This window comes from Microbacterium sp. NPDC077663, assembly GCF_044542795.1.
Taxonomy (GTDB): Bacteria; Actinomycetota; Actinomycetes; order Actinomycetales; family Microbacteriaceae; genus Microbacterium.
This window is the reverse complement of the sequence record NZ_JBITVE010000003.1, coordinates 1-223,491: the sequence shown is the minus strand read 5'-3', so window position 1 is coordinate 223,491 and position 223,491 is coordinate 1. Positions and strand designations below refer to the sequence as shown.

The 223,491-nt window shown below is 69.3% G+C and carries 230 protein-coding genes, 3 tRNA genes and 3 pseudogenes (1 of these 236 only partly in view); 154 read left to right on the top strand and 82 right to left on the bottom strand.

The window, feature by feature from the left end; all coding sequences use genetic code 11:
• Positions 1–1,380 carry the 3' portion of a helicase-related protein gene (locus ACIGEP_RS13815; RefSeq protein WP_396662210.1) on the top strand. Its footprint begins 3,486 nt before the window's first position, so the window shows 1,380 of its 4,866 coding nt (coding positions 3,487–4,866); the start codon falls outside the window, past its left edge; its stop codon occupies positions 1,378–1,380.
• Positions 1,381–1,389: 9 nt separating this feature from the next.
• Here the strand turns inward: ACIGEP_RS13815 and ACIGEP_RS13810 are convergent, their stop codons facing one another.
• Positions 1,390–1,836, bottom strand: coding sequence for a hypothetical protein (locus ACIGEP_RS13810; protein ID WP_396662209.1), 447 nt, complete (start codon positions 1,834–1,836; stop codon positions 1,390–1,392).
• Between the two features lie 93 nt (positions 1,837–1,929).
• Between ACIGEP_RS13810 and ACIGEP_RS13805 the strand changes: the two genes are divergently transcribed.
• A complete protein-coding gene (locus ACIGEP_RS13805; RefSeq protein ID WP_396662207.1) occupies positions 1,930–2,109 on the top strand; it encodes a hypothetical protein in 180 nt (59 codons plus the stop codon).
• A gap of 15 nt (positions 2,110–2,124) precedes the next feature.
• On the opposite strand, the gene ACIGEP_RS13800 is transcribed toward ACIGEP_RS13805, so the two are convergent.
• The gene (locus ACIGEP_RS13800) at positions 2,125–3,615 is read right to left on the bottom strand and encodes a recombinase family protein (protein WP_396662206.1); all 1,491 of its coding nucleotides are present in this window, start codon (positions 3,613–3,615) and stop codon (positions 2,125–2,127) included.
• A gap of 296 nt (positions 3,616–3,911) precedes the next feature.
• On the opposite strand from ACIGEP_RS13800, the pseudogene ACIGEP_RS13795 reads away from it, so the two are divergent.
• The 12 genes and pseudogenes from ACIGEP_RS13795 to ACIGEP_RS13740 all read left to right on the top strand — a co-directional run.
• Positions 3,912–4,406: pseudogene (locus tag ACIGEP_RS13795) on the top strand (ATPase, T2SS/T4P/T4SS family); the annotation flags it as partial.
• Positions 4,403–5,290 carry a type II secretion system F family protein gene (locus ACIGEP_RS13790; protein ID WP_396662205.1) on the top strand — a complete coding sequence of 296 codons (888 nt, stop codon included), beginning with the start codon at positions 4,403–4,405 and terminating at the stop codon, positions 5,288–5,290. The pseudogene ACIGEP_RS13795 and the gene ACIGEP_RS13790, both read left to right, overlap by 4 nt.
• Before the next feature lie 43 nt (positions 5,291–5,333).
• Entirely contained in the window at positions 5,334–5,537 is a 204-nt protein-coding gene (locus ACIGEP_RS13785) for a DUF4244 domain-containing protein (RefSeq protein ID WP_251582201.1), read from the top strand.
• Complete coding sequence (locus ACIGEP_RS13780) at positions 5,534–5,872, top strand: TadE family type IV pilus minor pilin (RefSeq protein ID WP_396662204.1); 339 nt, start codon at positions 5,534–5,536, stop codon at positions 5,870–5,872. The genes ACIGEP_RS13785 and ACIGEP_RS13780 overlap by 4 nt, the downstream gene beginning before the upstream one ends.
• On the top strand, positions 5,872–6,198 hold the full coding sequence (locus ACIGEP_RS13775) for an Rv3654c family TadE-like protein (RefSeq protein ID WP_396662203.1): 327 nt from the start codon (positions 5,872–5,874) through the stop codon (positions 6,196–6,198). Before ACIGEP_RS13780 ends, ACIGEP_RS13775 begins: the two co-directional genes overlap by 1 nt.
• 77 nt (positions 6,199–6,275) lie before the next feature.
• Positions 6,276–8,939: a type I DNA topoisomerase gene (gene topA / locus ACIGEP_RS13770; RefSeq protein ID WP_396662202.1), complete on the top strand. Its 2,664-nt coding sequence runs from the start codon at positions 6,276–6,278 to the stop codon at positions 8,937–8,939.
• The gene (tmk, locus tag ACIGEP_RS13765; protein WP_396662201.1) at positions 8,936–9,559 is read left to right on the top strand and encodes a dTMP kinase; all 624 of its coding nucleotides are present in this window, start codon (positions 8,936–8,938) and stop codon (positions 9,557–9,559) included. Before topA ends, tmk begins: the two co-directional genes overlap by 4 nt.
• A 30-nt stretch (positions 9,560–9,589) precedes the next feature.
• Positions 9,590–10,741 carry a DNA polymerase III subunit delta' gene (locus ACIGEP_RS13760; protein WP_396662200.1) on the top strand — a complete coding sequence of 384 codons (1,152 nt, stop codon included), beginning with the start codon at positions 9,590–9,592 and terminating at the stop codon, positions 10,739–10,741.
• Positions 10,741–12,285 (top strand): alpha/beta hydrolase, encoded by a 1,545-nt coding sequence (locus ACIGEP_RS13755; protein ID WP_396662609.1) that lies wholly within the window; start codon positions 10,741–10,743, stop codon positions 12,283–12,285. The genes ACIGEP_RS13760 and ACIGEP_RS13755 overlap by 1 nt, the downstream gene beginning before the upstream one ends.
• Positions 12,286–12,353: 68 nt before the next feature.
• A tRNA-Thr gene (locus ACIGEP_RS13750) sits at positions 12,354–12,429 on the top strand.
• 17 nt (positions 12,430–12,446) lie between these two features.
• Positions 12,447–12,836 carry a hypothetical protein gene (locus tag ACIGEP_RS13745; RefSeq protein ID WP_396662199.1) on the top strand — a complete coding sequence of 130 codons (390 nt, stop codon included), beginning with the start codon at positions 12,447–12,449 and terminating at the stop codon, positions 12,834–12,836.
• A gap of 39 nt (positions 12,837–12,875) precedes the next feature.
• A complete protein-coding gene (locus tag ACIGEP_RS13740; protein ID WP_396662198.1) occupies positions 12,876–15,074 on the top strand; it encodes an MMPL family transporter in 2,199 nt (732 codons plus the stop codon).
• Positions 15,075–15,083: 9 nt separating this feature from the next.
• Here the strand turns inward: ACIGEP_RS13740 and ACIGEP_RS13735 are convergent, their stop codons facing one another.
• Complete coding sequence (locus ACIGEP_RS13735; RefSeq protein WP_396662197.1) at positions 15,084–15,470, bottom strand: DUF3054 domain-containing protein; 387 nt, start codon at positions 15,468–15,470, stop codon at positions 15,084–15,086.
• A 71-nt stretch (positions 15,471–15,541) separates the two neighbouring features.
• Here ACIGEP_RS13735 and ACIGEP_RS13730 point away from each other — a divergent pair, with 71 nt between their 5' ends.
• The 5 genes from ACIGEP_RS13730 to ACIGEP_RS13710 all read left to right on the top strand — a co-directional run bounded on the left by ACIGEP_RS13730 (position 15,542) and on the right by ACIGEP_RS13710 (position 20,984).
• Positions 15,542–16,141, top strand: coding sequence for an isochorismatase family protein (locus ACIGEP_RS13730; RefSeq protein WP_396662196.1), 600 nt, complete (start codon positions 15,542–15,544; stop codon positions 16,139–16,141).
• The gene (locus ACIGEP_RS13725) at positions 16,138–16,887 is read left to right on the top strand and encodes a DUF2510 domain-containing protein (protein WP_396662195.1); all 750 of its coding nucleotides are present in this window, start codon (positions 16,138–16,140) and stop codon (positions 16,885–16,887) included. The genes ACIGEP_RS13730 and ACIGEP_RS13725 overlap by 4 nt, the downstream gene beginning before the upstream one ends.
• Positions 16,888–16,967: 80 nt before the next feature.
• Positions 16,968–18,155 (top strand): glycosyltransferase, encoded by a 1,188-nt coding sequence (locus ACIGEP_RS13720; RefSeq protein WP_396662194.1) that lies wholly within the window; start codon positions 16,968–16,970, stop codon positions 18,153–18,155.
• Between the two features lie 75 nt (positions 18,156–18,230).
• Positions 18,231–20,042: a glycoside hydrolase family 15 protein gene (locus ACIGEP_RS13715; RefSeq protein ID WP_396662193.1), complete on the top strand. Its 1,812-nt coding sequence runs from the start codon at positions 18,231–18,233 to the stop codon at positions 20,040–20,042.
• A 45-nt stretch (positions 20,043–20,087) separates the two neighbouring features.
• Positions 20,088–20,984, top strand: coding sequence for an SDR family oxidoreductase (locus tag ACIGEP_RS13710; RefSeq protein WP_396662192.1), 897 nt, complete (start codon positions 20,088–20,090; stop codon positions 20,982–20,984).
• 57 nt (positions 20,985–21,041) lie between these two features.
• Here the strand turns inward: ACIGEP_RS13710 and ACIGEP_RS13705 are convergent, their stop codons facing one another.
• The 4 genes from ACIGEP_RS13705 to ACIGEP_RS13690 form a co-directional block, all read right to left on the bottom strand.
• Complete coding sequence (locus ACIGEP_RS13705; RefSeq protein WP_396662191.1) at positions 21,042–22,571, bottom strand: tripartite tricarboxylate transporter permease; 1,530 nt, start codon at positions 22,569–22,571, stop codon at positions 21,042–21,044.
• 1 nt (position 22,572) lies between these two features.
• Positions 22,573–23,157 carry a tripartite tricarboxylate transporter TctB family protein gene (locus ACIGEP_RS13700; protein ID WP_396662190.1) on the bottom strand — a complete coding sequence of 195 codons (585 nt, stop codon included), beginning with the start codon at positions 23,155–23,157 and terminating at the stop codon, positions 22,573–22,575.
• Positions 23,154–24,167 (bottom strand): tripartite tricarboxylate transporter substrate binding protein, encoded by a 1,014-nt coding sequence (locus ACIGEP_RS13695; protein WP_396662189.1) that lies wholly within the window; start codon positions 24,165–24,167, stop codon positions 23,154–23,156. Before ACIGEP_RS13695 ends, ACIGEP_RS13700 begins: the two co-directional genes overlap by 4 nt.
• A 95-nt stretch (positions 24,168–24,262) precedes the next feature.
• Positions 24,263–24,568: a hypothetical protein gene (locus ACIGEP_RS13690; protein ID WP_396662188.1), complete on the bottom strand. Its 306-nt coding sequence runs from the start codon at positions 24,566–24,568 to the stop codon at positions 24,263–24,265.
• A gap of 80 nt (positions 24,569–24,648) precedes the next feature.
• Between ACIGEP_RS13690 and ACIGEP_RS13685 the strand changes: the two genes are divergently transcribed.
• Together ACIGEP_RS13685 and ACIGEP_RS13680 are read left to right on the top strand one after the other, a co-directional pair.
• Positions 24,649–25,572: a sensor histidine kinase gene (locus tag ACIGEP_RS13685; RefSeq protein ID WP_396662187.1), complete on the top strand. Its 924-nt coding sequence runs from the start codon at positions 24,649–24,651 to the stop codon at positions 25,570–25,572.
• Entirely contained in the window at positions 25,569–26,282 is a 714-nt protein-coding gene (locus ACIGEP_RS13680) for a response regulator (protein ID WP_396662186.1), read from the top strand. The genes ACIGEP_RS13685 and ACIGEP_RS13680 overlap by 4 nt, the downstream gene beginning before the upstream one ends.
• Before the next feature lie 26 nt (positions 26,283–26,308).
• Here ACIGEP_RS13680 and ACIGEP_RS13675 read toward each other — a convergent pair whose 3' ends face one another.
• The 3 genes from ACIGEP_RS13675 to ACIGEP_RS13665 are packed head-to-tail and all read right to left on the bottom strand — an operon-like array spanning position 26,309 to position 28,119.
• Positions 26,309–26,899 (bottom strand): hypothetical protein, encoded by a 591-nt coding sequence (locus tag ACIGEP_RS13675; protein WP_396662185.1) that lies wholly within the window; start codon positions 26,897–26,899, stop codon positions 26,309–26,311.
• The gene (locus ACIGEP_RS13670; protein WP_396662184.1) at positions 26,896–27,432 is read right to left on the bottom strand and encodes an RNA polymerase sigma factor; all 537 of its coding nucleotides are present in this window, start codon (positions 27,430–27,432) and stop codon (positions 26,896–26,898) included. Before ACIGEP_RS13670 ends, ACIGEP_RS13675 begins: the two co-directional genes overlap by 4 nt.
• A gap of 39 nt (positions 27,433–27,471) precedes the next feature.
• Positions 27,472–28,119 (bottom strand): TetR/AcrR family transcriptional regulator, encoded by a 648-nt coding sequence (locus ACIGEP_RS13665; RefSeq protein ID WP_396662183.1) that lies wholly within the window; start codon positions 28,117–28,119, stop codon positions 27,472–27,474.
• A gap of 125 nt (positions 28,120–28,244) precedes the next feature.
• Here ACIGEP_RS13665 and ACIGEP_RS13660 point away from each other — a divergent pair, with 125 nt between their 5' ends.
• Genes ACIGEP_RS13660 through ACIGEP_RS13650 form a run of 3 tightly spaced genes read left to right on the top strand, consistent with a single transcriptional unit; the run spans position 28,245 to position 31,352 of the window.
• Positions 28,245–29,525: an extracellular solute-binding protein gene (locus tag ACIGEP_RS13660; RefSeq protein WP_396662608.1), complete on the top strand. Its 1,281-nt coding sequence runs from the start codon at positions 28,245–28,247 to the stop codon at positions 29,523–29,525.
• 5 nt (positions 29,526–29,530) lie between these two features.
• Positions 29,531–30,457: a carbohydrate ABC transporter permease gene (locus ACIGEP_RS13655; RefSeq protein ID WP_396662182.1), complete on the top strand. Its 927-nt coding sequence runs from the start codon at positions 29,531–29,533 to the stop codon at positions 30,455–30,457.
• A 1-nt stretch (position 30,458) separates the two neighbouring features.
• Complete coding sequence (locus ACIGEP_RS13650; protein ID WP_396662181.1) at positions 30,459–31,352, top strand: carbohydrate ABC transporter permease; 894 nt, start codon at positions 30,459–30,461, stop codon at positions 31,350–31,352.
• A gap of 1 nt (position 31,353) precedes the next feature.
• Here the strand turns inward: ACIGEP_RS13650 and ACIGEP_RS13645 are convergent, their stop codons facing one another.
• The 6 genes from ACIGEP_RS13645 to ACIGEP_RS13620 all read right to left on the bottom strand — a co-directional run bounded on the left by ACIGEP_RS13645 (position 31,354) and on the right by ACIGEP_RS13620 (position 39,075).
• On the bottom strand, positions 31,354–33,594 hold the full coding sequence (locus ACIGEP_RS13645; protein WP_396662180.1) for a glycoside hydrolase family 3 N-terminal domain-containing protein: 2,241 nt from the start codon (positions 33,592–33,594) through the stop codon (positions 31,354–31,356).
• Positions 33,591–34,610 (bottom strand): ABC transporter permease, encoded by a 1,020-nt coding sequence (locus ACIGEP_RS13640; RefSeq protein WP_396662179.1) that lies wholly within the window; start codon positions 34,608–34,610, stop codon positions 33,591–33,593. The genes ACIGEP_RS13645 and ACIGEP_RS13640 overlap by 4 nt, the downstream gene beginning before the upstream one ends.
• A gap of 1 nt (position 34,611) precedes the next feature.
• Positions 34,612–35,691 carry an ABC transporter permease gene (locus tag ACIGEP_RS13635; protein ID WP_396662178.1) on the bottom strand — a complete coding sequence of 360 codons (1,080 nt, stop codon included), beginning with the start codon at positions 35,689–35,691 and terminating at the stop codon, positions 34,612–34,614.
• Positions 35,688–36,497, bottom strand: a complete 810-nt coding sequence (locus ACIGEP_RS13630; protein ID WP_396662177.1) for an ABC transporter ATP-binding protein — start codon at positions 36,495–36,497, stop codon at positions 35,688–35,690. Before ACIGEP_RS13630 ends, ACIGEP_RS13635 begins: the two co-directional genes overlap by 4 nt.
• Positions 36,494–37,318, bottom strand: coding sequence for an ABC transporter ATP-binding protein (locus ACIGEP_RS13625; protein ID WP_396662176.1), 825 nt, complete (start codon positions 37,316–37,318; stop codon positions 36,494–36,496). Before ACIGEP_RS13625 ends, ACIGEP_RS13630 begins: the two co-directional genes overlap by 4 nt.
• A gap of 89 nt (positions 37,319–37,407) precedes the next feature.
• Positions 37,408–39,075, bottom strand: coding sequence for an ABC transporter substrate-binding protein (locus tag ACIGEP_RS13620; RefSeq protein ID WP_396662174.1), 1,668 nt, complete (start codon positions 39,073–39,075; stop codon positions 37,408–37,410).
• Positions 39,076–39,257: 182 nt separating this feature from the next.
• Here ACIGEP_RS13620 and ACIGEP_RS13615 point away from each other — a divergent pair, with 182 nt between their 5' ends.
• The gene (locus ACIGEP_RS13615) at positions 39,258–39,938 is read left to right on the top strand and encodes a TetR/AcrR family transcriptional regulator (RefSeq protein ID WP_396662173.1); all 681 of its coding nucleotides are present in this window, start codon (positions 39,258–39,260) and stop codon (positions 39,936–39,938) included.
• On the opposite strand, the gene ACIGEP_RS13610 is transcribed toward ACIGEP_RS13615, so the two are convergent.
• On the bottom strand, positions 39,901–40,299 hold the full coding sequence (locus tag ACIGEP_RS13610; RefSeq protein ID WP_396662172.1) for a hypothetical protein: 399 nt from the start codon (positions 40,297–40,299) through the stop codon (positions 39,901–39,903). The genes ACIGEP_RS13615 and ACIGEP_RS13610 overlap by 38 nt on opposite strands.
• Positions 40,300–40,411: 112 nt before the next feature.
• Between ACIGEP_RS13610 and ACIGEP_RS13605 the strand changes: the two genes are divergently transcribed.
• Both ACIGEP_RS13605 and ACIGEP_RS13600 read left to right on the top strand, forming a co-directional pair.
• Positions 40,412–40,840, top strand: a complete 429-nt coding sequence (locus ACIGEP_RS13605; RefSeq protein WP_396662171.1) for a YciI family protein — start codon at positions 40,412–40,414, stop codon at positions 40,838–40,840.
• A 7-nt stretch (positions 40,841–40,847) separates the two neighbouring features.
• Entirely contained in the window at positions 40,848–42,098 is a 1,251-nt protein-coding gene (locus ACIGEP_RS13600; RefSeq protein ID WP_396662170.1) for an RNA polymerase sigma factor, read from the top strand.
• Positions 42,099–42,167: 69 nt separating this feature from the next.
• Here the strand turns inward: ACIGEP_RS13600 and ACIGEP_RS13595 are convergent, their stop codons facing one another.
• From ACIGEP_RS13595 to ACIGEP_RS13585, 3 genes are all read right to left on the bottom strand, one after another.
• Positions 42,168–42,605 carry a GbsR/MarR family transcriptional regulator gene (locus ACIGEP_RS13595; protein WP_396662169.1) on the bottom strand — a complete coding sequence of 146 codons (438 nt, stop codon included), beginning with the start codon at positions 42,603–42,605 and terminating at the stop codon, positions 42,168–42,170.
• Positions 42,605–43,408 carry an alpha/beta fold hydrolase gene (locus ACIGEP_RS13590; RefSeq protein ID WP_396662168.1) on the bottom strand — a complete coding sequence of 268 codons (804 nt, stop codon included), beginning with the start codon at positions 43,406–43,408 and terminating at the stop codon, positions 42,605–42,607. Before ACIGEP_RS13590 ends, ACIGEP_RS13595 begins: the two co-directional genes overlap by 1 nt.
• 101 nt (positions 43,409–43,509) lie before the next feature.
• Positions 43,510–44,862 (bottom strand): DUF222 domain-containing protein, encoded by a 1,353-nt coding sequence (locus ACIGEP_RS13585; protein WP_396662166.1) that lies wholly within the window; start codon positions 44,860–44,862, stop codon positions 43,510–43,512.
• Between the two features lie 335 nt (positions 44,863–45,197).
• Here ACIGEP_RS13585 and ACIGEP_RS13580 point away from each other — a divergent pair, with 335 nt between their 5' ends.
• Entirely contained in the window at positions 45,198–46,379 is a 1,182-nt protein-coding gene (locus ACIGEP_RS13580) for an NAD(P)/FAD-dependent oxidoreductase (RefSeq protein ID WP_396662165.1), read from the top strand.
• Positions 46,380–46,424: 45 nt separating this feature from the next.
• Positions 46,425–46,934: a hypothetical protein gene (locus tag ACIGEP_RS13575; RefSeq protein WP_396662164.1), complete on the top strand. Its 510-nt coding sequence runs from the start codon at positions 46,425–46,427 to the stop codon at positions 46,932–46,934.
• A 17-nt stretch (positions 46,935–46,951) separates the two neighbouring features.
• On the opposite strand, the gene ACIGEP_RS13570 is transcribed toward ACIGEP_RS13575, so the two are convergent.
• Positions 46,952–47,968, bottom strand: coding sequence for an ATP-binding protein (locus tag ACIGEP_RS13570; RefSeq protein ID WP_396662163.1), 1,017 nt, complete (start codon positions 47,966–47,968; stop codon positions 46,952–46,954).
• A gap of 123 nt (positions 47,969–48,091) precedes the next feature.
• Between ACIGEP_RS13570 and ACIGEP_RS13565 the strand changes: the two genes are divergently transcribed.
• From ACIGEP_RS13565 to ACIGEP_RS13555, 3 genes are all read left to right on the top strand, one after another.
• Positions 48,092–49,042: an alpha/beta fold hydrolase gene (locus ACIGEP_RS13565; RefSeq protein ID WP_396662162.1), complete on the top strand. Its 951-nt coding sequence runs from the start codon at positions 48,092–48,094 to the stop codon at positions 49,040–49,042.
• Between the two features lie 76 nt (positions 49,043–49,118).
• Positions 49,119–49,268 (top strand): hypothetical protein, encoded by a 150-nt coding sequence (locus tag ACIGEP_RS13560; RefSeq protein WP_396662161.1) that lies wholly within the window; start codon positions 49,119–49,121, stop codon positions 49,266–49,268.
• Positions 49,269–49,372: 104 nt separating this feature from the next.
• Positions 49,373–50,206 (top strand): MerR family transcriptional regulator, encoded by an 834-nt coding sequence (locus ACIGEP_RS13555; RefSeq protein WP_396662160.1) that lies wholly within the window; start codon positions 49,373–49,375, stop codon positions 50,204–50,206.
• A gap of 18 nt (positions 50,207–50,224) precedes the next feature.
• On the opposite strand, the gene ACIGEP_RS13550 is transcribed toward ACIGEP_RS13555, so the two are convergent.
• On the bottom strand, positions 50,225–51,268 hold the full coding sequence (locus ACIGEP_RS13550; RefSeq protein ID WP_396662159.1) for a GNAT family N-acetyltransferase: 1,044 nt from the start codon (positions 51,266–51,268) through the stop codon (positions 50,225–50,227).
• 240 nt (positions 51,269–51,508) lie between these two features.
• On the opposite strand from ACIGEP_RS13550, the gene ACIGEP_RS13545 reads away from it, so the two are divergent.
• The 4 genes from ACIGEP_RS13545 (at position 51,509) to ACIGEP_RS13530 (ending at position 55,193) form a co-directional block, all read left to right on the top strand.
• The gene (locus tag ACIGEP_RS13545; RefSeq protein ID WP_396662158.1) at positions 51,509–52,546 is read left to right on the top strand and encodes a hypothetical protein; all 1,038 of its coding nucleotides are present in this window, start codon (positions 51,509–51,511) and stop codon (positions 52,544–52,546) included.
• 157 nt (positions 52,547–52,703) lie between these two features.
• A complete protein-coding gene (locus ACIGEP_RS13540) occupies positions 52,704–54,257 on the top strand; it encodes a molybdopterin-dependent oxidoreductase (protein WP_396662157.1) in 1,554 nt (517 codons plus the stop codon).
• A 25-nt stretch (positions 54,258–54,282) separates the two neighbouring features.
• Complete coding sequence (locus ACIGEP_RS13535; RefSeq protein ID WP_396662156.1) at positions 54,283–54,771, top strand: molybdenum cofactor biosynthesis protein B; 489 nt, start codon at positions 54,283–54,285, stop codon at positions 54,769–54,771.
• Positions 54,768–55,193, top strand: a complete 426-nt coding sequence (locus ACIGEP_RS13530; protein ID WP_396662155.1) for a molybdenum cofactor biosynthesis protein MoaE — start codon at positions 54,768–54,770, stop codon at positions 55,191–55,193. The genes ACIGEP_RS13535 and ACIGEP_RS13530 overlap by 4 nt, the downstream gene beginning before the upstream one ends.
• A 15-nt stretch (positions 55,194–55,208) precedes the next feature.
• Here the strand turns inward: ACIGEP_RS13530 and ACIGEP_RS13525 are convergent, their stop codons facing one another.
• Genes ACIGEP_RS13525 through ACIGEP_RS13510 form a run of 4 tightly spaced genes read right to left on the bottom strand, consistent with a single transcriptional unit; the run spans position 55,209 to position 57,929 of the window.
• On the bottom strand, positions 55,209–55,442 hold the full coding sequence (locus ACIGEP_RS13525) for a MoaD/ThiS family protein (protein WP_396662154.1): 234 nt from the start codon (positions 55,440–55,442) through the stop codon (positions 55,209–55,211).
• Entirely contained in the window at positions 55,439–55,924 is a 486-nt protein-coding gene (gene moaC, locus ACIGEP_RS13520) for a cyclic pyranopterin monophosphate synthase MoaC (RefSeq protein ID WP_396662153.1), read from the bottom strand. The genes ACIGEP_RS13525 and moaC overlap by 4 nt, the downstream gene beginning before the upstream one ends.
• Positions 55,921–57,153 (bottom strand): gephyrin-like molybdotransferase Glp, encoded by a 1,233-nt coding sequence (gene glp / locus ACIGEP_RS13515; RefSeq protein ID WP_396662152.1) that lies wholly within the window; start codon positions 57,151–57,153, stop codon positions 55,921–55,923. Before glp ends, moaC begins: the two co-directional genes overlap by 4 nt.
• Entirely contained in the window at positions 57,150–57,929 is a 780-nt protein-coding gene (locus ACIGEP_RS13510) for a HesA/MoeB/ThiF family protein (RefSeq protein ID WP_396662151.1), read from the bottom strand. The genes glp and ACIGEP_RS13510 overlap by 4 nt, the downstream gene beginning before the upstream one ends.
• Positions 57,930–58,055: 126 nt before the next feature.
• On the opposite strand from ACIGEP_RS13510, the gene ACIGEP_RS13505 reads away from it, so the two are divergent.
• From ACIGEP_RS13505 to ACIGEP_RS13490, 4 genes are read left to right on the top strand one after another with little or no spacing between them, the layout of a single operon-like run.
• Positions 58,056–58,448, top strand: a complete 393-nt coding sequence (locus tag ACIGEP_RS13505) for a molybdopterin-binding protein (protein WP_396662150.1) — start codon at positions 58,056–58,058, stop codon at positions 58,446–58,448.
• A gap of 1 nt (position 58,449) precedes the next feature.
• Entirely contained in the window at positions 58,450–59,202 is a 753-nt protein-coding gene (gene modA / locus ACIGEP_RS13500) for a molybdate ABC transporter substrate-binding protein (protein WP_396662149.1), read from the top strand.
• A complete protein-coding gene (gene modB, locus ACIGEP_RS13495; RefSeq protein WP_396662148.1) occupies positions 59,199–59,981 on the top strand; it encodes a molybdate ABC transporter permease subunit in 783 nt (260 codons plus the stop codon). The genes modA and modB overlap by 4 nt, the downstream gene beginning before the upstream one ends.
• Complete coding sequence (locus ACIGEP_RS13490; RefSeq protein WP_396662147.1) at positions 59,978–61,045, top strand: ABC transporter ATP-binding protein; 1,068 nt, start codon at positions 59,978–59,980, stop codon at positions 61,043–61,045. Before modB ends, ACIGEP_RS13490 begins: the two co-directional genes overlap by 4 nt.
• Here the strand turns inward: ACIGEP_RS13490 and ACIGEP_RS13485 are convergent.
• On the bottom strand, positions 61,032–61,421 hold the full coding sequence (locus tag ACIGEP_RS13485) for a hypothetical protein (protein WP_396662146.1): 390 nt from the start codon (positions 61,419–61,421) through the stop codon (positions 61,032–61,034). The genes ACIGEP_RS13490 and ACIGEP_RS13485 overlap by 14 nt on opposite strands.
• A gap of 138 nt (positions 61,422–61,559) precedes the next feature.
• On the opposite strand from ACIGEP_RS13485, the gene moaA reads away from it, so the two are divergent.
• Positions 61,560–62,645: a GTP 3',8-cyclase MoaA gene (gene moaA / locus ACIGEP_RS13480; RefSeq protein WP_396662145.1), complete on the top strand. Its 1,086-nt coding sequence runs from the start codon at positions 61,560–61,562 to the stop codon at positions 62,643–62,645.
• 9 nt (positions 62,646–62,654) lie between these two features.
• Here the strand turns inward: moaA and ACIGEP_RS13475 are convergent, their stop codons facing one another.
• The 4 genes from ACIGEP_RS13475 to ACIGEP_RS13460 form a co-directional block, all read right to left on the bottom strand.
• A complete protein-coding gene (locus ACIGEP_RS13475; protein ID WP_396662144.1) occupies positions 62,655–62,936 on the bottom strand; it encodes a winged helix-turn-helix transcriptional regulator in 282 nt (93 codons plus the stop codon).
• Positions 62,933–63,337, bottom strand: a complete 405-nt coding sequence (locus tag ACIGEP_RS13470) for a VOC family protein (RefSeq protein WP_396662143.1) — start codon at positions 63,335–63,337, stop codon at positions 62,933–62,935. The genes ACIGEP_RS13475 and ACIGEP_RS13470 overlap by 4 nt, the downstream gene beginning before the upstream one ends.
• A gap of 57 nt (positions 63,338–63,394) precedes the next feature.
• Positions 63,395–63,538 carry a hypothetical protein gene (locus tag ACIGEP_RS13465; RefSeq protein ID WP_396662142.1) on the bottom strand — a complete coding sequence of 48 codons (144 nt, stop codon included), beginning with the start codon at positions 63,536–63,538 and terminating at the stop codon, positions 63,395–63,397.
• Positions 63,539–63,662: 124 nt separating this feature from the next.
• On the bottom strand, positions 63,663–64,049 hold the full coding sequence (locus ACIGEP_RS13460; RefSeq protein WP_396662141.1) for a YciI family protein: 387 nt from the start codon (positions 64,047–64,049) through the stop codon (positions 63,663–63,665).
• A gap of 330 nt (positions 64,050–64,379) precedes the next feature.
• On the opposite strand from ACIGEP_RS13460, the gene ACIGEP_RS13455 reads away from it, so the two are divergent.
• The 7 genes from ACIGEP_RS13455 (at position 64,380) to ACIGEP_RS13425 (ending at position 72,480) form a co-directional block, all read left to right on the top strand.
• Positions 64,380–64,979, top strand: coding sequence for a GtrA family protein (locus ACIGEP_RS13455; protein WP_396662140.1), 600 nt, complete (start codon positions 64,380–64,382; stop codon positions 64,977–64,979).
• Positions 64,976–66,475 carry a glycosyltransferase gene (locus tag ACIGEP_RS13450; protein WP_396662139.1) on the top strand — a complete coding sequence of 500 codons (1,500 nt, stop codon included), beginning with the start codon at positions 64,976–64,978 and terminating at the stop codon, positions 66,473–66,475. Before ACIGEP_RS13455 ends, ACIGEP_RS13450 begins: the two co-directional genes overlap by 4 nt.
• Positions 66,472–68,496 (top strand): ArnT family glycosyltransferase, encoded by a 2,025-nt coding sequence (locus ACIGEP_RS13445; protein ID WP_396662138.1) that lies wholly within the window; start codon positions 66,472–66,474, stop codon positions 68,494–68,496. Before ACIGEP_RS13450 ends, ACIGEP_RS13445 begins: the two co-directional genes overlap by 4 nt.
• Positions 68,497–68,546: 50 nt before the next feature.
• Positions 68,547–69,443 (top strand): DUF4397 domain-containing protein, encoded by an 897-nt coding sequence (locus tag ACIGEP_RS13440; RefSeq protein WP_396662137.1) that lies wholly within the window; start codon positions 68,547–68,549, stop codon positions 69,441–69,443.
• The gene (locus ACIGEP_RS13435; protein WP_396662136.1) at positions 69,440–71,041 is read left to right on the top strand and encodes a class F sortase; all 1,602 of its coding nucleotides are present in this window, start codon (positions 69,440–69,442) and stop codon (positions 71,039–71,041) included. Before ACIGEP_RS13440 ends, ACIGEP_RS13435 begins: the two co-directional genes overlap by 4 nt.
• A gap of 44 nt (positions 71,042–71,085) precedes the next feature.
• Positions 71,086–71,868 carry a polyprenol monophosphomannose synthase gene (locus tag ACIGEP_RS13430; RefSeq protein ID WP_396662135.1) on the top strand — a complete coding sequence of 261 codons (783 nt, stop codon included), beginning with the start codon at positions 71,086–71,088 and terminating at the stop codon, positions 71,866–71,868.
• Positions 71,869–72,081: 213 nt separating this feature from the next.
• Entirely contained in the window at positions 72,082–72,480 is a 399-nt protein-coding gene (locus ACIGEP_RS13425; RefSeq protein WP_396662134.1) for a nuclear transport factor 2 family protein, read from the top strand.
• Between the two features lie 24 nt (positions 72,481–72,504).
• Here ACIGEP_RS13425 and ACIGEP_RS13420 read toward each other — a convergent pair whose 3' ends face one another.
• Positions 72,505–73,089, bottom strand: coding sequence for a 1-acyl-sn-glycerol-3-phosphate acyltransferase (locus ACIGEP_RS13420; protein ID WP_396662133.1), 585 nt, complete (start codon positions 73,087–73,089; stop codon positions 72,505–72,507).
• Between the two features lie 236 nt (positions 73,090–73,325).
• Between ACIGEP_RS13420 and ACIGEP_RS13415 the strand changes: the two genes are divergently transcribed.
• The 3 genes from ACIGEP_RS13415 to ACIGEP_RS13405 all read left to right on the top strand — a co-directional run bounded on the left by ACIGEP_RS13415 (position 73,326) and on the right by ACIGEP_RS13405 (position 77,841).
• The gene (locus tag ACIGEP_RS13415) at positions 73,326–73,820 is read left to right on the top strand and encodes a hypothetical protein (protein WP_396662607.1); all 495 of its coding nucleotides are present in this window, start codon (positions 73,326–73,328) and stop codon (positions 73,818–73,820) included.
• 534 nt (positions 73,821–74,354) lie between these two features.
• A complete protein-coding gene (locus tag ACIGEP_RS13410) occupies positions 74,355–76,130 on the top strand; it encodes an ATP-dependent nuclease (protein ID WP_396662132.1) in 1,776 nt (591 codons plus the stop codon).
• Positions 76,111–77,841 (top strand): UvrD-helicase domain-containing protein, encoded by a 1,731-nt coding sequence (locus tag ACIGEP_RS13405; RefSeq protein WP_396662131.1) that lies wholly within the window; start codon positions 76,111–76,113, stop codon positions 77,839–77,841. Before ACIGEP_RS13410 ends, ACIGEP_RS13405 begins: the two co-directional genes overlap by 20 nt.
• A gap of 300 nt (positions 77,842–78,141) precedes the next feature.
• Here ACIGEP_RS13405 and ACIGEP_RS13400 read toward each other — a convergent pair whose 3' ends face one another.
• The 3 genes and pseudogenes from ACIGEP_RS13400 to ACIGEP_RS13390 all read right to left on the bottom strand — a co-directional run bounded on the left by ACIGEP_RS13400 (position 78,142) and on the right by ACIGEP_RS13390 (position 79,942).
• Positions 78,142–78,951, bottom strand: a complete 810-nt coding sequence (locus ACIGEP_RS13400) for an ImmA/IrrE family metallo-endopeptidase (protein ID WP_396662606.1) — start codon at positions 78,949–78,951, stop codon at positions 78,142–78,144.
• 84 nt (positions 78,952–79,035) lie between these two features.
• Positions 79,036–79,260 (bottom strand): annotated as a pseudogene (locus ACIGEP_RS13395) (helix-turn-helix domain-containing protein); the annotation flags it as partial.
• Positions 79,253–79,942, bottom strand: a complete 690-nt coding sequence (locus ACIGEP_RS13390; protein ID WP_396662130.1) for a hypothetical protein — start codon at positions 79,940–79,942, stop codon at positions 79,253–79,255. The gene ACIGEP_RS13390 and the pseudogene ACIGEP_RS13395, both read right to left, overlap by 8 nt.
• Before the next feature lie 238 nt (positions 79,943–80,180).
• Here ACIGEP_RS13390 and ACIGEP_RS13385 point away from each other — a divergent pair, with 238 nt between their 5' ends.
• On the top strand, positions 80,181–80,786 hold the full coding sequence (locus ACIGEP_RS13385; RefSeq protein ID WP_396662129.1) for a hypothetical protein: 606 nt from the start codon (positions 80,181–80,183) through the stop codon (positions 80,784–80,786).
• A 276-nt stretch (positions 80,787–81,062) separates the two neighbouring features.
• Here ACIGEP_RS13385 and ACIGEP_RS13380 read toward each other — a convergent pair whose 3' ends face one another.
• Entirely contained in the window at positions 81,063–82,529 is a 1,467-nt protein-coding gene (locus ACIGEP_RS13380; protein WP_396662128.1) for a nuclease-related domain-containing protein, read from the bottom strand.
• Positions 82,526–83,461 carry a DUF4238 domain-containing protein gene (locus ACIGEP_RS13375; RefSeq protein WP_396662127.1) on the bottom strand — a complete coding sequence of 312 codons (936 nt, stop codon included), beginning with the start codon at positions 83,459–83,461 and terminating at the stop codon, positions 82,526–82,528. The genes ACIGEP_RS13380 and ACIGEP_RS13375 overlap by 4 nt, the downstream gene beginning before the upstream one ends.
• Before the next feature lie 390 nt (positions 83,462–83,851).
• On the opposite strand from ACIGEP_RS13375, the gene ACIGEP_RS13370 reads away from it, so the two are divergent.
• Both ACIGEP_RS13370 and ACIGEP_RS13365 read left to right on the top strand, forming a co-directional pair.
• A complete protein-coding gene (locus tag ACIGEP_RS13370) occupies positions 83,852–84,094 on the top strand; it encodes a hypothetical protein (RefSeq protein WP_396662126.1) in 243 nt (80 codons plus the stop codon).
• Between the two features lie 107 nt (positions 84,095–84,201).
• Entirely contained in the window at positions 84,202–85,434 is a 1,233-nt protein-coding gene (locus ACIGEP_RS13365; RefSeq protein WP_396662125.1) for a tyrosine-type recombinase/integrase, read from the top strand.
• Positions 85,435–85,608: 174 nt separating this feature from the next.
• Here ACIGEP_RS13365 and ACIGEP_RS13360 read toward each other — a convergent pair.
• From ACIGEP_RS13360 to ACIGEP_RS13350, 3 genes are all read right to left on the bottom strand, one after another.
• Positions 85,609–85,681 (bottom strand) — tRNA-Lys (locus ACIGEP_RS13360).
• A gap of 39 nt (positions 85,682–85,720) precedes the next feature.
• Positions 85,721–85,897, bottom strand: coding sequence for a hypothetical protein (locus ACIGEP_RS13355; RefSeq protein ID WP_396662124.1), 177 nt, complete (start codon positions 85,895–85,897; stop codon positions 85,721–85,723).
• A gap of 115 nt (positions 85,898–86,012) precedes the next feature.
• Positions 86,013–86,690, bottom strand: coding sequence for a fasciclin domain-containing protein (locus ACIGEP_RS13350; RefSeq protein ID WP_396662123.1), 678 nt, complete (start codon positions 86,688–86,690; stop codon positions 86,013–86,015).
• A 217-nt stretch (positions 86,691–86,907) separates the two neighbouring features.
• Between ACIGEP_RS13350 and sigK the strand changes: the two genes are divergently transcribed.
• From sigK to ACIGEP_RS13330, 4 genes are all read left to right on the top strand, one after another.
• Positions 86,908–87,495, top strand: a complete 588-nt coding sequence (gene sigK / locus ACIGEP_RS13345) for an ECF RNA polymerase sigma factor SigK (RefSeq protein ID WP_396662122.1) — start codon at positions 86,908–86,910, stop codon at positions 87,493–87,495.
• Positions 87,492–88,316 carry an anti-sigma factor domain-containing protein gene (locus ACIGEP_RS13340; RefSeq protein WP_396662121.1) on the top strand — a complete coding sequence of 275 codons (825 nt, stop codon included), beginning with the start codon at positions 87,492–87,494 and terminating at the stop codon, positions 88,314–88,316. The genes sigK and ACIGEP_RS13340 overlap by 4 nt, the downstream gene beginning before the upstream one ends.
• Before the next feature lie 43 nt (positions 88,317–88,359).
• Entirely contained in the window at positions 88,360–88,998 is a 639-nt protein-coding gene (locus ACIGEP_RS13335; protein WP_396662120.1) for a DNA-directed RNA polymerase subunit beta, read from the top strand.
• 299 nt (positions 88,999–89,297) lie between these two features.
• Positions 89,298–90,182, top strand: a complete 885-nt coding sequence (locus ACIGEP_RS13330; protein ID WP_396662119.1) for an aminodeoxychorismate lyase — start codon at positions 89,298–89,300, stop codon at positions 90,180–90,182.
• Between the two features lie 213 nt (positions 90,183–90,395).
• On the opposite strand, the gene pstB is transcribed toward ACIGEP_RS13330, so the two are convergent.
• The 7 genes from pstB to ACIGEP_RS13295 form a co-directional block, all read right to left on the bottom strand.
• Positions 90,396–91,175 (bottom strand): phosphate ABC transporter ATP-binding protein PstB, encoded by a 780-nt coding sequence (gene pstB, locus ACIGEP_RS13325; protein ID WP_064003118.1) that lies wholly within the window; start codon positions 91,173–91,175, stop codon positions 90,396–90,398.
• 29 nt (positions 91,176–91,204) lie between these two features.
• A complete protein-coding gene (pstA, locus tag ACIGEP_RS13320) occupies positions 91,205–92,299 on the bottom strand; it encodes a phosphate ABC transporter permease PstA (protein ID WP_396662118.1) in 1,095 nt (364 codons plus the stop codon).
• Positions 92,299–93,261 carry a phosphate ABC transporter permease subunit PstC gene (gene pstC / locus ACIGEP_RS13315; protein ID WP_396662117.1) on the bottom strand — a complete coding sequence of 321 codons (963 nt, stop codon included), beginning with the start codon at positions 93,259–93,261 and terminating at the stop codon, positions 92,299–92,301. Before pstC ends, pstA begins: the two co-directional genes overlap by 1 nt.
• Before the next feature lie 77 nt (positions 93,262–93,338).
• The gene (locus tag ACIGEP_RS13310; RefSeq protein ID WP_396662116.1) at positions 93,339–94,454 is read right to left on the bottom strand and encodes a phosphate ABC transporter substrate-binding protein PstS; all 1,116 of its coding nucleotides are present in this window, start codon (positions 94,452–94,454) and stop codon (positions 93,339–93,341) included.
• A 137-nt stretch (positions 94,455–94,591) separates the two neighbouring features.
• On the bottom strand, positions 94,592–95,530 hold the full coding sequence (locus ACIGEP_RS13305; RefSeq protein ID WP_396662115.1) for an NUDIX domain-containing protein: 939 nt from the start codon (positions 95,528–95,530) through the stop codon (positions 94,592–94,594).
• Positions 95,527–97,692: an RNA degradosome polyphosphate kinase gene (locus tag ACIGEP_RS13300; RefSeq protein WP_396662114.1), complete on the bottom strand. Its 2,166-nt coding sequence runs from the start codon at positions 97,690–97,692 to the stop codon at positions 95,527–95,529. Before ACIGEP_RS13300 ends, ACIGEP_RS13305 begins: the two co-directional genes overlap by 4 nt.
• 66 nt (positions 97,693–97,758) lie before the next feature.
• On the bottom strand, positions 97,759–98,445 hold the full coding sequence (locus tag ACIGEP_RS13295; protein ID WP_396662113.1) for a DNA-binding response regulator: 687 nt from the start codon (positions 98,443–98,445) through the stop codon (positions 97,759–97,761).
• A 129-nt stretch (positions 98,446–98,574) separates the two neighbouring features.
• Between ACIGEP_RS13295 and ACIGEP_RS13290 the strand changes: the two genes are divergently transcribed.
• The 4 genes from ACIGEP_RS13290 to ACIGEP_RS13275 all read left to right on the top strand — a co-directional run bounded on the left by ACIGEP_RS13290 (position 98,575) and on the right by ACIGEP_RS13275 (position 101,818).
• Entirely contained in the window at positions 98,575–98,865 is a 291-nt protein-coding gene (locus ACIGEP_RS13290; RefSeq protein ID WP_396662112.1) for a hypothetical protein, read from the top strand.
• A gap of 171 nt (positions 98,866–99,036) precedes the next feature.
• Positions 99,037–99,642, top strand: a complete 606-nt coding sequence (locus ACIGEP_RS13285) for an FABP family protein (RefSeq protein WP_396662111.1) — start codon at positions 99,037–99,039, stop codon at positions 99,640–99,642.
• Positions 99,639–100,721, top strand: coding sequence for a YgfZ/GcvT domain-containing protein (locus ACIGEP_RS13280; RefSeq protein ID WP_396662110.1), 1,083 nt, complete (start codon positions 99,639–99,641; stop codon positions 100,719–100,721). The genes ACIGEP_RS13285 and ACIGEP_RS13280 overlap by 4 nt, the downstream gene beginning before the upstream one ends.
• A gap of 32 nt (positions 100,722–100,753) precedes the next feature.
• On the top strand, positions 100,754–101,818 hold the full coding sequence (locus ACIGEP_RS13275; protein WP_396662109.1) for an aromatic acid exporter family protein: 1,065 nt from the start codon (positions 100,754–100,756) through the stop codon (positions 101,816–101,818).
• Positions 101,819–101,829: 11 nt separating this feature from the next.
• Here ACIGEP_RS13275 and ACIGEP_RS13270 read toward each other — a convergent pair whose 3' ends face one another.
• On the bottom strand, positions 101,830–102,654 hold the full coding sequence (locus ACIGEP_RS13270; protein WP_396662108.1) for a class I SAM-dependent methyltransferase: 825 nt from the start codon (positions 102,652–102,654) through the stop codon (positions 101,830–101,832).
• Positions 102,655–102,695: 41 nt separating this feature from the next.
• Between ACIGEP_RS13270 and ACIGEP_RS13265 the strand changes: the two genes are divergently transcribed.
• Complete coding sequence (locus ACIGEP_RS13265) at positions 102,696–103,445, top strand: phosphoglyceromutase (protein WP_396662107.1); 750 nt, start codon at positions 102,696–102,698, stop codon at positions 103,443–103,445.
• 66 nt (positions 103,446–103,511) lie between these two features.
• On the opposite strand, the gene phoU is transcribed toward ACIGEP_RS13265, so the two are convergent.
• Entirely contained in the window at positions 103,512–104,183 is a 672-nt protein-coding gene (gene phoU, locus ACIGEP_RS13260) for a phosphate signaling complex protein PhoU (protein ID WP_396662106.1), read from the bottom strand.
• A gap of 176 nt (positions 104,184–104,359) precedes the next feature.
• Here phoU and ACIGEP_RS13255 point away from each other — a divergent pair, with 176 nt between their 5' ends.
• Complete coding sequence (locus ACIGEP_RS13255) at positions 104,360–105,547, top strand: sensor histidine kinase (RefSeq protein WP_396662105.1); 1,188 nt, start codon at positions 104,360–104,362, stop codon at positions 105,545–105,547.
• On the top strand, positions 105,544–106,227 hold the full coding sequence (locus ACIGEP_RS13250) for a response regulator (RefSeq protein WP_396662104.1): 684 nt from the start codon (positions 105,544–105,546) through the stop codon (positions 106,225–106,227). The genes ACIGEP_RS13255 and ACIGEP_RS13250 overlap by 4 nt, the downstream gene beginning before the upstream one ends.
• A 75-nt stretch (positions 106,228–106,302) precedes the next feature.
• Here ACIGEP_RS13250 and ACIGEP_RS13245 read toward each other — a convergent pair whose 3' ends face one another.
• Positions 106,303–106,782, bottom strand: a complete 480-nt coding sequence (locus ACIGEP_RS13245; protein ID WP_396662103.1) for a DNA modification methylase — start codon at positions 106,780–106,782, stop codon at positions 106,303–106,305.
• Positions 106,783–106,916: 134 nt separating this feature from the next.
• Between ACIGEP_RS13245 and ACIGEP_RS13240 the strand changes: the two genes are divergently transcribed.
• The 3 genes from ACIGEP_RS13240 to ispD all read left to right on the top strand — a co-directional run bounded on the left by ACIGEP_RS13240 (position 106,917) and on the right by ispD (position 109,961).
• Positions 106,917–107,399 (top strand): CarD family transcriptional regulator, encoded by a 483-nt coding sequence (locus tag ACIGEP_RS13240; protein WP_064003134.1) that lies wholly within the window; start codon positions 106,917–106,919, stop codon positions 107,397–107,399.
• Between the two features lie 97 nt (positions 107,400–107,496).
• Positions 107,497–108,774 carry an acyltransferase gene (locus ACIGEP_RS13235; RefSeq protein ID WP_396662102.1) on the top strand — a complete coding sequence of 426 codons (1,278 nt, stop codon included), beginning with the start codon at positions 107,497–107,499 and terminating at the stop codon, positions 108,772–108,774.
• Complete coding sequence (ispD, locus tag ACIGEP_RS13230) at positions 108,771–109,961, top strand: 2-C-methyl-D-erythritol 4-phosphate cytidylyltransferase (protein WP_396662101.1); 1,191 nt, start codon at positions 108,771–108,773, stop codon at positions 109,959–109,961. Before ACIGEP_RS13235 ends, ispD begins: the two co-directional genes overlap by 4 nt.
• 9 nt (positions 109,962–109,970) lie before the next feature.
• Here ispD and ACIGEP_RS13225 read toward each other — a convergent pair whose 3' ends face one another.
• Together ACIGEP_RS13225 and ACIGEP_RS13220 are read right to left on the bottom strand one after the other, a co-directional pair.
• Positions 109,971–110,438, bottom strand: a complete 468-nt coding sequence (locus ACIGEP_RS13225; RefSeq protein WP_396662100.1) for a GNAT family N-acetyltransferase — start codon at positions 110,436–110,438, stop codon at positions 109,971–109,973.
• Positions 110,439–110,456: 18 nt separating this feature from the next.
• The gene (locus ACIGEP_RS13220) at positions 110,457–111,383 is read right to left on the bottom strand and encodes a DMT family transporter (protein ID WP_396662099.1); all 927 of its coding nucleotides are present in this window, start codon (positions 111,381–111,383) and stop codon (positions 110,457–110,459) included.
• Between the two features lie 58 nt (positions 111,384–111,441).
• On the opposite strand from ACIGEP_RS13220, the gene cysS reads away from it, so the two are divergent.
• From cysS to ACIGEP_RS13205, 3 genes are read left to right on the top strand one after another with little or no spacing between them, the layout of a single operon-like run.
• Positions 111,442–112,890 carry a cysteine--tRNA ligase gene (gene cysS / locus ACIGEP_RS13215; RefSeq protein ID WP_396662098.1) on the top strand — a complete coding sequence of 483 codons (1,449 nt, stop codon included), beginning with the start codon at positions 111,442–111,444 and terminating at the stop codon, positions 112,888–112,890.
• The gene (gene rlmB / locus ACIGEP_RS13210) at positions 112,883–113,869 is read left to right on the top strand and encodes a 23S rRNA (guanosine(2251)-2'-O)-methyltransferase RlmB (RefSeq protein WP_366223239.1); all 987 of its coding nucleotides are present in this window, start codon (positions 112,883–112,885) and stop codon (positions 113,867–113,869) included. The genes cysS and rlmB overlap by 8 nt, the downstream gene beginning before the upstream one ends.
• Before the next feature lie 55 nt (positions 113,870–113,924).
• Complete coding sequence (locus ACIGEP_RS13205; protein ID WP_396662096.1) at positions 113,925–114,563, top strand: NAD(P)-dependent oxidoreductase; 639 nt, start codon at positions 113,925–113,927, stop codon at positions 114,561–114,563.
• A 6-nt stretch (positions 114,564–114,569) separates the two neighbouring features.
• Here ACIGEP_RS13205 and ACIGEP_RS13200 read toward each other — a convergent pair whose 3' ends face one another.
• Together ACIGEP_RS13200 and ACIGEP_RS13195 are read right to left on the bottom strand one after the other, a co-directional pair.
• Positions 114,570–115,880, bottom strand: coding sequence for a DUF4032 domain-containing protein (locus tag ACIGEP_RS13200; RefSeq protein WP_396662095.1), 1,311 nt, complete (start codon positions 115,878–115,880; stop codon positions 114,570–114,572).
• A gap of 79 nt (positions 115,881–115,959) precedes the next feature.
• Positions 115,960–117,063 (bottom strand): ABC transporter ATP-binding protein, encoded by a 1,104-nt coding sequence (locus ACIGEP_RS13195; protein ID WP_396662094.1) that lies wholly within the window; start codon positions 117,061–117,063, stop codon positions 115,960–115,962.
• A gap of 226 nt (positions 117,064–117,289) precedes the next feature.
• Between ACIGEP_RS13195 and ACIGEP_RS13190 the strand changes: the two genes are divergently transcribed.
• On the top strand, positions 117,290–118,261 hold the full coding sequence (locus ACIGEP_RS13190; RefSeq protein WP_396662093.1) for a DsbA family protein: 972 nt from the start codon (positions 117,290–117,292) through the stop codon (positions 118,259–118,261).
• A 30-nt stretch (positions 118,262–118,291) separates the two neighbouring features.
• Positions 118,292–118,367: transfer RNA gene (locus tag ACIGEP_RS13185), tRNA-Thr, on the top strand.
• A gap of 66 nt (positions 118,368–118,433) precedes the next feature.
• Here ACIGEP_RS13185 and ACIGEP_RS13180 read toward each other — a convergent pair.
• Both ACIGEP_RS13180 and ACIGEP_RS13175 read right to left on the bottom strand, forming a co-directional pair.
• Positions 118,434–118,697, bottom strand: a complete 264-nt coding sequence (locus tag ACIGEP_RS13180; RefSeq protein WP_396662091.1) for a hypothetical protein — start codon at positions 118,695–118,697, stop codon at positions 118,434–118,436.
• A complete protein-coding gene (locus tag ACIGEP_RS13175; RefSeq protein ID WP_396662090.1) occupies positions 118,694–119,158 on the bottom strand; it encodes a hypothetical protein in 465 nt (154 codons plus the stop codon). Before ACIGEP_RS13175 ends, ACIGEP_RS13180 begins: the two co-directional genes overlap by 4 nt.
• 36 nt (positions 119,159–119,194) lie before the next feature.
• Here ACIGEP_RS13175 and ACIGEP_RS13170 point away from each other — a divergent pair, with 36 nt between their 5' ends.
• Both ACIGEP_RS13170 and ACIGEP_RS13165 read left to right on the top strand, forming a co-directional pair.
• The gene (locus ACIGEP_RS13170; RefSeq protein ID WP_396662089.1) at positions 119,195–119,425 is read left to right on the top strand and encodes a hypothetical protein; all 231 of its coding nucleotides are present in this window, start codon (positions 119,195–119,197) and stop codon (positions 119,423–119,425) included.
• A gap of 90 nt (positions 119,426–119,515) precedes the next feature.
• A complete protein-coding gene (locus tag ACIGEP_RS13165) occupies positions 119,516–120,154 on the top strand; it encodes a hypothetical protein (protein ID WP_396662088.1) in 639 nt (212 codons plus the stop codon).
• A 237-nt stretch (positions 120,155–120,391) separates the two neighbouring features.
• Here the strand turns inward: ACIGEP_RS13165 and ACIGEP_RS13160 are convergent, their stop codons facing one another.
• The 3 genes from ACIGEP_RS13160 to ACIGEP_RS13150 all read right to left on the bottom strand — a co-directional run bounded on the left by ACIGEP_RS13160 (position 120,392) and on the right by ACIGEP_RS13150 (position 122,824).
• Positions 120,392–120,691: a hypothetical protein gene (locus ACIGEP_RS13160; RefSeq protein ID WP_396662087.1), complete on the bottom strand. Its 300-nt coding sequence runs from the start codon at positions 120,689–120,691 to the stop codon at positions 120,392–120,394.
• Positions 120,692–120,724: 33 nt separating this feature from the next.
• On the bottom strand, positions 120,725–121,711 hold the full coding sequence (locus ACIGEP_RS13155) for an aldo/keto reductase (RefSeq protein WP_396662086.1): 987 nt from the start codon (positions 121,709–121,711) through the stop codon (positions 120,725–120,727).
• Positions 121,712–121,798: 87 nt separating this feature from the next.
• On the bottom strand, positions 121,799–122,824 hold the full coding sequence (locus ACIGEP_RS13150; RefSeq protein ID WP_396662085.1) for a helix-turn-helix domain-containing protein: 1,026 nt from the start codon (positions 122,822–122,824) through the stop codon (positions 121,799–121,801).
• Positions 122,825–122,831: 7 nt separating this feature from the next.
• Here ACIGEP_RS13150 and ACIGEP_RS13145 point away from each other — a divergent pair, with 7 nt between their 5' ends.
• Together ACIGEP_RS13145 and ACIGEP_RS13140 are read left to right on the top strand one after the other, a co-directional pair.
• Entirely contained in the window at positions 122,832–123,677 is an 846-nt protein-coding gene (locus tag ACIGEP_RS13145; RefSeq protein ID WP_396662605.1) for an aldo/keto reductase, read from the top strand.
• 790 nt (positions 123,678–124,467) lie between these two features.
• The gene (locus ACIGEP_RS13140) at positions 124,468–124,770 is read left to right on the top strand and encodes an ATP-dependent DNA ligase (protein ID WP_396662084.1); all 303 of its coding nucleotides are present in this window, start codon (positions 124,468–124,470) and stop codon (positions 124,768–124,770) included.
• On the opposite strand, the gene ACIGEP_RS13135 is transcribed toward ACIGEP_RS13140, so the two are convergent.
• Positions 124,739–125,140, bottom strand: a complete 402-nt coding sequence (locus ACIGEP_RS13135; protein WP_396662083.1) for a hypothetical protein — start codon at positions 125,138–125,140, stop codon at positions 124,739–124,741. The two genes, ACIGEP_RS13140 and ACIGEP_RS13135, sit on opposite strands and share 32 nt — an antisense overlap.
• A gap of 79 nt (positions 125,141–125,219) precedes the next feature.
• Between ACIGEP_RS13135 and ACIGEP_RS13130 the strand changes: the two genes are divergently transcribed.
• Both ACIGEP_RS13130 and ACIGEP_RS13125 read left to right on the top strand, forming a co-directional pair.
• Positions 125,220–125,507 carry a hypothetical protein gene (locus ACIGEP_RS13130; RefSeq protein ID WP_396662082.1) on the top strand — a complete coding sequence of 96 codons (288 nt, stop codon included), beginning with the start codon at positions 125,220–125,222 and terminating at the stop codon, positions 125,505–125,507.
• 753 nt (positions 125,508–126,260) lie between these two features.
• Positions 126,261–126,590: a hypothetical protein gene (locus tag ACIGEP_RS13125; RefSeq protein WP_396662081.1), complete on the top strand. Its 330-nt coding sequence runs from the start codon at positions 126,261–126,263 to the stop codon at positions 126,588–126,590.
• A gap of 454 nt (positions 126,591–127,044) precedes the next feature.
• On the opposite strand, the gene ACIGEP_RS13120 is transcribed toward ACIGEP_RS13125, so the two are convergent.
• From ACIGEP_RS13120 to ACIGEP_RS13100, 5 genes are all read right to left on the bottom strand, one after another.
• Positions 127,045–128,175: an acyltransferase family protein gene (locus tag ACIGEP_RS13120; RefSeq protein WP_396662080.1), complete on the bottom strand. Its 1,131-nt coding sequence runs from the start codon at positions 128,173–128,175 to the stop codon at positions 127,045–127,047.
• A 116-nt stretch (positions 128,176–128,291) separates the two neighbouring features.
• Positions 128,292–129,572, bottom strand: coding sequence for a hemolysin family protein (locus tag ACIGEP_RS13115; RefSeq protein WP_396662079.1), 1,281 nt, complete (start codon positions 129,570–129,572; stop codon positions 128,292–128,294).
• 62 nt (positions 129,573–129,634) lie between these two features.
• Positions 129,635–130,672, bottom strand: coding sequence for a TerC family protein (locus ACIGEP_RS13110; RefSeq protein ID WP_396662078.1), 1,038 nt, complete (start codon positions 130,670–130,672; stop codon positions 129,635–129,637).
• A 193-nt stretch (positions 130,673–130,865) separates the two neighbouring features.
• Positions 130,866–131,768, bottom strand: coding sequence for a hypothetical protein (locus ACIGEP_RS13105; RefSeq protein WP_396662077.1), 903 nt, complete (start codon positions 131,766–131,768; stop codon positions 130,866–130,868).
• A gap of 33 nt (positions 131,769–131,801) precedes the next feature.
• Positions 131,802–133,901: a S9 family peptidase gene (locus ACIGEP_RS13100; protein WP_396662604.1), complete on the bottom strand. Its 2,100-nt coding sequence runs from the start codon at positions 133,899–133,901 to the stop codon at positions 131,802–131,804.
• 185 nt (positions 133,902–134,086) lie between these two features.
• Here ACIGEP_RS13100 and ACIGEP_RS13095 point away from each other — a divergent pair, with 185 nt between their 5' ends.
• The 7 genes from ACIGEP_RS13095 (at position 134,087) to ACIGEP_RS13065 (ending at position 140,071) form a co-directional block, all read left to right on the top strand.
• The gene (locus tag ACIGEP_RS13095; protein ID WP_396662076.1) at positions 134,087–135,340 is read left to right on the top strand and encodes an anion permease; all 1,254 of its coding nucleotides are present in this window, start codon (positions 134,087–134,089) and stop codon (positions 135,338–135,340) included.
• A complete protein-coding gene (locus ACIGEP_RS13090) occupies positions 135,337–135,672 on the top strand; it encodes a peptidase (RefSeq protein WP_396662075.1) in 336 nt (111 codons plus the stop codon). The genes ACIGEP_RS13095 and ACIGEP_RS13090 overlap by 4 nt, the downstream gene beginning before the upstream one ends.
• Before the next feature lie 37 nt (positions 135,673–135,709).
• Positions 135,710–136,612, top strand: a complete 903-nt coding sequence (locus ACIGEP_RS13085; protein WP_396662074.1) for a phosphodiesterase — start codon at positions 135,710–135,712, stop codon at positions 136,610–136,612.
• A gap of 42 nt (positions 136,613–136,654) precedes the next feature.
• Positions 136,655–137,044, top strand: coding sequence for a MerR family transcriptional regulator (locus tag ACIGEP_RS13080; RefSeq protein ID WP_396662073.1), 390 nt, complete (start codon positions 136,655–136,657; stop codon positions 137,042–137,044).
• Positions 137,041–138,024: an aldo/keto reductase gene (locus tag ACIGEP_RS13075; protein ID WP_396662072.1), complete on the top strand. Its 984-nt coding sequence runs from the start codon at positions 137,041–137,043 to the stop codon at positions 138,022–138,024. Before ACIGEP_RS13080 ends, ACIGEP_RS13075 begins: the two co-directional genes overlap by 4 nt.
• Before the next feature lie 65 nt (positions 138,025–138,089).
• The gene (locus ACIGEP_RS13070; RefSeq protein ID WP_396662071.1) at positions 138,090–139,547 is read left to right on the top strand and encodes an aspartate ammonia-lyase; all 1,458 of its coding nucleotides are present in this window, start codon (positions 138,090–138,092) and stop codon (positions 139,545–139,547) included.
• Positions 139,548–139,627: 80 nt separating this feature from the next.
• Positions 139,628–140,071, top strand: a complete 444-nt coding sequence (locus ACIGEP_RS13065) for a DUF4190 domain-containing protein (RefSeq protein ID WP_396662070.1) — start codon at positions 139,628–139,630, stop codon at positions 140,069–140,071.
• A 56-nt stretch (positions 140,072–140,127) separates the two neighbouring features.
• Here the strand turns inward: ACIGEP_RS13065 and ACIGEP_RS13060 are convergent, their stop codons facing one another.
• Positions 140,128–140,997, bottom strand: a complete 870-nt coding sequence (locus ACIGEP_RS13060; RefSeq protein WP_396662069.1) for a fumarylacetoacetate hydrolase family protein — start codon at positions 140,995–140,997, stop codon at positions 140,128–140,130.
• Positions 140,998–141,061: 64 nt separating this feature from the next.
• On the opposite strand from ACIGEP_RS13060, the gene ACIGEP_RS13055 reads away from it, so the two are divergent.
• The 5 genes from ACIGEP_RS13055 to rpsO all read left to right on the top strand — a co-directional run bounded on the left by ACIGEP_RS13055 (position 141,062) and on the right by rpsO (position 145,441).
• Complete coding sequence (locus ACIGEP_RS13055; protein ID WP_396662068.1) at positions 141,062–142,219, top strand: PrsW family intramembrane metalloprotease; 1,158 nt, start codon at positions 141,062–141,064, stop codon at positions 142,217–142,219.
• A 221-nt stretch (positions 142,220–142,440) separates the two neighbouring features.
• The gene (locus tag ACIGEP_RS13050) at positions 142,441–143,004 is read left to right on the top strand and encodes a YceI family protein (protein ID WP_396662067.1); all 564 of its coding nucleotides are present in this window, start codon (positions 142,441–142,443) and stop codon (positions 143,002–143,004) included.
• Positions 143,005–143,045: 41 nt separating this feature from the next.
• Complete coding sequence (locus ACIGEP_RS13045) at positions 143,046–143,414, top strand: FKBP-type peptidyl-prolyl cis-trans isomerase (RefSeq protein WP_251582490.1); 369 nt, start codon at positions 143,046–143,048, stop codon at positions 143,412–143,414.
• Between the two features lie 78 nt (positions 143,415–143,492).
• A complete protein-coding gene (locus tag ACIGEP_RS13040) occupies positions 143,493–145,046 on the top strand; it encodes a D-alanyl-D-alanine carboxypeptidase family protein (protein WP_396662066.1) in 1,554 nt (517 codons plus the stop codon).
• Between the two features lie 125 nt (positions 145,047–145,171).
• On the top strand, positions 145,172–145,441 hold the full coding sequence (gene rpsO / locus ACIGEP_RS13035) for a 30S ribosomal protein S15 (RefSeq protein WP_018187174.1): 270 nt from the start codon (positions 145,172–145,174) through the stop codon (positions 145,439–145,441).
• Between the two features lie 82 nt (positions 145,442–145,523).
• On the opposite strand, the gene ACIGEP_RS13030 is transcribed toward rpsO, so the two are convergent.
• The gene (locus ACIGEP_RS13030) at positions 145,524–146,534 is read right to left on the bottom strand and encodes an isopenicillin N synthase family dioxygenase (protein WP_396662065.1); all 1,011 of its coding nucleotides are present in this window, start codon (positions 146,532–146,534) and stop codon (positions 145,524–145,526) included.
• A gap of 59 nt (positions 146,535–146,593) precedes the next feature.
• Entirely contained in the window at positions 146,594–147,103 is a 510-nt protein-coding gene (locus ACIGEP_RS13025; RefSeq protein ID WP_396662064.1) for an Lrp/AsnC family transcriptional regulator, read from the bottom strand.
• A 119-nt stretch (positions 147,104–147,222) separates the two neighbouring features.
• Here ACIGEP_RS13025 and ald point away from each other — a divergent pair, with 119 nt between their 5' ends.
• Positions 147,223–148,320: an alanine dehydrogenase gene (ald, locus tag ACIGEP_RS13020; RefSeq protein WP_396662063.1), complete on the top strand. Its 1,098-nt coding sequence runs from the start codon at positions 147,223–147,225 to the stop codon at positions 148,318–148,320.
• On the opposite strand, the gene ACIGEP_RS13015 is transcribed toward ald, so the two are convergent.
• The gene (locus ACIGEP_RS13015) at positions 148,321–149,421 is read right to left on the bottom strand and encodes an acyltransferase family protein (RefSeq protein ID WP_396662062.1); all 1,101 of its coding nucleotides are present in this window, start codon (positions 149,419–149,421) and stop codon (positions 148,321–148,323) included.
• Between the two features lie 145 nt (positions 149,422–149,566).
• On the opposite strand from ACIGEP_RS13015, the gene ACIGEP_RS13010 reads away from it, so the two are divergent.
• Together ACIGEP_RS13010 and ACIGEP_RS13005 are read left to right on the top strand one after the other, a co-directional pair.
• Positions 149,567–150,763 (top strand): LLM class flavin-dependent oxidoreductase, encoded by a 1,197-nt coding sequence (locus tag ACIGEP_RS13010; protein WP_396662603.1) that lies wholly within the window; start codon positions 149,567–149,569, stop codon positions 150,761–150,763.
• Positions 150,760–151,404, top strand: coding sequence for an FMN reductase (locus tag ACIGEP_RS13005; RefSeq protein ID WP_396662061.1), 645 nt, complete (start codon positions 150,760–150,762; stop codon positions 151,402–151,404). The genes ACIGEP_RS13010 and ACIGEP_RS13005 overlap by 4 nt, the downstream gene beginning before the upstream one ends.
• 5 nt (positions 151,405–151,409) lie before the next feature.
• Here the strand turns inward: ACIGEP_RS13005 and ACIGEP_RS13000 are convergent, their stop codons facing one another.
• A complete protein-coding gene (locus tag ACIGEP_RS13000; protein ID WP_396662060.1) occupies positions 151,410–152,006 on the bottom strand; it encodes a DedA family protein in 597 nt (198 codons plus the stop codon).
• 151 nt (positions 152,007–152,157) lie between these two features.
• Here ACIGEP_RS13000 and ACIGEP_RS12995 point away from each other — a divergent pair, with 151 nt between their 5' ends.
• On the top strand, positions 152,158–154,116 hold the full coding sequence (locus tag ACIGEP_RS12995) for a GDSL-type esterase/lipase family protein (RefSeq protein WP_396662059.1): 1,959 nt from the start codon (positions 152,158–152,160) through the stop codon (positions 154,114–154,116).
• Between the two features lie 7 nt (positions 154,117–154,123).
• Here ACIGEP_RS12995 and ACIGEP_RS12990 read toward each other — a convergent pair whose 3' ends face one another.
• The gene (locus ACIGEP_RS12990; protein WP_396662058.1) at positions 154,124–154,804 is read right to left on the bottom strand and encodes a response regulator; all 681 of its coding nucleotides are present in this window, start codon (positions 154,802–154,804) and stop codon (positions 154,124–154,126) included.
• Positions 154,801–156,066 (bottom strand): ATP-binding protein, encoded by a 1,266-nt coding sequence (locus ACIGEP_RS12985; RefSeq protein WP_396662057.1) that lies wholly within the window; start codon positions 156,064–156,066, stop codon positions 154,801–154,803. The genes ACIGEP_RS12990 and ACIGEP_RS12985 overlap by 4 nt, the downstream gene beginning before the upstream one ends.
• Positions 156,067–156,193: 127 nt before the next feature.
• Here ACIGEP_RS12985 and ACIGEP_RS12980 point away from each other — a divergent pair, with 127 nt between their 5' ends.
• A complete protein-coding gene (locus ACIGEP_RS12980; RefSeq protein WP_396662056.1) occupies positions 156,194–157,633 on the top strand; it encodes a cation:dicarboxylate symporter family transporter in 1,440 nt (479 codons plus the stop codon).
• Positions 157,634–157,706: 73 nt separating this feature from the next.
• Here the strand turns inward: ACIGEP_RS12980 and ACIGEP_RS12975 are convergent, their stop codons facing one another.
• Positions 157,707–157,889, bottom strand: coding sequence for a DUF5302 domain-containing protein (locus ACIGEP_RS12975; RefSeq protein ID WP_396662055.1), 183 nt, complete (start codon positions 157,887–157,889; stop codon positions 157,707–157,709).
• A gap of 295 nt (positions 157,890–158,184) precedes the next feature.
• On the opposite strand from ACIGEP_RS12975, the gene ACIGEP_RS12970 reads away from it, so the two are divergent.
• The 6 genes from ACIGEP_RS12970 (at position 158,185) to ACIGEP_RS12945 (ending at position 164,426) form a co-directional block, all read left to right on the top strand.
• On the top strand, positions 158,185–160,449 hold the full coding sequence (locus tag ACIGEP_RS12970) for a polyribonucleotide nucleotidyltransferase (protein WP_396662054.1): 2,265 nt from the start codon (positions 158,185–158,187) through the stop codon (positions 160,447–160,449).
• A 201-nt stretch (positions 160,450–160,650) separates the two neighbouring features.
• Positions 160,651–161,670, top strand: coding sequence for an aldo/keto reductase (locus ACIGEP_RS12965; RefSeq protein WP_396662053.1), 1,020 nt, complete (start codon positions 160,651–160,653; stop codon positions 161,668–161,670).
• Between the two features lie 65 nt (positions 161,671–161,735).
• Positions 161,736–162,335, top strand: a complete 600-nt coding sequence (locus tag ACIGEP_RS12960; protein WP_396662052.1) for a histidine phosphatase family protein — start codon at positions 161,736–161,738, stop codon at positions 162,333–162,335.
• A gap of 1 nt (position 162,336) precedes the next feature.
• Positions 162,337–163,158 carry a sulfite exporter TauE/SafE family protein gene (locus tag ACIGEP_RS12955; RefSeq protein ID WP_396662051.1) on the top strand — a complete coding sequence of 274 codons (822 nt, stop codon included), beginning with the start codon at positions 162,337–162,339 and terminating at the stop codon, positions 163,156–163,158.
• 9 nt (positions 163,159–163,167) lie between these two features.
• Positions 163,168–163,980: a 4-hydroxy-tetrahydrodipicolinate reductase gene (locus ACIGEP_RS12950; RefSeq protein WP_396662050.1), complete on the top strand. Its 813-nt coding sequence runs from the start codon at positions 163,168–163,170 to the stop codon at positions 163,978–163,980.
• Entirely contained in the window at positions 163,977–164,426 is a 450-nt protein-coding gene (locus tag ACIGEP_RS12945; RefSeq protein WP_396662048.1) for a tetratricopeptide repeat protein, read from the top strand. Before ACIGEP_RS12950 ends, ACIGEP_RS12945 begins: the two co-directional genes overlap by 4 nt.
• 27 nt (positions 164,427–164,453) lie before the next feature.
• On the opposite strand, the gene ACIGEP_RS12940 is transcribed toward ACIGEP_RS12945, so the two are convergent.
• The 4 genes from ACIGEP_RS12940 to ACIGEP_RS12925 form a co-directional block, all read right to left on the bottom strand.
• The gene (locus ACIGEP_RS12940) at positions 164,454–165,344 is read right to left on the bottom strand and encodes a TIGR01777 family oxidoreductase (RefSeq protein ID WP_396662047.1); all 891 of its coding nucleotides are present in this window, start codon (positions 165,342–165,344) and stop codon (positions 164,454–164,456) included.
• Positions 165,337–165,762 (bottom strand): OsmC family peroxiredoxin, encoded by a 426-nt coding sequence (locus ACIGEP_RS12935; protein ID WP_064003177.1) that lies wholly within the window; start codon positions 165,760–165,762, stop codon positions 165,337–165,339. The genes ACIGEP_RS12940 and ACIGEP_RS12935 overlap by 8 nt, the downstream gene beginning before the upstream one ends.
• A 94-nt stretch (positions 165,763–165,856) precedes the next feature.
• Positions 165,857–166,423, bottom strand: coding sequence for a DUF4395 domain-containing protein (locus tag ACIGEP_RS12930; RefSeq protein ID WP_396662046.1), 567 nt, complete (start codon positions 166,421–166,423; stop codon positions 165,857–165,859).
• Positions 166,416–166,853: a TlpA family protein disulfide reductase gene (locus tag ACIGEP_RS12925; RefSeq protein WP_396662045.1), complete on the bottom strand. Its 438-nt coding sequence runs from the start codon at positions 166,851–166,853 to the stop codon at positions 166,416–166,418. The genes ACIGEP_RS12930 and ACIGEP_RS12925 overlap by 8 nt, the downstream gene beginning before the upstream one ends.
• Before the next feature lie 83 nt (positions 166,854–166,936).
• On the opposite strand from ACIGEP_RS12925, the gene thyX reads away from it, so the two are divergent.
• The 19 genes and pseudogenes from thyX (at position 166,937) to dapF (ending at position 184,401) form a co-directional block, all read left to right on the top strand.
• Positions 166,937–167,680, top strand: a complete 744-nt coding sequence (gene thyX / locus ACIGEP_RS12920; protein WP_396662044.1) for an FAD-dependent thymidylate synthase — start codon at positions 166,937–166,939, stop codon at positions 167,678–167,680.
• A 21-nt stretch (positions 167,681–167,701) separates the two neighbouring features.
• The gene (locus tag ACIGEP_RS12915; protein ID WP_396662043.1) at positions 167,702–168,454 is read left to right on the top strand and encodes an SDR family NAD(P)-dependent oxidoreductase; all 753 of its coding nucleotides are present in this window, start codon (positions 167,702–167,704) and stop codon (positions 168,452–168,454) included.
• 196 nt (positions 168,455–168,650) lie between these two features.
• Positions 168,651–168,752, top strand: a pseudogene (locus ACIGEP_RS12910) (hypothetical protein); the annotation flags it as partial.
• A gap of 104 nt (positions 168,753–168,856) precedes the next feature.
• Complete coding sequence (locus ACIGEP_RS12905) at positions 168,857–169,189, top strand: endonuclease domain-containing protein (RefSeq protein WP_396662042.1); 333 nt, start codon at positions 168,857–168,859, stop codon at positions 169,187–169,189.
• 131 nt (positions 169,190–169,320) lie between these two features.
• Entirely contained in the window at positions 169,321–170,298 is a 978-nt protein-coding gene (dapA, locus tag ACIGEP_RS12900; RefSeq protein WP_396662041.1) for a 4-hydroxy-tetrahydrodipicolinate synthase, read from the top strand.
• Entirely contained in the window at positions 170,295–171,971 is a 1,677-nt protein-coding gene (locus ACIGEP_RS12895; RefSeq protein WP_396662039.1) for a ribonuclease J, read from the top strand. Before dapA ends, ACIGEP_RS12895 begins: the two co-directional genes overlap by 4 nt.
• 21 nt (positions 171,972–171,992) lie before the next feature.
• Entirely contained in the window at positions 171,993–172,484 is a 492-nt protein-coding gene (locus ACIGEP_RS12890; protein WP_396662038.1) for a GNAT family N-acetyltransferase, read from the top strand.
• A gap of 69 nt (positions 172,485–172,553) precedes the next feature.
• The gene (locus ACIGEP_RS12885) at positions 172,554–175,250 is read left to right on the top strand and encodes a DNA translocase FtsK (protein ID WP_396662037.1); all 2,697 of its coding nucleotides are present in this window, start codon (positions 172,554–172,556) and stop codon (positions 175,248–175,250) included.
• A gap of 34 nt (positions 175,251–175,284) precedes the next feature.
• Positions 175,285–175,851, top strand: coding sequence for a CDP-diacylglycerol--glycerol-3-phosphate 3-phosphatidyltransferase (gene pgsA / locus ACIGEP_RS12880; protein WP_396662036.1), 567 nt, complete (start codon positions 175,285–175,287; stop codon positions 175,849–175,851).
• The gene (locus ACIGEP_RS12875; protein WP_396662602.1) at positions 175,851–176,387 is read left to right on the top strand and encodes a CinA family protein; all 537 of its coding nucleotides are present in this window, start codon (positions 175,851–175,853) and stop codon (positions 176,385–176,387) included. The genes pgsA and ACIGEP_RS12875 overlap by 1 nt, the downstream gene beginning before the upstream one ends.
• Positions 176,388–176,536: 149 nt before the next feature.
• Positions 176,537–176,857 (top strand): helix-turn-helix domain-containing protein, encoded by a 321-nt coding sequence (locus ACIGEP_RS12870; RefSeq protein WP_396662035.1) that lies wholly within the window; start codon positions 176,537–176,539, stop codon positions 176,855–176,857.
• A gap of 6 nt (positions 176,858–176,863) precedes the next feature.
• A complete protein-coding gene (locus tag ACIGEP_RS12865) occupies positions 176,864–177,085 on the top strand; it encodes a DUF3046 domain-containing protein (protein WP_396662034.1) in 222 nt (73 codons plus the stop codon).
• A 226-nt stretch (positions 177,086–177,311) separates the two neighbouring features.
• The gene (recA, locus tag ACIGEP_RS12860; protein WP_396662033.1) at positions 177,312–178,370 is read left to right on the top strand and encodes a recombinase RecA; all 1,059 of its coding nucleotides are present in this window, start codon (positions 177,312–177,314) and stop codon (positions 178,368–178,370) included.
• Between the two features lie 2 nt (positions 178,371–178,372).
• Positions 178,373–179,083 carry a regulatory protein RecX gene (locus ACIGEP_RS12855; protein ID WP_396662032.1) on the top strand — a complete coding sequence of 237 codons (711 nt, stop codon included), beginning with the start codon at positions 178,373–178,375 and terminating at the stop codon, positions 179,081–179,083.
• A gap of 83 nt (positions 179,084–179,166) precedes the next feature.
• Positions 179,167–180,087 carry an ATP-binding cassette domain-containing protein gene (locus ACIGEP_RS12850; protein ID WP_396662031.1) on the top strand — a complete coding sequence of 307 codons (921 nt, stop codon included), beginning with the start codon at positions 179,167–179,169 and terminating at the stop codon, positions 180,085–180,087.
• Positions 180,084–180,962, top strand: a complete 879-nt coding sequence (locus ACIGEP_RS12845) for an ABC transporter permease (protein WP_396662030.1) — start codon at positions 180,084–180,086, stop codon at positions 180,960–180,962. The genes ACIGEP_RS12850 and ACIGEP_RS12845 overlap by 4 nt, the downstream gene beginning before the upstream one ends.
• 47 nt (positions 180,963–181,009) lie before the next feature.
• Entirely contained in the window at positions 181,010–182,566 is a 1,557-nt protein-coding gene (miaB, locus tag ACIGEP_RS12840; protein WP_396662029.1) for a tRNA (N6-isopentenyl adenosine(37)-C2)-methylthiotransferase MiaB, read from the top strand.
• 4 nt (positions 182,567–182,570) lie between these two features.
• Complete coding sequence (miaA, locus tag ACIGEP_RS12835) at positions 182,571–183,497, top strand: tRNA (adenosine(37)-N6)-dimethylallyltransferase MiaA (protein WP_396662028.1); 927 nt, start codon at positions 182,571–182,573, stop codon at positions 183,495–183,497.
• A gap of 37 nt (positions 183,498–183,534) precedes the next feature.
• Positions 183,535–184,401: a diaminopimelate epimerase gene (gene dapF, locus ACIGEP_RS12830; protein ID WP_396662027.1), complete on the top strand. Its 867-nt coding sequence runs from the start codon at positions 183,535–183,537 to the stop codon at positions 184,399–184,401.
• A 13-nt stretch (positions 184,402–184,414) separates the two neighbouring features.
• Here the strand turns inward: dapF and ACIGEP_RS12825 are convergent, their stop codons facing one another.
• Positions 184,415–185,056 (bottom strand): class I SAM-dependent methyltransferase, encoded by a 642-nt coding sequence (locus ACIGEP_RS12825; RefSeq protein WP_396662026.1) that lies wholly within the window; start codon positions 185,054–185,056, stop codon positions 184,415–184,417.
• A gap of 78 nt (positions 185,057–185,134) precedes the next feature.
• Here ACIGEP_RS12825 and hflX point away from each other — a divergent pair, with 78 nt between their 5' ends.
• Positions 185,135–186,649, top strand: coding sequence for a GTPase HflX (hflX, locus tag ACIGEP_RS12820; protein ID WP_396662025.1), 1,515 nt, complete (start codon positions 185,135–185,137; stop codon positions 186,647–186,649).
• Positions 186,650–186,661: 12 nt separating this feature from the next.
• On the opposite strand, the gene ACIGEP_RS12815 is transcribed toward hflX, so the two are convergent.
• Entirely contained in the window at positions 186,662–188,560 is a 1,899-nt protein-coding gene (locus ACIGEP_RS12815; RefSeq protein ID WP_396662024.1) for a prolyl oligopeptidase family serine peptidase, read from the bottom strand.
• Positions 188,561–188,771: 211 nt separating this feature from the next.
• Between ACIGEP_RS12815 and ACIGEP_RS12810 the strand changes: the two genes are divergently transcribed.
• Positions 188,772–189,728: a methylenetetrahydrofolate reductase gene (locus ACIGEP_RS12810; RefSeq protein WP_396662023.1), complete on the top strand. Its 957-nt coding sequence runs from the start codon at positions 188,772–188,774 to the stop codon at positions 189,726–189,728.
• A complete protein-coding gene (gene metE, locus ACIGEP_RS12805; protein ID WP_396662022.1) occupies positions 189,725–192,049 on the top strand; it encodes a 5-methyltetrahydropteroyltriglutamate--homocysteine S-methyltransferase in 2,325 nt (774 codons plus the stop codon). The genes ACIGEP_RS12810 and metE overlap by 4 nt, the downstream gene beginning before the upstream one ends.
• A 58-nt stretch (positions 192,050–192,107) precedes the next feature.
• Here the strand turns inward: metE and lexA are convergent, their stop codons facing one another.
• Positions 192,108–192,773 (bottom strand): transcriptional repressor LexA, encoded by a 666-nt coding sequence (gene lexA / locus ACIGEP_RS12800; RefSeq protein ID WP_396662021.1) that lies wholly within the window; start codon positions 192,771–192,773, stop codon positions 192,108–192,110.
• 277 nt (positions 192,774–193,050) lie between these two features.
• Here lexA and ACIGEP_RS12795 point away from each other — a divergent pair, with 277 nt between their 5' ends.
• Genes ACIGEP_RS12795 through ACIGEP_RS12770 form a run of 6 tightly spaced genes read left to right on the top strand, consistent with a single transcriptional unit; the run spans position 193,051 to position 197,391 of the window.
• Positions 193,051–193,419, top strand: a complete 369-nt coding sequence (locus tag ACIGEP_RS12795; RefSeq protein WP_396662020.1) for a LysM peptidoglycan-binding domain-containing protein — start codon at positions 193,051–193,053, stop codon at positions 193,417–193,419.
• A gap of 27 nt (positions 193,420–193,446) precedes the next feature.
• Entirely contained in the window at positions 193,447–194,520 is a 1,074-nt protein-coding gene (locus ACIGEP_RS12790; protein WP_396662019.1) for a histidinol-phosphate transaminase, read from the top strand.
• A gap of 55 nt (positions 194,521–194,575) precedes the next feature.
• On the top strand, positions 194,576–195,187 hold the full coding sequence (gene hisB, locus ACIGEP_RS12785; protein WP_396662018.1) for an imidazoleglycerol-phosphate dehydratase HisB: 612 nt from the start codon (positions 194,576–194,578) through the stop codon (positions 195,185–195,187).
• Positions 195,184–195,828 carry an imidazole glycerol phosphate synthase subunit HisH gene (hisH, locus tag ACIGEP_RS12780; RefSeq protein WP_396662017.1) on the top strand — a complete coding sequence of 215 codons (645 nt, stop codon included), beginning with the start codon at positions 195,184–195,186 and terminating at the stop codon, positions 195,826–195,828. The genes hisB and hisH overlap by 4 nt, the downstream gene beginning before the upstream one ends.
• A 53-nt stretch (positions 195,829–195,881) precedes the next feature.
• Entirely contained in the window at positions 195,882–196,628 is a 747-nt protein-coding gene (priA, locus tag ACIGEP_RS12775) for a bifunctional 1-(5-phosphoribosyl)-5-((5-phosphoribosylamino)methylideneamino)imidazole-4-carboxamide isomerase/phosphoribosylanthranilate isomerase PriA (RefSeq protein ID WP_396662016.1), read from the top strand.
• Positions 196,612–197,391: an SseB family protein gene (locus ACIGEP_RS12770; protein ID WP_396662015.1), complete on the top strand. Its 780-nt coding sequence runs from the start codon at positions 196,612–196,614 to the stop codon at positions 197,389–197,391. Before priA ends, ACIGEP_RS12770 begins: the two co-directional genes overlap by 17 nt.
• Positions 197,392–197,394: 3 nt before the next feature.
• On the opposite strand, the gene ACIGEP_RS12765 is transcribed toward ACIGEP_RS12770, so the two are convergent.
• Positions 197,395–197,793, bottom strand: coding sequence for a DUF1844 domain-containing protein (locus ACIGEP_RS12765; protein WP_064003209.1), 399 nt, complete (start codon positions 197,791–197,793; stop codon positions 197,395–197,397).
• Between the two features lie 211 nt (positions 197,794–198,004).
• On the opposite strand from ACIGEP_RS12765, the gene infC reads away from it, so the two are divergent.
• The 10 genes from infC to pheT all read left to right on the top strand — a co-directional run bounded on the left by infC (position 198,005) and on the right by pheT (position 207,321).
• Entirely contained in the window at positions 198,005–198,667 is a 663-nt protein-coding gene (gene infC / locus ACIGEP_RS12760) for a translation initiation factor IF-3 (protein WP_396662014.1), read from the top strand.
• Between the two features lie 47 nt (positions 198,668–198,714).
• Entirely contained in the window at positions 198,715–198,909 is a 195-nt protein-coding gene (gene rpmI / locus ACIGEP_RS12755; protein WP_005048908.1) for a 50S ribosomal protein L35, read from the top strand.
• A gap of 31 nt (positions 198,910–198,940) precedes the next feature.
• Complete coding sequence (rplT, locus tag ACIGEP_RS12750; RefSeq protein ID WP_064003211.1) at positions 198,941–199,321, top strand: 50S ribosomal protein L20; 381 nt, start codon at positions 198,941–198,943, stop codon at positions 199,319–199,321.
• Between the two features lie 97 nt (positions 199,322–199,418).
• Positions 199,419–200,216 (top strand): TrmH family RNA methyltransferase, encoded by a 798-nt coding sequence (locus ACIGEP_RS12745; protein ID WP_396662013.1) that lies wholly within the window; start codon positions 199,419–199,421, stop codon positions 200,214–200,216.
• An 89-nt stretch (positions 200,217–200,305) separates the two neighbouring features.
• Positions 200,306–201,100, top strand: a complete 795-nt coding sequence (locus tag ACIGEP_RS12740) for an amino acid ABC transporter ATP-binding protein (protein WP_396662012.1) — start codon at positions 200,306–200,308, stop codon at positions 201,098–201,100.
• A gap of 66 nt (positions 201,101–201,166) precedes the next feature.
• A complete protein-coding gene (locus ACIGEP_RS12735; RefSeq protein ID WP_396662011.1) occupies positions 201,167–202,087 on the top strand; it encodes a glutamate ABC transporter substrate-binding protein in 921 nt (306 codons plus the stop codon).
• A gap of 67 nt (positions 202,088–202,154) precedes the next feature.
• Positions 202,155–202,802: an amino acid ABC transporter permease gene (locus ACIGEP_RS12730; RefSeq protein ID WP_396662010.1), complete on the top strand. Its 648-nt coding sequence runs from the start codon at positions 202,155–202,157 to the stop codon at positions 202,800–202,802.
• Complete coding sequence (locus tag ACIGEP_RS12725; protein ID WP_396662009.1) at positions 202,799–203,719, top strand: amino acid ABC transporter permease; 921 nt, start codon at positions 202,799–202,801, stop codon at positions 203,717–203,719. Before ACIGEP_RS12730 ends, ACIGEP_RS12725 begins: the two co-directional genes overlap by 4 nt.
• Positions 203,720–203,770: 51 nt before the next feature.
• Complete coding sequence (pheS, locus tag ACIGEP_RS12720) at positions 203,771–204,811, top strand: phenylalanine--tRNA ligase subunit alpha (protein ID WP_396662008.1); 1,041 nt, start codon at positions 203,771–203,773, stop codon at positions 204,809–204,811.
• Positions 204,811–207,321: a phenylalanine--tRNA ligase subunit beta gene (gene pheT, locus ACIGEP_RS12715; RefSeq protein WP_396662007.1), complete on the top strand. Its 2,511-nt coding sequence runs from the start codon at positions 204,811–204,813 to the stop codon at positions 207,319–207,321. Before pheS ends, pheT begins: the two co-directional genes overlap by 1 nt.
• 27 nt (positions 207,322–207,348) lie before the next feature.
• Here the strand turns inward: pheT and ACIGEP_RS12710 are convergent, their stop codons facing one another.
• The gene (locus ACIGEP_RS12710) at positions 207,349–208,473 is read right to left on the bottom strand and encodes an AAA family ATPase (protein ID WP_396662006.1); all 1,125 of its coding nucleotides are present in this window, start codon (positions 208,471–208,473) and stop codon (positions 207,349–207,351) included.
• A gap of 57 nt (positions 208,474–208,530) precedes the next feature.
• Here ACIGEP_RS12710 and ACIGEP_RS12705 point away from each other — a divergent pair, with 57 nt between their 5' ends.
• From ACIGEP_RS12705 to tyrS, 14 genes are all read left to right on the top strand, one after another.
• The gene (locus tag ACIGEP_RS12705) at positions 208,531–209,301 is read left to right on the top strand and encodes an ABC transporter ATP-binding protein (RefSeq protein WP_396662005.1); all 771 of its coding nucleotides are present in this window, start codon (positions 208,531–208,533) and stop codon (positions 209,299–209,301) included.
• Entirely contained in the window at positions 209,283–210,863 is a 1,581-nt protein-coding gene (locus ACIGEP_RS12700) for a hypothetical protein (protein ID WP_396662004.1), read from the top strand. The genes ACIGEP_RS12705 and ACIGEP_RS12700 overlap by 19 nt, the downstream gene beginning before the upstream one ends.
• A 48-nt stretch (positions 210,864–210,911) precedes the next feature.
• Positions 210,912–211,904 (top strand): NAD-dependent epimerase/dehydratase family protein, encoded by a 993-nt coding sequence (locus ACIGEP_RS12695; protein WP_396662003.1) that lies wholly within the window; start codon positions 210,912–210,914, stop codon positions 211,902–211,904.
• Positions 211,905–212,112: 208 nt separating this feature from the next.
• Positions 212,113–213,162, top strand: coding sequence for an N-acetyl-gamma-glutamyl-phosphate reductase (gene argC / locus ACIGEP_RS12690; protein ID WP_396662002.1), 1,050 nt, complete (start codon positions 212,113–212,115; stop codon positions 213,160–213,162).
• Positions 213,159–214,316 (top strand): bifunctional glutamate N-acetyltransferase/amino-acid acetyltransferase ArgJ, encoded by a 1,158-nt coding sequence (argJ, locus tag ACIGEP_RS12685; RefSeq protein WP_396662001.1) that lies wholly within the window; start codon positions 213,159–213,161, stop codon positions 214,314–214,316. Before argC ends, argJ begins: the two co-directional genes overlap by 4 nt.
• The gene (gene argB, locus ACIGEP_RS12680) at positions 214,313–215,212 is read left to right on the top strand and encodes an acetylglutamate kinase (RefSeq protein ID WP_396662000.1); all 900 of its coding nucleotides are present in this window, start codon (positions 214,313–214,315) and stop codon (positions 215,210–215,212) included. Before argJ ends, argB begins: the two co-directional genes overlap by 4 nt.
• Complete coding sequence (locus tag ACIGEP_RS12675; RefSeq protein WP_396661999.1) at positions 215,209–216,450, top strand: acetylornithine transaminase; 1,242 nt, start codon at positions 215,209–215,211, stop codon at positions 216,448–216,450. The genes argB and ACIGEP_RS12675 overlap by 4 nt, the downstream gene beginning before the upstream one ends.
• Entirely contained in the window at positions 216,447–217,370 is a 924-nt protein-coding gene (gene argF / locus ACIGEP_RS12670; protein WP_396661998.1) for an ornithine carbamoyltransferase, read from the top strand. Before ACIGEP_RS12675 ends, argF begins: the two co-directional genes overlap by 4 nt.
• Positions 217,349–218,476 carry a heparan-alpha-glucosaminide N-acetyltransferase domain-containing protein gene (locus ACIGEP_RS12665; protein ID WP_396661997.1) on the top strand — a complete coding sequence of 376 codons (1,128 nt, stop codon included), beginning with the start codon at positions 217,349–217,351 and terminating at the stop codon, positions 218,474–218,476. Before argF ends, ACIGEP_RS12665 begins: the two co-directional genes overlap by 22 nt.
• Positions 218,473–219,903, top strand: a complete 1,431-nt coding sequence (gene argH / locus ACIGEP_RS12660) for an argininosuccinate lyase (protein WP_396661996.1) — start codon at positions 218,473–218,475, stop codon at positions 219,901–219,903. The genes ACIGEP_RS12665 and argH overlap by 4 nt, the downstream gene beginning before the upstream one ends.
• Positions 219,904–219,980: 77 nt before the next feature.
• Entirely contained in the window at positions 219,981–220,622 is a 642-nt protein-coding gene (locus ACIGEP_RS12655; RefSeq protein WP_396661995.1) for a SatD family protein, read from the top strand.
• Complete coding sequence (locus tag ACIGEP_RS12650) at positions 220,619–221,314, top strand: hypothetical protein (RefSeq protein WP_396661994.1); 696 nt, start codon at positions 220,619–220,621, stop codon at positions 221,312–221,314. Before ACIGEP_RS12655 ends, ACIGEP_RS12650 begins: the two co-directional genes overlap by 4 nt.
• A gap of 39 nt (positions 221,315–221,353) precedes the next feature.
• Positions 221,354–221,704: a VOC family protein gene (locus tag ACIGEP_RS12645; RefSeq protein ID WP_396661993.1), complete on the top strand. Its 351-nt coding sequence runs from the start codon at positions 221,354–221,356 to the stop codon at positions 221,702–221,704.
• 30 nt (positions 221,705–221,734) lie between these two features.
• Positions 221,735–223,048 carry a tyrosine--tRNA ligase gene (tyrS, locus tag ACIGEP_RS12640; protein WP_396661992.1) on the top strand — a complete coding sequence of 438 codons (1,314 nt, stop codon included), beginning with the start codon at positions 221,735–221,737 and terminating at the stop codon, positions 223,046–223,048.
• Positions 223,049–223,491: the final 443 nt, after the last annotated feature.

Genomic DNA, 223,491 nt, shown 5'->3' with positions numbered 1-223,491 from the left:
ATCACCGGGGAGCCTTCACCTGTGCGAGGCGCGCTGCAGCTGGTGTTCTCCGATATCGGCACGCCGAACCCCGACCGTTGGAACGCCTACGACGAGCTGCACGCCCAGCTCGTCCTGCGCGGGATGCCGGGCGAGGCGATCCGGTTCATGCACGAGGCCAAGACCGACACCGACAAGGCGCGCCTGTTCGCCGCAGCCCGCGCCGGGCACATCGCCGTGCTGATGGGCTCGACCGAGAAGATGGGGGTGGGCACCAACGTCCAGGCGAGGGCGGTCGCGCTCTACCACCTCGACTGCCCGTGGCGTCCCTCCGACATCGCGCAGCGCGAGGGACGCATCATGCGGCAAGGGAACCAGAACGCCGAGGTCGCGATCGTCCGGTTCGTCACCGAGCGATCCTTCGACTCCTACATGTGGCAAGGCGTCGAGCGGAAGGCGACGTTCATCGCCCAGCTCATGCGCGGCCGACTCGACACCCGAGAGATCGAGGAGATCGACTCCTCAGCCCTGTCCGCCGCCGAGGCGAAGGCGATCAGCTCCGGCAACCCGCTGCTGCTGGAGCACTCCACGATCCAGAACGAGGTCGCCAGGCTCCGCCGGCTGGAGCGCGCCTATCACCGCAACGAGTCGATGCTCATCCACACCCGCGACCGTGCCCGCGGCGACGCGCGCCGCGCCGGTGACGACATCCAGCACCTGGAAGCGGTGCTCCCGCGCATCCGCGACACCTCCGACGACAACTTCCGCATCGAGCTGCGCGGCACGCACTACGACTCGCGGGTCGACGCCGCCCACGCGCTCGCCCGATGGGCGAACGACTCCGATCTGAAATGGGCGCCCAAGTACGCGACCCGCGACTACGGCGTCATCGGGCGCATCAGCGGATTCGACGTCCACCTCGGCACCCGGCCGATGCTCAGCGATCTGCTCATGGAGATCACACTCAACGACGTGCCCCGCAGCGCCTTCGCCATCTCCCGCGACGCTTTCCTCGCGGGAGGCGTCGGCGTGATCCAACGCATCGAGAACCGCGTCTCGGGCATCCCCGCGCTGCTCCGGCATGCGCGAGACGACCTCGCCGTCGCCGAGCAGACCATCGCGGAGACCGAAGAACGCATCGGCAAACCTTTCCGCTACGCGGCTGCCCTCGCCGCCGCCGAGATGGACCTGACCCGAGTCGAGGCCCAGCTGGCCGCGATGCAGGACAGCAGCGAACAGCCGCCCGCCGCCGTCGAAGAAGCCCGGATCACCGTGGAGGCCGTCCGCGCCCACCGGCCCACGCTCGGCGTGCGAGCCGACCCAGACCGTTCGGTGGTTGACCTCACCGTGGTCGAACGCTCGCCAACCCCGCAGCCCGACGGACCGCAGTTCGGCCTCTGACGCCACGCGTCAGAACAAGGTCGGGGCGTCCGAGCGGGCAGCGGCCGAACGCGCACCGAACGACGTCGACGGCGCGAGCCGACGCGGAGAGCGAGCCGGCTCCTGCTGCGGCATGAGACGGCTCGCCAGCACCTCCTTGACATCGCTCCACAGGTCCGGGCGATCCAGGTGCGCGTCCTTCTGGCAGTCGCGGGCCAGATCGCTCAGGAACCGCTCACGCCTCGCCGGCGTCGCCAGCTGCTCCTCGTAGAACCCGTGAATGTCGTAGTGCGCGATGAACCCGAAGTAGCCATGCGTGGAGAGCCCCAGATACAGCGGGCGAGTGAACCGTTCGCGAGGGAAGTCGTCGGCGATGAAACGCAGCAGCGAGTTCACGAACCGCGCCTTACGCTCCGGGGTGCCCGAGTCCCAGCCCGAGTCGACGAACTGCTCCGGCCGGTATCGAGGGGTTGCCATGATGCTGCTCCGCTTCTTCGCCGCGAGCAGGCGCCCGCACCATGAATGTGTGCGCCGCCGTGGGAGCGGGGGCGACGCGCGCACCTCTGGATCATGGGCGGCACAAGCGCGGAGAACGCGACCCAAGGCGATCTCGCGAGGGACGCGCTCCCGCCCGACTTCGATGTGGTGGCCTGGACGCGAGAGGCATGCGAGGCGTCGGGGGTACCGTTCGCCGTCGAAGACCCGGTGGTGCTGGGCCGGCTCCGTGCGCTCATGGAGCATCCGGCCTGACCCAGCACCCTCCCGTCATGCCTTGAAGGTGAGCTGCACCCGCTCGGGTCGGAAACGCGAACCACCATGCGCGTAGGGCTGCACGACGAGGCTGTCGATCAGCGCGGTCAGGATCGCGCGCTTCTGCGGAACGGTCCACTCATGCTCCCAGGCGTGCCGCAGAGCCGCCTCATCGCCGATAGGGAGCCCTTTGAGGGCCGATCCGCGGTTCACCCTGCCGAGGGCTAGTTCCGCGTCATGAACGGCGCTCTGCGCCGCGACACGACCGGCGTGGTACTCGCTGCGGGTCAGCGTGCCCGCTCCGTAGTCGCGGGCGAGGTCTTCCATCCGCTCACGAGCGGCCATGATCCGTCCCATCGCTTCCGCGACCGCCCCGCCTGTCTCGGGAGTGTCGGCCGGGAGAGTGGTCACGGCCAGGCGGGCAATCACGGCTTCTCTGACGACAGCTTCGAGGCCGGATGCACTGACCGACAGGCCGCCTCGCTCGGGATGCCCTGGCACCGGCATGCAGCGGTAGTAGTTCCGCTTCGCGTCCGATGGTCCGTGCTTGGCCTTGCCCGCGACGAGCCCGGAGCCACACTTGCCGCACGTCGCGATCGCCGACAGCAGGTTGATCGAAGATGCTCCGACCCGGCGGTCGGGGTTGGAAAGCATCGCTCTGATGCGGGTCGTCTCCTCCGGAGTGATGATCGCAGGCCAGTTCCCCGGTCCGAGGATCTCTCGCCCCTTCGGTCCATCACCGCGCCTTCGCGTCGGCTCATACGCTCGCTGCCCGCTGATCCGCGCGGAGACCAAGATGGACTTCACGGTGGTCGCGTGCCAGACACCGAGCGTCTTCCCCGTCCTTGCCTGCGGTGCGGGGAACCCGGACTCTTCGTTCAGCCACGCGGTGATCGAGCGTAGCGACTGTCCAGCGAGGAACCTGTCCGCCATCTCACGGATGACCGTGGCCTGCTCCGGGATGAGGACGCCGCCGGTGCCGTAGCCGAACTTTGCTGCGCCGTGCCAGTCGCCACGTTCGGCCTTCTGCCGGTTCGCACGGCGGATGCGGTCAGCCTTGTGCCCGGACTCGTAGGCCGCCATCGCAACGAGCTGCCGGGCCATCAGCCGACCCTCGTGGGTGTTCAAGTCGAACGCACCGCCCATGACAGCCTCGATGCGGATTGGATGCGTCTCCACGAGGTCGATCAAGTCCTCGAGCTCACGGGGTCGCCGGTAGAGGCGATCGACGTGCCAGACGACGACCCGCGAAGGCCCGAGCTTGATCCGAGCGAGCATCCGCGCGAAGTCGGGTCGTTTCTTGTCGAGGTAGGCGGACGTGTCGTTGTCCATGAACACGTCGCCCTCGGCAACGTCTAAGCCCAGCCGGGCGCACAGCGCGAGGCAGTCGTCTCGCTGCCGCTCGACCCCGGCTTCCTCGCCGGTACGGTCCTCGCTGATCCTCAGATAGATCAGCACCTGCTCGGTAATTGTTGCAGTGCTGCTCGTAGTTGTCCTAGAGAGCATGACGACCACCCCGATCGGACCCCTGCTTCAGAGACACACCGAGCGGGTATCGAGCCAGTGCGTGAAGCACCTCCGTTGAGGATCGATCGACAGCCAGGCGGGTTGCTCGCAACGTCGCTTCCACGACTAGGTTGTTCTCGCGGCAGCGCCGCTCGATGGCTCGTCGTTGCGCTGCAGCGTCCCCGCCAACGGCCCGCGCGCGGACCACCCGCACGTAGGCCACAACGTTCTTCTTGCGTTCGACGTTCATGCCGATCACCTCCACTGATTAGGTGCGTCAGATGCACCAAGTGGAGAAGACCACTCTGCTGGCCGCGCTGCTCGGGCGGGTGCCGGTGTCGGAGCGGATCGTCACGATCGAGGACGTCGCGGAGCTCCGGATCGCCCATCCCCACCACGTACGTCTGGAGGCGCGGCAGGCGAACCTCGAGGGCGTCGGCGCGATCCCGCTCGGGCGCCTGCTGCGCGAAGCGCTGCGAATGCGGCCCGATCGCCTGATCGTGGGGGAGTGTCGGGGCGAGGAGGTGCGGGAGCTCCTGAGCGCCCTCAACACCGGCCACGACGGCGGCGCGGGGACGGTGCACGCCAGCGGGGTCGCCGATGTCCCCGCGCGGCTCGAGGCCCTCGGGGCGCTCGCCGGCATGGACGACCGGGCGCTCGCCCGTCAGACCGCCAGCGCGATCGGGGCCGTCGTGCACATCGAGCGGGGTCCCGACGGCGTGCGCCGCGTGACGGGGATCGCCCGCCCCGTGGTGCGCAGCGATCGTCTGGCTGTCGAGGAGCTCTCGTGAGACGCCGCATAACCGCGGATGCCGCGCCCGATGCCGCATCGGTTGCGGCGGTCGTCCAGCGCCTCGCGGTTCTGCTGCAGGCCGGCATCGCGCCGGCGGCGGCGTGGCGTCACCTCGCGACGACCGGCGACCCGACCGCCGCCGCGGTGTGTGCGCGGCTCGACGAGGGGGAGCCGCTGGCATCCGCTCTCACCGATCGGGGTGAGGCGTGGCGGCAGATCGGGATCGCGTGGCGGGTGGCGACGACCGTCGGGGCGCCGCTCGCCGTGAGCCTCCGCGGTCTCGCCGAGGCGCTCCGCGACGCCCATCAGGCGCGCGACGACGTGCGCACCGCCCTGGCGGAGCCCCAGACCACGGCCCGTCTCATCGCCTGGTTGCCGCTGGTGGCGTTGGGCCTCGGCGCGGCGCTCGGTTTCGACCCGATCGCGGCGCTGGCCACTCCGGCGGGCACGGTCTGTCTGGTGGCCGGCGGAGCGCTGATGCTCCTCACGCACCGATGGACGCGTGCGCTCGTCGCGCGGGCGCAGCCGGGGGAGGAGATCCCCGGACTGGATGCCGAGGTGATCGCGATCGCGCTCTCGGGCGGGGTGTCGATCCCTCAGGCGACCGAGATCGCTGCGGCGGCGTCGGGCCTGGCGCCCACCGCCGAGACCGAGACGGTGCTCGCCCTGTCCTGGTCGGCCGGGGCCCCCGCGGTGGAACTGCTCCGGGCGGATGCCGCGGCCCGCCGTCAAGCGGCGCGGACGGAAGGACGGCTGCGCGCCGCCACGCTCTCGGGACGGCTGCTGCTGCCGTTGGGGGTCTGCACCCTGCCGGCATTCCTGCTGCTCGGTGTCGGCCCGATGCTGCTGTCCGTGCTGACCACGACCCCGCTCACCCTGTGAGCCCCAGACGTGCCCACACCCACAACCCACATCGGAGGAGATCATGACACCCCACGACCTGCCCACCCTGACCCGACGCCGCGCCGCGGAACTGTTCGCCGACGAGACCGGAGCCGCGACGGCCGAGTACGCCATCGCGACGATGGCGGCGGTGGCCTTCGCCGGCCTGCTCGTGATCATCATGCGTTCGGACGAGGTGCGCGGCATCCTCACCGACCTGGTGCGGCGCGCGCTGACCGTCTCATGAGGCGGGACGAGCGGGGATCGGTCGCGGCGGAGTTCGCCGTGACGGTCCCCGCCGTCGTCCTCGTCATCGTCCTCGCCGTGTCGGCACTCTCGGTGGGTGCCAGGCAGGTGCGGCTGGAGCACGCGGCTGCGCAGGCGGCGCGGCTGGCGGCTCGCGAGGAGCCCGCCGACCGCGTGGTCGCGGCGGCGCGCGCGCTCGCCTCCGGCGCGGAGGTGCGCAGCCGCCGCGACGGTGACCTCGTGTGCGTCGACCTGACCGCCGCCGCAGGAGTGCCCCTGCCGCTGCCCGACCTCCGGGCGACCTCGTGTGCGCTACCCGCCCCGGAGGGGGACTGATGGCGGGATCCGCGACGACGATCGGTGTCGTGGCCGTCACGGCGACCCTCGCCGTCGGCTTCCTCGCCGCCGGGGGCGCCGCAGCGACCGCGGCGCGCGCAGCGGGCGCAGCGGACGCGGCGGCTCTCGCGGCCGCCGACACCGCGTCGGGATTGATTCCCGGCGAACCGTGTTCGCGGGCCGCGGAGGTCGCCTCGCGGGCGGGGGCGACCGTCTCCGCGTGTCGCGTCGACGGGCTCATCGTGACGGTCGAGGTCTCGATCGGCGTCGGCCCTCTGGACGCGCGGGCGCGCGCCCGCGCGGGGCCGCCGCAGGACGGCCCGTGACGCGGTCCGCGGCGGGCGCTCTCAGCGCGCTCTTGACAACGCGGTGTGTATGGTGTGCAACGAAGAAAGGACGCCACGTGGCACAGGGCAAGAAGCTCGTCATCGTCGAGTCTCCGACGAAGATGCGCTCTATCCAGGGATACCTGGGTGACGGGTACGAGGTCATGAGTTCGGTCGGGCACATCCGCGACCTCGCCGACAAGAAGGACATCCCGGCGGATCTGAAGAAGACCTCCGTCGGCAAGTACTCCATCGACATCGAGAACGACTTCACTCCTCTTTATGTGGAGAGCGAGCGCGGCAAGAAGACGGTGTCCGAGCTCAAGCGCGCCCTGAAGAACGCCGACGAACTCCTGCTCGCCACTGATGAGGACCGCGAAGGCGAAGCCATCGCGTGGCACCTGCTCGAGACCCTCAAGCCGAAGGTCCCCGTCAAGCGGATGGTCTTCCACGAGATCACGAAGGACGCGATCCAGGCCGCGGTCAAGAACACCCGTGAACTCGATCACGCCCTCGTCGACGCCCAGGAGACCCGCCGCATCCTCGACCGGCTGTACGGCTGGGACGTCTCCGACGTCACGCGCCGCAAGGTCGGCCAGGGAACGAGCGCCGGCCGCGTCCAGTCGGCCGCGACCCGCATGGTCGTCGAGCGCGAGCGCGAGCGCATGGCCTTCGTCTCCGCCTCGTACTGGGACGTCGATTCCACCGCCGTCAAGGGTGCCGACGCCTTCGCGATCCGCCTCGCTCGTCTCGACGGCGCGCCGCTGGCCCGCGGCACCGACTTCGACGACACCGGCGCGCTCAAGAAGGCCGTCGTCGTCCTCAGCGAGGAGCAGGCCCGCGAACTGGCCGCCGCCCTCGAGGCCTCCGGTGCGGCATCCGTCGTCAGCGTCGAGGCCAAGCCCGGCACGCGCAGCCCGAAGCCTCCGTTCACGACCTCGACCCTCCAGCAGGAGGCAGGTCGCAAGCTCTCGATGAGCGCCAAGCACGCCATGGGCGTCGCGCAGCGGCTCTACGAGAAGGGCTACATCACCTATATGCGTACCGACTCGACGGCACTGTCGGCGCAGGCGGTCACCGCGGCGCGCACGCAGGCCGTCGCGCTCTACGGCGACAAGGCCGTGCCTGCGAACCCCCGCAGCTACCGGAACAACGCCAAGAACGCGCAGGAGGCGCACGAGGCGATCCGACCCTCGGGCGAGCACTTCCGCACGCCGAAGGAGGTCACCTCCGGCCTCGATCGCGATGAGCTGCGACTCTACGAGCTGATCTGGATGCGCACCGTCGCCAGCCAGATGGCCGACGCCAAGTACGAGACCACGACAGTGACGATCGACGCGGATGCCGCCGGCCGCACCGCGACCTTCACCGCGTCCGGCACCGTGTACACGTTCAAGGGCTTCCTCGACGCGTACGAGGAGGGGCGCGACGAGAAGCGCAACGACAACGACCGCACCGACGACCAGTCGCTCCCCGCGCTCGCCGTCGGCGACGCGCTGCGGCTGACCGACGTCGAGCCGAAGGGTCACGCCACGAGCCCCAAGCCCCGGTACACCGAGGCGTCCCTCGTCAAGGCGCTCGAGGAGCGCGGCATCGGCCGTCCCTCGACGTTCGCCAGCATCATCGACGTCATCCTCGACCGCGGCTACGTGTCCAAGCGCGGTCAGGCGCTCGTTCCGAGCTGGCTCGCCTTCAGCATCGTGCGACTGCTCGAGGAGCACTTCGCCGACCTGGTCGACTACGACTTCACGGCGGCACTCGAGGACGACCTCGACGCGATCGCCCGCGGCGAGCAGAACCGCGCCGCCTGGCTGCGCGAGTTCTACTTCGGCTCCGAGGGCCACGTGGGCCTGCGCAACATCGTCGACAACCTCGGCGACATCGACGCGCGCGAGATCAACTCGACCAAGATCGGCGACGTCGCGGTGCTCCGCTTCGGCCGGTACGGTCCGTACCTCGAGGTCCCCGGGGACGACCCCGAGACGCCGCGCCGCATCAACGTGCCCGACGACCTCGCGCCCGACGAACTCACGCCCGAGCGGGCTCGCGAGCTGATCGAGGCCCCGATCGGTGGCGACCGGGTGCTCGGGCAGAACCCCGAGAACGGACGCGACGTCGTCATCAAGGACGGTCGGTTCGGCCCCTACCTCGAAGAGGTGCTCCCCGAAGAGGAGGCGCCGGCCGAGGACGCCAAGCCCAAGCGCGGTGCGAAGAAGCCTGTCGCGCCCAAGCCCAAGCGCGCGTCGCTGTTCAAGAGCATGTCGCCCGAGACGATCGATCTCGAGACCGCGCTCAAGCTCCTGTCGTTGCCGCGCGAGGTGGGAGTCGACCCCGAGTCGGGCACCGTCATCACGGCGCAGAACGGCCCCTACGGTCCCTACATCAAGAAGGGCACCGACTCGCGGAGCATCGCGAGCGAGGACATGATCTTCGACATCACCCTCGAGCAGGCGCTCGAGATCTACTCGCAGCCGAAGTACGCGAACCGCGCCGCGACCTCGATCAAGGAATTCGAGGCCGACCCGGTCAGCGGCAAGCCGATCCGCATCAAGGACGGCCGCTTCGGTGCCTACGTCACCGACGGCACGACGAACGTGACGATCCCGCGCGGTCAGACCCCCGACGACATCACCTTCGAGGTCGCCGTCCAGATGCTCGCCGACAAGCGCGCCAAGGGGCCGGCGCCCAAGCGCACCACGCGCAAGCCCGCGGCGCGCAAGCCGGCGGCGAAGAAGAAGTGACCTCCGGGCTCTGGATCACCCTCGAAGGCGGTGACGGCTCGGGCAAGACGACGCAGGCGGCGCTCCTGGAGCAGTGGCTCCAGGAGCACGGCCGTCAGGTCGTGCGCACGCGCGAGCCCGGCGGCACCGACGTCGGCGTCCTGATCCGCGACATCGTCCTCCACCACCGCGGCGACATCGCCCCCCGCGCCGAGGCGCTGCTGTACGCGGCCGACCGTGCGCACCACGTCGCCACGGTCGTGCGCCCCGCCATCGCCCGCGGGGACGTGGTCATCCAGGACCGTTATCTCGACAGCTCGGTCGCGTACCAGGGTGCCGGCCGAGTGCTCGACGGCCATCAGATCCGCGGGTTGTCGCTGTGGGCCACGGAGGACGCGCTGCCGGACGTCACCGTGCTGCTCGACGTCGATCCGGCGACGGCGCGCGAGCGCCTGGACGCCGCCGACAAGCCGTTCGACCGGCTCGAGGCCGAGAAGGGTGCGTTCCACGAACGGGTGCGCGCCGCCTTCCTCGCCCTGGCGGATGCCGAGCCCGAGCGCTTCCTCGTCGTCGACGCGACCCAGCCCGTCGACGTGATCGCCGACGCGATCCGTGCACGCGTCGCGCAGCGGCTGTCCTGACCGTCGCCGGCACCTCGTAGGCTGAACGGCATGACCGCCACCACCGACGCCCTCCCGTGGGGCGAGGTGTGGGGGCAGGACGAGGCCGTCGCGCAGCTGCGGGCCGCGGCATCCGATCCGGCCCAGTTGGCGCACGCGTGGCTCATCACCGGTCCGCCCGGATCGGGGCGGTCGACCCTGGCCTACGCGTTCGCCGCGGCCCTGATCGCCGAGCCGGGTGACGACAACGCGATGCGCCAGGTCATGGCCCGGACGCATCCCGATCTCGCGGCGCTGCGCACCGAGGGCGTCATCATCTCGATCAAAGAGGCGCGTTCCCTCGTCGAGCGCTCGTACTTCTCGCCGTCGCTCGGTCGCTACCGGGTCATGGTGATGGAGGATGCCGACCGCATGGTCGAGCGCACGAGCAACGTCCTCCTCAAGGCGCTCGAAGAGCCGCCCGAGCAGACCGTCTGGATCCTCTGCGCTCCCAGCGACGCCGACCTTCTCCCGACGATCCGTTCGCGGGTGCGCATCCTTCGTCTGCGCGAGCCCGACGTCGCGGACGTCGCCCGGCTCATCGTGCAGCGCACGGGTGTCGACGAGGCCGTTGCGGAACAGTCCGCGCGGCTCGCGCAGCGCCACATCGGCATGGCGCAGCGGCTGGCGACCGATGCCGCCTCCCGCGAACGCCGAGAGCGCACACTCCGGGCGGTCCTCGGCGTGCGCGGCGTCGGTGATGCGGTGGAAGTGGCGGCAACGATCGTGCAGTCGGCCACCGACGATGCCAAGGCGCTCACGGCGGAGCGGGACGAGAGCGAGCGTGAGGCGCTGCTGCGCACGCTCGGCGTCGCTCCGGGCAGTGCGGTCCCTCCCGCGGTGCGCAGCCAGGTCAGCGCCCTCGAGGACGACCAGAAGCGGCGAGCGACCCGGAGCCTCCGGGACGGCATCGACCGTGTGCTGACCGACCTCGAGTCGCTGTACCGCGACACGCTCATGCGTCAGTTCGGTCGCGAGACCGAGCTCATCAACCGCGAGCTGACCGCCGACATCGACGCTCTCGCTGCGGCGTGGACGCCGCAGCACACCCTGACCGTCCTCGACGCCATCGCTCTGACGCGGACGAACCTGCAGGGCAACGCCGCGCCGGCCCTCGCCCTCGAGAGCATGCTCATCACCGTGGCGACGGGGCGCACAGCGTGATGCGCGCCGTTGTCCGCCGTGCGGCGGCGGTCGTCGTGGCCGCGGGTCTCGCGGCCGCGATGCTCGCCGGATGCGTGACCACGGCGCCCGTCGCCCCCGATCGCACGCCCGTCGTCTCGGGCGCGCCCGCCGGCTTCGAGGAGTACTACGGCCAGGACGTCGACTGGCAGGAGTGCACCGGGTTCGACGACGGCGCGTACTACTGCGGCACCATCACCGCTCCGCTCGACTGGACCGATCCGGACGGCGGCGACCTCGATCTCGCCGTGATCGTGCGCGTCGCCTCGAACGGCGAATCGAAGGGCTCGCTCTTCGTGAACCCCGGCGGGCCGGGCGCCAGCGGCGTCGACCTCGTGCTGCAGTCGGCCGGCTTCGCGGTCGGCCCAGAGCTCCTCGAGTCGTACGACGTCGTCGGATTCGATCCGCGCGGGGTGGGTCGCTCGACGGCCGTGCGCTGCCTCGACGCCGTTGCGATGGACCGCTATCTCTTCGACATCCCCGCGGCCCCGCGCGGCACCTCCGAGCGCGCCGCCGAACAGCGCCAGTCCGCCTCGGCGTTCGCCCGCGCCTGCGAGAAGAACAGCGGCGGCATCCTGCCCTTCATCACCACCGAGAACGCGGCACGCGATCTCGATCTGATGCGCGGCGTGCTGGGCGACGCGAAGCTGGCCTACCTGGGCTACTCGTACGGGTCGTTCCTCGGAGCGACGTACGCGGAGCTCTTCCCGCAGAACGTCGGCCGGGTCGTCCTGGACGGCGGCCTCGATCCGTCCATTCCCGGCGCGGTCGTGGGGGCGCGCCAGGCGGCCGGCTTCCAGTCCGCGCTGGGCGCCTTCTTGACGTCGTGCCTCGCGGGGTCCGAGTGCCCGTTCACCGGCTCGCGCGACGACGCGCAGCAGCAGGTCGAGGATGCGCTGGCCGCGGTCGACGCCTCGCCGCTACCGGCGACCGACGGCCGGATGCTGGGCGCCGACGCTCTCGTGATGGGCATCGTCTCCGCGCTGTACAGCGAGGGATCCTGGTCGACGCTCTCGTCCGCTCTCACGGGCGTCCTCGAGGGCGATCCCGACGAGATGTTCGACCTCGTCGACCGCTACTACGACCGTTACGACGGGACCTACCTCGACAACTCCACCGAGGCGTTCTCGGCCTACAACTGCATGGACTACCCGGCTGATTCCGAGGAGGTCGAAGCGGCGGCCGAGGCAGAGGTCGCCGAGGACGCCCCGACCTTCGCCCCCTATTGGAGCTCGGACGTCGACCTCTGCGACGAGTGGCCGTACCCGCCCACGGGTACACGGAACGAGATCCACGCCGACGGTGCGGCGCCGATCCTGGTGATCGGGACGACGAACGACCCCGCGACCCCCTACGAGTGGTCGGCGGCGCTGGCGGAGCAGCTGAGCTCCGGCATCCTCCTGACGCGCGTCGGCGAGGGCCACACGGGCTTCAACAAGGGCAACGCGTGCATCGACGACACCGTGGTGGCGTACTTCGAGGACGGCGACGCGCCGACGGGCGACATCCGGTGCGAGGCCGGATGAGGGCCGCGTTCGCACCATCCCGTCCGACCCTGTAGGATCGATGATCGTGCAACGCGCGAGCGAAGCGCGCCACCTTAGCTCAGACGGCAGAGCGATTCACTCGTAATGAATAGGTCAAGGGTTCGATTCCCTTAGGTGGCTCCAGAACAGAGGACACACGGGTGACACAGGCCCTCGACGCGATTCTCGAGATCTTCTCGTGGGTGGGCTTCGGGGGTGCGGTCGTCTTCGGGATCGCCGCCGTGATCGTGTGGGCGTCCGACGGCAGCTGGCTCCCCGCCGATGCCTACCTCGACGACGACGGTCACACGCTCCGCTGGCTCGACGACGCGGGCGAGGTGAACGCGGCAAGACTCGCCGAGCACGACCGCGACCATCTCGGTGCCGGGGGTGCGGCACGCATCTGGTATCGCCACGGGTGGCGCGACCGCATGAGGTTCACGCGTCGTCCGCCGATCCTGAGATTGCTGATCGGTCTGGCGATCGGAGCCGGCGCCCTCGGGGTCCTGTCGACGGCGGCATCCATCGTCGTGTTCTTCGTTCGCCAATAGATATTGTTGTAAAAGCGTATATCTAGATAAGCTAGTTATATGTCCACTGCATCGACGCCCTCCCGTTGGCTGCGCATCGCCCTGCCGCTCGTTCTCGTCGTCATCTGGCTCGCCGGCGGATCCATCGGCGGACCCTACTTCGGCAAGGTCGAGGAGGTCTCGACGAACGACCAGTCGAGCTTCCTGCCCCAGAGCGCCGAGTCGACGCAGGTGCAGGAGCGACTCGACGACTTCCTCGGCGGCGATGCGATCCCGGCGCTCGTCGTCTTCGAGGGCCCCGAAGCCCTGGACGCCGCTGACCTCGACGATGTGCAGACGGTCGCCGATGAGATCGGCGCACTCGACGGCGTGCTCGAGGTGTCGCCGGCCATCCCCTCAGAGAACGGCGAGGCGGCGCAGGTCGTCGTCTCGATCGACGCCTCCGCCGAGGTGACCGACATCGTCGGCGAGGTGCGCGAGCTCGTCGCGGCGGACGGACCCGCCTCTCTCGAGGCGTGGGTGACCGGACCCGCGGGATTCACCGCCGACCTCGCGACCGGCTTCACCGGCATCGACGGACTGCTCCTGCTCGTCGCGCTCGGCGCCGTGTTCGTCATCCTCGTGATCGTCTACCGGTCGCCGCTGCTCCCGATCCTGGTGCTGCTGACCTCCGTGTTCGCGCTCTGCGTCGCGCTCCTCAGCGTGTGGTGGCTCGCGAAGGCCGGGATCGTCGTCCTCAACGGTCAGGTCCAGGGCATCCTGTTCATCCTCGTCATCGGCGCCGCGACCGACTACGCGCTGCTCTACGTCGCCCGCTTCCGAGAAGCGGTCGGGGAGGGACGGCGCAGGTGGGACGCCGCGACCACCGCCTGGAAAGGGTCGGTCGAACCGATCCTGGCCTCGGGCGGCACCGTCATCGCCGGTCTGCTGTGCCTCCTGCTCAGCGACCTCGCGAGCAACCGCGCCCTCGGTCCCATCGCCTCGATCGGCATCGCCTTCGCGATGCTGTCGGCCCTGACCTTCCTCCCGGCCCTCCTCGCGCTCGTCGGCCGCGCGGCGTTCTGGCCGTTCATCCCGAAGACCGGCATGACCGAGCTGCCGGCCGACCTCACTCAGCCCACCCGTGGCCTGTGGGCGAAACTCGCCCGCTTCGTCGCGCGCCGCGCGCGGATGGTCTGGATCCTCTCGACGGTGGTGCTGTTGGCGGCATCCGTCGGTGTCACCCAGTTGAAGGCAGACGGCGTCCCCGCCAGCGCGGTCGTGCTCGCGGAGCACTTCGCGGCGGGATCCGGCAGTCCGCTCTACGTGATCGTCGCCGAGGGCGACGCTCCCGCCGCGGCCGAGCTGATCGGCGCGCAGGACGGGGTCGACTCGGTCGGCGTCGTCGCCGCGGACACCCCCTCGGGGCAGGCTGCCGCGAGCGTCGAGGACGGCGAGCTCGTGCTCGCGCCGCAGGGCCCTCCCGGAACCCCGGCTCCGGAGCCGACCGTCGACGGCGGTGACGTGATGCTCGTCGCGACCCTGTCGGACGCCGCGGACTCGCTCGAGGCCGAGCAGACCGTGCGCGACCTGCGCGACGCTCTCGCCGATGCACCGTTCGACGGGATCGTCGGCGGAACCACCGCCGTCGACCTCGACACGAACGACACCTCGATCCGCGACCGGACGGTGATCATCCCGGTGATCCTCGTCGTGGTGCTGCTGATCCTCATGCTGCTGCTGCGCTCGATCCTCGCTCCGGTGCTGCTCATCCTCAGCGTGATCGTCTCGTTCGCGGCGGCGCTGGGCGTCAGCGCACTCGTGTTCAACGACGTGTTCGGATTCCCGGGCGGGGATCCCGCCGTACCGCTCTACGGGTTCGTGTTCCTCGTCGCCCTCGGCATCGACTACAACATCTTCCTCATGTCGCGGGTCCGGGAGGAGTCGCTCGGGCACGGGACGCGTCGCGGCATCCTCCGCGGACTCGTCGCGACCGGCGGGGTGATCACCTCGGCGGGTCTCGTGCTCGCGGCGACGTTCGCGGCGCTCGGCGTGATCCAGATCCTCTTCCTCGTGCAGCTCGCGTTCATCGTCGCGTTCGGTGTGCTGCTCGACACGTTCATCGTGCGATCGCTGCTCGTGCCTGCGCTCGCGTACGACATCGGGCGGAGGATCTGGTGGCCGTCGAAGCTGTCGCGGACCGACGCGGACGAGACGGCGCCGCCTGCCTCGGCGGAGGAGATGACGCGCGCCGAGTACCGGCGCACGCTCGATGCGTGACGGTGCCGATCAGTCGGATGCGCGGCGACGGGCGATCAGCTGCGCCACGACCCGCCACCCGACCAGCATGATGAGCAGGACGGATGCCGCGACGATCACGAAGGCGACCTGCACGCCCTGACCCGACAGGGTGCGCAGGATCATCCCGCCGACCAGGGTGACCGCCCACACCGGGACGCCGGTGCGGAGGATCGCCCGCGGCGCGTGCCACCCGAGGCAGACGAGCCATCCGGCGACGAGCGCCGCGAGGAACGGTCCCGCCGTCGTCGCGAGGCCCGCGAAGGGCGCCTCGGAGTGGCTGGCACGGCCGATCGCCGCGAAGAGGGCGACGAGGACGACATCGAGTCCGAAGGCGGCGAGGATCCCCGCGGTCGGGTGGCGGACGGGCGTGGCCATGCGGCCAGCGTAGCCGCGCGGGCCGTGACACGGAGATGCCTCCGAGGCCCGTCCCGTCGTACTCTCGACTCATGACCCGAGCGCTGTTCATCGTCGATGTGCAGAACGATTTCACCGAGGGGGGAGCCCTGGCCGTCGACGGCGGCGACGCCGTCGCCGAGGCGATCACCTCGTACCTCGCCGGCCACGCCGCCGACTACGACCTCATCGTCGCGTCCCGAGACTGGCACGACGGCGACGGCGACAACGGCGGGCACTTCTCCGCCGCACCCGATTACGTCGACTCCTGGCCGGTCCACTGCGTCGCCGGGACGCCCGGCGCGGACTACGACCCGGGCCTGGACACCGGCGCGGTCACCCACCACGTCACGAAGGGGCAGGGAAAGCCCGCCTACTCGCTGTTCGAAGGGGTGACGGATGCCGGTGAGACGGTCGCCGACCTCCTCACGGCGCACGGCGTGGTCGACGTCGACGTGACCGGCATCGCCACGGATCACTGCGTCCGGGCATCCGCTCTGGACGCGATCACCCACGGCCGCCGGGTGCGGGTTCTCACCGACCTCATCGCCGGAGTCGCCCCGGCGCCGAGCCAGGCGGCACTCGCCGAACTCGCCCACGCCGGCGCCGAGCTCGTCTCGTCGACGGACGCCGCCGACGGGCGCGGCCGGTGAGCCCGCAGGCGCCGGCGGGCTGGTACCCCGACCCGGGAGAGCCCGACCAGCTGCGCTGGTGGGACGGCACCGAGTGGGCGAGCGACACGGTCGCTCCGCGGACGCCGGTGGCCGTGGAGGATGCCGCAGCACCGGCACCGGCACCGGCATCGGCATCGGCTCCGGCACCGGCACCGGCATCGGCTCCGGCACCGGCCGCGCCCGTGGCCCCCGCCGCTCCCGCAGCAGCCCCGGTGCACGAAACCGCCCCTGCCGCCGCGCCTGCTCCCGGCCCGGCGGCGAGCCCTCGACCGGGAACCGTGTGGATCTGGGCGGCGATCGCGGCATCCGCCCTTCCCCTGTACACGGGGTTCCTGCTCGACGGCGAGGCGGTCGCGCGTCTGCTCGGTGAAGCCTCGACGGCGCTGACACCGGCCGGCTGGATCGTGGCCGGCTTGAGCCTGCTGCTCCTCGTCGATGCGATCCTGGTCGCCCTCGCGGTGGTCTTCGCCCGGCTGGACCACCGCGCGCTCCGCCGCCGCGGCATCGCCTCGCCGTTCGGGTGGGGGTGGGCCGTCCTCGCCTTCGTGGTCACCCTCGGGGTCTACGTGGCCGGCCGCACGTTCGTCGTGCACCGCGCCACGGGTCGCGGGCTCGCTCCCTTCTGGGGATGGCTCATTGCGAGCGTCGTCGGGCTGGTCGTGTTCACCGCCTGGATCGTGGGATTCTCCGACGCCGCGTGGCAGACGGTCACCGCCGCGCACTGACGCTCGCCGGGCAGCCGATCTTCACGCGATGGTCATCTGCGGTTCATCGCGCCGGCGCGGCCCCGCCTGAGCATGGGGGGATGACCGGTCCCCGCGTCCTCTCCCTCTACGAAGGCCTCTTCTCGGGCGGCGCCCGCGTGCTCCACACGAACGTCGTGACGCAGCTGCACCAGGACGGATCGCACGAGCACGCCGTCCTGTCGCTCGCCTCCCGCGCCCGCCGCGAGGGTGCCGTCCAGCACATCGCCGACGATCCGCGCTACCGGTGGCTGCGCGAGGCGGGCATCGACGTGACCGACCTGGGGCGCGAGGCCGGAGCGCTGCCCCCCGAGCCGGACGAGTTCACCGACGCGGAGCTCGACGCCGCAGCGCAGGAGGTCGCGCGCGCCGACGTCATCCTCACGCTCAAGGAGCAGCCCCTGGGCCTTCTCCTCGCGCTCGAGGCACGCGGGCTGCTTCCCGACATCCCGATCGCCGCGTGCCTGCACCGCTCGGATCCGACCCACTCGGGCGCCGCGGCACGCTGGCTCGCCGAGCTGGCGGCATCCGGTCGCCTCACCACGACCATCGCGTGCGCGGAGTCCACGAGCGACGCCTACGCCCGGTATCTGCCGCCGTCGACCTCGCGCGTCGTGATCCCGAACGGGATCGACCTCGCGCGGTACCGCCCCAAGCCCTACGAGCGGATGCCGCTGCGCGCCCAGCTGGGGATCGCACCGTCCGCGCCCGTGGTCCTGTTCGCCGCGCGGTTCGACGCGATGAAGGATCCGGGGCTGTTCCTGCGCGCCGTCGCCGCGCACGCGGAGCGCGACACCCGCGCGACGTACGTCCTCTGCGGCGCCGGCATGACGCCGGACAACCCGGCGCTCCGCGCGGCGATCGCCGAGGCCGGTGCTCCCGACGGGCGCCTCCATCTGCTGGGGATCCGGGACGACATGCCGCGCGTCTACCGCGGCGCCGACATCGTGGCGCTCACGAGTGCGTTCGGCGAGGCGTCGCCGCTCTGCCTGATCGAGGGCGCGGCGAGCGGCGCGACCCCGGTGACGACGGCGGTGGGCGACTCGGCGCGGGTCGTGACCGGCATCGGACTCGTCACACCGCACGACCCGCACGCGATCGCCGCGGCGTGGGCGAAGGTCATCACCCGGCGGCCCGCCTACCGCGCCGCGGCGCTCGCGGCGCGTCCCCGACTGAGCGCCGACCGCATGCTCGATGGCTACCGGGATGTCATCGACGGGATGGCCGAGCGCCGCGAGGCGGCGGCCTGACCCGGCGCCGTCCCATATCGACGGCGGGGTGTCAACCGCCACGCGATCCGTCGCCGCCCCGGGAAGACTCGCGGCATGCCGCCCCTCGACGACACCGCCCCCGGCCAGGATCTGCGCAGCTACGCGCCGATCGGTGACGGACGCACGGTCGCGCTCATCGGACTGCGCGGGCAGATCGATTGGATGCCGCTGCCCGGCATCGACGACCTGCCGATCTTCGGGCGTGTGCTCGACGACGACGCGGGCGGCTGCATCGAGCTCGAACCCGTGGGGGAGTACGAGGTGCGCCGCCGGTACCTGCCGCGCACGAACGTCCTCGTGACCACGTTCCGCACCCCATCGGGGACGGCGACGGTGACGGACGCGCTCGTCACGGGCGTCGCGGGACGCCTGCCGTGGGCGGAGCTCGCCCGCCGCGTCGACGGGGTGGACGGCGAGGTGGCGTTCCGCTGGCGGGTGCAGCCGGGCACGTCGCTCAAGACGGCGGCGCCCTGGCACGACCGGGCGAACGGGCGCAGCATCCTGCGATCGGGCCGGACGACGATCGGCGTCACGGGGCGCGACCACGGACCGGAGCCGGCGGCATCCGCCGACGGCATCGCGACGGGGCTCGCCGGCGGCTTCTCGACGGCCGAGGGCAGTCGGCACCTCCTCATCGTCGTCGGGACGCACGACGAGCCCATCCACTTCCCCGACCCCGACAACGTCGATCGTGGCATCGACCGCACGATCGAGGGGTGGCGCGCGTGGTCGCGGGAGTTCTCGTACGACGGCCCGTGGGCCACACACGTGCAGCGCAGTGCGCTCATGCTGAAGCTGTTGATCCACAGCCCGACCGGAGCGATCGCGGCCGCCGCGACCACCTCGCTCCCCGAGAGCCTGGCAGGGCGCAAGAACTGGGACTATCGCCTGGCCTGGGTGCGTGACCTCGCCTACACGGTCGACGCCCTCATCGGCTTCGGGCTGCGGGAGGAGACGCACGCAGCGATCTCGTGGCTGCTGCGCACGATCCGGCGGCACGGTCCGGAACTTCACGTCATGTACACGCTCGACGGCGAGCTCGACGGTCATGTCACGGAGTACGACGTGCCCGGCTGGCGGGGGATCGGTCCGGTCGTGACCGGCAACCCCGCCCGTGAGCAGGTGCAGTTGGGCGTGTACGGCGATCTGTTCGCCATCTGCCGCGCCTACGTCGAGGCGGGCAATGCGCTCGACGTCGAGACCGGCCGGATGCTGTCGATGTACGCCGACAAGGTGTGCGACATCTGGCGGAACCCCGATTCGGGCATGTGGGAGCTTCCGGAGGAGCGGCACTACACCTCGTCGAAGATGGGCTGCTGGCAGGCGCTCAACGACGCCGTCCGCCTCGCGGAGCTGGAGCAGATCCCCGGTAGCAGCGAGCGGTGGGCGGCGGAGGCGAAGCTCGTGCGCGAATGGGTGGACCAGCACGGCTGGTCGGAGTCGCGCGGCGCCTACGTCATGGCGCAGGGCAGCCGCGACCTCGACGCCTCCGTCCTGCTGCACTCGCTCAGCGGTTTCGACCGCGGTGAGCGGATGTCGCGCACGATCGACGCGCTCTCGGGTGAGCTCGGCGAGGGGCCGCACCTGTTCCGCTACACGGGGATGCGCGACGAGGAGGCCACGTTCGTCGCGTGCGGCTTCTGGCGCGCCGCGGCGCTCGTCTGCGTCGGACGTCACGAGGAAGGCACCGCCGCGATGGACGAACTCGTCGAGGCGGCCAACGACGTCGGCATGTTCGCAGAGATGATCGACCCCGACGACGGCGCCTTCCTCGGCAACCTGCCGCAGGCCCTCAGCCACCTGGCGCTCATCCGCGCCGCACTGACGATCCGCGAGCTGGTCGGCGACGCCGCCGACGCCCGCTGACGGTCACCGACCGTCACCACGACCACCACGAAGAAGGAGAGCACGATGTCACGCGACCAGTACACGTTCACGAATCCGGTGGAGCTCTACTCCGAGATCCAGCCGCAGAAGGGCCACCAGAGCGAGCCGGGGCTGGACGCGGACCTCGCTCCGAAGGCCGACCTCGGCGAGGAGACCTACCGTGGCACCGGCCGCCTGACGGGGCGGAAGGCCCTCATCACCGGCGGCGACTCCGGCATCGGGGCGGCGACCGCGATCGCGTTCGCCCGCGAGGGCGCGGATGTCGCTCTGTCGTATCTGCCGGAAGAGGAGGAGGACGCCCAGCGGATCGCCGGCATCCTGCGCGAGGCCGGCGCGAACGTCCTGACCCTGCCGGGCGACCTGAAGGACAAGGATTACTGCATCGGTCTCGTCGCGCAGACCGTCGACGGGCTCGGCGGTCTCGACATCCTCGTCAACAACGGCGGCAAGCAGTTGTTCAACACGGACCTGACGACCCTCGACGACCAGCAGTTCGACGACACGTTCACGACGAACGTCGATGCGATGTTCTGGATCACGAAGGCGGCTCTCCCGCACCTGCCCGCGGGAGCCACCGTCATCAACACCACTTCGATCCAGGCGTACTCGCCCTCCGAGATGCTCGTCGACTACGCCTCGACGAAGGCGACCATCAACGCGTTCACCAAGGCCCTCGCCCAGCAGCTCGCGCCCAAGGGGATCCGGGTCAACGCCGTCGCCCCGGGGCCGATCTGGACCCCGTTGCAGGTGTCGGATGGTCAGCCGCAGGAGAAGATCGAGTCCTTCGGCGAGGAGACCCCGCTCGGACGCATGGGACAGCCGGCCGAGCTCGCTCCGGCGTACGTGTTCCTCGCGTCCGCGGAGTCGAGCTACGTGATCGGCGAGACGCTCAACGTCAACGGGGGGATGCCGACCCCCTGACGACCGCATGACGAAGGCCCCGTCGCATCGCGCGGCGGGGCCTTCGTCGTGTCCGGGTCACGCCCCGACGAGCTCCTTCTCCGCCGTCCGCGCCCGCTTGCGGGCGACGATCTTGCTGCGGATCGAGAACACCAGCACCGCCGCGAGCAGCGCGTACAGCGTGATCGAGATGGGGCCGTGGACGAGGACGGTGAAGTCGCCGTTCGCGCTCATCGCGGCATCCCGCAGGCTGGTCTCAGCCAGCGGGCCCAGCACCATACCGATGATGAGCGGGGCGAGCGGGAAGTCGAGTGCCCGCATGAGGAACCCGAGCAGTCCGATGGCCAGCAGCATCACGAGGTCGAAGGTCGACCCCGACGTGGCGTAGATGCCCAGGGCGCAGAAGAGGGTGATGCCGGCGTAGAGGTACGGACGCGGGATGAGGAGGAGCTTCGCCCAGAGCATCGCGAACGGCAGGTTCAGGATGAGGAGGACCACCATCGCGATGAAGAAGCTCGCCAGCAGCGCCCACACGAGGTCGGGAGCCCGATCGAACAGCAGGGGACCGGGCTGCAGGCCGTACTGCCGGAAGGCGGCGAGCATGATGGCCGCCGTCGCCGAGATCGGCAGGCCGAGCGCCAGCAGCGCGCCCATCGCCATACCCGTCGTCGAGTTGCCGGCCGCCTCGGGTGCGGCGAGGCCCCGGATGGCGCCCTTGCCGAACATCGGGTTCTTGCGCCGCTTGTCGAGACGCTTCTCGAGACCGTAGGCCAGGAAGGTCGGGATCTCGGAGCCGCCCGCGGGGACGACACCGAACGGCAGGCCGATGGCGGTGCCGCGCAGCCATGCGGGTGCGGCCTCCTTCAGCTCGCGACGGCTCAGCCATGGGCGACCGGTGGGCTTGATGAGCGCCTTGTCCGTCATGTGCCGCTCCAGGCAGGCGACGTAGATCACTTCGCCGAGCGCGAGGATCGCGACGGTGACGGTGACGAGCGAGATGCCGTCGAACAGGTTGGGGGAGTCCAGCGTGAACCGCGGCGCGCCCGAGACCCCGTCGATGCCGATGACCGCGATGCCGAGACCGATGAACAGCGACGTCAGGCCCTTGATCGCGCTTTCGGCGACGACCGACGAGGTCGCGGCGAACGCGAACACGGCGAGGGCGAAGAACTCCGCCGGTCCGAACCGGCTCGAGAAGTCAGCGAGCGCGGGAGCGACGAAGACGACGACGATCGAGGCGACCATGCCGCCGATGAAGGCGCCGATCGCCGCGGTCGCGAGGGCCTGGGCGGCACGGCCGTTCAGCGCCATCTTGTGTCCCTCGAACGTCGAGGCGATGGCGGATGCCTGGCCCGGCGTGTTCATGAGGATGCCCATCGTCGAATCGCCGAAGAGGCCGCCGAAGTACACACCGGCGAACATGATGAACGCGGCGGTCGGGTCGAGCGAGAACGTGACGGGCAGCAGCAGGGCGACGGCCATCGACGAGCCGAGGCCGGGGAGGACGCCGACCGCGGTGCCCAGGAGGCATCCGATCAGCACCCACAGCAGGTTCGCGGGGGTGAGGGCGCCGGCGAAGCCTTCGCCGAGGAGTGCGAGGACGTCCATGTCAGAAACCTCCGAGGATGCCGGACGGGAGGGGCATCCCGAGGGCCATGTCGAAACCGATGTAGGCGAGGGAGCTCAGAGTGAGTCCCACGATGAGGCCCTGCAGGGGCCGGGTCGCGCCGAAGGCCCGCGAGACGCACCAGAAGAGGAGTCCGGCCGCGAGGATCCAGCCGAGGACCTCGAGGAGGAAGGCGAACGCGAGGAAGGACAGCACGACCCAGGCGAATGAGCGCAGGTCGACGCGGACGGGGCGCGGCGCCTCCTCGCCGGCGCGCTCGGCCTCGAGTTCGGCGGTCAGCGCATCCGGCGTGGCGCGGACCTCGCGGATCGCACCGATCGCGAGGACGGCCGCGAACGCGTAGAGCCCCGCTGCGATGATCGCCGGGAAGAACTGCGGCCCGGGGAAGTCCGTACCCTCCGGCACGCGCATCGTGACGATGCCGATGACGAGGTACGTCGCGAACGCCGCCAGGATCAGCGGCATCGTGAGGCCCTTGAGCAGGGCGGCGAGATCCGGGCCCGAGACCACGCGCAGACGCTGGCCGACGACCGCCGACGCCGATGTGGGGTTGGTGGGGAAGCTCACAGGCCCATCTCCTCGTACAGTTCGCGGATGCGGACCTCTTCGTCCTTCAAGAACGCGTCGAGGTCGTCGCCGGTGATGATGCGCTCGGTCCAGTGGTAGCGCTCCATCGCGTCGGCCCATTCGGGGGTCGCGACGCTGTCGAGCACGAGCTCGGTGAGGGCCTGGCGCTCCTCGTCTTCGAGGCCGGTCGGGGCCGACAAGGACCGCCAGTTGGTGAGGGTGACGTCGTAGCCCTGCTCGACGGCGGTGGGGATCTCGATCCCCTCGATCGGCTCGTTCGCGACGAGCGCGAGCGCGCGCAGGCGTCCCGCCTCGATCTGGTCGATGTTGTCGGGGTACCCGCCCGCCGCGGCCTTGGCCGTGCCGTTCAGGAGAGCCTGGATGGCCTCTCCGCCGCCGTCGGAGGAGATGTAGGTCGTGTCCACCGGGTCGATACCGGCGGAGAGCGCAAGGTCGGTGACGACGAGCTGGTCGAACGAGCCGCCGCCGGTCCACGGGAGCGCCTTCGGATCCGCCTTCCATGCGTCGACGAGGTCGTCGAGCGTCTCGTACGGCGAATCCGCCGGCACAACGATGACGTCGTACTCCTCGACGACGACCGCGAGGGGGGTGACGTCGGCGAGGGTCGCGGCGGAGTCGAACTGGATCGTCGCGGCGAGCAGGCCCGTCCCGCCGACGAGCATGTTGTTCGGTTGGCCCTCGAGCACCGAGACGTTGCCGAGCGCGATCGTGCCGCCGGCGCCCGGCATGTTCACGACCTGCACGTTGTTCACGAGGCCGTTCGCCTTCTGCGCCTGCTGCAGTTCGCGGGCGACGCCGTCCCAGCCTCCGCCGGCGGCGGCGGGGGCGACGATCGTCATCGACGCGCCGACCTCGTTGCCGGTCGAGGCCGACACGACCGATCCGGTGGCGGCCGTGCCGATGGCGGCGGCGGCGATCGCACCACCGATGATCTTGCCCACCACGCTCCGGGTGCGGCGCGGCGGCGCGGGTGTGTCTGTCTGGGTCATCGTTGCTCCCTCCGCGCGGACGTCGTCGTCTCCGCGCGATCGAAATAGGATGACAGCGCGCGGCGACGGGCCGGCATCCGCCGTCAGTTGTTCTCTTAAACGCTCACGCGTCGCGCGACGGACGAGGAGTGGTGCACGATGGCGTCTCCGCTGCGGCCCCGCGCGGTGCGGTTGCTGTTGCTCGTGCTGCCCTCGGTCGTGACCCTCGCCGCACTGTCGGCCACCGTCGCGGTCGCGATGGACGTCCAGGAGCGCACGATCCGCGAGGCGACCGCCGAGCGTGTCATGGGCGTCGCGCAGAGCATCGCCGATCTCGAGGACGTGCGGGCGACGCTGTCGGCGGTGACGGATGCCGGGACCCCGGCCGACCTCGCCGACGCGGCCGACCTCGCCGCAGCCACGGCCGCGCTCCAGCCGCTCGCCGAGCTCGTCGCCGCCTCTGCGGGGGTGTACTACGTCGTGATCACCGACGACGAGGGGGGTGCGCATCACCCACCCCTCGGCCGCCGAGCGCGGCGTGCAGGTCGAGACGACGAATGCGCCGGTCCTCGCCGGAGAGACCTTCCTGGGTACCGAGCGCGGCGCGTCCGGACCATCGCTGCGGGCGAAGGTGCCCGTGCGGGCCGACGACGGGGGCGTCGTGGGGATGGTCGCAGTCGGCGTGCTCGAGTCGAGCATCGCGGAGGACCGCGATCACGCGCTCGCCGGGCTCCTGCCGTGGGGGATCGGCGCGCTGATCGTCGCGACGCTGGCGAGTTCCGCCCTCACGGCGGCGGTCGAGCGCCGCTTCCGGCGGGCGGATGCCGTGGCCGCCGAGAATGCGCAGATGAGCCGGACGACCGCTGCGCTGCGGGAGCAGTCGCACGAGTTCGGGACGCGGCTGCACGTCATCCACGGGCTGGTCTCGCGCGGTGACGCGGCCGCCGCGCTCGACTACATCGAGGACGTCGTCCCGGTGAGGTCGGCCGGCGGTGGATCGGCCGGAGGGGAGCCGGTCGCGGAGGCGACGATGCACGCGGTGCGCGCCGAACTGCTCGACCTCGGTGCCCAGGCGGAGTTCGACCTCGCGCTGCAGGGTGATCTCGACGAGGGCGCCGTCTCGGTGGTGACGAACCTCTGCCGCAACGCCGCCGAAGCGGGCGCGACGCGCGTGCGATGCGTGCTGCTCGACGAGGAAGGGCGCCTGCGGGGGGCGGTCGAGGACGACGGTCCGGGGATCGATCCGCGGGTCGCGGGGCGGATCTTCGGCCAGGGCTTCTCGACGAAGGACGACAGGACCGGCTTCGGACGCGGCTACGGTCTCGACCTCGTCCGCCGCACGGTCACTTCGCGCGGCGGCACGGTCGAGGTCGGTCCCTCGCCGCTCGGCGGCGCACGGTTCGCCTTCGAGATGGAGCGGGTGTGAGCGCCGAGCCGATCCGGGTGCTGGTCGTCGACGACGATCGGGGCGCCCGCGCGCTCCATTGCCGTTTCGTCGATGCCGTACCCGGTTTCACCGTGGTGGGTGCCGCCGGCACGGGGAGGGATGCGATCGCGCAGACCGCGGCGGGGGTCGACCTCGTGCTGCTCGACATGCGGCTCCCCGACATCAGCGGTGTCGAGGTGCTGCACCGCCTGCGGATCGTCGGCGAGAGCGGGCCCGACGTGCTCGTGATCAGCTCCTCCCACGACCAGACCACCGTCCGACAGGCGCTCGCCGCGCGCGTGGTCGGCTACCTCGTGAAGCCGTTCACCGAAGCCGCCCTGCGGGAGCGTCTGGAGCGGTACCGCGAGGAGCGACAGGCCCGAACGGATGCCGGGCGCGACCGCCCGCTCGTGCAGGCGGAGATCGATCGGCTGTTGGCGACCGGCGGCATCCGGACCGTTCAGGCGTCCACCGGCGGATCGCGCCCGCTGCCCAAGGGGCTCGCCGCCCCGACGCTGGCGCGAGTGCTCGACGCGCTCGACTCCGTCACGGGGCGCTCGGTGCTCGACGTCGCGACCGCGTGCGAGATGTCGCGCGCGACCGCGCACCGTTATCTGGCGCACCTTGCCGAGTCGGGCGCGATCGCGGTGTCGCACCGCTACGGCCGGCGCGGCCGCCCCGAGGTGCTGTACCGCATCGCGCCCGCCTGACCCGGGCGGGAGACATCGATGCGCGCTCAGCCGGGGAACGCCTCCCGGTAGATCGCGTCGAGCTCGGGGGAGTCCACGTTGCTGAAGCCGCAGGTGGCGATGACGCCGTCGGTCGCCGCGATCAGGTAGGTCGTGCCGTCCTCGAAGACGATGGGCGCACCGTCGATCACCGAATCCTCGCCCTGGGCGACCTCGACCGTGTCGGCGATGTCGCCGGCGAATCGGTCGTCGACGGTCAGCGTGACGACGCCGTCCTCGATCGAGGTCACGGTGGCGCGGAACGCGTCCTCGGCCTGCCCGATGATCTCGGGCGTGATCTGCGCGCACGATGCGCTCAGCCCGCCGTCCGGGGCGAGCTCGAGCTGCGTCGGTGCCGCAGGCGGCGTGAGCGCCATCGGCAGCACGAAGGCTGCGGCGGCCGCGGCGACGAGGATGCCGCCGCCGGCGAGGAGCCAGTCGCGGCGGGGAGTGCGGGCGCCCACGGGCGCGGGGTCGGTGCGGGTCATGGTGTCCTCCGTCAGTCGGGTGAGCTCGTCGTCGCGCAGCGGCGCGAGCGACGCGGAAGGATCGGCGCGACGGATCAGCCGTCGCAGGTCGTCCTGGTCGTGGTCGGTCATCGTCCGCTCCTCTCCTTCACTTCGACATGTCCGGCGGATGCCGCTTCCTTACGCCACGCGTCGGCGAACTTCTTGCGCGCGCGGTGCAGTCTGACGGTGGCGGCGTTGGCGCTGATGCCGAGCACGACCGCGATCTCGCGGGGCTCGAGCTGCTCCCATGACCACAGGCGCAGCATCTCGGCATCCGCGGGTCGCAGCGAGCGCAGCACGAGTCGCACGGCGTCGTCGACGCCATCGTCGGCGACGGGCGCCGCCTCGTGCGGCGGGTCGAGGGTGCGGATGCGGTTGCTCAGCCGATCCCGCCGGCGCGCCGCGCGTTCGGTGTTGGCCAGCTGCAACCGTGCGACGCCGATCGCCCAGGCGATGTGCTCGGCGGGGATGTCGTCGAGGCGTCGCCACAGGGCGAGGAGCGTCTCGGAGACGACGTCGTCGACGTCCGCCGCGTGTGCGCGTCGGTCGACGTAGCGACGCACGGGCTCGATGACGTCGCGGGCGATCTCCTCGAAACGCCGGCGACGGTCTGCGTGCGACATGGCCCCCATGCTCCTGCATGTCCGGCACGACGCCCGTTCTTACGCGCCGGTGTCGTCCCGTGCGGGGATCTCGAGGAGGCGCAGGAAGTCCTCGAACAGACCCTCCATGTCGACGGCGTCCGGGTCGAGCAGCCACTGCAGCTGCAGGCCGTCCATCATCGCCGTCACGAGCTGGCCGACACGCTCCGGGTCGAGGTCGCTGCGCAGTTCCCCCCGCTGCTGCAGGCGCGAGAACGACTCGTCGTCCTGATGCCGGATCGCGCGGTAGCGCTCGCGGAACGACTCGTGGGCGGGATGCTGCGGGTCTGTCGCCTCGGCCGAGAGGACGACGTGCAGCGCGACGAGCCCGGGGGAGCGGGTGTTGCGGGCCACCTGTTCGCGCATCGTGTCGACGAAGCCGACCCCCGCCGCCTCCGACTCCTCGCGGCGGTGGCGGTCGATCTCGTCGCGTTCGGCGATGGTGGCGGCGAGCAGGCCCACCTTCGACCCGAAGTGGTGGAGCAGGCCGGCATCCGAGATGCCGACGCGTCGAGCGATCTCGCGGAGCGACGTGCCCCGGTAGCCCTGCTCGCCGAACACCTCGACGGCGGTCTCGAGGATCGTCGATCGTCGTTTGTCGCCCCGCACCCGACGCAGGTCGGGTCGCGCGGGCTGGTCGATGGGGGTCTCTTCGGCTGCGTTGCTCATGGCCTGCTCTCTTGCGAGGTCGGTTGCCGTCAGTCTATGCTCAACAAACTAAGCGAGCAGTTGCTAAGTTAGTTTTCCGACCAGCTGCCGCTGCGTCAAGACTCGATGAGGAGGAACCCGTGAAGATGCGCAACAAGGCACTCGCGTTCGGTGCGATCGGCGTGGTGGGCATGCTGGCCCTGGCCGGATGCGGCCGCGCGGACGACGCCGGCCCGACGACCGGCGGCGAGGCGGCGACGGTCGACGACTCGCCCGCGACGGGCGAGATCGAGATCTGGGCGATGGGCGAGGAGGGTGAGAACCTCGGCGACTTCGCCGACGCGTTCATCGAGGAGAACCCCGATGCGAGCGTGACCGTCACCTCCATCCCGTGGACCGACGTCATGACCAAGTACCAGACCGCCGTCGCCGCGGGCACCGTCCCCGACGCGATCATGATCGGCTCGTCGCTGCTGCCCTCGATGGTCGCCGCGGGTGGCCTCGCGCAGGTCCCCGACGACCTCGTCGACGACGATTCCTTCAACGAGACCGCGCTCGAGTCGACCGAGGTCGAGGGCACCGCCTACGCCGTGCCGTGGTACGTCGAGACCCGTGTCATGTACTACCGGACCGATCTCGCCGAGCAGGCGGGGGTCGAGGCCCCGAAGACGTGGGATGACCTCACCGCGTTCGCGAAGGCGATGAAGGAGAACGGATCGGACTACGGCGTCCAGCTGCCGATGGGCGACGCCGAGGACTCGACGCAGGTCATTCTGCCGTTCTACGCGCAGGCCGGCGGCGACGTGCTGAACGACGACGGCACCGCCTACGCCTGGGACGAGGCGGCGCTCACCGATGCGCTGGAGTACTACGCCTCGTTCTTCACCGAGGGCCTCGCGCCGATGTCGGGGTACGGCGACGAGCAGACGGCGGCCTTCGCGAGCGGATCCAACCCGGCATTCATCTCGGGCCCGTGGATGGTCGGCGTGCTCGGTGACCAGGAATCGCCGGAGTGGGTCGACCAGAACGTCGGGACCGCGCCGGTGCCGGCGGGGGCGGACAACAACGACTCGTACCTCGGCGGTGGACACCTCGGCGTGTTCGAAGACGCCGACAACGCCGACGGCGCCTGGAAGCTCATCAAGTGGCTTTCCGAGCCCGAGACGCAGCAGCAGTGGTTCGAGACGGTGAACGCTCTCCCGGCCGTCACGTCGGCGCTCGACTCCGAACCGTTCACCTCGGACCCGCGACTGTCCGTCCTGAACGAGCAGCTCGAGAACACCGTGGCTCCGCCGTCGGTGCCGAGCTGGAACGAGATGTCGGCCTTCATCGAGACCGAGGCCGAGAAGGTCGCCAACGGCAGCAGTGCGGCGGATGCGGCATCCGCCATCGTCGCCAAGGCCGAATCGCTCGGCACGGGCTGGTAAGCACGATGGCGCTCGCCTCGACGAGCGCGGCTGGGCGGCGAGGAGGATTCGCCGCCCAGCGGCGCCGTACCGCAGTGGTGGCGTGGCTGTTCGCTCTGCCGTTCCTCGTCGTCTTCGCGGTTTTCATGCTCGGCCCGCTGCTGGGCTCGTTCGCGATGTCGTTCACCGACCTCGGGGTGCGGGATCTGCGCTCGCCGTTCTCGGTCAACGTGATCGGGTTCGACAACTTCGTCGCGCTGTTCCAGGACGAGCTGTTCGTGAAGTCGATCGTCAACACCTTCTATTTCGTCGGTGTCGGCATCCCCCTCACGATGGCGCTCGGTCTGCTGCTCGCGGTCGCGCTGAACTCCGGCATCGAGAAGTTCCGCAGTGTCTTCCGGGTCGGGTTCTACACCCCGGTCGTGACCTCGATCGTCGCGGTCGCCGTGGTGTGGAAGTTCATCCTGCAGGACTCGGGGCTGCTCAACACCGTGCTGTCGTGGGTGGGCATCGACGGTCCGGACTGGCTGAACGACCCGTTCTGGGCGATGCCTTCGATCATCGCGATGGGCGCCTGGCGCAACATGGGCACGCTCATGATCATCTTCCTGGCGGGACTGCAGGCGATCCCGCGGGACGTCTACGAGGCCGCCGAGGTCGACGGGGCGAGCGCGTGGCGGCGCTTCACGAGCATGACGCTGCCGCTCATGCGGCCGACGCTCCTGCTGGGGGCCGTGCTGCTCTCGGTCGGCTTCCTGCAGGTCTTCGAGGAGCCGTTCGTCATGACGCAGGGCGGACCGCTGAATTCGACCCTCACCATCAGCTACTACGTCTACAACCAGTTCGGATACGGCGACTACTCGCTCGCGTCCGCGGCGGCCTACGTGCTGTTCGCGTTCATCGCGGCGCTGTCGGCCGTGCAGTTCCGACTGCTGCGATCGAAGGACAACTGACATGGCGATCACGACGGTGACCGAGCCCGACAAGGCCGCGGTGACGACGGATGCCGCGCCCCGCCGGCGCCGGCGTTCGCCCGGTTGGTCGCGGGGTGCCACCTACCTCGCACTGACGGTCGGGCTGATCCTGACCCTCGCGCCGTTCATGTGGATGCTGCTGGGCAGCTTCAAGACGCAGGGGGAGCTGCTGCAGCGGCCCATCACCTGGTGGCCCGAGCAGGCGACGCTCGACAACTACTCGCGGTGGCTGACACAGCTGAACTACGGGCAGTTCTTCCTGAACTCGGTGGTCGTCGCGCTCGTCGTGGTGGTCGGCAACATCGTGTTCTGCTCAATGGTCGCCTACGCGCTCGCGAAGCTGGAGTTCCCCGGCAAGAAGGTGCTGTTCGGCCTCGTGCTGCTGACTCTCATGGTGCCGGGCGTGGTGACCCTCGTGCCGATGTTCGTCCTCGTCGCGAACATGGGCCTGGTGAACACCTACCCGGCGCTCATCCTGCCGTTCCTCGCGGGGCCGCTCGGGGTGTTCCTCATGCGGCAGTTCATCATGGGCGTGCCCGACGCGCTCATCGAGGCGGCGCGCATCGACGGGGCGGGGGAGTGGCGCATCTTCCTGCGCGTCGTGCTGCCGCAGTGCGGCCCGCCGATCGCGACGCTCGCGATCCTCACCTTCCTCGGCTCGTGGAACAACTTCCTCTGGCCGCTCGTGGTGGCGCAGACCGAGCAGATGTACACCCTTCCCGTCGCGCTGTCGCTCTACTCGGTCGGCTCGAACGGCACCTACTACGGGTTGCTGATGGCGGGGTCGGTCCTCGTAGTCACGCCGATCCTGCTGCTGTTCCTGTTCCTGCAGCGCTACTTCGTACAGGGCATCGCGATGACGGGGCTCAAGTAGGTCAGCGGATCTCGAACGAGATCGCCTGCAGCACCTCGGTGCGCGAGGACGGCCCGATGAGCAGCTCGAACTCACCCGGCTCCACGATGCGGTCACCGGCGGCATCCACGATCGTGCACTCGGAGGCGGGCAGCTCGATCTCGACCGTCGCCTCCGCGCCGGGCGCGAGGTCGACGTGGCGGTACGCCTTGAGCTCGCGGTCGGCCCAGCTGACCGAGGTCACCGTGTCGCGCACGTAGACCTGGACGACCTCCTGAGCGGGGCGCTCGCCGGTGTTCCGCAGCGTGATCCGCGCACGGACGGTGTCTGCGGCGGAGACGACGGGTGTCAGGACCTCGGGCTCGTCGTACTCGACGGTCGTGTACGAGAGGCCGTCGCCGAAGGCGAACGCGGGTTCCTGCGTGAGGTCGGCGTAGCGGTCGCCGTGCTGACCGCGGATCTGGTTGTAGTACGTCGGCTGCTGCCCGGCGTGACGGGCGAAAGAGATCGGCAGGCGTCCGGCCGGCTCGATCTCGCCGAGCAGGAGCTCCGCGATCGCGCGTCCGCCCTGCATGCCCGGGTTCGCGACCCAGACGACGGATGCCTCGCGCACCGACTCCGGCAGGACGAGCGGCTTCGACGCCATGAGCACCACGACGAGCGGCGTACCCGTCGCCGCGAGCGCGTCGAGGAGGGCCCGCTGGCCGCCGATGAGCTCGAGCGTCGCGGTGGACCGGCCCTCGCCGACCTGCTCGATCCGGTCGCCCACGACGGCGACGACCACGTCGGAGCGCTCCGCCAGGGCGACCGCCTCGGCGATCTCGGCGTCGTTCGGGTCGCTCGGGACGACGACCGGCGGGCGCGGCTGGCCGTCGGGGAACGTCCCGGCGGGGTCGTCGGTGAGGCGGAGGATGTCCGCTCCCCGTGCGTATTCGACCGTCGCGCCTGCACGCTCGCGCAGTCCGTCGAGGACCGTCGTGATCTGCGCACGCGGGTGGCCGTCGGGCATCCAATCGACCTGTCCGGAGGAGCCCGCCCAGTCGCCCAGCTGGGTCTGGGCATCGTCGGCGAGCGGGCCGACGACGGCGATCCGACGGGTGTCGGGGGCGAGGGGGAGCGTGCCGTCGTTGCGCAGCAGCACGAGCGAGCGACGGGCGACCTCGAGATTGAGGTCGGTGTGCGAGCCGCGGGCGACGACCGAGGCGATGCGCTCCCGGTCGGGCAGGCGCGGGTTCTCGAACAGCCCGAAGCGGAACTTCAGCGACAGGATGCGCGAGACGGCCTGATCGACGTCGGCCTCGGTCAGCATCCCGCGGTCGACGGCCTCGAGCGCGCCGGAGAAGAACCCCGGCGTCGTCATGATCATGTCGTTGCCGGCCTTCACGGCGGCGGCCGCGGCGTGCACGAAGTCGGGCTGCACCTTCTGCTCCCAGACCATGCGTCCGACGTTGTCCCAATCGGTGATGAGCGTGCCGGTGTAGCCCCACTCGCCACGGAGGACGTCGCTGAGCAGCCAGTCGTTCACCGTGATCGGCACGCCGTCGGTGGTCTGGTAGCCGAGCATGAAGGTGCGGCATCCCTCCCGCGCGACGCGTTCGAACGGAGGCAGGAACCAGGAGCGCAGCTTGCGGCGCGAGATGTCGGCCTCGCTCGCGTCGCGTCCGCCCTGGGTCTCGGAGTACCCGGCGAAGTGCTTCGCCGTCGCGAGGATCGCGTCGGGGTCGTCGAGGCCGTCGCCCTGATAGCCGCGGACCATGGCCGAGGCGAGCTCGCCGATGAGGAACGGATCCTCGCCGAACGTCTCGTTCACGCGTCCCCAGCGCAGGTCGCGCGCGATGCAGAGGACGGGGGAGAAGGTCCAGTGGATGCCGGTGGCCGCCACCTCGGCGGCGGTCGCTTTCGCGACCTGCTCGACGAGCTCGGGATCCCAGGTGGACGCCATGCCGAGCTGGGTCGGGAAGATCGTCGCGCCCTCCCAGAAGGAATGCCCGTGGATGCAGTCCTCGGCGACCAGCAGCGGGATGCGCAGACGGGTCTGCGCGGTGAGCTCGGCGGCGCGGAGGACCTTTTCGGGCGACGTGTGCAGGATCGAGCCGGCGTGACGCTCGTGCACGATGTGCTCGAGGTCGTCGCGCGCGTCGAACTGCATCATCTGCCCGACCTTCTCGGGGAGCGTCATGCGTCCGAGCAGGTCGGCGACCCGCTCCTCGACGGTCCGTGCGGGGTCGAGGTAGGGGGCGGCCTGCAGGTCGACGACGGTCATGCGGTGGTGTCCTTCGAGGTGGTGAGGTGCGTCGAGGCGGGCGCGCGGACGACGGTGACGGCGTCGTTGACGTTCAGCCCCTTCTTCTTCATGGCACGGGCGCGTTCCCCGGCCGAGCGGAGCCGCGGGTTCACGTACTCGTCGATGCCGAAGTTGATGAGCGAGAGCGCGACGCCGATCGCGGCGATGCACAGGCCCGGAGGCAGGTACCACCACCACTGGTTCTGCCGGAACGCGCCCTGGGCGCTCGCCCAGTTGAGGATGGTGCCCCAGTTGTACGTGTTCACGGGGATGACGCCGATGTACGAGAGCGTCGTGAGGCCGAGGATCGCGGCGGTCACGGTGCCGACGAAGCTCGCGGCGATGAGCGCCATGAGGTTCGGGAGCATCTCGACGGCGATGATGCGGCGCAGCGGCTCGCCGTTGGCGCGCGCAGCCTGGATGAAGTCGCGGTTGCGCAGCGACATCGTCTGGGCGCGGAGGACGCGGGCGCCCCATGCCCAGCCGGTGATGCCGAGCACGGCGGCGATGAGCACGAGCGGCGGCTGCTCGAACATCGAGGCGACGATGATGATGAGCGGCAGGCCCGGGATGACGAGGAAGACGTTCGTGAGGGCCGACAGTCCCTCGCTCTTCCAGCCGCGGACGTAGCCGGAGACCACGCCGACGACGATCGCGATGACCGTCGCGATGATGGCGGCGAGGAAGCCGACGACGATGACGCCGCGCGTGCCGTGGATGACCTGGCTGAGGACGTCCTCGCCGATGTGGGTCGTGCCGAGCCAGTGCTCGGCGGACGGCGGCTGGAACCGGGCGGTGTTGTCGACCTGGGTGGGCGAGAACGGCGCCAGGACGTCGGCGAAGATCGCGATGAGGACGAAGAAGCCGAGGATCGCGAGACCGGTGATCGACTTGGCGTTCCGGAACATCGCGAACGCCGCGCCCAGGCGCGACCAGAACGTGTTCGGGGTCGGCTCCTGCGTGCGGGCCATGCGGATGGTGGCGGTTGCGGTCATGTCAGGCCTCCGTCTGGCGGGTGCGCGGGTCGAGGAACGCGTAGGCGATGTCGGCGAGGATGTTCGCGACGAGCACCGACAGCGTGATCACGAGGAACACGCCCTGCATGAGCGCGTAGTCCTTCGCGTTGGTGGCGTCCAGCAGCAGCTTGCCGACACCGGGGTAGCTGAAGACCATCTCCATGACGATCGTTCCGCCGACGATGAAGCCGATCGACAGGGCGAAGCTCTGGATCTGGGGGAGCACCGCGTTGCGGGCGGCGTAGCGCCAGAGGACGCGCGAGTTCGGCATCCCCTTGGCCTGCGCGACCGTGATGTAGTCCTCGTCGAGGACCGTGAGCATCATGTTGCGCATACCGAGCATCCAGCCGCCCAGTGAAGCGATGATGATCGTCACCGCCGGCAGGGTGCCGTGGTGGATCACCTGGCCGATGAACTCGGGGGTGAACTCGGGGGAGTAGCCGACGCCGTAGGCCTTGCCGATCGGGAACCACTTGAGGTTCACCGCGAAGAGGGCGATGGCCAGCAGGCCCAGCCAGAAGTAGGGGATGGTGCTGAGGAACGTCGTGATCGGGATGAGCACCTCGGAGCGGCTGCCTCGACGCCAGCCGATGATGGCGCCGCCGATCGTGCCGATGAGGAACGAGACGATCGTCGCGAAACCGACGAGGCCGACCGTCCACGGGAGCGACTGGGCGATGACCTCGGTGACGGGGCGGAGGCCGTGCAGGAGCGAGACGCCGAGGTCGCCGCGCAGCATGAGACCCCAGTAGTCGAGGTACTGCTGCCAGAGGGACTTGTCGGTGTCGATGCCGAGCAGGGCGCGCAGCGCGTCGGCCGCCTCGGGGGTGACGTTGCGGTTGCGGGCGAGGTACTGGTCGACCGCGTCGCCCTTCATGAACCGCGGCAGGAAGAAGTTGATCGTGATCGCCGCCCACAGCGTGAACAGGTAGAAGAGGGCGCGGCTGCCGAGGAAGCGCCACGGGATGCGGGTGCGTCCCTTGACGGCGGCGGTGGCGGTCGTGCCGACCTCGAGGGCATCGGAGCTCTCGACGGGCGGCTGCGGCTGGACGGCGGTCATCGGGCACCTCCGGGCAGTCCCGGAGCCGACGCGAAGTGGCTCTCGGGGTCGGGCGACGCAGCGCGGAGCTCCTGCGTGTACGGGTTCTGCGGGCGCAGGATCACGTCGTCGGCGGTGCCGCTCTCGACGACCCTGCCCTGGTTGAGGACGAGGATCTCGTCGCTGAAGTGCCGCGCGGTCGCGAGGTCGTGGGTGATGTAGAGCACCCCGAGCCCCTCTTCGCGCTGGAGGTCGGCGAGCAGGTTCAGCACGCCCATGCGGATCGAGACGTCGAGCATCGACACGGGCTCGTCGGCGACGAGCAGACGGGGGCGGGATGCCAGGGCCCGGGCGATCGCGACGCGTTGCCGCTGCCCGCCCGAGAGCTCGTGCGGTCGGCGGTCGATGACCGAGTCGGGGTCGAGGCGGACCCGCTCGAGGAGGCGGCGGACCTCGTCTTCGACCTCGCGCCCCGGGACGACGTTGTCCAGGCGCAGCGGACGCTCGACGTGGTGGCGGATCGAGTGGTACGGGTTCAGGGACGCGAACGGGTCCTGGAACACCATGCGCAGCTGCTGCCGGTAGGCGCGCAGGCCCTTACCGCGGCGGGGGATGGGGGCGCCGTCGAGCCGCACCTCGCCGCTGGTGGGGGTCTCGAGCTGCGTCAGGATCTTCGCGATCGTCGACTTGCCGCTGCCGGACTGGCCGACGAGGCCGATGGTCTGGCCGGACGTCAGGGTGAACGACACGTCGTCGAGGGCCTTCATCTGGCCGGCGCCGCGGACGTGGTACACCTTCGTGACGCCGTCGAATTCGAGTGTGGTCATCGGACGACGACCCCCCTTTCACCGGTCAGTCGCGGGAACGAGGACAGCAGGGTGCGCGTGTACTCGTGCTGCGGGGCGGTCCAGATACGCTCGGCGGTGTCGATCTCGACGATCTCGCCCTCGCGCATGATGGCGATGCGGTCGCTGATTTCGAGCAGAAGCGGCAGGTCGTGGGTGATGAAGATGACGGAGAAGCCGAACTCGTGACGCAGTTGCGAGATCTGCTTGAGGATCTCGCGCTGGACGAGCACGTCGAGCGCGGTGGTCGGCTCGTCCATGACCATCAGCTGCGGGCGCAGGGCGAGCGCCATCGCGATCATGACGCGCTGGCGCATGCCGCCCGAGAGCTCGTGCGGGTAGGAGCGGCTGCGGGCGGCGCCGACCTTGACGATCTCGAGGAGCTCGTTCACGGCGTCGCGCCGCGCGGCGCGGTTCATGTCGGGGCGGTGCACCTCGAAGACGTCGGACAGCTGCGAGCCGATCGTCGCGACCGGGTTGAGGGCGTTCATCGCGCCCTGGAAGACCATGGAGATCTTGTCCCAGCGGAAGCGGCGCATCTCCTCGGGGTCGAGGGAGTTGACGTCGATGTCCTCGCCAGAGGCGTCGCGGAAGACGACGGAACCGCTCGAGATGACGGCGGGCGCCTTGAGCAGGCGCTGCACGCCGTAGGCGAGGGTCGTCTTGCCGCATCCGCTCTCGCCGGCGAGCCCCAGGATCTCGCCGCGGCGCAGGTCGAGGCTGACGTTCTTGACGGCTTCGACCGGGGGGTCGACGTCGTAGACGACCGAGAAGTCGTCGATGGACAGTAACGAATCGCGCATCGGTGCGTGCTCGCTTTCGTGGAGGTGAGCAGGGGCGGTGGGGCGGATGCCGCCGGGCTCAGCGGCATCCGCCCCACCACTCGGTCGGGTTACTCGGCGGGCGTCAGCTTCGTCAGGATCTGCACGACAGCGGGCTGCGTCGGGTCACCTGCGGCGTACTGGTCGTCCTCCGAGGGCCAGCCGACGTAGTTGCGGGTGTTGAACTCGCCGAGCAGCGGGTGCGCACCCAGCGGGATCGCCGGGACGTTCTCGACGAACGCCTTCTGCAGCACGGCGCTGGCCCCCGCGCGCTCCTCGTCGGAGCTCGCGTTGGAGTAGGTGTTCAGCGCCTCGGTCACCTTCGGGTCGTCGAAGCGGCCGAAGTTGAACGACGCCTTGTCGTCGACGATCCACTTCGGGTCCATCGTCGACGTGTACAGGCCGTACGCGTTGCCGGTGTCCTCGAGCCAGTGGATGATCGCGTCGAAGTCGCCTTCCTGGCGGGCGGCGTCCCAGCCGCCCCAGTCGGGCTGGTCGACGTTGACCTTGATGCCGAGCGCCTTGTCGAGCTCCTCGGAGATGAGGGCCTGCTCCGTGTTCCAGTCGCTCCAACCGGCGGGGACCGAGATCGAGAACTCTACGGGCTCGCCGTCGGGGTCGGTCAGGGTGCCGCTGTTCCAGGTGTAGCCGGCGTCCTCGAGGACCTCCTTCGCCTTGTCGACGTCGACGGAGTAGTTGTCGTCCTTGTACTCGTCGATGATCTCGCTCTCGAGCACGGAGCTGAGGCCGGTCTTGTTCCAGATCGCCTCGCTCGCGCCTTCGCGGGCGATGTCGACGTAGGCCTGACGGTCGATCGTCCACGCGAGCGCCTCGCGAAGGGCGGGGTCGTTGAACGGCTTCTTCTGCAGGTTCATGAACAGCGTGCCGGCGCCCGGGGTCGGCGAGACGAGGAACACGTTGTCCGGGTCGGCGTCGAGGTAGCTCTGCTGGATCTGCGGGATGAACGCCTGCGCCCAGTCGGCGTCGCCGGTCGCGAGCGCGGTCGTGAGGGCCGCGTTGTCGCCGTAGGAGACGTAGTTGAGCTGCGGCACGGCCAGGTCGCCGCCCCAGTAGTCGGGGTTGGCGGTCAGCGAGACCGACTCGGTCGACCAGTTGGAGAGCACGTACGGACCGGTGCCGACGACCTTGCCCTCATCGGTGAGGGGGTCGGTGTTGGGGTCGGCGATGTCCTTCCAGATGTGCTCCGGGACGATCGGGGTGTGCAGGACGCGGCCCTGGGCGGTGAACTTCGAGCTGCCGAAGCTGATCACCACGGTGTCGCCGTCGGCCTGCACGTCGGTGATGCCGAGCGCGCCGGTGTCGGTGAGCTTGCCGCTCAGGTACTGGTTGAAGGTGAAGACGATGTCGTCGGCGGTGAAGTCCTCGCCGTCGCTCCACTTCACGCCGCTGCGGGGCGTGACGGTGAGCTGCGTGTAGTCGTCGTTCCACTCGACCGTCTCGGCGAGCCACGGGGTGGTTCCCAGGTCGCCGGTCGGGTTGACGAGGGCGAGGGGCTCGAAGATGACCTTGCCGTAGCCGTACTTGTTGGCGGACGAGTCGCCCAGGTACGGGTTGTGGGATTCGGTCGTGATGGCGCCGTCGGGCTTGGCGATCGTGAGGGCGGCTCCCGTGCCGGTGCCCCCGGAGTTGTTGTTGGTGTCCCCGCCACCGGCGGCGCAGCCGGTGAGGATGAGTGCCGCGGTGAGACCGGCGGCGGCGAGGGAGGTCTTCAGCCTCATTGCTTCTCCTTCATCTGTGGTTCCCGGCGCCGCGTTCAGACCTCCGAAGGAGTGCCACTCGGCGCTGAGTGTGATTGCATGGATTAACTTACGATCTAGTAAGTAAGTTTTCAAGCGCGGTTATCGAAGCGTTGTCGAAGCCCTGCGTACAATCTGCTCCAGCATCGAGGAAGAGGTGGAACATGGTCGACGTCCGTCGCCAGCCGCGGTCGCGGCCCGAGACGATCGCGCGCCGTCGCGTGATCCTGGATGCCGCGCTCGACATCTTCGGTGCCAAGGGGTACTCGGGTGGCACGCTGCAGGACATCGCCGACCAGGTCGGCATGACGCACGCGGGGATCCTCCACCACTTCGGGTCGAAGGATCAGCTGCTGCTCGAGGTGCTGACTCGGCGTGACGAGACGGACGTCGCTGACCTCGAGGATCAGCACATCCCCGGGGGGATCGACCTGTTCCGGCACCTCGTGCGAACGGCTTTCGCGAATGCGCGCCGCGCCGGGATCGTGCAGGCGTTCGCGGTGCTCTCGGCCGAGTCGGTGACCGACGATCACCCGGGCCGGGCCTACTTCGAGGAGCGGTACCGCAACCTGCGGCTCGAAGTCACGACCGCCTTCGAGCGGGTGTGCGTGGAGCGGGGGATCACATCTCCGGGATCGATCGCCGCCGGTGCGGCCGGCATCCTCGCGGTCATGGACGGCCTACAGGTGCAGTGGCTGCTCGATCCGAGCGCGATCGAATTGGGTCCCGCGTCGGAGTTCGCGATCGAGGCGATCGTCGCGGCCGTGCTCGAGCCGCGTGAATCGGTGCTGGGAGATGCACGACCCGTCACGGCACGTACGGAGTCGACGAGTAGTCGAGCGTGACGACGAGCTCGCCGTCGCTGGTGGTGGCGAACGCCGAGATGGTGCGCGGATCGAAGACGTTCCCGGCGATCAACAGCTGCGGCGTCGTCCCGAGATCGTCGGCGAGTTCCTCGGCGCTCGTGCCGTCGGTGGGCGTCAGGGTGAGGGTGCGCGAGCACCCGCCGCTGCCGCATCCGATCGTCTCGGACGAGACGGTGACCGTGGTCGGGAGCGCGAGGGCGGATGCCGGCGGTACGTCGCCCTCGTCGGCGAGCACCATGAGCCACGCGACGCGGAGGCCGTAGGCGAGGATGGCCGCCGCGACGAGGCTGAGCGAGACGATCAGGACGATCGTTCGTCGGGGATTCTCGGCGGCACGCACGTGTCCACGGTAAGGCGCCAAAGAATTTCGCGGGTGATGTCGATTTCTTCGTGGCCCGTTCGACGCGATAGTGAGAGGGACGAGATCGCGTCCCCGGACTGAGGAGAAGACGATGAAGCACATGCTGATCATGCGGGCCACCCAGGCAGCCGTGGAGAACTACGAGAACATGGATTTCGAGGCGGTCATCAACGCCACGGGCGCATACAACGAGGCGATGATGAAGGCGGGCGTGCTCGTCGCGGGCGAGGGTCTTGCGCCCGAGGCCGGGTACGTCGTGGACTTCTCCGGCGAGACGCCGGTCGTGAGCGACGGCCCTTACGGCGAGATCCACGAGCTGTTCAACGGGTTCTGGATCCTGCAGACGGCGACCGCCGAAGAGGCGATCGAATGGGCGAAGCGGGCGCCGCTGACGCCGGGCAACAAGCTCGAGGTGCGTCGCGTGACCGACGAGTCGGACTTCGCGGACTACGCGGACAACGAGTACATCCAGAAGGAGAAGGGCTGGCGCGGCGAGCAGGCCGAGAGCGCGGGCGCCTGATCCGATCATGAGTGATGCTCGGCGTGGGGTCGAGGCCGTCTGGCGCATCGAGGGCGCGCGGATCGTGGCATCCGTCGCCAAGATGACGGGCGACCTCGGCCTCGCCGAGGACGTCGCTCAAGAGGCTCTGGTGGAGGCGTTGAGTGCGTGGTCGCGCGACGGCGTGCCGGCGAACCCGGGCGCGTGGTTGACGACGGTCGCGAAGCGGCGGGCGGTGGATGCCTGGCGCCGCCGCTCTGCGCTCGACGGCCGGTATGCCGGGATCGCGCGGGAGCTCGACGAGGCGGTGGATGCCGAGTGGGAGCCGATCGACGACGACATGCTCCGGCTGGTGTTCACCGCGTGCCATCCCGCGTTGTCGCGCGAGTCTCAGGTCGCGCTGACGCTGCGGGTGGTGGCGGGGCTCACGACGGAGGAGATCGCGCGGATGCTGCTGACGTCGGTGCCGACGGTGCAGGCGCGGATCACGCGGGCCAAGAAGACGTTGTCGGCGGCGGGGGTGCCGTTCGAGACCCCCGACCCGTCGGAATGGAGAGCGCGCCTCGGTGCCGTCCTCGGCGTCATCTATCTCGTGTTCACCGAGGGCTACGCGGCGACTGCGGGCGACCGGTGGGTGCGTCCGGATCTCGCGGACGAGGCGATCCGCCTCGGGCGGGTGGTGTCGGGCCTGTTGCCCCGCGAGCCCGAGGCGCTGGCTCTGCTCGCGTTGATGGAGTTCCAGCGGTCGCGGTTCGCCGCGCGGGAGTCCGCGTCGGGCGGTGCGGTGCTGCTGGCGGATCAGGACCGGTCGCGATGGGATCGTGGGCAGATCGCCCGGGCGGTGGACGAGCTAGGACGAGCGGATGCCGCGGCCGCTGCGCGCGGGATCGTTCGCGGCCCGTACGCCTTGCAGGCGGAGATCGCCCGGTGTCATGCGCTGGCGCCGAGCGTGGCGGAGACCGACTGGGGCCGGATCGTGCTCCTGTACGAGATCCTCGGGCGGGTTGCGCCCGGTCCGATGGTGGAGCTGAACCGGGCCGCGGCGGTCTCGATGGCGGTCGGCCCGGCGGAGGCGTTGGCGATCGTGGAGGATGTCGAGCGGTCGGGCGCGCTGCGGGGGTCGCATGTGATCCCGAGTGTGCGGGGTGAGTTGCTGGCCCGCTTGGGGCGGGTGGCGGAGGCACGTGCCGAGCTGCTGGCGGCGGCGGAGCTGACCGCGAACACGGTTCAGCAGGGGGTCTTGCGGAACAAGGCGGCGAGCCTGGAGGCGGGGGCGTAGTCGGGGCGGCGAGAGGTCGGCGGCCGCGCTGTGCGAGTCGGATCCGCGACGAACGACGGTCGTAGTGCGTTACGTCTGTCGCCTGGCTCGCAGTGCATGCTCTGCCGCGTCCACGTAGGTGGTGAAGAGGTCCGTCACGTCGCGGAGTCGCGCGGCGGCGCTCGGGCTGTCCGATAGACGCTCGGCGGCTTCGAGTGTCCGGATGAAGGTACGGGTGCGCTCGTGGCTGGCCGCAAGAAGCTGCTCGAACCCGCCGGCAGCCTCGATGAGCAGCCTCCTGCTACCCGGCTGTGGGAGCGTCCTCGCCAACCCCCAGGACACGAGTTCCCGGACAGCAGCGCTGACGGCACCTGAACTCAGGGAGAGGGCTTCGCGCAACTGCTCCGAACTCGACGCCTCACCCCGCAGAAGAAGATAGCCGTACACGCGTCCGGTAGACCGAGAGAGATGCCAGGTCGCCAGGATGTCTCCCATGGCGTTGATGAACTGATGCTGGTCGCTGGACATCACGGTCGCCTCTCCAAGTCCGCGCTTGTCCACTCCTCGAGGATGCCGAGGAGTGCACGCGTGCTCTGCTCAGGCGCGTCCCACGTCACGATGTGCCCAGCCCTCGGGATGACATGCTCGGCGACGCCTTGGAAGGCGGCCCATCGAGGCATTGCGCTCGCGATGTTTCCCGTGCGGTCATCAGCACCACGGATGAGGGCCAGCAACACGTCGGCGCGAGTCTGAACCTCGGGATCGACGAACGACACCGTTGTTTTCCACACGTCCAAGAATCTCGACTTCGGCATCCGTGCGAACAGCGCCTCTGCCCGGGCAACAGCCTCTGGCGTCACTGCCGAGGCCCGCGCCATCAGACTCGGCAACTGCCGGGCCGGAACGAGCGCCAGAGCTGGCGCGGCGACACGAAGCGCGAGGCGCTCGACCATCGAGAGTGGGCCGACGTTCCACGTGGAGTCGATGACGATGATGCCTCGAACTCGATCGGGATGTTCACGCGCGAAAGCCTGCACGACATTTCCTCCGAGCGAGTGGCCCACGAGTATCGCTCGCTCCGTCCGGCACTCGAGGAGCAGAGCGTCAAGGTCGCCGGGCGCGTCCCGAGCCGCGAAGCGGGCCCCGTCGGCGAGCGTGGACTGTCCGTGCCCGCGCATATCCCAGACGATCACGCGATAGCCATGGTCGATGAGAGCGGCGGCCTGCACCTCGAACATCGAGTGATCAAGGCCCGCACCATGAGTCAGAACCACCGGAACACCATGATCGCCCGAGTCCGCATACGCGATGACGGAACGCGGACGATCCATGCGTCGACTCAAATTCATCATTTTCTGAGAATAGTGCGGGGGTGGGTCTCTGCTCGGCAGTCCACGGCAGAGCAGAGTGAGGCGGGGAAGCCAGACTCGCCTCAGAAGGGTGCGGGTCCCGCTGGCGATGCGGGCGGTGGTGGTTCGGCGGGGGTGAAGGCGACGGCCGGGGTGGGTGCGTCTTCGCGATACGTTCTGCCGAGGGGTGAGGTCCATTCCAGGACGCCACCCTTCAGTTGTCGGACCCGCCAGGCGGTGAACTGCTTCATCGAGTGGTGCCGTTGGCACAGGTGGGCAAGGTTGGAGAGTTCGGTCTTCCCGCCGAGGGCGTGGTCGTGGGTGTGATCGACCTCGCAGCGGATCGCGGCGACCCGGCATCCGGGGAATCGGCAATGCTGGTCGCGCGCTTGCAGGAACCGGCGCATCCCCGACGCGACCCGGTAGGAGTCCGTCGACAGGGTGACCCCGCTGGTCGGGTCGGTGAACAGGCGCTCCCAGATCCCGGTGCCTCCCGCGAGGGTGCGTGCGCTTGTCGGGTCGATGGGCGACCGGCCCGTCAGGCCGCAGGGGCCGTCGTCGTCTCCGATGAGTGTCACGGCGGGCACGAGGACCTGGACGCGGGCGCGGATCGCCCCCAGTGGCCCGGCGGTGGTGTCGCGGGTGTCGTCGAGCGCGGGGGTTCCGGCGAGGAGGAGGTCGGCGAACACGTCCGCGCGTACCTGGTCAGTGGACCGGTGGTCGGTCGCGATCACGTCGGCAGCGTCGTCACGGCCGACGGCGTGCGCTGCGGCGCGTTCGTCGCGGGTGTCGATGATCGCCCGGGCCTGCTGCGTCAACCGGTCGTGGATCCCCTCGGCGATCACGGTCGGGAGAGTCGCGATCAGATCGCTCATCCCATCGCGCCCCGGAACCAGCCGGACGCACCGTGTCGCGGCCGCCTCCTCGTGCCGTTCGGCGAACGAGCGGGGGTGCATCCGGTGCGCGAGGATCTCCAACTCCCCTCGCACCCGGTTCGGGGTGTCCTGCTCGCACCGGGTGATCGCGACCTGTTCGAACTCCGCCCACAGTTCCGCGGGCAGCGAGGTTCCGGTCTCGACGATCAAGAAGGCGTGGCCGCGGACGATCCGTCCCTGCTCCCACGCTTCGACCGTCACGGGGAACCCTTCGATCAACGTCCGGGCTTCTCCGATGCGGCGTTGCACGGTCCTATCGGTCACGCGCATCACTCCGCCGACTTCCGCCGCGATCGACCGCAACGCCATGTCGTGCACCTGCACGCGAGCGTTCCGTTGGGCGACCTGCGCCTCCGCCAACCGGCCCGCCGCAGCGAGCATCCGGAGCTCACGGATCTGCACGCGAGCAAGCTCCAGACCCAGGTCGCCAGCGTCCGCGACGATACCCGCCAAGGAGGCGAGATAGTCCTCACCACCAGGGTTTTTCACCGCATCCGTCATACCTGAACTCTGCCACCGGCCACCGACATCCACCCCCTCAGAACCGCGCGAAAGCACCGGTTATGCACACCCCGTCAATGAGAGTCCTCTCATCTTTCCGCCGACGTGTCGGGTCGCCTCAAGATCTCCCGAGGACGACCCACGTGCCGGATTCGGACGAATCCGCCGGATTCGGATCGCCACCGTGAATCCGGGCCGAATCCGAGGTACATCTCCGAATCCGCGCCCACCCATCCTCGCCCCCACCTAACCGCCCTCGCCCCCACACGCAACCCCGCCACGGATCCCCATCGCCCCGCCTACCGTGGCCGCAACGACCTGGAGCGGAGTGAGCGATGAGGACCTACGACTATCTGATCGTCGGCGGCGGAATGGTGGCGGATGCGGCGGCGCGCGGCATCCGGGAACTGGATCCCGACGGGACGATCGGCATCCTCAGCGCGGACATCGACCCGCCCTACACCCGGCCGGCGCTGTCGAAGAAGCTCTGGACCGACCCCGAGTTCACGTGGGACCAGGTCCCTCTCGGGACCGAGGAGGCGACGGGTGCCGAGGTGCGTCTCGAGACGCTCGTCACGTCGATCGACCGCGAGGCGAAGACCGTGTCGATCGGCGACGGACATGAGCTCGGCTACCGACGGCTACTGCTCGCGACCGGTTCGAAGCCGCGCGAGATCCCTGCACCCGAGGACGATCGCGTGCTCTTCTTCCGATCAGCGGAGGACTACCGGCGGCTGCGCGAACTGACGGCGCAGGGCGGCCGGGCGGTCGTGATCGGCGGCGGCTACATCGGTGCCGAGATCGCGGCCGCGCTCGTGCAGAACGGCGTGGAGACGGAGCTCCTCTTCCCCTCGGGTGTCCTCGGCGACGACACGTTCCCGCCCGAACTGGCGCAGCGCTACGAGCAGTTGTTCCGGGATGGCGGGGTCGAGGTGCGCCCGAACTCCCGCGTCGAGGAGGTCCGCACTGAGGGCAACCGCCTGCACGTGGTGCTCGAGGGCGGCGACGAGCGTCCCGCCGACACCGTCGTGCTGGGACTCGGGGCCGACCCCGTGACGGACCTCGCCGAGCAGGCCGGGCTCGAGGTCGAGGAGGGAGTCGTCGTCGACGAGCACCTCGTGACGAGCGACGAGGCGATCTGGGCGGCGGGCGACATCGCGTCGTACCCCGATCCGATCCTCGGACGCATCCGTGTGGAGCACGTCGACAACGCGAACGAGATGGGCGCCGCCGTCGGCCGGTCGATGGCCGGGGAACGGCTGCCCTACACGCACACGCCCTACTTCTATTCGGCCGTCTTCGGCGTCCGATGGGAGGCGGTCGGCACCCTCGACCCCGAGAAGGACCCGCTCGTCGTTGATCTCGACGACGATCGCACGGTCGTCTACTACCGGGACGACTCCGGCACCCCCGTCGGCGTGCTGCTCTGGAACGTCGAGGATGCCCGCGACCTGGCCCGGGCGGTGCTCGTCGACGGTGAGACGGATGCCGAGGCGCTGCGCACCCGCATCGGCTGAGCACGCACGCGTGCGGCCGGTGCGCGAGTGTGCCAGGGTGAGCCCATGCGCCGCTCCCTCGTGTTCGCTGCGGCCGGCGGCCTCGTCATCGCCACGGCTCTCACCGCATGTTCCTCCGAGACTCCAGTGGTTCTCGGCAGCGGGTACGAGGTCTGCATCTCATCCGACGCGGAGATGGTGACGTTCGGGGATGTCGCGCAGGCGTCGGACGCCGCGGCGGTCCTGATGGATTCCGTCGAGCTTGTGGATCCCGAAGGTCTCGAACTTCGAGAGAGCTACCTGGTCCCCATCGAGAACACCACGAGCCTCGGGACCGACGCCTATCCTCCGGACCCCGAGGTCTGGGACCGCCGGATCGACGTCCGCGGAACGGTGGTCGATGCCGGCACAGACATGACGGTGCTGTTCGCCGTCGCTCCGGTCGGGGGCGGTGACGTTCACCGATCGTCCGGTTACGTCCTCCGGTACTGGCTCGATGGACGGCTGGTGGAGGCGAGGAGCGATGCCTCGTTCGTCGTCGCGCCCGACTGCGCCACGATCGAGGAAGTGGACTGACGCGCGCCGCGGTCGGGTCAGGCGACCGGCAGGGCGATGGTGACGGTCGTCCCGACGCCGACTTCGCTGTCGATCGTGAGGGTGCCGGGGTGCTCAGCGACGGACGCCGCAACGCTCGCCAGGCCGAGTCCTGACCCGCCGTCGTCGGGATCCGCGAGTCTGCCGCGCTCGCCCGATGCGGTGACGCGCTCGATGTCGTCGGGGTGGATGCCGCGGCCCGAGTCGGCGACCTGGATCACCACGTGGTCATCTCCGCGCACCACGTCAATCCGGATGGCACCGTCGGAGTACCGGGCGGCGTTCTCGATGACGTTGGCGAAGGCGCGGCGTAGGGCGAGCACATCACCGCGCACGTGGGCGGTGTCGAGTCGGCCGTAGTGGATGCGGTCGGCCGCGCCCGCCGGAAGGACGACGCTGACCGCGCCGCGGACGACGAGCGACACGTCGAACGTGCGCTGATCCTCGCGGGCGTTCCGCGACGCCTCGGCCATGAGGGCGCTCGCCATCGCGGCGAGGTGCTCGCTCGTCTCGATCGCGAGGCGGAGATATCGATTGTCGCCGCCGAGGTCGTCTTCGAGCAGGTCGAGGTATCCGCGCAGGGCGGTGACGGGCGAGATGAGGTCGTGTGCGAAGGTGCGCTGCAGCGACACCTGCTCGTCCTCGGCGCGCTTCTCGCCGCTGATGTCGCGCACGATCTTGACGAAGCCGGTGACCTCGTCGGCGTCTCGGATCGCCGTGATCGTCACGTGAGCCCAGAACTCCGAGCCGTCGTTGCGCACGCGCCAGCCGCGGTCCTCGACGCTCCCGTTCTTCCGAGCCTTCGCGAGCAGCGCGCCGGGCAGGTCGCGTGCGCGGTCGACTTCGCGGTAGAAGCGCGAGAAGTGCTCCCCGATGATCTCGTCGGCCGCGTACCCCTTGAGCGCCTCGGCGCCGGCGTTCCACCCCCGAACGACCCCGTCGGGGTCGAGCTTCACGATGGCGAAGAGCGCGACCTGCTCCTCCCACGCCTCGAGGGCATCTGTTCGTGTCCTCATGATCGCCCCGTCCCGTCCCAAGGGTGTGTGGGCCCAGCCTAGGAGCAGTTCGGTCCATCGACGTGCATGGAACGGTGGTGCACCCGCGCCGATCCGATGACGTCACCGCAACGAATCACCACCGTGAGAGGACCTGACGACTGCAAGATGGCGTCGACGGCGCGGACTCGACTGACGACGGATGCCGAGACCGCGGGGCTTCGGGCGGTCCAGGTGTCGACGGCGATCGGCGTCGTCTCGGCGCGCGTCGGCGTTCGGCGCAGCCCTGTGGCCACCGTCCTCCTGCACGGCGCTGCCGGGTCGTGGACGACCTGGACTCCTCTGCTCAGGGAGGCCGAGCTCAGCGGAAGGCCCGTGCCGAACGTCGTGGCGCTCGACCTCCCGGGCTGGGGTGAGAGTGCGCCTCCGCCTGGGGGTGTCGACATCGCACGCACGGCGATGGCCGTCCTCGAGGTCGTCCGGCAGCTGGGGTACCGGCGGTGGATCCTCGTCGGGCATTCTCTCGGCGGTGCGCTGGCCTTGGACATCGCCGCCCGTACCCCGGAGCTCACCGACACGGTGATCCTCGTGTCACCGTCTGGCGCGGCGGTCTTCGACGCCGTGCGGCGACCGGTCCGAGGAGGGCGGCGTCTGCCTGCATTCGCCGGGATGCTTCTCGCGATGCGGTTCCTGCGCAGCCTGGGCGGCGCGGCGCCCGGCCTTCTGCGCGTCCTCGAGCGTGAGGGCTTGCTCCGCGTGCTGAGCTCGCCACTGTTCGCGGCGCCGCGCGATATCGACCCGACGGTGATCCGGGCGCTCGCCGCGGAGATCCGACCCGCATCGTTCGTGGCTGCTGCGCGCGCGGCCGCCGCCTACGACGAGTCGTCGTGGCGCGGCATCCGCTGTCCCGTTCGGGCCGTAGGCGGCGACCGCGATGTCTTCGTGGGCGCGGCGGACGAGGCGGCCCTGTCGGCGCTCATCGCGGACTTCGCTGAGACCACGATCCCTGGCGTCGGGCACTTCGCTGCGGTCGAAAGACCCGCCGCAGTCCTCGCGCTCATCGATCGCGCCTTCGCCGCGCAACCGACTCTCTGATCCTCTTCGCGGGATCGACTGGCTGGGGCGGGTTTGGCAAGGTGGGTCATCCGTGGCATGTACAGAGGAGGACAGGATGGATCCGTTCACCGCAGCCGTTCTCGGCGCGACGCTGCTCGCGGTCTGGGGGTACGTCACGTACATCGCCGTCCGACGCGGGGTGCGCGATGGCCTCGCGGATCGCGCGGAGGCGGAAGCAGCTCGCCGCCAGACAGACGAGGCCTGAGGTCAGCGCACGGTCCTCCTCGAACGACCGGTGCGACGAGCTCGCCGCAGGCTCACGCTATCGCCGCTTGACCTCGCCCCAGGGGCATGGTCGAGGCTGAGCACGTGACCGCACATGACGAGTGGATGACCGCCGGGCGATTCGGCGCGGAGACGCTGCTGTCGGCGAAGGCCCTGCGCATCTATGCCGCGCGCGGGATGCTGCAGCCGCGCCGCGTGGACGAGAGCACCGGATACCGCTACTACTCGGCCGATCAGGTGCCGACCGGGTGGCTGATCGCGCTGCTGCGTTCAGCCGATCTGTCGCTCGATCGGATCGCGGCGATCATCACGGCCGCCGAGGACGATCCGGCCGCCGCGGTCGCTCTGCTCGATGACGCGATCCAGGCGATGCATCGTCGCAATGAGTCCAACGCCGTCGTGCTCACCCGAGCGCGCCTGCATCTCACGAAGGAGACCCCTATGTTCGCTGTCGAGACCGCGATCGAAGCCGATCGCCCGGTGATGAGTGTCATGCGTCGGATGGCGCCGCACGAGATGGACGAGGTCATCCACACCGAGGTCGGCCGCCTGCGCGATCTCGCCGCGCGCAACGGCCTGCGCCCGACCGGCGACCCGTTCGGGGTGTTCCACGCCCCCGTCACCGACGACTCCGACGGTCCGCTCGAGATCGTCCTCCCCGTCGACGGGCTCATGGATGAGGCCGACGGCGTCCGCAGCTACCGGCTGACCGGGGGACAGGTCGCGCTCCGTCACGCCGAAGGCCGCGAAACCTTCTTTCCCGAGATCCTCGCGCTGTACGACGAGGTGCACGCCTGGATCGTGGATGCCGGGGCGACCCCGGTCGGGCCCCCGCGGGAGATCTGGCACAACTCTCCTCGCGACGACGAGCCCCTGCGACTCACCGTCGCCTGGCCGTTCGCGGGCGGGAACGTCTGACCTCAGGGTCGGTCGAGGTCAGAGCCGCCGGACCATCGCGACGACCCGTTGGGTCGCGACGAATCCGACACTGTCGTACAGCCGGTTCGCCCCCGTCGGGGAGTCGGTGTCGACGTCGAGCACCGCGCGCTCGAGCCCCTCGGCCCGGATCGCGTCGAGCGCCGCCGCGATGACCAGCGGCGCGAGCCCCCGCTTGCGGTGCGATCGGATGACGCCGATCAGGTCGATGTAGGCGTGGGATGCTCCGAGCGCCGCGAAGTCCTCTTCATTCACCGAGGCGAGGCAGAACGCGACGATCTGCCCATCGTCGGTGACAGCCATCCGCGACAGATCGGGGCGGAAGAACTCGCCGCCGACGAACTGCTGCCAGCGCTCCTCGTTCGAGGGAAGACTTCCCCAGTGGTCGCGGAACGCGTCGTTGCGCGCGGCCAGGGCGTCGGCATCCCGAGCCCGGTCGTAGGGGACGACCGAGGTCCCGTCGGGGGCGTCGAGCGCGACGACGGGCTGGGCGAGGTCGCGTTCCATCGTCGAGAACCATCGCTCGGCCGTGTACCCCTGGGCGGCGAGGATGGCCGCGTGGTCGGTGTTGGTCTCCTCGACGTAGACCTTGAGTCGCCCCTCGGACCCGCCGTTCTCCAGCGACTGCGCCGCCCGTGCGACCTGCTGCCGGGCGCGGGCGTCGAGCCAGCGCAGCAGCGCGGTGCCGATGCCGCGGCGTCGCCATTCCGGGTGCACCGCTCCGCTGAGGTCGACCGACAGCATCCCGCCGGCGCGGGAGGGATGCAGTGCGCTGACACCGGTCGCGACGATCTCGCCGTCGGCGGTGACGGCGACCAGGGTGTCACGGGCTGGCGCGATGTGGCTCGACTCGAATGCCTCGGCGACGTCCTGCCGCGGCGTGGTCCAGGTGGGGTGGTCGACCGCGTCGGCCGAGCTGACGACTGCGTGGATCGCGTCGATGTCTGCGGATGTCGCCGCCCGCCAGGTCGCGATCGTCGGGTGCGAGGGCAGCTGGGGCTCAGGGGTCTTCTCGAGCCGATCGGCGAGGTGCAGGGGAGTCACGGGCCGACACTACTCGACGCCGTCGACGGCCCGACCGCGCACGCCGACGCTGAGACAAGCCCGTTGTCCTGCCGCCGTCCGCCCCTTAGTGTCCGGTCATGGGGACAGACACACGAGCCGCGCTCGAGAAGCGCCTGCAGAAACTCATCGACGAACGGAACGACGCCGCCCGCCCGGGACCGCTCTGACGTGGCCGGTCAGATCTCGGGGGAGTCGCATGCGACCCCCTCGCCTCGGGTCGTGGGCATCGTCCTCATCATCGCGAGCATCGCGGGCGGAGTGGCGGCCGGCGGGCTCATGCCCACGCCGTTGTGGTCGATACCGTCAGCCGTGGCGTTGACGCTCTGCACCATCGGGATGGGGGTCGGCGTGCTCTGGACGCTGCGATCCTCGTGGTCGGAGAAGTGGTGGGCGCGACGGGACAGTGACGTACCGGCGGGGCTGCGCGCGCGCCGCGCGTTCCGCAACGTCGGGATCGTCCTCCTCGCGCCGCTGCCGATCGCCGTCGCCCTGCTGGCCTGGCTCATCAGCGAAGGCGACATCGAGTGGTCGAGGGTCCTGTACGGGGGTTTCCTGGTGAGTGCATACGGTGCCAGCGGGGTGCAGCTCATTCGGCTGTCGCGCGGCGCCCGCAGGTCTTTGGGGGCGCGGGGCTCAGAACGCCCAGAAGAGCGTGAGGATGCGGGGCCGGGGTGGCATCCGCTCGGGGGTCCGCTCGGCAGCACCTTGCTCGGCGCATCACTCGTCCCATATGGGCTGTTGGTGCTCGGTGGCGCCAGCCAGCTCTACCTCGCCTTCGACGACGGATCGAACGGCGCCGTGCTCGGAATCGCCTTCATCGCTGTCGCCGCGGTCGTCGCATTCCTCCTCTTCCGCCGTTTCAACCGACAGGCGGACGTCGACGTCGACTCCGGGCTCATCCGCCTCGGATCGACGACGATCCCCTGGACGGAAGTCGTCCGCGCTGAGCTCATGGCGCAGCCCTGGTGGACGGGGTCGCCGCGGACCCTGATCCTCGTCCTCGGCGACGACGCGAAGGCTCGCGGCAGGGTCGTCCTCCGGCGTCGCGAGGCTCTGGAGCTCAGCGACGAGGAGACCGACGTGCTCACCCGCATCATCGAGGCGTCCCACATCGAGCTCCCGCGTGACAAGGACGATCCCCGCGGCAGGTTCTCTCGGCAGCTGTACCCCAACGCGCTGACGAAGGAGCAGGCCGCTGCGCTCGTCGCTGACCCGCCCACGATGGACGAGGACCTTCCCGTCGGCGCTCCGACCTGAGCCCGATCGAGACGCATGCCGCATTTGCCCGGCATGCGCAAGAGTGGGACTCCGTCCGCGCCTTAGGGCAGAGTGAGAGACAGCAGTTCGCCACACGCGCTGCCGCCTCGGTTCATCCGATCGCGTGTTCGCTCCGAACACCTACTGAAGGGATGACATGAGCACTCACACCAGCGGTAAACGGTTCATTCTCTGGGCCGCCCTCTCGGGTCTCGTCGCGGGCGCGGTGTTCCTCGCCATCGCCGAAATCGCAGCCCTCCTGTTCTCGAGCACGGCCAGTCCGATCCTCGCGGTCGGTTCGTTCGTCGTCGACATCGTGCCGCGGCCGCTGAAGGAGTTCGCGATCACGACCTTCGGGGAGTACGACAAGATCGCACTGCTCGCAGGCCTCGGCCTCGCGGTCGCGATCGCGTCGGCCATCGCCGGCATCCTCGAATACGTGCGACCGCCCATCGGCGTGATCGCCCTGTTCGCCGCCGGGATCCTGTCGGGCGCGGCGATCGTCACCCGTGCCGACGCGACGCCGCTGGCCTTCCTGCCGCCCACGCTCGGCACGCTCGGTTCCGCCGCCATCCTGCTGCTGCTCGGACGCTGGCTGCGAGGCTGGCGAGAGGACTCCCACACCGGTGACGCCGAGGGTCTCGACCGTCGGCGCTTCCTTCTGACGACCGCGATCGCCGGGGCATCCGCTGTGATCGTCGGCGTGACCGCTCGCGCCGTCAGCGCGGCCACCGCGTCGGCCGAGGCCATCCGCCGGGCCGTGAAGCTTCCCGCCCCGAAGACGACCATCGACATCCCCGCGGGCGCGGAGCTCGACGTGAAGGGCATCAGCCCGCTAATCACGCCGAACGCCGACTTCTATCGTGTCGACACGGCTCTCACCGTACCGACGGTCGACCCCTCGACATGGCGACTCGTCATCGACGGCATGGTCGACCAGCGCGTCGAACTCACGTTCCAGGACCTGCTCGACATGGGCCTCGACGAGTACGCGATCACGCTCACCTGCGTCTCGAACGAGGTCGGCGGCGGGCTCGTCGGCAACGCGATCTGGCAGGGCGTGCCGCTGCGCGAGGTGCTCAAGATGGCGGGCCCGAAGGCCGATGCCGACATGATCCTCTCGCGCAGCGTCGACGGGTACACGGCCAGCACGCCGCTGTCGGCCGGTACCGACGAGAACATCGACGCGATCCTCGCGGTCGCGATGAACGGCGAACCGCTGCCTCCGGAGCATGGCTTCCCCGTGCGCATGGTGATCCCTGGTCTGTACGGCTACGTCTCGGCCACCAAGTGGGTCACCGAGCTCAAGATCACGACCTTCGCGGCCGACGAGGCGTACTGGACGCCGCGCGGATACGCCGCGGAGGCGCCCATCAAGTTCTCGTCCCGCCTCGACACCCCGAAGAGCGGCACCCCGGTCGCGGCCGGGAAGGTCCCCCTCGCCGGTGTCGCGTGGGCGCAGACCGTCGGCATCGACAGCGTCGAGGTCAGCATCGACGACGGCGACTGGATGCCGGCGAAGCTGTCGACCCCCATCAACGAGGACACCTGGGTGCAGTGGGTGCTCGAGTGGGATGCGACGCCCGGCCCTCACTACGTCGCGGTGCGCGCGATCAACAAGGACGGCGAGACCCAGACCGAGGAGCGCGCGCCGATCGCGCCCGACGGCTCGAGCGGGTGGCAGCGGTCACTCATCACCGTCTCGTCGTGAGCGGGCGACCCCCTAGGGTGAGCACGTGACCCCCGTACGCGCCTACGTCATCACCGTGTCCGACCGGTCGGCCGCGGGGGAACGCGAGGACCGCGGCGGCCCCCTCGCCGTCTCGCTCCTCGACGCCGCCGGCATCGCGATCACGGGCACTGCCGTGGTCCCCGACGGGGCGGATGCCGTGGCGCAGGCGCTCCGCGATGCGCTGGGTTCGGGCGCCCGACTCATCGTCACGACCGGCGGCACGGGTGTGGGCCCGCGCGATCAGACCCCCGAGGGCACAGAGCGCGTCGTGACGCGACTTCTCCCCGGCATCGCCGAGGAGCTCCGCCGCGTCGGCCTCGCCGACACCCCCATGTCCATACTCTCGCGGGGGATCGCGGGTGTCGTCGACCCCGAGGGCGCCCTGGTCGTCAATCTGCCGGGCTCGACCCGCGCGGTGGCCTCCGGCATCCCGGTGATCGCCGCAGTCGCCCCCCACGTGCTCGACCAGGTGAGGGGCGGCGACCACTCGTGAACACCGTCCGCATCGCCCGGCTCGAAGAGGCCGCACTCGACCTCGACGCCCACCTGCGCGCCGTCGAGGACCCGCGCTTCGGCGCCGTGACGACGTTCGTCGGGCGGGTGCGCGACAACGATCCGGATGCCGCGACCGCCGTCATCGGTCTCGAGTACAGCGCCCACCCCGACGCCGAGGAGACGCTGCATCGCATCGCGGCCGAGGCGGGGAACGCATCGGCTGCCGTGGCCGTCAGCCACCGCGTCGGCAGCCTCGCCGTCGGCGACGCGGCGGTCGTGATCGCGGTCGCGTCGGAGCACCGTGCCGAGGCGTTCGAGGTGTGTCGCGCGATCATCGAGACGATCAAGACCGACCTGCCGGTCTGGAAGCGTCAGCTCGAAGAGGACGGCACCACGGCCTGGAAGGGCATCGGCGGCTGAAGTCGGCCCGTCGGCTCACCCGCCCGCGAAGGGCGGCAGCACGTCGATGAGGCGCGCGTCGGCGAGCGGGGTGTCGCCGTCGGTCCGCACGCCGTCGACGAGCACAGCGCAGTCGGGCAGCACGAACCACAGCTTCGGGTGCTCGTCGAGCAGGGCCGTGCGGAGCTCGGCGAGGGTCGCCTCGGACCGCTCCTCGCTCTCGGTGCCGGCGGCCTCGGCGGCTGCGGCGAAGTAACGCACGAGGGTCATGACTGCTTCTCCTCGCCGGGGCGCACCCAGTCGCCCGAGCGGCCGCCCGACTTCGCGACGATGCGGATGTTCTCCATCACGACGGCCCGATCGAGTCCCTTGATCATGTCGACGACCGCGAGCGCGGCGACCGAGACGGCGGTGATCGCCTCCATCTCCACGCCGGTGCGGTCGGCCGTGCCGACGGTCGCCGCGATCTCGACACCCTCGTCGACGATCTCGAGCTCGACGGATGCCCGGTGCACACCGATCACATGGGCCAGCGGCAACAGCGCGGCAGTGGACTTCGCCGCCTGGATGCCGGCGATCCGCGCCACGGCGAGCACGTCACCCTTCGGCGCCGTGCCGTCGCGGAGCGCGGCGATCACCTCGGCGCTGCACCGCACGAACCCGCGTGCGGTCGCCGTGCGGACCGTCGGGCTCTTGGCCGTGACGTCGACCATGTGCGCCCGGCCGGCCGAATCGAGGTGAGGAAAGCTCATCCCACCAGCATGACATCTACGTCGTCGCCGACGGCCACGCTCGCGACCTCGGCGGGAATGATCGCGAAAGCGGATGCCCGTGCGAGCCCACCCGCGAGGTGCGAGCCCGAGCCGCCCGCCGTCGCGGGGCGCACGGTGCGTGCGGCGAGGTCGACGACGGCGGGAAGGTACTGCCGGCGTCCGGGCGGTGTCGTCCAAGCCTCCGCGGCGGTGAGGGTCAGGCGTGCGCGGCGGATGTCGGTGCGGCCCTGCATCGCGAGGAGGGCGGGCCGCACGAACACCTCGAACGACACGGCGACGCTGACCGGGTTGCCGGGGAGGCCGAACACGAGGCATCCGTCGCCCACCGTTCCGAAGGCCTGCGGCTTGCCCGGCTGCATCGACACCTTCGTGAACTCGACCTCGCCGTGGCCGTCGAAGGCGGCGCGCACCGGCTCGTACGCTCCCGCGCTGACGCCGCCGGTGAAGACGATGACGTCGGCCCCGAGTTCCCGGGCGTCGGCGGTGACCTGTGCGACCGCGGCGCCGTCGTCGGCGACGCGCGCGGTCAGGACCAGGTCGGCGTCCGCATCGACGACGAGCTGTGCGAGGAGCGGTCCGTTCGAGTCGGGGATGAGCCCGCGCCGGACGGGTTCGCCGGGTGCGATCAGTTCGCTGCCCGTCGACACGACGGCGACGCGCGGCGCACGGACCACGGTCACCTCGTCGACGCCGGCGGCGACGGCCGCGGCCACCTGGAACGGCCCCATCCGCTCACCCGCGTCGATCACCACGTCGCCAGAGCGTAGGTCTGCGCCGCGGCGACGGATGAACGCGCCGGATGCCGGGGCCACGAGCACCTGCACGAGGTCGAGCGAATCGGCGAGCCCGCCGACGGTGTCCTCGAACGGCACGATCGCGTCGGCGTCGGTCGGGGTCGGCGAGCCGGTCATGATGCGGGCCGCCTCGCCCGCCGTGAGAGAAGGATCGGTCGCCACCCCGGCAGGCAGATCGGCGACGACGCGCAGCGAGACCGGGTGTTCCGCGCTCGCCGAGGCGACGTCGGCGGCGCGCACGGCGAACCCGTCCATCGCGGAGTTGTCGAAGAGGGGGATGTCGTGGGCTGCGACGGCGGGCTCGGCGAGCGTGCGACCCGCGCAGTCGCCGACCTGGACCGTCTCGCCGGGCAGGGCGCGGACCGCGGCCAGGACGCGCGCGAGCTGGTCCTCGACGCTGCGGAGCCCGCTCATGCGCCGGCCGCCGCGGTCGCGGCCGAGCGCAGCGGCAGCTCGTGCTGACGGCTCGAGAGCGAGTCGAGTACGAGCATGCGCCCGAGGAGCGGCTGACCGACCCCGATCGCGAGCTTGACGACCTCGGTGGCGAGGATGCCGCCGACCTGTACGCAGAGTGCGCCGAGCACGCCGACCTGCGCGCAGGTCGGCGGATCGCCCTCGGTGCCGACGGCGAAGAGGTCGCCCAGGACGACCGGGTCGCCCTCGGTCGGGCGGGACCAGAAGACGGTGACCTGCGCGTGCCATTCGCGCACGGCGCCCCAGACGAGCGGCAGGCCCAGCGCCTCGGTGGCCGCCGCGACGGCGCGACGGGTGGCGAACGAGTCGCTCGTGTCGATGACGATGTCGGCGCCCGCGAAGAACTTCTGCGCGTTGCTCTCGTCGAGACGCGCCGTGACCGGGGTGACGACCGTGACGGGGGAGAGGGCCGCGACCGCGCGCACGGTGCTCTCGGTCTTGTGCACGCCGATGTCCTCGATGCGGTGAGCGATCTGGCGCTGCAGGTTGTGCAGCTCGACGGTGTCGTCGTCGATGACGATGATCTCGCCGACGCCCGCCGCGGCCAGGGCGAGGATCGCCGGCGAGCCGATGCCGCCCGCACCGACGACGGCGACGCGCGTGTTCGCGAGACGGCGCTGCCCCTCGTCGCCGATGCCCTTCAGCACCGTGTGCCGCGCCGTACGCCTGCGCTCGTCGGGATCCAGCTCGGGCACGGGATCGACCAGGGGGCGCATGTCCCGAGTTTACGGGCGGAGAGGGATGCCGGGGCGGTGCCGCGTCATCGGCTCGTCGAGGCGCTTCGCGCCGCAGATGCGGATCAATATGCCCCGTGGCAGCCGCCGGTGCGGCATGATCGAACCATGACGACGTACCGTGTCTCCCGAGCCGCCCGACTGCTGGGTGTGAGCGACGACTCCGTGCGCCGATGGATAGACCAGGGACTGCTCCCGGTGACGGATGCCGTGCCCGCCGAGATCCCCGGCGAAGCACTCGCCGCCTTCGCGGTGAACATGGCGAACGACCCGGCCGACGGGTACGAGCACCGGTCGAGCGCGCGCAACAGGTTCGTCGGGATCGTGACGCGGGTGCAGGTCGACGGGGTGATGGCGCAGGTCGACATCCAGTCCGGTCCGCACCGGCTCGTCTCGTTGCTGTCGGCCGAGGCGGTGCGCGAACTGCAGCTCGAGGTCGGCACGCTCGCGCGGGCGTCGGTGAAGGCGACGAATGTCGTGGTCGAGCTGGCGGGGGAGTGACATGCGCCGTTCCGCTGTCGCGCTCGCCGCGCTCGTGCTCGCACTGACGGGGTGTGCCGCCCCGGCAGCCGCGCCGTCAGCCTCGGGTGACGACGTCTCGGGCTCGCTGACCGTCTACGCTGCGGCATCCCTGCAGGCGTCGCTCGACGAGATGGCCGAGGCGTTCACGGCGCAGCATCCGGGTGTGCAGATCAGTCCCGTCTACGACGGCTCGTCGACCCTCGCGACGCAGATCACCGAGGGCGCGCCCGCCGATGTCTTCGCCTCGGCGGACGAGGCGACGATGGCGAGCGTGGCGGAGTTCGCGTCCGATCCCGCGGTGTTCGCGACGAACACGCTCGTGATCGTCGTCCCGGCAGGCAACCCCAAGGGCGTCACGACGCTCGCCGATCTGTCGGACGTGGTGACGGTGCTCTGCGCTCCTGAGGTGCCGTGCGGCGCGGCATCCGCTCGGCTGCTCGAGGGCGCGGACGTGACGGTCGACGCGGCGAGCCTCGAGCAGAACGTGACCGCCGTGCTGACCAAGGTCGCTGCGGGCGAGGCCGATGCGGGCCTCGTGTACGCGACGGATGTGGTCGGGCGTGATGATGTCGGCTCGATCGTGCCCGAAGGCGCGGACGAGGTCGTGAACCGGTACGAGATCGCTGCGCTGACGGATGCCGCGAACCCCAACGCCGCCGAGGCGTTCGTCGACTTCGTGCTGTCGGATGCCGGGCAGAAGATCCTCGCGGACCGCGGATTCGGCGCGCCGTGAGCGACGCGCGCGGATACGTCCCGCGAACCCTGTCGCTTCCCGCCGTCGTCGGGCTGGCGTTCCTGATCCTTCCGCTGGTCGCGCTGATCGCCCGCGTGCGATGGTCGACCTTCGTCGCCGATGTGACCTCACCCGCGGCGCTGGCGGCGCTCGGGCTCTCGCTGGGCACGGGGGCGGCGGCCACCGCGATCTGCGTCGTGATCGGGGTGCCGTTGGCGCTACTCATTGCCCGCTCGGGTCCGCGGCTGGCGGCGGTGCTGCGCGCGGCGGTGACGGTTCCGCTGGTGCTGCCGCCGATGGTCGGGGGCATCGCGCTGCTGTACCTGTTCGGGCGGCAGGGGTGGCTGGGCGGGTGGGGACTGTCGTTCACGACGCCCGCCGTTGTGGTCGCGCAGACGTTCGTCGCGCTGCCGTTCCTGGTGCTCGCGGTCGAGGGCGCCGTGCGGTCGACGGGAGTGGACTTCGAGCGGACCGCGGCGGCGCTCGGAGCCGGCCGGTGGACCATCCTGCGGCGCATCACGCTGCCGCTCGCTGCGCCGGGCATCGTCGCCGGTGTCGTGCTGTGCTTCGCGCGGGCGATCGGCGAGTTCGGCGCGACCGCCCTGTTCGCCGGCAACCGGCCCGGCGTGACGCAGACGATGCCGCTCGCGATCTATACGGCGTTCAACGGCGCCGGCGTGACGCAGGGCACCGCCGTCGCGCTCGCGCTGTTGCTTCTCGCCGCCGCCGTGCTGGTGCTGATGCTCGTGCGCGGGTGGCGGCCGGGAGCGGTGCGATGAGCGGGTTGCAGGCGCGGGTCGTCGTGGAGCGGCCGCGGTTCCGGGTGGACGTCGCCCTCGACGCGGCCGCGGGCGAGGCGATCGCGGTGATGGGCCCGAGCGGCGCCGGCAAGTCGACGGTGCTCGAGGCTCTCGCCGGTCTGGTGCCCCTCGAAGACGGTGAGATCTCCGTCGCCGGTCGCACGGTCGAGCGGGTCGCCGCCCCGAAGGTGCGCACGGCGCCGATGCACCGGGGAGTCGTGCTGCTCGGCCAGGACCCGCGACTGTTCCCGCACCTCAGCGCGCGCGAGAACGTGGCGTTCGGGCCGCGCGCCGCGGGGATGCCCACCGCGCAGGCGCGCGCCGAGGCCGACGCGTGGCTCGAGCGGGTGGGCCTCGCCGGTACGGGCGCGCGCATGCCGCGCGAGCTGTCGGGAGGTGAGCAGCAGCGCGTCGCGATCGCGCGGGCGCTGTCGGCGTCGCCGCAGGTGGTGCTGCTCGACGAGCCGCTGGTCGCGCTCGATCCCGTCACGGCGTCCGCGATCCGGGGGATGCTGCGCGAGCAGCTCGCCGGCACGACGACCGTCGCCGTCACGCACGACGCCGGCGACGCGGTCGCCCTCGCAGAGCGACTGTTCGTGGTCGAGGCGGGAGCGGTGGTGCAGAGCGGCGCGGTGCGCGAGGTGCTGGGGGCACCGGCATCCGCTTTCGTCGCCTCGGTGGCGGACATGAATCGGATGCCGGGGGTGTCGTCGCGCGGCGTGTGGCGGGGGTCGACGGGTCAGGTGCTGACGAGCGCGGATGCCGCGTCGACGGCGCTCGCCGCTGGGGAGGGTGTGGCGCTCGCTGCCGTGTTCCGGCCGTGCGACGTGCGGATTGTGCATGGCGCGGGCCCGAACGCGTGGGCGGCGACGGTGGTCGGGGTGGAGCCGACTCTCGCGGGGACGCGTGTCCGGACGTCGGAAGGTGTGGTCGACGTGTCGGAGACGGCGGTCGCGGTCGGCGACACGGTGTGGTTGCAGGTCGACCCGGGGCGGGTGCGGTTCGTGGCGATCCCGGACGCTCGCGGGGCTACTTCCGGCTGACCCAGACGTTGTCCGAGATCATGTCTCGTTCTTCGCCGCTGCGGTAGCTGAGATCGGCGTTGACGCTGGCGGTGTCGCTGATCCGGATGGACACGTAATCGGGCTCGCACTCCGTGGTCTGCCAGACGTCGTCGAGGGCGAGCGACAGGCAGAGCGAGCCGTCGTCATCCGCCGCGCGAGCCAGATAGACGTCGTAGTCGTCGGCCTTGCCGACGTAGCGCAGGGTCGCGACGTCGATCTGGCCGTCGGCGCCGGTGACGACGGATTCCGGTCGGTCCGCGACGGTCTGCTCGCGGGCGGACTCCGCCGGCGAGCAGGCGGTCAGGAGCAGTGCGATCGCGGCGAGGGTCGGCAGGGTGGCGCGGCGGAGGCTCATATGCCGGAAGCTAGCGCGCGATCCGGCGTCGAGCCGGGGATTGGTGCCGATTTCCCAGCCCAGGGCGGCTCTGTTCGCCCCGTCCGTGGATGCCGCCGATTAGGCTCGGAAAATGGCATGCCACGGGGGGACAGAGCGGTGACGGCCGTTCCGATCTCGCTGGGTCGCGCCGCGCCGCAGATCCCGTCGGGCGCTCTTCCAGATCCGGCCGTCGGCCTGGTCGACACGCACCGACGTGTGCACCGCGACCTGCGCATCTCGCTGACCGACCGGTGCTCGCTGCGCTGCACGTATTGCATGCCCGAGCAGGGCAACGAGTGGCTGGCGCGCACGAGCATCCTGACGACCGACGAGATCGTCGAGATCGCGGAGGTGGCGGCGAGCCTCGGCATCCGCACGTTCCGGCTCACTGGCGGCGAGCCGTTGCTGCGGACCGACATCGTCGACGTGGTGCGTCGGGTTGCGGCGATCTCGGGACCCGAGGGTCCGGTCGAGGTGGCGATGACGACGAACGGGATCCGGCTGGCCGAGGTGCTGCCTGACCTGATCGACGCGGGGCTGACGCGACTCAACATCAGCATCGACACGATCGACCGCGAGCGGTTCGCCGCGCTGACGCGACGTGACCGGCTCGATGACGTGCTCGAGGGGATCGCGGCAGCCGCGGCATCCGATCTGAAGCCGTTGAAGCTCAACGCCGTCGCGATGCGGGGCGTGAACGACGATCAGCTCGTGGACCTCGTCGCGTTCGCGATGGAGGTGGGCGCGCAACTGCGGTTCATCGAGCAGATGCCGCTGGATTCGGGGCACACGTGGGATCGGAGCGCGATGGTGACGCGCGAGGAGATCCTTGAGGCGTTGTCGGAGCGGTGGTCGCTCGAGCCGGTGCCCGGCCGCGGCGGCGCTCCCGCCGAGAAGTGGCGGATCGACGGCGGTCCGCACGAGGTCGGTGTGATCGCATCGGTGACCGCGCCGTTCTGCGGCGCGTGCGACCGGCTGCGCCTGACCGCCGACGGTCAGTTCCGCAATTGCCTGTTCTCGCTGACCGAGTACGACGTGACGAGTGCGGTGCGAGGGATGCCGGTGGATGCCGCGCCCGAGGATCGGCGTCGCGTGATCTCCGAGGTGTTGCACGCGTGCGTGCTGGGCAAGCTGCCCGGGCACGCGATCAACGACCCGTCGTTCCTGCAGCCGGCGCGGGGGATGAACGCGATCGGGGGCTGACCGAGCAGGTCAGATCGTGTCGCGCCCCCAGCGACTCAGTGCAGCAATCGGCTCTGCCAGATCGAGCCCGCGATCGGTCAGGGCGTAGGCGCGGGTGTTGTGCTTCAGCGGGAGGCGGCGGAGCACCCCCGCCGCTTCGAGCTCCTTGAGGCGAATCGCGAGCATGTTCGTCGGTACGCCCAGCTCACGCTGCAGGTCGCCGTAGCGCTGCGGTCCCTTGAGGAGCTGCTCAACGATGAGCAGAGCCCAACGCGAACCGACGACCTCGAGTGCGGCGGCGAGGTCGCTCACGAGGTCTGGTCGGCGTCCGGCTTCATCCAGAACGGGGAGTAGTGGTAGCCGTCGGGGTCGTCGAACTGACGCTGATACATGAAGGGGTAGTCGTCGGTGTCGCCGACGCGGCCGCCTGCGGCTCGCGCCCGTTCGATCATCGCGTCGACGGCTTCCCGGCTGTCGAGGTCGAACGAGACGGTGACCTTCGATGGAGTGTCGGGGCCACCGATGAGGTCTTCGACGCCGCCGACGCTCGCGTACATCTCCCGGCTGCCGAGCATGACGTACTGGTCGGGCGCGATCGCGACGCACGACACGTTGTGGTCGGACATGTCTGCGTTCAGAGTCCATCCGAGGGCGGTGTAGAAGGCCGTGGCGCGTTCGACATCGGCGACGGGACACGTGATGAAGAGGCTCATGCGGGGATACTTGCAAAATGCAAGTGCGTCGTCAAGGGGTGACGTGCGGGTGGCAGGTCAGCCCTCAATCCCCGGCGGAGCCTTGCCGGTGGCGCCGTCGATCACCTGACGGTCACCGAGCGGCTGATCCAGCTCGACTCGGACGTCGTCGAGGCATGCGTCACCCTGGGAGCGCTTCGTCGCGGTGACGGTGATGGTCACCGTCTGGTCGTTCTCTTCTACAGCTGCGACAGGGTCACCCTGACACGTGTCGACCGTGACCACGTCACATTGATCATCGTGCTCCCTCAAGCGCGAGCAACCTCGCCTGATGCCGAAGGAGTGGTCATTCGGCCTCGGCAGTCTGCCGGTCGATGATCTCCTCAACGCCACCCGGAAAGCGGTGGACTTCTTGCGGCCAGTCGAGGCTGAGGGCGAGGCGTCCGGCCCAGTAGCGTGCGTCCTCGTCGGTCGGCACGTCGATCACGGTGAACCCGCCGAGATGCTCCTTGGTTTCGACGAATGGGCCGTCGGTGAACACGGGCTCGCCATCGGTCAGCTGCACGCTGAAGAGCGCCGTCGATGCGTCGATGCCGCCGTCGGCGAAGACGAACACGCCTGCCTGCTTCATCTCCTCGAGCACCGCCATCGACGCCTGGCTCTTGGTCTGCAGCTGCTCGGCGGTCTGCGGGGGCACCCACTCGTCATTGAAAGCGATCAGGTAGTTCGGCACTGTCGTCTCCTCTTATCGAGATAGCGGCCGCGGCTCAGCGCGGCGGTCGCCGCGATCCGTTCGGGTCGCCCATACCGTCCACGAACGGCGGCCTGCGAATACGACACTATGGCGCGAACGGATGCGGGGGAGGTGTCATTTGCCTTCGGCGCCGGCCCTTTCGCGGCGCGCGCTCGTCCGGATCAGGCAGTCGCTCCACGCTGAACACGTCATTGCCGACGTCGACCGAGCGAAGGTGACGAGCGAAGCCAGGTGAACCGGAGGTTTCGCTGCCCTGGGAGGCTCCTGACTCTTCCAAACCATGCAGTGAACCGCTCCGGATCACCAACCGTGCGGAAAAACATCGAAACTGATCACGACATCATCACCGGGAGCCCCGCCGCCGCGGCCCCCGCACCTGCATCGCTTGCCTCGGATGCCATCATTCCCGCTGCCGCGCCCGTCGGGCGTTCGTGGCGCTCACGCCTGCTCGGCCAGCTGACGGGGTTCGGCCTCGTCGGTGGTCTCGCTTTCATCGTCGACCTGGCGGTCTACAACCTCGTGCGGGCGACCGTCCTAGACGATTCGCCCATCTGGTCGAAGGTGGTGAGCGTCTCGGTCGCCACCGCGGTGGCGTGGCTAGGCAATCGCTATCTCACGTTCCGGCGAGAGCGCTCGCCGCATCCACTTCGTGAGGCCACGCTGTTCGCCGTCGTGAACGTGGTGGGTCTCCTGATCGCCGCGGGGTGCCTGTTCGTATCGCACTACGTCTTCGGTTTCACCTCGCAGCTGGCCGACAACATCTCCGGCAACGGCATTGGGCTCGTGCTCGGCACGGCCTTCCGATTCGCCGCGTACCGGTGGTTCGTCTTCGCTCCCCGCACGCGCACGCTGCGTCTTGCCCGCACGGCCCACTTGCCCTCAACCGCACCGACCGGAGGCATCTCGTGATTGCCACGTCCACAGGATTCGCCCCGCTGCGCCTTCGCGCGCAGGCCACCCCGGAACCGCTGTTGACCCCGGTCGCACCCGCGCCCGGACAGCAGGCGCCCGAGGTGACCGAATCTCCGATGCCGGTGCAGCAGACGGCTCCATCCGGGGGCGTGATACCGGACTGGTCCGTGGGCGAATGGTTCGGATACAGCGGCATCATCGCCCTCGCGCTCGTCCTCACCGCGATCGCCGTGACGACGCTCTGGTGGATGCTGCATGCCTGGCGATCCGCCGACGACCTGCGTGCGACGCAGTTCAGCGCCTCGCCTCGCTCGTCACGGCATCGGTTCACGCTCCTCGTTCCCGGTCGCCACGAGGAGGAGGTGATGGGGCAGACCCTCGATCGCCTCGCGCAGCAGGACCACCCCGACTTCGAGATCATCGCAATCGTCGGTCATGACGACCCCGGAACGGAGCTCGTGGTGCGGGAGGCTGCCGCCCGGCATCCCGACCTCATCACGGTGGTCGTCGACGACAGCGTGCCGAAGAACAAGCCGAAGGCGCTCAACCGCGCGCTGCAGTTCGCCACGGGCGACATCATCGGCGTGTTCGACGCCGAGGACGAGGTGCACCCCGGACTGTTGACCGTGGTCGACTCCAAATTTCAGGAGACCGGCGCGGACGTCGTGCAGGGCGGCGTGCAGCTGATGAATTTCGAGACGACCTGGTGGTCGCTGCGCAACGTGCTGGAATACTACTTCTGGTTCCGGTCGAGGCTGCACTTCCACGCGCGCTCGAAGTTCATCCCCCTCGGCGGCAACACCGTCTTCGTCACGCGGGATCGTCTCGAGTGGTCGCGCGGGTGGGACGATCAGTGTCTCGCCGAGGACTGCGAACTGGGCGTGCGGCTCTCCAGCGACGGCGCGAAGGTGGTCGTCGCCTACAACCCCGAGTACGTCACGCGGGAGGAGACGCCACCGACCCTCACCTCGCTCTACAAGCAGCGCACGCGCTGGAACCAAGGCTTCCTCCAGGTGCTCGGAAAGGGCGAGTGGAAGAAGCTCCCCACCCTGCGCCAGCGGATGTACGCCCGGTACCTGCTGAACATGCCCTTCATCCAGGCTGCCACCGGCCTGTTGATCCCGATCTCGATCGTGTTCATCCTCCTCGTCAAGGTCCCCACCGTCGTCGCCCTCGTCACCTTCCTCCCGCTCATTCCGACCGTCGTGACGCTCGTCGTCGAGGCGGCTGGGCTCGCCGAGTTCGGGCGGGTGTACGGCCGGAAGGTGCGCGTGCGCGACTATGCGCGGCTCGTGCTCGGCCTCGTGCCCTACCAGGTGTTCCTGGCAGCGGCCGCTGTTCGGTCCGTCGTCCGGCAGCTGCGTGGTGACGGGAGCTGGGAGAAGACCGAGCACACCGGTGCCCACCGAGGCTCGCCTGCAGCCGATGGCGCGGCGAGGGACCGTGGCTCGGATGAACTGATCGCCGTCGCCGCATCGGAGGAGAGCAAGTGACCTCGACACTCGACCGCACGAGCCTCGACGCCGCGTCGGCGACGCCGACGCGGCCCGGTACAGCCGAACGGAGTCCGCGCGCCGGCATCCGTGCGACATCCGTCTGGCGCGAACGCCTCATCGACCTCGCCTGGCTCACGCCCGCACTCGTCGTCGGCATCATCGTCAACGTCGTGAACCTCGGTGGCTCGCCCCAGCGGATCGACGACGAGGGGACCTACACGGCGCAGGCGTGGGCCATCGGCAACCTCGGTGAGCTGACGCATTACACCTATTGGTACGACCACCCCCCGCTCGGGTGGATCCAGATCGCCGGTTACGTCGGGCTCACCGGCGGGTGGGACCGGTACGACGTTGCCGTCATCGCGGCTCGAGAGGCGATGATCGTCGCGACAGCGATCGCGGCGATCCTGCTCTGGCTCATCGTGCGGCGCATCGGGTTCGCCCGGCCGACCGCGTCGGTTGCAGCCGCCGTCTTCCTGTTGTCGCCGCTCGCGGTGCAGTTCCACCGGCAGGTGTACCTCGACAACATCGCGACGGCCTGGCTGCTGGCGGCGATCCTCCTCGCCATGAGCCGTCACAAGCAGCTGCTCGGATACATCGGCGCGGCCGCAGCCTTCGGTGTCGCTGTCCTGACGAAGGAGACATACCTCCTCGCCCTCCCGCTGCTCGTGTGGTTCATGTGGCGCGGTGCGGACAAGACGACCAGGCGCTACACGCTGTCAGTGTCCGCCGCAGTGCTGGCGCTGTTCGGCCTCACCTACGTGGCGTTCGCCCTGGTCAAGGGCGAGGTCATGCCCGGCGCCGGACGCGTCAGCCTCTTCGAGGGACTCACTTTCCAGCTGGCGTCCCGCGAGGGGAGCGGCTCGCTCTTCGATCCCGACAGCCTCATGTCGCGCACCGTCGGCATGTGGTGGCAGCTGGACTCGATCCTCATCGTGGCGGCCCTCGTCGCCGCGATCGCTGCGCTGTTCGTAGCGCGACTACGGGCATGGGCGATCATCCTGCTCGCGCTCACCGCGTTCATGTTCCGCGGCGGGTACCTGCCGGTGCCTTATGTCATCATCATGCTGCCGCTCGCCGCGATCGTGGTCGCCGGCGTCGGACAGGTGGCCGTTGAGCTGCTGCGAGGCCGCGGCTCCCGGCATCCGATCGTTGTGCGGGCCGCTGGTGGGTTCCTGGCGGCGGGCACCGTCGCAGCCCTGGTCGCGGCAGGTCCCCTCTGGGCCACGCAGTTGCGGGGATTCCTCCTGGCAGATCTCGACCAGCCGCTGCGCGACGCCGAGGAGTGGATGGCGGACAACGCCGCCTCGGATGCCCGAATGCTCGTCGACGACGCGATGTGGGTCGACCTCGTCGAGAGGGGATTCACCCGCGAGAACGTCGTCTGGTACTACAAAGCGGACACGGACTCCGACGTGCAGGCGCTCGCGCCCGAAGGCTGGCGCGACTACGACTACGTGGTCACCACCGACTCGATGCGGACCTTCCCGACGGAGTTCCCGACCGTCCGCCAGGCGATCGACAACAGCGTCGTCGTCGCCACGTTCGGCGAGGGCGCCCAGATGGTCGAGGTCCGCTACGTCGACAGCGAGCAGTCCGGCATCGAGCAAGCGGGCGATGACGGCCTCTACGCAGCGCGGTCCCTCGCAGGACAGCAGCTGTCGAGCAACCCCGACGTCGGAGTTCCGGCGGAGGCGCGCGACCTGATGACCTCTGGCGTGGTCGACGGCCGGATCCTCCTGACCCTCGCCCAGTTGTCCTCGCTCGGGCAGATCGACGTCGCAGAGATCACGCAGCTCGAGGGCGACCCCTCGGGTGTGCACCGGCAGCTGGTCATCAGCTCCTTCGCCGGCGAGGACGCGCGCGGTGACGCCGCTGGGTCGGATGCGGCGCTGCGCTTCTATCGCTCGCTCAGCGGGGCGCTTGCGCCGCTGTCGGCAGAGCGCAGCGATGCCGGCGTCGTCATCACCTTCTCGCCTGTCGAACCTCTCGACCTCCTGCCGCGACCGGCGGCGTGATTCCGGCGCCGGCGGAACATCCGCCGACGCATCCCGAAGGAAGGAAGACCATGATCCGTACCACCTCCCCCTCCCCGGCACCTCACATCTCTCGGCGGGGCGCCAGAGGGCTTGCCCTCGCAGTCGCAGCCGTTGTCCCGCTCGCCCTCGGTGTCGCGGTCGCACCCGCCGCATCCGCGTCCACCGCCGAGCCCGGTGGCTGGGCTCGGGTGGCACACCTCTCGCCCGACACGAAGTCCGTCGATGTTCAGATGACCGCGCTCGCCGGCGGTGACGTCGTGTACGAGCTCGACGACGTCGCATACGGCGCAGTGAGCGACTACATTCCGCTCGCCGAAGGCACGTACGTCGTCTCGATGGTGCCGTCGGATGCCGCCGACGACGCCGAGCCCGTGGTCCAGCAGTCCGTCGACGTGGCAGCCGGGGCCCCCCTCACCGTCGCCGCGTACGGCAGGAACGCCGAGCTCGACACCGTGGTCTTCGAGGACGACCTCTCGGCACCCGCGACGGGCGAAGCCCGGGTGCGCGTCATCCAGGCTTCGACCGTCGAACCGATCGTGAGTGTCGACACGGCGGCAGGCCGACCCATTGCGAGTGACGTGCCGACAGGGTCCGCGACCGATTACGCGGCGGTGACCGCAGGCGAGTGGGACCTCGACCTCGCGGGCGCCGATGGCGTCTCGTCCGCCGGCGTCGATCTCCCCGCGGGTTCGGTCTCGACGATCTTCGTGCTCGACACCGCGTCCGGTGCGCTGACGGCGAAGGCCGTCACCGATTCGGCAACCCTCGCCGACATGCCGGTCGGCGGCATCGAGACCGGTGGAGGAGGCACGGCCGGTGACGAGGAGGCACCGGTCGGCCTCCTCGCTGCCGGCGCGCTGCTCGTCGGCGCGGCCGCCGTGACGATGTTCGCGCGTCGGCGTCGCACAGCCGGGACAGCCGGATGACACGGGCCACCCGTGCGCTCGTGGTGACGTCGGCCGCGGCTGTCCTCGCGCTCGCGGTCACGGCGTGTTCGGGTCCTGAGGCGGACGCGCCGGCATCCCCCACGGAGAATGCCGCGACGACGGCCGACGCCTTCCTCGAGACGTACGTCGACGGTGGACGCGTCGCGCGTACCGATCAGGGTGGCGACACCGTCAGCGAAGGGCAGGCCTACGGTCTGCTGCTGGCGGTGGTCGCCGGCGACGAGCCGGTCTTCGACGAGATCTGGGACTGGACCACCACCAACCTCCAACGGGAGGACGGTCTGCTCGCCTGGCGGTGGGACGACGGGGCCGTGGTCGATGACCAGCCCGCATCGGATGCCGACCTCGACGCCGCACGTGCACTCGTCCTCGCGGGCGACGCATTCGACCGCGACGATCTCCGCGCCGACGGTGTGGACCTCGGCGCGACGCTCCTCGATGAGATGACGGCATCCACCGCACTCGGCAGGATCTTGCTGCCCGGGCCGTGGGCCACGGCGTCGCCGCATGCCTATAACCCCTCGTACGCGTCGCCGGCAGCCTTCGCGGTGCTGTCGGAGGCATCCGGCGACGCTCGGTGGGACGAGCTCGCCGCGGGCAGTCGAGCAGCGACCGAAGCGCTGCTCGATGCGAACGCCCTACCGACGAACTGGGCCACCGTCGCGACCGACGGTGCGGTCGCGATCGCGGGCGCCGCGAACGGCGAGGGGGAGCCGAAGTACGGGTATGACGCCGCTCGCGCGTCGATCCGCTACGCCGAGTCGTGCGACCCGGAGGACGTGGCCATCGCTGCACGCATCGCGTCGGCGCTGCCCCAGGATGAGGTTCTGCCCGCCGAGCTGGACTCGGGCGCCGGGGCGGTGACCAGCGACCAGCATCCTGTGGCGTATGCCGCGCGAGCCGCCGCGTACGGGGCGGACGGGCGCGGCGGCGATGCGCAAGCCGATCTGCGTCGGATGACCGCGACCGCAGCGGAGACGCCCACCTATTACGGCGACGCGTGGACGGCGCTCGCGGAGGCGATGCTCACGGACGACGCCCTCGCCGGCTGCCCGCCGCTCGCCGCATCCGAAGCGGATGCGTCGACCTCGAGTGCCGGAGCCCTGCAGGATCCGGTGGCCGAGGAGGCGGTGTCGGCCGCCGTCCCGGAGCACGTCTCGATTCCCGCCATCGGTGTGGAGTCGGACCTCATCGGCCTCGGCCGCGGGGCGGACGGATGGATCGAGGCGCCCGCCGACTACAACGATGTCGGCTGGTACGAGGACGGTGTGGTGCCGGGAGACATCGGTCCAGCCGTGATCGCCGCGCACGTCGACTCACCGTGGGCAGCCGCCGTCTTCCATGACCTTGGAAAGCTGCAGCCGGGCGACACCGTGTCGGTCTCGCGCAGCGACGGTACGACGGCGGAGTTCGTCGTCACCGGCATCCAGAACGTCAAGAAGCACGACTTCCCCACCGCATCCATCTACGCACCGGTTCCGACTCCCGAGCTCCGGCTCGTGACCTGCGGGGGACCGATCAGCTCCGAGACGGGCCTGTACGAGGACAACGTCGTGGTCACCGCGGTCGCGGCCTGAGCCGCCGACAGCCGGCGATCCGTCAGACAACGAAAGGCATCGACATGAACAGCGCGCTCACCATCATCCCCACCTACAACGAGTCCGAGAACATCGAAAGCATCGTCGAGCGCGTCCTCGCCGTGGGCCGATCCGACGTTCTGATCGTCGACGACGCCTCGCCGGACGGCACGGGCGACATCGCCGATCGCCTTGCTACCGCGAGCGGCCGTGTGCACGTCCTGCATCGCGTGGCGAAAGACGGCCTCGGGCGTGCGTATCTCGCAGGCTTCGCGTGGGGTCGTCGGCGGGGTTACGACGTGCTGATCGAGATGGATGCTGATGGCTCGCACCAGCCGGAGTCGTTGCCGATCATGCTTGACCAGCTGGCGACGGCTGACATCGTGCTCGGCTCCCGGTGGGTGCCGGGCGGCCGCGTCGTGAACTGGCCGCTGCATCGCAAGGTGCTCAGCATCGGCGGCAACGTCTATGCCCGGCTTGCGCTGGGGATCGACGTGCGCGACGCTACGGGCGGGTATCGCGCCTACCGCGCGAGCGCACTCGATCGCATCGGATTGGACGGTGTCGCATCGCAGGGCTACTGCTTCCAGCTCGACCTGCTGTGGCGCGGGCTGGAACGCGAGCTGCGCGTCGTCGAGGTCCCCATCACCTTCGTGGAGCGGGAGCTCGGCGTGAGCAAGATGAGCGGCAACATCGTTCGCGAGTCGCTCGTCATGGTGACGATGTGGGGGATACGCCGTCGTGTGAGCGCACTCCGTGAATTGGTGCTGCATCACCGTCGTCTACCGTCCGTGCGTGCGAACACCCGGCGGCTCGCCCCGTCGTGACCGGTCCCGATCGGGTGCGAACGTGGGAATCTGTCGATAGAGGCCCGAGCCGATGGCTGTCAGTCACGCCGTACCCTCGGATCGCGATGCGACGTCAACGGTGATCGTGGTCATCGCCGTTCGGTGGCAGCGTGGCCAAAGATGAGGGCGGGGACGACCGGTGGCGCCACGGCGCACCTTGCGCTCGCCGCACCCGTCAGCGAGCCTGAGTCCATGTGGGATCGCGAGACAGCGGCGGCAGCCGCCAACGAGTGGATCGGCCGATACGTCCGCGCGTGGCAGACCAACGACCCTGACGACATCCGGTCGCTGTTCACGCCGGACGCGGAGTATCGCGATGGCCCGTCGACGACCCCCTGGATCGGTCACGATGGGATCCTCGCGGGTTGGCTCGGGCAGAAGGACGACCCCGGCACATGGTCGTTCGAGTATGAGCTCACCGCGGTCGACGGGGACATCGCGATCATTCGCGGTCGAACCAGCTACCCGAGTTCGACGACGAAGAGTCGGCAGTACGACAACCTCATGGTCATTCGTTTGGCGGATGACGGTCGGGCGAGCTCGTTCACCGATTGGTTCGTGACACCGGACACCACGGGGACAGAGGGTTAAGGACGTGCCGGGGCCGAACGCCGTTCAGCGGCGGCGAGGCTGGGGATCGCCTTCTTCGCGCAAGCGAGGCTCGACGCGTCGCGCGGGGCGCAGTCCCGACTTGTTGGAGTAGAACGCACGGATGGCATCCATGTCCGCGCCGACGTCGCCGGAGAGTGTGAGAGTCGGCCCCAGTCCGGTGGTCATGGTGGTGCGATCCACGTACCCGAGCGTGACGGGAAGGCCGGCCTCTCGGGCGATGCGGTAGAAGCCCGACTTCCAGTGTCCGACGCCGCCGCGCGTGCCTTCGGGCGTCACCACGAGGCCGAAGACCTCGCCGTCACGGATGCGGCGGACAAGGGCGTCGACCACCCCGGCGGGGTTCGCTCTGTCGACTGGGATGCCGCCGATCGAGCGCATCAGCGGACCGCGCCAGCCGCGGAAGAGGCTTTCTTTGCCCAGCCAGCGGAACCGCATCCTCAGTCGCCAGGCGATCGCCAGCATGAGCACGAAGTCCCAGTTGGAGGTGTGCGGCGCCCCCAGGACGACGGTGGGGCGAGTCGGCGCGGGCTCGGTTGTGAGCGTCCATCTGCTGAACGTCCAATAGACCCGGGCGAGGAGGCGGAGCATTCCGCAACCGTAACGCTCCCGCGTGCTCCCCGGACCCGAGGGGGCGCCGGGTCAGCTCTCAGGATCACGAGGTATCCTGATACCGATAGGCGGACTTCTCATTCGTCTCGCCCCGGTTGTGTGGTAACAGTCGGGGCTTTTTTCTTGCGCAGGCGGGCCCCTGCGCCCTCAACCGATCCCGCTTCGCAGGTAACGTGGCCCCCATGAGCCGACGTCGAGTGTGGACTGCCGCTGTGATGATCGCCGGGTCGATGTTGCTCGCGGGGTGTGTCTCCACGACCGATCTGGACGATGACCCGACCACGACTCCGCCGGCCGTGACGCCTTCTCCCGTCCCGTCCGTTTCCAGCCCTCCGGCGACGGTCGATGGCGATTATGCCGTGCCCGCCGTCGCTGGCGACGAGCTCTCGCGGATCACATTCGTTGCCGAGGGGGCCAACGGCATCTCCGAAGGAGAGGCGACCGTCTCGGGTGTGGTGGAGGCCGGTGAGCGGTACGTGATCGACTTCGATTGCAGTCCGTCGACTGCGCGAGTGACGCTCGAATGGGCCCCGGCCCCCGCCCCAGGCGAAGAACCGGCCAATCCCGTGGGGCCGACGTCCGTCACCCAGGATTGTGGCGCGCCCGGCCGGATCGAGGGGATCGCCTACGACGCGGACACCCCCGTGCAACTGAAGATTTTCGCGGACGAATTGAATGCGGGCTGGGCTGTCCTCCGCCCCGGCGGATGACAGCAGAGGTGGGCCCCGTGGGGCTCGAACTCGGCCGATAGGTCATCAGCCGGGTGATGCTCGATCAGGATCGCTGATTTTCCGGGCTTCAGAGCGTCGGCTCAATCCGCCTGAGAGCCGAGAATCAGGACGAGTGTTGCCATACTGTTGCCACGCCGCACCCTCGGAGGAGCCGGCTCGCGGAGCTGAGAGACCGCCAGATAGGGATCCCTAAACGGGCAGCGACCGGTGAGAGAGCCTTCCCGGGCATCGGCGCCCGCCCCAGGGCGGGAGACGTCCGGCGACATCGACCGGGCAAGGTTCCCCGGGATTATCGCCACGACGCGTTGCGGCAGGCGCGCTGCACGGCGATCTGGGTGCAGATCGTGTTCTGAACATCCGAGCGGAACCGAGACGGGACGAACCGAATCGAGATCTCGCCACGCGCTCGCGCGCGTCTTCCGCAAGCGGGCGCCGAGGTCTGCAACGATATGACCCGGGGCTCAACGGGGGTTGCGCCCAATACCTCTCGCTGCGATCCGAGGACAGCCTCCAATGCACATAGCGCGTATCAAGGTCGAGAACTTCCGGGGTGTATCGAAAGCGGATGTCGCGCTGGCCGGTAGCACGGTGTTGCTGGGTGACAACAACTCCGGAAAGTCGACCCTTCTTGAAGCCGTGGAACTCGCTATTGGCGCGGACCGTCTGTTTCGCCGGCCTGTCATCGACGAGCACGACTTCTACGGCGGCGCGTACCTCGAGAAGCAGATCACGGTTGAGGTCGTAATAGTAGATCTGGACGAGGAGCTCCAGTCCAGGTTTCGTAACAACCTTGAGTACCTAGATCCTCAAAGCGGGACGATTTACGAGTCGCTCCCCACAGTCGAAGACGAGGCATCTCCATGTGTCCGTATTCGCTTCGTCGGACGGTACGACGCCGAGGAGGATGACTTTGAGGGGCGCACCTGGTTCTGCAGCCCAGTGAATGACGGAGGCGAACCGACGCAGGAGGCGAGGTCCGTCGACAAGCGCGAGTTCGGATTCTTGCTTCTGCGCACGCTTCGCACGGGCACCCGCGCGATGTCGATGGAGCGCGGCTCGCTCCTCGACGTCGTGCTCAGGGCGTTCGAGGTCGAAGTCCAAATGTGGGAGAACCTGCTTGCGAAGCTCCGTACGGTGCCGGTTGCTGGCGACGAGAACCCGGAGTTCGGAAACGTCCTGACGAGCATCGACGAGGCGATGAAGCGCATCGTTGCTGCCGAGTGGGCGGATGCCCCTCACCTACGTGTCTCGGAACTCACGCGCGAGGACCTGCGGCGAGTCCTTCGAGCATTCATGGCGACCGGAACCCCTGGATACGCAGCGCCCTTCAATCATCAAGGCTCAGGAACGATCAACTCGCTAGTGATAGCGATGCTGACTCTAGTTGCTGAGAAGCGGAACGGGCGAGTCATATTCGCGATGGAAGAGCCGGAGATATCCGTCCCTCCGACTTCACAAAAGCGCGTAGTCGATCTCGTGGTCGGACTGGGCGGTCAGTCGATCTTCACGACGCACTCACCATACGTACTCGAGGAGTTCGAACTAGAGCAGATGGCCGTTGTCTCGCGCGTTCACGCGACCGGCGAAATGAGGAGTTCCCGCGTCGAACTGCCGGACAGCCTCAAGCCCAAGGTCTTTCGCGCTGATATCCGGACGCGATTCTGCGAGGCGCTGCTCGCACGTCGCGTTCTCGTTGCGGAAGGCGCAACCGAAACCGCGTCGTACTCGACTCTCGCCAAGGTGGCTGCTCGGTCCAATTCGACACGATTTGCTCGTCTTGATACCCGAGGGTGGGCGATCTTCAACGCCCAGGGGGAAACCAATGTTGCGGATGCGGCTGGCTTCTTCCGCTCCTTGGGCAAGCAAGTTGCATCGGTGTTCGACAAGCAGCCGGCCGGCCGGTTCGCAGCCATCAGCGCGAACTCCGACCTTACCTTCGAGCAGCCTTATGCAGGTTTCGAGGATCTCATAGTTGCCGAGGTCCCGCCGGCCTCGCAGCGCTCCTACATCGAAGGTCTGATCGCCGCTGGAGTGTGGCCCCAGCACATCAGCGAGCCGGAGGACGCCGACGCTGCTTATGCGGCGGCTCTCGGCAATCTACTGAAAGGGAAGAAGGGCGATGGCTACGCGTCCGACCTTCTGGCTGGCTTGGGTGAGTCGGACTTTCCGGCAACGATGTCGACCGTCCTCGAGGGCTTGAAGAGCGCCAGCGAGGTGGCGATGGACGTCGGCCCGGAAGAGCAGGCCAGTGAAACGGGAGCGCACGCGGGTGGCGTCGACCGAGGCTGATGAAGAGTACGAGCGGGCAGTTTCGCCGCTCATGAGTGCGAGAGGGCACTCCGTTGTGACCGGCAGCGCTGGCTGCGGCAAAACGACTGTTGCGATACGGAAAGCCGCACTCGAGATCACTGCGGGGCTCAGCACACGACACTGCAAAGTCCTGTTTCTCAGTTTCGCCAACGCAACCATCGACCGCGTTTCCGATCACGCGACGACCCATCTCGGCGCGGACCAGCGAGCGCGCCTCGAGGTCGGGACCTATCACAGTTTCGCTTGGACGATCCTGCGCAGCCATGGATATCTCCTCGGTGCGCCGCGCGGGGTACGCATCATGACCCAAGCAGAACAGAACTCATTTCGCTCCCACCTGCTCGCGCCGAACGCGGACCTCAAAGCCGAGTTCCGCCGACAGTTCGAGACCTTCGGCCACGTTGGTTTCGACGACTTTGCGGGCTACGCGAACGAAGTTCTTGCGGGAAGCTCTTCACTGCTGAGGGCATACACCTCGGCCTACCCATTGATCATCCTCGACGAGTTCCAGGACACGACAGACGACCAATGGTCCCTCGTGCAGACCCTCGGACAGCACTCTCAACTGATTGCCCTCGGGGACCCGGACCAACGCATCTACGACTTCGTCGACGGCGCGAGCGATGCACGCTTCGAGGATTTCACCACGGCCTACGATCCAGTTCGCATTGACTTGTCGAGGTGGAACTGGCGAAGTCCGGGAAGCTCAATCACGAGATTCGGACGTGACGTTCTTCGCGGCGAGCTCGGCGGGTCGTACGAGGAGGTGGACGTAGTCCTTAGCGGGTACCCGCCGATGCTTACCTTGAAGACAACCGTACTCAAGGTGCTCAAGAGGCTCGCTGCTGCCGGTGGCGGCACCATGGCCATACTTACGCCAACTAACGCTTTGTCGGCTCGCGTGTACGACTACATCGGGGCGGCGCAGGAGAATCCCCCTCTGCCGCCACTGCGAATCGACATTCACGCGGGTAAGGAGGAGGGTTATGCAGCGCTGATATTTGTCGCGTCGATGCTCGAGATTCGGGAGGACGACGTCCACTCCGATGCGGTCGCTTGCGAAGCCTTTGCGCACTATCTCCGCACGAAGTCGCCCAAGCTGCTCAAGACTGCGCTCGACCTTGCCGCTCGGCTGGAAGGGTACGCCGCCAAACTGCGGGCTGGGAACACCGTTAGCGTCAAGATCGTCAAGGCGCTGCGCGAAGTCGTCCAAGCTTCCATAACCACGGCGCGAACTGGCCATGTGTACGGCGACTACCTGACTGTGCTCACCGCACTCGCCTCTTCCGGGGCAACCGAGCTTCCGCCGCTGGCCGGAGCAGCGCGCATGCTCAACCTGGTAACGCGCGGTTCGGATATCGAAACCTCGCTGAGTGAGACTTGGCGGACCCGTCAGTCGTATGAGGGGGCGAGCGCAATCATGCGGGAAGCAGTCCTTCAGTTCCAACTGACGGCTAGCAAGCGCGGCAGCCGCGATCTGATTGTGATGACCATTCACCGTTCGAAGGGGCGTGAGTTCGACGAGGTCATCGTCTACGAAGAACAGCACACGCCCCTACTTCGGACTAACGCGAGCCAGAAGGATATCGAGTCTGCTCGCTACGCGCTCAACGTCGCCGTGACGCGTGCGAAGAAGCGAGCGACGATCATCACACCAGCGCGAGCGATCTCGAAACTGCTTGATCCCTAGTGCGTGGACGCCAGCCGGCAGACAGGCGCAGAGAAGCGTCCGGATCGCAAACGTCGCAGCTTGGATCTGGGTGCCCTCGGCGTCATGCCGTTGTGGCTGGGCTCACTATCGAGCCCGATTCTGATTGAGAGTTCGAGCATCTCTGCGCACCAAGGCAGGAACCGGCCGGGAATCGGCGTGGGCGCGGGCCGTCGCTTCGAAAGTCTCCGAATGCGGAGCGCCCTCAGGGCTCCCAACGATCCGCTGAGCGCAGGGCGGCAACTGCGCTTCGTGCCGTCACGCGTGCGTCCGTTGCGTCCGTTACCCGTTCACGAGGCGAAGCACCGGACGTGAATCCTCGTTTCCAAGGAGATCACGCACCAGCGCGGGTGGAAGCCGCAGGGCTTCGGCGAGGGCAGGGACGGTAACGCCGTGGTCACCGGCAAGTTCCGCTGCGCGCTTTAGGAGCGAGGGGACCTCTCCCGGATACGAGTTGGTGGGGTCGGCTGCTAGATCATTCGAAATGGCAAGACGCTGAAACGCGCGCCTGGCTGACGATTCGGTGACGCGACGCAACTCCACCATCCTGCGGACGAGCGAATGCGGGGACACGCCCCAGGTTCTACCGATGCGGTCGAGCGCAGCCAGGTCGAGCCGTTGCGGGAGGGCTGCTTCCATTGCGACTGCAGGCGTGAGAAACGCCGCAGCGAACTGATCGGCCTCTCGCTCGATGGCCGCACTCTGCTCAGGGGATTCCGCATGCAGGAGTAGATGTCCGAGTTCGTGAGCGATTGAGAATCGGTGCCGGAACACATTGGCGCTGCGTCGGGGGGTCGTGATCACTATTGGACGCTCGACGATAGTTACTGCGAATGCGTCCACCGACTCAACTTCACTAACCGGCCTTGTGGCGACGACGACACCGTGCGACTCGGCCGTGGCCACCAGGTGTTTGACTGGACCATCGGGGATCTGCCAGTGGGTGCGGAGGATTGATGCCGCAGCCGACGGTGACGTACCGCGTTCGATGGTGGGCAGATCGGTCTCGGGGAGCCGGACGTACCGCTCAAGCGCGAATGTCAGTTCCCACAGCAGGGTGGAAATGGCTAGCGCCTTCTGCCGATCGCTCACTCGCGCTGATCGCACGCTTCGGAAGTGAGCATTGACGGAATCTATGCGAGCGAGGGGCCGGCCCGCGCTGAAGAATGCGGTCCGTACGTCAAGCGTCCGCGCCAGCTTCTCCAGCACCTCCGGGCGCGGTGCGCTCACCCCTGCCTCGTACTGGCCGACGGCCGCAGGAGAGACATGTACTGCACTCGCAAGCTCCGACTTGCTCATGCCGACGCGCACACGAGCCTGCGTTAGCCTCGCCGGTTCAAACTGTCCGTGGATTCCACGCGCTGCAGGTAGTTCGAACAGAGCCGGTGTCTCCTCACGCATCGGCGGGTCGATCCTGCGTCTGGAGAGCCAGTGACGGTGCGATCGGGCTACCGCTGTCGAACGACTCGACGTCTGCGGCGACGCCAGTGTCGACAAGTTCGGGCTTCCAAATGACCTCCGCGCCCTGCAGGCGAACCTTGTCGTGGCTGGAGTCGTATTCGGCGACCGCCCACTCGATCGAGGACAATTGGCGCGGGGTTGAGTTCACCATCACGAGCACGACCGGCATGATCGCGCGGGCAGCCCTTATGAGCTTCTCGAAGTGCGCCTGCTCGACCTCGTCTCGAGCGCCCTCGCCACCTTCAAGGAAGCTGTCACCGAACATCTCCAGGGGTAGCTGAGCGAAGAACCCGTTCCTTCTGCTTCTGCTCGAGGCGAACTCGTCGATCGCATTCGGACGAGCTGGCACGCGCCATACGATCAACAGGCATCCGTTCACGATAGGCAGCCGGTACCCCGCCGGTGTCAGTCGGTGGCTCGCGTAACCGCGCGCTTTGAAGGCCTCGTGGGTATCGTCGTAGAGATCCCGCCATTGGCTCCCGAACCCGAGCAAATGCTTGGAGCCAGACTGCTCGTGGGCCTCTGCAGAGCGCTCATGACGAGCGCGCACGATTTCGATGGTCAGAGCGCGGGCGACCTCACAGTGATCACCAAGAGCGTCGGCGGGACCAATGGGGGCCATAGGTTCTTCCTTCATCAACAACGGCGCGGACGCTCCACGCGCGCAACAACTTTAGTATGACACAGCTTTCGCGCACTGGCACTTCAAGTGGACGGAGGTGTGGGTCGCCTCCGTAGCCGCGCATGCATCAACACCCGTTGCCGTGGCACTCAATGAAGCTTCCTCCGCGGACATCGGCCGTGAATCTCGCCTGCGCTTCCGCCCGATATTGTCGACCCGGACAGAGGGGGATCAGATGGTGGCAGACAGTTTCGAGGTGCTGACCAGCAAGCTCATGGCGGTGTCGGTGTCGACGGACCTAGCGTCCGCGATCTCGGAATGGGAGGTCGTCGCACTGGAGGAAGACCCGTCGCGGGACAACTTCTGCGTCTGTGGACAGCCCGAGCTTGCGAAGCTATTCACGATTAGGAATAGCCGCAACGGCGAGGTCATGTACCCGATCGGCAGTGAGTGCGTGAAGAAGTTCGGCAGCAAGGACCTGGATGCCCAGGTCAACCTCTACGCGGATCTCCTGAAGTTGCGCATCGCCGTGCAGAAGGTCGCGACGATCGAGATGACATCGGAGTTCTTCTCGCGCGCAGTGCTTGAGTACCTCTACGAAGAGGGTGCGTTCACACCAGACCAATACAACGGGCAGGACGGCGAGATGGACCTAATCTTCCTGCTGAAGATGTTCAACATGCGTTATAAGGATCGGATCACGGGGCCCCAGAGGCGCAAGATCCGGATGCTTATGAGTAACAAGATGGAGCCGTTCATCCTGAATGATCGGCGCCTGAAGTCGCCCGAACCGGAGGCGGCGACTGAACCTGGACTGGCCGCTGGAGCTGCGGACGGGATCTAACCACGGATCTATGAATGACTAGAGGGTGCCAGGCGGTAGAGCCAGCCGCGGACTGACCTGAGCTCGCAAGCAGGTCGGCTCACGCGGCGCGATGTCGATGCTCAGCTGGTCGCCACGTACGCGGTGCGGGCACCCGACATTCACCCGGCATGACCCTGATGCCGTCTTTGGCCGGCGCCGTCCCCGACTCCAAACACTCGTGTCAGGTTCTCGTGGGTTGAGGGTCCGTTCGGCGGTGAACGAAACGGCTGGCATGGCGTCAGCGGATTGGCGGCGTCACTCGCGGGGCGTGAGCGACAAAATGGGCAGCGACTCGAAGGCGGCCTTGAGAAGGGCGTTCGTTCCGCCAATCAGGTTGATATCTTCCACCGGTAGAACTCCTGGCCGATCATCCGGCGCATGCACCGCGGCGAAATACCGGCTCATCTCCACTGCGTCGGTAGTCACGAGCGCCTCTAGGAAATCCACGCCGACGAACGCGGAGGGCACGGTCGTTACCGGCAGGGACTCGCGTACCTCCGGTCCGTTCGCCATCACGAAGTTGCCAAGGGTTGCGACAAGCGCCACGACCGGTCGGTCGGTGGGGATGTCAGCGAGTTCGGCATGCCCCACGGCGAGCGCCTGGACCGTGTTGTTGACTTGCTCGAGAGGCTTCGCGAGACGTGCGTGAACCTGCTCGACAGTGCCGAAGCCTTCCTGGAGATTGCGAGCAGGGGTCATCGCTTTGCATTCGATGAGCAGCACAACGTCGGGGAGGATGACGAACCAGTCGATCGTCTTCTTTCGATTTCGCCGCGAGCCGTATGTGAGTTCGTGAACGACAGTCGCACCGGAAATTTGCCGGAGCTGTCTTCCGACGTACTGCTCGAACAGCTGGCCAGAGTCGCGCCGGAAGGCCTCGCCCCATTGGCTGGTGCCTTCGTGAACGATTCCGAGCGCTGAAGCTCGCACTTCGATTGCGGGAAAGCATGGCGCGACAAAATGGTCGGCAACGCCCTCGATGAGGGGCGCGCTGAACAGTGGGTTGTAGGCAAAGGGCTCGCGGAGGAATTGCTGGGCAGCCGTGCCGCCGAAGCGCTCGACGTGAGTTCGTCGCTGTGCCCGGTAGTCGCCGAGCGTCGTGGTGAACCCTTGCCGGACGACGCGGTCGAAGTCGTCCGAGCCTCCTAGTGCGTCGAGGATCGGTGCAAGCTCGCGAGTCCACTCGAACGGATAGTGGCCCTGACGCAGCGCGGCGTGGAGAGCGAAACCTATCGACACCCACTGCTCCACGGAGCAGCCGAGCAACTCCTTTTGCCAGCCTGGTGTCATGACCTCGGGAACGTAGCCCTCCTGAAACTCTGTGTCACGAAAGATGGCAACAGCGCGCGCCCATTGCATCCTCGCGTCGGGTGCTTGGAAGGGCATTTGCGAGTAGATGAGGCGCAGGACCATTGCGATCCCTGCCCCTGGCTCGCCGATGCCTGGATGTTCAAGATTGAGAAACATCCAGCACATCCGTCGAAGTTCGTCTTGTGTTGGCGCGCCGCCTCCCGCCGTGCCCCACTGCAGGAGCGTTGCCGCGACTCCGGCGATGTCCCACGGAAGGAAGGGCTTTACTCGCCCGCGTTCATCCGTGGGATGGCCGTCCCACGCCCTCGACGCCACGCTGAGCATATGGAGTGTGGCATCGCGGTCGTAACGGCGGCAGAAAGCCCGCAGATCTTGGTATCGAGTCGAGCCCTCGATGACGGGGGTGGTCACGAGTCATTCCGGGTTCGCAGCTCGGAGGAAATCAGCGCGGCGTCGTCCGGATGGAAGTAGAGCTCATGTTCCGCGTTGTGGGCTGTGCGTGCGTTAAGTCGCTGTGCCCAAATGTCACTTCCTTCGACCTCGCGGTCGAACGCTCCATTGAGGAGCGCTTCTGTTTCACCCTCCGACTGTGACGGGTAAACAGCACCGAAAACTAGCGCGGTCGTTCTATTCAGCGGCAACGAAATGCTCGGGGCGTTCTGAAAGCCCCAAGCGCCGCGCTCGTCGTGAGCGTCGTTCAGACTCACGGGCGCATCAGAGGTGATGAGGGACGGAGTATCGAAGCGAACTAGCGTCCAGTAGCGGCTGAGGAAGAGGTTCATTACGGTATCGGAGTCGTTCGCAATCCGCTGCGCGTGGTACAGCGCGTCGATGACCACGAGAGGCTTTCCGTCGCCGACCCCTGAGTCCCACGCGCCGCGAGCGCGCTCCTCGGTTAAACGCAAGCCGTGGTTCGCGAACCACTTCGCTGCGCCGTGCTCATCAACGAATCGCGTCTCACTTTCGACCATGTCGTCCTGCAAGGACTGCATGAGCAGCCGTTGTTCGGGGCCCCGGAGCGCTTGAAGCGCGACGTAAGCGCCGAGCGCGACTCGGTCGTCTAGTGGCAACGGCCAAACGTCGCCGTTCCTACCGTCCACGATCTTGTCGATGACCCGCTTGCCTGGGTCTTCCACTGACCCGAACGCCTTCTCGACGGCGTTCGGGTCAGTGTTGTAGGAATCGATTGCGTAGAAGCCTCGCTTCATTGCGGTGACGCGGACGCCTCCCCGTGCGCGGCGGCCAGTGGCAATCGTCGCAACGGACACTTCACCCGCATCCGCCCAGCGGCGCAGGTAGCTCCGTGGAACGAAGTGATGCTTGTCGCCGTCTGGATGGCTCATGAGACCAAGTGTGGCGCTTCGGTTCCGCGGGTTGAAATCGCGATCCAGCCGTGAAAGTCGGTCGGTACGCGAGCGGCTAGTTGCGTGCCAGACACAGCAAGGTGCCGCCGAGGACTCGTGCTCAAAGGCCCGTTCTCGGAAGTGCGCACAGACCGTCCCATGTCCGAGCGCGGAAGAGCTGCTTACCTCCGGGCATTCTCGCGAGCCGAGAAGCGATGTAGAAGGCAATGCACGCAGGCACTTTTCAGTGAGAAGCCGCACCCCATTGCGAGCGCTGCTCAGAAGTGTCAACCTCGTTACATGGTCCGAGGGCGCAGAAATGCGAGGAAGACGGCCGCTGAGGAGCACCGGGTCCGAGAACTCGCGCAAAAGGAAGCAGAGCAAGCTGCGGTGGACGAGCGCGCCCGACGAACGGCTCGCGTCATGAAGAAGGCCGGCACTGAGCGGGGTGCACTCGAGAGGCTGAGCCAGGTCTCGCGCGAGATCGAACGGCTCCACCGAGAGGAGCAGAAGCTCCTTCAGGAACGGGACGCGCTGGTCGACGGACTCCGCACAGCGGGGCAGAGCTGGAACATGCTCAGCGCCAGGACGCGACTCAGCCGACAGGCGCTGATGAAGCGGTCAGCGCTGTAGCCGTTCTTCGGGGACTGGCCTGAAGTTATCCACAAACCACGCCAACCTCATGCGGAATCGGTGAACTGCACGTAGCGTCCGACCCAACCAGCCTTAGGAGGATCGCCATGGGCAGCATCCACGCTTACGAGACGGCATCCGGCGGACGGCAGTACCGCATCATCTATCGCCGACCAGATCACACCCAGACACAGGAACGCGGCTTCCGCACGAAACGTGCCGCGGAGCTTCGGCTTGCCGAGCTCGAGCTCGCGAAGCACCGGGGCGACTACGTCGATCCGTCCGAGGCTCGCATCACCGCAAGGATGGTCGGCGCCGCGTGGCTGGAATCGCGCGCCGGCGACCTCAAACCCTCCACGCTGCGCACGATCGAGTCCGCGTGGAAGATCCACGTCGAACCGAAGTGGGGCGACCGGCAGATCGGCTCGATCCGTCACTCGGAAGTGCAGGCCTGGGTCGCGTCGCTCGCGAAGACCCACAGCGCGACAACGGTCCGGCGTTGTCACGAGCTGCTCGCCGGCGTACTCGAGGTCGCCGTCCGAGACCGTCGTCTCTCGCGCAACGTCGCTCGCGACATCAAGCTGCCGCGAAAGGTCGGCAAAGAGCGCGCCTATCTGAGCCACGAGCAAGTCGCTGAGCTTGCCGCGATCGCGAAGCATCCCGACCTGGTCGTCTTCCTCGCGTACACCGGCCTCCGATGGGGTGAGGCCACCGCACTGCGAATAAAGCACGTCGACACTGTGCGACGCCGAGTGAGAGTCGAAGAGAACGCAGTCGAGGTCGGTAGCCAGGTCATCGTCGGCACGCCGAAGACGCACGAGAAGCGGACGGTGCCGTACCCGGTGTTCCTCGCGCCGGTCATCGAGCACCTGGTCGCCACGCGACCGAGAGACGCGCTGCTCTTCGGCGACGGCGACCACTTCATCCGACGAGCCAAGTCGACCACCGGATGGTTCAACAGCGCTGTCATGGAAGTCCTCGGTGAGACGCAGGAGCGCATCGAAGCCGCCACCGCTGCCGGCCTACGTCCGCCGCATCCGTTCCCGCGCGTCACACCTCATGATCTGCGCCATACAGCGGCATCGCTGGCGATCAGCGCCGGGGCCAATGTGAAGGCGGTTCAGCGGATGCTCGGCCACGCGTCGGCCGCGATGACGCTCGACACCTACGCCGACCTCTTCGATGACGACCTCTTCGATGACGACCTCGACAACGTGGCCGACGCGCTGGCACGAGCCGCGGACTCGTCGGGCGTCGGAGACGTCCTCGCGTCGTTGGAGAGCGGCGTACGAACGCGGAGTCGACGGCCGTCGTCGACCAGCGATCCGACGACCAACTAGCTTTGACGCGCATTCACAGTCCGTTGCCACGGCCGCGGTGCGGTTCGTCGAGCCCGCGAGCGCCCACAATCGGACGTCAGAAGTGTTGCCATTCCGTTGCCACGAGGCGGTGACTAGCGGATCCAGCATGCCAACTTCCCCGGAAAATCAAGGGTTTTGACACTGTTTCAGAGGTGGGCCCCGTGGGGCTCGAACCCACGACCCGCGGATTAAAAGTCCGATGCTCTACCGACTGAGCTAGAGGCCCTCAGCGTCCCAGCCTAATGGGGGAGCGGCGCGGCATCCGTCACTCGGTGCTCTTCGTGCTGCCGAAGATGATGCCGAGCATGATCCCGAACGACAGGCCGAAGCCGACACCGAGTCCGATGTTGTCGAGGAAGAGCAGGCCGACCACCATTCCGCCGAGCATCCCGAACGCGACCCAGAGGCCGAACGACATCCCGTTCATGTTCTTGTTCGCCATACCTCGACGCTATGAAAGGCGCCGACCGGTGGCATCCCCCTTAAGAGGGAAAAAGGAGGCGGCGCCGCCGAAGCCCGCAGAGCTTCGACGACGCCGCCGGTCAAGAAGACCGTGATCACATCGGGGGCATCAGCACCGTGTCGATGAGGTAAACGGTCGCGTTGGCGGTCTGAACGCCACCGCAGATCACCGTGGCGTCACCGTTGACCATGAGCTCGTCGCCCGAGCCGGTGACCTCGAGGTCAGCGCCCTGGACGGTCGCGTGCGTGCCGACGATCTCGTCGGGCGCAATCTGGCCGGGAACGACGTGGTAGGTGAGGATCGACGTCAGCGTCGCGGAGTCCGTCTTCAGACCCTCGATCGTCTCGGCGGGGATCTTGGCGAACGCGTCGTCGACCGGAGCGAAGACGGTGAACTCGTCACCGTTCAGCGTGTCGACGAGGTTGACGTCCGGGTTCAGTCCACCGCTGACGGCAGCGGTGAGCGTCTTGAGCAGCGGGTTGTTCGATGCCGCGGTCGCCACCGGGTCCTGCGCCATGCCGGCGACCGAGCCGGAGCCGTCCGGAACCGCAGCGGCGTAGTCCGCGCAGCCGGGGCCGACCAGGTTGGCGGCCGGGTCCATCGTGTCCTCGGTCATCTCGGGCGAGGGCGACTCCATCGGAGCCTGCGACTCCATGCCCTCACTGCTGGTGCCACCCTCGGGAGCGGTGCTCGACGAGCAACCGGCGAGAGCGAACGCACCGACCAGCGTCAGAGAGAGTGCTGCGGTCATCTTCTTCTTCGTGCTGAACATGTTGTCCTCCATGTGTTGGGACCGCCCTCTGCGGCGGCGATGTCTGGTCTTCGGAACCACTAGGCAAACGGATTGCACATTTCCCGAGATTCTTTTTCGACGCGTGCCGACCGAGCGGATGCCGAGGGTCACGAAACGCTCTCGATCCCGCATCTGGCCGGGGTTTCGTGCCCCGGCATCCGGGTTCTCCGTCGTCGGGGTGGCATGCTGGGGAGTAATGGTTATCGACGGTGTGGACGTCCCCGAGGACGGGCAGTCGGCGGATCACGCCGGCGACCTGCTCGTCCGTATCGCCGATGGCGACAGAGCAGCCTTTGCAGAGCTCTACGACATGCTGTCGTCGCGCGTGTTCGGCCTGATCCGACGCGTGCTCGTCGACCCGTCCCAGAGCGAAGAAGTACTGCAAGAGGTCTTCCTCGAAGTGTGGCAATCCGCTTCTGGGTTCGCTCCGAACAAGGGGCAAGGAAGAAGTTGGATCCTGACGATGGCTCATCGTCGGGCCGTCGACCGGGTGCGCTCGTCACAATCGAGCGTCGACCGGGATATGCGCGTCGGAGCCCGTGACGCGTACACACAAGAAGAAGGCATAGCCGAGCAGGTTGAGATGAAGATCGAAGGACGACGTGTCGTACGCGCCCTGCGGTCTCTGCCCGACCCGCAACGCGAGGCCCTGACCCTCGCGTACTTCGGGGGCTACAGCCAAAGTGAGATTGCGACGCTCATCGGAGCACCGCTCGGAACGATCAAGACACGCATGCGCGACGGACTGAACCGCCTACGACAGGAGATGGGGGTGACACTGTGAACGAGAAGGATTTCGCCGAACTCTCGGCCGGACACGCGCTCGCCGCGCTGTCCCCGGAAGACGAGCGCGCCTATCAGGACGCACTGGCAGCCCACCCCGAGTGGCAACACCACGTCGACGCCGACGCGCACGTCGCCGGTTTCCTCGCCGAAGGTGCGGGCGAAGAAGCCCCGCCGGCAGAGATCCGTGCGCGACTGCTCGCGCAGATCAGCGGAATGCCGCAGGCCGCGGCGCCTGCAGTTGCCGATGAGCCCGTCGGTGTTGCTGCTGAGCCGGCCGCTGCTGCTGAGCGCGTCTCTGAGGACGAGCCCCGCGAGCCGGTGCACGCCGGACCGTCGACCGAAGCGATCCAAACCGTGGAGCGACGCACCTGGACCCGTGGACTGTTCGCCCTCGTCGCCTCCGCCGCCCTGCTGGTCGGCGTCGGCTGGGGCGTCGGCTCGCTCGTCGAGCGTGCCCGCACGCCCCTCGAGGTGCAGGCGCTCGAGCAGATCGAGTCCGCGCCCGACGCGCAGACCGTCACCGGTCAATTCTCCGACGGCGGCGAAGCCGTGCTGCACTGGTCGGACGAGCTCGACAAGGTCGTCCTCACCACCGACGACGCCCCCGAGATCCCCGCGGACCGCTCGTTCGAGCTGTGGTTCGTCCGCGGCGACGAGCCGATCTCGGCCGGTGTGTTCGACCCGTCCGACGAGGTCACCGCACTGCTGTCGGGCGACTTCGAGCCGGGTGACGTGATCGCCGTGACGGTCGAGCAGAAGGGCGGATCGCCCGACGGTTCGCCCACCACCGACCCGATCATCACCATCCCCACGGCCTGACCCGGGCGCCTCTCGGCGCTGCGGTGCGGGGTAGCCTGGAGCGATGTCTGACGCGTCCCGCGACTTCCACAAGCCGGTCCGCCGTTCCCCCGATTCGTTCGATCGCAACTTCGCTGCGGACGATCCCGCCGAAGCCAGCCGCGTGGCGCACGCCACGGCATCCGCTCTGCTCTCGCGGGTGCGCGAAGCGCCGCACGACGAGGTCATCGACCGGCTCGTGACCTTCACCGATGCGCACGGCATCGCGACCATCGCGGAGCTGTGGGCGCAGTCGCCGGCGCGGTCACTGCCGGGCGCGCTGTGGCGGCTGTACCTGCTGCAGCTGATGATCCACGACGACCCGGCGACATCCGCGCTGCTGTACGAGCGCGGCCGCACGCGACTCTCCTCGGCCGACGTCGTCATCGCGGGCGCGCCGGCTCCAGCGAGTCCCGACGAGCTCGTCTCGCTCATCGACCTCATCATGCGCGGGGTGTTCGCAGGCGACTTCGCGCTCGCGCTCGAGCGCGCGGCGGCGTTCTCGCGCGTCGTCTCGGCCGGGGCGACCGACCTCGCCGACGACTACGACGCGAGCGAGCCGGGGCGCGCGTCGCAGTTCACGACGCGGGCGCTGCGCCTCGACACCTACGCCGGTGACCTCACGGCGGCGGCGGCGCTGTGGCGCCGCGACGGCCTGACCTGAGCCCGGGTACGAAAGTGCCGGGCCGCAGAACGCCTCTCGGCGCGTGGCCGCTCGCAGCGGCTGAAGATGGAGCCCGGGGTTACTGCGGCCCGGCTAGAAAAGTGTAACGGAGGGGCGCCGGGGGTATTCCCCTCGGTCGACGATCTCGCGGCGGCCGGGCGTGTCGGGTCGCGTGTGCGCGGATGCAATGGATGTGCGGCGACACCCGGCATCCGCGGGCTCTCTCGCCGCGTGTCGCGTGGGATCCGTTGCATCTGCGAACGACGGCGGTGACGGATGCTGCCGCGTAGGCTCGTCGCATGGCCTGGCGCTTCGCTCTCATGATCGACCCTGCGGCATCCGACGATGCGCGCACCGACTTCGCCGACACCTTCACCGAGGTGGATCCGTCGGCCCCCGCGCTGACCGTGGGCGAGCTGAGCACGCAGCGCGGCGACGGGATCTTCGAGTCGATCGGCGTCGTCGACGGCCACGCGCAGGAGGTCGAGCCGCACCTCGAGCGGCTCGCGCATTCGGCCGAGATCTGCGAGCTGCCCGCGCCGAACCTGGTGCAGTGGCGCGAGGCGATCCGCCGTGCGCAGGCCGCCTCGGGGGAGGGCGAGGCGGTCATCAAGCTGATCCTCAGCCGGGGTGTCGAGCACGGCCCGACGCCTACCGCGTGGGTGACGGTCGCGCCGGCGGCGGACTTCACGAAGCCGCGCACAGAGGGCATCGCGGTGGCGGTGCTCGACCGCGGGTACAGCATCGACCTACCCGGGCGGGCGCCGTGGCTGCTGCTCGGCGCGAAGACGCTGTCGTACGCGGTGAACATGGCCGCGATCCGCGAGGCGAAGCGCCGCGGAGCCGACGATGCCGTCTTCGTGAGCTCCGACGGTTTCGTGCTCGAGGCGCCGACCGCGTCGCTCATCATCCGTCGCGGCGACACATTCGTGACGCCGGCGCCGAACGGCGGCATCCTTCACGGAACCACCCAGCTGAGCCTGTTCGACCACCTCGCCGTGCAGGGTTACGAGACCGCCTACGAGACGTTGCCCGTCTCGGCCCTGTACGACGCGGATGCCGCCTGGCTCGTCTCGAGCGTGCGCCTCGCCGCGCCGATCACCGCCGTCGACGGGCGCTCCGTGCCGGTTGACGCCGAGCTCACCGCATCCTTCAACCGGTACCTGTTGAGCCCGCGCGACTGACCCGCGCGGCTGCGCCGCCGTTCGCGGATGCAATGGGTCGCACCCGACACGCCGCTTTTCTAGCCACGGATGCCGCGTGTCGCCCGGCATCTTTTGCATCCGCGACCGCACCCCCGCGAACACACCCCGCACACACGAGAACGCGCCGGCACGGAACCCGAATCCGTGCCGGCGCGTGTGCGGCGTCGCTGGCCCCCGGCCGCGACGCGCGTGTCATCCGAAGCGGCCCGAGACGTAGTCCTCGGTGGCCTGCACGGACGGCTTGGTGAAGATGGTGCCGGTCTCGTCGTACTCGATGAGCTTGCCGGGCTTGCCGGTGCCGGCGATGTTGAAGAACGCGGTCTTGTCCGAGACGCGCGAGGCCTGCTGCATGTTGTGCGTCACGATGACGATCGTGTACTCGCTCTTGAGCTCCTGGATGAGCTCCTCGATCGCGAACGTCGAGATCGGGTCGAGGGCCGAGCAGGGCTCGTCCATCAGCAGCACGTCGGGCGAGACGGCGATCGCGCGCGCGATGCAGAGGCGCTGCTGCTGACCGCCCGAGAGTCCCGAGCCGGGCTTCTCGAGCCGGTCCTTGACCTCGTTCCAGAGGTTCGCGCCGCGCAGCGACTTCTCGACCAGGGCGTCGGCGTCGGACTTCGAGATGCGCGAATTGTTGAGCTTCACACCGGCCAGCACGTTGTCGCGGATCGACATCGTCGGGAACGGGTTCGGGCGCTGGAACACCATGCCGATCTGGCGGCGCACGAGCACCGGGTCGACACCCGGGCCGTACAGGTCCTCGCCGTCGAGCAGGACCTCACCCTCGACGCGAGCGCCGGGGATGACCTCGTGCATGCGGTTCAGCGTGCGCAGAAACGTGGACTTGCCGCATCCGGACGGGCCGATGAAGGCCGTCACGCTGCGCGGCTCGATGTCGAGGGACACGCCCTCCACGGCGAGGAAGTCGCTGTAGTAGACGTTCAGGTCGTTGACTTCGATGCTCTTGGACACTTCGGGTGCTTTCTGTCGGATGCCGCGGATCAGCGGCCGAACTTGGGGGCGAACTTCTTCGCGACGAAGCGTGCGATGAGGTTCAGCGCCATGACGATGATGATGAGGGTGAGCGCGCCGGCCCAGGCCCGCTCGAGCGCCGCCGCGACGTTCGTGCCGGGGTTCTGGAACTGGTCGTAGACGAACACCGGCAGCGTCATCATCGGGCCGTCGAATGCGTCCATGTTGAGCGACTGCGTGAAGCCGGCCGTCAGCAGGAGCGGCGCGGTCTCGCCGATGACACGCGAGATCGACAGCATGATGCCGGTCGTGATGCCTGCGACGGATGTCGGGAGCACGACCTTGACGATGGTCAGCCACTTCGGCACGCCGAGGGCGTAGCTCGCCTCGCGCAGCTCGTTCGGGACCAGGCGCAGCATCTCCTCGCTGGAGCGCACGACGACCGGGATCATCAGCACCGAGAGGGCGAGCGAACCCATGAAGCCGGTGTTGAGCCCGGGTCCGTAGAGCAGCGCGCAGACGGCGACGATGAACAGACCCGCCACGATCGAGGGGATGCCGGTCATCACGTCGACGAAGAAGGTGATCGCCTTGGCCAGACGCCCACGACCGTACTCGACGAGGTAGATCGAGGTCATGAGACCGATCGGCACCGAGATGAGCGCCGCCCATCCGGTGACGATGAGCGTGCCCCAGATCGCGTGGACGGCGCCGCCGCCCTCGCCGACGATGTTGCGCATCGAGTACGAGAAGAACATCGGGTCGAAGCGCGCGATGCCGTTGACGACGACGGTGAACAGCAGGGAGATCAGCGGCAGCAGGGCGATCGTGAAGGCGATCGAGACGAGCACCGTCGCGAGGCGGTCAGCAGCCCGTCGGCGCGTCTCGACGACGCTCGAGAGGATCACGAGCGCGATCGCGAACAGCACCACGCCGATGAAGACGGCTGCCGAGATGTTGAAGTCCGCGACGTCACCGCCGCTGTTCATGATCGCGAAGAACACGCTCGAGAGGGCGAGGGCGCCGGCCAGCAGCACCCACGGCATCCACTTGGGCAGCTGACCCGCGGTGAGCGAGTTGCCCACCGGCGTGGGGGTCGCGGAGCGGGTGAGAGTCGTCGTCATCAGTTCGCTCCAGAGAACTCGGCGCGACGGTTCACGATCCACCGCGCGAGCGCGTTGACGGCGAAGGTCACGAGGAAGAGGATGAGGCCCGTCGCGATGAGGACGTTGACGCCCTCGCCGTACGCCTCACCGAAGTTGAGGGCGATGTTCGCCGGGATCGGCGTCGGGTTGTTGGAGTTGAGCACCTGGAAGGTGACCGCACCGGTGGCGGAGAGCACCATGGTGACCGCCATCGTCTCGCCGAGCGCGCGGCCTAGACCGAGCATCGCGCCCGAGACCATGCCGCCGCGGGCGAAGGGGAAGACGGCCATGCGGATCATCTCCCAGCGCGTCGCGCCGAGGGCGAGCGCCGCCTCTTCGTGGAGGACGGGCGTCTGCAGGAATACCTCGCGGGTGATGGCCGTCATGATCGGCAGGATCATCACCGCCAGAACGAGGGATGCCGTGAGGATCGTGCGCCCGGTCGGCGAGACCGCCCCGGCGAAGATCGGGATCCAGCCCAGGTTCTCATTCAGCCAGAGGTAGAAGGGCTGCAGGAGCTGCGAGAAGACCAGGGCGCCCCAGAGTCCGTAGACCACGGAGGGGATCGCGGCGAGCAGATCGATGACGTAGCCGAGGGCGGACGCGAGTCGTCGGGGGGCGTAGTGGGAGATGAAGAGCGCGATGCCGATCGCGAGCGGCGTCGCGACGACGAGCGCGATGACCGATGCCCACAGGGTGCCGAAGACGAAGGGCCAGACGTACTCCCAGAACGGCTTGCCGCTCAGGAACTGCGTCTCGTCGGGGTTCGCGGTGAAGGCGGGCACGCTCTCGACGATGAGGAACAGCGTCACCGCCGCGAGGACGATCAGGATGATGATGCCCGCGCCGAGCGCGGTGCTGGAGAAGACGAGGTCGCCACGGCGACGCATCGGTCGCTTCGTGGGCGCCTGGTCGGTGGCCAGGTCGGTGGTGGTGGGCATCGCAGTCCTCGGGTCGGAAGCGGGCGGACGTGGGGCTGCGGGTGACCCTCCGGGGAGGGCCACCCGCAGCAGGGGTGTTACTGTGCGGCGCCGATCATCTCGATCGCGGTCTGTGCCTCGGAGGCGACCTCGCTCGAGAGCGGGGCAGAGCCGGCGGCCTCGTTCGCGGCGTTCTGGCCGTCCTCGCTGACGATGTACGAGAAGTACGCCTTCACGATCGCTGCGACGTCGGCGTCGTCGTACTGCTGGCAGCCGATGAGGTAGCTCACGAGGGCGATCGGGTAGGCGCCGGCGGGTGCCTCGGCGGGGTTGACGTCGTAAACGAGGTCGCCGTCGGCGCGGCCGTCCTCGAGCGGCGATGCCGCAACGAGCTCGGCGGCGGCCTCGGACGAGAACGGCACGAACTCGTCGCCGACCTTGATGGCGGCCGAGCCGAGGTCGCCGACGCGTGAGGCGTCGATGTAGCCGATGGTGCCGTTACCGGCCTTGACGGCCGCCTCGACGCCAGAGGTCTGCTGCGCAGCCTCGGAGCGCTGGGTGTCGACGGGCCAGGCGTCGTCGTCCTCGTAGGGCCACGCGTCGGGTGCGACCGAGGCGAGGTAGGCCGTGAAGGTGCCCGTGGTGCCCGACTCGTCACCGCGGAAGACCGGGGTGATCGCGAGGTCGGGCAGCTCGACGCCCTCGTTCAGCTCGGCGATCTTCGGGTCGTTCCACTTCTCGATCTTCTCGTTGAAGATCTCGCCGATGACGTCGGCAGTGAGGTTGAGCTCCGTGATGCCCTCGAGGTTGAAGACGACGGCGACGGGGGAGATGTAGGCCGGCACCTCGACGATGTCGTCGGTGGCGCACGCGCCGAAGCCGCCCGTGGCGATCTCGTCGGTCGTGTAAGCGCGGTCCGAGCCGATGAAGTTGCTCGAGCCGGCGAGGAAGTTGTCGCGGCCGGTGCCCGAGCCGGTCGGCTGGTAGTTGACCGTGACGTCCGGGTTGGCGGTCTGGAAGGCTGCGGTCCAAGCCTGCTGCGCAGCACCCTGCGACGAGGCGCCGGTGGCCTTGACGGTGCCCGACAGCGTGCTGCCGCCGTCGGAGGGCTGGCCGCCGCCAGCAGGGGCGGGCTCGTTGGCGGCACAGGCCGACAGGGAGAGGACGGCGACGGCTGCGACAGCGCCCACGCGGGCGATGCGGTTGAGCTTCACGTGTGAATTCCTTCGGGTGATCGGGACACCCCGGTGCGGGGCTGGCTCGACGGTAGGAGTCGCCGGTGACCAGGTTCCGCTCCACAGGTGAACGACAGGTGAACGGGTCGGGTCCGATCGTCTGTCGCTCAGCCGATTCACACTTTGGGGGGATGCGTCTCGATCGCGATGATGCCCGATCCGGGATTCGTCGCCGACAGATGCGCGACGGAGAATCCGCCCACCTCGAGGTCGGCCGCGCTCTCGATGTACGACCCCTTCAGGCTCCCCGTCGCCAGCGCCAGCTCGCTCAGGATCGTGGGGATCACCGGTCGGTGCGAGCACAGCACGGCGGACTTGCGTGATCTCACGCGTTTGCCGACGACCGCGCGCACGTCCGCGTGCCCGTCCTCCCAGGCGTCCTGCGAGAGCAGATCGGTCCGGCGGATGTCGCGCCCCAGCGCCTTCGCGAGCGGAGCCACCGTGTCGACGCAGCGCACGGCGTCGCTGGTGACGACCCGGCGGATGCCGAACGACCGCAGGGGGCCGACGGCCGCCTTGGCCTGGCGCTTGCCCCGGTCGGTGAGGGGGCGGGCGGCATCCTTGCCCTTCCAGTCCTCGCGCGGGGTCGCCTTGCCGTGACGCAGGACGACGATGGGGAACGTCGCGAGGACGCCGTCGTCGACGAGCCGCAGGAAGTTCTCGAGGATCTCGACGTCGACCGGGTAGCTCAGTCGCTCGAGCGCCTTCTTCGGGGTGAGCCACTCGATCGCGGCGATCTCGCGGTTCGGGACGAAGGACGACGCGCGGATCGCGTCCTCGGTCGCCTCGGTGCTCCAGTAGTGGACGATCTTCGTCCGCTTGCTGGGCAGCCGGTACTTCGAGATCCCGACGGGCACCCCGAGGTGCACACGGATGCCGGTCTCCTCGAAGATCTCGCGCACGGCCGTCTCGGCGAGCGTCTCGCCCGGATCGACCTTGCCCTTGGGCAGGGTGATGTCGCGGTACTTCGTGCGGTGGATCGCGAGGACGAGCAGCTTGCCCTCGACCATCCGCCAGACGACGCCGCCCGCGGCGTAGACCGCGGTCTCCGTCATCGCACCGCCCGTGCCCGCCGGCGGCGGAGCACCTGCGACATCGTCTTCTCCTGCAGATCGACGAGGGGGTTGCCCTCGGCATCCAGGTGGTGACGCGTCCACTCGCCCTCGGCGCCCAGATGCCACGAGCTCGTGGTGTCGGACATCGCCAGCTCGAACAGCGAGATGAGCTCGTTCACGTGGGCGGGCTCGGTCACGCGCACGAGTGCCTCGACGCGGCGGTCGAGGTTGCGGTGCATCATGTCGGCACTGCCGATGAACACCTGCGGATCGCCGCCGTGCTCGAACGTGAAGATGCGCGAGTGCTCCAGATACCGGCCGAGGATCGACCGCACCGTGATGTTGTCGCTCACCCCCGGCAGGTCCGAGCGCAGCGAGCAGATGCCGCGCACCCAGACGTCGACCTTCACACCCGCCTGGCTCGCGCGGTAGAGCGCGTCGATGATCTGCTCGTCGACCATCGAGTTGACCTTGATGCGCACGTGGGCGGGCTTGCCGGCCAACGCGTTGCGGCGCTCGCCGTCGATGAGGCGCAGCAGTCCCTTGCGCAGGTGCAACGGAGCGACGAGGAGGCGCTTGAACTTCTTCTCGATCGCGTAGCCGCTGAGCTCGTTGAACAGGCGTGTCAGGTCGCGACCCACCTGCTCGTTCGCGGTGAAGAGGCCGTAGTCCTCGTAGATGCGGCTCGTCTTCGGGTTGTAGTTGCCCGTGCCGATGTGGCTGTAGCTGCGGAGGACGCCGTCCTCTTCGCGGATCACGTGCAGGAGCTTGCAGTGCGTCTTCAGGCCGACGAGGCCGTAGACCACGTGCACACCCGCCTTCTCGAGCTTGCGGGCCCACACGATGTTCGCCGCCTCGTCGAAGCGCGCCTTCACCTCGACGAGGGCGAGGACCTGCTTGCCGTTCTCGGCCGCGTCGATGAGCGCCTCGACGATCGGGCTGTCGCCCGAGGTGCGGTAGAGCGTCTGCTTGATCGCGAGCACGTGCGGGTCGCGCGCCGCCTGCTGCAGGAACGACACGACGCTCGTGGTGAACGACTCGTACGGGTGGTGGACGAGGACGTCCTCCTTGCGGATCGCGGCGAAGATGTCGGCGCGGCCGTTCTGCTCGGCGGGCTGGAACGGCGTCGCCGTCTTCGGCACGTGCGCGGGGTACCGCAGATCGGGTCGTTCGATCTGCGACAGCGAGAACAGCCCGCGCAGGTCGAGGGGAGCCGGCAGTCGGTAGACGTCGTTCTCGGTGATGTCGAGCTCGTCGAGCAGCAGCGAGAGCGTCACCTCGTCCATGTCCTCGGTGATCTCGAGGCGGATCGGCGGGCCGAAGCGGCGGCGCAGGAGCTCGGCCTCGAGCGCCTGGATGAGGTTCTCGGTCTCGTCCTCCTCGATGACGACGTCCTCGTTGCGCGTGAGGCGGAACGTGTGGTGCTCGAGGATCTCCATCCCCGGGAACAGGTCGGCGAGGTTCTCGGAGATGAGTTCCTCGATCGGCAGGTACCGCACGGTCGAGCCGTTCTTCGCCACCTCGATGAGACGGGGGAGCATGGGGGGCACCTTGAGGCGGGCGAACTCTTGGCGGCCGGTGCGCGCGTTGCGGATGCGGACGGCGAGGTTGAGCGAGAGACCGGAGATGTACGGGAACGGGTGGGCGGGGTCGACCGCGAGCGGCATGAGCACCGGGAAGACCTGCGCCGAGAAGTAGTCGTAGAGCGTGCTCCGCTCGGAGTCCGACAACTCCGCCCACGAGACGACCTCGATGCCCGCGTCGGACAGGGCGGGGCGCACCTGCTCCGACCACACCGTCGCGTGACGCTCCTGCAGCGCGTGGGCCGAGGTCGCCAGGTCGGTGAGCACGTCGAGGGGAGCCCGGCCGACGTTGGTCGGTACGGCGAGCCCGGTGAGGATGCGGCGCTTGAGACCGGCGACCCGCACCATGAAGAACTCGTCGAGGTTGCTGGCGAAGATCGCCAGGAAGTTCGCGCGCTCGAGCGTCGGCAGGTTCGGGTCCTCCGCCAGCTCCAGCACGCGCTGGTTGAACGCGAGCCAGCTGAGCTCGCGGTCGAGGTAGCGGTTGTCGGGCAGCTGCGAGTCGTACGCTTCGACGACGTCGTCGAAGTCGTCGTCCGCGTCGCCCAGTCCGGAGTCGTGAACCTGGGTGTCGATCATCCCCACATCATTGCAGGGGACGGTGTCGTCTGCGTGAACGAGGTGACGGATGCCGCGGCATCCGACTCACGCCGACGGTGCCGGCAGCTGCTCGTCCTCGTAGACGTTGAAGCGGTAGCCGACGTTGCGCACCGTGCCGATGAGCTGCTCGAGATCGCCGAGCTTGGCGCGCAGGCGGCGGACGTGCACGTCGACCGTGCGGGTACCGCCGAAGTAGTCGTAGCCCCACACCTCGCTGAGCAGCTGCTCGCGGGTGAACACCCGGGAGGGGTGGGTCGCGAAGAAGTGGAGGAGTTGGAACTCCTTGTAGGTGAGGTCCAGCGGGCGGCCGTGGACCTTCGCCGAATACGACGACTCGTCGATCGTGATGCCCGAGGTCTGGATGCGGGTCGAGACCTGATCCTTCGAGACCCGTCCGACGGCGAGTCGGATGCGGGCGTCGACCTCGGCGGGGCCGGCGCTGACCAGCACGACGTCGTCGATGCCCCAATCGGGTGAGACGGCGGTGAGCCCGCCCTCGGTGACGACCAGGAGCAGGGGTGCGTCGAGGCCGGTCGTCGTGAGGATCTTGCACAGCGACTTGGCGGCGACGAGGTCTTTGCGCGCATCGACGAACACGATGTCCGCGTTCGGCGCATTCACCAGCTGGGCCGCCTCGGCCGGGATCTGGCGCACCCGGTGGCTGAGGAGTTCGAGCGCGGGCAGCACGGAGTCGCCGCCGGCGGCGGAGCTCAGGACGAGCAACTGTGCCAAGGGGGACCCTCCGGTGCGGACTCGGAACCGCGTCTTATCTTAGAGGTTCCCTCGATGCGTGCAGCGACGCGGCCCGTCGGCGCTCGCCGCGCGGTGCAGCGGGACCGTCGGTGCGTCACAATGGGACGCATGACCGCGCTCGAGATCCTTCCCCGTCGGCGGGCCGCCGGAGTGTTCGCGGTCTGGGTAGCCGCAGCGCTCGTCGCCCTCGCGGTCGGCGTCTTCGTCGAGCCGGACTGGCGCGGCGCCTGGCTCCTGGTCGGCCTTGGATTCTGCTTCTTCCTGGCGTTCGCGGTGCAGCTCGCGTCGGGGCGGTCGCAGGGGTTCATCGTCCGGATCGCCGCCAGCGTCCTGGGCGCCCTGCTGGTCATGGGGCTCCTCGGTGCGGGCTTCGCGCTCGCCGAACTCTTCGCGGGCTGACGCTGCGGCATCACAGGGCCGCGACGGCTTTTCCGGCCGCTAAAGTGGACGGCATGGATCTCGTCGCACTCGAACTCTTCTTCGTCGGGCTGCTCGGCCTCGCATCGCTCGCGATCGCGTTCGTGTCCGGCGTCGTCGTCTGGAACCTCTACCGCGGTCAGCGCTGACACCGTGATCGATCTGCCGACCGACCTTCCGGCTGATCTGGTCCCGCTCTCCTGGCTGCTCGGCGTCTGGGAGGGCACCGGCGTCCTCGAATACGACGCGCAGGGTCGCACGATGTCGGGCGAGTTCTCCCACCGGGTGAGCTTCAGCCACGACGGCGGCGACGCGCTGAACTACGCGGCATCCGCCTGGTTCGAGGATGCCGACGGCCGCCGCCGCGACCTCGTCGCCGAGACCGGCTACTGGCGGCTGTCCCGCCCTGCGACCGAACAGGATGCGGGGCCGGCGCTGCTGCCCGCTCTTGCGCCGCGCACGGAGGCGCGCACGGTGCACGACGTCGAGTCCCTGCGCACCGCGGAGGACGGATTCGAGATCGAGGTCGCCCTGGTGCACTCCGACGGCATCAGCGAGCTGTACCTCGGACAGGTGCGCGGACCGCGCATCGACATCGCCACCGACGCGATCGTCCGTCCGGCGGGCGCGAAGGAATACGGTGCCGCGACACGGATGTACGGCCTCGTCGACGGGCATCTGCTGTGGGCGTGGGACATCGCCGCGCTCGGCTCCGACCTGTCGTCGCACGCCTCCGCACGCCTCGCGAGGGTGCAGTGAGCGCCGACACTTTCGCCGGCGTGCCGGGCGCCGTCATCGACGAGCGCGGACTCGCTCACCTGGGGAGCCCGGTCCGCGAACAGCGTGACCTCGCCTCCGGTGCCGCAGTCGCGCCCCTCGCCGATCGGGCGGTGCTCACGGTGTCGGGCGAGGACCGGCTGTCGTGGCTCGATTCGATCACCTCGCAGGCGCTGACCGCCCTCGCGCCCGGTGTCGGAACCGAGCTGCTCGTGCTGGACCCGCAGGGGCACGTCGAGCACGCGGCATCCGTCGTGGACGACGGGGAGCGCACCTGGCTCATCGTTGATCGCGACCGTGCCGAGGCGCTCCTCACCTGGCTCACCCGCATGCGTTTCCGCCTGCGTGTCGACCCGCAGGACGGCTCCGCGGACTATGCCGTCGTCGGTGGGACGGCCGCGGCGGTCGACGACCTGGGTGCCGCCGTCGTGTGGCACGATCCGTGGCCCCGCGTCAGCCCCGGCGGCTGGGGGTACTCCCCGGTCGAGCCGCACCCCGGTGCCGAGCGCGACTGGGCCGAGGCGATCGTGGCCCGGTCATCTCTCGACGACCTCGCCGCCGCGGCGGAGCGGGGTGAGGTCCGACTCGCGGGGTACCTCGCCGTCGACGCGCTGCGCGTCGCCGCGTGGCGTCCCCGCGCGACGACCGAGGCCGACGGGCGGACCCTCCCGCACGAGGTCGATTGGCTGCGGACGGCCGTCCACCTCGACAAGGGCTGCTACCGCGGGCAGGAGACCGTCGCGAAGGTGCACAACCTCGGACACCCGCCGCGCCGCCTGGTGGCGCTGCAGCTCGACGGATCGGATGCCGACCTGCCCGAACCCGGCGCCGCCGTCCGGCTGGACGGCGCGGACGTCGGGGCGGTCACCTCGGTCGCCCGCCATCACGAGGAGGGTCCCATCGCCCTCGCGATCGTGAAGCGCTCCGTCCCGGTCGACGCGGCGCTGACCGTTGCTGTCGCCGACGGCGAGATCGCTGCCGCTCAAGAGGTCGTCGTTCCGCCGGATGCCGGGCGTGCGGCATCCGTCCCGCGTCTGCCCCGGCTGTCGCAGCGCCGCTGACGATGGCGCCCGAGCCGACCACCACGGTTCCGGTGCCCACCGCCCGGAGGTATCCGCGCGAGGGATGGGCGCGGTTGCGCGGGTCCGCCGTCGCGATCGTGCAGCTCGTCGTTGCCGCGAGCGCGGCCTTCTCCATCGCGCACTACGGGCTCGGCCACCCGGCCCCGCTGATCGCGGCGACCGTCACCATCTCGAGCCTCGGCCTTGTCCGTGACGCCCGGCCGTGGCGCGTGCTCGAGACCGTCATCGGCATGGTGCTCGGGGTGCTCGTCGCCGAGGCGGTCGTCTTCGCCGCCGGGAGCGGATGGTGGCAGCTCGCCCTCACGCTGACGGTCAGTCTGTCGATCGCCCGGTTCGTCTCGCCGCAGGCGGGATTCGCGATCGCGGCGGCGATCCAATCCATCATCGTGGTCGTCGTCCCCGCGCAGACACCGTTCCTCCGCCTGCTCGACGCGCTCATCGGCGGAGCGATGGCTCTGCTGGTCACCGCCCTCATCCCGCGCAGCCCGCTCCGCACGGCCCTCGCCGACGCGACGCGGTTGTTCGCCGATTTCGAGAACGCCGCCGGCACCGTCGCGCAGGGGCTGCGCCGAGGCAGCCGCGTCCGCGCCGAGCGGGGGCTCGAGAAGGCCCGCGACCTGCAGAGACGCGTCGACGACTGGCGGGTCTCGGTGGAATCCGGTGCCGCGATCGCCCGCATCTCACCGTTCCTGCGCCGCCAGCGGTTCGAGCTCGCACGCTTCGAGCGGATGCGGCAGGCGATGGACCTGGCAGTGCGCAACCTCCGTGTCGTCGCGCGACGCTCCGTCTACCTCGTCGACGACGGCCGTGAGCGCGACGTCGCCGCCGACCTGCTGCTCGAACTCGTGCGGGGAGCGGGCCTGGTCGCCTCCTCCCTGACCGACATCTCGTACCAGCCGGCGGCGCGCGAGGTGCTGTCGGCCGTGGCCGCGAGACTCGACCCGGTGGCGCTCGTCCCCGACGGATCGCTCGGCGACCAGACCCTCATCACCGCGCTGCGGCCGCTCGCGACCGACCTGCTCTGCGCGACGGGGCTCAGCCCCGACGACGCCCGCGCGCGCCTGCCGCGGGTCTGAGCCCGGGCGGCTCACCGAGGGGCGACCGTCTCCCACGGCAGCGTCAGCTCACCGAGTCGCCACCGTGTCCGCCCCCCGATCGGCCATCCCGCCGCGACGAGCGCATCCAGTGCCGCCCGCCACCGCTGCACCGGACCGAACGACGACGCGGCGACCGCCCGGGTCCACTCCCGGTCGAGCGCGGACAGCACGTCGTGGACGCGCTCCCCGGGTACGTTGCGGTGGATGAGCGCCTTCGGCAGCCGTTCAGCGGCGACCGCGGGGGAGTCGAGCTCCGCGAGCCGCAACGAGATCGTGAGCGAGCGAGGCGCGGCATCCGGTCCGACCTCGATCCAGGTCGAGATCCTCCCCAGCTCGTCGCAGGTCCCCTCGACGAGCATGCCGTCCGGGCGCAGTCGCGCCGCCATGCGCTCCCACGCGGGGGGTACGTCCGCCTCGTCGTACTGCCGCAGGACGTTGAACGCGCGGATCACCGCGGGCCGGCGCCCGCCCGGCACCGGCACCTCGAAACCGCCTCGTGCGAACGACACGTGTGCGTCCGCGGCGAACACCCCCGCACCCGCACGGACCCGCGCCAGCTGGGCCCGGGCGCGCTCCACGCGCGCCGGCTCGATCTCGAGCCCGAGCACCTCCACGTCGGGGCGCACCCGGCGCACCCGCGCCTCGAGCTCGAACGCGGTGACCCCGCTCGCGCCGTAGCCGAGGTCGACCACGAGCGGGTCGGCCGTCCGGCGGAGGACCGCATGCCGTGCGATCCAGCGGTCCACGCGACGGAGGCGATTGGTGTTCGTCGTCCCCCGGGTCACCTGTCCGACGACGGGATCGGAGCGCGTCATGACCCCATGATCGCATCCGGCGCGCCGGTAGGATTGCGGGCATGACAGCCCCCTACACCTTGATCCTCCTCCGGCACGGCCAGAGCGAGTGGAACAAGTCGAACCAGTTCACCGGTTGGGTGGACGTCCGTCTCACCGATCAGGGCAAGGCCGAGGCCCAGCGCGGCGGCGAGCTCCTCAAGGAGTCGGGACTGCTCCCCGACATCCTGCACACCTCGGTGCTGTCGCGCGCCATCCAGACGGCGAACATCGCCCTCGACGCCGCCGACCGCCTGTGGATCCCGGTGAAGCGCTCGTGGCGTCTCAACGAGCGTCACTACGGCGCCCTACAAGGCAAGGACAAGGCGCAGACGCTCGACGAGTTCGGCGAGGAGCAGTTCATGCTGTGGCGCCGCTCCTTCGACGTGCCGCCGCCGGACATCTCCGACGACGACCCCTACACGCAGGTCGGCGACGTGCGCTACGCCGACATCGACGGCGAGGTGCCCCGCACCGAATCGTTGAAGATCGTCATCGACCGCCTCCTGCCCTACTGGGAGAGCGAGATCGTCCCCGACCTCACGACCGGCAAGACCGTCATGGTCACGGCCCACGGCAACTCGCTCCGCGCGCTCGTGAAGCACCTCGACGGCATCAGCGACGACGACATCGCCGAGCTGAACATCCCCACCGGCATCCCGCTCGTGTACCGCCTCGACGAGAACCTCGTCCCCCTCGGACCGGGCGAGTACCTCGACCCCGAGGCTGCCGCTGCCGGCGCCGCGGCCGTCGCCTCGCAGGGCAAGAAGTAACCCGCCTCCGGCCGGGAACACGAAGAGCGGATGCCTCGCAGCATCCGCTCTTCGTCGTTCGGGCGGTCAGACCTCGAGGTCGACGCCCTCGGGGTCGGCGGCCCAGGTGCCGGTCGCGAGGTACGAGACCTTCTTGGCGACCGACAGGGCGTGGTCGCCGAATCGCTCGTGGTAGCGGGAGGCGAGGGTGGCGTCGACGGTGGCGGATGCCTCGCCCTGCCAGTTGTCGCTGAGGACCTTCTCGAACACCGCGAGGTGCAGCGCGTCGAGCTGGTCGTCGAGCTCGTGCAGACGGTTCACGAGCGAGAGATCCTCGGTCCGCAGCAGGTCGGCCAGCGTACGGGCGACCTCGGTGTCGATCTCGCCCATCTTCGTGAACGTGTTCTTCAGGCCCTTGGGCACGGCACGCTCGGGGAAGCGCATGCGCGTCAGCTGCGCGATGTGCTCGGCGATGTCGCCCATGCGCTCGAGTGAGGCGCTCACGCGCAGGGCGGCGACGACGATGCGCAGGTCGCGCGCGACGGGCTGCTGGCGGGCGAGGATCTCGATGGCGAGCTCGTCGAGCTCGATCGCCTTGTCGTCGATCACCTGATCGTTGTCGATGACGTCCTCGGCGAGGGCGACGTCGCTCGTGGCGAAGGCACGGGTCGCCTTCTCGATCGCGACGGTCACGAGCTCGGAGATCTCGACGAGACGGGTCTGCACGTCCTCGAGGGACTGATGGAAAACTTCGCGCATGGAGCACCTTCTCTTCGTGCGGGCGGGTAAGGGGCGCGACTGTCGCGCAAAGACCTCGGCGATCCTCCCGCGCTCAGGTTAACGGTCGGTGCCGACACGGTGAACACTCGGCGGTGACCGACATACGGGCCGATATCCGTCCGATTGCGGGGGTGCGCCCACCCTACGCTGGGGACATGGATTCGACGCAGCTCGAGCTGCTGGCGCTCGTCGTGGGCCTGCTCGTGGGCGGCGGTGCGGCCGCACTCGTGTTCTACGCGGCTCGGTCGCGCGAGCGCACCCGGCTGGTCACGTCGACCGAGCTGCCCGAGGGCACGGCATCCGTCCTGCAAGCCATGGACGACGCTGCCGTGGTCGTCGATCCGTCGATGCTCGTGCTGGCGGCGTCCGCGACGGCGGAGGTCTTCTCGCTCCGCGTGGGGGAGAGCCTCGACGCCGACCGCCTCCGCGTCCTCGTGCGCAGCGCGCGTCAGACGGGCGTTCCGGCGACGGAGAACATGACTCTGAACCGCGGTGTCGAACCGCGCGTCGTGGCGGCCCGCGCCAGTGTCATCACCCCGCGCCTCACGCTCGTCGTCATCCGCGACATCACCGAGCGCGAGCGCGTCGAGCAGATGCGACGCGACTTCGTCTCGAACACCTCGCACGAGCTCAAGACGCCCGTCGGCGCCGTCACCCTGCTCGCCGAGGCGATCGAGTCGGCCGCCGACGATCCCGATCAGGTCCGCCACTTCGTGCGTCGGCTGAGCGCCGAGGCGACGCGGCTCGGCCAGCTGACCTCGCGGATCATGAACCTGTCTCGTCTGCAATCCGCCGATGAGATCGCCGAGATGCGCGACGTGTCCGTCGACGAGGTGGTGCGCTCGGCGATCGAGTCGCTCGCCGTGACCGCCGAGTCGGCCGATATCACCGTCGCCCGCGGCGGCGACCGCGGCCTGTTCGTCCGCGGCGACCGTCAGATCCTCGTCGAAGCGGTCAGCAACCTCCTCGCCAACGCCATCGCGTACTCGCCCGCCGGCGCCCAGGTGGGTGTGGGCGTACGCGAGGCGGACGGCGCGGTCGAGATCGCGGTGGCCGATCACGGCATCGGCATCCCCGAAGACGACCAGCAGCGCATCTTCGAGCGCTTCTATCGTGCGGACCAGGCGCGCTCACGCCGCACCGGCGGCACGGGACTCGGCCTCGCGATCGTCAAGCACGCCGTACAGCGACACGGCGGGTCGGTCGACCTGTGGTCCCGTCCGGGGCGGGGGTCGACGTTCACGATCCGCCTTCCGCTCGTCACCGTCGACACCTCCACACCCCGTAAGCCCAAGAAGAAGAAGATCGGCGCGAAGGCGCCCAGCCGAAGGAAAGTCTCATGACCCGAGTCCTGATCGTCGAAGACGAACCCGACCTCGCCGATCCCCTCGCGTACCTGTTGCGCCGAGAGGGGTTCGAGGTCGAGATCGCCGAGGACGGCGGCGTCGCCCTCGACGCCTTCACCTCGCGGGGCGCCGACATCGTCCTGCTCGACCTCATGCTGCCCGGGATGCCGGGCACCGAGGTGTGCCGGGTGATCCGACAGACCTCGAAGGTGCCGATCATCATGCTGACGGCGAAGGACAGCGAGGTCGACATCGTCGTGGGGCTCGAGCTCGGTGCCGACGACTACATCACCAAGCCCTACTCCTCGCGCGAGCTGCTCGCCCGCATGCGTGCGGTGCTGCGCCGAGCCGACACCGACGAGCTGGATGTCGACGACCGGATCATCCAGGGCGGACGCGTCACCCTCGACATCGACCGCCACACCGTCTCCGTCGAGGGCAAGGAGATCTCCATGCCGCTCAAGGAGTTCGAGCTGCTCGAACTGCTCATGCGCAACGCGGGCCGGGTGCTCACACGCGGGCAGCTCATCGATCGGGTGTGGGGCAGCGACTATTTCGGCGACACCAAGACGCTCGACGTGCACATCAAGCGCATCCGGTCGCGCATCGAGACGAACCCGAGCGAGCCGGTCATGCTGCTCACGGTGCGTGGACTCGGCTACCGCTTCGAGGCCTGAGTCGCGCGCCAACGAGGCCCCGGGACGACGAAGGCCCCCACCGCGCGGTGGGGGCCTTCGTCGTCGTCGGAGAAGTCAGCCAGCCGGCGTCGCCGCGGGGGTCGGCACGAACTCCGTGTAGTAGGGGAGCGTCCCGTCGAGGATCGGGACGGCGACACGGACGCCTTCGCCTTCGCCCGACTGGAAGGACGCGTCGACGTCGGAGCCCGGCTTGCCGGTGTCGTCGAAGGTGAGCGGTGCGGTCGTCACCCCGAGGCTGACGGTGCTGTTGGCCGGCACGTTGACACGCTGCGGCTGGTCGGCGATCGAGACGTTGAGGACCAGGTCCTCGTCGGTGTTGTTCACGATGCCGGCGATCAGGTTGCCGAGGCTGCCGTCCTCGTTCGCGATGATCATCGCGTTACGGACCAGCAGAGGGCCGGAGTCGGGGACGTTGACACCGTCGGATGCCGAGTACTGGATCGTCGTCGCCTGCGGGGCGAGCATGTTGCAGCCGGTCGTTCCCAGAACGACGGCGGCTCCCAGGGCCAGGGACGCGATGAGACGCGATTTCACGGATCCTCCAGATGACACGAACGGCGACTCCCTCATCCTATGGGGTCGAGGCGACGGGGCCGGGCGGGGAGGGCGGCGAACTCTAGCGTATATCGCCTGTGGTATTCTGGAGGTTGCCGAAAGGACACAACTGCATGCTTTTTGAGGTTGGCGAAACCGTCGTCTATCCGCACCATGGCGCTGCGACCATCATCGAGGTCAAGGATCGCGTCATCAAAGGAGAGACGAAGAAATACCTGAAGCTCAACGTCACGCAGGGCGATCTCATCATCGAGGTTCCCGCGGACAACGTCGATCTCGTGGGCGTCCGCGACGTGATCGGCAAGGACGGGCTCGAGAAGGTCTTCGATGTGCTGCGCGCACCCTTCACCGAGGAGCCGACCAACTGGTCGCGTCGCTACAAGGCGAACCTCGAGAAGCTCGCGTCGGGCGACGTCATCAAGGTGAGTGAGGTCGTGCGCGACCTCTGGCGCCGTGACCAGGACCGCGGCCTGTCGGCCGGTGAGAAGCGGATGCTCGCGAAGGCGCGGCAGATCCTCATCTCCGAGATCGCTCTGGCCCTGAAGGCCGATGAGGACAAGGCGTCCAGCGTCCTCGACGAGGTCCTCGCCTCCTGAGACATCGAGAGAACGGCCGGCTACCCAGCCGGCCGTTCTTCGTTGTCTGCGGGGTGTGAGGCGTGCGGGCATCCGACGTGCACGCCATGATGTGGCCGTGACCACTCGCGCCGCACCCGCCGTCGTCGACCTCTCCCGTCGGGATCTCACGCTCGACCTCGCCCGGGTCGTCTGCGTCCTGTTCGTCATCGTCGTCCACCTCGTGCAGGTGGGCATCGGGCCCGGACCCGACGGTGCACTCGTCGCTTCGCGGCCCGCTGAGGAGCAGCCGTGGTTCGACGCCGCGACATGGGTCGGCCAGATCATGCCGCTGTTCTTCGTCGTGGGCGGGTTCGCTGCGGCGACGGGCTGGCGGTCGTGGACGACGAAGGGTGGTGATGCCGCGGGCTTCATCCGCACCCGCACGCTCCGCCTTGCACAGCCCGCGCTGCCGCTCTTCGTGTTCTTCGCGGTCGTCCTCGGCGCGGCGACGGCGGCGGGTCTGCCCGAGCAACTCGTGTCGGATGCCGCGGTGGGTGCGGGTTCGCCGCTGTGGTTCCTCGCGGCGTACCTCCTCTGTCAGGCCGCCGTCCCGTTCCTGGCCGCCTGCCACGCGCGCCGTCCTGTCGCGACACTCGTCGTCCTGGCGCTGGGTGTCGTCCTGGTCGACGGCGCGCGGTTCGCCACAGGCGTCGAGGAGCTCGGTCTGCTGAACCTGCTCTTCGTCTGGCCGCTCGTGCAGCAGTTCGGGTTCTGGTACGCCGACGGATGGTTCGACCGGCGGCATCCGCTCACCCTGCTCGGCATCGCGGCGGCGTGCTACCTGCTCCTCTGGCCGCTGACGTCGGTCGGACCGTACTCGACGAGCATGCTGGGCAACCTCAATCCTCCGACCGTGCCGCTCGTGGTCCTCGGCATCGCGCAAGCATGTCTGCTGCGCCTGCTCAAGCCCGCGCTGTCGCGCCTGATGGCGCTCCGAGTGATGCAGGGGATCGTCTTCGTGCTCGGGTCGAGGCTCATGACGATCTACCTCTGGCATCTGCCGGTCATGCTCGCGCTGACCGGGCTCAGCCTGCTGATCCCGGTAGCCGCGCCGACACCGGCGTCGGAGGCGTGGTGGTGGTCGCGTCCGATCCTCTTCGTGGTCGTGCTCGGCGTGCTGCTCGCCCTGTCGCTCGCGATCGCGCGCTGGGAGGCCCTCGGCACACTCGGACCGACGCCCTCGCGGGTCGTCGTCGCCGTGGCATGGATCTGCGCCTTCGTGCCGCCGTTCGCGGTCATGGAGTGGTTCCTCGACCTGCCGATCGCCGCCGCCGGGGCCGTCCTCCTCGCGGCCGCGGTGTTCCTCCTGCGGCGCCGCCCGCCGGCGCGCGCCTCGGTACGCTCGGAGGCATGAGTCTCATCCCCGTTCCCCGCGTTGCCGTCATCGTCGTCGCCGCGGGGTCGGGGCAGCGACTGGGCGCCGAGGCGCCAAAGGCCTTCGTGGGGATCGACGCGCACACGATCCTCCGCCACGCGCTGCACGGCGTGTTCGCGGCACCGCAGGCGCAGGTCATCGTCGTCGCCCCCGAAGACCGGGTCGGCGACGCGAAGACCGAGGCGCACCAAGCCGCCGGCGACCGTGTCGACCTGGTCTCGGTCGTCGCCGGCGGAGCGACTCGGCAGGCCTCGGTGTCCGCGGGGCTCGCCGCGGTCTGGCCCGACGTCGAGATCGTCCTCGTGCACGACGCCGCCCGCGCACTGACCCCGCCCGAGGTGTTCGCCCGCGTGATCGACGCCGTGGCCGCGGGATCTGACGCCGTCATCCCCGTCCTCCCCGTCGTCGACACCCTTAAACACGTCGATGCCGACACGGTCGTCGCTCCCGTCGACCGGTCGGTCCTCGCCGCGGCGCAGACCCCGCAGGGCTTCCGCCGTGCCGTGCTCGATGCCGCGTACCGGGATGCCGCAGCCGACCACACCGACGATGCCGCCCTGCTGCAGGAGGCGGGGACCGTCGTGCGCACGGTGTCCGGTGACGAGCGTGCGTTCAAGATCACGACGGCCGCCGACCTCGACCGCGCGCGGGGACTCGTGACCCCGCTCCCAGTCGCCACGTCCCCCGTCGCGGCGGCGATCCCGCGGGTCGGCGTCGGAACCGACGTCCACGCCTTCGGCGGCGAGGGCACACTCTGGTTGGCTGGCCTCGAATGGCCGGGGGAGCGGGGGCTGCAAGGGCACTCCGACGGGGATGCCGTCGCGCACGCGATCGTCGACGCGATCCTCGCCGCCGCGGGTCTCGGCGACATCGGCACGCACTTCGGCACGGATCAGCCCGAGTACGCCGGCGCGCACGCCGTGGCCTTCTTGGCGCGTACACGCGCCCTCGCCGACGAGGCGGGCTGGCGCATCGGTAACGTCAGTGTGCAGGTCCAGGCGAACCGGCCCCGGTTCGCGGCTCGCCGCACGGAGGCGGAGCGCGTGCTGTCCGAGGCGCTCGGTGCGCCCGTGTCGGTCTCGGCGACGACGACGGACGGCCTCGGGTTCACGGGCACGGGGGACGGCGTCGCAGCCTTCGCCGTCGCCGTCGTCGTCCCCGCCTGATCCGACCGGTCAGAGCGCGCGCGTCATGAAGGTCGACGCCGGGTCGGGCAGGTAACTCCCGAACGGCTCGCACTCGACGAACCCCTCGCTGGCGTACAGCGTGCGCGCCGCCAGGAACGCGGCATCTGAGCCGGTCTCCAGCCACAGGCGGGCAAGGCCGTCCCGACGCGCCGCTTCGACGATGTGGCGCAGCATCGCGCGCCCCACACCCGTGCCGAGCTGCGCGTCGACGACCCGCATCGACTTCAGTTCGCCGTCTTCTTCCCCGAGCCGCGCGAGGGCGCCGATCCCGGCGATCTCGCCGTTCCGCCAGGCGGACCACACGGTGATCGACGGATGCCGCAGCGCCGCCACGTCGAGGGCGTGCACGCTCTCGGCGGGGGTCTGCGCGTGCATTCCGGCGAGGTGTTGTCGCACGAGACCGACACTGGCGGGACCCGTGAGGTCGTCGACGCGGATGTCGAGGGGAGAGGTCATGGCAGGCTCCACGGCGAATCAGGCCTCCAGGGCGAAGGGGGCGGGGTCGCGGGGACGCCGGGATCCCCAGGCGAGCGTCACGAGCCCGGCGGCGAGGACCACGAGACCCGCGACGGCGAGAGGGGAGAGGGCCTCTCCCAGCACCGTGACGCCGAGAACCGTCGCGGTGAGCGGCTCGCCGAGCGTCAGGGTCGCCGCCGTCGCCGCCGTCAGACCCTGCAGCCCCCACGTGAACAGGACGTAGGCGAGGGAGATCGTCGCAAGACCGAGCCAGAGCGCCATCGCGAGCCCGCCCGGCGTGACGATCCAGCTCAGGTCGACGAACGGAACGGCCGCGGCACACAGGACCGCGGAGCCCACGCCCATCGAACCGACCACGGTGAAGGCGTCCCACCCCTGGTCGAGCAGCCGGCGCTGCGCGTTCGCGATGACAGCGAAGCAGGCGCCCGCCCCGACGGCGGCTGCGAGTCCGGCGCCGTCGACGCCTCCGGTACCCGAGCCGCCGCCGAACCCGAGCAGCACCACACCCGCCGCGGCCAGAGCGGTCGCCGCGATCCACAGCCACGAGGGCACCCGCCGCGAGATCAACCACTCGAGGATGCCGGCCAGGACCGGGGCCGATCCCAGCGCGATGACGGTGCTCACCGCGACACCGTTCGTCTCGGTGCCGAGGAAGAAGAGGGGTTGGTAGAGGCTGATCGCGACGCCCGTCACGGCCATGAGCGCGAGCGGCCGCCACGTGAGGGCGGGGCGCGCCCGCTCGGGTGAACGCCGACGGTGACGCGCGGCGAGGCTGAAGGCGAGAGCCGCGAGTCCGATGCCGCCGATCACCATCCGCGCGACGCCGACGGAGAGTGTCGAGGCGTCGTCGGGGCCGAGGGCGTTGGCGGTGCCCGTCGTCCCGAACAGCCGCGCGGCGGCGAGGACGGCGAGCAGATGCAGCACCCGTCCTTTCTACCGTCTCGACGCGGGTGCCCCGGCCACCCGCCGGTAGCATGGACCGGTGACGGTTCGGCTCTACGACTCCCAGGCTCAGGCGCTGCGCGACTTCGCGCCCGCCGACCCCGAGAACGTCACGATGTACGTCTGCGGTCCGACCGTGCAGTCGGGTCCGCATATCGGCCATGTCCGCGCCGCCCTCAGCTTCGACGTCCTCCGCCGGTGGCTCACCCACCGGTTCGGTCGAGTGACCTTCGTCCGCAACGTCACCGACATCGACGACAAGGTCCTCGCCAACGCGACCGATGCCGAGCCGTGGTGGGCGCTGGCGTATCGGATGGAGCTCGAGTTCTCGCGCGCGTATGCCGCGGTCGGCATCCTTCCCCCGACGTACGAGCCCCGCGCGACGGCGTCCATCCCGCAGATGCAGGAGCTCATCGAGCGCCTGATCGAGGCCGGCCACGCGTACGCCGCAGCCGGCGATGTGTACTTCGATGTGCGGTCGTGGCCGCAGTACGGGTCTCTCACGCGCCAGTCCGTCGACGCCATGGAGTCCGCCCCCGATGCGGATCCGCGCGGCAAACGCGACCCCCGCGACTTCGCGCTCTGGAAGGGTGCGAAGGACGGCGAACCGGCGGATGCCTCCTGGACCTCGCCGTGGGGCGCCGGTCGCCCCGGCTGGCACATCGAGTGCTCGGCGATGAGCCGGCGCTACCTCGGTCCCGAGTTCGACATCCACGGCGGCGGACTCGACCTGCGCTTCCCGCACCACGAGAACGAGCTCGCGCAGTCGACCGCGGCCGGCGACGCGTTCGCCCGCTACTGGGTGCACAACGGGCTCGTGACCGTCGGGGATCAGAAGATGTCGAAGTCGCTCGGCAACTTCCTCCTCGCCCACGACGTGCTCGCCGAGTACGACCCGTTGGTGGTGCGCTACGCGTTGCTCGCCGCCCACTACCGCTCGAACCTCGGCCTGTCACCGTCGACGTTCGCCGAAGCGGATGCCGCGCTCGGCCGCATCCGCTCGTTCCTCGAGCGCGCAGCACGACGCCCCAGCCCGTTCATCTGGGCGGCGGAGCCTCCTCAGGACACTTCCGGGTCGGACACCGACAGTGAGGACGTGTTCGTCATCCCTGCGGACTTCGCGGACGCGATGGACGACGACCTTTCGGTCCCGCAGGCGCTCGCCGTCATCCACGAGACCGTGCGTCGCGGTAACGCCGCCATCGATGCGGATGACGACGAGCACGCGTGGATCTCGGCATGGCAGGTCCGAGAGATGACGAGCATCCTGGGCATCGACCCGACCTCGACGCAGTGGAAGGGCGACGGTGACGGAGTCGTCTCGGCAGCGCTCGATCGCCTCGTCACCACCATGATCGACCAGCGCGCGGAGGCCCGCGCGACCAAGGACTGGGCGACAGCCGACCGGATCCGCGACGCGATCGCGGCGGCAGGTGTCGTCCTCGAAGACGGTCCCGAGGGGACCCATTGGAGTTTGAACAATGGCTAAGCCAGGCAACCCGTCCGCCGGACGCGGCAAGAAGGGTCCCACCAAGGGATCCGGCGGCAAGAACAAGCGCTCGCTCGAAGGGCGCGGCCCGACCCCCAAGGCCGAGGATCGCGCCTGGCACCCCGCCGGCAAGCGCAAGGCCGCCAAGGAGCGCTTCGTCGCCGCCGGTGGCAAGCCGCAGATCCGGCAGACCACCGGGGGGCGCGCGCCCAAGGCGAAGTCCGGCGACGACACCGAGACGGTCACCGGGCGCAACAGCGTGCTCGAGGCTCTCCGCGCGAAGATCCCCGCGACGGCGTTCTACATCGCGCAGCGCGTGGAGATGGACGACCGCGTCAAGGAGATGCTCTCGATCGCGACGAACCGCGACATCCCGGTCCTCGAGGTCACCCGCCAGGAGCTCGACCGCATGGCCGGTTTCGACGGCGTGCACCAGGGGGTCGCGCTCAAGGTGCCGCCCTACGAGTACGCCCACCCGCAGGATCTGCTCGAGCAGGTCATCGATCGCGGTCAGCTTCCTCTTTTCGTCGCGCTCGACGGAGTGACCGACCCCCGCAATCTCGGCGCGATCATCCGGTCGACGGCCGCGTTCGGCGGTCAGGCGATCATCCTGCCCCAGCGCCGCTCCGCAGGCGTCAATTCGGCGGCGTGGAAGACGAGCGCGGGCGCGGCCGCCCGCATCCCCGTCTCGATCGCCCCGAACCTGACGACCACGCTCAAGGAGTTCAAGAAGCAGGGCGTGTTCATCCTCGGGCTGGACGGCGGGGGCGACGTCTCGCTGCCCGCCCTGCAGCTCGCCGACCGTCCCGTCGTCATCGTGGTCGGGTCCGAGGGCAAAGGGCTCTCGCGCCTGGTCACCGAGACCTGCGACCAGATCGTGTCGATCCCGATCAACGCGGCGACCGAGTCCCTGAACGCCGGCATCGCGGCATCCGTCGCCCTCTACCAGGTCGCGACCCTGCGCGCGGCATCGGAGTGATAGCCCGGCCATAGGTTCTCGCGCCAGACTGGCACCGACAGCGAAAGGACACCCCATGACCCGTATCGCCGTGATCGGTGGCACCGGCTACGCCGGAAGCCACATCGTCGCCGAGGCCGTCAGCCGCGGCCACACCGTCGTCTCGGTCGCCCGCAAGGTGCCGGCGGACCGCGTCGACGGTGCGACCTACGTCGAGGGCACCCTCCTCGACGCGCCCGCGCTCGTCGCCGAGCTGCAGGGTGTCGAGGTCGTCGTGTTCGCGACGTCCCCGCGCGGCGACATGGTCGGCAAGATGCGGGATGCCGTCACCGAGGTCATCCGCGAACTCCCCCTGTCCGTGCGGGTCGGCGTCATCGGCGGCGCCGGCGGAAGCCTGGTCGCGCCCGGCGGTCCCCGCGTCATCGACAGCGGCTTCCCCGAGGAGATCAAGCCCGAGGCGATGGAGGCCATCGGAATCCTCGAGGACCTGCAGGCCGACACCACCGGTCGGGAATGGTTCTACATCCACCCCGCCGGCGGATTCGGTGCGTGGGCACCGGGGGAGCGGACCGGCTCGTACCGCGACGGCGGTGACGTCATCGTCACCGACGACAACGGCGAGTCCTTCATCTCGGGCGCCGACTTCGCGATCGCGGTGCTGGATGAGATCGAATCGCCGAAGCACCGCAACGAGCGGTTCACCGTCGGCTACTGAGCCCGCTCAGACGAGGTCTCGCCAGTCCACCTGATCGTCCTCGTCCTCGTCGGGGAGCGGCAGGTCGGCCGTCACGACCGGGACCGCCATGGTCTCCGTCGGCGGTCCCATGACGGTCGCCTCGTCACGCCGGTGGCGGAGCACGTCATCGATGTAGGACGACAGCACCTCCGCGATCGGGATCGACCGACCGCGCGCCTGAGACATGTACCACCGGTGCTCGAGCACCTGATGGAACACCTCGGCGGGCTCGAGCTTGCTGCGCAGCTCCCACGGGATCGCCTTGACCACCGGCTCGAAGACGCGGGTGAGCCACTCGTGCGCGACCATCTCCTCGTCGCTGCCCAGCCGTGAGACACGGGCGGCGAACTCGTCCATGTCGTTGAGCAGACGGCGCGCCTGGTTCTCTTCGACGTCGAGGCCCGTCAGGCGCAGGAGGCGGCGCTGGTGGTGGCCGGCATCCACCACCTTCGGCTGGATGAGCACCTTCGTGCCGTCGGCGGTCTCGTCGATCGACATCTCGCCGATGTCGAAGCCGAGGCCGTTCAACCGCTGCACCCGCTCGGTGATGCGCCAGGTCTCGTTCGCCGCGAACGTCTCGGTCTCCGTCAGGGCGCTCCACAGCGATCGGTAGGACGACATGATGCCGTCGGCGATCGCGACGGCATCGACGCCGCCCTCGAGGCGCCCGCCCGCTTCGAGGTCCATGATCTCGCCGGCGATGTTCGTGCGCGCGACGTCGAGGTCGTGCTCGCGCTGACCGCGGGTCAGGCCGCCCTCGTGGAGTTCGCCCGTCTCGGCATCCACCAGGTACGCGGCGAACGCCCCGGCATCCCGTCGGAACAGCGTGTTCGAGAGCGAGACGTCACCCCAGAAGAAGCCGACGTTGTGGAGCCGGACGAGCAGCGCCGCCAGGGCGTCGACCAGACGCGTGGCGGTGTCGGGGCGGAGCACCTGCGTGAACAGCGCGCGGTACGGAAGCGAGAAGCGCAGGTGCGCGGTCACGAGGGCGGCGGGAAGCGGTTCGCCCTTGGGGGTGCGCCGCCCGTCGATCACGGCGACGCGGCTGACGCACGGGACGTCGAGCCGGCCGAGCGAGCCCAGCATCTCGTACTCCCGACGGGCCATCTCCGCCGTCGTCTCTTTGACCGCGACGACTCGGCCCGACAGGCTCGCGAAGCGCACGAGATGTCGGGAGAGGCCTTTCGGAAGCGAGACGATCGCGTCGCTCGGCCACTCGCCGAGCGGCGTCGACCACGGCAGGGCGAGAAGCCCCGCGTCGACGCTGCTGGCGGTGATGCTCAGGGAATGGACCACGCGGTGACCTCCGGGTGACGCACCGCGGCGCGGGAGGTCCGGAGACCTTCCCGCGCCGCGGTCCTGCTGATGATGACGATCAGGCCGAGACGACCGGCTTGTCGTTGAGGCGCTCGCCCGACTCGATGTCGAACGCGTGGACGTGACCCGGCTTGGCGGCCAGGGTGACCGTCTCGCCCGCGTTCGGGTGGTTGCGACCGTCGACACGCGCGACGATGTCGGTGCGCTTGCCGTTGATCTCGACGTGACCGTAGAGGTAGCCGTCGGCGCCGAGCTCCTCGACCAGGTCGACCTGGACCGCCAGGCCCTTGCCGTCCGCGGGGCCGACCTCGATGTCCTCGGGGCGCACACCCACCGTGACCTGGCTGCCGTTGGCACGGCCCACCGTGTCGCGGTCGAGGGGGACGACCTCGGAACCGAAGCGGATGCCGCCCTCGGCCAGGTCGGCCGGGAACAGGTTCATGGCGGGGGAGCCGATGAAGCCGGCGACGAACACGTTGTTCGGCTTCTCGTACAGGTCGCGCGGGGTGCCGACCTGCTGCAGGAGGCCGTCCTTCAGCACAGCGATGCGGTCACCCATGGTGAGCGCCTCGGTCTGGTCGTGCGTGACGTAGACCGTGGTGACGCCCAGGCGGCGCTGCAGCGACGCGATCTGGGTACGGGTCTGCACACGGAGCTTCGCGTCGAGGTTCGACAGCGGCTCGTCCATGAGGAAGACCTGGGGCTGGCGGACGATCGCGCGACCCATCGCGACGCGCTGACGCTGACCACCCGAGAGGGCCTTCGGCTTGCGGGTCAGGTACTCCTCGAGGTCGAGGAGCTTCGCGGCCTCGAGGACGCGAGCAGCGCGCTCCTCCTTGCCCACGCCGGCGATCTTGAGCGCGAAGCCCATGTTCTCGGCGACGGTCATGTGCGGGTAGAGAGCGTAGTTCTGGAAGACCATCGCGATGTCGCGGTCCTTCGGCGGCACGTCGGTGACGTCGCGGTCGCCGATGCGGATGGAGCCGGAGTTGACCTCTTCGAGGCCGGCGAGCATGCGCAGCGACGTGGACTTACCGCAGCCGGAGGGGCCGACCAGGACGAGGAATTCGCCGTCGGCGACCTCGAGGTTGAGCTTGTCGACCGCGGGGCGGGTTCCACCGGGGTACAGACGGGTTGCGTTGTCGAACGTGACGGACGCCATTGTTTCTTCTCCTTCACCGGCAGGTACGTGCCGGACGATCCGTAGTGAAGCGAGCGGGGACGACCCCGCACACCCGCCATCGGGTGCGTGTTCAGTATGACACGGGCACGGGGTGCGAGGGGATGCGGTCTCGTCAGCCTTTTTCCAGCGCGTCTGGCTAACATCGGACCGTGCGCCACCCCCGAGCGCCGGGCCGTTCGGCCACCACAGATCTTCCCGAGGTTTCATGTCCACCGATTCCGGCGACACTCCGTCATCCGCGACCGACCGCCGCGAGGCCGTACGCGAGAAGGCGCAGCGCGTCCACATCCGTCAATCGCGCGCACGCATCGCACGACGTGTCTCGCTGGGCGTCCTCGCCACCGCTGCCGTCGCAGCCGTGGCGACGGTGGTCGTGTGGTCGGTCACCTCGACTATGGGCGGGCGCGACCTGACCCCGAGCACGGCGACCTCGGACGGCTTCGCCGTCAGCGACGTCACGGGCGTCTCGGCGGACCAGGGCGTCATCGACGAGAGCGCCGTCGAGGCGACCCCGGGATCGGACAAGGCGGCGACGCCGGCACCGACGGCATCCGCCACCGCTGCTCCCGTCGACATCCGCGTCTACGTCGACTACCTCTCGCCGGGGGCCCGCGAGTGGCAGCTCGCCAACGTCGACCAGCTCACGACATGGGTGGATCAGGGAGCCGCGACGCTCAGCTACCACCCCGTGTCGATGCTCACCGCGAAGTCGAACGGCACGAAGTACTCGCTCCGCGCCGCCGCTGCGGCGGCCTGCGTCGCGACGCACGACGAGAGCGTGTTCTTCGCGTACAACACGGAACTCCTCACGCGCCAGCCCGCGATGGACACAGACGGGTTCTCCGACGTCGAACTCGCCGACCTCGCGCAGGCCGTGGGCGCCAGCGATCCCGAGAAGCTGCGCTCCTGCATCGAGGACGGCGACTTCATCGAGTGGGCGAAGGATGCCACGGAGCGTGCGATCGCCGGCATCCCCGACACTGACGGTCTGGAGCTCACCGGGACGCCGATGATCCTCGTCAACGGCCAGTCCTACATGGGTGCCTTGACGGATGCCGCAGAGTTCTCGCAGTTCGTGCTGACGAGCGCGAGCGACAAGTTCTACACCGAGCAGACCCCGACGCCCACGCCGACCGCTCCCGCCGAGACGCCGACGCCGACCGCGCCGGCGGAGTGACGACCGCGGCCCGGATAGACTGGGCCACCTGCCGGCTTGGCGCAATTGGTAGCGCACCGTACTTGTAATACGGGGGTTGCAGGTTCAAGTCCTGTAGCCGGCACCATCAAGCCCCGATCAGACGCAGAAAACGCCCCCGCTCCTTCCGAGGATGCGGGGGCTTCTCCATTGTTCACCCATGGTTTTGCGGCGGCTCGATCTGGACGTGGTTGGCCGCGAGCTCCGCGAGCTGCAGGCGGATCCGGTACTGGTGCGGGGGCCAGTTGTGCATGCGCTCCCGCCTCCACGCGAGCAGTACGACCTGGTCGACGACGCGGACCCGCTGGCCTTGCCGGACCTCCCAGATCATCGGCATGCCGCGTTGCCGCCAGTAGCGGATCGTGCGTGGCGACCGGCGCACGATCTTGGCGGCCTCGCGGTAGGTGAGTTGAGTCATCGGGTCTTGGGGATCGGTGTCGGCGGTGGGCAGGTCAGGCAGCATCGTCGAACGACGGAGTCGGCCAGGGTGCGGACCTCGTCGGCTTCGTGGCCCTCGTGGTCGGCTGGGTCGAATGGGGGGATGGTGAACCTCTCGCTGACGAGCGCCCGGTAGCGCGCTTCCCACCACTCCTGTGTCTGATCGAGCTCTGCTCGTACTGCTGCAGGGATGATCGTGACGCGCGCGCGGTGCGGCTCGAACGGCGGATCCGCGCGGGTCAGCCCTCCGACCTCCTCTGCACGCCGATCGAGCGCGCCTGCGAGCACGCGCAGTGCGGCGGCGACCCGGCGGCGCTCGGCGGGGACACCGTTCAGTCGGTCCTGCCAACGCGCCGAGACGCTACCGTCGTTCTCCGTCCAGATCACGGCGAGGCCGACGAGCGTGTCGGGCACGTTGAACGTGGCGCGTGATTCGATCACGACCTTGCCCCGTGTTCGCTGATGGTGGCGATGTGGATGTTCACGTACCTTCTCGGCACGACCTATACGCTCGCGACCGCGAAGGCTGACGTCGACAAGGCCGTGGCCGGTGGGTACTGGATCAACTTCACGGTCCACACCCTTGGCACCGGAACGGGCAGCGGCTACTTCTGGACCGTCGCCGACTTCACCGAGCTCGTCGACTACATCGCGTCGACGAACATGCCTGTCCTGCCGATGGACGAAGCCATCCTCGCGATGGCCTGACATATCACGCGCATATCGTTCAGCCCCCGGCTGCCTCACTCGAGGTGGTCGGGGGCTGTTCCGCGTTCACGGGCACGCCATACTCAACCCATGTTCGTCATCGCGCTCTACGGCAGCAGGATCCTCATGGTGGTCAGCTTCCTCGCCGCAGGGGGAGTGCTCTACCTGCTCCATCAGACAGGTAACACCGAAGCGTTCAACGTCGTCCTCGGGGTCGTCATCGGTGCGGCCGCAACGACGCTCCCGCAAGCTTTCGCGCGCCACACCGACCGTCTTCTACGCGCCCGAGCCGCCGCGCGCCTGGTCCGCAGCGACCTGTACGCCCATCAAGACTGGATCCTGCAGTCGGTGCTCGGTAAGAGTTGGGTTGCGCCTCCGACCGAAATGGCAACCCTCGAGCACTACGCCGAACTCGCATACGTCACGGGGCGCTGGAAGAAGTGGGAGCCGCTGAGCGCCTCACGACGGTTCATCGCGCAGCTGCTCGGCGACCAGGACACGTGGACACCAGAGGAATTCATCCACCACGCGACCGAGGCAATAAAGGCTATCGACCGCGCCCGGGCTGCACTCAGCAAGATCGACGGGGGAGGCAAGGAGCCACGGCTAGAAACGAAGCGGTTCGAGGCGGTGAGGAAGGCTGCGGAAGCTGCACCTCTCGCGCGAGTACCTGCTCATCGACCGCGCCGACCCAGACCCAGCATCGGTGCTCTGTTCCGTCGCCGGTGAACCAATCCCCAGCGTTGTCACGGAGGACGTGTGTGGTCCGTCCCCGCCGTCCCCCAGAGCGGCGGGGACGGACGCAGCGAAGCACTTCCCCAGCGTCTTCGCCGATACGAGTTCGGAGGACCGCCCGAAACGGATTGGGAGATGCTAGGTAACTACCGGTCTCCGAGGGGTTGTGGCATAGTCGGATCCGCACGGGCGGCCGGGACCCCGCTGTCCGTGCGCTCGTCCTCCAGTCGGCTACCGGAGTAACGTCACGGGCAGGTTGGCCTGGACATCGTTGCCGTTGATATGGCTGAACGCCCGGATCGTGCCGATCGCGTCCAGCCCAAGAGATGCATCGCGGTAGCGCACAACGATCCGGTCGTCGTGGACGGTGATCGCCTCGGGGCCGTAGTTTGCCTCGGTGGCGCTGGTCCACTCGAAGACGTACGCCGATGCGCCATCTTGGATGCGGACACCGAAGCGCCTCACCCGGTCTGCGCGATAGAGGGGTGCCAGCAGGCACCTTTCGCAGGGGCCGGTGCTGACATTGACCATTCGGCCTCAGCCAGTCTCGACTAGCGCCAGCGGTCAGAAGCCTCCGGCGGCGCGTACGGTGTAGTGCTCGCTGAGCGCGGTGTGCTCTTCGGGCGTGAGTTCGATGTCGACGGCTGCTGCTGCGTCATCGAGGTGATGCGGCTTAGTTGCGCCGATGATCGGGGCCGTGACGACGGGGTTGCTGAGTACCCAGGCCATTGCGATCTGTGCCATCGGGAGGCCGCGGTCCGCGGCGGTGCGCTGAACGGCGTCGATGACGGGGCGGTCGCGTTCGGTGTCGGCGAAGAATCTGTTGCCAACGGGGTCGTCTGAGGAGCGCGGAGTCTGCTCTCCGACGGGGCGGGCGACGCGGCCTTTGGCGAGGGGGCTGTATGGGATGCTGCCGACTCCCTGGTCGGCGAGCAGACCGAACATCTCGCGCTCTTCCTCGCGGTAGAGGAGCGAGTACTGGTCCTGCATAGATACGAACCGCGTCCAGCCGTGCAGGTCAGCAGCGTGCTGCATCTTGGCGAATTGCCACGTCCACATTGCGGACGCGCCGATGTAGCGGGCCTTGCCGGCCTTCACGACGTCGTGAAGCGCTTCCATTGTCTCTTCAATGGGGCTCTTGGGGTCGAAGCGGTGGATCTGGTAAAGGTCAACGTAGTCGGTGCCGAGACGGGTTAGGGACGCGTCGATCTGCTGCATGATCGCCCTCCGTGATAGCCCGGCGACGTTCAAGCCGGGACCGGTGCCCGGCTTGTCGGAAAAGTGGGCTTTGGTGGCGAGGACGACTTCGTCGCGGCTGGTGAACTGGCGGAGCGCTTCGCCGACGATGCGCTCGGAGTCGCCGTAGGAGTACACGTTCGCGGTGTCCCAGAAGGTGATGCCGAGCTCGAGAGCCTGCCGGAAGAACGGCAGCGCCTCGTCCTTCGAGAGGGACCACGGAAGGTGGCCGCTGGCGGGGTCGCCGAAGCTCATGCAGCCGAGTGCGATGCGGCTGACCTTCAGTCCGGACTTACCGAGGCGGGTGTACTTCACAGGTCGATCCTCTCAACGGGGTGCGATGATGCCGGTCAGTTCGGGCCGCGTCTTGAGTGGGTGCAGCGACCCAGGGGCAACTCGCCCTCACGGGGCCTTCTCAAATGTCACGGTCGCGCCTTTGCTGGCAGTCCAGCTCGCTAAGACGCGGAGACGTTCTTCCGACACCGAAGCCGGCTCGGTGACGTAGGCGATGATCGTGATGTCGGGTTCGCTGGTGAGGGTGAGGGCTTCCCCGGTGACTTCGACCTCGCCGACTGTGGGGTTGTGCAGAGTCTTCGTGGCGCTGGTGTGCAGGCGCACGTTATGCGAGGCCCACCAGGTGCGGAACGGGTCGCTGCGCGTGCTCAGCTCACCGATCAGGTCGGAGAGGGCCCGGTCGAACGAGTTACGGCCGGCCTCGATACGGAACGCGGAAACCATGTCGCGGGCGACGCGCTCCCAGTCGCCGTAGAACTCTTGCGACGACGGGTCGAGGAAGACATACCGGGCGAGGTTCGCCGGCTCGTTCCCGTTCGGGACCACGCCCGGCATGAGCGCGGCTCCGAGCTGGTTCATCGCGATAATGTCGGTGCGGCCGTTGCGGGCGTACGCGGGCAGCCCGCTCATCCCGTCGAGGATGCGTTGCACCCGGACCTTCGCGGGGGTGCGCTTGGGTGGGGGGCGGGTCAGGGCGTGCTCGGCGTTCGCGGCGCGGGCGAGGTCGAACAGGTGCTGCTCTTCGGACTCATCGAGCTGCAACGCCCGCGCGACGGCGTAGAGAACAGACTCGGAGACGCCGGCGAGCTTCCCGCGTTCCATCCGGTTGTAGTACTCGGCGCTGACTCCGGCGAGGGTCGCGACTTCCTCACGGCGCAGGCCCTTCACCCGCCGACCGGTCGCGGAGGCGGTGAGGCCGGCCGCTTCGGGGGTGACGCGGTCGCGACGGGTGCGGAGGAAGTCGCTCGCCTCGGTTCCTGTGTCCGTATCGGTAAGCGTAGGACGGGACCGGAGCCACGAAACAGGCACTGGCAGTACACCAAACAACGCTGTCTGTTCCGCAAGAAGAGACCGCTGTTGATGAGATTCAACGGCAGAACCCCAGCCGGACGGCTTCCTGGAAGGAACGCTCATGAGCACCATCCCCACCGTCACACTGAACACCGGCGCTGAGATGCCGCAGCTCGGCTTCGGCGTGTTCCAGATCCCGGCTGAGGAGACCGAGCAGGCCGTCACCGACGCAATCAAGGCCGGCTACCGCCTCATCGGCACCGCCGCCTCCTACGGCAACGAGGAAGCCGCCGGCTGCGCCATCGTCGCTAGCGGCGTGCCCCGCGAGGATCTGTTCATCACCTCGAAGCTGTGGATTCAGCGCCGCGGGGAGGAAGGTGCCCGCGAAGCGATCACCACGTCCCTGCAGAAGCTCGGCCTGGACTACCTCGACTTGTACCTGATTCATCAGCCCTTCGGTGACTACTACGGCGAGTGGCGTGCGCTCGAGCGGGCCCACGAGGACGGCCGGCTCCGCGCGATCGGTATCTCCAACTTTGCCGCAGACCGGCTCGTGGACCTCATTGCGTTCGCTGACGTCGTGCCCGCGGTCAACCAAATGGAGACGAACCCCTTCCACCAGCAGGTCGACTATCAGGAGCTGCTGCAAGCGGAGGGTGTTCAACTCGAAGCGTGGGCGCCGTTCGCCGAAGGCAAGAACGACCTGTTCACGAACCCGGTCCTGACCGAGATCGGCGACACCCACGGCAAGTCCGTGGCCCAGGTCGTGCTTCGCTGGCTGGTCCAGCGCCACGTCGTGGTCGTGTCCAAGTCCGTCAAGCTTGAACGCATGCAGCAGAATCTCGACGTCGTCGACTTCGAGCTCACAGACGAGCAGATGGCCAAGATCGCCGAGCTCGAGACAGGTGGGTCGCAGTTCTTCTCGCACCGCGAACCCGACATGGTTCGCTGGCTCACCGAGCGCGCCGACGCGTGACGAGTCCTGTGTCGGCCCCATCGGATCCCTGCTCAAGGTGGCCGACGGAGCGAGCTTCGAGGTAAGCACAGAAGCCGACGTCAGTACAAACAGTGATGTGGCCCGCGACTTGACGAGAGGAGGGGCACGATCACCGTAGTCAGCATCGTCTCGAAGTTGTTGCCGGCGGATGCGGAGGAGTACCCGTTTCGGGCGCCTTTCCTTCACATGAGTCCGCGGCCCCGATGCTCAGACACGGGTCCAGCGATCGAGGCCATGTAGTCCGCGGACTTCTTCTCAACGAAGTTGCAGAGATCCGCGCACGCGATGAGGCCGCGCGCGACGGAATGCATCTGCTTGCTCGTCAGTGTGGTCTCCGCGGTTTGCGGTTCGAATCGGATCCGCCAACGGGGGTCATCGACGTCCGTGGGTTCGATCAGGGCCGCCGTTGGCCCTTCGGGGAGGGCGACGATAATGAGGCCAACGTCCCCATCTTCTCCGGCGAGATGGACGACCTGGATGGATTCCGCACCGTCGGATGTCGAGATGAACTCTGCGGTCCATCTTTCGAGTAGTGCGACGCTCCGGTAAGGCATGAGGCCTTCTTTCCGCGAGTGGTTAGAAGGCGATCGTCTCACGGCGGACGCCTTAAGGTGCAACCGACTAACGGCGTCTGCAGCAGCAGCTCGCGCACACGAACGTTCTGAGGGTCGAGCCGCTAGATTGAGCGGAGGCGGGGTGTCGCCTAGATGGCCTCGCCGCTCCCTCAGGCGGGGCCATCGCATGCGGGCGTGCCGCCGGGAGGTAGATGATGGGTCGTCTGACGTACGAGCAGACCACGGTGCTTGAGGTGGACGACCGGACTCTCGCGCACCTCGAGATCGTCATCGGGACGAAGCTGCGCCGGGGCGAACCGTTCATGTTCATGTGGAACAACGGCGCAAGTACTGGCGGGGGCAAATCGACGGTGTGGGTACACAGCCGCTCGTCCCTCGTCTACCGATACAGGGGCCGCGTCGATCACATCAACCCGGATTGGGTGCGTGCGCTCGCGTCCGAAGCGAACAGTCCAGCGGGTCTCGTCATTGTGGACGAGCCGACGCAGAGTTCTTAACGCTCCCGGCCGACCCGTTCGAGTAGAGCCCCCGGCTGGCGTCTACTTGACGCTGGCCGGGGGCTTTCGGCGTTCGCCGGGAGACGGCGTTTCGCCAGACGATCACGGACCGCCGGCCGCCGTGCGCTTCCCACTCGACGCACGCGACCCGGTCGTTCCAGCCTGTCGCGATTGCGGGGATGCGCGTCGTCGGGCCCTCTGCCCACGAGATCCACGCCCAGACCGGTTCGCCGCGGTTCGTCCACTCGAACGGCTGCGGACCGAAGGCCCGCTGCGGGAGGGTGGTCGCGGCGCGGACGTTAGCCGACTTCATGATGCGAGCGTCGTTGAGGGTGTCGTAGTGCGCCTCGTAGCGGCGGTTCTTCGTCACGGTGGCCGGGATCCTTCCTCCGGCCGAGGATGACAGGATACGCCGACATGAGACGACGCCAGGAGTTAGGGTCGCCGGTATGAGGGAGCGCGTGAAGGCAGCGTGGAGGTCGTCGTCCGTTCAGACGCGGCGCTGGTATGTCATGGCCTGGGCCGCGTTGATCGTCTGGCTGCCCTCCATGTTCGTGGCGCTCAACTCGGAGCGTCCCCTCAGCCTCGTCGCGGGCGTGCTCTGGGGGATCAGCATGCTGACGTTCTTCGTTCTCATGCTTCTCATGGCCTTCCGCGCGACCCGACCCACACATGGTCACGGCCCGAAAGACGCGGGGCCGACTGCGACGACCGGGCCCGAGGGATCGGCGAAGTGACCCTCCCAGCGGATCCGTTCGACGGCGGACAGTAGCCGAACTGCCCCGCCTATGGGACGGTCATGCACGCCGAGCAGCTCACAGCCAGATCGGACCTTCCACGCCCCGTCGCCCTTCGAGGGATGGCGGGGCGTTTCGTCGGTCCTGGGCTGCTGTCGATTGGCGCTACACCGTGCACGTCCGACTGCGCAAGCCGACAGTACCCAAGCGCAACCCCTAGACGGGCCGGCGCGATGCTGCGAAGGTCGCGGTATGGCGAGCGAGGGTGAGTCAGGGGGACACACCGCGGGCGGTCTCATCACGCAACGGATGGCCGCCCAACGGGGGCGCGTGACGGGGACTGTCTATCTGTTCTGGGGAGCTCTGTTGCTGGCTACGGGTGTGGCGCGGGGAGTGCCGTCCAATGCTCTGGGGTGGGTTCTTAGCAGTTCCGCTGTGCTTCCGGCTGTTGCTCTCATCGTGTTTGGGGTGCTCGTGCTGCGCGCGCGGAAGAGGCGTGTAGCCGACTTCGAAGCCCAACACGGCCCGGGCGCGGGACGGCAGGCTCCTGTCGGGCGTGGATCGTGACCGATTCTCAGCGATGGGGCGGCCTCGCGCTCGGAGGTGTCTTTGTCCTGATCGGCTTGCTGATGGGTGCGTCGGCCACCTGGGTTGGGGCGGCGACGGTTTTGGTCGTTGGCGGTCTAGTCGTCGCGGTCGTTCACGGGGTTCTGCTCGTGACCGCTCGACGTAGGAAGTGACGCCAACAGTCTCATGACGGACGAGGACAATCCAATGAAGGAGGCGGCGTCGGACATGTCGGCCGAGCGACGATCGGCGGAGCGCGGCGTGGGGATGGCGTCGTACTGGTTCGTACTGAGCCTGGCCTTCGTCTACCTGTCGGTCTCTGGGGCTGTACCAGGAAGCGGTACCGCCTGGTTTGTGGTCGTCGGGTGCGCGCTTACTGCCGTCGGTTGCATCGCGCTTGGTATCGCGCGGCTGCGCTTCAGAGCCAGGAAGATCGCAGCCTTCGAGGCGCAATACGGCACGGTTGCCGGCAGGAAGAATCGCGGCAGGGAGAGTGATTCGGCCCGTGGGACGTAGTCCGCGGTACCACGTTGTGCGGATCTGCGTGGATGCTCTGCTGCTCGTTGGTCTGCTGGTCTTGGCAGCCGTCGCAGGCGGCGAGTTCACGCTCCTGATCTGGGTGGTGGGCGGGTTCCTTGCGTTGTCGACGGCCCTGAGTCTCGCGTGGGAGATCCGATGTCTCGTTGTAGTCCGGCGGGCGAGCGATCAGTAACTCAGCGCAAGTGTCCCCCGGGTAGTTCTTTGCGAGCCCGCCCAAGGCCGGATGCTGCCCTCGATGATTGCGACCATCGAGGGCTGTTCTTGACACCGAGCAGTGATCCATGGTTTACCCACTGTTTTGAGTCACTGACGGCTTCCAATTACCACTACTCGGGCAGGGGTATGGCCCGAGCGCTCCGCAGAATGGCGGGAGCTTCACCACTCGCCTCAACTCACCACCAACCGCATCCCATAAACGGGGGTTGCAGGTTCACGTCCTGTAGCCGGCACCATGGCTGTGCGCGTCGGCCTTCGCCCGCTCCCGGCGTACACGCAGACGAAGGAACGGGCGCTCGACGAACCAGTACGACGCTTCCGCGGCGACTAGCAGTGCGACGAGCCCCCCGACGGTCAGCCCGCCGAACCAGGTCTCGTTGTGGCGGGTCATGAAGAGCTGTTGGTAGAGGTACAGGCTGTACGAGATCAGCCCGATGTGCACCATCGGTCGCCAGTTGAGGAATCGACCGAAGGGCGAGGCCGGTGCGCGCATCATCCACACGATGACGAGCGCCACGGCGAGGGCGTCGCCAACGTACCCCACCGTGTACATCCAGACGCCCTCGAGCCTCGACGTCAGGGCCCACGACAGCGGCAGCCATGCGACGACCACCCACTGCAGGTGACGTGCGAACACCCATTCGGTGAGGCGCGCGAACCATCGCTCTCCCGCGCCGTACGCCACGAGGCATCCGATCATCAGCGCGTCCGCCCGCGTGTGGAACATGTAGGTCACCCCGCCCTCAGGTACGAAGGGGAGCAGATACGTCCCGATGCGGACGAAGGGCGAGACGAGCACACCGATGACCAGCACCTTCACCGCGACGCGGCGGGGCATGAGGATGACGGCAAGCGGCCACAGGACGTAGAACTGCTCCTCGACGCTCAGCGACCACGTGTGGCCCGTCCACCAGGATCCGTCGAGCGGCCAGTAGTCCCGGAGGAACAGCGCCGGGCTGATGATGTCACGAGGACCGAGGCCGTCGATCGCCCGCGTCAGGGCGAGCACCGAGACGATCGCGAGGAAGACGAGGAGGGCGGGGAGGATCCGGTAGGCACGACGGCGGTAGAAGCCCGCCAGCGAGATCCCTCCGGTCTTGTTCCCCTCGCGCAGGAGCAGCGTGGTGATGAGGAACCCGGACAGGACGAAGAACGCCTGCACACCGAAGTATCCTCCGGGCAGATTCGCCCGGAGGAAGGTCACGACGTCGGTCTGGGGGAGCGTGACCGCGCCGTGCCCCCAGATGACGCAGAGCACCGCCAGCGCCCGGATCCCGTCGAGCGACGGGATGGTGCGGGCGAGCGCCGGATCGGTTGCGCGCTGGACGATCGACGTGCTCGTCATGTCTTCCCCCAAGAAGTCGCGAGCAGCGCAGGTCCCCACCGCGCTCAGCTCGTCTAGGGCATGACGCTACCGGCTGACTCGCCCTTTCGCGAGAGTTGAGTCAGCCGACGTCGCGGTCACGCGACCGGTGCCTCCGCCTCTCGCGGTGTGACGCGGACTTCCGCGATGCGACGGCGATCCATGGCGGTCACCTGGATCGTCGCGCCGTCGACCTCGATCGTGTCGCCGACCATCGCGAGGCGGCCCAGCTGCTCGGTGACGAACCCGGCGACCGTGTCCGAAGCCCCTCTGGGGAGGGTGATCCCGGTCGCTTCGGAGAAGTCCTGCAGGTTGAGGCGTCCGTCGATGATCTCGCGATCGCCCGCAGGGGCGACGGCGTCGTCGTACTCGTCGAAGATCTCGCCCACGACCTCCTCCACGAGGTCCTCGAGTGTCACGATTCCGTCGGTGCCGCCGTATTCGTCGACGACAACGGCGATCTGGTGCCCCTCGGCCCGCATCTTCGTCAGCGTCGGGAGGACGCGCGCCGTCGACGGGAAGTAGGGGATCGGACGGACGATGCTCGACAGGGGCGCCTCGGCATCCGAAGCCGCCTCGAACAGGTCGCGGACGTGGACGAAGCCGACGATGTCGTCGATGGAGGTGTCGGCAACCGGGTACCGCGAGAAGGGGAGGTCGTGCACCGCGGAGACGGCCTCTCCGATCGACGCGCTGTCGTCGAGGGAGGTGACGTCCGGGCGCGGACGCATCACCTCGCTGAGCTGACGCTCCCGCAGCGAGAGAACGTCCTCGAGGATGCGGCGCTCGTCCTCGGGGAGCCCCTCATGGCTCGCGACGATGTCGCGGACCTCCTCATCCGTCATCTCCTCACCGGTCTTGTGCGGATCGCCGCCCAGAAGACGCACGAGGGCGTTCGTCGACACCGACAGCAGCCAGATGACCGGCCGCATCACCGTGGCGAAGCCGTCCAGGACGGGCGCGACGACGTAGGCGAACTGTGCGTTCCGCTGGATGGCGAGCCGCTTGGGCACGAGCTCCCCGAGCACGAGCGACAGATACGCGATGAGCAGCGTCAGGATGAGCGTCGCGATCGTGAGGGCCAACCCCGGATCGGCGCCCCACGACTCGATGAGCGGCGCCACCGACGGGGCGATGGAGGTCGCCCCGTAGGCCGCCGACGCGAAGCCCGCCACCGTGACGCCGATCTGTACCGCCGAGAGGAAGGTGTTGGGATTGCGGGCGAGCCCGGCGACCTTCTGTCCGCGCTTGCCGCGCGCGGCGATCGCGTTGATCTGGCTCTCCCGCAGGGTCACCAGCGCCATCTCGGTCGCCGCGAACACCCCGCCCACCAGGACGAACACCACGACCAGGGCGATGTTCAGGGCCAGATCGTTCATCGAGTCACCTCGACGGGTTCGGACTCAGCGGTGGGCGGGATCCTATGATCGCTGTCCATCGGTCAGCGGTGCTCCTTCGTTTCTGCGGGGGAGGGGGTCGAGGTCGGTGCGCCGGCGGCGAGTTCGCGGTCGAGGTCGCGACGCGTCTTGGCGAGGCTCGCCACGGTGGCCACAACGATGGTGGCCGCGATGAACAGGAGCGAGAACCAGATCGGGATCTCGGGCGCCCACAGCATCGGCTCGCCGCCGTTGATGAACGGCAGCTCGTTGACGTGCATGGCGTGCAGGACGAGCTTCACGCCGATGAAGGCGAGGATGACGGCCAGACCCTGCGCGAGGTACACGAGACGCTCGAGCAGACCGCCGATGAGGAAGTACAGCTGTCGCAGACCCATGAGGGCGAAGGCGTTGGCCGTGAACACGATGTACGCCTCGTTGGTGAGGCCGTAGATCGCGGGGATGGAGTCGACGGCGAAGATCAGGTCGACGAAGCCGATGGCGATGATGACGAGCAGCATCGGCGTGACGAACCGCTTGCCGTTCTTCTTCACCGTGAGCTTGTCGCTGTTGTATTCGTCGCTGACGGGGAGGATGCGGCGAACGAACTGCATGAACTTGCCGTTGGCCGGGTCGGACTCCCCGTGTGCGAACGCCTGACGGTACGCGAGGAACAGCAGCAGAGCGCCGAAGACGTAGAAGATCCAGGAGAAGTTCTCGATGAGCGCGGCGCCCACGGCGATGAACGCACCGCGCATGATCAGCGCGATGACGATGCCGATCATCAGCACCTTCTGCTGGTACTTCTTCGGCACCGCGAAGCCGGTCATGACGATGAGGAAGACGAAGAGGTTGTCGATCGACAGCGCCTTCTCGGTGAGGTAACCGGCGAAGTACTCGCCGGAGTAGACCCAGCCCCACCCGGGGATGATGCCGATGACGACACCGAAGATCAGGGCGAGCCCGATGTAAAAGGCGGACCACCGGGCGGATTCACCGATCGACGGCTCATGCGGCTTGCGGACGTGGGCAAAGAATTCGTAGACGAAGAAGGCGATCGTGACGGCGATCGTGATGCCCCAGACGAGAGGGGTGATTTCCACAGGAGTCTCCTCGATGGCGTGAACGGATGACGCCAGAGTCTTCTCCATCCCGATCTCTCGGGACCGGTGGTCCGGGATGCGTCTTCACATCCGTAATGACGAACCCACCGTCGTGGAGTACTCCCCCTGGGGATCCCGATTTTACGGGATGCCGGGAAGCAAAACTGGCAATTGCCTGACGCCGCCGAGCGTGCTACCCGCGGGACGGCTCCTTGATGTCGTCGCTCGCGTACGGCGCGGGAGCAGGGGCGTGCGCGTACGGGATGAACCAGCTGGCGAAGTCCAGCGGAGGGGTCGCGCCGGCGGCATCCCGCTTGGACGTGGCGTCCTGATCGGCGAAGAGCGACTCGACGTCGAGGTCTTGGAACAGCACGGTGTCGAGGTGTTCCCGCCATCCGTCCGGCAGTTCGCCGGAGAGTCGGTCGGCACTGCGTTCCGCTTCGTCGAGGACGAGTTTCAGGGCCAGCTCGTGGGCGACCGTCGGCGGATAGACGGGAGAGGCGCTGAGTCGTGACGTGACCTCGATGGTCGCGGCGAGGAACTTCTGAGCGAATGCGCGGTCGTAATGGGTCGCATACTGCGGTGGGAGTTGCGAGATGACGTGCGTGTCGCGCCACGCCGCGCGGTTGTCGGCGGCATCCGCCAGCTGACGGACGTCGTCGAAGAGGCAATCGACGATGATGACGGACGCGTTCCAGACGAGTCCCTTGATGATCGTCCGCTGACGCAGTTCGGATGCCGACGCCTCGTCCGTCGGGCCGCCGAAGAGCTCGTTGAGGGCCCAGTCGATCCCGGCCAGTCGCGCGCCGGCCCGCGCGACGCGCGACGTGTCGGAGGACCCCGCCGGCACGCTGCCCGATGTGCCCTCCCACTCCGAGTCGACGACCGCGGCGGTCGTCGACTCGATCCGGACCAGTCCATCCGCTGCGTCGAGGACGCCGACCTCGATCAGTGACAGGAGGGCGTCCTCGGCGCTCAACGTCGAGGCCGCCATGCGGGACGCATCGTCGGTCCCGTTCAGGAGGTCATCGGGGTGCGCGCACACGAGGTCGAGATCGATGCGGACCGCCGCGCGGTAGCGGGGTGCGGGTGCCATGGGGGCATCGTACCCACGGCGCCGCTTACAGCGTCAGTCCGACTCGACGAGCCCCAGGACATCGAGCAGCCAGGCCAGTTCGAACGCGCGTTCACGCCACGAGTTGTACCGCCCGCTCACGCCGCCGTGACCGGCGACCATCTCGCACTTGAGCAGTACGTCCGCGCCGACCTCGCGCAGACGTGCGACCCACTTCGCCGGCTCGACGTAGAGCACCCGCGTGTCGTTGAGCGAGGTGACGGCGAGGATGCGGGGGTACCGCACACCCTTTTGGACGTTCTCGTACGGTGTGTACGACTTCATGTAGGCATACACGTCCGCGTTGTGCAGCGGGTCGCCCCACTCGTCCCATTCGATGACGGTCAGAGGCAGCGACGGGTCGAGGATCGTCGTCAGCGCGTCGACGAACGGGACACCCGCGAGGACACCCGCGAACAGGTCCGGGGCGAGGTTCGCGACCGCGCCCATGAGCAGACCTCCGGCGGAGCCGCCCTCGGCGACCAGCCGGTCGGGCGAGGTGTAGCCCTCGGCGACGAGGTGTCGACCCACGGCGACGAAATCGGTGAAGGTGTTGCGCTTGTGCAGCAGCTTCCCCTCTTCGTACCACTGGCGGCCCATCTCGCCGCCGCCGCGGACGTGGGCGATGGCGAAGATCACACCGCGGTCGAGCATCGAGAGTCGGGCGACGGAGAACCCCGGCTCGATCGAGTGCTCGTACGAGCCGTAGCCGTAGAGGTGCAGGGGTCGGGGTGACGATCCGGGCTCGCCGAACGAACGCTTCCAGACGAGAGAGACCGGGACCCGGGTGCCGTCGTCGGCGACCGCCCAGACCCGCTCCTGGCCGTAGTCGGCCGGGTCGTAACCGCCCAGGACGGGCTGACTCTTGCGGAGCAGGAGCTCCGCGCTCGTTACGTCGTAGTCGTAGACCGTGCCGGGGGTGACGAAGGACGCGTAACCCAGGCGGATCACGGGGGGCGCCCACTCCGAGGATCCGCTCGCGCCGGCGGCGTAGAGCGGCTCGTCGAAGGGGATCTCACTGACCTCGTCGGTCGCGTAGTCGAGGATCCCGACGCGAGAGAGCCCCTCGCGTCGGTACTCGACGATCGCCCAATCCCGGTAGGCGGAGGCGTCGAGCAGCCGTCGTCCGGGCTGATGGGGCAGCACCACATGCCGCTCGCCCGCCGGGTCGGATGCCGGGACCCGCACCAGCTCGAAGTCGAGGGCGCCGTCGTTGTGGAGGATGTAGAGCACGTCCTCGCCGTCGACGATCGCGTGGGTGAGCGAGTACTCGACCCCTTCGCGCCGTGGCCACACCGAGCGGGGCTCCGCCGTGAGGTCGTCGGCGGGGACGAGGAACTCCTCCGAGGTGATCGAGGACCCCACGCCGATGACGAGGTACCGGTCGCTGCGCGTGAAGCCGGCGCCGACCCAGTAGCGCTCGTCGGGTTCGGTGAAGATCACGCGATCGGATGCGGCATCCGTCCCCACCTCGTGCAGCCACACCGTGTCGGGACGCCAGGCGTCGTCGACGGTCGTGTAGACGACGTGACGGCCGTCGGGCGAGAAGACCGCGCCCGAGAAGGTGTTCTCGATGACGTCCTCGAGGTCGTCGCCCGTGGCCAGGTCGCGGATGCGCAAGGTGTAGCGCTCGTCGCCCGCGACGTCGACGCCGTAAAGCATCCGCGTGCCGCCGTTCGACACGTCGAGGCTCCCGAGGGAGAAGAACTCGTGTCCCTCGGCCTCGACGTTGCCGTCGAGGAGCACCTGCTCGCCGGGGACCTCGGTGTCGGGGGACAGCACGGGGGGTGTCCAGTCGGCGACGTCAGCGATCGGTGCGCGGCAGTTGATGCCGTACTGCTTGCCCTCGACGGTGCGCCCGTAGTACCACCACCCGCCGCGTCGGGAGGGGACGGACAGGTCGGTTTCGAGGGTGCGGCCCTTGATCTCCTCGAAGATCCGCTCACGGAGTCCCGCGAGATGCGCGGTGCGCGCGTCGGTGTAGTCGTTCTCCGCCTCCAGATGACCGATGACGGCCTCGTCCTCCTTCTCGCGCAGCCACTCGTACGGGTCCGAGACGGCGTCTCCGTGGTGCGTGCGGGTGAACGGGCGGCGGTCGGCGACGGGCGGTGTCACGGCTTCGGAGGTCACCCGACCACGCTAACCGACCCTCGCGGGCGCGCGCGGGTTATGCCATGGCGGATCGTGTGCGAGGATTTCCCAGGCCCGATTGAACCCCTGGTGACGTCTGGGTGAACTTTTCGTTCGCAACGCCGATCGCCGCGGCACCCGTTCCCCCGATTCCCGACGGAAAGCGAACTGTGGAGACCGCAGCACTCATCGTCGTCCTGGTCATCGCACTGGCACTCTTCTTCGACTTCACCAACGGCTTCCACGACACGGCCAACGCGATGGCGACGCCGATCGCGACCGGTGCTCTCAAGCCCAAGGTCGCGGTGCTCCTGGCCGCCGTCCTCAACCTCGTCGGCGCGTTCCTGTCGACCGAGGTCGCCAAGACGATCTCGGGCGGCATGATCCGCGAGGATCAGCTCTCGCCGTCGATCTTCCCCGCGATCATCTTCGCGGGGCTTATCGGCGCCATCACGTGGAACATGCTCACCTGGCTGCTCGGCCTTCCCTCGAGCTCGTCGCACGCGCTCTTCGGCGGTCTCATCGGGGCGACGATCGTCGGCGCCTCCGTCAGCGCGATCGACCTCGGTGTCGTGCTGTCCAAGGTCGTCCTGCCTGCACTCATCGCCCCGCTGACGGCCGGCATCATCGCCTTCGCCGCCACCAAGATCGCCTACGCCGTCACCCGCCGCTACGACAAGAAGCCGGACGGCCGCGACGGCTTCCGGTGGGGGCAGATCTTCACCTCCTCGCTCGTCGCCCTCGCGCACGGGACGAACGATGCGCAGAAGACCATGGGCGTCATCACCCTCGCTCTCATCACCGTCGGGTGGCAGACGCAGTCCGAGCCGGAGCTCTGGGTCATCTTCGCCTGCGCGTTCACGATCGCCCTCGGCACCTACATGGGCGGTTGGCGGATCATCCGCACGCTCGGCAAGGGCCTGACCGACGTCAAGCCGGCCCAGGGGTTCTCGGCCGAGGCCTCGACGGCCTCGACGATCCTCGCGTCGAGTGCCCTCGGCTTCGCCCTGTCGACGACCCAGGTCGCGTCCGGGTCGGTCATCGGTTCAGGGCTCGGGCGCCGCGGCGCGAGCGTGCGCTGGCGGACGGTCGGACGCATCACCGTCGGATGGGTCCTCACTCTCCCGGCCGCCGGCATCGTCGGCGCGCTCGCCTCGCTGCTGATCGTCGGGCTCGAGAACCTCTTCGGCGAGGGGCCGGGTGAGCTGATCGGCGTCATCATCGGCGCCGTCGTCGCCGTCGCGGTCGTCCTCGCGATCTTCCTCCGTTCGCGCCGCAACGAGGTCACCGCCGCGAATGCCATGAGCAGCGAGGTCGCTGATTCCGGTGCCGCCGTCGACCTGTCGGAGGAACCCCCGCCCACGCGGCGTCAGCAGCGTGTCGCCCAGTCGGCGTCCGCATCCGACGAGGAGGGATCCCGATGAGCGTGGCCGTGGACTGGCTCGCCTTCGTCCAGGTGTTCGTCGCGGCGCTCGTGGCCGCATCCACGGTGGTGGCGTTCTATGCGATCGGTCTCCGTCTGCTCGTGCGCGCGGGACGGGTGCCCGTCGTCGTCCCAGCGACCTTCACCGACGCGCTCACGGTCATGACGCCGAAGGAGCAGAAGCGGGCCGCCAAGGCGGCGAAGAAGGCCGCCAAGAAGAATCCGCTGAGCCCGACCCAGAAGCGCATCGCGCTCGTCGGTGCCTACGCCGCCTTCGCGGTCTGCGGGCTCGTCGTGCTGGGCGGACTGCTGCTGATCCTCTTCAACCACTGAGCGCCTCCCGTCGGCGGCCGTCAATAGGCTGGGCGGCATGCAGCCCCTCTCCTTCGGCCGCCACGCGCCCGCCCTCCGCACGATCGTCCACCTGAGCGACACCCACCTGCTCGCGGGCGACCGTCCACTCGGCGGCACGTACAACTCGACCGGCGGTGTCGCGGCGGCGCTCGCGGCCGTCGAGCGCACCGGCATCCGTCCCGATGCCCTCGTGGTCACGGGCGACCTCACCGATCTCGGTGAGCCGGCCGCCTACCGTCGCCTCCGCGAGCTCGTCGAACCGATGGCCGCCCGTCTGGGCGCGCCGGTGGTGTGGGTGGCAGGCAATCACGACGAACGGCCCGCCCTGCGTGAGGGACTGTTCGACCAGGAGCGCTCCGAGGCGCCGGTGACCGCGGTGCACGACCTGGGCGGGCTCCGGCTGGTCGTGCTGGATTCCACCGTGCCCGGCTGGCACCACGGGCTCGTCGATGCGGACCAGCGCGACTGGCTGCGGGGAGTGCTCGCCGAGCCGGCGCCGCTGGGCACGCTGATCGCCCTGCACCATCCGCCGATCCCCAGCCACATCCCGTTCTTCGACATCCTCGATCTGCAGGAGCAGGACGAGCTCGCCGCGGTGCTCGCGGGCACCGACGTGCGCGGCATCCTCGCCGGGCATCTGCACTACTCGACGTCGGGGACTTTCGCCGGCATCCCGGTGAGCGTCGCGTCGGCCACCTGCTACACGATGAATCTGCAGCGGCCGGCGACCGAGGTGAACGGGATGGATGCCGGTCAGTCCTTCCACCTCGTGCACGTCTACGACGACACGATCACCCACACCGTCGTCCCGGTCGTCGAAGCTCCGACGGGCGACTACTTCTCAGCGGAGTGGGTGGCCCGGATGGCCGCCCTCACCCCCGAGGAGCGGCTCGAGGCGTTCTCGCGCAAGCCCGCCTGACCCCCTTGACTTCGAGCGCACTCGAAGTTCTACCGTGAGGGCATGTCCCTCCTCTCGAGCTCCCTCGGTGCATCGATCGCCGAAGCGGCCGACGCGACCGGTGTCAGCGCCCACACGCTCCGCTACTACGAGCGTGCCGGGCTGATGCTGCACCCCGTCGACCGGACGTCCTCCACCCACCGGCGCTACTCGGACGCGGACCTCGCGTGGATACGCTTCCTCACGCGACTGCGGTGGACGGGGATGCCGATCGCCACGATGCGTCGATACACGGAGCTCGTGCGCGAGGGGGACGCGACGATCGCGGAGCGGCACCGGCTCCTCGTCGAGCACCGGGAGCTCGTCCGACACCGGCTCGAGGAGGTCACGCTCAGCCTCGCTGCCATCGACCACAAGATCGACATCTACGACCAGGAGATCACCGCATCATGAAGACCACCACACTCGGCGCGAACGGTCCGGAGGTCGGCCGCATCGGTCTCGGACTCATGGGGATCAGCGCCTTCTACACCGGCGCCGGGCAGGATGACGCGGGCGGCGCCCGCACGATCCTGGGCGCCTTGGACCGTGGCGTCACCCTGCTCGACACCGCCGAGATGTACGGCCCGTACACGAACGAGGAGCTGCTCGGACAGACGCTGGCTGACGCCGGGCGGCGCGACGAGGTCGTCATCGCGACGAAGTTCGGGACCATCCGCCACACCGCCGGCGACCAGCCGGGAATCGACGGCAGCCCCGAGAACGTCAGGATCGCCGTCGAAGGATCGCTCCGCCGACTGCAGACCGACCGGGTCGACCTGTACTACCAGCACCGCATGGATCCGTCCGTCCCGATCGAGGACACCGTCGGTGTGCTCGCCGGCCTCATCCAGGAGGGGAAGATCCGCGGGTACGGGTTGTCCGAGGCATCCGTCGCCACCATCCGGCGGGCGCACGCGGTGCATCCGGTGACCGCCGTACAGACCGAGTACTCGCTGTGGACCCGCGATCCCGAGGCCGAGCTGCTGCCCGCACTGCGCGAGCTCGGCATCGGGTTCGTGCCCTACTCGCCGCTCGGTCGCGGGTTCCTGACGGGCAGCATCCGCTCGGTCGATCAGCTCGACGAGAACGACTTCCGTCGCAACAACCCGCGGTTCGAGGACGACGCGCTCGCCGCCAACCTGCGGATCGTCGAGGTGATCGAGGGCGTCGCGCAGGAGGCGGAGGCCACGGCAGCACAGGTCGCGCTCGCGTGGCTGCTGGCGCGGGGGGACGACATCGTGCCCATCCCGGGAACCCGCAGGCTCGAGCGCGTGGACGAGAACATCGGCGCCACCGAGCTCACGCTCTCGGACGACCAGGTGCGTCGCCTGAGCGAGGTGGCACCGCCGGTCGGCGACCGTTACGCCGACATGTCGAGCGTCAACCGCTGAGGTCGGCGGGGTGCGGGGATAGGCTCGTCCTATCCCCGCACCCTGTGACCCACAAGGACACCGCAATGGCACCTGACGCGATGACGCGTACCGAGACCGACTCCCTGGGATCGATGGAGATCCCCGCCGACGCCTACTGGGGCATCCACACCGCCCGAGCCCTCGAGAACTTCCCGATCTCGATGCGGCCCATCTCCGTCTACCGCGACCTCGTGGTCGCCCTCGCGATGGTCAAGCAGGCCTCCGCGCGTGCCAACAAGGAGATCGGGGTCCTCGAGGCATCCCGCGCCGACCTCATCGACCGCGCGGCCCAGCGCGTGATCGAGGGCGAGTTCCACGACCAGTTCGTCGTCGGCGTCATCCAGGGCGGTGCCGGCACCTCGACCAACATGAACGCGAACGAGGTCATCACCAACGTCGCGCTCGAGATGGCCGGCCGCGAGAAGGGTGACTACGCCTTCCTCTCGCCCATCGACCACACCAACCGCAGCCAGTCGACCAACGACGTCTACCCGACGGCGATCAAGGTCGGCCTCGGGCTCGACCTGCAGTCGCTGCTCGAGGAGCTCGATCTGCTGCGTCAGGCGTTCCTCAAGAAGGCGGACGAATTCCACGACGTCCTCAAGGTGGGCCGGACCCAGCTGCAGGATGCCGTGCCGATGACGCTCGGGCAGGAGTTCCACGGCTTCGCCACGACGCTGGGGGAGGACTACCACCGCCTGCGCGAGAACGCCTACCTCCTCTACGAGATCAACATGGGTGCCACGGCGATCGGCACCGGCATCACGACGCATCCGGACTACTCCGGTGCCGTGCTGCGCCACCTCCGCGAGATCAGCGGGTTGGACCTCGAGACCGCCGAGGACCTCGTCGAGTCGACGAGCGACACCGGCGCGTTCATGTCCTTCTCCTCCTCGCTCAAGCGCAACGCGATCAAGCTGTCGAAGATCAGCAACGACCTCCGGCTGCTCTCAAGCGGCCCGCAGGCGGGCTTCGGCGAGATCAACCTGCCGCCGCGCCAGGCGGGTTCGAGCATCATGCCCGGCAAGGTCAACCCGGTCATCCCCGAGGTCGTGAACCAGGTGGCGTTCGCCGTCGCCGGCGCCGACCTGACGGTGACGATGGCGGTCGAGGGCGGTCAGCTGCAGTTGAACGCGTTCGAGCCGGTGATCGCGCACTCGATCTTCCAGTCGATCACGTGGATGCGGCGCGGGATGCGGACGCTCCGCGTCAACTGCGTCGACGGGATCACGGCGAACCGGGAACGCCTCGGGACGATGGTCGGCTCGTCGGTCGGCGTCATCACCGCCCTGACGCCGTTCATCGGCTACACGGCCGCCGCGGCCCTCGCCAAGACCGCCCTCCTCACCAAGCGCAACGTCGGCGACCTCGTCGTCGAGGCCGGCCTGATGTCGCGTGAGGAGGTCGACAAGCAGCTGTCGCCGGCGCGCCTGTCGGGACTGCAGGCGGTCACGCGTGCGATCCCCGTTATCACAAAGTCGGGCGAGGTGGAGCAGCACTGATTGCCGGTTGTCTGAGAGAACGGTGAACGCTAGCGTCGGGGTCGTAATCCCGGCCGATGACCGACCAGAAGGACACCTCCATGACTGATCCCAACCAGCCGAACGCTCAGAACGTCCCCCCGGCACCGCCGGCCTACCAGGCGCCCGCCTACGGCAACGCTCCGCAGTACAACGGCGCGCCCTCGGGCGGGTCGACGCCCGGCCGCACGATGGCGATCGTGGCGCTCATCCTCGCGATCATCCCCGGTACGCAGCTCATCGGTCTGATCCTCGGCATCATCGCGCTCGTCCAGAGCCGCAAGGCCGGCGCGAAGAACGGTCTCGCGATCGCCGCGATCATCGTGAGCATCGTGCTGATGATCATCGCGATCATCATCATCATCGCCCTCGTCTCCGCGATCGCCGGCGCGGGCGGCGACCTCGTCACTCAGGTGAACGCGTGCATGGAGGATCCCTCCGGCACCGTCACCTGGCAGGGCGTGACGATGTCCTGCCAGGAACTCCTGGAGCAGAGCGGGTACTGAGTCCCCGCGCAGAAGGCCCCGGATGCGACGCATCCGGGGCCTTCTGTCGTTCCGCGTCAGTCGGTGATGCGGCAGAACGTGGTCAGCTCGCCGATCCCGTCGATGCCGACCGTGACGGTCGAGCGGTCGCGAAGGAAGATCTGCGGGTCCCGCGAGTAGCCTGCGCCGCCCGGTGAGCCGGTGGAGATGAGGGTGCCCGGGAGCAGGGTCGCCGAGCGCGAGAGGTAGGAGACGAGCTTCGCGACCGGGTGGATCATCTGATCCGTCGACGCGTCCTGCACCGTCTGTCCGTCCACGATCGCCCAGATGTGGAGATCCTGCGGGTCGGGGATCTCATCGGCCGTCACGACGAACGGGCCCGTCGGGGTGAAGCCGTCGAAGGACTTGCACCGGGACCACTGCGCCTCGGAGAACTGGATGTCGCGGGCCGTGATGTCGTTGACGACCGTGTACCCCCACACGTGGTCCAGGGCATCCTCGAGCGCGACGTCGCGGGCGGCAGGCCCGATGACCACGCCCAGCTCCGCCTCGTAGTCGACGGACTGGCTCAGCGACCGGGGCCAACTGGTGGTCTGCCGGTGCCCGCCGAGCGAGCCGGGCCAGAGCGTGAAGATCGTCGGCGCCGCATCCGCCTTGAGGCCGAGCTCGCTCGAGTGGGCGGCGTAGTTCAAGCCGACGGCGATGGTGACCGGGGTCTCGAGGATCGCCGAGGCGAACACGGGGGACCCGAGCGGTACCCATTCCACGTCCGTCGCGGCGGCCGACTCGCGGACCCGCTCGAGGAGCGGATCGCCTCCTTCGATGAGCGGCTGCAGACGCGAGGGTGCACCGTCGAACAGGCGCGACACGATCGTGGCGCGGTCCTCTTCGACCAGGACCAGCTGCGGCTCGTCGACTCCGTCGGGGACAACGTGGGCGAAGCGCATGCTCCCAGGCTATCGCCCCGCTGCGGGACGACGCCCCGAGTACACGCGCCCCTAGGCTGAGCGCATGTCGTTCCCGTCGCCGCTCGCGCAACCGACCCACTCGATGCCGGCGACACCACCGCCGGCGCCGCCGCGCCGCGACCTCCCCGTGCCGGCACCGGGGGGCGGCCGGATCGCGCTGTGGATGACGGCGATCGTGATCGGATTCCTCGCCCTGGGCCTCGCCGCTTACTTCCTGACCTTCCTCGGGCCGGCGTCCGCGGTGCTCGCCGCGATCCTGGCTCTCATCCCGCTGGCCCTCGTGCTGGTCGCCATCCGAATCATCGACCGATGGGAGCCGGAGCCGACGGGACTCGTGGCGTTCGCGCTCGCATGGGGCGCGGTGGCATCCGTCGCCCTCGCCCTCGGCGTCGACCTCGTCATCGGTCTGGTGGTGCCGGAGGTTCCGGACACCCTTTCGGCCGTCCTCCAGGCGCCGATCGTTGAAGAAGTCGCGAAGGGTCTCGGCGTTCTGCTCGTCTTCGTCGCCGCGCGTCGCGCCTTCGACGGGCCGGTCGACGGCGTCGTCTACGGTGCACTCGTGGGGGCCGGGTTCGCCTTCACGGAGAACATCCTGTACTTCGCCGACAGCCTCATCACCGGCGGGGTCGAGAGCGCCGCCTACACCTTCTTCCTGCGCGGAGTCCTGTCCCCGTTCGCCCATGTCATGTTCACCGCCGTCACGGGATACGCGCTCGGTCGCGCCGCACGGATGGGTCTTCGGGGAGGCGCGGGCGTCGGTCGGTGGCTGGTCGGCGTCGTGGGGGCGATCACCCTGCACGCGCTGTGGAACGGATCCGCGGTCTTCGCGGACTTCTTCGCCCTCTACGCGATGCTGCAGGTTCCGCTGTTCATCCTGTTCGTCGTCGGGGTCATGCTGCTCCGGCGCGAGGAGACGAGACTGACCCGTGCGCGCCTCGGCGACTATGCGGCAGCGGGGTGGTTCTCCGTCGGAGAGGTCGACATGCTCGCCACACGGGCCGGTCGCGCTCGGGCCATCGCGTGGGCGCGCACACTGCCCGGAGACCGTTCGTCCGCCATGCGCCGCTTCATCGCCGAGGCGACATCCCTGGCCGCGGCCCGCCAGCGCGTGGTGACCGGCCGCGACCCGCGCGCCGCGGCCGACGAGCGTGTGTATCTCGAGCGCGCCACGCGTGCCCGGGGCGACGTCCTCGCGCGCTGAGCGGGGCATCCGGGAAAAGACTCAGCGCCCGGTGCCGCGGCGATGCCTGCGAGTCTTCCGGGCGCTGAGTTGGCCTGGAAAAATGATCCCGCGCGGGTCCTGCGCTGTCAAGAGCCCTGCTGAAGGGACGTCTTTTCCATTCATGGGAATAGGGTCGGATGCGGCGGCGTTCCGCTTTCACGACCGCCGGAGCACTCCGGACCCCCACACGAAGGACCATCATGACCGACTCCACCGCGACCCTCGACATCCCCGGCTACAAGGCGGGGACCTGGATCCTCGACGCCTCGCACAGCGAGGTCGGTTTCAGCGTGCGCCACATGATGATCTCGAAGGTCCGTGGCCACTTCAACGTCAAGGAGGCGACTCTCGTCGCCCCCGAGAACCCGCTGGAAGCCACCCTCGAGGCCAAGGTCGACGCCTCCTCGCTCGACACGAAGGACGAGGGCCGCGACGGTCACCTCCGCAGCGCCGATTTCTTCGACGTCGAGACCTACCCCGAGATCACCTTCCGCTCGACCGGTGTTCGCATCGAGGGCGGCGACTTCCTCGTCGACGGCGACCTCACGATCAAGGACGTCACCAAGCCGATCACGTTCGAGGTCGACTTCGGCGGCTTCGGCACCGACCCCTGGGGCAACTACAAGGCGGGCGCGACCGCGAAGACGGTCATCAACCGCGAGGACTTCGGCCTGACCTGGAATGCGGCGCTCGAGACCGGTGGCGTGCTCGTCGGCAAGGACGTCACGATCGAGCTCGACCTGCAGGGTTCCGTCCAGGCCTGACCCGCTTTGACCACGGAATGCACCTCGGCTTGGATGGACTCATGACTGCAGACCGCACCAAGCCCGAGATCGACGCCCCCGAGGGCCCCGCACCCGCCGATCTGGTCGTCCGCGACCTCATCGAGGGGGACGGCGCCGAGGCGAAGCCCGGCGACACCGTCACCGTGCACTACGTGGGTGTCGAGTACACCACCGGCGAGGAGTTCGACTCGTCCTGGAACCGCGGCGAGAGCATCCAGTTCCCCCTCCGCGGCCTGATCCAGGGGTGGCAGGACGGCATCCCCGGGATGAAGGTGGGCGGTCGGCGTGAGCTCGTCATCCCGCCGCACCTCGCGTACGGTCCCGCGGGAGGACACTTCCTCGGTGGCAAGACGCTGATCTTTATCATCGATCTGCTCGACGTCGCCTGAACCGACATCCCATCGTGTGGCCCGACCGGCTCCGGTCGGGCCACACGTGTGTCCGGCTCCTGCCCTATGGTGGGCAGCATGGGGAACGTCGGCCCACGGGCACGATCGACAGCGGTGCTCGCCGCGGCCGTACTGGCGCTGACCATCGTGCTGGCGCCCGGCACGGCGACCGCGCAGACCGCGGCATCCGGCGGCGCAGCGACCGTCACGCCGACACCGACAGAGACACCTACGTCGACGCCGACGCCCTCACCGTCACCGACCGCATCCCCGGTCCCGCCGGTCACGGTGCACGGCTACTACCGCACGCCGTGGAGCACGGACCCTCGGATCTATCGGACCCGTACGGACGGCAGCGTCACCGCGCTCACCAGGGACCAGTGGCAAGCGGCCGGCAGCCCTCGGCTCCGCGTCCTCCCGGTGGACTACGGACGGGTGACGTGGTCGCCGCAGGTCTACGCGTTGATCACCTGGCCGGACGGCGGAGATGACCGTCGCATCGACAAGGTGGTCGCGCTCGACCGCACGTCGTTCGTGAGCGCCGGTTCGCCGAAGGTGCGTCTCATGGGTCACGTGCCCACCACGCAGTACTTCCGTTATCAGTCCGGGCCCGCGGATCTCTACGCGCGCACGCCCGACGGCAAGACCAAGAAGATGACGTCGTCCGAGCGGGCGGCCGCGGGGTCGCCCCGCGGCGGCCGCGTGGTGGCGGGTGGCTGGTACCGCGCGGCCTGGTCTCCCGCCGTCCATTTCGTCCGGACCGACGGCTCCCACCGCGTGATCACCGCGGACGAGTATCGGCGCGCGGGACGGCCGCACGTGGCTCGGCCGCCGACCGTCTACGCCAAGACGGCGTGGTCGCCGATCGTGTACGGCCTCGTCACCTGGCCGACGTCCGAGACCGATCGCAGCGTCGACACCGTCGAGGCGCTCAGCGCCGCCGAGTTCGCGCGCGCAGGGCGCCCGAAGACGACATTGCGCCCCCGCATCCCCGGCGACTCCTTCGTGCGCCTGTCGACGGGATCCTCGATCCTCCACCGGATGGACGGCTACCTCACCCCCGTCACGCCGGCGCAGTGGCGCTCCGCCGGATCGCCGAACGTCCGCACGGTCGCCCCGGCGAAGCCGATGTACATCCGCGGCATCCTGATCGTGAACAAGTCGATCCCGTTGCCGTCCTCCTACGGGAACGGGCTCCGTCCCGAGCTGACGAACGCCTGGAACAGGATGCGGTCCGACGCGAAGAAGGACGGTGTCTCGCTCTCGATCATCTCGGGGTTCCGCTCCTACGCGTCCCAGCAGAGCGTCTTCGCGAGCAAGGTGCGCCAGCACGGCAGGGCGGAGGCCGAGCGGCGCTCGGCACGTCCCGGGCACAGTGAGCACCAGACCGGCCTGGCGATCGACGTCAACTCGATCTCGCAGTCCTGGGGTGAGACCCGCGCCGGCCGATGGGTGGCGGCGAACGCTCATCGGTACGGCTTCATCGTGCGCTACCCCCGCGGCAAGGAGAAGGTGACCGGGTACCGGTGGGAGCCGTGGCACCTTCGCTACGTCGGTACCGGGACGGCGACCCATCTGAAGAAGACCGGACTCACCCTGGACGAGTACCTCGGCGTGACCTCGCGCTACTGACCGAGCGCGGTCGAGCCTGCTCCCGTCGTGTAGACTCCTGTGGTTGCCGTTCGATCGGCCGCGGATAAAGAGAGCCCACGCATCAGGCGTCGGGCGCCGCGCAACGAAGAGGAAGGGGATCACCTATGGCACTGGAAGCAGACGTCAAGAAGGCGATCATCGAAGAGTACGCGACGCACCCCGGTGACACCGGATCCCCCGAGGTGCAGGTCGCGATGCTGACGCAGCGCATCAAGGACCTCACCGAGCACCTCAAGGAGCACAAGCACGACCACCACTCGCGTCGTGGGCTGTTCCTGCTCGTCGGCCAGCGCCGCCGTCTCCTGGGCTACCTCCAGGACGTCGACATCAACCGTTACCGCTCGCTCATCGAGCGCCTCGGTCTCCGTCGATAAGGCATCGCACCCAGCGTTCAATCGCGCAGAACATTCTTGAGAAGGCCGCCCCACGGTGTGGGGCGGCCTTCGTCGTTGCGGATCAGGCCCGCGCGGCGACGAGTTCGGGATGCCAGATCGCGGCGACGTCGGGATGCGCCCGCAGACGCGACTTGAGGGCGTTCTCGCCGTGCAGGCCGTGGATGGGGTTCCGGGGATCCTGCGACACCCCTCGAGCCCGCGCCGCGAGGTCGGCGGGCAACTCGATCGCCGGCAGCTCGGCGTCGAGCGACGGATTGAAGAAGAACGGAATCGAGATCCGGTCCTCGGGTGCGCGCGGCGAGACGACGCGGTGGTTGGTGGCGGCGAGGTAGCCGCCGGTGGCGTGCTCGAGCAGCTCGCCGATGTTCACGACGAACGATCCCGGAACCGCGGGCGCGTCGATCCACTCGCCGTCGCGCTCGACCTGCAGGCCGCCCTTGCCCGGCTCCACCCACAGCAGGGTGACGACACCGGCATCCTTGTGCGCACCGACGCCCTGCTGGGGTTCGGGGGCGGTGGAGCCCGGATAGCGGACGATCTTGAGCAGGGTCTGCGCCTCGCCGAAGTGGTCGTCGAAGTAGGTGGCCGGTGCCCCGAGAGCCTCGGCCCAGGCGGCCAGGAGGGTCCGCGCGACCTCGGAGAGGATGGTCGTCCACTCCTCGGCGATCTCGCGCAGCTCCGGTTGCGCGCTCGGCCACAGGTTCGGGCCGACGAGCGCGGCGTAGGCCGGGGCATCCGGATCGGTGACGGCTGGCCGTTCCGGTCCGATGTCGATCTGTTCGCGCCAGTCGACGAGGCCCTGCGTGCGTTCGCCGCCGATCCGCGTGTAGCCGCGGAAGTGCGGGCTCTTCACGTTCTCGATCTCGAGCTTCGCCTCGTCGGGGAGGGCGAAGAACGTGCGGGCGGCGCGGTGGAGTCGGGCCTCGAGCTCGGAGGAGACCCCGGTGCCGGTCAGATAGAAGAAGCCGACCTCGTGTGTGACTCGTCGCAGTTCGGCGCGGAAGGCCGCTGCGGCATCGGGCCCCCGATCGAGCTGGGAGAGGTCGAGGACGGGGAGGCTCTGCGCGGACATGGTCCGAGGATAAGCAGGGGTCAGGGAGCCGGCGGCCAATGTTGCAGGTCGTTACCGGCTCAGTGGAACGGCGCGGCCACCCGGTTGCGGTGGTAGTCGAAGATGATGCTCGTCCGGGTGTTCGCGACACTGCGCTGGGCGGAGAGGTGCTCCACGACGAAGGCGCGCACCTCGCTGGAGTCGGCGACGGCGATGTGGATGAGGAAATCGTCCGACCCGCCGAGGAAGAACATCTGGATGACCTGAGGCAGGCCGCGGACCTCATGCGCGAACTCCGTGATGCTCTCGTGGCGGGACCCCGGCCGGAGGGTCACATGCACGATGGCCTGGAGTCCGGCGCCGACCACGCGCTGATCGACGCTCGCGTGGAATCCCGTCAGGACGCCACGGTCCACGAGCGCGCGCGTGCGGGCGTGGGCGGTCGAGGGTGCCACTCCGACGCGGGCCGCGAGTTCCGCGTTCGACAGGCGGGCGTCGGCGGCCAACGCGTCGACGATCGAGCGATCGATCTCGTCCAGTAACACCGGCGGCCGAACATCCTTCGTCGTCTCGCGCTCCGAGATGGCCATCTGTCTCCTTCAAGGGGTGATCTCGTCATTCTGGTCGAAGGATCTTCGTCTGTCATGCACCTGTAACGAATCATCTGCAGGATGAATCCACATCACTCGCCGACGAGGAGCGTGGCGCCATGCGCATCGGGGTCCCCACTGAAATCAAGAACAACGAGAACCGGGTGGCGATCACCCCCGCCGGGGTGGACGCTCTGGTCTCCCGCGGTCACGAGGTGCTCGTGCAGTCCGGCGCGGGGGCGGGGTCCCGCCTCTCGGACGACGCTTTCGCAGCCGCCGGGGCGACCATCACTCCCAACGCCGAGTCGACCTGGGGCCATGCCGAACTCGTCGTGAAGGTGAAGGAGCCCATCGCCGCCGAGTACGGCCACCTGCGTGACGACCTGACCCTGTTCGCCTACCTCCACCTCGCCGCGGACCGGCCGTTGACCGACGCCCTCGTCGCCGCCGGGACCACCGCCGTCGCGTACGAGACGGTGCAGGCCGCGGACCGCTCGCTGCCCCTGCTGTCGCCGATGAGCGAGGTCGCGGGGCGCATCTCCATCACCGTGGGCGCGCACACGTTGATGAGCGCAGCGGGAGGCCGCGGAACGCTGCTGGGCGGCGTCGCCGGGACGCCGAAGGCGAAGGTCGTCGTCATCGGCGGGGGCGTGGCCGGCGAGCACGCGGCGGCGAACGCGCTCGGAATGGGGGCGGACGTCACCGTCATCGACGTCTCCCTGCCGCGACTGCGCGAGCTCGAGAATCGCTACGCGGGTCTTCACACCCGCGCGTCGAGTCGCTACGAGATCGCCGAGCAGGTGGCATCCGCCGATCTCGTCATCGGGTCGGTGCTCATCCCGGGAGCAGCGGCACCGAAGCTCGTGACACTCGATATGGTCGCGGGGATGAAGGCGGGCGCGGTCCTCGTCGACATCGCGATCGACCAGGGAGGGTGCTTCGAAGGCTCCCGCCCGACGACGCACGACGACCCGACCTTCGCCGTCCACGACGCCGTCTACTACTGCGTCGCCAACATGCCCGGTGCGGTGCCCGAGACGTCCACGCGGGCACTGACGAACGCGACGCTGCCGTTCGTCACGGCCCTGGCGGACAAGGGGTGGGACGCCGCTGCCGCGGCCGACACGGCGCTGGCGAAGGGGCTCAATGTGCGCGCGGGACGCGTGACGAACGAGGGTGTCGCGGCGGCATTCGGACTGCCGTTCGTCCCCGCCTGATCAGGCCATCGGTCGCCGCGAGCCCGTCGGGTCGTTGAGGCGTTGGTCGCTCCGGGTGAGGTCGGGGTCGGCGAACAGCCATCCCGGTCGGGGCTCGATCAGGGGGCGGAACACCCGCCGGACGGGCCGGGAGGCGAGGAGTGCCGTGATCGCCACCGACAGCAGAGCCACGAGCGGCAGCCACAGCCACGTCGGGTCGAGGCCCCGCAGGACGCCCGACTCTCGGAACGGATACAGCACGAAGGAGTGCAGGAGGTAGACGTACATCGTGTACCGACCGATCGCCGTCCAGCGGTACTCGCCTCGCGGGATGAGGACGAAGAACGACACGCTGAGCACGAGAGCCAGGGCCATGAGGAGCAGGCGGACGCCGCCCGCCCACCACTGCCATCCGACGAGGTCGATGTAGTTTTCCTCGTAGAAGAGCCACTGACTGAGGTTCATCTCCTTCAGCGGTGTGACGAACGCCCACGCGCACACACCGGCCGCGACGAGGATCGCTGCGGCGGCGACCCGGAACGAGAGCCGGCGCCGCTGCAGGAGGCCGTGGCGTTCGAGGACGCGGTGGTGACTGAGCCACCACCCGAGCGTGAAGAACGGCAGCAGGCCCAGCGTGCGCGAGAGCGAGAGCGTCGCATCGACGTTGGGGAAGTAGCCCACGGTGATCGAGATGACGAGTGTCCACAGCAGTGGCATCCGGAGCAGTGCGAGGTAGGGCAGCACGAGCCGGAAGATGCCGAGGGCGAGCAGGAACCACAGGGTCCATGACGGCTGCGTGAGGTTCGGGTTGGCCTGGCCCTCGACGAGGAACTTCGTGAGCGTCCACAGCCCCTCGAAGATCACATACGGCACGACGATGTCGGTGAGCAGGCGCGTCATCCGTCGTCTGCTGGGCGGATCGGAGCGGGAGAAGTATCCCGAGATGAGGGCGAAGGCGGGCATATGGAACGCGTAGATCAGGAAGTACAGGCTCTGCGCGATGTCCGAGTCGTAGGTGAGTCGCTGGATGGCGTGCCCGAGGACCACGAGGAGGATGCACGCGGCGCGGGCGTTGTCCCAGATCGGGATGCGGCGGGTGCTGCCCGGGGCGGCGGTACTCATCGGGGCCAGAGTACCGGCGGGAATAACGTGGACACGAGGACGTTGACACGGGTACATTCATTTGCATGAATCGGACGCGATCCGTCCGGGAATCGAGAGGGACACCGTGAGCGACACCAGCAGCACCACCACCAGCTGGCCCGGGGTGCAGTTCGGCATCTTCACCGTCACCGACATCACGCAGGACCCCACCACGGGCCACACGCCCAGTGAGCGCGAGCGCATCGCCGCAACCGTCGAGATCGCGAAGCACGCGGAGGAGGTCGGCCTCGACGTGTTCGCCATCGGCGAGCACCACAACCCCCCGTTCTGGTCCTCGTCTCCGACGACGACGCTCGCCTACATTGCGGCGCAGACCGAACGCCTCATCCTCTCCACCTCGACGACGCTCATCACGACGAACGACCCGGTGAAGATCGCCGAGGACTACGCGATGCTGCAGCACCTGTCGGGTGGCCGCATGGACCTCATGCTCGGGCGCGGGAACACCGGACCCGTCTACCCATGGTTCGGCAAGGACATCCGCCAGGGCGTGCCTCTCGCGATCGAGAACTACGCCCTGCTCCACAAGCTGTGGCGCGAGGACGTCGTCGACTTCGAGGGCAAGTTCCGCACCCCGCTGCAGGGCTTCACCTCGACGCCGCGTCCGCTGGACGGCGTGCCCCCGTTCGTCTGGCACGGCTCCATCCGCACCCCCGAGATCGCCGAGCAGGCCGCCTACTACGGTGACGGCTTCTTCGCGAACAACATCTTCTGGCCGGCCGAGCACTACCAGCGCCTCATCGGCCTCTACCGCCAGCGGTGGGAGCACTACGGTCACGGCGCACCCGAGACGGCGATCGTCGGCATCGGCGGTCAGGCGTTCATGGCGAAGAACTCGCAGGATGCCGTCGCGCAGTTCCGCCCGTACTTCGACAACGCCCCCGTGTACGGTCACGGCCCGTCGATGGAGGACTTCTCCCAGATGACGCCGCTCACCGTCGGCTCGCCGCAGCAGGTGATCGATCGCTACGCCGGGATGCGCGACTTGTTCGGCGACTTCCAGCGTCAGCTCTTCCTCGTCGACCACGCGGGTCTCCCGCTCAAGACGGTCCTCGAGCAGCTCGACTTCCTGGGCGGCGAAGTGGTTCCGGCCCTGCGGAAGGAGCTCGCGACGGATCGACCCGCGATCGTCCCCGACGCCCCGACCCACGCGGCACGCGTCGCCGCCTCCTACGGCGACGGTCCCGTCCGCGAGGCGCGTCCCCGCGCGAACCGCGGCGACAACCTGTCGGGCCCGAGCCCGTACCAGGACACTCCGGCTCCCGTCGGTGCCGCCTTCGGTCTGGGCGGTGCGCGATGACCGGCCGCCGGATTGCGGTCGTCTCGGCCGGGCTGTCGAACCCGTCCTCGACGCGCATGCTCGCCGACAAGCTCGCCGCCGCGGTGCTGACGGACCTGCGCGAGCGGGGGGTCGAGGCATCCGTCGACACCTTCGAGCTGCGCGAGTACGCCCACGACATCACGAACAACCTGCTGACGGGGTTCGCTCCGCCCGCGCTCGAGACCATGATCAACACGGTCGTTTCGGCCGACGCGCTCATCGTCGTGACGCCGATCTTCTCGACGAGCTACTCGGGCCTGTTCAAGTCCTTCATCGACGTCCTCGATCCCGACGCCCTGCAGGGCAAGCCGGTGCTCATCGGCGCGAACGCCGGCACCGCGCGTCACTCGCTCGCGATCGACTACGCGATCCGGCCGCTGTTCGCCTACCTGCACGCCGAGGCCGTCTCGACGGGCGTGTTCGCCGCGTCGTCGGACTGGGGCGCGCGCGCCGACGACGTGTCGCCGCTGTCGGCACGCATCGAGCGGGGTGCGCGGGAACTGGCGGATGCGGTGACGCGGCGTCCCGCCGGCGAGACCCTCGATCCGTTCGACCCCGAGTCGTACCTCGGCAAGGGCGGCTCGTTCGGTCACCTGCTGGGCGGTCTCACGGGGGAGTGACCCGATCAGCGCGAGCGGCGGCCCGTCCAGCGGGTCGCCGCCGCGTCGATCGTCAGCCCGAGCGCGATCGCGACGGCGATCGAGAGCACGACGGCGAGCACCGGCTCACCGGGCAGGAGGCTCCCCACCGCTGCTCCGACGAGAGCTTGGTAGACCGCCCATGCCGTCGCCGCGACCGCGACCGTCACGAGGTATCTCACGGCGGGGACCCTCGTCGCCCCGGCGGTGAGGTTGACAGCCAGCCGCGCGAACGGGATGAAGCGGGCGGTGAACACGACGGTCGCCGTCCCTCTCGAGAGGCGGGCCCCCGCCCAGTCCACCGCCGAACGGATGCGGGGGTGCCGCATCCACCGCCATCGTTCGACGCCGACGACCCGCCCGACTCCGTAGCACAGCGCGTCGCCGCAGAACGCGGCGAGGGCGGCGACGCCGATGACGGCGGTGAGGGCGGGAGTCCCCGTGGTCGCCGCGAGCGCGCCTGTCGCGGTCACGGCGATCTCGCCCGGGACGACGACCAGCACGGCATCGGCGAACACCAGCGCGAAGAGCGCCGGAAGCGCCCACGGACCCCCGGCGACACCGGCCAGCAGATCGGCGAACACGGGCTCTGTGTACCAGGCGGCGGTGAACGCGGGGCGAACAGGGGCCGGTCCGGGAACGCAGCGATGGACTCCGGGCGAGAAGTGGATGAACACTCGGCGATCCGAGGCTCTGACGCTCGGCCCGGGCTCGCGGCCCCGGCACCCTGGTGCTGTGAGAGTCGCGGTCGTCACCGAGTCCTTCCTCCCGCACATGAACGGGGTCACCGGATCGGTCCTGCAGATCCGGGAGCACCTCGAGCGACGCGGACACGAGGTGTTCGTCATCGCGCCCGGTGTCGGTCGTCGCGAACTCGGGATGCCGGGCCGCTCCGTCCCCTCCGTGCCGCTGCCCCGATACCCTGCCGTGCGTCTCGCGATACCGCCGGTCGCCTCGATCGCACGGGACCTGGCCCGATTCGAGGCCGACGTCGTCCATCTCGCCTCGCCGTTCCTGCTCGGGTGGCAGGGTCTCGTCGCCGCAGAGGTGCGTCGGCTCCCGACGGTCGCGGTGTACCAGACCGATGTCGTCGCCTACGTCGGCAGGTACGGGCTGTCGCAGGGGGCGGCGCTCGCCGAGGCCCACGTGCGCAGACTGCACCGGCGTGCGACCCTCACCCTCGCGCCCTCGGTGTCCGCCCGCGCCCAGCTCGAGGGCTTCGGCATCGACCGGGTCGCCCTGTGGGGCCGCGGGGTGGACGGGATCCGGTTCACGCCGGACCGGCGCGACGACCGCTGGCGGCAGCGCGTGGCGCCCGGCGAGGTGATCGTCGGATACATGGGCAGGCTCGCACCCGAGAAGCAGGTGGAGGACCTCGTGGCGTTGCGGGGGATCCCCGGCATCCGCCTCGTGATCGTCGGCGACGGACCGGCGCGACCGGCGCTCGAACAGATGATGCCCGACGCGGTCTTCCTCGGCCACCTCGACGGGGACGAGCTCGCGACCGCGCTCGCGTCGTTCGACGTGTTCGTGCACCCCGGCGAGAGCGAGACGTTCGGGCAGACGATCCAAGAGGCGCAGGCCAGCGGTGTGCCGGTGGTGGCGACCGGGTCGGGTGGTCCCCTCGACCTGGTCCGCAGCAGCGTCGACGGGTGGCTCTACCGGCCCGGCGATACCGCCGACCTGCGCGCCCGCGTGGCCGACCTCGCCGGCGACGACGCCAAGCGTCGCGCTTTCGCCCGCGCCGCCCGGGACGCGGTGTCCGGGCGCACCTGGGAGGCGCTGGCGGACCGGCTCGTCGAGCACTACGAGCGGGCCGCGATGCTGCACGTGATGGATGCCGGGCGTCGCGTCCACGCGTGGCCGCGCCCCGACGTCGCCGCGCCAGGCCCCGACGCGGCGCGGCGGTGGTCGCGCTACGTCGCGCTCGGGGATTCGATCACCGAGGGCCTCTGCGACTCCTCGCGCATGCCGGCCGGGGCCTTCCGAGGGTGGGCGGACCGGCTCGCTCACCTGCTCGCCCTCCGCGGCGGCGACCGCAGCCCGTTCCGCTACGCGAACCTCGCGGTTCGCAGCCGGCGGGTGGGGCACGTGGTCGACGAGCAGGTGCCCCGGTGCCTGGAAATGCGTCCTGATCTGGTATCGGTGCTCATCGGCGCCAACGATCTCACCCGGCTGCGGTGCGACCCGCGCGTTCTGGCTACCCAGGTGGAGGACGCCGTCAGCCGTCTCCGAGCCGCCGGCTGCGACGTGCTCCTCGCGACGGTGTTCCTGCCCGACCGAGTCGCGGCCGGGGTCTTCCATCGCCGCTTCGCCGTGTACAACGCCCACTTGCGGCGCGCGGCCGCCCGCACCGGCGCGATCCTGCTCGATCTCGCCGCCCTTCCTGAGCTCTCCCGCACCGAGCTCTGGGCGGACGACAAAGTGCATCTGCGCGCCCGGGGGCACCGCTACGTCGCCTACCGCGCCGCGGACGCGCTCGGCGTGCCCGACGCCGAGGCGCTCGCGGGCCTCGACGAGGCCTTCCACGTCGACGAGGACACGCCGCCGGGCGGCTCCTGGCTGCGCCGCGACGCCCTGCCGTGGGTGTGGCGGCGTCTGCGCGGCCGGACGGCGGGGGACGGGCTCACGGCGAAGGTTCCGGACTACGTCGTGGTGGGCCGGCCGAGCGGGCGGGCGGGCCTTCGCCGCTGAGCGCCGCTCAGCGCGACCACCGGTACTCCGTCTCGGGGCGACCGGGGGTCCCGTACCGCTGCACACGGTCGGCCCGCCCGGCATCGGCGAGGTGCTCGAGGTAGCGCCGCGCGGCGACCCGCGACATCCCGAGCCGATCCGCCGCCTCGCGTGCCGACACCGGCCCCGAGCGCAGCAGCGCGCTCACGCGGCCGAGGGTCTCGGGAGACAGTCCCTTGGGAAGCGTCGGTGCGGGCGCGGTGCGGAGCGTACCCAGCATCGCGTCGATCTCGGCCTGTGTGGGCGCACCCGCCGCCTGCGACACCTGTTCGCGGAAGCGTCGGTACTGCTGCATCCGGTCGTGGAAGTCGCCGAACGTGAAGGGTTTGACGAGATACTGCACCGCGCCGAGGGTGATCGCCTGGCGCACGACCTCCGCGTCGCGTACCGATGTGATCGCGATGACATCGACGGCGCCGGCGCGGGCGCGGAGATGGCGGAGGACATCGAGCCCGGAGCCGTCGGGCATCGTCATGTCGAGCAGAACGAGGTCGATCTCGGCCGCTCGGGGGCTGTCGAGGAGGGCTGCGACCGCGGCACGGGCCCCCGTGCACTCGGCGACGACCTCGAAGCCGTCGAGCCGTTCGACGTAGTGCCGGTGGAGCTCGAGGGTCAGGGCGTCGTCGTCGACGACCAGCACGCCGATCATGCGTCGCGCCTCGGGAGGATGACCGCGAAGGTGGTCGGATCGGACCGCACCGAGATCGTGCCCTCCGCCTCTTCCACGATCGACCGGACGAGCGCGAGTCCCACGCCGCGACCGAACTCCCCGGGGGGCTTCGTCGAGAAGCCGTGGTCGAAGATGCGGTCGGCGACCTCGGCCGGCACGCCGTGGCCGCTGTCGGCGACCTCGACTGCGAGCTCGTCCTCCGCGGTCCGGGTCATGCGCACGTCGACCCAGCGGGGCGCGGGACCGGATGCCGCGGCATCCAGCGCGTTGTCGATGAGGTTCCCGACGACCGACACCGCGTCGACGGGGGAGAGGACCGACCGCGGCGCGTCGGCGTCGATCCGTGCGCGCCACTCCACGCCGCGTTCGGCGGCCTGCGAGGCCTTGCCGAGGAGCAGTGCCCCCACCGTCGGGTCGCCCTCGCGTCGCGCGGCGACCTGGTCGACGAGCAGCTGGCTCTGGCGCGCGTCCTCCGACAGGATCCCGATCGCCTCGGCGGTGCGTCCGAGCTCCAGCAGTGCGATCGCGGTGTGCAGCCGGTTGCCGTGCTCGTGGGTCTGCGCGCGCAGTGCTTCCCCCAGGGTGCGCATGGACTCGTAGGACGAGACCGCGTCGCGCACCGCGCCGGCGGGAAGGTCGCCGGTCACCCGGCGGGTCGCCCGGCGCGCGAAGATCGCGCCCGCCAGTCCCGCCGCGGCCAGGACGACGGCGATGCCGACGGCCACCAGCACGCGCGGTCCCAGGGTCTCGGCGATCGAGCCGATCGTGACGCCCACCGACACGCGCCCGACCACCTCGCCGCCCGAGACGACCGGCACGATCGTGCGCACCGACGGGCCGAGCGTGCCGGTGAACTCCTCCGTGAGGGTCCCGGTGCCCTCGGGGATGGTCCCGAGGTAGCGCTCGCCGATCCGGGCGGGATCGCGGTGGGTGATGCGGATGCCGGAGGGGTCCATCACCGTCACGAAGTCGACGTCGGCGTCCGTGATGACCGCCTCGATCTCGGGCTGCAGCAGACGCGACGCCTCCGCCCGGTCGCCCCGGGCGAGCGCGTCTATGACGCCCGTGCTGTCGGCGATGGTCTCGGCGACCGCGCGCGTCACCCGCTCTGCCTCCCCCCGGACGGCGCGCTGCCCCTCCCAGAGCAGGATCCCGGCCATCGCGAGGGACAGGACGACGACGGCGGCCGAGACGGCGACGAAGACGCGGGATGCCGCGCTCGTCGGTCGGGGTCGCGCCACGCTGCACTCCTCTCGCCGTTGTGGGAACAATACGACCACAACTGCAGGGGCGGAGCGGACAGGCGCACGCTGGTCCCCGTCGACACAGCCGTCGGCTCACGACAACGACTGTCACGCAGGAGAGATCATGGCCCTCACATCCTCGTTCCGGCTTCCCGGATACAACCCGCGCCGCGGCAAGCAGGCCTGGGACAAGCACACCTGGCTCTACGTCTCGGTGATCATCGCGGTCGTCCTCGGCTGCGTGGTCGGACTCGTCTGGCCGACCTTCGCGGTCGAGCTCGAGCCGGTCGGCAAGGCGTTCGTCAACCTCATCAAGATGATGATCGCGCCGATCATCTTCTGCACGATCGTGGTCGGGGTCGGTTCCATCGCGAAGGCGGCCACGGTCGGCCGTATCGGCGGCCTCGCGCTGCTCTACTTCATGGCGATGTCGACGTTCGCCCTGGCGATCGGTCTCGTCGTCGGCAACATCATCCACCCGGGTGAGGGCCTCAACATGCAGGGCGCCACCTACGACACGGACTCGCTGCCCGAGGCCAAGACGACGAGCGAGTTCCTGATCGGCATCATCCCGACCACCTTCTTCTCGGCCTTCACCGGTGAGAGCGTGCTCCAGGTCCTCTTCATCGCGCTGCTGGTCGGCTTCGCGCTGCAGAAGATGGGCGCCAAGGGCGAGCCCATCATGAACGCCGTCAAGAACCTCCAGGCGCTCGTCTTCCGCATCCTGGGCATGATCCTCTGGCTCGCGCCCATCGGTGCGTTCGGTGCCATCGCCGCCGTGGTCGGCAAGACCGGAGTCGCCGCGATCCTGAGCCTCGGTCTGCTGATGGTCGCGTTCTACATCACGTGCATCGTCTTCATCGTCGGCGTCCTCGGCACGCTCCTGTACGCCGTCGCCCGGGTCAACATCTTCCAGGTGATGAAGTACCTCGGCCGGGAGTACCTGCTGATCGTCGGCACCTCGTCCAGCGAGTCGGCCCTGCCGCGCCTGATCGCCAAGATGGAGCACCTCGGCGTCTCGAAGCCCGTCGTCGGCATCACGGTCCCCACCGGTTACTCCTTCAACCTCGACGGCACCGCGATCTACCTGACGATGGCCTCGCTGTTCATCGCCTCGGGGATGGGCGCTCCGATGTCGATCCCCGAGCAGATCGGTCTCCTCGTCTTCATGATCATCGCCTCGAAGGGCGCCGCAGGCGTCACCGGTGCCGGTCTCGCGACCCTCGCCGGCGGTCTGCAGGCCTACCGCCCCGACCTCGTCAACGGCGTGGGCGTCATCGTCGGCATCGACCGGTTCATGTCCGAGGGCCGTGCGCTCACGAACTTCACGGGCAACGCCGTCGCGACGCTCCTCATCGGCACCTGGACGAAGCAGATCGACCGCGAGCAGGTCGCCGCCGTCCTCGCCGGGCAGCGTCCCTTCGACGAGTCGACCCTCTCCGGCCACGGCGTCTCCCACGACACCGACGCGGTCGACACGACTGGCCTCGGCGACGCGGCGCTCGACGAGGCCGCGGCCAAGGAGGAGCGCGCACGCCGGCGCGCGGAGGCGGCGACGCACTGACGGTCCCATGAACGCGGCGGGCCCGGACAGCCAGATGGCGTCCGGGCCCGCCGTCATGTCGGGCCGCTAGGGCTCAGCCGCTCTTGCGTCGGAACTCGCGCTTGGTGACCGCGCCGTGCGTGCTGTGCACCGCCGAGTCGCCGTCCAGGTGGGCCTCACCCTTCCGGCTCTGCGCGTTCTTCTTCTCGAGCGCCTCGCGGAACTTCCGCTTCATGTCATCGGATGCCGCATCCGCGGTCTTCTCGTCGTCGCTCATGCCGCCACGATACGCACCCGGAAGGGCCCGCTGATAGGGTGGGGAGGGTTGCCCGCGGTTTTCCGCGCGGCATCCGCTCAACTTCACAGTGAGCTCATGGAGCAGGCCCGGCAGGAAGCTGGTCCCCTGTGGTGGATTCCCATCCCGTTCCCGCGGATGGTGGTCTTCGACTGGTGGCCAGCGCAGGCGGTCCTCGCGGAGGTCTCCGCGCGCCCATATCTGCCTGTTCCTGCTCCTTCGCACGATCTCGTGCGCGAAACGCGCGTGCGAGTCTAAACAAAGAAGGAGAGACCTCTTGGAAGGTCCAGAAATCACCGCCGCAGAAGCCGTCCTCGACAACGGACGCTTCGGCACCCGCACGATCCGGTTCGAGACCGGACGACTGGCACAGCAGGCGCAGGGCGCCGTTGCCGCTTATCTCGACGAAGAAACCATGCTCCTGTCGGCCACCAGCGCCGGCAAGCACCCGCGTGAGGGCTTCGACTTCTTCCCGCTGACCGTCGACGTCGAAGAACGTTCGTACGCCGCCGGCAAGATCCCCGGCTCGTTCTTCCGCCGCGAGGGACGCCCCTCCACCGAGGCGATCCTCGTCTGCCGACTCATCGACCGCCCGCTGCGCCCGTCCTTCGTCGACGGCCTCCGCAACGAGGTCCAGATCGTCGTCACGGTCCTCTCGATCGCTCCCGGCGAGTACTACGACGCCCTCGCGATCAACGCGGCCTCCGCGTCGACGCAGATCTCCGGCCTGCCCTTCTCGGGTCCGATCGCCGGTGTCCGCCTCGCCCTCATCCCGGGTCACGGCGAGCACGCCGACCAGTGGGTCGCGTTCCCGAACCAGAAGCAGGTCGAGGAGGCCGTCTTCGACCTCATGGTCGCCGGCCGCGTCCTGCCCGACGGCGACGTCGCGATCATGATGGTCGAGGCCGAAGCCACCGAGAACAGCTGGAACCTCATCAAGGGCGGCGCCGTCAAGCCGAGCGAAGAGATCGTCGCGGGTGGCCTCGAGGCCGCCAAGCCGTTCCTCAAGCAGCTCGTCGAGGCGCAGGCGCAGATGGCCGCCGAGTCCTCGCGTGAGCCGGGCGTCTACCCCGTCTTCCCGCCCTACAGCTCCGAGGTCTACGACTTCGTGGCCGGTCGCGCTTACGACGACCTGGTGAACGTCTACCAGATCGCCGACAAGCAGGAGCGTCAGGCTGCCGACGACGCGGTCAAGGACCGTGTCAAGGCCGAGCTGATCGCCGCTGTCGAGGCGGAGCAGCTCCCCGCCGGCGCGCCGATCGAGTTCTCCGCCGCGTACAAGTCGGTGACGAAGGTGGTCGTCCGCGGCCGCATCCTCGCCGAGGGTGTCCGTATGGACGGTCGTGGCCTGGCCGACATCCGTCCGCTCGACGCCGAGGTGCAGGTCATCCCGCGCGTCCACGGCTCGGCGATCTTCCAGCGCGGCGAGACTCAGATCCTGGGTGTCACCACGCTGAACATGCTCAAGATGGAGCAGCAGATCGACTCGCTGTCGCCCACGACGAGCAAGCGCTACATGCACCACTACAACTTCCCGCCCTACTCGACCGGTGAGACCGGCCGCGTCGGCAGCCCGAAGCGTCGTGAGATCGGGCACGGCTTCCTCGCCGAGCGCGCCCTTGTGCCCGTGCTGCCGAGCCGCGAGGAGTTCCCGTACGCGATCCGTCAGGTCTCCGAGGCGCTCAGCTCCAACGGCTCGACCTCGATGGGCTCCGTCTGCGCGTCGACCCTGTCGCTGCTGAACGCGGGTGTGCCGCTGCGCGCTCCCGTCGCCGGTATCGCCATGGGCCTCGTGTCCGACCAGGTCGACGGCCAGACGCGCTACGCCGCGCTGACCGACATCCTGGGTGCCGAGGATGCCCTCGGCGACATGGACTTCAAGGTCGCCGGAACGAGCGAGTTCATCACGGCCATCCAGCTCGACACGAAGCTCGACGGCATCCCGTCGTCGGTGCTCGCTGCCGCGCTGACCCAGGCCAAGGATGCTCGCCTCACGATCCTGAACGTCCTGAACTCGGCGATCGACGCTCCCGACGAGATGGCGCCCACCGCGCCCCGCGTCATCAGCGTGCAGATCCCCGTCGACAAGATCGGCGAGCTGATCGGCCCCAAGGGCAAGACGATCAACGCGATCCAGGACGAGACCGGCGCTCAGATCTCGATCGAGGACGACGGCACCGTGTACATCGGCGCCGTCGACGGACCCTCGGCCGAGGCCGCGCGCGCGCAGGTCAACGCCATTGCCAACCCGACCAACCCCGAGGTCGGCGAGCAGTTCCTGGGCACGGTCGTCAAGATCGCGACCTTCGGTGCGTTCGTCTCGCTCCTCCCGGGCAAGGACGGCCTGCTGCACGTCAGCGAGGTCCGCAAGCTCGCCGGTGGCAAGCGCGTCGAGAACGTCGAGGACGTGCTCGGTGTCGGTCAGAAGATCCTCGTGCGCATCACGAAGATCGATGACCGCGGCAAGCTGTCGCTCGAGCCCGTGGTCGAGGAGTCGGCTCCGGCCGGCGACGCGGCAGTCGAGGCGCCCGCCGAGGCCTGATCCCGCACGTCGCGAACGCCCGTCCTCTTCGGAGGGCGGGCGTTCGCCGTTCCCGGCGGTGCGTGGACAACCGTTATCGAAACGTCATCCCGTGCCGCGTGGGCGCGCGCGTCGTGTCCGAGGGCTGCTCTACCCTCGGAGTGAGCGCATCCGGTGGTGCGTGGACGCATGTCTCCCGGAGCGCTCTGCGAGGAGACGGGCATGGCAGCGTTCGAGACGGCGGATCCGACGTCGCCGACCACCGCGCCCACACTCCACCCGTCCGGACCTCTGCCCGTACACGGGGCTCCGCTGGGCCGCACCGTCCGCGTCCCGCTCGGCGAGACCGGGCTCTCGGTGTTCCCCCTGATTCTGGGCGGCGGCGAGTTCGGGTGGCACATCGACATCGCCGCGGCGCACGCCATCCTGGACCGCTACGTCGAACGCGGCGGGAACGCGCTGCACACCTCCGACAGCTATGCCGCTGGTCGCAGCGAGCACGCCATCGGCCGGTGGATGGCCGCGCGCCGGAACCGAGACGACATGGTCCTCACGGTGCGTGTCGGCCGGGGCGCCGACAACCCCGGATTGGGGCCTGTCAACCTCGTGCGCGCCGTTGAGGCATCCCTCATCCGGCTCGGCACCGATCGCATCGACGTGCTCTCCCTCGATGGCACGTCCGACCGGACGACCCTGCTCGAGGACACCCTGGCGACCGCGGAATGGCTCGTCGAGTCCGGCAAGGTGCGCTCGATCGGTGCCGCGGGGTACCGGGCCGCGCAGCTCGTCGAGGCGCGCATCCTCTCGGCGGCGGGTTACCCGCGGTTCACGGTGCTCGATGTGCCCTACAACGTGCTCCGCCGCGACGAGTTCGACGGCGACCTGCGGCTGGTCGCCGGGGCGCAGGGGATCGCGGTGACCCCCTCGCAGGCGCTCGAGCACGGCTACCTGTCGGGGATGCATCGCGACCGCGAAAATGTCAGCGGCTCGGTACGTGGGCGTCAGCTGGCAGCGAGCATGAACCGTCGGGGCGCGCGGACCCTGCGGGCGATGGATCGGATCGCGGGTGAACTCGCGGTCCCTCCCGCCGCGGTCGCCATCGCCTGGCTGCTCGCGCAACGCGTGGTCGCGGCGCCGATCGTCAACGCCTACGCCGTCGCTCACGTCGACGAACTCGTGCAGGGGGTGGGGGTGCACCTCAGTCGCGCCCACCTCGCCGAGATCGCGCGGGCCACCGACTGAGGCTGGTTTAGGGTGGAAGGAGCCGGGGCAACCCCCGGCGCACTTTCGACGAAGCGAGCAATCAGGTGACGCACTATCTGTATCTGGTGCGGCACGGCGAACACCTCGACGCCGAGCACGGGCTGGCTGACGGACCGCTCTCGCCGCGTGGTCGCCGCCAGGCCGAGCTCCTCGCGGATCGCCTGTCGGGGGTCCCGCTGACCGCCGTGTGGCACTCGCCGTTGCTGCGTGCCGCCGAGACCGCTCGCGCGGTCGCCGAGCGCTTGCCCGCCGTCGACCCCGAACCCACGGCTCTGCTGTTCGACTGCGTGCCGAGCGGGATGACGCCCGACACGCCGCACGTCTACGAGCCGTTCTTCGGCGGAGTGACCGAGGCCGAGACCGACGCCGGCGCGGCGCAGATGGCGGATGCCGGGGCGGAGTTCCTCGCCCACCGTCCTCATGCGCACGAGCTCCTCATCACGCACAACTTCGTCATCGCCTGGTTCGTCCGCGAGGTCCTGCAGGCGCCGGAGTGGCGCTGGTTGACGATCAACCAGGCCCACTGCGGTCTGACCGTCCTCGCGCAGCGCCCGGGGCGGCCGTGGACCCTCGTGGCCCACAACGACCTCGCACATCTCCCCGTCGAACTGCGGACGGGGCTGCCCGACATCCTCTCGGTGTGAGGTGCTGACCGGTCCCGCCGTCGCCGAATGGCTGCCCGTCTCGGCCAGTGCGCTCCTGTTCCTCGTGGTCGCGGCCGGGGTCGCCGGGTGGGTCGACGCCGTCGTAGGCGGGGGCGGTCTCATCCAGCTGCCGGCGCTCGTCATCGGCGTGCCGAAGGATGTCGCGACACCGTTCATCCTCGGCACCAACAAGCTGTCGTCCTTCTTCGGGACGCTCTCTGCGAGCTGGGTCTACCTCCGGCGGGTCCGCGTGCATCTGACGCTCCTGATCCCGCTCGTCGCGGGCGCCTTCGCCGGGTCCGCCGTGGGCGCGGCGCTGTCGCGCTACGTGCCTCGTGAGCTCCTGACCCCCGTCGTGCTCGTCGCGGTGGTCGCGGTCGGCGTGTACACGCTGCTGCGCCCGCGCATGGGACTGCATCACGAGCCGCGGCACACCGCCCGAAGCGCCGTCGTGTGGCGCTCGGGCCTCATCGGGCTCGCCGTCGGCTTCTACGACGGGATCCTCGGCCCGGGGACCGGATCGTTCTTCGTCATCCTCCTCGTCGGCGTCCTCGGCTTCGGGTTCCTGCAGGCGAGCGTGAACGCGAAGATCGCCAATCTGACCACGAACCTCGCCGCGCTCATCGTCTACGGCGTGCATGGCGAGATCATCCTGATCCTCGGACTCCTCATGGCGTGCGCCAACATCGCGGGCGGCTTCGTCGGCGCACGGATGGCCACGCGTGGCGGCAACGGGTTCGTGCGCGTCGTGTTCCTGGTGGTGCTGGGCCTGCTGGTCGTCAAGCTCGCGTGGGACACGATCGCCTCACTCCTGCCCGCCTAGGCTGGAGGCATGACGACGCGTGTGGCCCTCGTGGGCGGGACCGGCAAGCTCGGCGGCATCATCGCCGACGTGATCGCGGCGACGGACGGGTACCAGACCGTCGCGGTCCTCGGGTCCTCGAGCGACCTCAGCGAGATGGACGGCGCCGACCTCGTCGTCGACGCGTCGACGCCGGCTGTCTCCATCGACGTCGTCCGGGCCGCGGTCGAGCGCGGCAAGAACGTCCTCGTCGGCACATCCGGATGGTCCGCCGAACGCATCGCGCTCGTCCGTCCGCTGGTGGATGCCGCGGGCACCGGCGCTGTCTTCATCCCCAACTTCTCACTCGGCTCCGTGATCGGATCGGCGCTGGCTGCGGCATCCGCCCCGTTCTTCCCCTCCATCGAGATCGTCGAGACCCACCGCGAGACGAAGGTCGATTCGCCCAGCGGGACGGCTGTGCGCACGGCGGAGCTCATCGCCGCGGCACGGTCGGAGGTCGGACCGGTCGAGGCGCCGCACGTCGACCAGCGTGCGCGCGGCCAGCAGATCGCCAGTGTCCCGGTCCACTCGCTGCGCCGGCCGGGTGTCATCGCCCGCCAGGAGACGATCCTGTCGGGGCCGGGGGAGTCGCTCACGATCGTGCACGACACGGTGGACCCCGCCGCGGCCTATGCCCCCGGCATCCGCGTCGCTCTCGACGCCGCCCGCGGCGCGTCGGGCATCGTGATCGGTCTGGACGCCATGATCGACATCGGTATCCGGATGCCGCACGCTCAGCGGACCGTGCCCGTCGCCGACGGCGACGTGTCGGGCCAGGTCGCCGCGACGACGGCGCGATGAGGACGCGCCTCGGCGTCGCGATCGTCGCGGTCGTCCTCGTCCTCTACATCGCGCTCGTCGCTCAGCGCGCCGTCCTGCTCGTCGCCAGCGGCGACCCGGTGGGCGTCGCGATGGGCGTCGCGCTCGTGCTCCTGCCGGTGGTCGCGGTGTGGGCGTTGTGGCGGGAGCTGAGCTTCGGTCTCGGTGCCCAGCGACTCGGTCGGCGGCTCGACGCGGAGGGCGGCTTGCCGGACGAGGAGCTCAGCCTGCGCCCGAGCGGCCGCCCGGTGCAGGCGGAGGCGGATGCGCTCTTCCCGGCCTACCGGGACGCCGTCGAACGCGATCCCGACGACTGGCGCGCCTGGTACCGGATGGGGCTGCTCTACGACGGTGCGGGCGATCGCCGCCGGGCGCGTGGCGCCATCCGCACCGCCATCTCGCGCGAGCGTGCCCAGCGCCGCAGTTGAGTGAGCCGCCGCGCCGCAGCTGTGGGCTCAGACCGCCGCCGTGACGGCGTCCTCGACAGTCGGATGCCGGAAGGTGAAGCCCGACTCGAGCAGCACCGCCGGAACGACGTGGGTGTCGGTCGCGAGCAGCGCCTCGACCGCGTCCTTCCCGAGGACCAGGCGGATCGCCCAGAGCGGCGCGCGGAGGATGTAGGGCCGGTGCAGCCGGCGTGCCAGGGCGAAGCCGAGGTCGTTCGCCGTCGCGCGCTCGGGACCGGTCAGGTTCACGGGCCCGGTGACCCCGTGATCCATGACGTGGCGGATCGCGCGGATCTCGTCGTCGAGCGAGATCCACGGCCACACCTGTGTCCCGCGCCCGAGCGGGCCGGACAGGCCGAGTTTGGTCAGCAGGAGCAACGGCTTCAGGACGCCCTCCCGGTGAACGACGGGCGCGGTGCGAAGGAGCGCCGTGCGGGCACCCGAGGCGACCGCCGCCGACTCCCACTCGCCACAGAGATCGGACAGGAACGCGTCGCCGCGCGGCCCCGACTCGTCGAAGACCCGGCCGTGCGCGTCGGGCGGGTAGTAGCCGGTGGCCGACGCGCTCACGAACAGGGGCGCGTCCTCGCCGAGTTCGCGAAGGGCGCGCGCGAGCGTCTGTGTCGGGTGGATCCGCGACCAGACGAGCTGCTTCTTGTATCCGGAGGTCCAGGGGAACCGGCCGATCGTCGCGCCGTTGAGGTTCACGACCGCCTCCGCCCCGGCAAGCACCTGCGGGTCGAGCGGCGTCTCGCCGGGAGCCCAGGTGACCTCGTCCGGTGCCTGAGCGGCGTGACGGACCAGGCGGGTCACGGTATAGCCGTCCGCCCGCAGGGAGTCGATGAGGGCGCGCCCGATGAGTCCCGACGCCCCCGAGACGACGACCCGGCGATCAGGCAAGCGTCGCCTCGAGCGTGATCTCGATGCCGGAGAGGGCTGCCGACACCGGGCATCCCGCCTTCGCCTCATTCGCGATGCGGTCGAAGTCCTCCGCCGACAGGCCGGGGACCGACGCGTTGACGTTCAGGTGCGAGCCGGTGATGCCGGTGCCGGGGATGAAGGTGACGGATGCCGTCGTCTCGACGCTCTCGGGGGGCGTCCCGTTCTCGGCGAGGGCGTTCGAGAGCGCCATGCTGAAGCACGAGGAGTGCGCGGCGGCGATGAGCTCCTCGGGCGTCGTGACCGAGGTGGACCCTTCGCTCCGGGCCTTCCAGTTCACCGCGAACGGTCCCTGGTTCGAGCTCTCGAGGGCGACCTCGCCCGAGCCCTCGAAGAGGGTGCCCTTCCAGCTGGTGGTCGCTTCGCTTGTGACGCTCATGGTCTCTCCTCGGTCGTGGTCGTGACGGATCGAGGCCGAGCCTAAACCTCGACGATGAGCGCGGGATACCGCTTGACGCGACGTCGGTGGAGCGTCAGGCGGTACGACCCACGAGCCCTCCGCGTTGCAGGATCAGCCACAACTGGCATCCGAGGCACAGCCCGAACACGGCGTTGAGGAACGCCGCCATGAAAGCCAGCGCCGCCGCGATCGGCAGCGCGAGCGGGACGCCGAGGAGGTGCAGCAGGAGGCCCACCGTCGTGACGAAGAGGCCGACGCCCTGCGCGAAGCGCGGCGGGCGGGGGTCCTCGAGGTCGACCGGGGGAGCCAGGCGCGGCTGGATGAGGCGCCGGTAGACCACGCCCCACGGCGCGGTGCGGGGAGAGACGACACCCCACAGGAACAGCAGCGCGATGACGAGGACGGCGAGGAACCCGAGGTCGAGGATTCGCATGGGCAGCGGCGTGAACGGAAGCACCCATCCGCTGATCGGAACGATGAACATGCCGCCGCCCAGCGGGGAGAGCCAGCCGAATCCGGCGTCGGTGTGAGCCGTCGAGCTCCCCAGCAGCGCCAGCAGTGTCGCGATCAGCAGCAGCACTGACGTGACGGATGCCGCGAACCGCGGCCCGCGCGGATCGATCCCGCGGACCTCAGCCACGACCGGCTCCTGCCGTCACCCGGTCGAGCTCCATCTCCACGACCTGCCGACCGGGGGTTCCGCCGAACCGCGAGTGCACGACACCGTGCCGGTCGAGGATGAGCGTGGTCGGGGTCTGCAGTACCTGGAAGTGCTTCGCGATGTCGACGCGGTGGGTGAGGTCGACGTCCAGGTGGAGCACCCCTTCGCGGTCCTCCGCGATCTCGCGGAGGGTGCGGTGCACCCCGGGGCAGCGGCCACACATCTCGGTGCTGAACTGCAGCAGGGTCGCCCTCTCGCCGAGTCGCTCGGCGCCCAGACGGGTCGGTTCGACGACCTCACGGGGGTCGACCGCGCGGGGGCGGTTCTGCTGCCGACGGAGGACGAGTCCGATGCCGACCGTGACCGCCAGAAGGACGGTCAGCACGATGATGGCGGGAAGGAGTTCCATGACCGCTCCACAGTAGTGCGGTCCGCCGTGCGCGGGTGCTGTGGGCGTCATCCCGCGTCACCTCGACGGGTAGTGTGTGAGCCGTGAGTGAGCGCACCGACAGCCCCGAGATCGAGTTCCGCAGCGATGTCACCGTCGAGCTGGTGCGCTCGTCGGCATCCGACAGCGACGTGCTCTTCGCAGCCCGCGTCTCGACGCAGGGGGAGCAGACCCTCGAAGCCGCGGCCGAGGGCACCGAGGCGACCGGGCGCGACCGCGGACTCATCAACTACCTCATGCGCGACCGCCACGGATCGCCGTTCGAGCACAACTCGATGACCTTCTACGTGCAGGCGCCGATCTTCGTCTTCCGCGAGTTCATGCGCCACCGGATGGCGTCGTACAACGAGGAGTCGGGTCGCTACCGCGAGCTGCGCCCCGTCTTCTACGTTCCCGCTCCCGAGCGCAACCTGGTCCAGGTCGGCAAGCCGGGCGCGTATCAGTTCCTGCCCGGCTCGGACGAGCAGGTCGAGCTCGTCGCCCGTGAGACGCGCGAGGCATCCGTCGCGGCGTTCGAGAGCTACCAGCGGATGCTGGATGCGGGTATCGCCCGCGAGGTCGCCCGCATCGTGCTCCCCCTGAACATCATGTCGTCGATGTACGTCACGGTGAACGCCCGGTCCCTCATGAACTTCCTGTCCCTGCGCACGACGCGTGAGGGCACGCACTTCCCGTCCTTCCCGCAGCGGGAGATCGAGATGTGCGCCGAGAAGATGGAGAACGTGTGGCGCGAGCTCATGCCGCTCACCTACGCCGCCTTCAACGCGAACGGTCGCGTCGCCCCCTGACTCGCTCCTAGGCTGGCGCGCATGAGTCGCACCGCCCTCGTCACCGGAGCCAGCTCCGGGATCGGCGCAGAGTACGCCCGCCAGCTGTCGTCCCGCGGCGCCGAGGTGGTCCTCGTCGGGCGGGACGAAGCGGCCCTGCGCGCCCTCGCCGACGAGATCGGCGCGCGAGGCGGACGCGCCGAAGCGCTGGTGGCGGATCTCCTGGATCCGGTCCAGCGCGGCCGTGTCGAGGAGCGCCTGGCGGCCGGCGTCGATGTGCTCGTCAACTGCGCCGGCTACGGCCTGCGCCGCCCGTTCGAAGAGAGCGACATCGACGAGGAGGCCCGTCACCTTCACCTGCACGCCGAGGTCACGATGCGCTTGACCCGCGCGGCCCTTCCGGTGATGCTCGAGCGTCGCCGCGGCCGCATCCTCAACGTCGCCTCGGTCGCAGGCCTCGTGCCCCGCGGAACGTACGGCGCGGCCAAGGCGTGGGTCGTGAGCTTCAGCCGCTGGGCGAACGCCGTCTACGCGCCGCGCGGCGTGACGGTCACCGCGGTCTGTCCCGGATTCGTGCACACGAACTTCCACGAGCGGCTCGGTCTGCCGCCGGGCCAGGAGGGGGTGCCGGGCTGGATGTGGCTCGAGGCGCCGCAGGTGGTGCGCGCATCCCTGCGCGACGCCGCCCACGGCCGGGCCGTCAGCATCCCGTCGCTCCGCTACAAGGTCCTCGTGGCCGTCTCGCGGCTCCTCCCGGACCGCGTCGTCGTCCCCGCCGCCTCCCGCGGCCGCTGACGCCGCGCGCCCGAACCGACCCGCGCACGGATGCACGACCGGCGGTGTGCCCGTCGCCGTAGCGGTCGCCCGAGGCGGCACCAGCCCCACCGGTCGTGCATCCGTCACTCCCTCCACAGAAGGCCGCACCGGCCGGCTGTCCGCGGATCCCTCGACCCGTGACCGCCGTCGGCCCACCGGCCGACAGTCTCGACGGATGGACGCCGCCACCATCGCTCATCACCTCCGTGTCCTGGGCGGGATCGCGCGGACGGCGCAGCTGTCTCGCCGCGGGGCGACCCGGGCGCAGATCGCGCGGGCAGTGAATCGCGGAACCCTCCTCCGAGTCCGCAACGGCGTGTACGCCGTGCCGGAAGTCGACACCTCGACACGGATCGCGGCTGCGCACGGCGGCGAGCTGTGGTGTGCATCGTCGACATCGCACGTCCGGATGCCGAGAGCGGGATCGAATCCCTGCTGCGCCTGCGGCTGTCACGCCTCGGCATCCGCCTCGAATCGCAGGTCCTCGTCGCCGGTGTCGGCAGAGTGGACTTCGTGCTCGCCGGCCGCCTAATCCTCGAAGTCGACGGTCGACTGAACCACGAGGGCCCATCGCGGCGCCATCGCGACCTCGTGCGGGACGCCGAGGCGGCCGCGGCAGGGTACGAGACGCTCCGCTTCGACTACGCGCTCGTCGTCCACGACTGGCCGCGCGTGCAGCGCGCGATCCTCGCCGCAGTCGCGCGCATCAGGTGATGAGCGCACGATCCGCGGTGCACGGGGCGAGCGTCCCGAGGGTGGAGGCGACACGCGTCCCGCGGATCGTGCATCCGTCACCACCGGCCGCCCCGCACGACCGGCGGACCCCGACCGGTACCCTGGGAACCATGACGCACTCCGCCAATCCCTTCGGTCAGGTGCTCGTCGCGCTCGTCACCCCCATGACGGCCGACGGCGAGGTCGATTGGCCCGCAGTCGAGAAGCACATCGACGACGTCATCACCGGCGGCGCCGACGGCATCGTGGTGACCGGCACGACCGGTGAGACGAGCACGCTGACGGATGCCGAGAAGCTGAAGCTCGTCGAGGTGGGCAAGTCCGTCTCCGCCGGGCGCGCAAAGATCATCACGGGTGGCGGCTCCAACGAGACCGCCCACGCGATCGAGCTCTACAAGGCCAGTGAGAAGGCCGGCGCGGACGGCATCATGATCGTCACGCCGTATTACAACAAGCCCACCCAGGCCGGCATCCTGACGCACTTCCGTCTCGTCGCCGACGCCGCGGACCTGCCGGTGATCCTGTACGACATCCCCGGTCGCACGGGCGTCCCGATCAAGTACGAGACGATCCTGCGGCTCGCCAAGCACCCGAACATCCTCGCCGTGAAGGACGCCAAGGGCGACTTCAGCGAGGTGAGCCGGGTGCTCAACCAGACCGACCTGCTCTACTTCTCAGGCGACGACGCGAACGTCCTGCCCCACCTCTCCATCGGTGCGGCCGGCCTCATCGGCGTGACGGCGAACATCACCTCGGCGCCCTACCGCGTGATCGTGGATGCCGTCAACCGCGGCGACCTCACCACCGCCACCGCCGCCCACAAGAAGCTCGAGCCCCTTGTGCGCGCCGTGATGACTCACGTCCCCGGCACCGTGAGCGCGAAGTACATCCTCCACGGGCTGGGTCGCATCTCGAGCCCGCGCGTCCGCCTGCCCCTGGTGGGGCCGGAGGAGTGGGAGGCCGCCCTCATCGAGGACGAACTCGCCCTCGTGAGGGATGTCGACGGTGCCGACTTCTCCAATTTCCGACCCGACCGCAACGCCGCCGCAGGCGGTGCCCTTCCGAAGGTGCATGGAACAACCCGATGAGCACGACCGTCTCCGCGCCTGAGGCGCTCGCACCCGGCACGCTCCGGGTGACCCCCGTCGGCGGACTCGGCGAAGTCGGCCGCAACATGACGGTCTTCGAGTTCGACGGCAAGCTGCTGATCGTCGACTGCGGGGTGCTCTTCCCCGAGGAGCACCAGCCGGGCGTCGACCTGATCCTCCCCGACTTCGAGGCGATCCGCGGTCGGCTCGACGACATCGTCGGGGTCGTCCTGACGCACGGTCACGAGGACCACATCGGTGCCGTGCCCTATCTCCTCAAGCGCAAGGCCGACATCCCCCTCATCGGTTCGCAGCTGACCCTCGCCCTCGTCGAGGCGAAGCTCAAGGAGCACCGGATCAAGCCGTACACGCTGACGGTGAAGGAGGGGCAGCGCGAGCAGGTCGGACCCTTCGACCTCGAGTTCGTCGCCGTCAACCACTCCATCCCCGATGCGCTGGCCGTCGGCATCCGTACCCCGGCGGGTCTCGTGCTCGCCACCGGCGACTTCAAGATGGACCAGCTCCCGCTCGACGGGCGTCTGACCGACCTCCGCGCGTTCGCCCGGCTCGGCGAGGAGGGCGTGGATCTCTTCCTGGTCGACTCCACGAACGCCGACGTCCCCGGCTTCACACCGCTCGAGCGGGCGATCGGGCCCGTGCTCGACCAGGTCATCGGCAAGGCTCCGCGTCGCGTGATCGTGGCGAGCTTCTCGAGCCATGTGCACCGCGTCCAGCAGGTCATCGACGCGGCCGCCGCGCACGGTCGCCGGGTCGCCTTCCTCGGCCGCTCCATGGTGCGCAACATGACGATCGCCGAGCAGCTCGGCTACCTCAACGTCCCCGACGGCGTGCTCATCGACTACAAGAAGGCCAAGGACCTGCCCGACGACCGCATCGTCTACATGTCCACCGGATCGCAGGGCGAGCCGATGGCGGTGCTGTCGCGCATGGCGAATCTCGACCACGCGATCGAGCCGGGGGAGGGCGACACCGTCATCCTCGCCTCGAGCCTCATCCCGGGCAACGAGAACGCCGTCTACCGCGTGATCGACGGGCTCACGAAGCTCGGTGCGAACGTCGTGCACAAGGCGAACGCGAAGGTCCACGTCTCGGGCCACGCCGCCGCCGGCGAGCTGCTCTACTGCTACAACATACTGAAGCCGAAGAACGTCCTGCCCGTGCACGGCGAGTATCGGCACCTGATGGCCAACGCGAAGCTCGCGCAGGACAGCGGCATCCCGGCGGAGAACACGATCCTGGCCGAGAACGGCACCGTCATCGATCTGAAGGACGGAGTCGCCCGCGTCGTCGGCCAGCTCGACCTCGGTTTCGTGTACGTCGACGGGTCGTCGGTCGGCGAGATCACGGACGCGGACCTGAAGGACCGCCGCATCCTCGGTGAGGAAGGGTTCATCTCCGTCATCGTCGTGGTGGATGCCGCGACCGGCCGGATCGTCACGGGTCCCGAGATCCACGCCCGCGGTGTCGCGGAGGACGACGCGGTGTTCGACTCCGTCAAGCCCAAGATCGCTCAGGCGCTGACCGAGGCCGCTCAGTCCGGGGTGCGCGATCAGCACGCGCTGCAGCAGGTCGTGCGCCGGACGATCGGCCGATGGGTCAACCAGTCGTTGCGCCGCCGGCCGATGATCGTCCCCATGGTGATCGAGGCCTGACGGGGCCGCTACCATTCGGGCATGCCCGAGTCGTGGTCGCTGCGTCCTGCCGTGCAGGCGGACGGGGTCTTCCTCGGCGACATGGTCGTCGAAGCCGCCAATTGGCGACCCGGCGTGCCGCGGCCGCGACATGAGATCCTCTCGCACCCCGACCACAGCAAGTACCTGTCGGGATGGATGCGGCCGGGGGATGTCGGGTTCGTCGCCGTCGCCGGCGCGGAGGCCATCGGGGCGGCGTGGTACCGCACGATGCCCCGCACCGAACCGGGCTTCGGATACGTGGGCACAGGGGTCCCCGAGCTCATCATCGGGGTGAAGCCGCTGTGGCGCTCGCACGGGGTCGGTCGTGGCCTGTTGCGGCGCCTGTGCGACGAGGCCCGCGCCGATGGCCGCGCCCGCATCTGCCTGTCCGTCGAGCGCGGCAACTTCGCACAGGTCCTCTACCGCAGCGAAGGGTTCGCCGTCACCCGGAGCGGCATCGGGCGCGACACGATGGTCAAACGCCTCGCCTGACGCCCCGATCCGGGCGAGGAGTCGCGTCAATCCGGGCACATGTCGGTCGTCGCGCCTACCGTGGAAGGTATGCCCAGGAGCAGCAGTCCGGCCAGTAAACCCCGCGCCTCCGCGTCGGGCTCCTCGGCGCGCGCGAAGAAAGCCGAGCCGACGCCACGCCGCAAGGCCGAACCCGCCCCCCAGCGCTACGTCGACGACGTCGACCGCCCCCCGATCGTCGTCCGGGCGTGGCTCGGACTGGCCCACGTCGCGGGGGGCATGTTCCGGGCGTTCGGGTCGGAGTCGCTCGAGAAGGATCAGCGCCGCGACGGGTTCCCGTTCCTGCTCGTCCTCATGGCGATCGCCGGCGCCGTCGTCGAATGGTTCCTCATCGGAACCGAGGTCGGCACGAACATCAGCGCCTACACGGTGGGAGCTCTGATCGGCCGCGAGGCGTTCGTCTTCCCGGTGATCCTGCTTCTGCTCGCCGGGTGGCTCTTCCGGCATCCGCCCTCTGTGCACGACAACGGGCGTATCGGGATCGGAGCCGGACTTTTCGTCCTGGCGGTCGCGGGCTTCTGCCACGTCGTCGCGGAGCGGCCGCAGCCCAGCCAGGGCCTTACCGCCTTGAGCGCCGCGGGCGGTCTCTTCGGCTGGGCGATCGGCGAGCCGCTGACGGTCCTCACCGAGATCGGTGCGGGCATCGTCCTCGGCCTCCTGGCGCTGTTGAGCGTGTTGATCCTCACCAAGACGCCGCCGAACCGCATCGGCCGCCGGCTCGGCGACCTGTACGCATGGATGTTCGGCGCGGAACGCGTCGAACGGGGCGCGACGTCGGATGCGGGCACGACCGGCCCGACGGTCGCCTTTGATGCTCCCGCGGACGAGGGGGAGTCGCTGCCGTGGTGGCGGCGCAACAAGTCCGGCCGCGAGGAGGACGCCGACGGCGGCCTGGGTGCCGACGACCTGACGGCGCTCCTGGAAGCCAGCGGTGACGGCAGCTTCGACAACCCCGTCACCACCCCGACGCCCGAGGTGATGCCCGACGCGGTGACCGAGATCATCGCGCCCGCCGCGCCGCGCACGCCCGGCCGCAAGCGCGACGCTGCAGCGGGCGAGGTCCCGCCGGTGCCACCGCTGCCCGACTTCGTGGCCGCCAACCTCGACTCGGTCGACCCGGATGCCGCCGACTACCGCCTCCCGTCCGCCGACGCTCTCGCGGCCGGCACGCCGCACAAGGCCCGGTCCGAGGCCAACGACGCCATGGTCCGCGCGATCATGGGCGTCTTCGAGCAGTTCTCGATCGACGCGAAGGTGACCGGGTTCTCGCGTGGGCCGACGGTGACCCAGTACGAGATCGCGCTCGGGTCCGGGGTGAAGGTCGAGCGGATCACCGCCCTCACCAACAACATCGCCTATGCGGTGGCATCGAACGAGGTGCGCATCCTCGCCCCGATCCCGGGCAAGAGCGCGATCGGCGTCGAGATCCCGAACACCGACCGCGAGATCGTGACCCTCGGCGACGTGCTGCGCTCGCCCAACGCCCAGCAGGCGACGCATCCCATGACGATCGGCATCGGCAAGGACGTCGGCGGCGGTTACGTTGTGGCGAACCTGGCGAAGATGCCCCACCTCCTGGTGGCGGGCTCGACCGGCTCCGGTAAGTCCAGCTTCGTGAACTCGATGATCACGAGCCTGCTCATGCGTGCCAAGCCGTCGGACGTCCGCATGGTGCTGATCGACCCGAAGCGGGTGGAGCTGACGTCGTATGCGGGCGTGCCGCACCTGATCACCCCCATCATCACGAACCCCAAGAAGGCAGCCGAAGCGCTGCAGTGGGTCGTGAAGGAGATGGACATGCGGTACGACGACCTCGCGTCGTTCGGCTTCCGCCACATCGACGACTTCAACAGGGCGGTCGTGGCGGGCGAGATCCAGCTCCCCGCCGGCAGCGAGCGCGTGCTGAAGCCCTATCCGTACCTCCTCGTCGTCGTCGACGAGCTCGCCGATCTCATGATGGTCGCCCCTCGCGACGTCGAGGACTCGATCGTCCGCATCACGCAGCTCGCCCGCGCCTCCGGCATCCACCTCGTCCTCGCGACGCAGCGCCCGTCGGTCGACGTCGTCACGGGACTCATCAAGGCGAACGTGCCGTCGCGACTCGCGTTCGCGGTGACGAGCGTCACGGACTCCCGCGTCATCCTCGATCAGCCTGGAGCCGATCGTCTGATCGGGCAGGGTGACGGGCTCTTCCTGCCGATGGGCGCCTCCAAGGCGGTCCGCGTGCAGGGCGCCTGGGTGGCCGAGAAGGAGATCGAGAAGGTCGTCGCCCACGTCAAGAACCAGGCGCGTCCCGAGTACCGCAAGGACGTCGAGGCGATCGTCGAGAAGAAGGAGATCGACGCCGACATCGGCGACGACCTCGAGCTCCTCCTGGCCGCGGCCGAGCAGATCATCACGACCCAGTTCGGATCGACGTCGATGCTGCAGCGCAAGCTCCGTGTCGGGTTCGCCAAAGCGGGCAGGCTCATGGACCTCCTCGAAGCGCGGGAGATCGTCGGACCATCCGAGGGATCGAAGGCCCGCGACGTCCTCGTGACGCCCGACGAGCTGCCCGCCGTCCTCGCCCGTCTGCGCGGCGAGGAGCCTCCCGCCGATGCGGCCCCGGTTTCGACGCCTGCGGCCGATCCCTACGGCCCCGATGCGGTGACGCAGCAGTTCGAGGGGTACGAGGTCGTCGAGTCCGAAGGGGACGAGGATGCCTGGGGTCTCACGGGTCGCGACTGAGACCGACGACCCGACCGCTCGGTAGGCTCGATCCGTGACGATTCCCCGGCAGTTACCGAATGCCATCACGATCGTGCGCATCCTGTGCGCGCCCGTGTTCGTCTGGATGCTTCTCGCCGACGGCGGGGCGGACGGTCCCCTTCGCTGGGGGGCGGCTGCTCTGTTCATCGTCGCGATCGCGTCGGACGGCATCGACGGGTACCTCGCCCGCCGCTACGACATCGTCACGGACCTCGGCAAGCTCCTCGATCCGATCGCGGACAAGGTCCTCACCGGCGCCGCCTTCGTCTCCCTCTCGGTCCTCGGCGAGCTGCCGGTGTGGATCGTCGTCCTGGTCCTCGTCCGCGAGCTCGGCATCACGGTGCACCGTCTGGTCGTCGCCACCGACCACGTCGTCGCCGCGGCGTGGATGGGCAAACTGAAGACGGTCGCGCAGGCGGTCGCGCTCTCGCTCGCGCTGCTCCCTCTGTGGACGGTCGTGGGGGAGTGGATCCATGTCGTCAACGCGATCACCATGACGGTCGCCGTGGTGCTGACCGTCGCCAGCGGTGTCGACTACGTCGTCACCGCCATCCGGGCGCGGCAGCCTCGGAGGGCATGATGCGTCGGACACCGAGCGAGCTCCCCGAGGAGTTGGAGGAGACCGCGGTCGCGAGCGGCCCGAGGTCCGAACCGGAGCGCCTCGTCGAGCGACTCAAGGAGCTCGGGTGGACCCTCGGGATCGCCGAGTCGCTCACCGGCGGTCTCGTCGCGGCATCCGTCGTCGCCGTCCCCGGTGCCTCCGCCGTGTTCCGCGGCGGCATCGTCGCCTACGCGACCGACCTCAAAGAGCGTCTGCTCGGCGTCGACGAGACACTGCTCGAGGCACACGGGCCGGTGCATCCGCGGGTCGCACGTCAGATGGCCGATGGCGTCCGTCGTGCGGTGGGGGCCGACGACCCCGCCGACGTCGGAATCGCCACGACGGGGATCGCCGGCCCGGTGTCGACGGACGGTCAGCCGGTGGGCACCGTGCACATCGCCGTCTCGACGCCCCTCGGGTCCCGGGTCGAATCGCTCCTCCTGGAGGGGGACCGGGACGAGATCCGCACCGCCGCGACGGCGCACGCGATCGCCCTCGCCGTCGATGCCCTCTGAGCCGGGAATAGCCCTCGTTCCGAGCATGTTACGTATCGGTGATTCCCATCCATTCCCCAGCGCTCGGGGTCTAGGGTGACATCGAACGTGTTGTACCGTGGTTCCCCCGCAAGGGATTCGGTGGATCGCAGCAGAGGGAGGGCCCACGCATGATCCTGGTTCGTCAAGAGATCGGTGACGTCCTCCGCGACTTCCGTCTGCAGAAGGGGCACACGCTCCGTCAGGTGTCGGGCAGGGCCAGCGTCGCCCTGGGGTACCTCAGCGAAGTCGAGCGCGGTCAGAAGGAAGCGTCCAGCGAGATCCTCGCGGCCGTCGCCGAGGCCCTCGATGTCCCCATCTCCGCCATCATGCGCGAGGTGGGTGAGCGCATCTCCGTCCTGGAGGGGCTGCACTCGTTGAGCGACGTCGTCCCCGACGACCTCGCCTCGCTGGGGGAGGATGTCTCCGCCCCCGAGCTGTCGCTGCGCTGACGGTCGATGCGCCACAGCGAGTTCGATCGCGCCGTTGCCGATGAGTTCGGCGCGGGCGGCGCGGCTCTCGTGTCCGACCTGGTGCTGTCGGCCGTGGGGAACAGGACGGCGCGCGAAGCCCTCTCCGCGGGCGTTCCGCCCCGGGAGGTCTGGTACGCGCTCTGCGCCGAGACGGACGTCCCCGTCTCCCGTCGACACGGTGCCGGAAGGCTCGACCCGCGTCGCTGATCGGCGTGTCGCATCGAAGATGCGTTCGATCCGGGCGTAGTGTCCTTCACAGCGGGTGTCGTAGGCACGTCATCCACGGAAGCAGGATCCGACACCTCGATGTCGGAGGGTCCTCCTAACGTGAAGACCGTCAAATGACACCCCCGCCCTGTCGCAGAATCCGAACCGTCGGTGACGATCGCGACAGCCTATGGGCGACGGAATCGCGAGCACGAAGGAGCACGACATGCCATCACCTGCCGACCGCGAGAAGGCCCTCGAATCGGCCCTCGCCCAGATCGACCGCCAGTTCGGCAAGGGATCGATCATGCGACTGGGGAGCGATGAGCGCGCTCCTGTCGAGGTCATTCCGACCGGCTCGATCGCGCTCGACGTCGCGCTCGGCATCGGCGGGATCCCGCGCGGTCGCGTCGTCGAGATCTACGGTCCGGAGTCCTCCGGTAAGACGACCCTGACCCTCCACGCCATCGCCAACACTCAGCGTGCCGGTGGCATCGCGGCCTTCATCGATGCGGAGCACGCGCTCGACCCCGGCTACGCCGAGAAGCTGGGCGTCGACATCGACGCGCTGCTCGTCTCTCAGCCCGACACGGGTGAGCAGGCGCTCGAGATCGCCGACATGCTGATCCGTTCGGGGGCCATCGACCTCGTCGTGATCGACTCCGTCGCCGCGCTCGTGCCCGAGGCCGAGATCAAGGGCGAGATGGGCGACTCGCACGTGGGTCTTCAGGCCCGCCTCATGTCCCAAGCGCTGCGCAAGATCACCGGTGGTCTGAACCAGACGAAGACCACCGCGATCTTCATCAACCAGCTCCGCGAGAAGATCGGTGTCTTCTTCGGCTCGCCCGAGACGACCGCGGGTGGCAAGGCGTTGAAGTTCTATGCGTCCGTCCGCCTCGACATCCGTCGCATCGAGACCCTGAAGGATGGTTCCGAAGCCGTCGGCAACCGTACGCGCGTCAAGGTGGTCAAGAACAAGATGGCGCCGCCGTTCAAGCAGGCGGAGTTCGACATCCTCTACGGCGTCGGGATCTCGCGCGAGGGCAGCCTCATCGACTTCGGCGTCGAGCACGGGATCGTCAAGAAGTCCGGTGCGTGGTACACCTACGAAGGCGAGCAGCTCGGTCAGGGCAAGGAGAACTCCCGCAACTTCCTGCTCAAGAACACCGATGTCGCTGCGGAGATCGAGATGAAGATCAAGCAGAAGCTCGGCATCGGTCAGCCGAAGCCGGCCACGGAGGACGCTGCGTCCTCCGACGAGCTGGCGGCTCGCCGCCCGGCCTGATCGTGACGGACGCGAACGGGGGCGAGCGGGACGCGCTCGCCCCCGTCATCCCGCTCTTCGGGAAGCGAGTCGAGCAGCACGCTGCTCCGGCCGACGACGCGGAGAACAGACAGTGGCACGCGACCTGGATCGGCGAGCGATCGGAATCGGAGCGAACCGCCGCGCGCGCCGCACACCCGGCAACAGGCAACGTTCCGATCGTCGTTCCGGCGGAGGACGACGACACTGCAGCGTTGGCCGAGCGGGTGTTGTTGCGCAAGCTCCGGACGCGGTCGTTGTCGGTGCGTGAAGCACGGTCCGTCCTGCGCGAACACGACCTCGACGAGGTGACATCCGACGGCATCATCGACCGGTTCGTCTCGCTGGGATACCTCGACGATGCGGCTCTTGCAGAGCAGCTCATCGACAAGGCCACCTCGCGCAACGCGCAGGGGCGGCAGGCCATCGCGCAGACACTCGGTCAGCGGGGCATTCCGCGCGAGGTCGTCGATGACGCGCTCGCGGCGTTGCCGGACGATGAGACGGAGCGGGCGCTCGAGTTCGCGCGGTCCAAAGCGCGCGGCCTGGCGGACGTGGAGCGGGATGCCGCTGTGCGGCGCCTCGCCGGTCAGCTCGCGCGCAGGGGGTACGGCGCCGTCGCGTTATCGGTGGCGCGCCAGGCGCTCGATGAGCTCAGCGCACCTGCGCGGCGCGGGGTTCGTTTCGAGCCGTGACTCCCGTGTGAACGACGTCGTGGCGGCGCCCGGTCTGCCAGACTCGGTCGCACGTGCGCGTGGCACGTCGGGAAGGGCGTGCTGTGGCGATCGAGGTCGAGGGACTCGTGAAGTCCTACCGGGCGGTGCGGGCTGTGGACGGCATCTCGCTCAGCGTCCCCGACGGGCAGCTCTTCGCGTTCCTCGGGGCCAACGGTGCGGGCAAATCGACCACAATCGGATGCCTCACGACCCTGCTGCGAGCGGATGCCGGTCGGGTCCGGGTCGCGGGCCGCGATGTCGTCGCGGACGGTGAGGCGGTTCGCGCCGCCATCGGCGTCGTGTTCCAACGGTCGCTGCTCGACGACGCCCTCACCGTGCGTGAGAACCTTGCGCTCCGGGCGACCCTCTCGGGTGTCTCCCGGCGACGTTTCGCCGCCCGCCTCGCCGAACTGTCGGAACTGATCGAGTTGGAGGACGTCCTGGGGCGCCCGTACGGCCGGCTCTCCGGCGGTCAGCGTCGTCGGGCGGACATCGCGCGCGCCCTCCTCCACGATCCGGCGATCCTCTTCCTCGACGAGCCCACGGCGGGACTCGACCCGGCGAGCAGGGTGGCGGTCTGGAGCGCCATCGGCGGACTCCGCCGGGAGCGCGGTCTCACCGTCTTCCTGACGACGCACTACATGGAGGAGACGGAGGAGGCCGATCAGGTGAGCATCATCGACTCCGGCCGCATCGTCGCCGAAGGGACGCCGACCGAGCTCCGAGCGACGTTCAGCCGCAGCATCCTCACCGTCACCATCGATGACCCGGCAGCCATCCTCGCGCATCCGGACGTGGACCCGGCGACGGTGGAGCGCGACGGCGAGGTGCTCGTCGTCCCCGTCGCGGGGGCGGATCAGGCGCGACGCATCCTGGCCGCCGTGGGAGACGGCGTGCGCGATTTCGAGTTCCGTCACGGGCGCATGGACGACGTGTTCCTGGCACTCACGGGCCGAGGTGTCGAGACGGAGTCCGCGGCATGAGGATCGTCGCGGCCATCGTCCGCCGCAACCTCGCCCTTTTCTTCCGCGACCGTCTCAACGTCTTCTTCTCGCTCCTGAGCGGTCTCATCCTCTTCGTCCTGTACACCCTGTTCCTCGCCCGGCTCCAGGTCGACGGCCTCGAACAGAGCCTCCCGCGTGCCACACGGGGCGACATCGAGGCCTTCGTCGACAGTTGGATGCTGTCGGGCATCGTCCTGCTCACGACGGTCACCTCGGGGATCGGCGCCGTCTCGGTGTTCGTGGACGATCGGGCGACGGGGCGGTTCGGGGACTTCCTCGTCGCGCCGATCCGCCGCACGCACCTCGTGCTCGGCTATCTGATCTCGTCGGTGACCGTCGCCGTCCTCATGTCGGGCATCATCTTCGTCCTCACCCTCCTCCACCTCGGGTTCGTCCGCGGGACGTGGCTGGCCGCGGGGCAGATCGCCGCGGCCCTCGGCGCGATGCTCCTGTGCTGCGCGGCGTTCACGACCCTGGGATGCTTCGGCGCGTCGTTCCTGACCACCACCGGTGCCTACTCGGCGTTCTCCACCGTCGTGGGCACGGTGCTCGGCTTCGTCGCCGGCTCCTACATCCCGGTCGGGTCGCTGCCGGACACGGTCGCGGACGTCATCAACGCGCTGCCGTTCGCCCAGGGGGCGATGCTCCTGCGTCGACCCTTCACCGACGAGACGCTCCGAACGGTGACGGACGGCAGCACGACGGCGCTCGCCGATCTGAGGGACTTCTACGGCATCGACATCGCGGTCGGATCCGCGTCGGTGCCCGCCTGGGCGGCCGTCACGATCCTGCTCGCCGTCGCCGTCGTCTTCAGCGCGATCTCGGCCGGCCGCATCCGCTCACTCCTGCGCTGAGCGTCACCGCCGCCCGCACGGGACGCGGCTCGTAGAATGGCCTGATCATGACCAGCCCTTCCGCTGCCCCCACCCTCATCGCCCCGTCCGATGCCGCCGTCGGTGCGGACGGCCGTCCCCGCACCTACGAGGTGCGAACGTTCGGGTGCCAGATGAACGTCCACGACTCCGAGCGGCTCTCGGGCTCGCTCGAGTCGGCCGGCTACGTCCGCGCCGATGCGGGGACCGAAGCCGACGTCGTCGTCATCAACACGTGCGCCGTCCGCGACAACGCCGCCGGCAAGCTCTACGGCACGCTGGGGCACCTGAAGAGCCGCAAGGACAAGCACGACGGCATGCAGATCGCCGTCGGCGGATGCCTCGCGCAGATGGACAAGGATGCCGTCCAGCAGAAGGCCCCCTGGGTCGATGTCGTCTTCGGCACCCACAACATGGGGTCGCTCCCCAGTCTTCTCGAGCGCGCGCGGCACAACGGCGAGGCGGAGCTCGAGATCCTCGAGTCGCTCGAGGTGTTCCCCTCGACCCTCCCCACCAAACGCGACTCCGCCCACAGCGGCTGGGTCTCGATCTCGGTGGGATGCAACAACACCTGCACCTTCTGCATCGTCCCGAGCCTGCGCGGTAAGGAGAAGGACCGTCGCCCGGGAGACATCCTCAACGAGATCCGTCTGCTCGTGGAGGACGGCGCCATCGAGGTCACCCTGCTCGGTCAGAACGTCAACAGCTACGGCGTCGAGTTCGGCGACCGCCAGGCCTTCAGCAAGCTGCTGCGGGCAGCCGGCGAGATCCCCGGCCTCGAGCGCGTGCGCTTCACGAGCCCGCATCCGGCCGCCTTCACCGACGACGTGATCGACGCGATGGCCGAGACGCCTGCCGTCATGCCGCAACTCCACATGCCGCTGCAGTCGGGCTCCGACCGCATCCTCAAGGCGATGCGCCGCTCGTACCGCAGCGAGCGCTTCCTCGGCATCCTCGATCGTGTGCGCGAGAAGATGCCGCACGCCGCCATCTCGACGGACATCATCGTCGGCTTCCCGGGTGAGACGGATGAGGACTTCGAGGACACCATGCGTGTCGTCGAGCAGGCGCGGTTCGCCGGCGCGTTCACCTTCCAGTACTCGATCCGCGAGGGCACCCCCGCGGCGACCATGCCCGACCAGGTTCCGAAGGAGGTCGTGCAGGAGCGTTACAACCGCCTCGTCGCGCTCCAGGAGCGGATCTCGCTCGAGGAGAACCAGGCCCAGCTCGGTCGCACCGTCGAGGTGCTCGTGTCCACGGGTGAGGGGAAGAAGGACGCCGCGACCCGGCGCCTGACCGGCCGTGCCGAGGACAACCGCCTCGTGCACTTCGAGGTCCCCGAGGGGTCGCCCACGCCGCGTCCCGGCGATGTCGTCACGACGGTGATCACGCACGCCGCACCGTTCCACCTCCTGGCCGACAGCCCGGAGGGGGCGCCGCTGCGCATCCGTCGCACCCGCGCCGGAGACGCGTGGGATCGCGCGCAGGCCGACTCGTGCGGCGTGCCGGCTCCCGCAGGCGACGCGGGCCCGCGCGCCGTGTCGCTCGGGCTGCCGGTCCTGCGCACCGCCACCCCCGGACTCTGACCCCGTGGGCGCCCCGCGCCTGTGGGTCATCGTCGGGGCGACCGGCACCGGCAAGACCTCCCTCTCGCTGGATCTCGCCGAGGAGCTGACGCGTCGCGGGCGGCGAGCCGAGATCGTCAACGCCGACGCGATGCAGCTGTACCGGGGGATGGACATCGGTACGGCCAAACTCCCACCGGGGGAGCGTCGCGGCATCCCGCATCATCTCTTCGACGAGTTCGAGGTCACGGAGGATGTGGCGGTCGCCGTGTACCAGGAGCGTGCGCGGGCGGCGATCCGCGGGATCTTCGACCGCGGCGGCGATGCGATCCTCGTCGGCGGATCCGGGCTCTACGTCTCGAGCGTCGTCTTCGATTTCCGCTTCCCCCCGCGCGACCCGGCCCTGCGCGCGCGCCTCGAGGCCGATCTCGAGCAGAACGGGGCCGAGGCGCTGATCGGCCGCATCCGCGAGGTCGACCCGGGTACCGCCGACCGTCTCGACCCGCGCAACGGTCGACGCGTCGTGCGCGCCCTCGAGGTGCTTCTCCAGGGTGCCGACACGCACGGGGCTGCGCTTCCCGACGCGCCCGTGCTGTGGCATCCCGGCACCGCCATCATCGGCGTACGGCTCGACCGCGCGGCGCTCGTCGACCGGCTCGATGAGCGGGTGCGGGGGATGTGGCGCGAGGGGCTGCTCGCCGAGGTGGAGTCCCTCCGTGCGCGAGCACTCGAGTCGGGCCCGACCGCGCCCCGGGCGATCGGATACGCGCAGGCCCTGGCGCAGCTGTCGGGCCGTATGACCGAGGAGGAGGCCGTCAGCGAGACGCAGGCGCTCACCCGCCGCTACGCGCGTCGCCAGGTGTCGTGGTTCCGCCGTTACCCCGACATCCGCTGGGTGGATGCCGGGGCGCCCGCCGAACGGCTGCTCGACGACCCTCCGGTACGCTCCTGACCGGCGACGCCCCAGCCCCCGCGCCTAGACTGGACGGGTGTCGACGATCGCATTCACCAAGGGCCACGGGACGGGCAACGACTTCGTCGTGGTCGCCGATCCCGACGGTCGGCTCGAGCTGACGGGTGAGCAGGTCGCCGCGCTCACCGATCGTCGCTTCGGCATCGGTGGCGACGGACTGCTGCGAGTCGTCCGCTCCTCGGCGATCGATGCGGGTGCCCAGACGCCCGACGCCGAGTGGTTCATGGACTACCGCAACGCCGACGGATCCATCGCCGAGATGTGCGGCAACGGGGTTCGCGTCTTCGTGAAGTACCTGCTCAGCGCCGGGTTAGCGACGCTCGCCCCCGGCGAGACGCTCCGGATCGGCACGCGCGCCGGGACGAAGACGGTCACCCTCGCCGACAACGGCTTCGAGGTCGACCTCGGACTCTGGCGTCCGACCGCCGACGAGGTGCTGGTGCGCGCCCGAGGGCTCAAGGTCGCCCGACCCGGGCTCGGGATCGACGTCGGCAACCCGCACGTGGTGGTCGCCCTGTCGAGCGAGGACGAGCTCGCGGGTCTCGATCTCTCTGTGCAGCCTCTTCTCGATCCGGTGCCGACGGCCGGAGCGAACGTCGAGTTCGTCGTTCCCGAGGAGCCGCTCGTCACCGACGGTGTGGGTGCGATCCGGATGCGGGTGTTCGAGCGCGGTGTCGGCGAGACCCTGTCCTGCGGTACCGGGGTCGCGGCATCCGCGCTCGCCGTCCGTCACTGGGCCGGTGCCGGCGCGCCGGACCGTTGGACCGTCGACGTCCCGGGCGGCCGGCTGGGAGTGCGGGTGGTCCGAACGGATGCGGGGGAGCGCGTCCTCCTGTCGGGACCGGCATCCCTCGTCTTCTCGGGCGAGATCACGCTCGCCTGACACTCCGGGCTCGTCAGGGGAGCGGAATGGTCCCCGTCGCCGGCGAGCCGTGCCGGCGAACCTTCAGCACCCGGAAGCCACGCCCTGTCGCCGCGCGCGTGACGGAGTAGCCGCGGCCGAACGACGCTGCGAGCCAGCGCTGCAGCGAGTCGGAGCCGAGGTTGCGCTGGACGACCAGCCAGGCGTCGCTGCGCTCGGACAACCGCGGAATCCATGTCTCGAGCAGCCCGTGCAGCACGTCCTTACCCACCCGGATCGGCGGGTTGGACCGGATCGTGCGGAAAGAGACGTCCGCTGGAACATCTTCGGGCAGGACGGCGTTGACATTGGTGACGCCGAGTTCCGCCGCGTTGCGGCGGACGAGGTCGAGGGCCCGCTCGTTGACGTCGACGGCCCACACGGTCGCGTGCGGGGCGTCGAGCGCGAGTGAGAGCGCGATCGGACCCCAGCCGCATCCGAGGTCGAGCAGATGACCACCCGGCGGCGGCGGGGGAGTGTTGGCCAGGAGCACCGCCGTCCCTCCGTCGACGTGGTCGGGACTGAACACCCCGCCCGCCGTCGTGACCTCGACGTCGCGACCGGCGAGGGACACACGGATGCGGCGGAAGTTCTCGGAGCTGGACGGGGACGCGCTGAAGTAATGGTCGCTCCCCATGCGACGAGCGTAGCGGAGGCGGTCTCGGGCGCGGGAAGCTAGAGTTCACGGATGGCCGCGAGGCCGCGAAAGGATCACATGACAGACACCACCACCCCTGCCACGACGGACGAACCGGTGGACCCGGTCGACCGCGTGCTCGCGCGCGCCGAAGCGCGTTCGGGGGTGCGCGTGTTCGGCGCCGCACAGGCGTTGCAGGACGAGAGCACCGTCGCCTACGGCGACACCGACGGCGAGCAGTGGGACCGCGAGGAGCGCGCCGCGCTGCGCCGTGTGCCGGGCCTGTCCACCGAGCTCGAGGACGTCACCGAGGTCGAGTACCGCCAGCTGCGTCTGGAGAACGTCGTCCTGGTGGGTGTTTACCCGCAGGGATCGACCGAGGATGCCGAGAACTCGCTGCGCGAGCTGGCGGCGCTCGCCGAGACCGCCGGCGCCGTCGTCCTCGACGGCGTGCTGCAGCGCCGTCCGCACCCCGACCCGGCGACCTACATCGGTCGCGGCAAGGCCGCCGAGCTGCGCGACCTGGTCGTCGCCGTCGGCGCCGACACCGTCATCGCCGACACCGAGCTCGCACCCAGCCAGCGACGCGCCCTCGAGGACGTCGTCAAGGTGAAGGTGATCGACCGCACCACCGTCATCCTCGACATCTTCAGCCAGCACGCGAAGAGCCGTGAGGGCAAGGCCCAGGTCGAGCTCGCGCAGCTCGAGTACCTCCTCCCGCGTCTGCGCGGATGGGGTGACTCGATGAGCCGTCAGGCGGGTGGTCAGGTCGGTGCCGGTGGAGCGGGTATGGGATCCCGCGGTCCGGGTGAGACCAAGATCGAACTCGACCGCCGCCGCATCCGCACCCGCATGGCGATGCTCCGGCGACAGATCCGCGACTTCGCCCCCGCGCGCGATGCGAAGCGGGCCGAGCGCAAGCGCAACACGATCCCGTCGGTCGCCATCGCCGGGTACACCAACGCCGGCAAGTCGAGCCTGCTCAACAAGCTCACCAGCGCGGGAGTCCTCGTCGAGAACGCACTGTTCGCGACGCTGGACGCCACGGTGCGGCGGGCGCAGGCAGCCGACGGCCGCGTGTACACGCTGACCGACACCGTCGGATTCGTGCGCAACCTGCCGCACCAGCTCGTCGAGGCGTTCCGCTCGACGCTGGAGGAGGTGGGCGACGCCGACGTCATCGTGCACGTCGTCGACGGCTCCCACCCCGACCCCGCGGCGCAGCTCGCGACCGTCCGCGACGTCATGGGCGATGTGGGTGCGCGCTCGACGAACGAGATCGTCGTGTTCAACAAGGCCGACCTCATCGATCCCGACACGCGCCTCGTGCTGCGCGGTCTCGAGCCCACAGCGCACTTCGTCTCGTCGCGGACGGGGGAGGGGGTCGCCGAGCTCCGCGCGACGATCGAGGACGCCCTGCCGCTGCCGGCGGTCGAGGTCCGGGCGCTCGTGCCCTACGACCGGGGCGACCTGGTCAACGCGGTCCACGAGTCCGGTCACATCCTCTCCACACGTCACGAGGAGGGCGGCACCGCCGTCCACGCCCACGTGTCCGAGCGGCTCGCCGCGGAACTGGCCCCGTTCACCCGCTGAGCGCGCCGGCGATCACTCGAGTGTGATCGCCGGGACGCCCGGCGTCTCGAAGCCGAACACCCGGCCGAGGAAGGCGAGCTCGGACTCGAGCGCGTGGATCACGGTCTCGGCGCGCCGGAAGCCGTGTCCCTCGCCGCCGTACAGCACGTAGGCGTGAGGCACGCCCTTCGCCGCCAGCGCATCTCGGATCGCCTCCGCTTGCGAGGGCGGCACCACGGCGTCCTCGGCGCCCTGCAGCAGCAGGACCGGCACGCTAAAGCCATCGATGCGACCGAGCGGCGATCGTTCGAGGTAGAGCGCCTCGGCGTCGGGCAGGGGTCCGATGAGCCCGTCGAGGTAGCGGGCCTCGAAGTCGTGGGTGTCGGTCGCGAGCAGGCGCGCGTCGCCCACGCCGTACCGCGAGATCCCCGCCGCGAACACGTCGGTCCCGACGAGCGCTGCCAGGACCGTCCAGCCGCCGGCCGAACCCCCGGCGATCGCGAGGCGGGCGGCATCCGCTCGTCCCTCCGCGGCGAGGCCGGTTGCCGCAGCGGCGACGTCATCGCGGTCGACGATGCCCCACCGGCCCCGCAGACGCTCGCGGTAGGCACGCCCGTACCCGGTCGAGCCACCGTAGTTGACCTCGAGGACACCGATCCCGCGGCTCGTGAAGTAGGTGACGCGGCTGTCGGCGACGCCACCCACGTGCGCGGTCGGACCGCCGTGGACGAGGACGAGGTACGGCGGCAGTTCGCCCTCCGGCGCGGAGAAGTCCGCGTTCGTGGGCGGGTGATCGAACGCCTGCACCTCGCAGTGCGCTCCGGGCACGGTCGTCGGCCGCACGTCGGGGATCCACTCGTCTCCGAGGCCGGAGCGCGTCCCGCGGACGAGTGACGTGCTCCCGTCCGCGCCGATCTCCCAGATGCCGGTGATCCCGGGGCCTGTGCCCGAGACCAGCGTGCGCGAACCGGTCGCGTCCTCGACGACGACCCGGGACCGCGCCGGCACGTCGACGGGGGTGACCTCGCCGTCCGCGTCGATCCGGACGATCTCGTCCGCCCCGTTCGTGCGTGAGGCGACGAATCCTCCGTTCGCGAGCGGGACGTACCACCGGGCTCCGAGCACCCACAGCCCGCCGCCCGTGTCGGCGTCGACGGGCGCCACCGGCGTCGAGCCGTCGACGGATGCCGTGTCCCACCGTCGGAGGTTCCACCGCCCGGTCGGCTCGTCGATGTAGACGAGGCGGCCGGCGGCATCCCACTCCGGCTGCAGTGCAGCGGTCTCGCCCGACGTCACCGCCTCCCACGTCGACACGACGCCGTCGCGCACGTCGCCGACGCGGATCTGCGTACGGTCCCAGGGCATGTCGGGGTGGTCCCATGCGACCCAGGCCAGCCGCCGGCCGTCGGCGGACAAGGCCGGCTGGGCGAGGAAGTCGCTGCCGGCGACGAGCTCTCGCACCTCACCTCCCTCGAGCGGGATCGCGACGAGGGAACGACGGGGCACCGGCCCGCCGTCGTGGAGTTCGCGCACGGCCAGCAGGGTGTCCGCCTGCCAGCGGAGGCCGCCGTGCCGGGCACGGTCGTCGATCGGGGTGAGCGCGACCGGCTCGCCGCCCGGGCGCAGCATCCACACGCGCTGGTCGCTCTTCTCGACGAAGAACACCCGGCCGTCATCGGTGGCGGTCCACGATCCGCCGCCGTACTCGTGCACCCGGGACCGGGCGTTCCACGGCGCCGGCAGGACGTCGACGGTCGTGCCGTCGGCGGCCGTCCGACGCACCGCGGTCCGACCGCCTTCGTCGGGCAAGGACTCGCCCCACCAGATCTCCTCTCCCACGAACCGCGCGCCGTCGTACCGTGCGGCGGTCGCGGCGGCGTCGGCGGCGGACAGCGGCGAGATCCAGGAACCGTACGGGGCGATCGTCGTCATGGCTCCACGCTACGCGGCAGCGTGCACCGAAACCGGGCGTCACATCCGTGTCCCGCGCGACGCCGGCGTGGCAGCATGAGGGCATCACCAGCGGCCCGGCGACCCCGGGCCCGGAGCGACAGCCGAGCCCGGCACCCGCCCGCGATGTCCCCGCACCCGTGCGTGCGGTCCGCGGCCGCCAGGCCTTCCGATCCGTCTCCGGAGTACCGCCATGTCGATCATCCAGCCCCCGTCGATCACGACGGTGCCGGTCTCGTTCGAGGTCTATCCGCCGCGCACCGACGCGTCCTACGCCGCCCTGTACGAGACGATCGACCGGCTGGCGGCGGTCGACCCGGCGTTCATCTCCGTCACCTACGGCGCCGGCGGCTCTGAGCGGGGTCGCTCCCTCGAGGTGCTCACGCACATCCTCCGCGAGACCCGCGTCGAGCCGCTCGCCCACCTGACCTGCATCGGCAGCTCCTACGCCGAGGCGACCTCCCTCATCAAGGAGTTCCTGGGCGCCGGCATCCGGTCCTTCCTCGCCCTGCGAGGCGATCCGCCGGCAGGTGTCGAGGAGGATGCGGCGGCGCTCGGCGACCTCGAGAGTGCGGCCCAACTGGTCCAGCTGATCGACCGGGTGCAGGCGGAGACCTCCCCCTACACGGAGGAGCCGATCCCGGGTGTGCCCGGGGCGGCGCGCGTCGAAGGGCGGCGCCACGTCGACATCGCCGTCGCGGCCTTCCCGAACGGCCACCCGCGCTCGCGGTATCCCGCCGAGCACATCGACGCCCTCCTCGCGAAGCAGGCCGCCGGAGCGACGCTCGCGATCACGCAGCTGTTCTTCCACGCCGACGATTACCTGGCATTCGTCGCGCGCGCCCGTGCCGCCGGCGTCGAGATCCCCATCCTGCCCGGCATCATGCCCATGACCTCACCGTCTCGGCTGCGCCGCGTGATCGAGCTCACGGGTGAGCAGGTCCCCGGGACGCTCGCCGTCGACCTCGACGTGGAACCCACGGCAGACGGCCGCCGCGAGATCGGTGTCCGCCATGCCGCCGAGCTGTGCCGCGCCGTCCTCGAGGGCGGCGCCCCCGGCATCCATCTCTACGCCTTCAACAACCACGACACCGTCCTCGCCACGCTGCGCGAGGCCGGCATCATCCCCGCCACAGAGGAGACCCCATGACCGCCTTCCCCGCCGGAACGATCCTCGGCTACCCCCGCGTCGGCCGTCGCCGCGAACTCAAGCGCGCCGTCGAGGCGCACTGGAGCGGCGCCCTCGACGAGGCGGCGCTCGAGTCCGCCGCGGCGGAGCTCCGACGCCGCACGCGTGCGCGACTGGTGGAGCTCGGTCTCGGCCGAGACGACTCGTCGATCCCCGAGACGTTCTCGTTCTACGACCAGGTCCTCGATGTCGTCGCCGCGGTCGGCGCGCTGCCCGAGCGGTTCGCCCATCTCCGCGACGCGGACGGCTCCGTGCCCCTCGCGGCGCTGTTCGCCGCGGCGCGGGGAGAGGGGGAGGCGGCCCCGCTCGAGATGACCAAGTGGTTCGACACGAACTACCACTACCTCGTGCCCGAGATCGGTCCCGAGACGCGCTTCGCACTCTCGAGCGACCGCTTCGCGCGCCAGGTGGCCGAAGCCGCGGCCGACGGTTACCTCACGCGCCCCGTACTCGTCGGACCGGTGACGTTCCTCGCACTGGCCAAGGGGACGGATGCCGCTGCCCCCGGCGCGCGCCCGCTCGAGCGCCTCGACGACCTGCTGCCCGTGTACGTCGAGCTGCTCGCCGCCCTCCGAGCGGCCGGAGCCGAGTGGGTGCAGCTCGACGAGCCCGCGCTCGTGAGCCAGTCGCTCGGGTACACCGACGAGGAGCTCGCCGAGGCCGCCGAGCGTGCGCTCGCCGTCCTGACGGCGGCGGCGGACCGACCGGCCGTGCTCGTGGCCGCCGGCTACGGCGAGCTCTCCGCGCCCGCCTGGCGTGTGCTGGCCGCCTCCGACGTCGAGGGCATCGCGATCGATCTCAGCCGAGGTGGGGTACCCGCCGTGGTCCCGGGTCTCGATGACACCGTGCTCGTTGCGGGGGTCGTCGACGGTCGGAACGTCTGGCGCGGCGACCTCGCCGCCGCAGCCGACGTGCTCGACGCGGTCGCCGGCCTCGGCGCCGCGGCCGTCGCCGTCGGTACGTCGACCTCGCTGCAGCACGTCCCGCACGATCTCGCGGACGAGCCCGACCTCGATCCCCGGCTCGTGTCCTGGCTCGCCTTCGCCGACCAGAAGGTCGACCAGGTGACGACCCTCGCGCGCGGACTGAGGGAGGGGCGCAAGGCGATCGCATCGGAGCTGGATGCCGCGACCGCGGCGCTCGACGACCGGAAGGCGGCGCCCGGCGTCCGTGACGGCGCGGTGCGCGAGCGGGTCCGCGCGCTCACGCCCGCCGACCGGACCCGGACGCCGTTCGGGGTGCGGGCCGCGCTGCAGGATGCCGCGCTGGATCTGCCGCCGCTCCCGACGACGACGATCGGCTCGTTCCCGCAGACCGCCGAGATCCGCCGGGCACGCGCCCGTGCGGGCCGGGGCGAGATCGACCAGGACGCTTACGAGGGGTTCCTGCGTGAAGAGATCGCGCGTGTCATCGCGCTGCAGGAGGACATCGGGCTCGACGTCCTGGTGCACGGCGAGCCCGAGCGCAACGACATGGTCCAGTACTTTGCAGAGAACCTCGACGGATTCGCCGTCACCCGCAACGGCTGGGTGCAGTCGTACGGCTCGCGCGCGACACGCCCCTCGATCCTGTGGGGGGACGTCGCCCGCCCCGCACCGATCACGGTCCCGTGGGCGGCCTACGCACAGTCGCTGTCGTCGGCGCCGGTGAAGGGCATGCTCACGGGGCCCGTCACGATCCTCGCGTGGTCGTTCGTCCGCGACGACCAGCCCCTCGGCGAGACGGCCGACCAGGTGGCGCTCGCGCTGCGTGACGAGATCGCGGACCTCGAAGGCGCGGGCATCGGCATCGTCCAGGTCGACGAGCCGGCACTGCGGGAGCTCCTGCCGCTGCGCACGGCCGCCCAGGCGGACTATCTCGAATGGTCAGTCGGCTCCTTCCGGCTCGCGACCGCGGGGGCCGTGGACCGGACCCAGATCCACACGCACCTCTGCTACTCGGAGTTCGGCGTCGTGATCGACGCGATCGCCGCGCTCGACGCCGACGTCACCTCGATCGAGGCGGCACGCAGCCGGGGAGAGGTGATCTCGGAGGTCGCGGCATCCGGCTTCGACCACGGGATCGGCCCCGGCGTCTACGACATCCATTCGCCTCGGGTTCCCTCCGTCGACGAGGTCTCCTCGCTGCTCGAACGCGCCGTCGCCGAACTCGACGTCCGGCGCCTCTGGGTCAATCCCGACTGCGGTCTGAAGACGCGCGGCTACGACGAGACCGTCGCGTCCCTCCGCCACATCGTCGCGGCTGCACGCGCCGTCCGCGCCGAGGTGAGCGCCGGGGTCTGAGGCCGGAACGACGAGAGGGGGATGCCGTGCGGCATCCCCCTCTCGTCGTCGTGCCGCGTCAGACGGCGCGGAGGACCGCCACGACCTTGCCGAGGACGACGGCGTCGTCGCCGAGGATCGGTTCGAAGGCAGAGTTGCGGGGGAGGAGCCAGGTGTGGCCGTCTCGCTGGCGGAAGGTCTTCACCGTCGCCTCGCCGTCGAGCATGGCGGCGACGATCTCGCCGTTGTCGGCTGTGGCCTGCGACCGGACGACGACCCAGTCGCCGTCGCAGATGGCCGCATCGATCATCGAGTCGCCCGACACCTTGAGCATGAACAGCTCACCCTTGCCGACGAGCTGCCGGGGAAGAGGGAAGATCTCCTCGACCTGCTGGTCGGCGGTGATGGGCACACCCGCGGCGATCCTGCCGACGAGGGGCACCATTGCCGCATCGCCGACGCTCGGTGCCGTGTCGGCGGGATTCTCGCCGGCTGCGCCGGGCAGGTCGATGAGCACCTCCATCGCGCGCGTCTTGCCGGGGTCACGGCGGAGGTATCCGCTCAGCTCGAGCTGATTGAGCTGATGGGTGACGCTCGACAGCGACTTGAGCCCGACGGCGTCGCCGATCTCGCGCATGCTCGGCGGGTAGCCGTGGCGGGCGATGGAGCGCTGGATGACCTCGAGGATGGCGAGCTGCTTGTCGCTCAGCCTCTTGCGCCGACGCGTCTGCGGCTTGTCGCTCATGTCGTTCCTTTCGTCCCCCGAGGGTCCCGCCGGGAGCACTCGCCTTCGAATGTCGGAGGTTGGTGATGGGCTCTGGTCATCGAAACCGTATCCGGTCTCGATCGGATCGCCCCGCAGCCGACCGCGTGTCGTCTTCGATCGATCTGCGGACAACCGAACCCTTGACAGTCTACGAATATCGAAGATAGATTCGGAAGAGAACTTCGCACCCGTCCATCCCGGCCGATGGGCGGGGGCGAAGATCTCATCTGACCGGGGTCACCCCGAGGAGGACACCATGAACCCGACCATCGCCATCAGCACCGCTCCCGTCGTCCGCACGCGCCTGCGTCTCACGGCGCGCGGCCGTCGCGTCCTGGCGGCAGTCGCCGCGCTTCCGGCGGTCGTCGCGTTGGGTGTGGGCATCCTCTCCGGTGGCGGCGCCCTCGCGAGCGGCGAGGCCGGGGCCTCGTCCGGGTCGTTCGACACCGTGACCGTGATGCCCGGCGAGTCGCTGTGGAGCATCGCCCAAGACATCGCGCCCGACAGCGATCCGCGCGACGTGATCGACGAGATCGTGCGGCTCAACGCGCTGTCGTCGTCCGCGGTCGATGCCGGGCAGTCGCTCGCGATCCCCGCTGCCTTCTCTGCGCAGACGGGCGAGTAGGGTCGCGCCACGTCCTACGATGGCGGGGTGAGTGCCAGTCTCGACGACCTCCCCCTCCGCGACGACCTTCGCGGCAAGATCCCGTACGGCGCGCCGCAGGCGTCCCTGCCCGTGACCCTGAACGTCAACGAGAACACCCATCCGGTTCCCGAAGACGTCGCGGACGACATCCTCGACGGAATCGCCCAGGCGCTGCGCGACATCAACCGGTACCCCGATCGCGAATTCACGGCCCTTCGAGAAGGATTCGCCGACTATCTGGGGCACGGCCTCGAACCGGATCAGATCTGGGCCGCGAACGGCTCGAACGAGGTGCTCCAGCACATCCTGCAGGCGTTCGCGGGGCCGGGGCGTACGGCGTTCGGCTTCTCGCCCACCTACTCCATGTACCCCCTGCTCACCGGGGCGACCGGTGCGACGTACGTCAGCGGGACGCGGGGCGACGACTTCACCCTCACCGCGGCGGATGCGGCCGAGCAGATCGAACGCGCACAGCCCGACGTCGTGTTCCTGTGCTCCCCGAACAATCCCACGGGGACGCCCCTGCCCCTCGATGTGATCGAGGCGGTGTACGAGGCTTCGCGCGGCATCGTCATCGTCGACGAGGCGTACCACGAATTCGCCCCCAGGGATGAGCCGTCCGCACTGACGCTCCTGCACAACCGGGAGCGACTGGTGGTCTCCCGCACCATGAGCAAGGCGTTCGCGTTCGCGGGCGCGCGCGTGGGGTACCTCGCGGCCGATCCCGCCGTCATCGACGCGCTCCGCCTCGTGCGCCTGCCGTATCACCTGAGCGCGCTGACCCAGGCCGCCGCAACGGCCGCCCTGCGACACGCGCCCACGATGCTCGGCATGGTGGACGACATCGTGGCGCAGCGCGACCGGATCTCCGCGACGCTGTCCGCGCTCGGCTATTCGCCCTACGAGAGCTGGTCCAATTTCGTCCTCTTCGGCGGTGTGGACGATCCGGCGGCGACCTGGCACGGGCTCTACGACCGCGGCATCCTCATCCGGGACGTCGGGCTGCCGCACACCCTCCGGGTCACGGCGGGCGGCGAAGACGAGTCCACCGCGTTCCTCGAAGCGCTCGCCTCCCTCTGAATCGGGGACCGTCATCGGGCGCGGGGGGCAGGTTCCGCCTCGGTAGACTCGGGGGATGAGCACCCCCGCGCCCCGCACCGCCTCCGTCCGGCGGGCGACCAGCGAGTCGACCATCGAGCTCGAGCTCGACCTCGACGGCACCGGCCAGAGCACGATCGACACGACCGTGCCCTTCTTCGACCACCTGCTCACGGCGTTCGCGAAGCACTCGCTCACAGACCTGACCGTCCGCGCGACGGGGGACACCCACATCGACGCGCACCACACCGTCGAGGACACGGCCATCGTGCTCGGCCAGGCGATCCGTCAGGCCCTCGGCGACAAGTCCGGCATCTCGCGCTACGGTGACGCGCTCGTTCCGCTCGACGAGGCCCTCGCGCAGGCTGTCGTCGACATCAGCGGGCGTCCGTACCTCGTCCACACGGGCGAGCCGGCCGGGTACGAGTTCCACCTCATCGGCGGCCACTTCACCGGAGCGCTCGTGCGCCACACGTTCGAGGCGATCGCGTTCCATGCGGGTCTCACGATGCACGTGACGCTCGTCGCCGGCCGCGACCCGCACCACATCGCCGAAGCGGAGTACAAGGCGTTCGCCCGTGCGTTCCGGCAGGCCAAGGCGCTCGATCCGTTCGTGTCCGGGATCCCCAGCACGAAGGGTGCCCTGTGACCGATGCGCCGCTCGTCGCGGTCCTCGACTACGGCTCCGGCAACGTCCACTCCGCTGTCAAGGCACTCATCGAAGCCGGTGCCGACGCGCGACTGACGAAGGATCGGGGACTCATCGCCGATGCGGCGGGTCTCCTCGTCCCGGGTGTGGGTGCCTTCTCGGCCGTGATGTCTGCGCTGCGTGCCAGCCGCGGCGACGAACTCATCGGGCGACGCCTCGCGGGCGGGATGCCGGTGCTCGGCATCTGCGTCGGCATGCAGGTGATGTTCGAGCTGGGCGTCGAGCGCGGCGTGGACACCGAGGGGCTGGGGGAGTGGCCGGGGTGCGTCACCGAACTCCAGGCGCCCGTGCTGCCGCACATGGGATGGAACACCGTGCGCGCCGGTGAGGGATCGACGCTGTTCTCCGGCCTGGAGGACGAACGGTTCTACTTCGTCCACTCCTACGGCGCGCAGGAGTGGACCCTCGACGTCATGAGGCCCTTCCGCGAGCCTGTGCTCACGTGGTGCGACTACGGCGCGCCCTTCCTCGCCGCCGTCGAGAACGGCCCGCTGTCGGCGACGCAGTTCCACCCCGAGAAGTCCGGTGCCGCCGGCATCCGTCTGCTGTCCAACTGGATCGGGTCGCTCCCCGCGTCCTAGTAACGTGTCCCTCTGTGCGCGCGCCCGGCGTCCACACCGTCCCACCCGGAGCCATGAACGAATTCGCATCCACGCCCGAACTGATCCTGCTGCCCGCTGTGGACGTCGCCGACGGCAAAGCCGTCCGCCTGACGCAGGGTGAGGCCGGCACCGAGACGAGCTACGGCGACCCCGTCGACGCCGCACAGGAGTGGGCGCGACAGGGCGCGGAGTGGATCCACCTCGTCGACCTCGACGCTGCGTTCGGCCGTGGATCGAACGCCGGCCTGCTCCGCAAGGTCATCAAGTCGCTGCGCGGGGTGAAGGTGGAGCTCTCGGGCGGCATCCGCGACGACGAGTCCCTCGACGCCGCCCTCGACTCCGGGGCGACGCGCATCAACCTGGGCACCGCGGCGCTCGAGAATCCCGAGTGGGCGGCCGACGTCATCCTCCGCTACGGCGAGGCGATCGCCGTCGGTCTCGACGTCCGCGGCACGACTCTCGCGGCGCGGGGGTGGACCCGTGACGGCGGCGACCTGTGGCAGGTGCTGGACCGGCTCGAGGATGCCGGGTGCAGCCGCTACGTGCTGACCGACGTGACCAAGGACGGTACGCTCCAGGGCCCCAACATCGAGCTGCTCCGCGAGGTCGCGGTGCGTACCGACAAGCCGGTCGTCGCCTCGGGCGGCATCTCGAGCCTCGACGACATCGCGGCGTTGCGCGAGCTCGTGCCGCTCGGCGTCGAGGGCGCCATCGTCGGCAAGGCACTCTACGCCGGTGCGTTCACGCTGGCCGAGGCCCTGGATGTCGCCGGACACTGACCCCCACTCCCACCACGCCGCGGATTCCGCCGGCGTCCCCTGGGAGGGGCGGAGCTTCCAACCCAATCCGCACAGCGGGGACGACGGACGTGCCGACCCTGCGCTGCTGGCCGCGCTGACCGCGTTCCACGCCGGAGAGGGCGATGCCGCGGCGGTGGTCGACGCCTACCGGGGTGCCCGCCTGCTGATCCCGCTCGTCGCCGAGAAGGGCGACGAGGGCGTGGGGCCGACGGGGCTCACCGTCGACAAGACGCAGGAGCTCTCGATCGTCACCGTCGCCGCGCCCGACGGGCGCCGCGTCCTGCCGGTCTTCTCGTCGGTGCAGGCGATGGGGCGGTGGGATGCCGTGGCGCGCCCGGTCCCCGCAGACGGGGTCCGCACGGCGCTGTCCGCCGCCGCGGACGACACCGACCTCATCGTGATCGACCCCGGCAGCGATACGGAGTTCGTCCTGCGGCGTCCGGCCGTCTGGGCGATCGGGCAGGGGCAGCCTTGGGAGCCGCCGCACACCTCACCCGAGGTCTTCGCCGGTCTGCAGGAGTCGATCGGTACCGAGCTGGGCGTCCTTGACCTCTCCGTCGCGACCGGAGACCCCCACTCGCGGCTGCGCGGGCCGGAGCTGATCGTGAGCCTGCACCTCGTGGAGGGTCTGGATCAGGCCGCTCTCGACGCGATCCTGCAGCGACTCGCCTCGAGGTGGGCGAGCGACGACCGCGTCGCGGTCCTCGTCGACTCGCTGACGGTCAAACTCGTCCGCGCCTGATCGTCAGGTGACGGGGCCGGTCCACTTCTCGCCCGGACCTTTGCCGATCGGGTCGGGGATGCTCGAGGCCTCACGAAAGGCGAGCTGCAGGGTGCGCAGCCCGTCGCGGAGTGAGCGTGCGTGCATGTCGCTTACCTCGGGCGCGGCCGCGGTGATGAGCCCTGCGAGAGCGTTGATGAGCTTGCGGGCCTCGTCGAGGTCCTTCTGCGTGTCCGGGTCATCGGCGAGGCCCAGCTTGACCGCGGCCGCGCTCATGAGGTGCACCGAGGTCGTGGTGATCACCTCGACGGCGGGGACGTCCGCGATGTCCCTCGTGGCGGACTGTGCGACCCGTTCCTGCTCGTCCCAGCGCGAGAGGCGCTCGGGGTCGTGGTCGCTGTGATCGGCCGGAATAGTGCTCACGTGCTGCTCTCTGCTAGACTTCTGCGGGCACCGGAGTGTTCTGCTCCGTGTCGAAAGAGGATCACATCCCACCCGCGCTTGCCGCTCCAGGCTACCGGGTCCCGCACTCCGCCCCGTTCCTCGAGGTTTGTCCAGGGTGCAGAACACAGAACGCCGATGCATGCATCGTGCGGGGTGGACGTGACGATCTTCCGCCCGGCGACACATTTCCGTGTCACCGGAGGCCGTCCACCGCACGAAAGAGGAGTTCCGCATCAGCGATCCCCGCACCAATGACCGCATCCGCGTCCCCGAGGTCCGCCTCGTCGGACCCGCGGGTGAGCAGGTCGGCGTCGTCCGCATCGAGGTGGCCATGCGCCTGGCCCAGGAGGCCGACCTCGATCTCGTCGAGGTAGCCCCGAACTCGAAGCCCCCCGTGGTCAAGATCATGGATTACGGCAAGTTCAAGTACGAGGCTGCGCAGAAGGCCAAGGAAGCGCGGCGCAATCAGGCGAACACCGTCCTCAAGGAGGTCCGGTTCCGTCTGAAGATCGAGGCGCACGATTACATCACCAAGCTCAAGCGCGCGGAGGGCTTCCTCCAGGCGGGCGACAAGGTGAAGGCGATGATCCTGTTCCGCGGTCGCGAGCAGTCGCGTCCCGAGCAGGGTGTGCGTCTGCTCCGCAAGTTCGCGGAGGATGTCGCCGAGTTCGGCACCGTGGAGTCCAACCCCACGATCGACGGCCGCAACATGGTGATGGTGGTGGCTCCCCACAAGAACAAGTCCGAGGTCAAGACCGAGCAGAACGCGGCCCGCGCCGCGACGAAGCAGGCCGCCCGCGAGGCGCGCAGCGGTCAGGCCGACGAGACCCCCGCATCCGCTCCGGCGGAGTAAGCGGCCCCAGACCCCCGCCCGGCGGGAACCACAACGAAGGAAGAGATATGCCCAAGCAGAAGACCCACTCGGGCGCCAAGAAGCGCTTCAAGGTCACCGGCAGCGGAAAGATCAAGAAGCAGCAGGCGAACCTCCGTCACAACTTCGAGGGCAAGCCCACGAAGCGCACCCGCCGCCTGTCCGCCGACAAGATCCTGGCTCCCGGCGACGCCAAGGTCGCCAAGAAGCTCCTCGGCATCTGAGCGCCGACGCAACACCTAGGAAGTAGAAGAAATGGCTAGAGTCAAGCGGGCTGTCAACGCCCACAAGAAGCGTCGCGTCATCCTCGAGCGCGCCTCCGGTTACCGCGGACAGCGTTCGCGTCTGTACCGCAAGGCGAAGGAGCAGGTCACCCACTCGCTCGTTTACGCGTACCGCGACCGTCGCAAGCGCAAGGGCGACTTCCGCCGCCTCTGGATCCAGCGCATCAACGCCGCTGCCCGCCAGAACGGCATCACGTACAACCGCTTCATCCAGGGCCTCGGCCTCGCGGGTGTCCAGGTCGACCGCCGCATGCTCGCCGAGCTCGCGGTCAACGAGCCCGCCGTCTTCGCGTCGCTCGTCGCCACGGCGAAGGCTGCGCTGCCGGCCGACGTCAACGCGCCCAAGGCCTGATCGCCTCAGCATCTGTGGAAAGGCGCCCTCTTCGGAGGGCGCCTTTTCGCGTGTCCGGATGCCGGTGCACCCCACGCGTCGCCCCTACACTGAGAGCGTGCTCGAGAACCCACGTTCACCGCGCGTCCGGGCGGTCGCGAAGCTGACGAAGCGCACGGCGCGGCAGGAGACCGGCCTCTACCTGCTCGAGGGTCCGCAGGCCGCGCGCGAGGCGCTTCTCTGGCGCCCCGACACACTGCTCGAGCTGTATGCGACCCCCACGGCATGGGACAAGCACCAGGACATCCGCGACGCGGCATCCAATGCGGGCGTCGAGGTCGCGTTCGCGAGTGACCAGGTCATCGAGGCGATGGCCGACACGGTGACCCCCCAGGGCATCGTCGCCGTCGCCCGCCAGGTTCCGACCTCGGTCCGCGATGTCTTCGACGGCGAGCCGCGCCTCATCGTGATCTGCGAGGAGGTTCGGGATCCCGGAAACCTCGGCACGATCATCCGAGCAGCGGATGCCGTCGGTGCCGACGCCGTCGTCCTCACCGGCCGCACCGTCGACCCGTTCAACCCGAAGGTCGTCCGGGCGACGACCGGCTCGCTCTTCCACCTGCCGGTCGCCGTCGGCGTAGATCTCGCCGATGCGACGGGGCGTGCGCGCTCCGCGGGTCTGCGGATCGTCGCAGCCGATGTCGGGGGAGAGGACTTCGTCGACCACCGTGCGACGCTGGCGGAGCCCACCGCCTGGGTGTTCGGCAACGAGGCCCGCGGGCTGGACGAAGAGGCACTCGCGCTGGTGGACCTGTCGCTCCGGCTGCCGATCTACGGGCGTGCCGAGTCGCTCAATCTGGCGACGGCGGCGAGCGTCTGCCTGTACGAATCGGCCTTCGCGCAGCGCGCGACCTGAAGCGACAATCCTCGGGGGTTGATTACGGAACTGTAAACCCCGCGGCATCCGCTCGTTCACCGGGGCGGGCGTTGCCTAGGGTGAGTTGCATGACCACTCCTGCTGCCGATCCCGCGCCGCGCACGTCGAACATCGACGTTCGCCGAGGCGAGCCGCTCGTCGTCGTCTCCGACGTGCAGAAGCACTACGGCGATTTCCAGGCGCTCACCGACATCAACCTGTCGGTGAACCGCGGCGAGGTCGTCGTCGTGGTCGGGCCCTCGGGGTCGGGAAAGTCGACGCTGTGCCGCACGATCAACCGTCTCGAGACGATCACGAGCGGCCGCATCACGATCGACGGTGAAGACCTGCCGGCCGAGGGCAAAGCCCTCGCCGCGCTGCGTGCCGATGTCGGCATGGTGTTCCAGTCCTTCAATCTGTTCGCGCACCTCACGATCCTCGACAACGTCACGCTCGGCCCGATCAAGGTCAAGGGCATGAAGAAGGCGGATGCCGAGAAGCTCGCCCGGGAGCTTCTCGACCGCGTGGGCGTGGGGCACCAGGCCGACAAGCTGCCCGCTCAGCTGTCCGGCGGACAGCAGCAGCGTGTGGCGATCGCCCGCGCTCTGGCGATGAAGCCGAAGGTCATGCTCTTCGACGAGCCCACCTCGGCCCTCGACCCGGAGATGATCAACGAGGTGCTCGACGTCATGGTCGGCCTCGCGCAGGAGGGGATGACGATGATCGTCGTCACCCACGAGATGGGCTTCGCCCGCAAGGCCGCCGACCGCGTGGTCTTCATGGCGGACGGGCAGATCGTCGAGGAGGCGGTGCCGCAGGAGTTCTTCACGAACCCGAAGAGCGACCGCGCGAAGGACTTCCTCTCGAAACTCATCACCCACTGAGACGTCCGCGCCCTTGCACCGGCGCGACGAACGACGAACGACAAGACACGAAACCAGGAGGATCACATGCGTAAGACTCGAATCACCGGCACCTTCGCCGGCATCGCGATCGCGGCACTCGCGCTCGCCGGCTGCAACAGCGGCAGCCCGACCGCTCCCGGCGCCGAAGGCGGCACCGGCGGCGAGGGCACCGAGGGAGGCAGCGAACAGCTGTGGGAGGTCGCCAGCGACGTGTCGCTCGAGGGCAGCCCCACCTTCGACGCCATGACCTCTCGCGACGGCGTGATCGTCGGTGTGAAGGAAGACCAGCCCGGTCTCGGCTTCCTGGACGCCACCACGAACGAGCGCTCCGGCTTCGACGTCGACATCGCGCGCTGGATCGCGGCATCCCTCGGCTTCGATGAGGACAAAATCGAGTACAAGGCGATCGCGTCCGCGAACCGCGAACAGTCGATCGTGAACGGCGATGTCGACTACTACGTCGGCACCTACTCGATCACCGACTCCCGCAAGGAGCAGATCGATTTCGCCGGTCCGTACTTCACCACGGGTCAGGGCCTCCTGGTCGCCGCGGACAGCGACATCGCGAGCGAGGATGACCTCAGCGCCGACACGACGGTGTGTTCCGCGACCGGTTCGACGCCGATCCAGAACATCAAGGACAACTACCCCGATGTGCCGACCGAGGAGTTCGACCTCTACTCGGCATGTGTCGACGCGCTGATCAACGGCACCGTCGACGCCGTCACGACCGACCAGGCGATCCTCATCGGCTACGCGGCGCTGTACCCGAACGACGTGAAGGTCGTGGGGGAGCCCTTCAGCGAGGAGAACTACGGCGTGGGTCTGCGCAAGGGCGATGACGCCCTCCGTGCGCACATCAACGACCTCTTCACCGAGGGCGGCGACACTTGGCAGGCGATCTTCGACAAGAACCTCGGCGAGTCCGGGATCACCGTCGACCAGCCTGCCGTCGACGCGTACTGAATCGCGCTGACATCAACACCCGGGGCGGGGGCGTAAGCCCCCGCCCCGCAACAGCCAAGGAGCTGAAGTGGGCGTCATCACCGACAACCTCGATGTGTGGAGCGTTGCCTTACGCAACACCCTGCTGCTCTTCTTCGCGGGCGGCGCCATCGCGCTCGTGCTGGGGACCCTGATCGGGGCGATGCGCGTCTCGCCGATCCCGGTCGCCCGTGCGTTCGGAACGCTGTACGTCAACATCATCCGCAACACCCCGCTGACGCTCGTCTTCTTCTTCTTCGCGTTCGGTTACCCCGCTCTGCGGCTCCCGAACCCGGGGTTCACGGTGCTGGCGATCTGGGCCCTCGGGGTCTACACGGCGACGTATGTCGCTGAAGTCATCCGTGCGGGCATCAACACCGTGCCGGTCGGCCAGGCCGAAGCCGCTCGCGCCATCGGTCTCACCTTCACCCAGGTGATGACCCTCGTCGTCATGCCGCAGGCCTTCCGTTCCGTCGTGCCGCCGATGATGAGCGTCTTCATCGCTCTACTCAAGAACACCACGGTGGCAGCGGGCTTCAGTGTGGCGGAGCTGGGCGTCATCCGCGCCAATCTCAGCGAGCGAGGCGAGAATGCCCTCGCCGTGCTCCTCTGGGTCGCGGTCGTGTTCGTGGTCCTCGTCCTGCTGCTCAGCTGGCTGCAGCGCTATCTCGAGAACAAGTGGAGGATCGCGCGATGACTTCCGTCCTGTACGACGTCCCGGGCCCTCGGGCGATCCTCCGCAACCGCATCCTCGGGGTCGTGACGATCGTCGCCGTGCTGGGCGTGCTCGGTTTCATCGGCTACCGGTTCGCGGTGACCGGTCAGTTCGCGCCGGACCGCTGGTACGTCTTCTCCTTCAGCGCCGTGTGGATGAACATCCTGCGCGCGCTCGGCAATACACTCGCGGCGTTCGGTCTGGCCGCCGTCGGCGCCATCATCCTGGGACTCGTCCTGGCGGTCGGGCGTCTCTCCGATCACGCTGTGATCCGGGTCCCCGTCGCCGCGATCACCGAGCTCTTCCGTGCCATCCCGGTCCTGATCTTCATGTCGCTGATGTACTACGGTCTGCCGACCGTCGGCATCCGCATGGAGCCGTACTGGGCCGTCGTCATCGCCCTTGTGATGTACAACGGGTCAGTCCTCGCCGAGGTGATCCGAGCCGGCGTCGAATCGCTGCCGCGCGGTCAGAAGGAAGCCGGGTACGCGATCGGGCTGCGCAAGAGCGGCGTCATGCGCCTGATCCTCATGCCGCAGGCGATCCGTGCGATGCTGCCCGTCATCATCGCCCAGCTCGTCGTCACGCTGAAGGACACGGCGCTCGGATTCATCATCACCTACCCCGAGCTCCTCTACTTCGCGAAGCAGCTGACCTCCCAGCCGGGGCGGCCGATCCTGCAGGCCGGCATCGTCATCGGTGCGATCTACATCGCGATGTGTCTTCTTCTCTCCTGGGTGGCCACCCTCGTCGAGAAGCGGCTGCGCCGCTCCCCGGGCACCCGTGGTGGGGCCGGCGGGGTCCACCACCCGGTTGCTCCCACGACCGACACGGAACTGATCGCCGCTCAGAAGGGCGCCGGGAAGTTCGATCCCGGAAACGCGCCCACGAGCATCTGACGACCGCGTCCCGGCGGGCAGCACTCCGGCCCGCCGGTAGACTCGTCTCTCGTGTCCGACGCACCCCAGATCACCCCCGAGGCGGTGGATGCCGCCGTCGCCGAGGCGCTGGCCGCCTTCGCCGCCGCCCCCGACACCGCCGCGCTGAAGGCCGCTCGCTCGGCCCACACCGCGGAGGGTTCGCCGCTCGCGCGTCTGAACGCCGAGCTGCGGAACGTGCCCAACGACCAGAAGGCCGCCTCCGGCAAGCTCGTCGGCCAGGCGCGCGGCCGTGTCAATCAGGCTCTCGCCGCCCGCGAGGCCGAGCTCGCTGCCGCCGAGACGGCCGCGAAGCTCGAAGCCGAACGCGTCGACATCACCGCGATCGTGCCCGCCGCGCGCGTCGGGGCGCGGCATCCGATCTCGCTCCTTCAGGAGAAGATCGCGGACCTGTTCGTCGGCATGGGCTGGGAGATCGCGGAAGGACCCGAGCTCGAGCACGAGTGGTTCAACTTCGACGCCCTCAACTTCGCGCCCGACCACCCCGCACGGCAGATGCAGGACACGTTCTTCGTCGACCCCGTCGCACGGCACCTCGTCATGCGCACGCACACGAGCCCCGTGCAGGTGCGCTCGATGCTCGAGCGGGAGCTGCCCATCTACGTCCTCTGCCCGGGCCGGGTCTACCGGACTGACGAGTTCGACGCGACGCACCTGCCGGCGTTCACGCAGTTCGAAGGGCTCGTGATCGACAAGGGCATCACGATGGCGAACCTCAAGGGCACGCTCGACCACGCGGCGAAGGTCCTCTTCGGCGCCGAGGCGAAGACCCGGTTCCGCACCAACTACTTCCCGTTCACCGAGCCGTCCGCCGAGCTCGACCTGTGGCACCCGACCTTCCCGGGCGGTGCGCGCTGGATCGAGTGGGGCGGATGCGGGATGGTGAACCCCAACGTCCTCCGCGCCGCGGGCATCGACCCCGAGGTCTACTCGGGTTTCGCCTTCGGCATGGGCATCGAGCGGACCCTGATGTTCCGCAGCGATGTGCAGGACATGCGCGACATGGCCGAGGGCGATGTCCGTTTCAGCGAGCAGTTCGGAATGGTGGTCTGATGCGCGTCCCGCTCTCCTGGTTGCGCGAGTACGTCGACGTCGCGCCCGGAACGACTCCCGAGGACGTCCTCGCCTCGCTCGTGTCGGTCGGCTTCGAAGAGGAGGACGTCCACACGTTCGACCTCACCGGACCGATCGTCGTCGGCCGTGTCGTCTCGTTCGAGCCCGAGCCGCAGTCCAACGGCAAGACCATCCGGTGGTGCCAGGTCGACGTCGGTGAAGACAACGGCGGTGTCCGCGGCATCGTCTGCGGTGCCGGCAACTTCTTCGAGGGCGACAAGGTCGTCGTGACCCTGCCGGGCGCCGTCCTGCCCGGACCCTTCCCGATCGCGGCGCGCAAGACGTACGGCCACGTCTCCGACGGCATGATCGCCTCGGCGAAGGAGCTCGGCCTCGGCGACGAGCACTCCGGCATCCTGCGCCTGACCGAGCTCGGCCTCGACCCCGAGGTCGGCACCGACGCCATCGCCCTGCTCGGACTCGACGACGTCGCCGTCGACATCAACGTCACCCCCGACCGCGGCTACGCGCTGTCGATCCGCGGCGTGGCGCGGGAGTACGCGCACGCCACGGGCGCGGCCTTCCGCGACCCGGGGCTGCGCGAGTTCGAAGAGCTCGAGCAGCCGACGGGCGGGTTCCCCGTCTCCGTCGACGACGCGGCGCCCATTCACGGCAACCCCGGAGCGAGCGAGTTCGTCGTCCGCATCGTGCGCGACGTCGACCCGTCGCGTCCGACGCCGCCGTGGATGACCGCGCGGCTCACGCTCGCCGGCATCCGCTCCCTCGGCATCCTCATCGACATCACCAACTACGTGATGCTCGAACTCGGCAACCCGATCCACGGCTACGACCTCGACACGCTCACCGGGGGCATCACCGTCCGACGTGCGGCGGCGGGGGAGAAGCTCGTCACGCTTGACGGCAAGGAACGCACGCTCGACGTCGAGGATCTGCTCATCACCGACGAGTCCGGCCCGATCGGCCTCGCCGGCGTCATGGGTGGCGGCAAGACCGAGATGGGGGATGCCACCCGCAACGTCCTCATCGAGGCGGCGATCTTCGACACGGTGTCGATCGCGCGGACGGCCCGTCGGCACAAGCTGCCCAGCGAGGCGTCGCGTCGGTTCGAACGCGGTGTCGACCCGCTGATCCCCTTCGTCGCCGCTCGTCGCGTGGCGGACCTCATGGTCGAGCTCGCCGGCGGGACGCTCGACACGACCACCGGCGGTGCGCTGTTCGCCGAGGTCTTCATCCCGTCGATCGAACTGCCCAAGGCGTTCACCGGTGGGCTCATCGGCGTGGACTACTCGGATGAGGAGATCATCGGCGCGCTCGAGACGATCGGCTGCGAGGTCTCGGACGCGGGTGGCGCATGGGAGGTCATCCCGCCGTCCTGGCGTCCCGACCTCACCGACCGCTGGACGCTCGCCGAGGAGGTCGCCCGCATCCACGGGCTCGACCGCATCCCGTCGATCCTTCCGACGCCGCCGTCCGGACGCGGACTGACGCCGCATCAGCGCGGACGTCGTCGCGTCGCGAACGCGCTGGCCGCCGCCGGCCTCGTCGAGGTCGTGGCCTTCCCGTTCACGACTGAGGAGCAGAACGACCTCCACGGCTCGGCGTCGGGGGAGCACCTGACCTCCATCCGGCTCGCGAACCCCCTCGACGGGCAGGCGCCCCACCTTCGTCGGTCGCTCATCCCGGGTCTGCTGCAGATCGCCCATCGGAACGCTTCGCGCGGTTTCACCGATGTCGCCCTCTTCGAGTCCGGCAGCGTCTTCACGCCGGACGAGGGCGTGACCTACGGGACCGACACCGTGCCGCCGCTCGCGCAGCGGCCCGCCGACGAGACGCTCGCCGCGCTGCACGCGTCGATCCCGCCGCAGCCCCGCCATGTCGCCGTCCTGCTGCACGGCCACGCTGCGGGCAAGCGCCCGGGCGGTGCCGCAGTGCCGTTCGACCTCGCGGACGCGTTGGGCGCGGTGCGCACGATCGCCGCTGCTGCCGGTGCCGAGATCGAGGTGCGGCAGGGCGCGCGAGCAGCGCTGCACCCGGGTCGCACCGGCACGCTCCACGTCCACGGCGTGGACGTCGGCTACGTCGGCGAGCTCCTGCCCGCGGTGGCGGATGCCGCCGACCTGCACGGACGTGTGTTCGTCGCGGAGCTCGACCTCGACGGTGTCCTGTCGCTCGTCCGCGAACCCGCGGCGGCCGCGTCGCTGGCGACCTTCCCCGCGGCGACGCAGGACGTCTCGCTCGTCGTGCCGGCCGACGTGCCGGCGGGCGATGTCCGCGCGGCGCTCGTCGACGGTGCCGGGTCGCTCCTCGAGGACCTGCGCCTGGTCGACGACTACCGCGGAGCGGGTGTCGCCGACGGCGCGAAGAGTGTCACGTTCGCGCTGCGGTTCCGGGCGGACGATCGGACGCTGACGGCGGCCGAGGCGACGGAGGCGAAGCTCGCCGGTGTCGCCGTCGCCTCCGAGCGCTTCGGAGCGACGATCCGCGACTGAGCGTCGCCCCTCGTGCTCTGACGGGCGTCAGCGCTTCCCCCAGTTCCACGGGGGTGCGTCGAGCCGTCCCTGACCGGTCACGCTCGTCCCATCGATGTGACGTTCGAGGGAGATCCGGTGCGCCTCCGGGAGCGCGTCGATGAGACCCGCGGCGTGCGACACCAGCAGCACCTGGCTGTTCTCCGACGCGGCGCGCACGAGGTTCGCCAGCGGGTCGAGCAGGCTCGCGTGGAGGCTCGACTCGGGTTCGTTGAGGACCGTGAGCGGCGCGGGCCGAGCAGGGAGCAGCGCCGCGCACAGCAGCAGGTACCGGAGGGTCCCGTCGGAGAGCTCGGCGGCCTCGAGCGGCCGCAGAAGGCCGCGTTGCGTCACGGTGAGCCGCAGGATGCCGTCGGATGCCGCGACGCGCACACGACTGCCCGGGAAGGCATCGTCAACGGCACGGTCGAGCAGGTGGCCGAATCCCGCGTCGATCACGGTGGCCCAGACGGCCGCGAGGTTCGAGCCGTCGTGCGCGAGCACGGGGGACCGCGTGCCGACCTGCGGGCGGCGGGCGGGGGCGTCACCGTCGACCCGGAAGTGATCGTAGAAGCGCCAGCCGTTCATGATGCGCCGCAGTCCCAGCAGTTCCGGAGCGGTATCACCGTCGGCCAGGTCGGTGATGATGCTCTCGAAAGGCGCGAGCTTCTGGTCGAGCGCCACCCACCCGCCGTCACGGACACGTGTCTGACCGCGCAGGCGATCGATCAGGAGCGTCGCGGGCTTCGCGAGGGGACCGGCGAAGACCTGCTCGCGTTTGATCTCGGGGTCGCGCGCGAACACGCTGTCCTGTGACGCCTGCGGGATGCCGAGGTCAACGAGGTAGCCCAGCTCGTCGGCCGCGAATCCGAGCTGTACGGCGATCGGGTTCCGACGCACTGTGCCCTGGACGCCGCCGTCCTCGGGTCCCGCCCACAGGAGCGAGGGGAGGCCCCCTTCGCGCGCGACCGCGCCGATGAGGTCCCCGGTCGCGGCCGATGCCAGCAGCCGCAGTGCGCGGTAGAGGTTCGACTTCCCCGATCCGTTCGGACCGGTCACGACAGTGAGATCGTGCAGGGGGATGACGACGTCGCGGAGCGACCGGTACCCGGAGACGGCGAGCGTGCGCAGCATCCCCCCACTGTGCCAGGCGACCCCGACATCGGCGCTCCGGGCGGTTAGGCTCGGCCCGTGATCGACTCCCGGACCATCCCCGCCCTGCAGCTGTCCGGACTGGTGAAGCAGTTCGGCTCCGTCACCGCCGTCGCCGGCATCGATCTGGTGGTCCCCGCCGGATCCTTCTACGGGCTCGTCGGCCCGAACGGCGCCGGCAAGACGACGTCTCTGTCGATGGCCACCGGCTTGCTGAAGCCGGATGCCGGGAGCGCCCATGTGCACGGGGTCGACGTGTGGGCTGACCCCGTGACGGCGAAACGGATGATCGGGAACCTGTCCGACGGCATCCGCCTGTTCGATCGACTCACGGGTGAGCAGCTCATCACGTACACCGCGATGATGTTCGGCCTGCCGCGCCCGGAGATCGCTCAGCGGGTGTCGGACCTGCTCGACCTCATGGACCTCCGTTCCGCGGCGGGATCCATCGTCGCGGACTACTCGGCCGGGATGACCAAGAAGGTCGCGCTCGCGTGTGCGCTCGTCCATGCGCCGCGTCTGCTGGTCCTGGACGAACCGTTCGAGTCCGTCGACCCCGTGTCGGCGGCGAACATCGAAGACGTCCTGCGGAGTTACACCGCCTCCGGCGGCTCGGTCATCGTCTCCAGCCACTCGATGGACCTCGTCCAGCGCATGTGCGATCACGTGGCCGTCATCGCGGCGGGTCGGGTCCTGGCTGCGGGAACGATCGACGAGGTCCGAGCAGGCGACAGCCTGCAGGACCGATTCGTCTCCCTCGTCGGTGGGCGGCACCAGTCGGAGGGCCCGCAGTGGTTGCGACAGTCCTGAAGCTGCGTTACCGCGCCCTCTTCAACACCCTCGCCCGCCGCCCGTGGCAGCTCGTGGGCTTCGTCTTCGGCGCGCTGTGGGCGATCGGTGCGCTCGTCTCGATCATCGGCGGACTGATCGCACTCTCGGTCTTCCAGCCCCTCGGCACGGCGGCGACGGTCAGCATCCTCGGGGGAACCCTCCTGCTGCTCGGGTGGGTGCTCGGACCCATCCTCGTCACGGGCATGGACACCTCGATCGACGCGCGACGCCTGGCCGTCTTCCCGTTCACCCGAGTCCAGACGATGCTCGCGCTCGCCGGGACCGGCCTCACCGGACTTCCCGGCATCGCCACGGCCATCGCGGCGCTGAGCACCGTCATCCTGTGGGTGAGGTGGCCGATCGCCGCGCTCGCGGCGGTCCCCGCCGCCGCTCTGGCCGTGCTCATCTGCGTGCTCGCCTCGCGGCTCGTCGGCGAACTGTCCGGCGGGCTCGGCGGCAACCGGCGCGGCCGCGAGCTCATCGGCACGGCCGTGCTGCTGTTGATCGTGATGTCGGGGCCGATCCTCACCGGCACGCTCTCCCTCCTCGACAGCGGCGGCGATCTGGTGGGGCGGCTCGTCGCAGCTGCGGACGTCCTGGCGTGGACCCCGATCGGCGCCGCATGGGGCGTCGCTCCCGCACTCGCTGCCGGCGACGTCCTGCCCGGGCTCGCACGTCTGGGCATCGCCGCCGCGACCGTCCTCGTGCTGTGGGGGGTGTGGTCGCGCGTCATCGATGCGGGGACGGATGCGGCGCCGCGCCGCACGCGCCGGGTGGCGGCTGCGGGCCGCCTCGGCCTGTTCGGCCTCATGCCGACCGGCGGCACCGGTGCGACCTGGGCGCGGTCGTTGAACGCGTGGCTGCGGGACCCGCGGTATCTGCGGCAGATCCTGATCGTCCCGCTGCTCCCCATCGTGTTCCTGGTGACCGGCGGACCCGACGGCTTCTTCTTCGGTTTCTCGCCGCTCTTCGCCGCCCTGATGCTGTCCATCGTCGGCTACACCGACGTCTCGTACGACGGCACCGCGTACGCGACGGTGTTGGCAACGGGTGTCCGAGGGGTCGCCGACCGCGCCGGCCGAACCCTGGGAGCGGCGTGTGTCGGCATCCCGCTGATCGTCCTCCTCGCGGTGGTGACCGCTGTCGTGTCCGGCACGACGTCTCAGCTGCCGGTCACCCTCGGTGCGTCGCTCGGCATCATCCTCGTCGGCTACGGGGTGTCGGCGGTGTCGTCCGCCCTGATCATCAGCCCCGTCGCCGCGCCGGGCGACAGTCCGTTCAAGAGCGTCCCGGGGCAGACCTTCGTCAACGGGCTCCTGGCGTTCGTGGTCTGGGGGATGGTGATCGCGCTGTCGACCCCGGCGATCGCCACAGCGATCATCGCGTCGTCCTCGTCGGATCGGGTGTGGTCCTGGATCGCGCTGACCGTCGGCATCCTCGCAGGCGCCGTGGTCGCGGTCCTCGGCATCCTCATCGGGGGCCGTCTCATCGAACGGACCGGTCCGGATCTGCTCGCGAAGATCCGGGCGCTCCCGAGCTGATCGTCCTCCGGGGTGTCGTCGAGGGGCCTGCGCTGGTTCGATGGGTCCATGACGCACGTCCTGATCCTGAGTGGCACCGGCTGGCTGGGGTCCCGCATCGCGCAGCGATGGGTCGATCGCGGAGCTGAGGTGACGAGCGTGGCGCGCGGACTCCGCCCCGCGCCCGACGGGGTCGACCTCGTGATCGCGGACCGTTCCGCGTCCGATGCCTACCGCGACGTCGCGGAGCGCGACTGGGACGAGGTCGTCGACGTCTCGTCGAACCCGGTCCACGTGCGTGACGCGGCCGAGGCGCTCGCCGGTCGTGCGGCCCACGCGACCTACGTGTCCAGCGTCTCGGTGTACGCGGGAGCCGCGGAGGAGGACGCGGACGAGACCGCCGAGGTCGTGCCCGCCTGGACCGAGGCCGACGAGGACGACTACGCCCGCGGGAAGGTCGCCGCCGAGCAGGCTGCGGTCGGACTCGCGGCGCGTCTGGCTGTCGTGCGACCGGGTCTCATCGTCGGCCCCGGTGATCCGACCGACCGTTTCGGATACTGGCCGGCCCGTCTCGCGGCCGCAGGGGAGGGTCCCGTCCTCGTGCCCGAGACGCGCGGGCGGGTGCAGGTGATCGACGTCGACGACCTCGCCGACTTCATCGTGAGTGCCGGTGCCCGTGCGTTCGACGGCGTCGTCAACGCGGTGGGGGAGCCGCATCCGTTCGAGGAGTTCCTCACTCTCGCGCGGCAGCTCTCCGGGCACACCGGCCCGGTGCGCGCGGTTCCCGCGGAGTGGTTGGAGCGTCACGGCGTGGGCTACTGGATGGGTGCGCGGTCCCTCCCGCTGTGGCTCCCCGACGACATGCCGGGCTTCGCGACGCGCAGCAACGCGGCCTACCGCGCCGCGGGCGGCCGCATCCGTCCGCTCGAGGAGACGATCGCCCGCGTCCTCGACGACGAACGCGCGCGCGGCGTCGCCCGCTCGCGGGGCTCGGGGCTCGAACGCAGCGAAGAGCTCGACCTGCTGCGCCTGGAGGGGAGCGGGACCGCGACCGGAGTGTGACGGTCGATTTGCGAGAGCGGATGCCGCGGCGATACCGTCTCGGTGTGTCCTCCGCCGCGATCCTCCCCGCTTCCGCGGGCTCGCGCGCGCGTCGACGTCTGGGCGACCGCCGACGGTAGGCGACCCTCCCGCTGTGCTCCGCGTCTTGGAGTGAGCCGCAGGTGTCGCCGTGCCGGCCCCGTTCCTCCCAGACAATAAGGTTGAATCCATGACCATCTCGGTCGCCGTCTCCGGCGCTTCCGGCTATGCGGGTGGCGAGATCCTCCGCCTCCTCGCTGCTCACCCCGACGTCGAGATCCGCACCGTCACGGCGCACTCGAACGCCGGGCAGCCGCTCATCGACCACCAACCGCATCTGCGTTCGCTCGCGCACCTGACGCTGCAGGACACGACGCCCGAGGTTTTCGCCGGTCACGACGTCGTCTTCCTCGCCCTGCCGCACGGTCAGTCCGCGCAGTACACCGAGATGCTGGTGGACGTCCCGCTCGTGATCGACGCGGGTGCGGACCACCGGCTGACGGACCGTGCCGCGTGGGATCAGTTCTACGGCGGCGACTTCCCTGAGCCGTGGGCCTACGGTGTCCCCGAGCTGGTGCTGCCGACCGGGAAGCAGCGCGATGTGCTCTCCGGCGCGCGCCGGATCGCCGCGCCGGGGTGCAACGCGTCCACGGTCTCGCTCAGTCTCGCCCCCGGTGTCGCGGCCGGCGTCATCGACCCGGGTGACATCGTCTCCGTGCTCGCGGTGGGACCCTCCGGCGCCGGGAAGAGCCTCAAGACGAATCTCCTCGCCGCCGAGATCCTCGGCAGCGCGAATCCGTACGCCGTGGGCGGTACGCACCGCCACATCCCCGAGATCCGGCAGGCGCTCACCGCCGCGGCGCCCGACACGGGCGACATCCGCATCTCGTTCACTCCCGTCCTGGTCCCGATGGCCCGCGGCATTCTCGCGACGTCGACGGCGCCGATCGCTCCCGGTGCCACGGACGCGCAGATCCGAGAGGCGTGGGAGTCCGCGTACGCCGACGAAACGTTCGTCCAGGTCCTGCCCGAGGGACGTTTCCCCCGCACGGCCGACGTGCTCGGCGCCAACACGGCGCTCATGGGCGTCGCGATCGACCGCGCCGCGAACCGCGTCGTCGTGGTCGCTGCGGTCGACAACCTCGTCAAGGGCACCGCCGGTGCCGCCATTCAGTCGATGAACCTCGCCCTCGGTCTCCCCGAGTCGACGGGTCTGAGTGTGAACGGAGTAGCCCCGTGAGCGTCACGGCAGCACAAGGGTTCGAGGCGGCCGGAGTCGCCGTCGGCCTCAAATCGACCGGAGCGAACGACGTCGCGGTGGTCGTGAACCGTGGGCCGAAGAAGGTCGGCGCGGCCGTCTTCACCACGAATCGCGCCAAGGCGAACCCGATCCTGTGGTCGCAGCAGGTCATCGGCGACGGCGTCGTCGAGGCGGTCGTGCTGAACTCCGGCGGCGCGAACTGCTTCACCGGGCCCTTCGGGTTCCAGACCACGCACCAGACCGCCGAGAAGGCGGCGGAACTCCTCGGTGTGGGTGCCGGCGACGTCCTCGTCTGCTCGACCGGGCTCATCGGCACCGGCGACGAGGTGTTCCGCGGCAAGGTCCTCGACGGCGTCGAGAAGGGCGTCGCCGCGCTCTCGGCGGACGGAGGAGAGGACGCCTCCCTGGCGATCATGACGACCGACTCGCGGCCCAAGCGCGCCATCGTCACCCGGGACGGCTGGACGATCGGCGGGATGGCGAAGGGCGCCGGCATGCTCGCCCCCGGCCTCGCGACGATGCTCGTCGTGATCACGACGGATGCAGACCTGGATGCCGCCGCTGCCGACGCGGCGCTGCGCCAGGCGACGCGGGTGAGCTTCGACCGGCTCGACTCGGACGGCTGCATGTCCACGAACGATCAGGTGACCCTGCTCGCCAGCGGAGCCAGCGGCATCCGTCCCGATCCGGAGGCGTTCGCCGCCGCCCTCACCGAGGTGTGTCTCGACCTCGCCGCGCAGTTGCAGGGCGACGCCGAGGGCGCGAGCCACGACATCACGATCGAGGTGGTCGGCGCCGCGAGCGAAGACGACGCCGTCACGGTCGGGCGCTCCGTCGCACGGAACAACCTCTTCAAGGCCGCCATCTTCGGCAACGACCCGAACTGGGGGCGGGTGCTCGCGGCGATCGGGACGACGGACGCCGCCTTCGACCCCTACGACGTCGATGTGTCCTTCAACGGGGTGCGCGTGTGCACCGCCGGCGGTCCGGACCGTCCTCGCGAGGAGGTCGACCTCGCGCCGCGCGCGACGCACATCCTCATCGACCTCCGCGTCGGCGATGCGGCGGCGACGATCCTCACCAACGACCTGACGCACGACTACGTCCACGAGAACAGCGCCTATTCGTCATGACCGACATCCAGCAGACCACCCCCGAAGAGGCCGCCGGCAAAGCGGCCGTCCTCGTCGAATCCCTCCCGTGGCTCCAGCGCTTCCGCGAGCAGATCGTCGTCATCAAGTACGGCGGCAACGCGATGGTCAGCGAAGAGCTGCAGACCGCCTTCGCCGAGGACATCGCCTACCTGCACCACGTCGGCGTGAAGGTCGTCGTGGTCCACGGCGGCGGCCCGCAGATCTCGAAGATGCTCGACCGGCTCGACATCCCGAGCGAGTTCAAGGGCGGGTACCGCGTCACGAGCACCGAGGCGATCGGCGTCGTCCGCATGGTGCTCGCGGGGCAGATCAACCCGCAGCTCGTCTCGCGCATCAACGCCCACGGAACGTTCGCGACCGGGATGTCCGGCGAGGACGCGGGCCTGTTCCAGGGCCGTCGCCGCGGGGTCGTCGTCGACGGCGCCGAGCACGACCTCGGTCACGTCGGCGACGTCGTCGGCGTGGATCCGCAGCCGATCCTCGACCAGCTCGCCGCGGGCAGGGTGCCGGTCGTCTCCTCGATCGCCCCCGACGTGGACGAACCGGGCAGCTCGCTGAATGTGAACGCGGATGCCGCAGCCGCAGCACTCGCGGTCGCGCTCGGCGCGGTCAAGCTCGTCATCCTCACCGACGTCGCGGGCCTTTACGCGGACTGGCCGAACCGCGACTCGCTGGTGTCTAACCTGACGGCGACCGAACTGAGAGCCATGCTCCCGCGCCTGGAATCGGGGATGATCCCGAAAATGCAGGCATGCCTCGACGCCGTCGACGGGGGAGTGAACCGCGCCGCCATCATCGACGGGCGCCAGCCGCACTCCGTGCTGGTGGAGCTCTTCACGCAACGCGGGATCGGAACCGAGGTGGTGGCGGGATGACCGTGCAGACGACGACGAGCTGGAAGGACGACGCCGCACGCGACCTCGTCCTCAACTCCGGCGACCGCTACGCACTGCTCGTGCGCGGCGAGGGCGCCTACCTGTGGGACGACGAGGGCACGCGATACCTCGACTTCCTCGGTGGGATCGCCGTGATCTCGCTGGGTCACGCGCATCCGGTGTTCGTGCAGGCGGTGGCCGAGCAGGCCGCGACCCTCGGCCACGTCTCCAACTACTTCGCCACCCCGCCGCAGCTCGGGCTCGCCGCCCGCCTCAAGCGGCTGGCGGGCACCGGCGATTCGGGCCGCGTCTACTTCGGCAACTCCGGCGCCGAGGCCAACGAGGCGGCGTTCAAGCTGGCGCGGCTCCACGGCGGCGCCGAGCGCCCCCGCATCCTCGCCCTCAAGAATGCGTTCCACGGTCGCACGATGGGGACCCTCGCCCTCACCGGCAAGCCCGCGATGCAGCAGCCGTTCGAACCGATGGTGCCCGGTGTGGAGTTCCTCGACTCGACCGTCGAGGCGCTCGAGGCGGCGATGGACGACCGGGTCGCCGCGCTGTTCGTCGAGCCCATCAAGGGCGAGGCCGGCGTGCTCGAACTCCCCGAGGGATACCTCGCCGCGGCCCGCGAGATCACCCGCCGGCACGGCGCGCTCCTGATCATCGACGAGATCCAGACCGGCGCCGGACGCACCGGAGCCTGGTTCGCGTTCCAGCACACGGGGATCACGCCCGACGCGATCACGGTCGCGAAGGGCATCGGCAACGGCATCCCGATCGGGGCGCTCATCACCTTCGGGGCGGCGAGCGACCTCTTCTACCCGGGGACGCACGGGTCGACCTTCGGCGGGAACCCGCTCGCCACCGCCGTCGCGTCGGCCGTCCTCGACGAGATCGAACGCGCCGAACTCGTCGACGCCGCCGCCGAGCGCGGACAGCAGGTCCGCGATGCGGTGACGGCGATCGGTTCGTCGCTGGTGGAGGGATGCCGCGGCCGCGGCCTGCTCATCGGCGTCGCCCTGCGGCATCCCGTCGCCGGTGCGGTGGTGGCTGCGGCGCAGCAGCACGGGCTCATCGTCAACGCCGCCAACGACTCGACCATCCGTCTCGCGCCGGCGCTCACCATCGGCGATGTCGAGATCGATGAATTCCAGACCCTGTTCGCGCGCGCCCTCGCCACCGTCGAGGACGCGTTGTTGCTCGACGACCCCCACGATGACACGGAGGCCCCCGCATGACCCGCCACCTGCTGCGCGACGACGACCTGACCCCCGCCGAGCAGGCCGAGATCCTCGATCTCGCTCTCGAGCTGAAGGCGGACCGCTGGAAGGAGAAGCCCCTCGAGGGCCCGCAGACGGTCGCGGTCATCTTCGACAAGTCCTCCACCCGCACCCGCGTCTCCTTCGCCGTCGGCATCGCCGACCTCGGCGGTTCGCCGCTGATCATCTCGACGGCGAACAGCCAGCTCGGCGGAAAGGAGACCCCCTCCGACACGGCGCGCGTCCTCGAGCGGCAGGTCGCCGCGATCGTGTGGCGCACCTACGCGCAGTCCGGTCTCGAAGAGATGGCGGCGGGCACCCGCGTGCCGGTCGTCAACGCGCTCAGCGACGACTTCCACCCGTGTCAGCTGCTCGCCGATCTCCTCACCATCCGCGAGCACAAGGGCGAGCTGAAGGGGTTGACGCTGACGTTCTTCGGCGACGGGCTCTCCAACATGTCGCACTCGTACGCTCTCGCGGGCGTCACCGCCGGCATGCACGTGCGCATCGCCTCGCCCGAGGCGTACGCGCCGCGCGAGGACGTCGTCGCGGACGCCGACCGGATCGCCGCCGAGACGGGCGGATCGCTCACGCTCTTCACCGACCCCAACGAGGCCGCCGCCGGTGCCGATGTCATCGTCACCGACACGTGGGTGTCGATGGGCAAGGAAGAGGAGAAGACCGCCCGCCTGCGCGATCTCGGAACCTACAAGGTGACGCAGGAAACGATGGTGCTCGCGGAGGAGGACGCGATCTTCATCCACTGCCTCCCCGCCGACCGCGGGTACGAGGTCGATGCGGACGTCATCGACGGTCCGCAGAGCGTCGTCTGGGACGAGGCGGAGAACCGCCTCCACGCGCAGAAGGCGCTTCTGGTGTGGCTGCTCCGGCAGCAGTGACGCGCGCCTGGCGGAGCTGGAACGGCCCCGCCAGGCTGCACGGCATCGACCTGGCGCGGGCGCTGGCCGTCTTCGGAATGCTCGCCGCGCACCTGCTGACGATCAAGGAGCCGCTGCGGCTCACCGACCCGTCGACATGGATGGATGTCGTGAACGGCCGCTCCTCGATCCTGTTCGCGCTGCTGGCGGGAGTCTCGATCGCGCTCATCACGGGTGGTCGGATGCCGCACCGCGGCACCCGGCTGGGGGTCGATCGCCGACGCCTCGCCGTCCGCGCCGTCGTGCTCTGGGCGATCGGTCTGCTGCTGATCCAGACCGGGGTGCCGATCTACGTGATCCTGCCGGCCTACGGCATCCTCTTCCTTCTCGCGCTGCCCCTGCTGACCCTGCCGATCTGGGCGCTGTGGGCGATCGCGGCATCCGTCGGGGTCGTGGTGCCGTGGGTTCTGCCTGCGCTCGATGCCCTGCCGATCTGGGAGGGGCTCGCCGGCGAGACCCTCTTCCTCGTCGTCGGCTGGGCGTACCCCTTCCCGCTGTGGATCGCCTTCGTCGTCGCCGGGATGGCGCTGGGGCGCACGGACCTGCGGCGCGCGGGCACCCAGGCCTTGATCCTCGCGGCGGGAGTTGCCGTGGTGGCACTCGGGTCGACCATCGGGCTCCTCGCAGACGCCGGCGACTGGGCGTCGCCCGACTCGTATGCAGGAGCGGTGCTCAGTGCCGAGGCCCACAGCGGCGGGATCGTCGAAGTCGTGTCGTCGACGGGGTTCGCCATGGCCGTGCTCGGGGCTTGCCTGCTCGTGTGTCGGACGCCGCTGACCTGGGTGCTGGCGCCCGTGCGGGCGGTCGGATCCATGCCGCTCACCGCGTACGTGGGACAAGTTCTCGCATGGGCCGTCGTCGCGCTCGCGGTGTTCGGCGACACGACCGACCTGCGGGCGTTCCGCGACCTCCATCCGCTGGGGTGGTTCTGCCTGGGAGCCATCGTGCTGTGCAGTCTGTGGGCGCTCCTCGTCGGTCGCGGTCCCCTCGAGAGTGCGCTGGCAGCGGTGTCGCGGCGGGTGGTGCCGACGGCGGCCGGGTACCCCGCCGATAGGGTGGAGACGTGAGCGAGAGCAAGAACGAAGCGACGAATCAGGGTTCGTTGTGGGGCGGGCGTTTCGCCTCGGGTCCCTCTCCGGAGCTCGTCGCGCTGAGCCGCTCGACGCACTTCGACTGGGCCCTGGCGCTGTACGACCTGCGTGGATCCCACGCCCACGCGCGCGCCCTCGGGCGAGCGGGGTATCTCACGGCGGACGAGGAGGCTCGCATGCACGCGGGTCTCGATGCACTCGGTGAGGCGGTGCAGACGGGGGAGCTCGCGGCGACCGAGGCCGACGAGGACGTGCACGGCGCGCTCGAGGCGGCCCTCATCCGCGAGGTCGGACCGGAACTCGGCGGCAAGCTGCGCGCGGGCCGCAGCCGCAACGATCAGATCGCGACGCTCGTGCGACTGTTCCTCCTCGATCACTCACGCGTCATCGCGCGCGACCTCGTGCGGATCATCGACGCGATCGTCGCGCAGGCCGAGGCGCACCCCGAGGCGATCATGCCCGGTCGCACGCACCTCCAGCACGCGCAGCCCGTCCTCCTCGCCCACCATCTGCAGGCGCACGCCTGGCCGCTCGTCCGCGATCTCGAGCGGCTTCGAGACTGGTCGGTGCGGGCATCCGTCTCGCCGTACGGCGGGGGAGCGCTCGCGGGGGCGACCTTCGGGCTCGACGCCCAACTGGTCGCCGACGAACTCGGGCTCGCCCGCCCCGCCGAGAACTCCATGGACGGCACCTCCGCCCGGGACGTCGTCGCCGAGTTCGCGTTCATCTCGGCCATGATCGGCGTGGACATCTCGCGGTTCGCCGAGGACATCATCATCTGGAACACGCGGGAGTTCTCCTTCGTGCGTCTCGACGACGGCTTCTCGACCGGGTCGAGCATCATGCCGCAGAAGAAGAACCCCGACATCGCGGAGCTCGCACGGGGCAAGTCCGGTCGTCTCATCGGAAACCTCGCGGGCCTGCTCGCGACGCTCAAGGCACTTCCGTTGGCATACAACCGTGATCTGCAGGAGGACAAGGAGCCGGTCTTCGACTCCGTCGCCACGCTCGAGGTGCTGCTGCCGGCGTTCGCGGGGATGATCGCGACTCTTCGGTTCGACACCGGGCGGATGGCCGCGTCGGCTCCCGAGGGTTTCTCCCTCGCCACGGATGTCGCGGACTGGCTCGTCAAGCGCGGCGTTCCCTTCCGCGACGCGCACGAGATCTCCGGGGCGTTGGTGCAGGCGTGCGAGCAGCGCGGGATCGAGTTGTCGGATGCCGATGACGCCCTTCTCGCGCAGGTGTCGCCGCACCTCGAGCCGGGGGTGCGGGAGGTGCTCACCGCCGAGGGTTCCGTCGCCAGCCGCGATGGTGCCGGCGGCACGGCGCCGGTGCGAGTGGCGGAACAGCGTGCCGCGCTCGTCGCGCGGACCCAGGAGCTCGCCCGCGTGTGGGACGCGTGAGGCCCGTTTCTTATCATCTGCAATAAATAAGCAGAAGACTTATTGCAGCAGGATCATAACCGACGTACCCTGACGGTATGACCCCCACCGTCGCCGTGATCGCCGACATCGTCGGATCGAGGACCCTCAGCGACCGCGCCGGCGCGCAGCGGGCGATCGTGTCGACGGCGGCACGGGTCCATGCGGATCACGCGGTCTCGGCGACATCCCTCGCCCCCACGGTCGGCGATGAGTTCCAAGCGGTCTACCCCGGGCTCGCCGCGGCGCTGACGTCCCTTCTGCTCATCCAGTTGGACCTGCCCGACGGAGTGCAGCTCCGGTTCGGCATCGGTGTGGGTGCCGTCGACCCGGTCGATGAGGTGATCACCGACGGGCCGGGCTGGTGGGCCGCCCGTGCAGCGATCGACGATGCGCACCGTCTGCAGGATCGCGCCGTGCCGCATGCGCGCACCCGCATCGCGCCTGCCGCGGGGCAGGATGCCGTCATGCTCGAACGCATCGCGTACGCCAATGCCTACCTGCTTGCGCGGGACGAGCTGGTCGCCTCGATGAGCGAACGCGCTCGTCGACTGACCTACGGCCGGTGTCTCGGCCGCACCCAGCGGAAGCTGGCGGAAGACGAGGGCATCACACAGCCCGCCGTCTCGCAGGCCCTCGCCACCGCGGGATCCGCGGCGCTCGTCGCGGGTTTCACGGACCTCGCCGGGGACCTCGCATGATCGGCGCCGGAATCGTCCTGCTGGCGGTCGGGCTCGTCGACCTCATCCGGATGCACGTCCCGCCGTCCCTCCGCGCCGCGACCTACGCGGTCGCCGCCCTCATGGTGCTGATCGGCGCGGCCGGCGCGGATTCCGTCCTCTGGGCGTTCGTCGGCGCCGCGGTCGCGGTGGCGTGGGTCCTCGCGACGCCGGGTTCCACCGGGGGGCGCACCGGGCTGTGGCCACTCGTCGTCATCGCGGTGGTGGCCCTCGTCGCCGTCGCGTTCCAAGGCGTGCGTGTCGATCAGGGCCCGATCGGTGCCCTGTGGCCCGCGGATTCTCCCCTCGGGGTGGTGAGCGCGGATGTCGCCGTGTTCGTTCTGGGGGCCGTCGTGTTCCTCGTCGAGTCCGGCAACGTCGTCGTACGCACCGCCCTCCGCGGCGGCGACGTCGCCACCGACTCCCCGACCGGCCTGAAGGGTGGTCGGCTCATCGGGCCGCTCGAGCGCATCCTGGTCTTCGCCCTCACGGTGACGGGCGCCTTCACCCTGCTGGCCGCGGTCCTGGCGGCCAAGGGCATCGTCCGGTTCCCCGAGATCTCCCGCGACAGTGCCATCGGCACGCGCGCCGAGTACTTCCTCATCGGCAGTCTCGTCAGCTGGGTGACCGCGCTCGGCGCGGCGTTCCTGCTCTGGTGGGGAACGCACGCCTGACCCTTGTCCGGCCATGAGACGGTGTGGTTTGCTCGCCCCATGGCGAAGATGGAACACTTCGAGATCCCCGTCGACGATCTGCCGCGCGCGCAGGCGTTCTATAAGGACGTGCTCGGGTTCGACTACACCCCCTGGGGTGACGAGATGGGCGTGATCAGGCAGCCGGAGGGCGAGGGCGTCAACGGCGACCTGCACATCCGCGGCGAACTGCCGCATCCCACCGTCGTCTTCACGGTGGATCGCATCGAGGACACCGTCGCCGTCGCGGTGGCCGCCGGCGGTGAGCAGGTGGGGGACATCCAGCAGCTCGACGAGCGGTCGAGGTGGGTGTATCTCCGTGACTCCGAAGGCAATGTCATCGGCCTGTACGACGAGGTCGCCGCGGACTGACCGCCGCGACCCCGCTGATAGCCTGAGCGGGTGTCTGAATCCGTCGCGAACGCCGAATTGAAGGCACTTGCGCCCGCCAACGACCCGTCCTTCGCGAATGTCTGGGACGAGATCGTGTGGCGCGGCCTCGTGCATGTGTCGACTGACGAGACCTCGCTGCGCGAGGCCCTCTCCGGCGAGCCCATCACGTACTACTGCGGATTCGACCCGACCGCGCCGAGCCTGCACCTGGGCAACCTCGTGCAACTGCTCCTGCTGCGGCGGCTTCAGCTCGCCGGCCACCGGCCGCTCGGCCTGGTCGGCGGCTCCACCGGCCTCATCGGCGACCCGCGACCCACGGCGGAGCGGACGCTGAACACCCGCGAGACCGTCACCGAATGGGTCGAGCGCTTGCGCGGTCAGGTGGAACGCTTCCTGAGCTTCGAGGGCGACAACGCCGCCCGGCTCGTGAACAACCTCGATTGGACGGCGCCGCTGAGCGCGATCGACTTCCTCCGCGAGATCGGCAAGCACTACCGCGTCGGCACGATGCTGAAGAAGGATGCCGTCGCCGCCCGCCTGAACTCCGACGCGGGGATCAGCTACACCGAGTTCAGCTACCAGATCCTGCAGGGCCTGGACTACCTGGAACTGCACCGTCAGTACGGCTGCGTCCTCCAGACCGGGGGGAGCGACCAGTGGGGCAACCTCACGAGTGGCACGGACCTCATCCACCGCGTCGAGGGCAGGTCCGTACACGCGATCGGAACGCCGCTCATCACCAACAGCGACGGCACGAAGTTCGGCAAGAGCGAGGGAAATGCCGTGTGGCTGGATGCCGACATGTGCAGCCCCTACCGGATGTACCAGTTCTGGCTCAACACCGACGATGCGGACGTCGTCTCGCGACTGAAGGTCTTCACCTTCCTGACGCGGTCGGAGATCGAGGAGTACGAGCGGCTGGTCGCCGACGAACCCTTCCGTCGCGCAGCCCAACGCCGACTCGCGATGGAGGTCACGACGACGGTGCACGGGCTGGAGGCCGCGACGGCGGTGGTCGCCGCCTCCGAGGCGCTGTTCGGACAGGGCGACCTGACCGCGCTCGACGCACCGACGCTCCGCTCCGCGCTGGAGGAGCTTCCGCACGTGACCGCGGAGAACGAGATGCCCGTTGTGCAAGCGCTCATCGAGACAGGGCTGGTGTCGAGTGCGAGCGAGGCGCGTCGCGCGATCGCGCAGGGCGGCGTCTCGGTGGACGGCATCAAGGTGGCCGATGACAGTCATCTGGTCACGGGTGCACTCCCGGGTCGCGTCTCGGTCCTCCGCCGCGGCAAGAAGACCCTCGCCGCCATCCTCATGTCCTGAGCACCGCTCGCCCACACGGCCGCCCACCCCGCTCCAGGGGGAGGGCGGCCGTGGTGCTTCACGAGCGGATCCATGCGCGACACGCCCGGGATACGAGCAAGATTTGCCCGACCCGCCGCAGTCGCGTAACTTATTACTCGTTCGCCCCACAGGGAAGAGCGAGAGACCGAAAGGCCTCCGGCACCCTCAAGCGGAGAACACAATCCATCCCAAACCTCTCCTAGAGAGAACACGACCTCATGGTCTAGGATGGGGACTCCACCTCGAAGCCCCGTGGTGATGAGCCCGACACGATCTTCTGATCGTTGCGTGCCGTCCCGTTCGGGAGTCGAGTGAAGAGTCAGAGACGTTGCCTCACTACGAAGCCCTTGCGGGGGTGGTGTGGGAGCATCCGATCCTTGAGAACTCAACAGCGTGCACTTGTCAAATGCCAAATAACCTCG

Excerpts from the sequence above, each read along its gene's own strand:
- ACIGEP_RS13810 (WP_396662209.1), bottom strand. The coding sequence starts at position 1,836 with ATGGCAACCCCTCGATACCGGCCGGAGCAGTTCGTCGACTCGGGCTGG.
- ACIGEP_RS13805 (WP_396662207.1), top strand. The coding sequence starts at position 1,930 with ATGGGCGGCACAAGCGCGGAGAACGCGACCCAAGGCGATCTCGCGAGG.
- ACIGEP_RS13800 (WP_396662206.1), bottom strand. The coding sequence starts at position 3,615 with ATGCTCTCTAGGACAACTACGAGCAGCACTGCAACAATTACCGAGCAG.
- ACIGEP_RS13785 (WP_251582201.1), top strand. The coding sequence starts at position 5,334 with ATGACACCCCACGACCTGCCCACCCTGACCCGACGCCGCGCCGCGGAA.
- ACIGEP_RS13780 (WP_396662204.1), top strand. The coding sequence starts at position 5,534 with ATGAGGCGGGACGAGCGGGGATCGGTCGCGGCGGAGTTCGCCGTGACG.
- ACIGEP_RS13775 (WP_396662203.1), top strand. The coding sequence starts at position 5,872 with ATGGCGGGATCCGCGACGACGATCGGTGTCGTGGCCGTCACGGCGACC.
- ACIGEP_RS13760 (WP_396662200.1), top strand. The coding sequence starts at position 9,590 with ATGACCGCCACCACCGACGCCCTCCCGTGGGGCGAGGTGTGGGGGCAG.
- ACIGEP_RS13755 (WP_396662609.1), top strand. The coding sequence starts at position 10,741 with ATGCGCGCCGTTGTCCGCCGTGCGGCGGCGGTCGTCGTGGCCGCGGGT.
- ACIGEP_RS13740 (WP_396662198.1), top strand. The coding sequence starts at position 12,876 with ATGTCCACTGCATCGACGCCCTCCCGTTGGCTGCGCATCGCCCTGCCG.
- ACIGEP_RS13735 (WP_396662197.1), bottom strand. The coding sequence starts at position 15,470 with ATGGCCACGCCCGTCCGCCACCCGACCGCGGGGATCCTCGCCGCCTTC.
- ACIGEP_RS13730 (WP_396662196.1), top strand. The coding sequence starts at position 15,542 with ATGACCCGAGCGCTGTTCATCGTCGATGTGCAGAACGATTTCACCGAG.
- ACIGEP_RS13720 (WP_396662194.1), top strand. The coding sequence starts at position 16,968 with ATGACCGGTCCCCGCGTCCTCTCCCTCTACGAAGGCCTCTTCTCGGGC.
- ACIGEP_RS13715 (WP_396662193.1), top strand. The coding sequence starts at position 18,231 with ATGCCGCCCCTCGACGACACCGCCCCCGGCCAGGATCTGCGCAGCTAC.
- ACIGEP_RS13710 (WP_396662192.1), top strand. The coding sequence starts at position 20,088 with ATGTCACGCGACCAGTACACGTTCACGAATCCGGTGGAGCTCTACTCC.
- ACIGEP_RS13705 (WP_396662191.1), bottom strand. The coding sequence starts at position 22,571 with ATGGACGTCCTCGCACTCCTCGGCGAAGGCTTCGCCGGCGCCCTCACC.
- ACIGEP_RS13695 (WP_396662189.1), bottom strand. The coding sequence starts at position 24,167 with ATGACCCAGACAGACACACCCGCGCCGCCGCGCCGCACCCGGAGCGTG.
- ACIGEP_RS13675 (WP_396662185.1), bottom strand. The coding sequence starts at position 26,899 with ATGACCGACCACGACCAGGACGACCTGCGACGGCTGATCCGTCGCGCC.
- ACIGEP_RS13670 (WP_396662184.1), bottom strand. The coding sequence starts at position 27,432 with ATGTCGCACGCAGACCGTCGCCGGCGTTTCGAGGAGATCGCCCGCGAC.
- ACIGEP_RS13665 (WP_396662183.1), bottom strand. The coding sequence starts at position 28,119 with ATGAGCAACGCAGCCGAAGAGACCCCCATCGACCAGCCCGCGCGACCC.
- ACIGEP_RS13660 (WP_396662608.1), top strand. The coding sequence starts at position 28,245 with ATGCGCAACAAGGCACTCGCGTTCGGTGCGATCGGCGTGGTGGGCATG.
- ACIGEP_RS13655 (WP_396662182.1), top strand. The coding sequence starts at position 29,531 with ATGGCGCTCGCCTCGACGAGCGCGGCTGGGCGGCGAGGAGGATTCGCC.
- ACIGEP_RS13650 (WP_396662181.1), top strand. The coding sequence starts at position 30,459 with ATGGCGATCACGACGGTGACCGAGCCCGACAAGGCCGCGGTGACGACG.
- ACIGEP_RS13645 (WP_396662180.1), bottom strand. The coding sequence starts at position 33,594 with ATGACCGTCGTCGACCTGCAGGCCGCCCCCTACCTCGACCCCGCACGG.
- ACIGEP_RS13640 (WP_396662179.1), bottom strand. The coding sequence starts at position 34,610 with ATGACCGCAACCGCCACCATCCGCATGGCCCGCACGCAGGAGCCGACC.
- ACIGEP_RS13635 (WP_396662178.1), bottom strand. The coding sequence starts at position 35,691 with ATGACCGCCGTCCAGCCGCAGCCGCCCGTCGAGAGCTCCGATGCCCTC.
- ACIGEP_RS13630 (WP_396662177.1), bottom strand. The coding sequence starts at position 36,497 with ATGACCACACTCGAATTCGACGGCGTCACGAAGGTGTACCACGTCCGC.
- ACIGEP_RS13625 (WP_396662176.1), bottom strand. The coding sequence starts at position 37,318 with ATGCGCGATTCGTTACTGTCCATCGACGACTTCTCGGTCGTCTACGAC.
- ACIGEP_RS13620 (WP_396662174.1), bottom strand. The coding sequence starts at position 39,075 with ATGAGGCTGAAGACCTCCCTCGCCGCCGCCGGTCTCACCGCGGCACTC.
- ACIGEP_RS13615 (WP_396662173.1), top strand. The coding sequence starts at position 39,258 with ATGGTCGACGTCCGTCGCCAGCCGCGGTCGCGGCCCGAGACGATCGCG.
- ACIGEP_RS13605 (WP_396662171.1), top strand. The coding sequence starts at position 40,412 with ATGAAGCACATGCTGATCATGCGGGCCACCCAGGCAGCCGTGGAGAAC.
- ACIGEP_RS13600 (WP_396662170.1), top strand. The coding sequence starts at position 40,848 with ATGAGTGATGCTCGGCGTGGGGTCGAGGCCGTCTGGCGCATCGAGGGC.
- ACIGEP_RS13595 (WP_396662169.1), bottom strand. The coding sequence starts at position 42,605 with ATGTCCAGCGACCAGCATCAGTTCATCAACGCCATGGGAGACATCCTG.
- ACIGEP_RS13590 (WP_396662168.1), bottom strand. The coding sequence starts at position 43,408 with ATGGATCGTCCGCGTTCCGTCATCGCGTATGCGGACTCGGGCGATCAT.
- ACIGEP_RS13585 (WP_396662166.1), bottom strand. The coding sequence starts at position 44,862 with ATGACGGATGCGGTGAAAAACCCTGGTGGTGAGGACTATCTCGCCTCC.
- ACIGEP_RS13580 (WP_396662165.1), top strand. The coding sequence starts at position 45,198 with ATGAGGACCTACGACTATCTGATCGTCGGCGGCGGAATGGTGGCGGAT.
- ACIGEP_RS13575 (WP_396662164.1), top strand. The coding sequence starts at position 46,425 with ATGCGCCGCTCCCTCGTGTTCGCTGCGGCCGGCGGCCTCGTCATCGCC.
- ACIGEP_RS13570 (WP_396662163.1), bottom strand. The coding sequence starts at position 47,968 with ATGAGGACACGAACAGATGCCCTCGAGGCGTGGGAGGAGCAGGTCGCG.
- ACIGEP_RS13560 (WP_396662161.1), top strand. The coding sequence starts at position 49,119 with ATGGATCCGTTCACCGCAGCCGTTCTCGGCGCGACGCTGCTCGCGGTC.
- ACIGEP_RS13540 (WP_396662157.1), top strand. The coding sequence starts at position 52,704 with ATGAGCACTCACACCAGCGGTAAACGGTTCATTCTCTGGGCCGCCCTC.
- ACIGEP_RS13525 (WP_396662154.1), bottom strand. The coding sequence starts at position 55,442 with ATGACCCTCGTGCGTTACTTCGCCGCAGCCGCCGAGGCCGCCGGCACC.
- moaC (WP_396662153.1), bottom strand. The coding sequence starts at position 55,924 with ATGAGCTTTCCTCACCTCGATTCGGCCGGCCGGGCGCACATGGTCGAC.
- glp (WP_396662152.1), bottom strand. The coding sequence starts at position 57,153 with ATGAGCGGGCTCCGCAGCGTCGAGGACCAGCTCGCGCGCGTCCTGGCC.
- ACIGEP_RS13510 (WP_396662151.1), bottom strand. The coding sequence starts at position 57,929 with ATGCGCCCCCTGGTCGATCCCGTGCCCGAGCTGGATCCCGACGAGCGC.
- ACIGEP_RS13505 (WP_396662150.1), top strand. The coding sequence starts at position 58,056 with ATGACGACGTACCGTGTCTCCCGAGCCGCCCGACTGCTGGGTGTGAGC.
- modA (WP_396662149.1), top strand. The coding sequence starts at position 58,450 with ATGCGCCGTTCCGCTGTCGCGCTCGCCGCGCTCGTGCTCGCACTGACG.
- ACIGEP_RS13490 (WP_396662147.1), top strand. The coding sequence starts at position 59,978 with ATGAGCGGGTTGCAGGCGCGGGTCGTCGTGGAGCGGCCGCGGTTCCGG.
- ACIGEP_RS13485 (WP_396662146.1), bottom strand. The coding sequence starts at position 61,421 with ATGAGCCTCCGCCGCGCCACCCTGCCGACCCTCGCCGCGATCGCACTG.
- ACIGEP_RS13470 (WP_396662143.1), bottom strand. The coding sequence starts at position 63,337 with ATGAGCCTCTTCATCACGTGTCCCGTCGCCGATGTCGAACGCGCCACG.
- ACIGEP_RS13440 (WP_396662137.1), top strand. The coding sequence starts at position 68,547 with ATGATCCGTACCACCTCCCCCTCCCCGGCACCTCACATCTCTCGGCGG.
- ACIGEP_RS13435 (WP_396662136.1), top strand. The coding sequence starts at position 69,440 with ATGACACGGGCCACCCGTGCGCTCGTGGTGACGTCGGCCGCGGCTGTC.
- ACIGEP_RS13430 (WP_396662135.1), top strand. The coding sequence starts at position 71,086 with ATGAACAGCGCGCTCACCATCATCCCCACCTACAACGAGTCCGAGAAC.
- ACIGEP_RS13425 (WP_396662134.1), top strand. The coding sequence starts at position 72,082 with ATGTGGGATCGCGAGACAGCGGCGGCAGCCGCCAACGAGTGGATCGGC.
- ACIGEP_RS13420 (WP_396662133.1), bottom strand. The coding sequence starts at position 73,089 with ATGCTCCGCCTCCTCGCCCGGGTCTATTGGACGTTCAGCAGATGGACG.
- ACIGEP_RS13415 (WP_396662607.1), top strand. The coding sequence starts at position 73,326 with ATGATCGCCGGGTCGATGTTGCTCGCGGGGTGTGTCTCCACGACCGAT.
- ACIGEP_RS13410 (WP_396662132.1), top strand. The coding sequence starts at position 74,355 with ATGCACATAGCGCGTATCAAGGTCGAGAACTTCCGGGGTGTATCGAAA.
- ACIGEP_RS13390 (WP_396662130.1), bottom strand. The coding sequence starts at position 79,942 with ATGGCCCCCATTGGTCCCGCCGACGCTCTTGGTGATCACTGTGAGGTC.
- ACIGEP_RS13375 (WP_396662127.1), bottom strand. The coding sequence starts at position 83,461 with ATGAGCCATCCAGACGGCGACAAGCATCACTTCGTTCCACGGAGCTAC.
- ACIGEP_RS13365 (WP_396662125.1), top strand. The coding sequence starts at position 84,202 with ATGGGCAGCATCCACGCTTACGAGACGGCATCCGGCGGACGGCAGTAC.
- ACIGEP_RS13355 (WP_396662124.1), bottom strand. The coding sequence starts at position 85,897 with ATGGCGAACAAGAACATGAACGGGATGTCGTTCGGCCTCTGGGTCGCG.
- ACIGEP_RS13350 (WP_396662123.1), bottom strand. The coding sequence starts at position 86,690 with ATGTTCAGCACGAAGAAGAAGATGACCGCAGCACTCTCTCTGACGCTG.
- sigK (WP_396662122.1), top strand. The coding sequence starts at position 86,908 with ATGGTTATCGACGGTGTGGACGTCCCCGAGGACGGGCAGTCGGCGGAT.
- ACIGEP_RS13335 (WP_396662120.1), top strand. The coding sequence starts at position 88,360 with ATGTCTGACGCGTCCCGCGACTTCCACAAGCCGGTCCGCCGTTCCCCC.
- ACIGEP_RS13330 (WP_396662119.1), top strand. The coding sequence starts at position 89,298 with ATGGCCTGGCGCTTCGCTCTCATGATCGACCCTGCGGCATCCGACGAT.
- pstA (WP_396662118.1), bottom strand. The coding sequence starts at position 92,299 with ATGACGACGACTCTCACCCGCTCCGCGACCCCCACGCCGGTGGGCAAC.
- pstC (WP_396662117.1), bottom strand. The coding sequence starts at position 93,261 with ATGCCCACCACCACCGACCTGGCCACCGACCAGGCGCCCACGAAGCGA.
- ACIGEP_RS13305 (WP_396662115.1), bottom strand. The coding sequence starts at position 95,530 with ATGACGGAGACCGCGGTCTACGCCGCGGGCGGCGTCGTCTGGCGGATG.
- ACIGEP_RS13300 (WP_396662114.1), bottom strand. The coding sequence starts at position 97,692 with ATGATCGACACCCAGGTTCACGACTCCGGACTGGGCGACGCGGACGAC.
- ACIGEP_RS13290 (WP_396662112.1), top strand. The coding sequence starts at position 98,575 with ATGACCGCGCTCGAGATCCTTCCCCGTCGGCGGGCCGCCGGAGTGTTC.
- ACIGEP_RS13270 (WP_396662108.1), bottom strand. The coding sequence starts at position 102,654 with ATGACGCGCTCCGATCCCGTCGTCGGACAGGTGACCCGGGGGACGACG.
- ACIGEP_RS13265 (WP_396662107.1), top strand. The coding sequence starts at position 102,696 with ATGACAGCCCCCTACACCTTGATCCTCCTCCGGCACGGCCAGAGCGAG.
- phoU (WP_396662106.1), bottom strand. The coding sequence starts at position 104,183 with ATGCGCGAAGTTTTCCATCAGTCCCTCGAGGACGTGCAGACCCGTCTC.
- ACIGEP_RS13255 (WP_396662105.1), top strand. The coding sequence starts at position 104,360 with ATGGATTCGACGCAGCTCGAGCTGCTGGCGCTCGTCGTGGGCCTGCTC.
- ACIGEP_RS13250 (WP_396662104.1), top strand. The coding sequence starts at position 105,544 with ATGACCCGAGTCCTGATCGTCGAAGACGAACCCGACCTCGCCGATCCC.
- ACIGEP_RS13240 (WP_064003134.1), top strand. The coding sequence starts at position 106,917 with ATGCTTTTTGAGGTTGGCGAAACCGTCGTCTATCCGCACCATGGCGCT.
- ispD (WP_396662101.1), top strand. The coding sequence starts at position 108,771 with ATGAGTCTCATCCCCGTTCCCCGCGTTGCCGTCATCGTCGTCGCCGCG.
- ACIGEP_RS13225 (WP_396662100.1), bottom strand. The coding sequence starts at position 110,438 with ATGACCTCTCCCCTCGACATCCGCGTCGACGACCTCACGGGTCCCGCC.
- rlmB (WP_366223239.1), top strand. The coding sequence starts at position 112,883 with ATGGCTAAGCCAGGCAACCCGTCCGCCGGACGCGGCAAGAAGGGTCCC.
- ACIGEP_RS13205 (WP_396662096.1), top strand. The coding sequence starts at position 113,925 with ATGACCCGTATCGCCGTGATCGGTGGCACCGGCTACGCCGGAAGCCAC.
- ACIGEP_RS13195 (WP_396662094.1), bottom strand. The coding sequence starts at position 117,063 with ATGGCGTCCGTCACGTTCGACAACGCAACCCGTCTGTACCCCGGTGGA.
- ACIGEP_RS13190 (WP_396662093.1), top strand. The coding sequence starts at position 117,290 with ATGTCCACCGATTCCGGCGACACTCCGTCATCCGCGACCGACCGCCGC.
- ACIGEP_RS13180 (WP_396662091.1), bottom strand. The coding sequence starts at position 118,697 with ATGACTCAACTCACCTACCGCGAGGCCGCCAAGATCGTGCGCCGGTCG.
- ACIGEP_RS13170 (WP_396662089.1), top strand. The coding sequence starts at position 119,195 with ATGTTCACGTACCTTCTCGGCACGACCTATACGCTCGCGACCGCGAAG.
- ACIGEP_RS13165 (WP_396662088.1), top strand. The coding sequence starts at position 119,516 with ATGTTCGTCATCGCGCTCTACGGCAGCAGGATCCTCATGGTGGTCAGC.
- ACIGEP_RS13160 (WP_396662087.1), bottom strand. The coding sequence starts at position 120,691 with ATGGTCAATGTCAGCACCGGCCCCTGCGAAAGGTGCCTGCTGGCACCC.
- ACIGEP_RS13150 (WP_396662085.1), bottom strand. The coding sequence starts at position 122,824 with ATGAGCGTTCCTTCCAGGAAGCCGTCCGGCTGGGGTTCTGCCGTTGAA.
- ACIGEP_RS13140 (WP_396662084.1), top strand. The coding sequence starts at position 124,468 with ATGGGTCGTCTGACGTACGAGCAGACCACGGTGCTTGAGGTGGACGAC.
- ACIGEP_RS13130 (WP_396662082.1), top strand. The coding sequence starts at position 125,220 with ATGAGGGAGCGCGTGAAGGCAGCGTGGAGGTCGTCGTCCGTTCAGACG.
- ACIGEP_RS13125 (WP_396662081.1), top strand. The coding sequence starts at position 126,261 with ATGACGGACGAGGACAATCCAATGAAGGAGGCGGCGTCGGACATGTCG.
- ACIGEP_RS13120 (WP_396662080.1), bottom strand. The coding sequence starts at position 128,175 with ATGACGAGCACGTCGATCGTCCAGCGCGCAACCGATCCGGCGCTCGCC.
- ACIGEP_RS13115 (WP_396662079.1), bottom strand. The coding sequence starts at position 129,572 with ATGAACGATCTGGCCCTGAACATCGCCCTGGTCGTGGTGTTCGTCCTG.
- ACIGEP_RS13105 (WP_396662077.1), bottom strand. The coding sequence starts at position 131,768 with ATGGCACCCGCACCCCGCTACCGCGCGGCGGTCCGCATCGATCTCGAC.
- ACIGEP_RS13090 (WP_396662075.1), top strand. The coding sequence starts at position 135,337 with ATGAGCGTGGCCGTGGACTGGCTCGCCTTCGTCCAGGTGTTCGTCGCG.
- ACIGEP_RS13085 (WP_396662074.1), top strand. The coding sequence starts at position 135,710 with ATGCAGCCCCTCTCCTTCGGCCGCCACGCGCCCGCCCTCCGCACGATC.
- ACIGEP_RS13080 (WP_396662073.1), top strand. The coding sequence starts at position 136,655 with ATGTCCCTCCTCTCGAGCTCCCTCGGTGCATCGATCGCCGAAGCGGCC.
- ACIGEP_RS13075 (WP_396662072.1), top strand. The coding sequence starts at position 137,041 with ATGAAGACCACCACACTCGGCGCGAACGGTCCGGAGGTCGGCCGCATC.
- ACIGEP_RS13070 (WP_396662071.1), top strand. The coding sequence starts at position 138,090 with ATGGCACCTGACGCGATGACGCGTACCGAGACCGACTCCCTGGGATCG.
- ACIGEP_RS13065 (WP_396662070.1), top strand. The coding sequence starts at position 139,628 with ATGACTGATCCCAACCAGCCGAACGCTCAGAACGTCCCCCCGGCACCG.
- ACIGEP_RS13060 (WP_396662069.1), bottom strand. The coding sequence starts at position 140,997 with ATGCGCTTCGCCCACGTTGTCCCCGACGGAGTCGACGAGCCGCAGCTG.
- ACIGEP_RS13055 (WP_396662068.1), top strand. The coding sequence starts at position 141,062 with ATGTCGTTCCCGTCGCCGCTCGCGCAACCGACCCACTCGATGCCGGCG.
- ACIGEP_RS13050 (WP_396662067.1), top strand. The coding sequence starts at position 142,441 with ATGACCGACTCCACCGCGACCCTCGACATCCCCGGCTACAAGGCGGGG.
- ACIGEP_RS13045 (WP_251582490.1), top strand. The coding sequence starts at position 143,046 with ATGACTGCAGACCGCACCAAGCCCGAGATCGACGCCCCCGAGGGCCCC.
- ACIGEP_RS13040 (WP_396662066.1), top strand. The coding sequence starts at position 143,493 with ATGGGGAACGTCGGCCCACGGGCACGATCGACAGCGGTGCTCGCCGCG.
- rpsO (WP_018187174.1), top strand. The coding sequence starts at position 145,172 with ATGGCACTGGAAGCAGACGTCAAGAAGGCGATCATCGAAGAGTACGCG.
- ACIGEP_RS13030 (WP_396662065.1), bottom strand. The coding sequence starts at position 146,534 with ATGTCCGCGCAGAGCCTCCCCGTCCTCGACCTCTCCCAGCTCGATCGG.
- ACIGEP_RS13025 (WP_396662064.1), bottom strand. The coding sequence starts at position 147,103 with ATGGCCATCTCGGAGCGCGAGACGACGAAGGATGTTCGGCCGCCGGTG.
- ald (WP_396662063.1), top strand. The coding sequence starts at position 147,223 with ATGCGCATCGGGGTCCCCACTGAAATCAAGAACAACGAGAACCGGGTG.
- ACIGEP_RS13015 (WP_396662062.1), bottom strand. The coding sequence starts at position 149,421 with ATGAGTACCGCCGCCCCGGGCAGCACCCGCCGCATCCCGATCTGGGAC.
- ACIGEP_RS13005 (WP_396662061.1), top strand. The coding sequence starts at position 150,760 with ATGACCGGCCGCCGGATTGCGGTCGTCTCGGCCGGGCTGTCGAACCCG.
- ACIGEP_RS12990 (WP_396662058.1), bottom strand. The coding sequence starts at position 154,804 with ATGATCGGCGTGCTGGTCGTCGACGACGACGCCCTGACCCTCGAGCTC.
- ACIGEP_RS12980 (WP_396662056.1), top strand. The coding sequence starts at position 156,194 with ATGGCCCTCACATCCTCGTTCCGGCTTCCCGGATACAACCCGCGCCGC.
- ACIGEP_RS12975 (WP_396662055.1), bottom strand. The coding sequence starts at position 157,889 with ATGAGCGACGACGAGAAGACCGCGGATGCGGCATCCGATGACATGAAG.
- ACIGEP_RS12965 (WP_396662053.1), top strand. The coding sequence starts at position 160,651 with ATGGCAGCGTTCGAGACGGCGGATCCGACGTCGCCGACCACCGCGCCC.
- ACIGEP_RS12950 (WP_396662050.1), top strand. The coding sequence starts at position 163,168 with ATGACGACGCGTGTGGCCCTCGTGGGCGGGACCGGCAAGCTCGGCGGC.
- ACIGEP_RS12945 (WP_396662048.1), top strand. The coding sequence starts at position 163,977 with ATGAGGACGCGCCTCGGCGTCGCGATCGTCGCGGTCGTCCTCGTCCTC.
- ACIGEP_RS12935 (WP_064003177.1), bottom strand. The coding sequence starts at position 165,762 with ATGAGCGTCACAAGCGAAGCGACCACCAGCTGGAAGGGCACCCTCTTC.
- ACIGEP_RS12925 (WP_396662045.1), bottom strand. The coding sequence starts at position 166,853 with ATGGAACTCCTTCCCGCCATCATCGTGCTGACCGTCCTTCTGGCGGTC.
- ACIGEP_RS12915 (WP_396662043.1), top strand. The coding sequence starts at position 167,702 with ATGAGTCGCACCGCCCTCGTCACCGGAGCCAGCTCCGGGATCGGCGCA.
- dapA (WP_396662041.1), top strand. The coding sequence starts at position 169,321 with ATGACGCACTCCGCCAATCCCTTCGGTCAGGTGCTCGTCGCGCTCGTC.
- ACIGEP_RS12895 (WP_396662039.1), top strand. The coding sequence starts at position 170,295 with ATGAGCACGACCGTCTCCGCGCCTGAGGCGCTCGCACCCGGCACGCTC.
- ACIGEP_RS12890 (WP_396662038.1), top strand. The coding sequence starts at position 171,993 with ATGCCCGAGTCGTGGTCGCTGCGTCCTGCCGTGCAGGCGGACGGGGTC.
- ACIGEP_RS12885 (WP_396662037.1), top strand. The coding sequence starts at position 172,554 with ATGCCCAGGAGCAGCAGTCCGGCCAGTAAACCCCGCGCCTCCGCGTCG.
- ACIGEP_RS12875 (WP_396662602.1), top strand. The coding sequence starts at position 175,851 with ATGCGTCGGACACCGAGCGAGCTCCCCGAGGAGTTGGAGGAGACCGCG.
- ACIGEP_RS12870 (WP_396662035.1), top strand. The coding sequence starts at position 176,537 with ATGATCCTGGTTCGTCAAGAGATCGGTGACGTCCTCCGCGACTTCCGT.
- ACIGEP_RS12865 (WP_396662034.1), top strand. The coding sequence starts at position 176,864 with ATGCGCCACAGCGAGTTCGATCGCGCCGTTGCCGATGAGTTCGGCGCG.
- recA (WP_396662033.1), top strand. The coding sequence starts at position 177,312 with ATGCCATCACCTGCCGACCGCGAGAAGGCCCTCGAATCGGCCCTCGCC.
- ACIGEP_RS12845 (WP_396662030.1), top strand. The coding sequence starts at position 180,084 with ATGAGGATCGTCGCGGCCATCGTCCGCCGCAACCTCGCCCTTTTCTTC.
- miaB (WP_396662029.1), top strand. The coding sequence starts at position 181,010 with ATGACCAGCCCTTCCGCTGCCCCCACCCTCATCGCCCCGTCCGATGCC.
- ACIGEP_RS12825 (WP_396662026.1), bottom strand. The coding sequence starts at position 185,056 with ATGGGGAGCGACCATTACTTCAGCGCGTCCCCGTCCAGCTCCGAGAAC.
- hflX (WP_396662025.1), top strand. The coding sequence starts at position 185,135 with ATGACAGACACCACCACCCCTGCCACGACGGACGAACCGGTGGACCCG.
- ACIGEP_RS12815 (WP_396662024.1), bottom strand. The coding sequence starts at position 188,560 with ATGACGACGATCGCCCCGTACGGTTCCTGGATCTCGCCGCTGTCCGCC.
- ACIGEP_RS12810 (WP_396662023.1), top strand. The coding sequence starts at position 188,772 with ATGTCGATCATCCAGCCCCCGTCGATCACGACGGTGCCGGTCTCGTTC.
- metE (WP_396662022.1), top strand. The coding sequence starts at position 189,725 with ATGACCGCCTTCCCCGCCGGAACGATCCTCGGCTACCCCCGCGTCGGC.
- lexA (WP_396662021.1), bottom strand. The coding sequence starts at position 192,773 with ATGAGCGACAAGCCGCAGACGCGTCGGCGCAAGAGGCTGAGCGACAAG.
- ACIGEP_RS12795 (WP_396662020.1), top strand. The coding sequence starts at position 193,051 with ATGAACCCGACCATCGCCATCAGCACCGCTCCCGTCGTCCGCACGCGC.
- hisB (WP_396662018.1), top strand. The coding sequence starts at position 194,576 with ATGAGCACCCCCGCGCCCCGCACCGCCTCCGTCCGGCGGGCGACCAGC.
- priA (WP_396662016.1), top strand. The coding sequence starts at position 195,882 with ATGAACGAATTCGCATCCACGCCCGAACTGATCCTGCTGCCCGCTGTG.
- ACIGEP_RS12770 (WP_396662015.1), top strand. The coding sequence starts at position 196,612 with ATGTCGCCGGACACTGACCCCCACTCCCACCACGCCGCGGATTCCGCC.
- rpmI (WP_005048908.1), top strand. The coding sequence starts at position 198,715 with ATGCCCAAGCAGAAGACCCACTCGGGCGCCAAGAAGCGCTTCAAGGTC.
- rplT (WP_064003211.1), top strand. The coding sequence starts at position 198,941 with ATGGCTAGAGTCAAGCGGGCTGTCAACGCCCACAAGAAGCGTCGCGTC.
- ACIGEP_RS12740 (WP_396662012.1), top strand. The coding sequence starts at position 200,306 with ATGACCACTCCTGCTGCCGATCCCGCGCCGCGCACGTCGAACATCGAC.
- ACIGEP_RS12735 (WP_396662011.1), top strand. The coding sequence starts at position 201,167 with ATGCGTAAGACTCGAATCACCGGCACCTTCGCCGGCATCGCGATCGCG.
- ACIGEP_RS12725 (WP_396662009.1), top strand. The coding sequence starts at position 202,799 with ATGACTTCCGTCCTGTACGACGTCCCGGGCCCTCGGGCGATCCTCCGC.
- pheT (WP_396662007.1), top strand. The coding sequence starts at position 204,811 with ATGCGCGTCCCGCTCTCCTGGTTGCGCGAGTACGTCGACGTCGCGCCC.
- ACIGEP_RS12710 (WP_396662006.1), bottom strand. The coding sequence starts at position 208,473 with ATGCTGCGCACGCTCGCCGTCTCCGGGTACCGGTCGCTCCGCGACGTC.
- ACIGEP_RS12695 (WP_396662003.1), top strand. The coding sequence starts at position 210,912 with ATGACGCACGTCCTGATCCTGAGTGGCACCGGCTGGCTGGGGTCCCGC.
- argC (WP_396662002.1), top strand. The coding sequence starts at position 212,113 with ATGACCATCTCGGTCGCCGTCTCCGGCGCTTCCGGCTATGCGGGTGGC.
- argB (WP_396662000.1), top strand. The coding sequence starts at position 214,313 with ATGACCGACATCCAGCAGACCACCCCCGAAGAGGCCGCCGGCAAAGCG.
- ACIGEP_RS12675 (WP_396661999.1), top strand. The coding sequence starts at position 215,209 with ATGACCGTGCAGACGACGACGAGCTGGAAGGACGACGCCGCACGCGAC.
- argF (WP_396661998.1), top strand. The coding sequence starts at position 216,447 with ATGACCCGCCACCTGCTGCGCGACGACGACCTGACCCCCGCCGAGCAG.
- ACIGEP_RS12655 (WP_396661995.1), top strand. The coding sequence starts at position 219,981 with ATGACCCCCACCGTCGCCGTGATCGCCGACATCGTCGGATCGAGGACC.
- ACIGEP_RS12650 (WP_396661994.1), top strand. The coding sequence starts at position 220,619 with ATGATCGGCGCCGGAATCGTCCTGCTGGCGGTCGGGCTCGTCGACCTC.
- ACIGEP_RS12645 (WP_396661993.1), top strand. The coding sequence starts at position 221,354 with ATGGCGAAGATGGAACACTTCGAGATCCCCGTCGACGATCTGCCGCGC.